The following is a 230686-nucleotide window of genomic DNA, read 5'->3' as shown; positions in this document are numbered from 1 at the left end:
CCCTGACCAGCGACTCCAACCGAGCGGACTGCGCACGGGCATTCGCAAGCTCGGCTTCGGCTTTCTGCAAAGCGGCTTCTGCCGTTTCCACTTCCGCTCGAAACGGCGCTGGGTTGATTTCGAATAATGGCTGCCCCGCACTCACGTCGGTTCCCTGTTCGAAAAGTCGACGTTGGACAATTCCGCTGACCTGCGGACGAATTTCCGCCACTTGAAAAGGAGCGACCCGGGCCGGTAAGTCTTCGGTCAGCTCCAATCTAACGGGTTCCAAGGTAACGACAGACACTCGGGCAGGAGGCGGCGTTACTTCTTGCTCAACTGGCCCGCAGGCGGTTAGCACGGTTAGCAGCAAGGCACAGAGGCCACCATTGCGGTAAATATGTCGGATCGTCATGCATCTTCCCTTCAGGCATCGTTCTTTCAGACCTAGCTCATTGAGAAATAGGTAAACATTTGCCTAGCAATAAAATTGAAGGGGACTATATCGCTATAGCGTGGTATTAACGTCGACGGTATGTGTAGATATGATGGAGAACACAATTAATGTTTCATTAGGCACTTTTATGTCCACGACTCAACAGTCGCCAAATTCTTCTTCTGGCCTGCAAGCACTGGTTCTCATCGCCGAAGACGAGCCTGAGATCGCTGATATTCTTCAGGCTTATCTGAGACGTGAGGGCCTTCGAACCATCCACGCAGAAGATGGACGCAAGGCATTGGAAATGCATTTGTCGATGAAACCCGATCTCCTCTTACTTGATGTAAAGATGCCTAAAATGGATGGTTGGCAGGTGCTGTCGGAGGTTCGCCATCGTGGTGAGACGCCCGTCATCATGTTGACCGCGATGGATCAGGACATCGATAAACTCATGGGCTTGCGTTTTGGTGCCGACGACTACGTCGTCAAGCCGTTTAACCCTGCTGAGGTCGTCGCACGCACTCAGGCAGTGTTAAGGCGCACCATGGCTGATGCTAGCCATCAACCCCGTGTCCTCCGGGTGCCGCCCTTTGAGATCGACCTGGAACAACACGAAGCCTTTGTTCAGGTGGGAGGAGACTCGCATAGCCTTGCGTTGACGCTCACCGAATTCAGGTTGTTGACGCACCTTGCACGCGCGCCCAAAAAAGTTTGCACCCGCGCAGAGTTATTGGCCGCCTGCCTCCCCGAGGGTGAGGCGCTTGAGCGCACTGTCGACAGCCATATCAGCAAGCTGCGTAAAAAACTGGAAGACGTCGATGTGAGAGGCATACCCGTTGGCATACGCGGCGTTGGGTACCGGCTATGGGGAACAGAATGAAACTCATTGGATTGAGCCGGACAATCGCGTTGACAATGGCAGCAATGGCTTTTGGGATCACACTGTTAGTCGTGGTGACCTCTTATGTGTTCTATTTCATTACCTTCCATTTTTGGCAGGGGTCGATTAACGAACCCAACATGTTCCCGTCGGGGCTAGAGTGGGCTTGGCTCGTTGGCACTACGTTGGTTGGGCTGGCGTTCGCCGTGATAGTGGGTATTCACTTGGCACGTCGCATTCTGGTACCGCTAAACTCCGTCACAGAAAGCATGCGTCGCGTCGCGCAAGGCGACCTGGACGCACGCGCCACGACGGGTGATCGCTCGTTAGGCGAGGCCGCCGTTTTGGCAAACGACTTCAATGCCTTGGCAGACCAATTACAGCGTATGTCCAAGGAAATGACGTTCTGGAATGCGGCGATTGCCCATGAGCTGCGTACGCCCGTTACTATTTTACGCGGACGCCTGCAAGGCTTGGCAGAAGGCGTATTCCCCCCCGAAAAACCCCAGTTTCAAAGCCTCCTTACCCAAATCGACGGCATGGCACAACTGATTGAAGACCTTCGCGCCGTGAGCTTGGCCGAAAGCGGCCATCTGAACCTTGAGATCAAGAAATGTGATCTTTCTGCTGAAATTGAATCAGTCGTTGAATTTTGTAGACATGCCCTAGATGCATCAAATCATTATCCAACCCTTGATCTGCAATCTGGCGCCGCGTATTGCGATCCAGTCCGTATTCGTCAGGCATTGCTTGCGTTGCTGGAAAACGCTCGCCAGCATGCATCCCCAGGGACACTCATCATCCAAACGCGCCAGGACGACGGCCGGTGTGTTTTGCGTGTTATAGATACCGGCCCAGGTATTCCTCAGGAATATGCTTCTCAGATTTTCACGGCATTCCGGCATGCGCGGGACGCTGACAGTGGTATGCCAGGAGACAAGCGAGGAAGCGGGCTAGGATTGGCGGTAGTCGCGGCGATTGCACGAGCCCATGGTGGCGAGGCTAAATGCTACCCCTCTGATGAGGGTGGCTCTTGTTTCGAGTTGCGCTGGCCTTCTCAATGACATAGCGCGTTTACCCTCTTGGCGAACTACTAAGAAAAAATCCTTAGTGGTTGCCTGCTCGCGCAATTGGCGCTGCTCCCAGAGATACACGAGCCGAATAGAGTTCATATTCAGCTCATAGGTTAGTCAGAAAGCTAACTGGGATGGAGAAGTATAGGTGGAGGGAAATCAGGGGAGAAGAGTGGATTGTGAAGAATGGATTGAGAGCATGCTGACGTTCTTGCTCGCGGTTACCCGGGAACGCCGAGGGCGCCCCCAGGTTTAGAATCAGCATACGGCTAAGACTCAACTCCAGCTGCCTGTGCCACCGCCAGCGCCGGTAACGGTGGAGACGGCACCCGACTGGAAGTGGCCCAATAGATTACTGTCGCCGTCGAAGAACAGAATGCTCAGATAGACTGGCGTACCCTGAAATTCGAAACTTACCGTATCACGATAGAGCCGTTCGAGATCTTTGGTATAGACATCCCCAAAGAGAGCGCCGCCGCCCGCTGAGGAGATGCCGCCAGCATTGCCATCGAAGGACTTTCCATCGGTGATGTTAACCTGAAACCTAAGATAGAAGATCAGGCTGGCTACGCTGCCGGTAGCAGGATAGGCCTTCTCGGAAGCCATCAAAGCGTCGGCAACGTCATCGATCTGCTCAGGCTCGAGTTTTTCATGCATGGCAACACGAAAGTCGTGGGCGATCAGTTTTTTATCAATGGTTTGAGGAGCATTGTTTTGAGGAACATTGCTTTGAGGAGCATTCATGGTTAGATACCTCATGCGGATGTTGTGAAATCGGCGGCCGGTCATCGACCGCGGCTTACCTGCCCTAAGCATTTCAGCTTAGATACTGCGCAGTCACAGCATCAGCTCGGCATCACCAATATTGCTAACAATAGCCACACGAAGTACAACGGATCACTTCGGTATCAGCTTCTCTTGCGCCCTTGGCAGCAACGAACTCTTGGAAGATCCTGGAGCAAACGACTGCATAAGGAGAATAACGATGGACACTTCAACGCTTCGGGTTGCCATTATCGGCGGCGGCGTCTCTGGCCTGTCACTGGCCTACTACCTTCAGAAGCTCGGTGGCAAAGCAGCCCAGCAGATAGAAATCACCCTATTCGAGCGCAAAGCCACGCTTGGCGGCAACGCCGAAACGGTGTGGGTCGACCTCGGCAATCGGCGGCAACCGGGCAAGCCCGAGTCGCCCTATCGGCGCTGGGCCGACCTGGGGGTCAATGATGTCAACTTGGCCACCTATCATCGCCTGCGCACGGTGCTTAGCGAGATCGGCGAGCTAGAGCGCATGAAGCCGCTAGAGAATACCGAGAGCTACTTCAGCCGTGACGGAGCGATAGCCCTGACCGATGATAGCGACCTGGCCCGCGGTGTCAGCGACCCCGCCCACGAGCTAAATCAGGCCGAAGGGGGCAAGCTAGCGCCGTTGATCACCGTGGTGCATCAAAGCGCCATCGACCTAGTGGAGAGTGGACGCATTACGCCCCACTATACGGTAGATGACTTCTTCGACAGCTGTGTCGCCACGCCCGTCGAGATGCTGGCAGCCGCAGCGGATCATTTGAAAATCACCATCGACTGGCAGGACCCGGCGCTACCAGCTCGGCTGGAACGCATCCGCCACATCATCTACTATCCACGCATATCGGCCATGTACTTCGCCGACGATCGCGGCCCGGGCGGTATGCCACTCCAAGCTCCCTTCGAGTATTACCGCATTCAGGAAGGTGGCTCGCCCCCGGACCGCCGCTACTTCGAGCATGGCTCCCAGCACTGGCTTGAGGCCTTGGCCGCTTATATCGCCAACCCCGAGACTCAGGGCCCAAGAGTCAAAATCTTGCGCGGCATCGACGTAGAGGCAAGGCTCTCGCCCCAGGGCGCAACGCTAGCCGAGCGTACCGCTTCAGGTGAACGCCGCTGGCAGGCAGATATTCTAATCATGGCCACCCATGCTGAAGATGCCCTGCCGATACTGACCTTTGGCGACGGCCTGACTGAGATCCAGCAAGGCCTTCAGCATATTCTTGGCAAGGTGCGCTACACCCGCAGCTTCAGCGTCTGTCACACCGCTGCAGCCCGCCTGCCACCCAATCGCAACCTATGGCGTACCTACAATATCGAAGTACGGAACCCTGAAGACACCTTCTTCCCCTACCGTATCGACTATGTAGCCAACCGCCACCAGAACGATGCAGAGAACAGTGATTACAATCAGGCAGGCCTGCCGCAGTACTTCGTCTCTCTGGTGGATGATCTCAACAAGATTCCCCACCGCGAGATGCTCGAGCGGCGCCCTTCGCCCCTGAACGACTCCATAGCCACCGATCCAAACGAAGCTGGCTACCGAGACCGCTTGCCGCCACTCGGCAGCGCTCTGGAAGCCAAAGCCTGGACCCTGTTCAAGCACAATGTACTGGATGCCAACTGCCTGGAAGCTCAAGCGGAAATCGAGCGCTATAACCGAACCACCGCCCAAGGACGCTTCGAGGGAAACCAGAACGTATGCCCGCTGCTGTTCGCTGGCGGTTGGGCGCGCGGCGCGGGCCTTCAGGAGCAGTGCCTGGAACAGTCAGAGCATCTCATCGCCCTGCTGCTGGGGGATACCGGATCAACGTAAAGATAACGCGCGACGACTAGTAACAGCTGGCAGCCAGACAAGGCATCGTCATCAGCAAACCAGCCGCTTCGCTCTGGCGCCAGCAATCCCGTAAAGCTTCCAGAGCGCTAGACTCGCCGTTCTCTTCGCAGCTCTCCAACCAAACAGCGTGAGCCTCAATCAGCGCTCGGTGATGCTCGCCCCAGGCACAGGGCTCCGCCGCCATCAGCTGGGTCAAGCGCTGGGCATAGTGGCGAGCTGCGGAAGGGCGATGGTCAAGCAAGCTAACCTCCGCCGCCGTGACCAAAAAACGGTAGCCGTTGTGCCCCACGCAGCCAGCATCCAGCAACGCTTCACCCTGTTGCAGCGTCTCCAAGCGAGCCTCGGGATCCTCTTCCAACAGCGCCCGAGTGCCGAGCACCCAAGGGCCAATAAAGGCCGTCAGACGGTGCTGTTCCACCAACTGCCAGGCACGCTCGATACTGGCTCGCGCCTCAGCCTGTCGTCCGGTGATCAGCTCGATACGGGCACGGCTCTCCAACAGAAAGGCCTCGAAGCGCCCTGAACCCAGGCCGCGAGCCACTGCCAGCGCCTGTGTAACCTGCTCGTCGGCCGCATCGGGATTGCCCTGGGAAATCAGAACCCAGGACGCCGTTAGCCGAGCCACCACTTCAGCACGCCGATTGCCAACACGCTTGCCCAGCTCAGCAGCATCGAAACAGTCGGCCAACGCCGCCTCGGTCTCGTTAGCATAAAGACGAGCCGTACCCAGCATGAACAAATTAGAGGCTTCTAGGTCAGCGTGGCCGTGGGTTCGGCAGAGTGCCACACAGTGGTCGAAAAGCTCGTAGGTGCTGCGCATCTGCCCCTCGGCATAATGCGCATCGCCCAGCCCACTCAGGGCCTGGATTTCGGTATGCACATCGCCACCCAATCGGGCCTGCTCCAGTGCCCGAGTGTGGTAGGCCCGGCTGGTGGCAAAATCGCCCCGGGGGAAATAGAGATTACCTTTTAGATAAAACACTTCAGCTAGGGGCAAAGGGTCTTTCAGCATCTCGGCCAGGGGCAACAGCCCATCGAGTATCGCTTCTTCTGCCTCTAGGGCATCGAGCATGTTCAGCACCCGGGCTAGCCAAAGATCCGCGGTAATGCGCTGACACTCCTCTCGGGCGAACGTGCGCGCCGTCTCGAAGTGCTCGCGAGCCGCCTGGATGCGCCCGGTCGCCATCGCCACCTGGCCTTGCAGCAGCACTAACCGGTACTCATCCTTCGGCGCATAATCGATGGCTCGGCATTGTCTCAGCAGCGCCATGGCTTCCTCATGCCGATAACGCAGCATTTCCGCTGCCACCGCCTCCAGGAACGCATTCGGTGCTTCCAGGGAACGTGCACGGTGAAGATGGCGCGCACGTAGCCCCAGTTCCGTTTCACCATAGAGCTCGGCCAGCCGGAGATGCAGGCGGTCGCGTTGTATTTTTGGAATCCCTTCGTAGATGCCCTGTAGAATCAGGTCATGCACAAAGCGATAGCTCCCCTCTTCCAGCGGGCGTACCAAACTGTAGCGCTGGGGGAGTTCAGGTCGATAATCGGCCTGCCCCACCACTTCCTGCAGCAACGCTAGCGAGAAGCGCTGCCCCATAACGGCGGCGACGCACATGGCCCGACGATCCAGGTCGGTGAGCTGATCCAGCTTGGTCTGTACCAGATTAGCTAGGCTGGCTGGCAAGCTGCAGTGGGGATGAAACAGCAACAGTTGAGTCAGAAACAGCGGATTGCCCTGGGCCTGAGTGACAAGGCGGGAGGCATGCTCGGTGGGAACCGCTCCGAAGCTGGCTACCAGGGCCTCGGCCTCTTGGGGGCGCAATGGAGGAAGTTCGATCAGGGTTAGCGGCGACTCAGGCAACTGTGGCCTTAGACGGGTCTCTAGTGGGTCCTGCTCTAAGCGTGAGGTAAACAGCCAGATCACCGGCGCTTCCAGGGTCTCCTGGAGTAGCCCAGTCAGGGTTCCCAGCAGCGCCTCATCGGCCCAGTGAAGGTCTTCCACCACCAGCAATTGGGGGCGATGAATAGACCGCGCCAGGAGAGTGTCGCGCAGTGCCAGAACCAAACGCTGGCTGCGGGTCTCCGGGGTCATGGCCGCATAGAGACGCTGCGCATCCTCTGGCTGAGCCAGCCCCAGCAAGGGGCGCAGCAGCATGGCATGATCCACGGGCAAACGCAGCGCCGAAAGGCGAGCGAGCAGGCTCGCTTCGTCTATCGTTTCACCTTTCGTCTCATCGGACGTTTGAAGCAGCGAACGAGTCAGCTGCATCAACGGGCCTTCATCGGCACGCGTGCCGAAGTCCAAAACCTCGGCCTGATGATGATCGGCATGCGCCGCCGCCATCTCGGCAAACTCGGCGCTGAGACGCGTCTTGCCGATGCCCGCCACGCCGCGAATATAGATCAGATGGCCAGCCTGATAGTCACAGGTACTCTCTAAAATGGCCTGCAGCTGCCCCAACTGCACCCGGCGCCCCACCAGTTCGAAGCGGGCCTCCTGAGATTCGTCTCGGGGATGGCGGTAGCGCAGCCAATCCCCGCCTTCATCATCGAAGATAAAGCGTTCCGCCAACTGCACCGCCACCCCGCGCTCAACCCAGACACCGCTCCGCTCCTCCGCTATCGAAGGGGGCGTAGCGGACGGCCATTGGCCAGCCTGGAGATATACGACCTTCGCCACTCCCTGTTCCACCAGGGTCGCGGCGCACAACAGGCCCCGCTGGGCATCGCTACGGTAAGCCCGGGGCAGTCCAAACAGGGCCGTCCCTTCTTCCGCCAGGCTGCCGCCGAAATGCTGAACCCAGGTCGCCAGGGTTGGCTGGTCAGCCACCACGGCATGCAATTGAATCAAGACACGCGCGCTTTCCATCTCCTCGCTATCAGCGGCAGGCACAGCGGCGGCCTCTTCCGCATCCACTGACAACGCCTCAACCTCGACGCCGTAGATCTCAGCCAAGTGGCGAGCGGTGCGATAAAGCACCGCCCGCCCACTCTCGGCCCGTTTAATCGAAGCAATAGAAACGCATAGGCGCTGGTCGAAGCAGTACTCGGCCAGCGCCTCCTGACTAAAGCCCAGCCGTTTGCGGTGCTGCTTCAAGCGCTGGCGATCCAGCCGCAAACGCCCATCTTGGGGAGCGATCATGATTGCCTTCCTTTCTCGAACACGCGGGAAATGTCGACCATGGCACTGCATCACGCTTTACATGAAAAATCGGCGTGCAAAGACTGGCTAGCTTTTGTGCAAGCCTATGGTTTTTTAGTATTAGATGGAACTAAGCCTAGCAGATTACGAGCTAGTGCAGAGCAAGCGGCACTAGTTTTGAGGAAAGATGAGCAGAAATACATAGACCTACCACCTCGCCCATTCAGCTCACAGGATGAGCCGATTATGGTTTATATTCGGCTCATAATATAGCCAGATACTAACTGGAATTTGGTAGAATAGAATCAGTAGCAGAAAAAGCTTGATGCAGCTATGGCTGACGGTCATGCGTAGCGCTAAAACCAACATTAAAGAGGCAATTAGATAGCCAAAAGACTCACCCCGTTTGTTATTGCCTATGATTTTGATGGTACTGAAGGCCGTTACTACACGATTTATCTTCTCGACTGGCTCCCACTGGTGCTATCCATTCTGGAGGTAATCCTGGTTATTCAGGGGCCTTCCAGGCCAGCCCAGGAAATCGGCGTATCGCATAAGATGATTTACGTTCTTTACGTGCAGATTTTACATATACTGACGTGCGGGCATTCGTGGATTGGGTCATTGAACGCATACAACTTGCCGAGCCACGGTGGCAAATTAGCAATATCATTTAAAGGTTTGCGCTCGCCCCCTGTTGTCCGGCATACGGCCTTTACCTAGGCAAAGCGATGCTTCGCAACGTGGGTACTACAGCTCACGGCTCCACACCTGACCGACAAGATCCTTGCCGAAGCTGTGATGGGGCGTTTCCTCAACCAGTTCGAAACCCGCCCTTTCATAGATTTTTCGCGCACCAATAAGAACGCTGTTGGTCCACAAGATGATTTTTTTATAGCCAGATTGGCGGGCGAATCTTAGGCATTCATCGACAAGACGGCCACCTATTCCAAGACCTCGGGCGCAGGGATCGACATAGAGTAACCGCAGCTTTGCGGTCGCTTCGTCCTCCCTAACGACGAACACAGAGCCAACGACGCCTCCCTGCTTCTCGACGACCCAGCACCGTTCCCATTGCGGGTCATAATCACGCAGATACTTGGCGACGATGTCTGCTGTCAGTGCTTCATATTCACTGTTCCAGCCGTACTCCTGGGCATAAAGAACCGCCTGCCGATGGACGATCCATCCCATATCGCCTGGCTGCGGGTCGCGCAGCAGGTAGTTCGAATCAGTATCGCCAAGCAGGCTCTCGATTTGATGCATAGCCTCGATCAACTGGTGTTGCTCAGGCTCCGAAAGCCGCTTGAGCATGGCAACAACTTCGCGCTGCGATGCATCACTCAACGGCAGGTAAGTTTCCCGCCCATGATCAGTCAATTGCAGTTGCGCCGCCCGGCGATCGGAGGGCAAGGGGATCCTGGTGATAAGCCCCTTCTTCTCGAAGCCTTTCAGCACCCGGCTCACGTAACCGGCATTGAGCCCCAGCTCCCGGCAAATATCCGAGCTGGTAAGCATCGGCCGATGCGCCAGCTCATACAGAATGCGAACCTCCGTTAACGAGAATGGGCTTTCCAGCAGATGCTCGTGCAGCACACCGATCTGACGCGTGTAGAAACGGTTGAAGCTTCGCACCGTTCCAGCTCGCTCATGCAAGCGTTGTTCTACGGCCATGAAGAGGCCTCCAATTAGTTGCCTTAAGCACATAATTAATTGCTTTTGGCAACCATGTCAACAAGATCTCATAAGAAACTACTGACAAAATAAATCAAGCTCTCTCGACTGCGCGACGCCCTGAATATCAAGCGCCACACATCTCCCAAACAGGCATCTCCCAAGCAAGCAACACTCAATGAACAAAAACCATCACCACCAGCACCATGGTCAGCAATAGCAGGTACACCCTGGCATGAAGACGATCAGGGATGCGCCCGATCCAGGTCGATGCCAGGCGGATTCCGAGCCATGAGCCCACTGCGAGTACCAGCAAGGCGCGCAGATCCACATAACCGGCATACCAGTCCCCCAACGCTGGGTGATTTGCCGACAGCAACACATACGTCGCGGTGCCACTCACCGCCATGGGCAACGACAACGGATTGGCCATGGCAGTAGCTGCCGTCATACTTGCGCCTCTACGGCGCATGAGCGGTACGGTCATCACACTGCCGCCAACGCCCAGCAAGGCGGCCACCGCACCAATCAATGTCCCCGTCATCGCCGTTACCCCACGCCCTATAGGACGCACATCACTCTCCGCTTGATGCAGAAAACCGGGCCGCAGAACGGCATCCGCAATCGTGATGCCCAGATAGCCGATGAACGCCCAGCGCACCCACTCGCCACTTAACGACACGGCAGCCGTCGCGCCCAGCACGGCGCCCACGGCGATATAGCCGACCAGCGGACGCACCAAGTGCCACTGCACGGTCTGCCGTTGGTGGTGGCGCCATGTGGACAGGGAAGCAGCAAAGACCATCAACGCCGTCGAGGTGGCCACCGCGATATGCATGGCCGCCTGACCGATACCACTATCCGGCCCATGGACAGAAATCAGCAGGGTATACAGCAAGGGAACCACCACAAAGCCACCACCGAAACCGAACAATACGGTGGTCACTCCCGCCAACCCGCCACAAAGAAGCAATACGCTATACACCGGCACTCTCCTGATGAAACGAAACAGCAGGCACTATATGCTGGCGAGGATTGGCTGACATTCGTCATCCGGACAACCATCAACGCGTTTCAGCCAGGTTAACGCTAATGCTCAATACACCTCTTTCAGATGTGGATCATGTAGCACGGCCCATGGTGGCCATCGGCACTGATTACCGCCCCGGCACCCTTCTGGACTTCCATACCCATCGCCGTGCCCAGTTTCTCTATGGCATGACCGGCGTGATGGAAGTTAATACGGATGATGGCACCTGGATGGTGCCGCCATTCAGCGGCGTCTGGCTACCTGCGGGCAAGCGCCACCAAGTGCGCATGAACGGGGTGAGCACCCGAAGCCTGTATATCGAGCCCCACGTTGCGCCACGCACATCGCGCAACTGCGAGGTGCTAGTCGTGACGCCTCTCCTGCATCACCTGTTGCTGGCTTCCGCCCACATCCCCGCGCTCTATGACGAAAACGGCCGCGACGGTGCCCTGGCGCAACTACTCCTATACGAGCTGGAACAGGCTCAGGCCCTGCCACTGTTTGCCCCCCTGCCCCATGACCTTCCGCTCGCCCGCCTGTGCAGAGAGTTCCTCGGCCAGCCGAGCATTCACACTCTTCCTGAGGAGTGGGCGCGGCAGTTACATTGCAGTCAGCGCACCTTCAATCGCCTGTTCCGTCAGCAGACTGGACTCTCTTTTGGCCGATGGCGCCAACAGGCCTGCCTGATGGCAGCAATTCCCAGGCTGCTGTCTGGCAGTTCCGTTACCCGAACCGCACTGGAACTCGGCTACGACAGCCCAGCCGCTTTCTCCAGTATGTTTCGCAAGGTGCTCGGTCAATCTCCCAGCGCTTTTGTTCGGGCGGCTAGTCGCCCGCCGGAGGAAGGCGGCGGTTCTGGCTTGGTTTGCTGTCGTAAATTTATGCAGCAGATGGGCAAGTAGATGAGGTATTCGGAGCCCTGCAGATAGTCCTTGTCGCTTATTTAATCACCCGGGACTCAACACATAGATAGGAAAGTATTACCTCGACCGCATGGGCACGCCGCTCAATCAACCAATCCGGGTCAGCCAGATCCTGCTCGAAGATGATGGATAGCGTGTCGCGTTGATTGATGTGAATGATTGATAGCGAAAGAATAGAAATGTAGAGCTGGGTAGGGTCTACAGCCGAGCGAAATAACCCTGCTGCTTCCCCTCGCTTTAGGGTATCCCGGATCATGCCTACGAGCGGCGTCGTTTGCTGGACGACTTTGCTCGATTTGCGCAGCATGCGCCCACCCAGCAAGTTCTCATTGCGCACCAGGCTGGTGAACTCGGGATGCTCGGCCATATGATCGAAGGTGAATTCGACCAGCGCGCGCATACCTGCAACGGGCTCGAGATAGCTTAAATTGAGTGCCTGCTCCTTGGCGCGCAACTCCTCATAGACTCGTTCGAGAACAGTCAGGTAAAGACCTTCCTTGTCATCGAAGTAGTGATACACCATGCGCACATTACAATCGGCTGCACGCACGATACGTTCCATGCGAGCACCATCGTAGCCGCGCTCGGAAAACTCTTGAGTCGCCGCTTGAAGCAGGCGCTCGCGTGTTTCATGAGCATTACGGCGGTTTTTTCCCCGGGTACGGGCACTCTGTTTCACATCGAGCGTATCGCTTTTTGTCATGTACACATCCTTGTTTCTATTGGTGCTATAGCCCTAACGCGATGCCATCGCTGCGAGGGTCATGAGCGGCGTAAAAGCCTTTCGCAGGGTCGATAACGACCGCGCCGGGGTGGCCAGCCAGGGCACTTTGTGCGGGTAGCGGGCTCATTTGATGACCACGCCGGGTCAATTCAGCGAAAATAGCAGCTCCCGCATCCTGCTCAAGTTTTAGCGTGTCACGTCCATCGGAAAAGGTTCGCCCCAGTAGGAAGCGCGGCGCTTTAAGCGCACTGAGCGGATCCATGCCATAGTCTATCAAGCGCGTCAGCACGGCAGCGAGGGTTTGCGGCTGTCCATCTGCTCCTTGAGTACCGTAAAGTAAACGAGGCTTTCCATCGACACGATACATACCCGGGTTAAGGGTATGAAAAGGACGCTTTCCCGGGGCAATCACATTCGGATGAGCAGGATCAAGACTGAACGCGGCACCACGGTTATGCCACAAAAACCCCGTATCACCGACACTGACACCACTGCCCCAGTCGTAATAAATCGTCTGCAGCATGGAGACGGCATTACCGAAACGATCAGCTGCCGCTAGATAAACCGTATCGCCATGCTGATAAGCGAAGGGCCAATCCAATGCTTTCCCCGCCTCCACTTTTGCCGCTTCAGCATCAAGATGGGCAGGCGATAGCAACTTTTCACAAGGCACCGACGCGAAGTCGGGATCAGCCAAGTAGCTATTACGATCCAGGAAAGCACGCTTTACCGCCTCCACCAGCAGGTGGTAATAATCGGCGCTGCCCTCTTCGATCCTGGAGAGGTCAAAACGCTCCAAGATACCCATTATCTCTAGTGTCGTCATACCCTGGGTTGGGGGGCGATGGGCCAGCAGCTCGCCACCACGGTAAGGAACAGACAACGGCTTTTCGATTCGTGCTCGGGTAGCTGCCAGATCAGCGCCGGTGAGCGGAGACCCTGCCGCTGCCAGTCCCGCGGCAATTTTCGCCCCCAACTGCCCTTCATAGAAGTCCCGGTAGCCGTGGGTTGCAATGGACTGCAGCGAGGCGGCCAGCTGTGGCTGGCACAGCTGTTCACCGTCACGGGGAATCTTCCCGCCTGACATAAAGAGCTCTCGTACGCTGGGCATCATCGACAGGTCATCGCTGCGAAAATCAAGCCAAAAGCGCTGCGATGGCGTCACGGGAAAGCCTTCTTTCGCTAGCTGTATCGCTGGTTCTAACAGCGCTGCCCAGCCCATTTTTCCGCCACAGCTCTGACGGGAAATCTCATGCGCCTGCCCCCAGGTATCGACCGTGGCAGCCGTCGTTAACATGGAACCTGGCCCTCTCGCAGGGAGCTTGCCAGATAATTTCAGGTTGGCTTTTGGCGCCTGACCAATGCCTGACAGGGTTTGCACGCCACCGTTTGCATCCGCAATGATCATGAAGGCATCGCCGCCAAGCCCGGTAAAATGCGGATACGTCACTGACAGACAAGCCCCCATGGTGATGGCAGCCTCAACCGCATTGCCTCCTTGACGAAGTACCTCACGACCCGCCTCTGTTGCCAACGTATGTGGACTGGTCACCACCCCCTCATGGGAATGCGCCAGCGCTGATGAAGTTAAACTAATAGACATTGCTACCATCCTTATTCTGGCTGTTTAGCCGCCATACACCACACTGGGTAGCCACATACTGATCGCAGGAATATAGGTCAGCAAAATCAAGGCAAACAGAGCAATGCCAATAAAGGGCAAGGCACCACGTACCGCCTGGACGTAATCGACGCCGTTGATAGTGCCCGCCACAAACAGGTTGAGGCCAAATGGCGGCGTAAACATACCAATCGCCCCATTCACGGTCAGTACTGCCCCTAGGTGGACAGGGTCAATACCAACGCGCATACCCACGGTGTAAAACAGGGGGGCGAGAATCACTATGATGGAGGAAGCATCGAGGAACATGCCGGCAATCAGTACCGTCACATTGATCAGCAGGAAGATATGGTACGGATTCTCGGATAACGACAGGATAGCGTTGGCCAACATGGCCGCTAGCCCATTACTGGAAAGAAACCACGCCAGAACCGAGGCAGCAGCGAGAATAATCATTACCTGAGCCGTTGTGGTCGCCGCTTCAATCATGCTTTGGAATAGCTCTGCAAAGCTCTTCTCACGATAAATCAGGGCTGAGACCAACAGGGCATATACCACTGATACAGCGGCGGCTTCAGTGGGCGTAAAGATACCCAGATAAATCCCACCCAAGACGACGAGAGGCACACCCAACCCCCACGAAGCATCTTTGAATCCTGCTAACACCTCGCCCCAACTGGGCGGTTTCATGGGGGTGACACCGTCCTTTTTGGCGCGGTACCAACAGTAAGGCAATAAGCATGCTGCATATAATAAACCGGCTCCCACCCCCGCCATGAACAGCGCACCCACGGACACCCCAGTGACAGCCGCATAGACGATCATTACAACCGAAGGGGGAATGATGATGCCCAATGAACCGGCAGACACCAGCACGCCAATCGAAAATTGACCGGAATATCCTTCCTTGCGCATGGCCGGATAGAGCAATGAGCCCACCGAAACCACCGTGGCCGGGCTAGATCCGGAAATAGCGCCAAAAAACATACTCGCTGATACCGCCGTCATCCCCATACCACCGGTAAAGCGTCCTACCAACAAGTTGGCCAAGCGGATGATACGCTGCGATAACCCACCCGCGCTCATCAAGCTACCGGTGAGAATAAAAAAGGGTATCGCCATCAATGGGAACTTATCCAACCCGGCAAACAATCGCTCAGCCACGATCGCCAATGGAATATGGCTAAAGCTCCCCATCGCCACCGTGACGGAACCCGCCAATGCAATAAAGATGGGCGTTCCCACTAACATCAAAACAGCTAATAGCACCAGGAATGTGATGACCATATTCTTATCCAATTTGATCAAGGTGGGCAGAGGCTTGCTCTCGACCAAGCAACGTCCGGAAGAAATGCTGGGTAAAGCGAATACCCATTAAAAGAGCGCCCACCGGAATGGCCAACTGAACGATCCACATGGGCGCTTGTAGAGCAGAACTCACCTGACCAAACCGATGGGTTTGCTCGGTTAACTGGAAACCGTAAACCACCAGGAAAAGGCAAAAAGCGATAGAAACCGCATGAACTAGCAACTCTATCCATTTCGCCATGAGGGGAGGACTAAACCTGCGTAGAATATCGATCCCAATATGAATCCCTTGCCGTGCAGCAACGCTCGCGCCAAGCAGCACCATCCATACAATTTGGTAACGCACCAGCTCCTCAGCCCATGCAAAACCATCGTTAAACACGTAGCGTGCAATGACGTTGGCGAAAAGAATGAACGAGGCGGACAAAATCAGCAGGCCAATCAAAACCTCCTCGGCACGCGATATTAGGCGATCAAGTTTGCGCATAGCGGACTCCACCAGCGATGAAAACAATGGGGAAGGAAAGGGCTATCGGGATCACCGATCAGCCCTTTAATGGGTGAAGCGCTACTATTCGGCATCAGCAATGGCTTGCTGGAATTCCGCCATTAGATCTGCGCCAATTTCATTGGCAAACTCATCGTGCACCGACGCTGTCGACTCTCTGAAAGCCGTCAGTTGGGCATCATCCAGTGTGCTCACGTTAGTGCCACTGGCTTCGATAGTGGCAATGTAGCCCGTTTCACGGCGGGCGGTTTCTTCACGCTGGAATACGGTGGTTTCACGTGCAGCGTCCGTCAATAGCGCCTGATTCTCAGGGCTTAAGCTATCGAACCAACTCTGGCTAAACAGAAATGCATAGGCTAGATAAGCGTGATTGCTGATAACCACATCCGACTGCACTTCATAAAATTTCATTTGTGTAATCGATACCAGCGGATTTTCCTGGCAGTCGACAATGCGTTGTTGCAGCGCGTTGTAGGTTTCGCCGAAGGCAATCGGTACCGGGTTAGCGCCCATCGCTTTAAACTGTTCCATGATGATAGGGCTTTGCATCACGCGTACCTTTTGGCCTGCGAAGTCTTCCGGGCCATTAACGGGTTGGTCGCAGGTAAATTGCTTGAAACCACTTTCCCAAAAAGTAACCCCCTTCAGACCCACCTGTTCCACAGTCGCCAATAGATCATCACCGGCCTGCCCATCAAGAACGGTGTGGGCGATATCGGGAGAAGGGAACAAGAAAGGCAGATCGACGATCTGCATGGCGGGAACGAAGCCCGATAACTTGGCGGTCGGAATAATCGCTGCTTCCACAGCTCCCATCTGCAACTGTTGGGTGACTTCGACATCATCACCGAGTGTGTTGTTGGGGAAAATTTCTACTGAAATCTCACCGCCACTACGCTCAGCCACCATGTCCCTGAAGCGCTCAGCTGCTAGGTGCTGTGCGCTATCTTCAGGCAAATCATGATGGAACTTGATATGGATATCGGCACTCGCCATGCCGGTGTGTACCAAGGTGCCCAACGCGAAACTACAAGCGAGGGCCTTCAGCTTCATGTTCTTAAATTGCTTTTTCATGGTGTGATCCTTGCCATTGCGCCCATTCAGAAAACACTCTTCATGGAGCGAGTTAAGTAACTATTTACTTACTTAAAGAAAAAGCAATTATCATGCCACCTTGAAACATGAGAGATTCTGCGGGTTGTTGAACGTATCTATGCATAAATTCGCACCAACTTTGTGCTAAAGGGCTCAATATGGTGCGAATTTATTCGGGGCCTGATGCCACCCATCAAGCCATCGTCCTCTTAGTCAATTCTTGGCAGGATCGGGCCGGGAGCTCTTTGCCGCCCGGCAGTTTTTGAACAGCTTTTGCATCGAGGGCTTGGGGGTCGAACAGAGCGCGCTACTTGAAGGCTTTGAGGCAGCGCGCAGTTACTCCGTTAAAAAGACGGCCAGTGGTGCTATTCCCAAATATACATGAGCCGATTGCATCATCTATTCAGATCATCTTATGAGCCGAATAAGGTTTATATTCGGCTCATGGGCTAGTCGGAGGGTATGTTGGGGTAAGAAGAATGGGTTAAGCAATTAAAGTGCCCAGCAGACCGCACCAGTTAGGCTTCAAAAGGGTTAATGACGTCCACATTGGCTGCCTCAAAAGGAGCCATATCTCTGGAGGCGACTTGATAGCCTTGTGATACGGCAATAGCAGCAATGTAGCCATCCGGCACAGGAAAACCACGCCCGGCGGTTCTGGCTGTCACGGCTAGCTCTGCATACTTGCGAGCGGCGTCAACGTCAAAGGACAAAATCCGCCCTCTGAACAACTCCACAAGGCCGCCCAAGGTCTCGCTCAACATGTCCTTGCGCTTCCCGTTGGGCAGCGCCGCAATACCAAATAACAACTCTGCAAGTGTGACACTAGACAGGTATAACGTTTCAGCCGACTGCTCATTAAGCCAAGCTCTGACGGCTGGATCAGGCTCGGGTTTCATCGCCTCGGAAACGACATTGGTATCCAGAACGATCATTCAAACCTCATCGGTTCAGCAGGCGTCTTGTCACGCACCTTTTCAAAGACCGCTACGTCTTCATTGGTCAACCCGATCTTGCGACCCAAATCAGCCAGGGCATCACCCATTTTGAGGCGACTTTCTGGCCGTGTGATCTCTTCCAGGATGGCCCGCACCTCAGCCTCGGCGCTGCGGTGATTCTGCTTGGCTCGCGCTTTTAGTGCATTGTGTACTTCGTCAGGAATGCTTCTAATAGTCATCATGCCCATAGCCCAAACTCCTATTGCATGTGGTAAGCGCAGCTGCGCTCCAACTGCATTCAGTATAGTATACTGGATGCAAAAGGCAAGCACTTGCAACTCTGCTTTTCAGAAGTAACGTGTACTTTAAGGATATTTTGCAACCGCAAAGCGATGCCTGCATAACTAATCCCGTGGAGAACACTCCCGCACCAATTGCTGACATATTTGGTCAAGAGGCTGCTTTTGTGGCCAAAAGACAATCAGATTATGGTCACACCGGCTTCTTTGCTGAGCGGGTACTACTGATCCGCCAAAACGGCTATTCATTACTGACTATGAACCATTGCATCAGGTTATTTCATGGCATGGGGAATGTCTGCCATCCTCAGCAGCCAAATACAGAAAGGGCAGTCACTTGGACTGCCCTTTCGTTTTATGTGTGAAGCGGGAATACGTAAATGAAAGCACGGATCAGCGCTGACCTTCAGTGCGCAGCTTTGCCACTTCATCTAGCGCCAAGCCTATCGCTTCAGCAATCTGCTCATCACTCTACACCTCACGCAGCCAACCCAATAATGCCTCGCTGCCTGGGCGCTGAGGTGCGCCTTGACGTGTGTATAGGACAATAGCATCGTGCTGAGGCGATGGGTGTCCGGAATCAGTGAACCACTTCATAAAGCAGTTTAGTGTCGTAAGGTTGGCGCGGATCCTTGTGTAAACCAACTACTCGCTAACCAATGAAATCGGATGGGCAAAAAGTTATTATCCAGCTAAATAATTTTTCTACCGAATTCATGCACTTTTATATCCTCTCACTGGACACTCTATGCATAACCTATGGATTCCCGTCGTCGCCATTTTCGTCGTTGCTGGCCTGGTATTCGGTAACCAGGCCTATTCTGAGGCCCAGCGTGATGCCCACATCGCCGCGACTATATCTGAACGCCTCGACAGCCAGGCACCGGCCGAAATTTCCCACTTGACGCAAGTCAATAAGGGCTATGGGGTGTGCGGCGACTATGAGCTTTCAAGCGCCGAGTCCGGTCGTTTCTACTACAATCACGCCACCAAGCGCCTAGTGTTGGGTACCGATGCTCCGCTGTATCACGACAACTGCGAGGGCGTCTCTGACTGACCCCTTAGAACCTGTTCACGATCTTTTCAGCAGTAAAGTGATTGCGCACAAACCCCATGCCCCTCCTCACGCAGCGCTTTTCTATGCCGCTGCTTTAGTGGCCCTTTTACCCCTCGAAACTTCCACCATATTCTCTCGGGACAAGATCAGCCTCTTCGTCGCCCGTCCTGATAAGGTTGACGATCATTTGCGCGACCAATGACAGTGGGTGAGCTATCGAAGTTGCCCCAACCTCTTGCTCCTGTGCGGTGCTCAGGCCTGACGAGAGGGACAGCCAACAGAGTTCAATGATCCGGCCATAGCAGCGCTCTGAGCCGTTAGAAAGCTCCACCGGAAACACCCGGCGTAAACCTTACTCGACATGCGCCTTCTTAACAGGAAGTAGGTGCACCACGCCCACCACTACCGAGCCCACCAAAAAGCCAATCACCGCAGAGCACAGTGTATTGAAGCTCCAGCCCAGCGTGCCGCCCAGGGCACCGGTTGCCTCGCTAATGCCAAGCTCAATATGGTGTACCCACTCATAGGGAGCGTTGAACCAACCCGTACCATCGGCACCTAGATTGGCCATCAGTATATGCCCACCCACCCAGAGCATGGCGACAGTACCCACGACCGAGATGGTCGCTAGCACCTTAGGCATGGCTGTCACCAGGCCACGGCCCAGTGTCTGCACGCCCGAACTATCCCGCTGGGCGAGCCTCAGGCCGATATCATCCATCCTGACCAACAGCGCCACTACTCCATACACCAGAAGTGTGATGACAAACGCGACCACCACCAGGCTAACCATCTGCGACCAGAACCCTTGATGGGACACTGTTGAAAGCGCGATCACCATGATTTCGGCGGACAGAATCAGGTCGGTACGAATAGCGCCACCCACGATCTGTTTCTCGGCCTCCGGTCCCTTCTCTACCGCTGGCTTATCGTCGTCATGCTGACCAGAGAGCTTGTGCCAGACCTTCTCAGCGCCCTCAAAGGCCAAGTAGGTGCCGCCCACCATCAGGATGATCGGCAATAGCGCGGGCAAAAAGTGATTCAGCAGCAGCGCCACCGGCAGGATAAAAATCAGCTTGTTGCGAATCGACCCCAGCGCGATCTTCTTCACAATCGCCAGTTCCCGCTCCGCTGTTACCCCCTGCAAATATTGCGGCGTCACCGCCGTATCATCCACCACCACCCCGGCCGCCTTCGCCGTCGCACGCCCTGCGGCGGCACTCACATCATCCAATGATGCTGCGGACAGCTTCGCCAATGCGGCAATGTCATCCAATAATCCTATCAAGCCGCCTATGGCCATGGGTGCTTCCTCCGTGAATAACAGGTGCAGATAGTAGAGCACAAAGCGGCTTGGGCGGATCGCCTCTTTTGCTTCAAGATTCCGACTTGCGCACCTTACCCCAGCAGTACTTTCAGCTCATGACGTTGTTCAGCATGTTTGGCCGCGTTTTCGTTTTTCAGTTTTTCCAGATTGATAAGCTTCCAGCGTACGGCAGGCAGATCCGCCGCCCGAGGGCGATCAATAGCATCAAAATCGGGCATACCGTCATGCAGGCTCATTAGGAATTGCTTGGTGTTCTCATCGAAGCGGGAATGAATATCTGCAATCAATCGTTTACGGGTGTCGAAGAGCTCTTGGAGACTGACAGAAGCTCTGGTCATTCCCTCAAATTTTTGGTGGCCATCGCGTTGTTGATCTCGGAAAGGCTATCGTTTCGATCTTTCACCGGCAGGTAGGTCAGGTCGATATCGACTGACAAACGCGGGAGATCACGATAGAACAGGTTTATCGCCGTGCCGCCCTTCAGCGCGAATACATCTTCCTTAGCGACATGCGGGAGAATACGCACAAGAAGTGCGACCTGTGCTTCATAGGTTTCACGTGCCATCGTTGGTCTCCGTCCTTACAAACGCTTCAGGCGCCATAATCCGATAGCGCGGACGTATCTTGCCCCCTTTACCAGTGCACGGTCGCCGCTGCCGAGATTGAACTCTGCTGGGTCGAAGCGCTTGCGCCAGGGGGGATCGAGGCGATCGACAAAGACAAAGAATAGCCGCTTTACCTTGATCTACTTACAACTCTGCAGCAGAGCTGCCAGTAGTTTAGGGCGCAGCGTTGTCAGGCTCTCAAATAGCATATCGAGATTGTGAAAACTCTCATGGTCGGGCAGCTCGTCCATAGCTTCCATAATTGCCCTTTCGAGTGCCGACCTCTTGAGCGTCCAGTCCCATGGCAGCGTGTCTTCGGCGTTGATTAACTAAAGAATCTTCCATAAGGCTCTTTAATATCGTCAAATTTTGTGTACTTTTAGTTCACAAAGCACCTATCTTTTAAAGACCCACGGGGAGGCGATTTACCAGCTTAATATCCGCGCCTGCTTGTAACCGAGATACAAACTAATTCCGGGCTCTAAGGCAAATCCGCCTCCTGCAACAGCTAGCTTTTATCGGTTTGCGGGCATCAAATACCAACGAGACGGCAGCAAGACAAAACAAAAAGTGCCACCTACTTTGAATGTATGAATCTTCTGGAGATTGGCAATGGAACAACTAACAGGTGGCTGTCTCTGCGGTAAGATCCGAATCTTGGCCAATGGCGAGCCGCTTCGGGTAGGTATTTGCCACTGTATGGATTGTCGCAAGCATCATGGGGCGCTTTTCTATGCGGCTGCTGATTATCCCAAGCAAGCTGTCATTATCGAAGGCGAACCGCACAGTTATCAGGGGCGCTACTTCTGTTCCGCATGCGGTTCGTCGGTTTTTTCGGTAAGCGAGGAAGAAATCGAAATACACCTTGGTACCCTTGATTCACCCAATCAACTTAAACCGACGTATGAGCTTTGGGGCATTCGCCGCGAACATTGGCTACCGCCATTTCAAAACGTGGAGCGATACGAACGAGATCGGGAAGATTGAGCGGGTTCAAGGGCTGCCGCTTAGGTCAGAAGGTAATCGATCAGCGCTTACCTTCAGTGCGCAGCTTAACCACATCCTCTAGCACCAAGCCTGTCGCTTCAGCAATCTGCTCGTCACTCAGCACTCCCAGCTTGAGCAGATTACGGGCCGTTTTCTCAATGCCCAGCTTTTCGCCTTCCTGGCGTTCTTGCTGAGCCCAGTTTTCCAAATTTTCTGCCAACATGTCTTTATCCTCCAACAAACTGTTGAGCTGTTGGCTACGCGGTCAGCAACTCCATTTCCTCGCGGCTACGAACCGGATGGCGGATCGCCTCTTTGGCTATATTCACTTCTAATGCTACTTTCGCAATATCCAGCACGCCAACATCAATTTGGTAACCCCCTCGGGTCATCAACCAGTCAAGCACCTCCACCAGGTGCCAGATTGAGGCACTGCCTTCGTGAACCGGCATAGGAAACGTCGCTCGGTGGGTGAGCATCAACTTTCGCATTGCCTGTCGGGATACGCCCACAACGTCTGCTACATCCGTCAGGCCAACAAGATCCGGCGAAGCCTCGATCAGCCGCGCGGAAGGGATCGCTTTTTTTACGTCAACCAGGGCAGTGCGAACCGCTTCCGCGGCGCTGCCCGCTTCACGAGAGAATTCCAGCGCCAAGCGGCCCGGCTGCCCCACGCCCACCAGAGCATCATCGCAACCGGCAGTGCCCAAATGCCCCACCAGCGCATCTAGGTCGGAATCACTATCAGCCAGTTGGTATTTCAGCGTAAAAACATATTCCATTCTTCAATCCTCCGGCTCCGCTTCGTCTCGACGCTTGTGGGTCGAGCACTTGTCCACCACTCTCCGAATTGCCCGGGCGTGGCTGCCGGGATTTTTCGGTGTACTCCACACGCTCGCGATACAAAACTCACCGCAGCGGCATTCATCATCATTATAGGGACAGTAAATCTTGCCCCAGGCGTGACTACCGCCGACTTCAACTCGCCAGCCCTCCGCTTCCGCATGTTTGAGGGCAGTTTCGATCTCTTTTTTCGGATGTGATGGACGAGTCATTATTTGCCTCTGAGTATGAAGCCCCCTTCAATGGTTGTCAATTGACAACCATTGAAGCAGCAATTCATATGCTTGCCGACGTTCATCTAAATAGATAGACCCAAGTGTCTCTTTTAACTCCCTAATAAAAATTTAAAAAAGAATATCAGTATGTGCAACACTTAACCTGACGCTGGGGGCTTTCATGGCATGGGGAATGTCTGCCATCCTCAGCAACCAAATACAGAAAGGGCAGCCAATTGGACTGCCCTCTCGTTTTATGTGTGAAGCGGGAATACGTAAATGAAAGCAAGGATCAGCGCTGGCCTTCAGTGCGCAGCTTAGCCACATCCTCTAACGCCAAGCCTGTCGCTCCTGCAATCTGCTCATCACTCAGCACCCCCAGCTTGAGCAGATTACGGGCAGTTTTCTCGATGCCTAGCTTTTCACCTTTCTCGATGCCCAGCTTTTCGCCTTCCTGAATGCCTACTTGGCGTTCTTGCTGAGCCCAGTTTTCCAAATTTTCTGCCAACATGTCTTTATCCTCCACCAAACTGTTGAGCTGATTGAGGTCGACCTCAGCCCCGAGCCGCTGCAAGTGGCGCTTAAGCCAGCGGGTAATAATCTTGTCGATACGCTCTTTGTGAGAATCGGCCTGAATAATCGCCACAATCCGATCCACAGCTTGCTGAAGCCCCTGGCGATTTGTGGAAGCCTTCTCGATACTGAACACCCCGCTTAACGGCGACTGCACCAAGCCTAGCTGCTCATCAGTATAGCGCCCTTCATCGACTAAATAATAACGCATGCGTGGCTGGTAGACCTGTAGGAGACCCGGCGGTTCCGGCATGATCATGTCATAGAGATCTAACGATGCCGTCCAGCGCTCTGAGCCGTTATAAAGCACTACCGGAAACACCGGCGGTAAGCCCTGGCCGGGTGTGATGACCTTCTGCTTGAGCAATTCACTGTAGAAGCAAGCGGCGTAGTGCATCAGCCGAACCGGCATGGTGCGATCCACCGAGGACTGAAACTCCAACAAGATGTACAGGTACACCTCTTGGGTCATCCCTTGCCAGTTAACGTTGACTGACCACACCACGTCCTCAATTTTTTCTTCGAACAGTGGCGTAATGTAGTTGCCGCTCTGGCTCTTCAGGGTAGAAAAATCCATTAACCGGGCAATCTCGGCGGGAGCAAAGCCTTCGATGAGTTGCTGAACAAATTCAGGATAACTAAACAACTCTTTGTAGCCGGTATCGTGGTGGTTATTAACCATGGAGACCTCTGCCAATCGTTACGAGACAGATTACCATGCTCATCCATCCGTAATACATTCACACCATGCGATGGAAAGCCCGTTACGCTTTGCACTCTTTCAGTAGTTGTTGGCCGACCTGATTCAGCGGCTGCCATTTAGCCCAAAAGGCAATCAGGTTCCGGTCACGTTGGGGAGATAACGGCAGCGTTACCACATTAGCTGCTGGCTTATTGTTTAACGCCAGTGTGGGCACTAGGCTAACACCGACATCGCCAGCAACCATCTGCAACAGCGTGCGCGTATCACGTACCCAAAAATCCACCTGAAAAGTATCGACTTCCTCCAATGAGTGAGCAAATATCTGCTGAATAAGCGCCTCACAACCCCCTGACGACATAATCAACGGATGATCGGCAAGCTCCGCTACCGTAACGCTAGCTTGTTTGCGGAGTGAATGGTTCTCGGGTAAAACGGCAACGACCTCATCCTTCTTTAGTAGCTGCCAATCGAAGTGCTCACACCAGTAGGTGAGATTAAGCTGCGTCACATCGGTGGTTATGCCCATATCAACCACGCCGCTTTCCACCCACTCCTTTATCTCTTCCTCCATGCCTTCCAGCACAAGGCTAATGGCATCAGGGTAGCGGCTCGTTAAGCTAGAAAGGTGTGGGGATAACCATCCTGTTAATGCACTGGGAATTACACCTATTTTCAGCGTTTCATCTACTTCATTATGAAATTGGGCCACTTGCTGGCTCAATACCTGAAACTCTCCTACAACCTTTCTGGCACTAGTAAGCACTAACTCGCCTAAGGCAGTCGGCTCCCATCTTTCCGCCGCTTTTGTGATAAGTGGGCCACCTACCAGCTTTTCCAATGCCTGCATTGAGTGACTTACGCCAGATTGGCTAACGCCCAGTCGCGCCGCCGCCCGGGTATAGGATTGCTCTTCCACTACCGCAAGCAGCACACGTAGTTGGGCAATAGAGATGTCGGCGCCTCTTATCATCATCCCTCCTCATAACGGCCATGAGCGAACCGAGTTTCCAGCCAAGCACTAGCGCCTTCTATGCTGGCCTTTCATTTATCATCCTGACCTGGAAATCCCATGTCCATCGTTCTGGCACTAAGCGCCATGTTGTTGCTCGGCAGTACACACTTTATCAATGGCTTGCTCGCCCGTTTTTACCCGCCGCTTAATATTGGTTTTTACACCCATCTGGGCGGGGCGCTTGTCAGTCTTGCAGTCGCGCTGCTCTTTTCCACATGGGAGCCAGATACCTGGAAATGGGGTACGCTTGCTGGCCTTGGCTCAGCCCTGGGCGCATTGCTGCTTTATAAAGGCTTATCGCAGGCTCCCTTTGCTATCGTAGTGCCTGTTAGCGCTGTCTCGATGGTAACCATCGCCCTTGGGCTCTCTTTGGTATTTCTTGGCGAGCGGCCCAACGCTTGGGTATGGCTAGGTGTGATGATCGCCTTGCCCGCTATCTGGCTAACGACGGGCGGAGGTAGGATAAACAAAGGGCAGGTGAGCAGCATAATCAGAACAGGCCTGCTCTTTGGGTTAGGTGCAGGGTTGGGGTTTTCTCTGCAGCTGCACTTTCTTGGGCAGGTGCCCGACCATGCGGCGCTGTATGGCATCGCCCTATGCATGCTAAACGGTGCCGTGTGTCTACTGCCGTTTTACCAACGCACGAAGCCAGCTCAAATACGCCTTCCACTTTTCTCAACGATGGCGGGCGGTATCAGCGCTCTAGGGCTTACGCTCTATGCGCTATCACGGCAAGGACAGCTCACCATTATCAGCATTGTGATTGTGTCGATGTACCCGCTGATACCCGTCGTATTCGGCTCACTGGTTCGCAAGGAGGCGGTTAGCGGCACCAGCATGGTGGGGATAGCGTTGTCTATTGTGGCGACGATGTTGATTGTGGCGGGGAATGGTTAGATAGCACTCAGCCGTTTCGGGTGTGTCAGTTTGTGGATTTGTAGTGGCGACGCAAACCGAATATTCGGTTTGGACATATCAACAGTTCGATATTGACCTGCCCAACAATACACATTGCCTAGCCAAGATCTGTGCCACTGGCAAATCGTCTGGACAGTAAGCATTCAGGGAAGGCATCAGAAACTTGTATATATAGAGCTTCAAGCAGCTCCGTTTGATCTCTTCTTCGTGCGCCCTGTTTAGCCATACACGAGCCGATTGCCTCCATTCAGCTCATATTATGAGCCGATTATGACTTCTATTCGGCTCGTGGGCTCATCAGCGGACTTGTTGGTAAAGAAGAGTGGGTTAAACAGTAGAAATGCTCAGTAGACCGCACCAGTTAGGCCTCTTGCCTTTCTTGTCAGCCATATCCATATTTATTACTTTTGAACACGGGAAGCATTCTATGACGTCAACAAGTCTTAGCTTGGAAAAACGCAAAAGCAAACTTGAGGCGCTACGTACACATCTAGCTCAAGGTACCAGACAAGCTAGAGCTGGTGAATTCGTGGACGATTTCTCGATGGATGCATTAATCAGCGACTTAGATAGTGAAGCGTGATGTCCACATTCCATATCACACCGAGGGCGCCGCTCCGATCTACCTACCCTAGCAACACTTCCAGCTTTCTCCGTTGCTCAGCATGCTTGGCGGCATTTTCGTTTTTCAGTTTTCCCAGATTGATAAGCTTCCAGCGTACGGCTGGCAGATCCACCGCCCGAGGGCGATCAATAGCATCAAAATCGGGCGTACCGTCATGCAGGCTTATTAGGAATCGCTTGGTGTTCTCATCGAAGCGGGAATGAATATCTGTAATCAATCGTTTACGGGTGTCCAAGAGCTCTTGGAGACTGACAGAAGCTCTGGTCATTCCCTCAAATTCTTGAGTATAAGGCTGATCAAGATTGATGAGATTCGGATTCAGCAGCTCATGCGCGGGGCGCGACGAACTCGCAATGTAGATCAAAAAGGTGCGAAATAGATCATCCGTTAGGCCCTCGTTCTCGTAAAGCAGCTTCACATCGTAAAGGTCGCGCGGATGCTGACGGTCGACGGCTGCGTTCAACTTACCGCCGAACAGATCTTCGAAGGAGACAATCTGCATCTCTGCGTAGCCGAACTCATCTTCAACAGCTTCGGAGACGGAAAGCGTTTCAGGCTCATGAACGACACCGCGTGTGACTGGAGAGGTTTCGATCTTGATCTCTACACCGCCCATGCGAGCAAGAAGACGAGTGGCACCACCACCGCCGCCCTTTATACGTTGTGTTTTGGCATCAACGATACCGCCTTCAATGGCCCCCGCAATGCGATCCATCGCGTTGTTGATCTCGGAAAGGCTATCGATTCGATCTTTCACCGGCAGGTAGGTCAGGTCGATATCGACCGACAAACGCGGAAGATCACGATAGAACAGGTTTATCGCCGTGCCGCCCTTGAGCGCGAATACATCTTCCTTGGCGACATGCGGGAGAATACGCACAAGAAGTGCGACCTGTGCTTCATAGGTTTCACGTGCCATCGTTGGCCTCCGCCGTTACAAACGCTTCAGGCACCATAATCCGATAGCGCGGATGTATCTTGCCCCCTTTTACCAGCGCGCGGTCGCCACTTCCAAGATTGAACTCTGCTGGGTCGAGGCGCTTGCGCCAGGGGTGATCGTGGCGATCTGCAAAAACAAAGAACAGACGCTTTACCTTGATCTTCTTACAACTATGCAGCAGCGCTGACAGTAGTTTAGGTCTCAGCGTTGTCAGGCTCTCAAATAGCATATCGAGGTTGTGAAAACTCTCAAGGTCGGGCAGCTCGTTCATAGCTTCCATAATTGCCCTTTCGGGTGCCGACATTTTAAGCATCCAGTCCCATGGCAGCGTGCCTTCGGCATTGATGTTGTCCTTGGCCAACCCAAGCGATGAGTCGGCGAACAGCGAGGTGCTACGGGTTTGAAGTGGTGCGTTGAGTGGCAGCTTGCTGAGCCAATTGGGCGTGGCCTCGCCATATACCCAGACAGGCGCATTGCTGCCCAGACGCAGATAGTGATCGTAGCCCTGTTGGGCAAGCGCCGTGGTACCGCCGATATGGATGTCATAGCGCATAATATGCTGCATGGAAAGCAGGCAGGTTTTCCAATCGATGGTGGCCGACTTTATTGCGTTCGGCGCGGGGCGGCGGAAGACGCCGCGGTTAACACGCTCCAGCCAGCCGTTATCAACGTATTTGCGAGCAAGGAAACGGCTGACACCGTGGCGTTCAAGCCATGCGGTGTCAACCATGAATCCTGAAGGTATGGCTTCAAGCACCTTCTTTAGCTTTTCTTCATTAAGTGTACTCATGGTTCACAAATTAGCACTTAACTAAATAATCTGCCATGAGACTCTTTAATATTATCAAATTTTGTGTACCTTTAGTTCACCAATTATCTATCTTTTAAAGAACCAAGGGAGGGCGATTTACCCGCTTAATATCCGCGCCTGCTTGTATAACCGAGATACAAACTAATTCCGGGCTCTTAGGCGAATCCGCCTCCTGCAACAGCTCGATTTATCTCGGTTTGCTGGCATCAAATACCAACGAGACGGCGGCAAGACAAAATCGAAAGTGCCACCTACTTTGAATGTATAAATCTTCTGGAGATTAACAATGGTTCAACTAACGGGTGGCTGTCTCTGCGGTAAGATCCGAATCGTGGCCAATGGCGAGCCGCTCCGGGTAGGTATTTGCCACTGTATGGATTGTCGCAAGCATCATGGGGCGCTTTTCTATGCGGCTGCCGATTACCCAAAGCAAGCTGTCATTATCGAAGGCGAACCGCACAGTTATCAGGGGCGCTACTTCTGTTCAGCATGCGGTTCGTCGGTTTTTTCGGTAAGCGAGGAAGAAATCGAAATACACCTTGGCACCCTTGATTCACCCAATCAGCTGAAACCGACATATGAGCTTTGGAACATTCGCCGAGAACATTGGCTACCGCCATTTCCAAACGTGGAGCGATACGAACGGGATAGGGAAGTTTGAGCAGGTTCAAGGGCTGCCGCTTAGGTCAGAAGGCAATCGATCAGCGCTTACCTTCAGTGCGCAGCTTAACCACATCCTTTAGCACCAAGCCTGTCGCTTCAGCAATCTGCTCAACACTCAGCACTCCCAGCTTAAGCAGATTACGAGCTGTTTTCTCAACACCCAGCTTCTCACCTTTCTCAATGCCCAGCTTTTCGCCTTCCTGGCGCTCTTGCTGAGCCCAGTTTTCCAAATTTTCTGCCAACATGTCTTTATTCTCCAACAAACTATTGAACTGTTGGCTACGCGGTCAGCAACTCCATTTCCTCGCGGCTACTAACCGGATGGCGGATCGCCTCTTTGGCTATATTCACTTCTAATGCTACTTTCGCAATATCCAGCACGCCAACATCAATTTGGTAACCCCCTCGGGTCATCAACCAGTCAAGCACCTCCGCCAGGTGCCAGATTGAGGCACTGCCTTCGTGAACCGGTACAGGAAACGTCGCTCGGTGGGTGAGCATCAGCTTTCGCATTGCCTGTCGCGAAACGCCCACAACGTCTGCTACATCCGTCAGGCCAACAAGATCCGGCGAAGCCTCAATCAGCCGCGCGGAAGGGATCGCTTTTTTTACGTCAACCAGGGCACTGTGAACCGCTTCCGCGGCGCTGCCCGCTTCACGAGAGAATTCCAGCGCCAAGCGGCCCGGCTGCCCCACGCCCACCAGAGCATCATCGCAACCGGCAGCGCCCAAACGCTCCACTAGCGCATCTAGGTCGGAGTCACTATCAGCCAGTTGGTATTTCAGCGTAAAAATATATTCCATTCTTCAATCCTCCGGCTCCGCTTCGTCTCGACGCTTGTGGGTCGAGCACTTGTCCACCACTCTCCGAATTGCCCGGGCGTGGCTGCCGGGATTTTTCGGTGTACTCCACACGCTCGCGATACAAAACTCACCGCAGCGGCATTCATCATCATTATAGGGACAGTAAATCTTGCCCCAGGCGTGACTACCGCCGACTTCAACTCGCCAGCCCTCCGCTTCCGCATGTTTGAGGGCAGTTTCGATCTCTTTTTTCGGATGTGATGGACGAGTCATTATTTGCCTCTGAGTATGAAGCCCCCCTCAATGGTTGTCAATTGACAACCATTGAAGCAGCAATTCATATGCTTGCCGACGTTCATCTAAATAGATAGACCCAAGTGTCTCTTTTAACTCCCTAATAAAAATTTAAGAAAGAATATCAGTAGGTGCAACACTTAACCTGACGCTGGGGTCTTTCATGGCATGGGGAATGTCTGCCATCCTCAGCAACCAAATACAGAAAGGGCAGCCAATTGGACTGCCCTTTCTTTCGATGCGCTATGCACGAAACCAGATACGTAATAAAAGCCAGATCAGCGCTTACCTTCAACACGCAGCTCAGCCACTGCACCTAGCGCCAAGCGCCAAGCCTATCGCTTCAGCAATCTGCTCATCACTCAATACCTCACGCAGCCAACCCAATAATACCTCGCTGCCTGGGCGCTGAGGTGCGCCTTGACGTGTGTATAGGACAATAGCATCGTGCTGGGGCGATGGGTGTCCGAAATCAGTGAACCACTACATAAAGCAGTTTAGTGCCGTAAGGTTGGCGCGGATCCTTGTGTAAACCAACTACTCGCCAACCAATGAAATTGGATGGGCAGAAAGTTATTATCCAGCTAAATAATCTTTCTACCGAATTCATGCACCTTTATATCCTCTAACTGGACACTCTATGCATAATCTATGGATTCCCGTCGTCGCCATTTTCGTCGTTGCTGGCCTGGTATTCGGTAGCCAGGCCTATTCTGAGGCCCAGCGTGATGCCCACATCGCCGCGACTATATCTGAACGCCTCGACAGCCAGGCACCGGCCGAGATCTCCCACTTGACGCAAGTCAACAAGGGCTATGGGGTGTGCGGCAACTATGAGCTTTCACGCGCCGAGTCCGGTCGCTTCTACTACAATCACGCCACCAAGCGCCTAGTGTTGGGCACCGATGCCCCGCTGTATCACGACAACTGCGAGGGCGTCTCTGAATGACCCTTTAGAACCTGTTCACGATCTTTTAAGCAGTAAAGTGATTGCGCCCAAACCCCATGCCCCTCCTCACGCAGCGCTTTTCTATGCCGCTGCTGATTATCCCAAGCAAGCTGTCATTATCGAAGGCGAACCGCACCGTTATCAGGGGCGCTACTTCTGTTCAGCATGCAGTTCGTCGGTTTTTTCGGTAAGCGAGGAAGAAATCGAAATACACCTTGGCACCCTTGATTCACCCAATCAGCTGAAAGCGACGTATGAGCTTTGGAACATTCGACGTGAACATTGGTTGCCACCCTTCCCTGCCGTGGAGCGATATGACCGGGATCGGGAAGGTTGAGCATGCTCAAGGGCGGCCGCTTAGGTCAGAAGGTAATCGATCAGCGCTTACCTTCAATACGCGCTTTGTGAGTTCGTACAAACCTCATCACCCAACACCTCACGCAGCCAACCCAATAACGCTTCGCTGCCTACGCGTTGAGGTGCGCCCTGGCGTGTGTATAAGGCGATGGCATCGTGCTGGGGCAAGCTCTCTGCCACCGGGCGGATCAGTTCGCCATTTTCAATTAAGCGTTGCGTTGTGCGCCGCCAACCCAAGGCGATACCGTGCCCCGCGATAGCCGCTTGCAGTAGCAGTGGATAACTATCGAAAACAGCACTCTCCGCTGATGAGAGTTCAAAGTGCCCCATGGCACGAAACCAGTCATCCCACTCCAGCCAATCCGCCGGGTCAGCGTGGTGGTGCAGTAGCCGCTGGTTCAGCAAAGCGTTGATGCTCAACGGCGTAGTGGTCCCTTTCAAATAAGCTGGGCTGCAGACAGGAAATATCTCGTCCTCGGCGGTAAACACCAATCGATGGCTCCCACTAGGCCTACCGTTGGTTTGCAGCGCGATGTCGAAGTTGCCACTAAATTCGGTAATCGGCCTTGTCGAGGTCGCCAGCTGTATCTCAATTTCAGGATAGCGACGATTAAAGTCAGCCAACTGTGGCATCAGCCAATAGAACGCTTCGCATAACTGGCAGAACAACACGACGCGCTTATCATCCGGGTCGCCGCGCAGCGCCTGGGCCCCCGTAGCAATACTTTCCAACGCCTGTGAGACCGTACGACCAAACTCGCGCCCTTCGCGGGTAAGAAACACACTGCGATTACGGCGCTCGAAAAGCATCACGCCAAGGTCTTCCTCCAGCGCACGAATCTGTCGGCTGATAGCCGCCTGGGTCAGGTGGAGCTCATCGGCCGCGCGCGAAAAGCTTTCAAGCCTGGCGGCAGCCTCAAAGGGTCGCAGCGTCGCCAGTGGTGGAAGAGACTTGATGAAGTTATCCATAATCTGAGCTCATGCATTGTGACGCAGAAGTCGTTTGAAGCACTGCTAGAGGCAGCGGCATTCTAGAGCGGAATTCATATCTGGAATGCTGCAATGAAGGCCACCGCTGAACCACAAGATAATATCCTACAGGGCATAAGCCTTATCGTGGGGGCTGTGTTTCTGCTGGCGTTGACCGACGCCCTAGTTAAGTATCTAAGTGCCAGTATGTCGCTATGGCAACTCTATGTCATCGCCTCAACACTATCGCTTCCGATACTCTTTGGATTGATCATTGGCCATTCAGGCCCCCGGCCCAAGGTAAAATCACACCGCTGGGTGGCGATAAGAAGCCTGCTTCTGTTGCTGATGTGGATAGCCTACTACTCAGCACTGCCGCTGATTCCGCTTTCGGTGGCAGCGGTCGCCATTTACACCACGCCGCTGTTTATTGCCGTGCTGGCTGCTTTTGGGGCGGGAGAGCATCTTTCACGCCAGGCCTGGCTGGGCATCCTCTGCGGTTTCCTGGGCGTGGTGGTGGTGTTGCGCCCTGGTGGCGAAACCTTCACACCTGCCACACTGCTACCCGTGCTTGCCGCCCTCTTTTATGCGCTAGCCATGCTGGTCACTCGCCACCACTGCCAAAGAGAACACCCCCTACTTCTCACCCTGGGATTAAATCTAGCCTTCCTGGCAGCAGGCAGTCTCTTCAGCTTGCTGGTGGCAATCAACAGCACAGCATCGCTCGCTGAACACGCGCCATTCCTGTTCGCCGGCTGGCAACCGCTAGACGCCAAAGCGTTATTGATCGTGGGCGCCTACGCGCTACTGTTGATCATTGTGAATACCGGGGTGGCAAGGGCCTATCAAATAGCCCCTTCGGCGTTGATCGGCACCTTTGATTACGCCTACCTTATCTTTGCCAGCCTTTGGGGCTACCTGCTATTCAGCGAAGTGCCCGATACCATGACTTGGCTGGGTATGGGCATGATCTTAATGGCGGGGGTGATGGTGTTACGGCAACGGCGGGGCTGACGCCTATTTCTTGATGAACTACCGAAAAGCCTTCGGTAGTTGCTTAACCAGCATCACCAAATTCCTTTACCACCTCAGTTATTCAGATCATATCTTGAGCCGATTATGGTTTATATTCGGCTCATAGGTCAGCCAATGGCAGATAAGAATAGCAAGGAACTGTATAGCTCTATCCAACGGTGCCGGTTCCTCACTATGTCTGCGAAGCACCACCATCAGCAAACAATTCCACCCCGTTAACATAGCTGGCGGCATCGCTGGCCAGGAAGGCAGCAACGGAGGCAATCTCCTCCGGTTCACCGATGCGCCCTAGCGGACTTTTGGCTGTCAGGAACGCCATGCCTTCCTCGGCGTGCTCGCCGAATGCCTCGCGCAATGAAGCCGTGTTGGTGGGCCCAGGGCTCAGGATATTGATGCGAATACCCGTTTCCTTCAGTTCCGCCACCCAACTGCGAACCATGTTGCGCACGGCCGCCTTGGTGCCACCATAGATGCTCATGGTCGGCCCTGGGTCTATTGAGGACGAGGAACCAACGATCACGATGCTAGCACCAGAGCCCATCAAGCCCAGCGCCCCCTGAACGGTCAGCACCACGCCTTTAACGTTGGTCGAGAGCTGCTGGTCGATCTGCTCCTCGGTGATCTGCCCAAGCGGTGCGTGGCTGCCGCCGCCGGCATTGGCCACCAGGATATCGATACGCCCGAAGCGGTTTTTCACGGACTCATAGAAAGACGCCAAGCTCGCAGCACTGGCGACATCGGCCACTATCCCTATAGCGCTGCTGCCCAGCCTGTGCACAGCCTCATCCAATACCGCTTGCCGCCTCCCCGTTATCACGACATCGGCTCCGTCATCGATCAAGCGCTTGGCGATGGCAAACCCGATACCACTGCTACCGCCGGTCACGACAGCAACGTTACGGTTCATGTTCTGTTTCACAGCACCACCTTTCATTTTGTAGTGATCACTAAAGCAATGCTATAGTGATCACTACAAAAAAAGAGTCAATCGGTATCGTCAACATGAAAAGCAAACCATCCAAACCAGACGCTGGCGAACGTGTGGCAGAACGCTCACCTCGGCGTCCCTTCGACAGAGAGGCGGGCGTTGTCGTTGCCAAGGATCTATTTCACGAACGCGGCTACGACGCGGCAGGGGTTGCCGAGCTCACCCGTGCACTGGGCATCAATCCGCCTAGCCTCTACGCCGCCTATGGCAACAAGGCGGGCCTGTACGAACGCTGCCTGGCGATCTACGTGGCAGAAGCCAACCTGCCGGCAGACAAGATCCTGACTCCCGACCGGCCCTTGTCAGAAGCAATCGATGATTTACTGCGACAAGCCGTGCGGCTCTACACCAAGTCAAAAGCCAAGCGTGGTTGCATGGTGGCTGAAGGCATGCGCGCCGATGATCCTCAAGCCCGGCAACTGGCCAACGCCTATGGCGACGCAGCGGCAGACTTTATCGAGGGCTACATCAAGAGAAGTCAGCCGCACCAGGCACGAAAACTTGCCGATTACGTCGTGACGACACTGCAAGGTCTTTCAGCAGGCGCGCGCGCTGGCCGCTCAAGGGCTCGCCTGCTTGCCGTGGCCGAACTGGCTGGCCAGGCCTTCGCAACCTTTCTTCATACACCCGATGAGAGCAAAGGCGCATGAGTATTCTTGACCATGTCGAGTTCGCCGTACGCGATGCGGAAATATCGCGATGCTTCTACGAACAGGCGCTAGCCCCGCTGGGCTTCAGCCGAATTATCACCGTAGGGCCAGACCGCACGCGCAGCGGCGGCACACGGCATGGCTTTGGGATGGAGGGCTACCCACGGCTATGGATACACGACAACGAGCAGCCGGGCGAAGGCGTTCATATCGCCTTCGCCGCAGCAAAACGATCCATTGTCGATGAGTTTTATCGCGCCGCGCTAGCAGCGGGTGGGCAGGATAACGGCGCACCGGGCATTCGCACCCACTATCACGACAACTACTACGCCGCCTATGTCCTGGATCCCGATGGCGTCAACGTGGAAGTGGTCTGTCAGCAGGTCAACTGATGGGAATATCAGTGATTCGCGTATCGGCGATGCACTCGGCAAAGCCGTGGCCGAACAGGCCCGCAGGGGTTTGGAAGCCGGGCCTCACCTCACCGGCAAGTACTCGCCGGGCTGCCTCTGCCGCCGCCATGGCCGTGAAGGTGTAACCGTTCACCGTATCCAGCACCGAGCGCGCCACCGAACCGTCCATATCGGTCACTTCGACAACCGCATGGTAGCGGTTCGCCGCCCGCTCATCGGAACTGGGGCCCGCTGGGAGTTCGTTGGCGTCTCCATCGGGGAACGCACCCGCCGCCACATGTACGAAGGTTTCGATATCACGCACGCCTGTCGCCTGGTGGAGTGTCACGAGGTCGGGCAGCGTGACAGGGAATGACGATAGCGGGCCCTCGCCAAAATCGAAATCGCGCACCTCCTCTGGGCTGCGTGCAACGAGTTCGCCGCCGACCAGATGAAGCGTCTGCGCCGTGATGCTCTGACTCGCGCTGGTCACCGACCCTCTCGACATTCCCCCCGCCACCTGCAAGGCGATACTGATCGTGCGGGGATGGGGGACCCGCGCCACGGCATGCCCCGCCAAGCTTCCCAGCATCGCGACGCTACCACCGCTTCCCGGCAGCAGCATGACACCCGCAGCACGCGCCTGCCCATCGAGCGCCAACGCTTGACTGTAGGTATCAAGTTCCGCCGAGAAATCGAGGTAGTGCACGCCAGCACGAATGGCAGCCGACATCAGCGGCTTGGCCGTGTTCATAAAAGGCCCGGCGGCGTTGAGCAGAACAGAGATGCCTTCAAGCCCCCTTGCGATTGCCTCTGGGTCATCGAGCGAAAAGAGCCGAATATCAGCGCCTAAACGCCCTGCCAATATGTCCAGCGACTCACGATCCTTCGCACGCCCTGCGACAACCAGGTGAATACCTGCGGATGCAGCGTGCTCCGCCGCCATGCCACCGGTGTAACCGGCGGCGCCATAGATCATCAATGTTTTCATGGTCAGTGCTGCCAGCTTTTGTAGACAAATTCTAGGCTATAGCCGTCAAGATCCCTCACCTGCGCGGCATAATAGCGGGGGTCATAGTGGAGCTGAGGCCCAGGTGGATGGATCTCGGTGGCGCCCGCCGTCATAGCTTCGGCATAGGCGGCATTGACCTCCTCTTCGGACGCTGCCACGAAGCCCACATGCACCGCACCGGGCACCGCCTCTCCCTGCCTTAGCCAGAAAAAAACACGCCCCTTGGCACCGAACCCCTTCAGATCAGGGTGGCCAGGCGGGCCATCATGGCCGTCACAATCGTGGCGATTGGTAATTCCCAAAAGGGGTAGCACTCGCTCGTAAAAAGCAATGGAACGCTCGGTATCACCCACGGTGAGGAAAACATGATCAAGCATGAGACACTCCTTTAGATGGCGTAGCCACCGGCAAGCGCAGTGCCGTGCTTGCGCCGATACCCCGGCTACCTCCGGTAATGACGATAGTATTCATGTGACGCTCCAATGAGATTTAGTCTCCCCATCATAGGCACCTGCTCACCTAACGCCCCGCCTGTTCCTACCGCAAACCTGCCTATTCCTGCTTTTCGCTTGCCTCTGCTCCCGCTCTGGCATTCAATAGCGTCATGGAAGAACAACTCAACGAACTACGCCGCCTGGCTGCCCATGCGCATAACCGACGTACCGAAACCGGTATTCCCCGGGTGGCGATGGTGCAAGGCGCAATTCCAGAACACGAGCTTGCCGCCGTGTACGACCCCATGGTCAACCTGATCCTGCAGGGCAGCAAATCCATGACCGTGGGCGGGCGCACCCTGCACTACGACCCCGCGACCTATTTTGTGATGTCAGTTGATCTGCCTGCAGCGGGGGTTGTACGTAGTAGCAACTCGGGAGAACCCTACCTTGCGGTAAGCCTGACGCTGGACGCCACCCTATTGGCTGGCCTGCTCTCGGAACTGCCTAATGCTGGCAGCAGCGCCGGGCATGCAACGGGGTTTTCCGTAGCAGCAGTGACGCCGGAACTGCTCGATGCCTGGGTGCGCATGTTGCGCCTGATGGAGCAGCCAGCCGACATTGCGGCGCTTGCACCCGCCTACGAGCGCGAGATTCTTTACCGCGTGCTTCAGGGGCCAATGGGCTGGATGCTGCGCGACATCGCCACACCAGACACCGCCCTGGCACGGGTGCACCAGGTCATTCAGCGACTTCGTAACGACTATGCACGACCCTTACGGATGGAGGCACTGGCCAAGGAAGCAGCCATGAGCATCTCTGCGTTCCACCGCCATTTCAAAGCCGTGACGGCGCTCAGCCCCTTGCAGTATCAGAAGCAGGTTCGGCTACTTAAAGCGCGGACACTACTGATTTCCACCGGTTACAGTGTCACGGAGGCAGCTCACGCAGTGGGATACGAAAGCTCCACGCAGTTTGGAAGGGAATACGCTCGCGCTTTCGGCCAGCCCCCGGCGAAAGATGCTGCACGGATTGTTGCCAACATGAAGCGAGGCTTTCAGGCAAAACCCGACCAATAGCAGTACAAAGTAAAGAAAGGACGAGCTCTTCTCCTTACTCTGCGAAAACTTCCATGATGCTGTTTCCAGAATTGCTTAATCTGGCGATGGGCCTCTTTCCAGGAAGGTTGAAAGCGCAATGTAGCTGCGGACAGACCTGACGCCTTCAAGGCTCTGAATCTCCATCAGGAAGTCTTCGAGAGATTCAGTATTCGCCGCACGTACTTTAATGAGCACACAGCCATCGCCTGCCACGGTGTGCAGCTCTTCTACTTCGGCTCTATCGGCAAAGGCCAGTAGTTTGCGCGTGGCGCTGTAGCTACTGGTATCAATCAGCAGGAAGGTCAGCAGCGTTCTGCCAAGCTTGCAGCCGTCAAGTATGGCGACGGTGCCCTTGATGACCCCATCGCGCTTTAGCCTTTTTACGCGGTCATGAACAGCGGGGGCGGATAGATGCACGATTTTGCTGAGTTCAGCGTAGCTACGCGACGCATCTTCGGCGAGAGCGCCTAATATTTTTCGGTCAATTGAATCAAGTTCAGCCGGATGATGCTTTATCTGCCGAATAGCATCTGTTTCTTTATCTGACGGCACCATTATCGTTTTACCTCCGAATATTATTTTCAATAAAATAAATATAACCGAACTACATTCGATTGAAAATATCATATACGGAGACACTATTATGCCATTAGCACTTTTCGCGTTGGCGATTGGCGCATTCGGTATCGGACTGACTGAATTCGTTGTCGCTGGCATCCTTCCCCAAATCGCCAGGGATTTCGGCGTCGATATACCCACGTCAGGTTTAATGGCCACCACCTACGCGTTAGGCGTGTTCGTGGGCGCGCCCATCCTGACGATTCTAGGCGCCAAGGTGCCACGTAAAACGATGCTAATCTGCCTCGCCCTCATCTTCACGCTAGGCAACGTGATCACGGCAGTGGCACCGACGCTCCCTATCGCCCTGGCGGGCCGTATTTTAACGGCGTTCAACCACGGTACTTTCTTCGGTATTGGCTCCATCATCGCCGCCTCTCTGGTAGCGAAAGACCGTCAAGCAAGTGCCATAGCCTTCATGTTCTCCGGGCTGACGATGGCAAACCTGTTCGGTGTCCCTGCTGGCACCTGGCTCGCGCAAGTCTACAGCTGGCGGCTAGTGTTCTGGTTGATCGCCGGGATCGGTCTTATCACCGTCATCAGCATCGCGCTGCTAGTGCCCCAGATCAAAGCGGGCAAGGCCATCGCCTTGAAGAGTGAACTACGTGCCTTCGTAGACCCACAGGTTCTGCTCGCCATGGGCATCACTGTCTTCGGCCCTGCCGCTTTCTTTACTTCCATCACCTATATCGCCCCGATGATGGTAGAAGAGGCAGGGTTTTCCGATACCGGTGTGGCAAAACTGATGGTTCTGTTCGGGTTGGGTCTGGCGGTTGGTAACTGGGTAGGTGGTCGCTTTGCTGACCGCTCACTTTTCGGAACGCTGTTTGTGACCCTTGCCGCGCAGGCGGCGGTACTTTTCGTCTTCTGGCTGGGCGTTGGGAACAGCGTTGTGGCCTCGGCCTCTGTCTTCCTCATGGCCGCCTTTGGCTTCGCCACCGTCTCCCCGATCCAGAAACTGGTGATGGATCGTGCCAGCCAAGCAGGAGCGCCCACCATGGCAGCGTCGGTGAACATCGGTATGTTCAACCTGGGTAATGCCATCGGGGCATGGGTGGGTGGCGCGACGATTGCCGCCGGGTTCGGTTTGGCCTCTCCAAACTGGGCGGGTGCCATCCTTTCGTTGATCGCTTTAGGCTTGGCCGTTATTGCCTGGGCGAGCGCCGGTCAGCAGTATTCAGCGGCGCTCGCAAAGTAAGGTCACGGGAAATACCCTCCCCTATCTCACAAAAATGCCCGCCTTGATGGCGGGCATTTAGATGCCTGATACTTACTTCGCGGCGCGCACCTACTCGGCATGCGCCTTCTTACCGGGAAGTAGGTGCATCACACCCACCACAACCGAGCCCACCAAAAAGCCAATTACCGCAGAGCACAGCGTATTGAAGCTCCAGCCCAGCAAACCGCCCAAGGCACCGGTTGCCTCGCTAATGCCTTGCTCAATATGGTGTACCCACTCATAGGGCGCGTTGAACCAATCCGTGCCATCGGCACCCAGATTGACCATCAGGATATGCCCACCCACCCAGAGCATGGCGACGGTTCCCACGACCGAAATGGTCGCTAGCACCTTGGGCATGGCCGTCACCAGACCACGGCCCAGTGTCTGCATGCTCGAACTATCCCGCTGGGCGAGCTTCAGGCCGATATCATCCATTTTGACCAACAGTGCCACCACGCCATACACCAGAATAGTGATGACAAACGCGACCACCACCAGGCTCGCCAGCTGTGACCAGAATCCTTGATGGGAGACCGTGGCCAGCGCAATCACCATGATTTCAGCAGACAGAATCAGGTCGGTTCGAATGGCACCACTCACGATCTTTTTCTCGGCTTCCGGCCCCTTTTCTACCGCTGGTTTGTCGTCGTCATGCTTACCGGAAAACTTGTGCCACACCTTCTCAGCGCCCTCAAAGGCCAGATAGGTGCCACCCACCATCAGGATGATCGGCAATAGCGCGGGTAAAAAGTGATTCAGCAGCAGCGCCACCGGCAGGATAAAAATCAGCTTGTTGCGGATCGACCCTAGCGCGATCTGCTTCACAAGCGACAGTTCACGCTCCGCTGCCACTCCCTGTAAATATTGCGGCGTCACCGCCGTATCATCCACCACCACCCCGGCCGCCTTCGCCGTCGCACGCCCAGCGGCGGCACTCACATCGTCCAATGATGCTGCGGTCAACTTCGCCAATGCGGCAATGTCATCCAGTAATCCTATCAAGCCGCCTATGGCCATGGATGTTTCCTCCGTGAATAACAGTTGCAGATAGTAAAGCACATAGCTGCTGAGTTACCTGCAAATGGATTTGAGAAACTGCTTAAACACCTCGCTCAAGGGGCTGAACAAATGTGAACCGAGGATTTCGTAGACGATTTCTCGATGGATACCTTAATCAATGACTTAGATAGAGAATTATGACTACACAGAAAGGATTATTACTTGGACTGCCCTCTTGTCTTTCTTGCCAGCCATACCTATATTCATATTTGTTACTTTTGAATATAGGAAGCACATCATGGCAACGACCAGTCTTAGCCTTGGGGAGCACTGGGAAGTCTTCATCAGAAACGAAGTCGCCAGTGGCCGCTACGGCTCCGCAAGTGAGGTTGTACGTGATGCGCTACGCGCCATGGAGGAGCACAAAAGCAAGCTTGAAGCGCTACGTACGCATCTAGCCCAAGGTGCCAAGCAGGCTAGCGCCGGTGAATTCGTGGACAATTTCTCGATGGATGCATTAATCAACGACTTGGATAACGAAACGTAATGCCCAGGTTCCGTATCACACCGAGAGCGAGAGACGATTTAAAAGATATCGGTCGCTATACGGAGTGGCAGTGGGGCAAGAACCAACGGAATACCTATCTAAAGGATTTTGAAAAACGGTTTCACTGGCTCGCAGAAAATCCCCTGTTAGGAAAACATCGCTCGGATATCAGCGAGGGTTATTACAGCTACCCCCAGGGCCAGCACGTTATCTTTTACCTGATTGGCCAAGGGTGCATTGAGATTATTGGCATTCCTCATAAAGAGATGGATATCGTCTCTTATTTTTTGCCTGATTGATCATCAACACTCCCTCAAGAACTGCTTACCCACGGGATTAAGCGGCTGTCGTTTAGGCCAAAAGGCAATCAGGTTCCGATCGCGCCTTGGTGATAGCGGCCGCGTCACTACGTTAGCCGTTGGCTTATTGCTTAACGCCAAGGTAGGAACCAAGCTAACACCGACATCACCAGCGACCATCTGCAATAGCGTACGGGTGTCGCGTACCCAGAAATCCACCTGGAAGGTATCGACTTCCTCCAACGAGTGGGCAAATATCTGCTGGATAAGCGCTTCACAGCCGCCTGATGACATTATAAGGGGGTGTTCCGCTAGTTCCGCCACAGTCACACTTTCTTGTTTGCTGAGCTGGTGATTTTCGGGCAGCACGGCCACAATCTCATCCTTCTTTAATAGCTGCCAATCGAAGTGCTCACGCCAGTAGGTGAGATTAAGCTGCGTGACATCTGTTGTGACACCCATGTTGATAACACCGCTTTCCACCCACTCCTTTATCTCTTCTTCCATACCTTCCAGTACAAGGCTAATGGCTTCTGGGTAGCGGCTCGTAAAGCTCGCAAGCTGGGGCGCCAACCAGCCAGATAACGCGCTAGGAATAACGCCTATTTTTAGCGCTTCATCCACCTCGTTATGAAACTGCCCCACTTGCTGGCTTAATACCTGAAGTTCACCTATTACCTTCCTGGCGCTAGTAAGCACTAACTCCCCTAGCACGGTGGGTACTAGCCCTTCTGGGCTTTTTATGATCAGCGGGCCACACGCCAGCTTCTCCAGTGCCTGCATGGAATGACTCACCCCCGACTGGCTAACGCCAAGGCGCTCCGCAGCACGGGTATAAGACTGCGCTTCCGCCACGGCAATCAGCGCGCGAAGTTGGGCAATGGAGATATTCGCCCCTCTGATCATCACAACTCCTCATGGCGACCATGACCTAATCGAGTTTCTAGTCGCATGTTAGCGACTTCTATGCTGGCCCTTCCCTTATCATCGTGACCAGGAGCCCGCATGTCTATCGCCCTTGCACTAAGCGCAATGGTGCTGCTCGGCAGTACGCACTTTATCAATGGTTTGCTCGCCCGTTTCTACCCGCCGCTCAACATTGCGTTTTATACCCACCTGGGCGGCGCGCTTGTCGGTTTTGCCGGAGCATTGCTCTTTTCCACCTGGGAGCCAACTGTGTGGATATGGAGCGCGCTGGCGGGCATCGGCTCCGCCTTTGGGGCATGGCTGCTTTACCAGGGATTATCCCGGGCGCCCTTCGCTATCGTAGTGCCTGTTAGCGCTGTCGCGATGGTGACCATCGCCCTCGGGCTCTCACTGGCTTTCCTTGGAGAGCGACCCAATGCGCGGATATTGCTTGGCGCGATGATCGCCCTGCCCGCCATCTGGTTAACAGCGGGCGGGGTAAACCGAACAAAGCGCAGATGAGTGGCACTACTAGAACGGGCCTGCTATTGGGTTTAGGTGCAGGCTTAGGGTTTGCCTTGCAGCTCCACTTTCTTGGCCAAGTGCCCGAGCCAAGCGCTTTTTATGGCATCGCACTCTGCATGCTCAGCGGCACCGTATGCTGTTTGCCCTTTTATCAACACGCACACCCAGCACGAAAGCGTTTTCCACTGCTGGCAACCGTAGCGGGCGGTATCAGTGCACAGGGGCTAACGCTGTATGCGATGTCACGGGAAAGCCAGCTTGCCATTATCAGCATCGTGATTGTGTCGATGTACCCACTGATTCCCGTCGTGTTTGGCTCGCTGGTGCGCAGGGAAAGGGTGAGCGGCGCATCTGCTGTGGGGATAGCGCTATCGCTTCTTGCGGCGGTGTTGATAGTGGCGGGTAATGGTTAGAAACCTGATGACGAGCGTCTTGATTGGCCTTCCATGTTTTCCAGTCGCGTTAAGGCTTATAAGACTCTCTTCGGAAAACGTAGATGGGGCAAGGTCTTTGACTCTGGCTACCCTAGCAGCGCCTCAAATTTGATTCGTAGCGACAGCATAATGTGGAAGATCTCATTGAGCCAACGTGGCTAATCCATGAAAAGGTCGCATTAAGCACCTAAAACGAAAATTTTTTGCGTAAAAGGGATTAATAAAAAATCATTTTTGATAGTGAATCATAGGAAAATAAACCCAAGCAAGCTAATTTATTTAAAATAAACGCAGGTTAAAAATGAACACTACGATTGGGGTCACATTGAATGTGATAGCATCTTTCTTATTTGCAGCTATGTTTGCCTATACTTCCCTTCTTACCAATCTTGATGGGGAAGAAATTTTTGGGTGGCGTATGCTTTTAACATTCCCTTGCTTGACATTATTTATCATAACAAGAGGATACTGGAGTCAAGTTGTTAATATATATCATAGGCTTACTAAGAGCATAATATTTATAGTGACGAGGCTTTTTTCAGCAGCAATGCTAAGCTTCCAACTCTGGCTATTCGTTTGGGCCCCTGGAAATGGTCATGGTCTATCAGTATCCCTTGGTTATTTTATTATGCCGTTAACAATGGTTCTGATAGGTAAAATAGCTTTTCAAGATAGAATGACGGGATATCAGAAGGTAGCATGTTTTTTCGCATTTCTTGGTATACTTTATCAAATAGGGTTTTCTGAAAGTCTTGCCTGGCCGACCTTGGCTGTTGGGTTGGGATACCCTGTGTATTTCTGGCTAAGAAGAAAAACAGACACGAATAATATTGGAAGCTTGTGGGTAGATATGGTTTTGAGCTTGCCAATAAGCGTAATCTTTATTTTTGCTGGCGGAGAAATAACATCAGATATATGGGTTAATATAGATACTCTATGGTTAGTCATAGGACTTGGGGTGTTGAGTGCCTCTGCCCTAACATTTCAAGCTTTATCAGGCCCTCACCTTAACCTGACGCTTTTTGGCCTTTTAGTATATGTAGAGCCAGCTTTACTTTTATTAGTAGCCTTAATACTTGGGGAGGAAATCAAAGCATCTGAATGGCCTACCTACTTAGCAATATGGTTTTCCGTATTTCTTCTTATCGTAGAGGGCATCAATAGCCTCTGTGTCAAACGTAAGTTCAGAAAAGAAAAACTACGCACATCTAGATATCAAAAATAATCTATTCCAATTATTGATAGAAGTAAGCTAAATTTTTAATTAACTAACAGTGATGTAGCCGGGTATTAGTTATTCTCTAACCCGGTTTGATTGATGAATGACTGGAGCACGCCAGTGACACGACTTTGAGCGCACGCCTAGAGGTGGATGCAATTAAACGTAATTTCGAGCAAACGCAGGCCTTGGCGCGAACAAACACCTCACTCTGGTTATGTTGTCTAAATCTATTAAACGGCGCTCAAAATGTATTATGACAGACGTCTGACACTATGTATTCAACCTTCGTTTTTCTATTTGAATGACGAGAAGGTCAGATTCAAGTATTTTAAGTGCACAACTAAAAAACATGCGCTTACAAAAATCAGTGGGCCTTAAGTAAATCGCATTATTCTCTAAACAGTTTTTAACTCTCAGTTCGTTTCTAAAATATACAGTTAAGATGCTTCTATTGGAACGTAAAGCGTTTTGTAAGATTTTCCCATGGAAATAGAGGTTTTAAAGCCACGCACATTACTATCCTCGAACAAAAGCCTGTGTGTCATGGCTTCAAAATCTTCCATATTCTTTGCGATGCTAATAATTACAAAATCACCTTCCCCTGTAACGTAGTAGCACTGTTGAACCAATGGCTCTTTTATAGCTTTACGCCGAAATGACTCTATATGTTCAGATCTGTCCCTTTCGAGTTCGACAATTATCACAAAGGTCATGCTCATATCCACGGCAACCGGATCTACAATGATAACGTTTCCTTTTATTACTCCACTGTTACGCAAACGTTTGATGCGACGCTGAACTGCAGGCACTGAAAGTGATACTGCGTCCGCCAGGCGTTCGAGAGTTAAGCTTGCATCATTCTGTAGCAGGTTTAGTAGTGCCGCATCTTTAGGATCCATAAAGCGAAGCCTCTTATCGAAAAAGAACTTGAATACGCAAAATTCTATATCGTTCGGGTGTATAAAAGCAATTTCTAATCAAATTATTTTGCCATGATGTAACTGCAAAAGCGACACAGGTGAAGGCAAGCTCGGAACTGATGCCCTTTTAGGCTCGACGTGAGCGCAACGTAGGTTTTTATATAAGGCCAAAGCCTCAAAAATCATAGTGCCTTCTCAAGCGTCATGAGAAAACTTGTCTTCCGAAAAAAATCACTAAGAGGCGTTCTAAATGAGAAATATAATGGAAGCAGTTGAAGATTCGGTTAGAGCAAATGATTTTATAATTTTAAGGAATTGCTTTGGGCGGTTTGATGTAACGTTGAAATTAGAAGGCATGAATTTTGCTGAATCTATTAAGCTTCGCACTGCTAAAGCACTTGTGAATCACGCAGAAGAGCATCTTGATCTCAAGAAAAACAAGAGGTTTATAGAGTCAAGCTCAGGAAATCTTGGCGTGGCGCTGAGTATGATAGCGGCTAGCCGCGGTTACGAGTTCATCTGTATAGTTGACCCTAACACCAATGCTACCAACATTGCCATTATGAAAGCAATGGGTGCAAATGTAGTGGTCGTGAATACTAAGGATGAATCTGGTGGTTACCTCGGAACCAGAAAAAAATTCATTAGGGAACGACTTTCACATGACAATACACTCATATGGATAAACCAATATGAGTGTGAGGCAAACCCTGCCATACACTTTTCTGAAACAGCTCATCAAATAAATATTAATTGCTCGGACGTGCGTAAGATTTACATCGGCGCAGGAACCACTGGTACTGCTATGGGCGTATCAAATTACTTTAAAAAATATTTTCCTAAAATAGATTTAATAGCAGTCGATTCTGTTGGATCAGTCACTTTTGGAGGGAACGCCAGTCCAAGATATCTTCCTGGTCTTGGTTCTAGTGTGCCACCAATTTTTTTCAAAAAAGAAAGCTTCAATCGCCTGATCAGTATTAAAGAAAGTCAGACTGTTGCTGTCTCTAGATACATTGCAAGAAAATACGGACTCTTACTCGGTGCCTCTACTTGTACTGTGCTCGCTGGCATGTATGAGGACATTAACGCGACAGAAGAAGTGTTGGTAGCCATATCGCCGGATTTAGGAAGTAAGTATATAGACACAATGTACAACGACGAGTGGTGCGACGAAAAATTCGGTAGTGAATGGCGTAACATTAATCTTAGTAGCAATGAACCCAAAACTTACCAAGTGGAGCTTTAAATAATGTTTAAGGTAATCAGAGGCATTGAAATTTCCAATTATCTTGACCAAGAGACTGAATCTGTACTGAAGATAGTTGAAGAAACATATCTGATGCATAAAAATGGTTTTACAAACAATCCAGATAGTTACTTCTTGAAATTTCCAGATAATGATAAGGATAGAATTATAGCACTCCCAGCTTCTATCAACGATCCAAATATTCAGATTGCAGGCATTAAATGGATTGCCAGCTATCCTGGTAACATCGAAAAAAATCTTCAACGTGCCTCCGCCACCATGATCCTGAATGATTATCGAACAGGCTATCCATTAGCTTTACTTGAAGCTTCTCAAATAAGCGCACATCGGACGGCTGCATCTGGCGCAATCACTGTTGGAGCATTGAGTGAACGGGGAAGAGAGATTAACACAGTGACCCTAGTAGGTTGTGGAGTACTGGGTCAAAAAACAATACATTATCTAGTATCGCTTGGTTTCGATATAAAAGAATTAATGGTTTATGACCTTAACGAAAAATATGCCGAACGCTTTGTAGAGAAAAATGATCAATTTGAAAAATGCAGAATTTCTTCCACTCTTAAAGAAGCCTTTGAATCTGACTTAATTATATTGACGACAACTTCTGTTGAACCATATATTAATGTAGGCGATATAGACATCAAACGACAGATAATTCTCAATATCTCACTAAGAGATCTCCACCCGATAATTATAGAAAACTCGCTCAATGTGGTAGATGATATCGACCATTGCTTGAAAGCGCAGACTTCTTGCCATCTCACTGAGCAAAAGTTAGGTAATAGAGATTTCATAAATGCTGTAATAGCTGATGTATTAGACGGTAGCTTCGAAGACGACACCAGCAAGCCAATTGTTATCTCACCCTTTGGCTTGGGCGTTCTAGACTTGGCTTTAGCTTATCATATATATAAATACAAATATGATGATGCTTCTACTGTAGATATTGAAGGTTTCTTGCCAGACATGAAACGTTTGTGATCTTCATTAACTCGCTTAGTCAGTGTGGATCAAAGAAAACGCTAGCCGAACATTGCCGGAAGAGCGCTTATTGAGATATTTCCTTGCATTTCTGAGGGCCATAATAAGGCCCTTTATAAAAGGGACGCGGCGCTATATCTAAAAATATAATCTTATTTTTATAAGGAAAGACGATAATTATGAATCCAAGATAAAACAATAGGTTAGAAAAAGCTCACAACTGAGGGTTATTAAGATGCACGACGATTCTTTCAAACTAACGCAGACAATTACTGGTGAACAGAATATGTTTCACTTGGGATACTCGGTTGAATACGAACCGCCTAGTGCTCTTTTGCCAACAGAACGTCACGACCCGGCACGAGTAGGAGAACTGATAGAAAAAGTGAAGAAAAAGGGATTTTGGACGACCCCTATTTTGGTTGAGCAAAATTCATTGGCTATCATGGATGGCCACCACCGTACTGCTGTCGCTTTAAAGTTGAACCTGAAAAAAGTACCAGTAGTAAAGCTGAGCTATGGTGACCCAAGAGTTCTTCTTAGTGGGTGGGAGCCTGGAAAATTTTTCAGCCCTGAAGAGATCATTTCTGCAGCTTTATTAGGAGTGCCACTCCCATTAAAAAGCACAAAGCACGATCTTACAGTTCCATTACCGAGTCTAAAAGTGGCTTTAAGAGACTTAATCTATTGAGAAATCCGCACCTCTGATCATCACAAATCCTCGTGGCGACCATGGCCTAATCGAGTTCCTAGCCGCATGTTAGCGGCTTCTATGCTGGCTCTTCCCTTATCATCAAGATCAGGAGCCTGCATGTCTAGCGCCCTTGCGCTAAGCGCCATGGTGCTGCTCGGCAGTACACACTTTATCAATGGCGTACTCGCTCGTTTTTACCCGCCGCTCAATATTGCGTTTTACACTCACCTGGGCAGCGCGCTTGTCAGTTTTGCAGGCGCACTGCTCTTTTCTACCTGGGAGCCGCACGTGTGGATATGGGGCACGCTGGCGGGCATCGGCTACGCCCTTGGGGCGTGGCTGCTTTACCAGGGATTATCCCGGGCGCCCTTCGCCATCGTGGTGCCTGTTAGCGCTGTCGCGATGGTCACCATCGCCCTCGGGCTCTCGTTAATTTTCCTTGGCGAGCGACCCAGTGCGAGGGTATGGCTAGGAGTGGTGATCGCCCTCCCCGCCATCTGGTTAACCGCGAGCGGGGGTAAGCCGAACAAAATGCGGATGAATAGCAGCACCAGAGCGGGCCTGCTATTGGGTGTAGGCGCAGGCTTAGGGTTTGCCTTGCAGCTTCACTTCCTTGGCCAAGCTCCCGAGCCAAGCGCTTTTTATGGCATCGCACTCTGCATGTTCAGCGGCGCCATATGTTGCCTGCCCTTTTATCAACACGCACACCCAATACGAAAGCGCTTTCCACTCTTTGCAATAGCAGCGGGCGGCATCAGTGCATTAGGGCTAACGCTGTATGCGTTATCGCGGGAAGGCCAGCTAGCTATTATCAGCATCGTGATTGTATCGATGTACCCACTGATACCAGTCGTATTTGGCTCGATGGTGCGCAGGGAAAGGGTTAGCGGCACCAGTATAGTGGGATAGCGCTTTCAATTGTGGCGATGATGTTGATTATGGCGGGTAATGGTTACTAGCTGTTTGCTGACGAAATATTGTGGTTTACACCATGAACCTGCCTCCGTGGCTATGCTCCCTAACCATTGCTAAGGGCTTGCACGCGCCCCTCTGCCTGATAAGCTATTAAAGCCATTAGGCCAATTACTGAAGCGCTAACTCATGGGTTCAAAAAAGTCAGACCAATAAGCCGCAGCAACATTACTTTCCCGTTGATGCGGCTGCCTGCTTAAACCACTTCCTCAAATGTAGGCCGCCGCCAAATAATCTTATTTGCGCGGAGATTTTATCGTGCCTACTAAAAACACTCGGCTGTGGACTTACAGCCTGCCGGTAGCGCTAGTTCTGCTGGCCCCCTTCAATATTCTCGCGTCTCTCGGCATGGACATTTATCTGCCTGTTGTGCCCGCTATGCCAGCGATTCTCGGCACAACGCCCGAAGTAGTGCAGCTAACGCTTACCCTCTACATGATTATGCTTGGCGTAGGTCAGATTTTCTTTGGGCCGCTTTCAGACCGTTTTGGTCGGCGCCCGATACTGATTGGCGGGGTATTAGTATTCGCTTCAACTTCCTTGGCACTCGCGATGACCACTTCAGCCTGGCTTTTCGTTTTGCTACGACTGGTGCAAGCAACCGGGGCAGCCGCGATGTTGGTAGCAGTCTTCGCAACAGTGCGCGACGTTTATGCGAATACTCCCGAGAGCGCGGTCATCTATAGCCTAATGAACGCGATGTTGGCTTTCGTTCCAGCCCTTGGGCCGATTGCCGGAGCCTTGATTGCGAGTTATCTCGGCTGGGGAGCCATATTTCTTGCCCTGTGTATCTCAGCTCTCATAGCACTCCCCTTCGTATTACCGAAATGGCATGAGACACGACAAAGTAGAGAACACTCAAGCAGTGCCGATTTTGGTTTAGTGATTAGGAGCCCTTACTTCTGGGTTTATACGCTGGCTTTCGGCACAGCAATGGGATCTTTCTTTGTGTTTTTCTCTACTGCGCCTCGGGTACTCATCGCGGGAGCTGGCTTATCCGAGCTAGGTTTTAGCGTTGCCTTTGCCACGGTAGCTGTTGTGATGATTGCCACAACGCGCTTCGCAAAGTGTTTCGTGGCTCGCTGGGAGATTAACGGCTGCGTGATTCGCGGCATGCTGATACTACTTTTCAGCGCGATCTTGCTTGGGTTGGGCGAAATATTCCTAACACCCAGCTTCTGGTCTTTCGTGTTACCCATGTGGCTGGTTGCGGTCGGTATTGTGTTAACAACCTCCGTTACAGCCAATGGTGCACTTCAGGAATTCAGCGAGCTGGCAGGCACTGCCGTTGCCCTGCACTTCTGCGTTCAAAGCTTGATCGTCGGCGTTATAGGCACGGGCACAGTGATAGTTCTGAATGGTGGCACGGCCTCGCCACTTATCGCCTATACAGGCGGCATGGCAGCGATTACGTTGGCTGCGCTTACAGGCTTAACGCGTTATAAACGACAGAGGTAGTTCGTTCTTTTTCAGTGGCGATCAAGCCTTATAGTGGCAAAGATTGCCACTACAAGTCCAATGTCCGCCCAAGCAATACCGTATAGCGCGTACTGCGCCCACCACCGGGTAGCTTGGAAAGGCAGCCTTTTTCCAGCAGCTCTGACAAATCCCGCGTTGCGGTGGCTTTACTCACTTTGGCCAACGATTGGTACTTACGCGCATTGATGCCCTGCGCAAATTCCTCTCCTGCTGTATCCAATAAGCGGTTCAGCACCTTGATTTGCCGTTCGTTCAGCACGGTGGTGGCATGCCGCTGCCAGAAGGTGGCTTTCATTAACACACGGTCGATTCTTAACAGCGCCTGCTCAAGCGCCTCTTTCAGCGTGTCCAGAAACCACAACAACCACGGCGTAATATCGAGGCTGCCTTTCTGAGCGCTTTCAAGGTGATCGTAGTAAGCGTGGCGGCGCGCCATAATGGCCGCGCTCAAGGAATAGAAGCGGACGGATTGCCGCTCTGCTTGCGCCAGCGCGCGATCTGTCACCGCGCGGGTAACGCGCCCATTGCCATCATCAAAGGGGTGCAAGGTAATCAACCATAGATGGGTGATACCAGCGCGAACCAGCCCATCAAGCCCCTGAGGCGGCTGGTTGAACCAAGTAATAAAGGCATCCAGCTCAGCCTTCAACTGCCCACGGGGCGGTGCTTCAAAATGCACGTTAGGCCGATCAAGCCGCCCCGAAACCACTTGCATGGGGTGATCACCACGCAGCTCGCCTACACGTACATTGCCAAGCACGCCAGGGCCTTGCACAAAAAGCATGGATTGCCAGAGGCACAACTGTTCGCGGGAAAGTGGCTCATCAAATTGATGCGTGGATTGCAGCAATAACTCGACCAGCGCCTCGGATTCTGGTGTTGTTCTGGCGGAGACACCGGCCTACTCTAAACCCAACTGGCAAGCAACGGAAGACCTCACGGAGCCAACGTCCAGGCGCTCACCTTCGATTTCGCTGGTACGAAGTGCATTCTGAATCAGTGCATCCATCTCCACGTCCAGATCAGCCTGACCGTAGGCCGCCTCAGTTTTACCCAACACCCTCCCCTGCAGTAACCGCACGGCATCCAGCGTAGGCCGAAGAACGGATTCGTCCCACTCAAAATGCGGCCAATGTCGCTTCTCCCAGATATACATGAGCCGATTGCTCCGCCTATTCAGATCACATTATGAGCCGATTATGGTTTATATTCAGTTCATAGATTAATTAGGAAGTTGCTTCTGGTGCGCGATAACGGCATAAGGGTAGTATGAGTCCAAGACAGGCAGAGGAAAATTACTGGAATAACTATAAACATGTGGCCAGTTTTACTTGACCACTACAATGACCGTGTGGTGAAAGGAGTCAACGTGAGCGACGAGGAAGCAAGCAAGTACCCTCATAGCGCCATTTCCACTTGGAGCGGATTTGTCTACCAAGGCAAAGTGGCGCTCTATCACTGCCTCAAGCTAATTAATGAAGGCGATAGTGAATTTGAGCTACAACTGGATAGCACAGATGATTTCGCAATTTACAAAGATGGCAACCTGATTAGTGCGCATCAGGTAAAAGCAAAAATTGGTGATTACCGTGGAAACTACAAGGAAGCTTTAGAAAAATCGGCTAGCCTGGAGCTAGATAGGGTCGCAGGGATCAAAAGGTATTTCCATATATCCCAACCCATAAATGACCATAGCGATTACGTGGGCTCCAATCACGAGTGTGTTGAATTCTACCGATATGGTGAATCTCATCATTGCGAACTTGATAAAATTGAAGAGTTGACAAAGCAGGTCATTAAAGAAATTTATGCCCGCCAAACTGTGGCTTTTGATGACAGCCTGATAGACGCAAATTATTGTCTACTATCAGACAGAATCAGCTCAAAAGCGCTAGCTATCCACGCAAGAATACAAAATGAAGGTGATACTCAACGTAAAGCAGCTTACGAAAGTCGAGTGACTGCAGAAAGCATCCTTTCGGACATAACTGACACGAATCCGTACGAGCGAAAAGACTATTACGCGATAGAGCTGAAGGCGCGTCTTCACAGTCATCTGGAAGAAAGACTAGATGAATCACTGCCAGGTATGTCGAACGCGGTCTACGAAAGAGCGAGACGCATATATGAGCTGATAAGACTCTCAGAGGGCGGTGATTTCAAGATACTTTGCCAACTGATGAAACCCTCAGAAAAATTTTCACGCATTCAGGATGCAGATATACGGCGATACTCAGATCTCGTACACACAATTAATGTTGAGCCTATCTTAAAGCGACTGCCGCACTACTTGGATAGCAATAATAAATTCTACGCACCAACAGCGCTGTATCTGCCAGAGCCAACAGATAAAAAATACTGCAAATCTGAGATTATCGCTGAAATAAAAAATAACGATGATCTAGGAAATTTGCTATTTGAATTTAACAATCTAATTGCTGCCAAGGCCACCGAAAGTTTCATAGTAGATACTAAATATACAAATTGCTTTAATGGAAGCTCCATTGATGCTCAAGAACGCATCGACAGTAACATTACGAAAAGTTTATGCATCAGCATTTTAACACGAGACGACGCAGAGGCTCGGCTTAAATGATTATTGACCTCATCCATCAGGCTCTAGTAGCACATAGATTTTCCAAAGTGCAGGGTAATGATACAACAAGCTTCTTTGTGCGAGAGAATGGTACAGCAATCCGATTTGCAGTTTTGCATCGGTTAGACGAACTGATGAAGCCCGGTGATCTTAACGCTGTAATCAACCAATCAGCGCCTGAAGTATTTATAACTGATCCTGCATTTAGAAAAAATTGCGATTTAATTTGTATTCATCACCTCGACAAATTGGCCGAATTTAAAAATCACGAAGAGGAAATTTTCGAAATTGAAGAAGACCCTCACTTCTACAAAAAATACGTGCTCTACTACAGTGACACTGAAGTCGAAGCTATTAAGGGGCTAGATTTCGTCAAGCTAAATGAATTAATTTCAGATAAAGAGCAATTCAATATTTACAAAAATGAACCCACGGCAGCTACTAAGTATAGTGCAGCTGCAAAAATATTTATTAAGCTACCTTTCTTGGAGCTCCACATCAAAAACGCTGAATTAGTACCGCTTCGCCTACAGATTGAAGAGGCGGTGGCCGAAGCTGACCTTGTCAATACCTATAGTACGGTACAAAAACACGCCCAAAACAATGTCGAAAATTTAATCAAGGAACTGATTAGCTATGAACTGGCAAATCTCCAAAATTGAGATTTCAAGCTTTAAAGCTTTCAAACAAATTCATCTAGATTTCAGCGACTCATCGCTATTGACATTAGATGGACCAAATGGCTTCGGAAAAACTAGCGTTTTCGACGCAATTGAACTGCTATTGACCGGCAGTATAAAACGAATTCGTCAGTTGTTTACCACCCTCATGATGGGGAATAAAACCAATTATAAGGATAACCTACTCTGGAACAAGCGCTCAGGAAAGAAAGATCTAGCGATAAAAATTGAATTCTTCAACGGAACTCGTAAAATTGTTTTGGCAAGGCATACTCCCGCAGCAGATTTTGAGGAGAAGGCCAACAATCGTGCAGACCAATTCAACCACCTCAATCTCTTCGAGCTTCCCATTTTTTCGTCAAACGATTACATAGCAGAAAATCTCCGTGACGAAAGTTTCATTGAGGAGCTCTTCGGCAAAAACTTCAAAGAAAACTTCTCATACTTAAATTATTTGGAACAGGGTCAAAATCAGCTCCTGCACACTAGGGTGGACAAACGTAAGGAGGCGTTAAACAACCTCTTTAATATTCGCGATGTGAAGGCAGAAACTGACAAGTGCAGAGCTATCTCTATGCGTCTGACAAAATTCATAAATGATCCGAAGCGTGCTGCCGATTTATTAAGGCTAGAAATTGAGGCTGATTCGCTTAAAGGGATGATTCAAGCTGATCCAGGAGCAATTGAATATAAAAAAATCTCAACCGCTGTACTGCACCCAGGCTGGGACAAAGAGTCACCATTTCCTACCTACGCTGTGGAAATCCACGCTGAGTATGTTGAAAATCTCCAGCGACTTGGAAGATTAGTTACACTAAAGAGAGCGATACAAATCAGGGATAAAAACGAGGAGATTGAAAAATACATTGAGCTTAACAAAGACTCTGTGAAAAGCCTGGCACGCTTTGGCAGCGATATGGACAAGCTAGAGGATCTCGACGTCACCAAAAATAAATTAAACGAACTGATTAAATCTATTGAGATCATCAAACGTGGCGCAACAGTCATTAAGGCCTATGAGGCCGAGAGCCTTCCTGGATGGGGCCAAGGACGCTTGAACTGGTTCCTTGAGCAAATTGTTACCCGTGACGCGCTGCAGAAAAAGAGTAACTCGAATGCCAACGCAGCTACGGAGCTGAATCTTCTAAAAGTGGCACTGCTTGCTGAGCATGCCAAGCTCTATGCTGATGATAAGCACTGCCCACTGTGTGGCGCCGACTGGCAAGCTCATGACAATATGCTGCAAAAGATTGAGCTCAGAACAAAGCAGATCAACGATGCGCTAAGCGCTGATGGACAGAACCTGATCAATCTCACGGGGATTATGAGTGCTGAACTGGCCACGATTGAAGCCCAGATCCAGGCCCGACATACGCAGCTATCCGTCGGGTACAACAACGCGCTACACAACGCCTTACTCCGTGATAAATCTCGGTTGCCAGCAATCACCAAACTTGCAGCCCGACTTCAAGCTTTAGGTGTACAGCTAGACTATTCTTTCTCCGAAAATGAAGAGGAGGTAGCCCCCCGGACTCAGGAGCTGACAGCCTCCATCAGAAGCCAGAAAGCAGCTGAAACAGAGCCGCTGCCGGAAGACTGGAGAAAGGTTATCACCGCAGCTTTCAACGAGCTCCAAGACTTCTACATTGTCGAACCTCAAGCGCTGAAAGACAAAGAGCTATACATTGAGGCTAAAGCTAACGAAGCACAGAGCAGCAGGCTAAAGCAATGCTTTGATGAGATACAGGACATCAAGCGTGAGAAAGAAGCAGCGAGAATTGCTAAAGATAAGGTCAATAAGCTAAAGACAACCCTGGAGAAAACGGAGCGCAACTACTCTGAACAAACCATTGCCGAGATTGAGCTAATTTTCCACATCTACAGCGGGCGGCTTATCCAGAACTATCAGCGCGGCTTGGGTCTGTTCATTGAAAGCAAAGACGGTAAAGAACTCAGATTCCTGACAGCCGAGAAGTCTGAGTATGACGCGATTCTGTCGATGAGCTCCGGGCAGGTTTCAGCACTCAGCCTGGGTTTCTTCCTTTCGCTGAATAAAGTCTACTCGAGCGTACCACTGATCCTTATCGATGACCCATCGCAGTCTCTGGATGAGGTAAACATCGCCTCTCTGACCGACCTCCTGCGCTGTGAGTTCAGCCATCGTCAGCTAATCGTTTCCTCGCACGAAGACGATATATCCGCGTACATGCGATACCGGTTCACTAAGGCTGGACTCAGCACTCAATCCCTCAACATGCAACGTTTGGCGAAGGAAGCCCTGGTAGCTGCAGGCTGAGTTACCACGGCAGGGGCCTATGAAGCGTGCTCCTATTTATTTACTAGGTGTATGGTTCCGTGACGTAATGGCTCAAATCATTACAAAATTTCTCGAGCTCTCTTTGCCATTGCTCAAGTATAAACCCAATCAGCGGTTTGCTCTTGAGCGCCCTCAGTACCAAGGCACTGTTATAGATCCATAGATAATTCTTTAAGTGGGTTTGGAGCTTATCCAGCGAGGTGTCATGCAACGCCCGGATCGTTGCCTCCTTAATGGAGCATTTCATTCGCTCCGCCTGGCCGATGGTCTAATGGGTGAAAAGGCTTCATTAGGTGGTTCTCAATCAGGGGATGACGTCTCATGGCATAGGGTGAATTTAATACCCCGTAACATGTCACACAAACACCGTGCTTGGGATTCAGAACGCTACCAGAATTTGCCAGCCCCAAAATGCCAGAAGCCCGCATATACGCGGGCTTCCAGAGTATTTTTTACCAAACGCTAATGGTCTATGCCGGACGCGATCTCACTCCCACTCAGACATAAATAAGTCGAAATAATTCCTATGCAACAACAGGTTGCAAATTAGCTGCTATCCAATGCCATTAAAAATACCATGCCAAGAAGAAGCACATGAGAGCATGAGCTGCATCGTAACGGACCGTCGACCGCCTTATGGAGCCCAGTCTCACAATTTCACCAACGACGGGAACTCGCATCAGGGCCCGAATGTCCGGACCAGGCTGATTGCGGCCGGTCATTCGTTCAGGAGTCAACGACTGCTGTGATCGAAACCGGACTCAGCGCTCATTCGAGTCCTACCGCCGACATCTGCGCCACCATGATGCCGCAACTAGGTGTGTCACTCGATCTGATTGGTCGATGCCAGAATCTCGTGATGGCCGGCAATCGCGTCCGCCGGGACTAACGGCATCACGACTACGCGGCAGAAAAACGTGGGGCCTGAGTCTGGCTGGCGAACAGATCGAGGGCCTGCTTGATAACAGAGCCTGCAGCGGCGCTGTCGCTGGCCGGAGTAGCCCAGTCCCCATCCCATACAGCGAGCTTGCAAAGGCCCCACACAAGGCTGGTATTCATGCTAGTAGCGGGGGCTTCAGGACCGACTCAGGAGCGACCCTCCCAGTTCTTCGGAGTCTGCCTTCGCCTTGCTGGACGATCCTGGGACAGCTCGATAGCACGCGATCGAAGCTCCTGCACCTTCCTCTTGAAGCAGTCATCGGAGAACTTGCCTAGCCCCATGAACTTAAGGACGATGTCATACGTCTGCCAGTGCTTCGGGGGATTCTTGTCGAGCATTACTTCGATCAGCTTCAGCATTTCGGATTTCAGCTGTGGGCCTGTGGTGAGCAGTTCTTCGTGTTCGACCTCATTCTCCTCACCGGCATCATCTCCGTCTTGAACGACCTTCAGCACCCTCAGAAAGGTCACAGCCAACTTCAGCAGTGCACGGTCGCTTTCGAAATGCGACAGGAACTCGTCACGATGCGACTCAGGAATCCAGCTTTTGTGCTCGTCCAAGGAATCCAGGGCATTGGGCGCGAGGGCCGCCATCCGGGCAAGCCAATCTGACTTCACGTCTTGACTCACGGGTAGTCCGAAGAGCACGGCCCAGACGTTCGCCATGAACTCGCCCGTAGTGCGCTGTTTGCGCTCGAGCAACAGACCGGCCAAGCGCTCTGCATGGGCGACGCCCAGCACACACGCTACTTCCGCCAGTTCCTCTTCCTGGCCCATTGACGACAGCCATTCCCATGCGACCTCGAACATGCTGTGGTCTGGCATGCGCACGATCCTCCGGATCACCGCCTCCCAAGCGATGTTTCTAGATGCGTGGGCACCAACGTAATAGATGGCGGGGTGGTCGCCAGTGTAAACATGCACACACGCTTCGAGAACCGAGCCCGGCAACCCAGAGATGATCTCCCCGGGTGCTGAAGCCAATGTGAGTCCAGCTGGTAGAAGCGTCTTCTGGATTTCAGATGGAACGTCACTACGTGTCAACGCTGCTGCTTGCAGCCACATGACATCAAGGACCGCTGTCGTCAAATACTTGAGCAGACACGCGCGCTCAACGTCCGTCAGGTCGTCCCAAGCACTGACCAGGTCCGAGACGACACGGATCCGACTTGCTGTACCTGGCACTGCAAGCAGACGTTTGATCCATGCTCCCCTCTCGCCGATGTCGCTCGGCACACCTGATATAAGGATGTCCGTGACGCCGAGGATGTAGTCGCTCGGGATGCCAGACAACGCGTACTGATGGACCAACTCTATCCAACGGTCAATGATTTCCAGAAGGCTCTGAGTGGAGATGTTCCCAATGGCGTCCTTCACCACGTGGTATAGCCGCTCGTCCCTGAATGAGGCGCCCAGCGGCAGTTGGCGGAGAACCTTTGGCATCAAAGCTTCAAACAACAGCCAAGGGGTCTCGGGGCCTCCATACTCTTCGCGAGCAATGAGCACTAGACTGTCGATGAGAACCGCGGCCGAGATCGGGGAGTCAGCCATCACCTGCAGTCCACTTATAAGTGCGGCGCGGCGCGCTTCACCGCAGTCCGGCCACGCTTCCAGCACACCGTAGTATGCGGCCTTGGTGACGGATGGGTGCTGCTCATTGAAGATGCGCTGCAACAGCAGGTGGTCACCGTTCCGAGGGGAACCGAGCCAGAGATGCGCAACTGGCGCACGGACCATAGAGATGTCAAAGCTAAGGAGACGAGACGCCATCTGAAGCGTCAGCTGCCCCGGTGACCGCTGAAGGAACATCACAGCTCTTGCCGCATCGTGTGCGGAAAGCGTATGCGGCCGCTCACTGTCGAAGAGGGCTAACGCATCCGCCACCTCTACTTGGGAAACCGATGCTGGGAAGGGGTCGACTTCTAGCCTGTCTCCGACAGTGGCCGACGGGATGCGTGGCTGACCGTCCTCTGTCCATTCGACGGATGAGAGCTTCATAACAGTCACGCTGCGTACCCAGTCAGGCACCTTTCCCTGCTCCTTCACTGAAAGCGATGCAAGCCTGCGCGCGAGAAACTCGAAACACAGATCACGTACCGCTGGGAAGATCGAACGCAGCCCGCGAACCGCTATGTTGACGACGCCTTGCCGACCTTCCTCTGTGTTCAGGTTTCGGTACACCCAGCCGAGATTGGTGGCCGCCGCACGTGAGGCATCAGCATCGAGCGTGAACAACGCCCGCTCCAAAGCGGACAGCGCCGACTCTATTGACCGGGTCGTGGCTGCATCTACAAGCGACTCGGCACTGGCTCGGTAGAACGGGTGGCTGAAGGTGTAGCGCCTGGATGCCCGGCTCACCATCCTCCGAAGCTCAAGGCGATCCAAGTCATTGACCTGCTGAGCAGACAAAGCCGGAAGTGGCACGTAGCTTGGCGGCGGCGCCGACGGCTTAGTCGAAGCTCGGCTAGGCCAGGAGGACGTGATGCTCTTGACATTGGACTCACCGGGACGGTCGCTGCGCTTGTCGTCCAGCACAAATGCCAGCTCCAGCTCGGCGCTTCGCAGGGAGGGTGTCGATGCGATCGCGAGCGCGCTCATCAGAGGTGCGAGTTGCTCCTCGCGCAGCGCGTCGCCCAGAGATTTCGAGTCCTGACGCGCGTAGCTGATAACGTCAGCAAGCTGAGCGTTCGCGCCAACACGGTCGTGGTTGGCCGCAAGGTAGACGAGGCAGCCAGGTTCCAAGTCAAGTTGCCCGGCCTCGATGCCCTCTGCAACCAACGTTTCCAGAGCCGGCGGAACGGAATAGTCGGCGGTCAGTGCACTCCAGAGGCCGCCCAGGAAGTCGTTGGTACCAATGCTCATCTCCACCCAAGGCAAGTTACCCGTACGGACGACGGAGACTGAATGGCATCGAGAGATTTGCAGGAGGCGGTCCTGCGCTTGAGAGACGATGAGCCGCCTGCCGTTGGCAAGTTTGGGGATCAGGGCGCCCAGTAGCGTCAGCTCGCGTGCCGCGTTGTCCGCCGCGTGCGCGCCTCCAAGTGGGTCGTCGACGAGAGCGGCCCGGTTGCCAGTGACAGGCTCGGTCAGATAGCGTTCTGCTTCTGAAATGTCGGTACAGATTCGAACGCTGTAGCCCTGGCTTTGTAGCGAGTACGCCAAGTTGCGAGCGCAGGACGTCTTTCCTACGCGAGGGGCGCCTGTGAGGAGGAGCGCAGAGTCGAGCGACAACCGGTTCAGTAAGGCGCACTCCTCCCCTCTGGAAACATATGACGCCGCCACCAGTGGGTCTACCGCCGAGCTCCAGGAGATGACCCCGTCCACCTGTGGCAGTACGTTCACCCCGGTCTTCTTCTCCGTCACGACGATCTCTGTGATGCGTCTTGTCGCCTCCTCGACCCGATCTGGAACCACGCGGTGAACAGCTTCAAGGGTGGCTCGAATGCGTCTTAGAACCTCGGCCTCGTCGAGCCGTTCAGTGATCAGAACCCTTTGAAGTGCTGCCTTCAGTGAAGCAGCAGGTGTGACAACAAGCAATGTTCCGATGTTCGCTCGACGTCGTTTAGTCAACTCCGAGTCAGTCGATGAAGTGCCGGTTTCGTAGTTATTCAGGCTCTCCCGCATTCCGCACTCAGTGGTGGTTGTCACCCTCCCCTTAGGAACGTGCGTCGTGTGGACCGACAGGGGCACCGCATGGGGGACGACGGCATCGTTGCAGCGGCCGCTGGCAACAAAGAGCACGGATCTGCTGGAGTCGCTCGAAATCCGCTCTAGCAGCGATCCGCTGTCACCGTGGGCTGGATAGTGTACAAGCCAATCCGCCAATACGTCATGCGTGATGGCGGTGGTTGCGCCCTTCACCTGCACTTCCACCGTTCTGGCAACGCCGCCTTCTGTGGTTTGTAGAAGTGCATCTTCGCCATCTTTGGGCTCGATCTGCAGCGAAGCCCCTGGATTCCCAGACGCGAGCACAGCCAGAAGTGCGCATACGTGGTCCTGAAAGCGGTACTTCTGTTGGCCGATGATTTCTATGGACATGCCTCTTCGTCGAAACGAAACCTCCCTCTTTGCTATCTGGTTAGATGGTTTGAGTATCCATCGGAATGCGTCGCCATGGCAACCGGCTCACCCGAGGGCGTCGCGGGTCCAGAGAGCGAATTCGGCGCACTGCGCCACCACCTGCGCCTTAGTCATCGTGATGTACCGCCGAGTGTCCGCCTTCTTCGTAATCAAGATGACTGGGCTGGACGCATACGGAGAACGGCCGCACTCCCAGAATGCCATGCCAGTCGCTGGATGTGCCCTTGGGATAAGCGCCACCCAACTTGTGACACCCAACTTGTGACACCCAACTTGTGACACCCAACTTGTGACACCCAACTCAATACCATAAAAAATTCCATTGATAACGCAATACGCATCATCAATGGAACGTGAAATATCATATTTAAATCAAGTGTTTATAAAAACCCTCACTCCCACTCAATAGTAGCAGGCGGCTTACTACTAACATCATAAGTCACCCGCGAAACCCCTTCCAACTCATTGATAATCCGGTTAGAAACTTTCTCAAGCAGCTCATAGGGCAGGTGCGCCCAGCGGGCGGTCATGAAGTCGATGGTTTCTACGGCGCGTAGCGCGATGACCCATTCGTAGCGGCGGCCGTCACCGACTACGCCTACCGATTTCACCGGTAGGAACACGGCAAACGCTTGGCTGGTTTTTTCGTACCAGCCGGAGGCGCGCAGCTCTTCGATGAAGATGGCGTCGGCATCGCGGAGGATGTCGGCGTACTCTTTCTTCACTTCGCCCAGAATACGCACGCCCAGGCCGGGGCCGGGGAACGGGTGGCGGTAGACCATGTCGTAGGGTAAGCCGAGCTCCAGGCCGAGTTTGCGCACTTCGTCTTTAAACAGTTCGCGCAGCGGCTCGACCAGCTTGAGCTTCATGGTTTCCGGCAGGCCACCTACGTTGTGGTGGGATTTGATCACGTGCGCTTTGCCGGTTTTAGAGGCGGCGGATTCGATCACGTCCGGGTAGATGGTGCCCTGGGCCAGGAAGTCGACGCCGTCGATCTTGCTGGCCTCTTCATCGAATACGTCGATAAAGGTGTTGCCGATGATTTTGCGCTTGGCTTCCGGGTCTTTCTCGCCCTTCAGCTTGCCGAGGAACAGGTCTTCGGCGTCTACGCGGATCACCTTCACGCCCATGTGCTTGGCGAAGGTCTCCATTACCTGATCGCCTTCCGCTTTACGCAGCAGGCCGTTGTCGACGAACACGCAAGTCAGTTGGGTGCCAATCGCTTTGTGCAGCAACGCGGCAACCACAGAGGAATCCACACCACCGGAGAGGCCGAGCAGTACGTGGCGATCGCCCACTTGCTCGCGCACGCGCTGAACCTGGTCTTCGATGATTTGTGCGGGCGTCCAGAGTTTTTCGGCTTTACAGATATCCAGCACGAAGTGCTCAAGAATGCGCTGGCCCTGCAGGGTGTGGGTCACTTCCGGGTGGAACTGTACGCCGTAAAACTGTTTCTCTTCCCAGGCCATGGCGGCAATCGGGCAGCTCGGTGTGGAGGCAGTCACGGTGAACGCGTCGGGCGCTTCGGCCACCTTGTCGCCGTGGCTCATCCATACGTCCAGCAGGGTTTTACCGCTTTTAGCGTCTACGTGGTCTTTGATATCTTTGAACAGCGCGTTGTCTTCGTCGATCTGAATCTGCGCGTAGCCGAATTCACGCTGGTTGGAGCCTTCTACCTTACCGCCCAGCTGCTCGGCCATGGTTTGCATGCCGTAGCAGATCCCAAACACCGGCAGGCCCATCTCAAACACGCACTGAGGCGCACGCGGGGAGTCCAGTTCCGTCACGGATTCCGGGCCACCGGCCATGATAATGCCGTTGGGGTTGTACTCGCGGATCTCCTCTTCGGTGATATCAAACGCGCGGACTTCGGAATAAACACCGATCTCGCGTACCCGGCGGGCGATCAATTGGGTGTACTGCGAGCCGAAGTCGAGAATCAAAATCTTATGGGCGTGAATGTCACTCATGGCGGGGTCTCGGTTAAGCGGTGTGGGTGCCGCTGGTAAGGCCAAAAAGCAAGCGGCGAGCAATGCCCGCCGCCGTTTTAACTAAAAGCGCTGGTTAGCTCACCCGGTAGTTGGGAGCTTCTTTGGTGATCTGCACGTTGTGAACGTGGGATTCGTTAAAGCCAGCGCCGGTAATCTGTACAAACTCCGGCTTGGTGCGCATTTCCTGAATATCGCGGCAGCCGGTGTAGCCCATGGAAGCGCGCAGCCCACCCATCAGCTGGTGGACAATAGCGCCCATCATGCCTTTATAGGGAACGCGGCCTTCAATGCCTTCCGGTACCAGCTTCTCGGCGCCTTCGCTCTTATCCTGGAAGTAGCGGTCGGCGCTGCCCTGGTTTTGCGACATGGCGCCCATGGAGCCCATACCGCGGTAGGCTTTGTAGGTACGGCCCTGGTAAAGCTCTACTTCACCGGGGGCTTCTTCGGTACCGGCCAGCAGGCCGCCAACCATCACGGCGCTGGCGCCAGCGGCAATCGCCTTGGCCAGGTCACCGGAGAAGCGGATACCGCCATCGGCAATCAGCGGAATGTCGTACTCTTTGAGCGCTTCGGCCACGTTGGAAACCGCGGTGATTTGCGGTACGCCTACGCCGGCTACAATGCGCGTGGTGCAGATCGAGCCAGGGCCGATACCGACTTTCACAGCATCTGCGCCTGCTTCGGCCAGAGCTCGGGCAGCACCCGCGGTGGCGATGTTGCCACCAATTACTTGAATCTGCGGGAAGTGTTCTTTGATCCAGCGAACGCGGTCGAGAACGCCTTGGGAGTGGCCGTGGGCGGTATCGACAATGATCACGTCCACGCCTGCTTCGGCCAGGGCGGCCACGCGATCCGGGGTTTCCGGGCCTGTACCTACCGCCGCGCCGACCAACAAACGGCCATCGCTGTCTTTGGCAGCCATTGGGTAGGTGCGGGCTTTTTCGATATCCTGGAAGGTGACCAGGCCACGCAGGTGGAACTCGTCATCAACGATCAGCATTTTCTCGATGCGGTGTTCGCGCATTTTGGCTTTGCTGGTTTCGAGGTCGGTACCTTCTTTGACGGTAACCAGCCGGTCGCGCGGCGTCATGATCGCTTCAACGCTGTCGCCGTGGTTAGGCTGGAAGCGCATGTCGCGTTCGGTCACGATACCCACAAGGGTTTCGCCTTCTACCACGGGGAAACCGGAGAAGCCGTATTCACGGGCCATGGCGAGCAGGTCTTCAAGCTTGGCTTTCGGGCTAACGGTGACCGGGTCTTTCACAATCACGCTTTCGTGCTTTTTGACCTTGCGCACCTCAGCGGCTTGCTGGGTCATGGCCATGCTCTTATGGATGATGCCGATGCCGCCTTCCTGGGCCATCGCAATCGCTAGACGCGCTTCGGTAACGGTGTCCATCGCGGCAGAGAGGAGCGGAATATTGAGCGAAAGATTGCGGGTCAGGCGGGTTTTGAGGCTGACATCCTTGGGGAGGACATCGGAGAAGCCGGGAACGAGGAGAACGTCATCGAACGTTAGTGCTTCTTGGGCCATACGTAGCATAGCGGCAACACCCTGATTGAGAGGAAGTGGGGCGTGAAAGGTTAATCCCCTATTATAGCGTTTTGAGGGCCTTTCCAGCAATGCAGTCAGGCTTTTGTGCTTATACCAAATGCTAATGACGTATGCTGTTAGGCTGATAGCTGGCCATTTTTACTGTTCAAGGGGGCTTTTTGTCTCAACAGATTATTGTTTACACCGATTACGTTTGCCCCTTCTGCCTGCTAGCCGAAGAGGCCATTGTTCAGGCAACCGACGGTATGGATGTGGAAATCCGCTGGCGGCCCTTCGAGCTGCGCCCTGCCCCGGTGCCCACGTTGAAGGTGGAAGACCCTTACTTGCCTAAGATATGGCAGGATTCGGTTTATCCCATGGCCAAAAAGCTCGGCGTGCCCATCAAGCTGCCCAATATTTCGCCGCAGCCGCGCACCGACAAAGCCTTTGAAGTGTTTGCCATGGCCGAAGAGCAAGGCTTGGGCCACGCCTACTCCATGGCAGCGCTGAAAGCGTTCTTCCAGCAGGAGCGCGATATCGGCGACCCGGAAGTGCTGGCGGATATTGGTGAGTCGGTAGGCCTGGAGCGCCAAGCGGTGCTCGATGCGCTGGCCGAAGGCCGCTACCGCGAGCAGCACCAGATGGCCCAGCGCCACTCGGTAGAAGAAGCGCTTATCCAGTCGGTGCCTACCTTGGTCATCGATGGCGAAGTGATTCAGGGCGTGCCTGATCCTGCCGCCCTCAAACGTTTTCTGATTGAGCGCGCTTAAGTCTATGGCCTCCCCTATTCCCCAGGCCCTCACCGTCAACCAACTCACCCATCGTGCCTAGCAAACCCTTGAGTGTGATGGTGAGGTTATGGGGTGTATCATGCTGATTATTATTAATAAAAGGGGACAAGAATGGCAGACCAACCTAGGCAGCTCTACTACAGCAATCCAGATAACATCACGGGGGCACGTGTTTCGCGCGATATGATGGTGACGTTATGCAGTGCTTTCGGGGAAGCGCTTGACGATCCAGATACGCGTCATTTCATTCGCAATACACGTATTCCCAATGAGCGGGAACTCTACGGTACCTTTATCAAGGCGCTGCTAAGTGATGGCTTTAATAGCCAGATTGGCCACATTGCCACTGAAGTACAGGTATCTCGTCAGACAGATGAAGCCAGCGGCAAAGGCCGAGTGGATATCATTTTCGACTATCGCAGCACCAGTTTTCTCGTCGAACTGAAAGTCATTCGTGCTTCTGTGAACGGTCGTCAACCTGGTGAAGAATACGCAACAACGACACAGCGACTCGTTCGCCCATGGCAGAAAGCCGTCAATCAGCTCATCGAGCTTGATGAAACAAGCCTGGGAAAAGCACTAAAGAAGAAGGTTATCAAGCTCCCTATCGCCCTCTACCTGCATGTGGATAACAGACAAAAGGGCAATACGGATCAATGGGAAGCACTCTGCTCTGCAACACACGAAAGGATCGTATCTCAGTTATACGCGAGCTACCACTTCAGCTATTTCCAGCCACTGACAGACCCGGTGACCACATCACGCCGAAGAGGCTGCCTCGTAGAGGGAACGCCAGACGTAAGGCTTTACGGCTTTACCATTATTGCGGCATGCCAGTAACAATATCCGAATAATACAGGCTACTCCTTATGTGCCTCGCTCCAATACTGGATCGAGGCATCTGAAACGATGCCCTGCTCGGTACCAATACGTATCACCGCTTCCTGTAAAGCCAGCGCCAGATCGTACTGATGGCAAAGCGCCAACGAACGAATCATCCGCGAGATACGTAGGTGATTATGCCCGCCTGCTTTGAGCCAAATATGATCGCGGATATTGAGGCTCGGCTGGGCAGTAATGTTGAGCCCATCCCGCACTAAACCCAAAAAACTTAACATCACATCCAGCGAGACTCGCTGCTGCTCACGCAACGCGCTATCGTCGTGAAATACTTCACGCTCGACATCAGTCAGTAGCGGGGCAAAAGCGTTAAAACGGCCAGCCTCGGGAATGGGAAAAAGCCACTGAATATAATCGTGGGTATGCTCTAGCCAGAAGTGAGATAAGGCCCAGACGGCATCGATATAGCGCCCTTTATGATCCGGTGCCTCGCCACGGTAAAAAGCGATCAACGGTGTTGGGTGGTGGCCCATAGCATTTCCTCGTCATCTCCTGGGTAATACAATGATATTTCGTAACAACAACGCCATTTTACGCCACTAGCCGTAAAGATTCCCGGATTCCCTAAAGCAAGGGACAGCAATGAACGCACCAACGCCCACTGCCCTCTACGTCAGCCAACTCAACCAGCGAGCCTATAAAGCTTCTTGCCAACGCTCAGGGTAGGTCATGAGCGCCTGAATTTCTTCGGGTGCAGGCGCATCACAAATCACTTGATCAAACTCATCAAGATGAGCAACACGCTGGATACCGCGCTGGCATAATTTCGCTGACCCCATCAGCAGAACTTTACGGCCAGCGTGGCGCATCATGGTTTGTTTTACTTCTATTTTTTCACTATCGAAGTCGAGCAGGTAACCCTCTGCATCTATGCCTGAAACGGAAATCATCGCCACATCCAGCCGATAGCTGGTCAGCTCTTTGATGGTGCGCGACCCAGTCAGCGCCCCATCCCGCCCCGCTACCTTGCCGCCCACCACATGGATATCCAACAACTGATGCTGGGCAGCGAGCGTCAGCGCAGCCGTTAGATTATGGGTGACCACGTGCAGCCTTTTACGGTAGTTCAGCAGCTCGCGGGCAACGTGATCGCAGGTTGTGCCCGTATCCAGAAACAGCGCCTCGCCTTCCTGCAACTGCGATACCGCCAGGGTCGCCATACGCCCCTTCTCTACCTGCTGCGAATCCTGTTTGGTGGCGTAGCCAAGCCTAACCTGGGGTTTTTCGATCCGGGCCCCGCCCCGAAAACGCTGCAGCACATTAGCGTCACACAGTTTACGAATATCGCGCCGCACGGTTTGAGCGGAGCAGTTGAGTCGCTGGGCAAGAAATTCGATCGAGGCATGCCCATGCAATTCAACCAAGGCAATGAGTTCGCGATGGCGTGGGTTCAAATGCGCTAGGTCAGTCATCGGTAACAAACAATCCCCTGATAAAAAAATCCGGCCTTGCGACCGTCCGTCATCAAATTGACACAGCGGGGCGCGACCATAACGATCAAATTCTTACATTTTGATCAAAACATGACTCAGACATTACAAATTTATCTTGATGAATGCCAGCGTATCATGACGCACGCAGATGAGCCTCTGTCGCCCAAAATGCGTCCGCTGGGCAAGGCCAGTTGGCCAGCTGTACTGCAATCCCCCTGTTTGCCCCGCGAAGCGCTGATTGCATTAAAGCGCAGTAACACGCCGATGCAGCGCCCCCCGGTAGGCGTTATTGGCCCCCGCGAGGCCACTCAGCAACAGCTTGAAATAGCCTATGCCTTAGGCGCAGGTCTGGCCGAGCTGGGCATTCCGCTGTTATGTGGCGGCCGGGGCGGCGTTATGGAAGCGGCCAGCAAAGGGGCCGCGCTCAAGGGAGGTGAGGTCATCGGTCTGCTTCCCGATACTAGCGCAGAAGCCGCCAATCCCTGGGTCACCCTACCTATTGCCAGCGGCTTGGGCGAGGCACGCAACGTGCTTATCGCCCGAGCCAGTGTGCTGCTGATCGCCGTTGGCGGAAGCTTGGGCACGCACACCGAGGTAGCCTTTGGCCGTCACTTTAATAAGCCTGTACTCACCTTCCCTGATGCCCCTAATGCCGAAGGCACTACGCCTATCTGCAGCGTGGAAGAAGCCTTAGCGCTAACGGCCGCACACCTATGGGGAGTCACACAACCATCATGAATATATCAACAAACGATCAAATTCTTACATTATGGTCATTTATCTCTATTAACAGTTAGGGGCCAGATATGCGACTGATCACTTATTGCTACTTGGTTTACCTGTTGGCCCCTATCGTCCTACTGCTCGTAGGCGCTTTCGGCGACCAGTGGAGCAATACGCTGCTACCTGAGGGGTTAACCTGGCGTTGGTTTATCAGCGTATGGGAAGAAACCACCTATCGAAACGCCATGTTGACGACGCTCAAACTGGCCTTAACCACCTGTCTGATCAATATATTATTAGTCGTACCGCTGGTATATGGCGTAACGCTTAAATTCCCTGCTGTGGCTCAGAGCATCACGCGTCTTCTGGTCATGCTGCCGGTAGCCGTTCCCCAGTTGGTCATAGGCTTTGCTTTCATTCTGGCTTTTAGCACGGCCATGCTGCCCTGGCTAGGCAGCCCCTGGCTGCTAGTGGCAGGGCATGTGGTGGTGACGTTTCCCTACCTTTTTTACACCGTGTATGCCGATATCGAAGCCTCTCCCCTCAAAGCCTATGAACGCATGGCTCAATCCCTTGGGGCAGCCGAGTGGCAACGTTTTGTGCATCTCTATTTGCCGCTGGTATACCGCTCGGTATTTACCGGCAGCTTAACGGTTGCGGCGCTGTCCATTGGCGAGTTTGAGCTGAGCAACCTGATTTCAGGTTTTATGACCCAGCCCTACCCGGTGGTGTTGATCCAAGCGTTTTACCGCACCACAGGCTTCGCCTGCGCCGCAACGCTGTTTCTGCTCTCACTCGCTCTGCTGTTCTCGCTGTTTTCCACCCTGGTGCAGTGGCGGCTGGGCCGATCCTCTTCCCGGGAGTTACCGCAATGATTGCGCTAGAAAACATCCAGTTCCACTACCCCCATAGCAGCGTGGGTGTTCACGACATCAACCTGCAGGTAGAAACGGGCGAATTTCTTGTGGTGGTGGGTGCCAGCGGATCGGGAAAAAGTACGCTGTTACAGCTTATCGCGGGCTTCCTCACCCCGCTTCAAGGGCGCGTTCTACTTGATCATCAGGATGTTACCCAACTCTCTTGCGGCGAGCGCGGGCTGGGAATCGTGCCGCAGGATTATGTGCTCTTCAACCATATGACGGTGCTTGGCAACGTCGCCTACCCGCTTAAGGTTAAAGGTGTTCGCCAAGGAGAGCGCCACCGACGCGCCCGCAAGATCCTCCATGATGTAGGCCTTGAGGCGTTGGAACATTGCTATCCATCCCAGCTTTCTGGTGGCCAGCAGCAGCGAGTGGCCATTGCACGCGCGCTGGTATTCGAGCCCCGTGCCCTTCTGCTCGACGAACCGTTTTCGGCGCTCGACGCTTCCCGGCGGGAGTCGATGCGCCAGGAGCTCAAGCATATACAGCGTCAATTCGGCGTCACCACGCTGATGATCACCCATGATCAAGAAGAGGCGCTGATGCTGGGCGATCACGTTGCCGTGCTTGAACAGGGCAAGCTCCTTCAACACAGCGCGCCCCACCAGCTTTACACGCAGCCTGTGAGTGAAGCCGTGGCACGTTTCATTGGTCGCACCAACTTTATCGACGCTCAGGTACTTGATTCGCAGCGGATTGAAACCGCCGACCTGGGCATCCTGGAAGTGGCACCACACGCCTTTACAGTGGGGCAAACCGTGCGCGCCATGATTCGTCCCGAAGCCATTATTGCCAACCCAGCTAGCGATATCGCTAACCAGGCACCTGCCACGGTGATAGAGAGGCAGTTTCTGGGCGCCCAGCAACGTCACTACCTTCTCTGCGGCACTACCACGTTGTCGCTTGAGTCGGCTTCACCGCCGGAAATCATCACTCACGTGGCGCTTCCTCCCACACATATCCACCTGTTCAATCGCTGAGGTACTACCATGAAACGCTCTTTTGCTTACGGCCTACTCTCCGCCCTTAGCCTGCTGCCTTTATCGGCGTATGCGGCTAACACGCTTGACGCTGAGCTCTACGACGGCGAACAAGCACTCTACGATGCCGCCCAGGAAGAAGGGCTGGTTGTATCATTTGATACCGGCCCAACCTGGGCCAATTGGCAAAGCCAGTTTAACCGTTTTACAGAGCGCTACCCCGGCGTTCAGATTGTCTTTAACGACCTGGGCTCGGGTGCCACCGTGGTCGCTTTGGAGCAGGCCCGCAACCGCCCCCAGGCCGATACCGCCTACTACTACGCTTCTTCAGCAATTAATGCGCATGAGAAAGAGCTGTTAAGCCCCTTTACCCCCATCAATTTCGACAGCATTCCCAATGTCTTCAAAGCAGACGCGGGTGAGTGGTTCACGATCCACTCCTTGAACGTGGCCTTTATCGTTAATACGCAGTTAGTCGATGAAGTGCCGCAAAGCTGGGAAGACCTGCTCGATGAGCAGTACCGTAACAGCATTGTGTACCTTGACCCGCGCTCGACCGGGCAAGGCCAAGTTCTTACCCTGGCCGCCAACTATGCAATGGGGGGCGATCTCGATAATTTAACCCCGGGCATCGATTATCTTGCGGAATTGAGCCGCATCGGTAATGTTGCCCGTGTGGTTGGTACCACGCCCTATGCACAGTTCGTGCGCGGTGAAATTCCTATCTGGATCGGCTATGAAAACGACGGTCTAAAAGCCAGCATTACCGATGGCATGGGCGACAACGCAGCGGTGGTGATCCCCGAAGAGGCGTCGGTCGCAGCGCCGTACGCTATTTCACTGGTCAAGAACGGGCCAAACCCGAATGCCGGGCGTCTATGGCTCAACTATGTCATGTCGGACGAGGGGCAACGTACCTTTGCGGAAGGATTTGTTCGCCCTGTCAACGGAGATATCGAGCTGCCCGACACGCTGGTAGAGGCACCGCAGATTCGCCCGCTGGATGTGCAAAAAGCGTCGAGCATTAGCGCTGACCTCAGCCACCAGTGGACTCAGCACGTCCTTAATCAATAAGGCCACGCCATGCCTCGTCTGCGCTTTTTTAGCGTTTTGCCGCTGGTTCTACCCAGCGGCATTATTTACACGCTTTTTTTTATGGTGCCGCTGACACTGCTAATCATTGCAGCACTTGAGTCACCTTTGGTCACGGGTGCTCGTCTTCTTGACGAAGGGCTGGTGTTTAAAAGCCTAATAACCAGCGTTGCTTTATCAATTAGCACTGCGCTCTTGTCGGTCATCGTTGGTGTCGTGATTGCTGAGTTTCTCTATCATCAGCCGGAACGGCGACGCTTTTTTCTTCTTTGGCTGATCTCTCTCCCGCTGATTTTCAGCGGCTTGATTGTGGCATATGGTTTTATCCTCTTGTTGGGGCGGGCAGGCTTTATCACACTGTCCCTGGCATCGCTGGGCGTAGACCCGGCATGGTTTGGCCGCTTTGTGTATACCCCACAGGGATTGGTGTTGGTGTATGCCTACTTCTTGGTACCCCGCGTGGTGTTACTGATGCTGCCGGTGGTTCAAGGGCTTGACCGCCGCCAACTGGTGATGGCCGAAAGCTTCGGTGCCTCTCGGTGGCAGCAAATTCGTGACGTGTACCTACCGCCGTTACTGCCTGCGTTGATCTCCTCTTGGAGCCTTTGTGCTGCAGTGGCTTTTGGCGCCTATGGTACGGCCCTGGCGCTTACCGGTTCACAGATCAACCTGCTGCCGCTCCTGCTTTACAGCAATATTTCCGACGCAGGGTCTGATATGGCTTCTGTTGCTCTTCTTGCGCTGCTAATGATGTGTTGCTGCTTGTTGCTAACCCTTCCCGGCGAATGGATTCGTCGACGTTCTCAGCATCGATAGCGCTTGCGGGGCAACGAATTTGCCCCGCTCTATATTCGATGAGAGCTAGTATTTGATGCTAGGCTACAGTGCCCTGCATTCAGATATCCGCCATGACCCAAACACCCGCCCAAACACTCTCCGTCAGCCAACTCAACCAGCGCGCCAAGCAAACCCTCGAGCGCGATGTGGGCGAGGTGTGGGTAGAGGGCGAGCTCTCTAACGTTTCTCGCCCCGCTTCCGGGCATGTTTATTTCACGTTGAAGGATGACCGGGCGCAGATTCGCTGTGCGCTGTTTCGTCAGCGGGCGCGGTTTGTGTCGGCGCCGATGCGCGATGGCGATCAGGTCAAGCTGCGCGGGCGGGTATCACTGTTCGAACCTCGCGGTGACTACCAGCTAATTGCCGAAGCCGTGCAGGCGGCGGGCCTGGGGGAACTGCTGGCGGCGTTTGAGCGCTTAAAAGCGCAGCTGGAAGGCGAAGGCGTGTTTGCCAACGCCCGACCGCTGCCCTTCCCGCCCCGCAAGCTGCTGATATTGAGCTCCGCCACCGGGGCAGCCATTCGCGATGTGCTGGCGGTACTGGAAGCGCGCTGGCCGCTGGCGGACGTGACGCTGATCCCGGTGCCCGTTCAAGGTGCCGAAGCCGCCCCGGCGATGATTTCAGCACTGGCGCTGCTTAACCGTCAGGCGCGGCTAGACCCTGAGCGGGACGTGATTCTGATCACTCGCGGTGGCGGTAGCCTGGAAGACCTCTGGGCGTTTAATAACGAACACTTGGCACGGGCGATTTTTCACTCCCGGCTGCCGGTGATGTCGGCGGTGGGTCACGAGGTAGATATTACCCTGGCGGATTTTGCCGCAGACATGCGCGCGCCCACCCCATCGGCCGCCGCCGAACGCTTGGTTCCCGACCAACACACCCTTAAGCGCCAGCTTGAACATCAACACAGCCGTTTGCAGAGGGCGATGCAGGCCCGCCTGGAGCGCGACAGCCAGCGGCTGGATACCCTGCGCGCCAAGCTGCGCCACCCCGGCGAACAGCTCAACCGTCAGCGCCAGCACTTAACCGCCCTTGATCAGCGCTTGAATCGCGCCATGCAGTTAACGCTCGGCCAGCAGAAAGCCCAGGTGACACAGCTGAGCAGGCGCTTGGCCAGCCAGGATATGGCGCGGTTGCATCGCGCAGAAAGCGAACGTGTGAGCCAGTTACAGCGCCGTTTGGGGAGTGCGATTCAGCGCCAGTTGGAGAGCCGACAGGCACGCTTGAAAGCCGCGGCGCGGGAGTTAAACGCGGTCAGCCCGCTGGCGGTGCTGGGGCGCGGCTATGCGATTGCCCAGGATGAGCAGGGCCAGGTCATTCGCCGCGCGGAAGATACCCAGCCCGGCCAGAAGCTGAAACTGAAGCTAGGTGAAGGCAGGCTAAGCGTGGAAGTTAAGCGGCGTCTAAAGTCCGGGGGTTAAAGACCGGGGGTTAAAGACCTGGGGTTAAAGACCTAAGCTAAATGGCCGATATCTTCTAACAATGAGGAGAGGATACCGCCATGAAGATTGGATTTTCGTCTTTTACACTAATTAATCAGCGCCAAGATAAGCCGCAGTTTTTAACGCCTACCCGCGTCGCCCCCCAAAAAAGCGAGCCTGCTGAAGACGACCCGTTCACAAAGCGGCTTAAAAAGCAGCAGGAAGCGCTGGAAAGCTTGGCGTCGCTACCTACGCCAAAGGAAGCCTCCCAGCAGCAGGCCACCGATAAAGTGGGCTTCCTGCGTCAGCGGATTGAAATGCTGAAAGCCATGATGGCCTTCGCCTCTCCTGAACAGCTTAAAAACATGGCCAAGGAGCTCAAGAGCATCGCCCGTGAGCTTGCCGGTGCGGCTAAGCTGTTGAACAACCAAGGTGGCGGTGGTGCAGGCATGACCGCTATCCCGTCCGTGGTTGCAACGCCAGCAGTTCCCACGACAGCAGCTCAACCGGCCGTGGCTCAAACCAGCGGGGCCGAATCAGCCGGGGCCCCGGCGGGTGGCGATGAGAGCGCCCAGGCAACGGTTTCCAGTGACGCGCAGCAAGCCGAAGCCAGTGCGCAAACAGCCGAAGATGATGCTGAGAAGGCTGCTGAGCAAGAGGCCGAGAAGGCAGCGGGCGAGCCTGAAAGCGATGAATCCACCGAGCTCGGCGTATTACCAAGCCTACCTAACCTCATTCAGAATGAAGACAACCGCTCGAAATCCAATGGCCCCAGCGCTAGTGAACACGCACTACGCGGCGTACTGACTGACGCCCAAAAAGCGCTGCGCGAAGCAGTTAACGAACTTAAGGTTCGGCTGAATGAAGAAGATAAAGAAGCTCGTCGTGAGCTAAAGAAAGCTGAAGAAGTTATGGACAAGACTGATCGAGTGGTTGCCGCATCAACCTCTGAGGCCCTCTACTCCTCATTGGGGCAGTTGCTGCCTACCTCGCTAGGTGACGTTTCCGTATCAACGCCCTCTATCAACATAGAGGTTTAGCGCTAATAGAAAAGGCGCTACCGGAAGTAGCGCCTTTGTTGTTTTGCGTTGGCCTAAAAAATGTTGCATAGATTATTTCTTGGTATCCCTGCCTGACTTTTTATCGTCATCGGACTCCGGGTTTACATGATGAGTATCCGGCATCGGATTGGCCTCATCATGGTGGTCATCCTTCTCTTTAGGGGCTTTCTGGTCTTTATCGGGAACTTGAGTCATCGCTTCTTCCTTACCGTAGTGGGTGAGCGAAAGAGTGGGAGGCGTTCGTGGTGCCTCCTATCCCTGGCTGACTTAACTGTAGCCCTTCCCCTTCAACTTGCAATTCACCCTCATAAGCACTCACGACATAACTGCAATTAAACAATATTTAAAACAAACACTTAAAACAAGTAAATAGCTTTATAGCAGCTACATTAGCAATATTGATAGCATCAATAACCTGCCACTATCATTTCTCTGCATGACCAACCGTTTTATTGCTCAGCGTTCGCTTCCTGGTTTGCCGTTGTTACTACCTTGGTCTACGTTTACAGCGTGTAAGGTACTCGAGGATACGAGGGCCTGAACAGTGGTTAGTAAGTGATGTTTTACGATGACTAACCGTATGTGCAAACCAAATTGTGCCAACAATGGAGTGACCGCACATGAGTGATCAACACCAACCACCCCAGCATCAGGATAAACAGCCTGGTGATGAATACGTCATGCGCCCGGAGCCCGAATACATCCGTGAAAGCTACCGGGGCGCCGATAAGTTACTGGACAAGGTCGCGATTATTACCGGTGGCGACAGCGGCATAGGGCGTTCAGTCGCCGTTCACTATGCCCGCGAAGGTGCCGACAGCGTGATCGTGCATCTTAAAGAAACCAAAGATGCGGAAGAGACCAAACGGCTGGTGGAAGCCGAAGGTCGCCGCTGCTTGGTTTTGAAAGGCGATGTGGCAGCGCCAGCGTTTTGCCGTGAGATCGTCAAGCGCACCCTCGACCACTTCGGCAAGATCAATATTGTGATCAATAACGCCGCCGAGCAGTACGACTGGGATGACATTACCGAGATCCCCGATGATCAACTGCTACGCACCTTCCAGACCAATATCTTCAGCCATTTCTATCTGAGCAAATCTGCCCTGCCGCATCTCAGCGAAGGCGATACCATTATTGCCACCTCATCAATCAATGCCTTTAAGGGCAACGACACGCTGATCGATTACACCGCCACCAAGGGCGCTATTCAGGGGCTGGTGCGTTCGTTGGCGATGTCGCTGATGGATCGTGGCATTCGCGTGAATGCCGTAGCGCCAGGGCCGGTATGGACCCCGCTGATTCCCGCCAGCTTTGAGGATGAGAAAGTAGCGTCATTCGGCGGCCAAGTGCCCATGAAACGCGCCGGGCAGCCCAGCGAAATGGGCCCTGCCTATGTCTATTTGGCCAGCGAGGAGTCTTCCTACATGAGTGGCCAGACCATGCACCTGAATGGCGGCGTTATCTTAAATACCTAAGCGTTTCTTATATAAGATATAGCGCGCATTACTGGGGTGGCTTTGAGCCACCCTTTTGTTAGAACACTGTTCATGCAATCACGGCAACGCCAAAATATTCCCGCTCGGGAATATTTAATCCTAATAACCCGACGAGACGACTGATAATTACCGCTCGGTAATTATCGAAGGATTTATCTGACAGTAATGTTGGGTCAATAAGCCTCGCTTCTCACTGCCGCCTGGGGATAGCCGTCGCATACGTGTTGAGATGCGAAAGGTGGTCATCCGCTTGCTGCAAAGCGTCTAGCGTCTTAGGCCTATCGAATTCCGCCAATAAACTGCACAGCACTTCGGAGACGGCTAATGCCGGGGTTAGCGTGTGAAAAAAGCTATCGGTTTCCGTGGGGCATAGAATCGTCTGCGCTGACATCCCCACCAGCGGCGACACTTCACTATCGGTGATAGAAACAATGCCTGCCCCCTTATCTTTTGCCAGTTGGGCCAGTTCCAGCGTCCCTGTTGCATAAGGTTTGATGGAGATAACGAGCAATACATCCTCAGATGTGGCACGAATTAGTCCATCTCCGCCGGTTCCCCCAGGCCCATCCAGGTGAACCGAGCGCTCGCCCAGCAGGGTCATCACGTAATGGAAATGCCAGGCAACGGCATGGCAGGAACGTAAACCCAGCACGTATACCTTTCTCGCTGATCTCAGCCTAGTGGCGGTGGCTTCCAGCTGCCGCAGCGAATCAGGCTCGCAGAGCTTAGCAAGCTGGGCACTTAGCCCCTGAAGCATATGCGAAGCGGTATCGCAGGCTCCCCTTTCACTGCCTTCATCTACCCGCTGGCGAACCTTGGCCGCAAAACCATCGCTCCCCTGACGTAACGCCGCTGCATGCTGCGCCCGAAGTTCGTCGTACCCTGGCAACCCCAAGAATTTGGCAAGCCGTGTCATGGTGGCGGGTTGCACACCCGCTAGGCGCGCCACCTCGCGCATGGACACCAGCGCCACTTCCTCTGGATGCTCAAGCACGTAGCGAGCGGCCTGTTGCAGCTGCGCAGACATGGCATCGTACTGGGCAATAATCTGCTCTCTTAGGGAATCGCTCGGCTGCATAGTAGTTGGCTCTGTGAAGAAATAGTCGGTTGGCTCTGTGAAGATATGATCTACATGTTTCACACTATATTTAAATGATTTATTTGTTGCAAATATCTTTGTGAGTGTGCCAATCTCATTGTCATATGAATTACTCACCGTTTGATAATGAGGGAAAGAGGCTATGACGCGTATTCTTCACCGCGGTATCGGGGCGCAGCTACCTCATGCTGCGTCGGCACAGGGCGTCTATATCACGGATACCACGGGGCGTCGCTATCTGGATGGGTCGGGAGGCGCTGCAGTCACCAGCGTCGGGCACGCCCACCCGGAAGTGCTGGCCGCCATGCGCTCACAGATCGATAGCCTCTGTTACGCCCACACCTCATTTTTCACTACCGATGCCGCCGAAGCACTTGCCGAAAAGCTCGTGGATTTAGCCCCCGCAGGGCTGGATTACGTCTACTTGGTGTCGGGTGGGTCAGAAGCCGTCGAAGCGGCGCTGAAAATGGCCCGGCAGTACTTTGTAGAGATTAATCAGCCCCAGCGACGGCATATCATTGCCAGACGCCAGAGCTACCACGGCAATACCATCGGCGCGTTGGCAACCGGTGGCAATGCCATGCGGCGCCAGCAGTTTCAGCCCATCCTGCCAGAAACCCACCATGTATCGCCCTGCTATGCGTATCGCGACAAGGGCACCGATGAGACGCCCGAGGCCTACGCGGCACGGCTTGCCGAGGAGCTTGAGGCAAAGATTCTGGGACTTGGCCCTGAAGAAGTCATGGCCTTCGTTGCCGAACCCATCGTCGGTGCCACCTTAGGGGCGGTCGCTTCTGAGGCGGATTACTTCAAACGCGTACGTAGCATTTGCGATAAATACGGCGTACTGCTGATCCTCGACGAAGTGATGTGCGGCATGGGAAGAACTGGCACCGTCTTCGCCTGCGAACAAGATGGGGTAGTCCCGGATATCGTCACGATTGCCAAGGGTTTGGGCGGCGGTTATCAGCCTATCGGCGCGGTGATGCTATCGGCCAACATCTACGCCAGTTTTGCCAATGGGTCTGGGCTGTTTCAGCATGGCCATACCTATCTTGGGCACCCTGTGGCCGCCGCGGCCGCCAACAAAGTGGTTGAGATCATTGCACGGCCGGAGACGCTGGCGAACGTCAATGCCATGGGCACGAGGTTACAGAGCGGCCTTGAAGCGGCGCTCGGCGCATCCCCCCATGTGGGCGATATTCGCGGCAGGGGCTTGTTTCGCGGTATCGAGATTGTCGCGGACAGGGAGAGCAAAACGCCTTTCGATCCGGCTAGAAAGATTTACGCCAAGATCAAGCGACAGGCCATGGCGCGTGGCCTGATCAGCTACCCGATGGGCGGCACTATTGATGGCATTAACGGTGATCATATCTTGCTGGCTCCGCCCTATATCATTGCGCCTGACGAAGTAGACCTGATCATTGAGCGTATTGCCGAGGCCATAACCGCCGCCATCGCAGAGTAATAACTCACTCAACAGCTATCTAAACTAAGATTTGAATGACGACTGAAAGGAGACCACCCATGCACTCTTCTCCCTGCCCGCCTGTTTCCGACGCCGACTGGCCTGAGGAGATCCCTGATTTACGCGAGGGCTTTGCTGGCGCACTCAACGTTTATCGCACCATGGCCCATCACCCGGCCTTGCTTAGAGCGTGGGCGCCCTTGCGCCAACACGTTGTTAAGGAGAATGCGTTAGGCCCGGAACTGACTGAAGTGGTGATTTTACGCGCGGGTTTGCGTATGGGCTCTGCCTACGAGTGGGCTCATCATGTTAGTCGTGCACTCGCCCTGGGATTCTCCGAACACCGGATCACGGCTATTCGCGGTACTCCCGAAGGCGTTGACGGTCTTATCGTCAATGCCGTGGATGCGTTATTCGATGAGCGCATGCTGACCAAGGAGCAGGAAGCAGAACTTGCCGAGGCGATTGGACGCAAAGCAGTGATCGACCTGATCGCCATGGTGGGTTTTTATTCGGTGCTGGGCTATCTGCTCAAAACCTACGACACACCGATTGACGACACTATTCAACAAGAAGCGCAAAAACAGCCGGAGCTGTTTTCGCTAATGCCACGTTAAACCAGCTAATCCAGATCTGCTAATAAGCGAATTACGCTAATTGCTTAACCAACACCTTCGATTTACGGGCGTGATTGTAGGTTTCGCGTTTCAGCGGGGGTAGGTCTTCCAGGCTGGCGGCGCGGAAGCCGTGTTCCACAAACCAGTGGGCGGTGTGGGTCGTCAGCACGAAAACTTCAGTTAAGCCGCGCTGGCGGGCGCGGCGCTCCATGGCTTCCACCAGGCGCTCGCCCCGCTCGCCACCGCGGTAGCTGTCGTGCACCGCCACGCAGGCGAGTTCGGCAATGCTGGTATCCGTAAATACATGCAGCGCGGCGCAGCCAATCACCATGCCGTCACGCTCAATCACCATGTAGTCATCGATTTCATGCTCCAGGCGCTCTCTTGAGCGCGCTACCAGCATGCCCCGGCGCTCAAGCGGTTCCAGCAGTTCCAGCAAGCCCGCTACATCGTTGAGCGTGGCCGGGCGCAGCTGTTCGTAGCGGTGCTGGGTAATCATGGTGCCCACGCCGTCGCGGGTGAACAACTCACCCAGCAGGGCATCGTGGTTGCGCCAGGAAAGCAGGTGCGTGCGCGCCACGCCTTCCCGTGCGGCTGTGCAGGCGGCCTGTAAGTGGCGGGCTAGCTCGCTACCTGGCACCGCGGCGCTTAAACGCGGCTCGGCCTCCGCTGGCGAAAGCTGGCGCAGCAGCGCGCCCTGCTCATCTTCCAAGCCTTCGGATTCCCCCAGCAAAATCAGCTTATCGGCTTTCAGCGCCACGGCGGCGTGTTGAGCGACTTCAGAGGCATCCAGATCAAACACCTCGCCGGTACTGGAGAACCCGAGCGGTGGCAGTAGCACCAGCGAGCCTTTTTCCAGCAGGCCTTCAATGGCGCTGGCACGCACCCGGCGTACTTCGCCGCTGTGGTCGAAATCCACCCCTTCGCGCACGCCTAATGGCTTGGCGGTCACCAGATTGCCGGAGATCACGCTCAATTCCACACCGTGCAGCGGCGTGCTGGGCAGGCCAAGGGAGAGCCGCGCTTCAAGCCATAGCCGCTGGTGGGCAGCTACCTGCTCAACATGAGCCATCACCGCGCGATCCGCGACCCAGCGGCCATCGATGCGCGTGGGCTCTACGCCAGCGGCGGTTAGCGACTCGTGCACCTGGGGGCGAATGCCGAACACGACGACCAGTCGCACACCCAGGGTATGCAGCAGCGCCAAATCCTGAATCAGTTGCTCCCCTCGGCCAGACGCCATGGCTTCGCCTTCAATTAAGATGACAAAGGTTCGCCCCCGGTGGGCATTGATGTAGGGGGAAGCGTTACGAAACCAATCAACAAAGGGGAAGCGCGTATCCAAGGGCCGCTCTCCGGCAGCAGGTGAAAGAAACAATCTCAAAAACAATTTCAAAAACAATCTCCAGTTACTTTACCAGAGCACGAAAAACAGCGGCACCTTCAAATGCAAATCTGCTCAATCTAATGCAGATAAACATGAAGATGCCGCTGTGATCTTATCGCTCAGATGCTTCTAAAGCCTTTCGAGCCTTGGCGTACTACGTTTACAACGTGCTGCTTATTATTCGTTAGCCGAACATGCCCTTGAACATGAAGAAGAACAGAATCGCCAGGCCAGCGCCTGCTGGTAGCGTGATCAGCCACGACATGGCAATCGTGCCGATGACCCGCAGGTTCAATGCCGCCATGCCGCGTGCCAACCCCACCCCAAGAATCGCGCCGACCAGGGTGTGGGTGGTGGAAATCGGCAGGCCAGTGCCCGAGGCCAGCACCACCGTCGTGGCTGCCGCCAGGGTAGCGGCAAAGCCACGGCTGGGGGTCAGTTCCGTAATCCCGGTACCCACGGTAGCGATGACTTTATGACCGTAGGTGACCAGCCCCACCACGATACCGCTGCCGCCAAGTACCAGCACCCACCAGGGCACCAGTGCAGAGCCGCCAATTTCACCGCCGGTTTGCACCACGCTGATGACTGCCGCCAGTGGGCCAACCGCATTCGCCACATCGTTAGAACCGTGGGCAAAGGCCATGGCACAGGCAGTGAAGATCATCAGCACGCCGAACACACGCTCAACGTTGGCATAGCCGAAGTGGTCGTTGGTATTGTGCTCAAACTTGATACGCCGCTGCATGATCAGGCCAATGCCCATAATCACCAGGCCCAGCAGGATCGACAGCAACAGGCTCTGATTGAAGGTTAGATCCAACCCCACATGAGATAACCCTTTGGTCAGCGTGACCATCGAAACGATGAAGCCCACCAGAAACACATAACCGGGTACGTAGCGTTTGGCGGCCGTGAACGGGTTGTCGTCCTCGAAAATCAGGTGGTGTACCGATTTAAACAGCACGAAACCGATGGTACCTGCCAACAAGGGGGAGACCACCCAACTGGCGGCAATCTTGCCTACCGCACCCCAGTCCACCGTGGCAGGACCTAGCCCTGCAACCGCAAAGCCTACGATCGCGCCGACAATCGAGTGCGTCGTGGAAACCGGCCAGCCTTTCATGGAGGCCACCAGCAGCCATGTCCCCGCCGCCAGCAGGGCTGCCAGCATGCCGTAGACCAGCAATTGTGGGTCGTCCTGTAGCAGTTCGGGGTCGATAATACCTTTACGGATCGTATTGGTAACTTCGCCACCGGCTAGCCAGGCACCCAGGAATTCAAAAATGACCGCAATCAGGATAGCCTGTTTGATGGTGATCGCTTTCGACCCCACCGAGGTTCCCATGGCATTGGCCACGTCGTTGGCGCCAACGCCCCAGGCCATGAAAAAGCCAAACAAACAGGCCAGGATGATAAAGATTTCACCGTGCTGGGCAATAATCAGCATGAAAGTCCCCTTAGCGGGCAGTCAGGATCTGCAGACGGCTACCCACGCGCTCGGCGCGGTCGGATAGTTCGCCAACCCATTCAATGATCTTGTAGAGAAAGATCACGTCCACTGGCGGTAGCTGGCTCTCAAGCTTGAACAGCTGGCGGCGAATGGTGATCTGTTGGTCGTCGGCTTGGTGTTCGAGGGTGTGCAGCTCACGGATCATCTTCTGCATCACATCCGAGACGTTTTTGCCAAAGCCGGACTCGAGTAGATCCTTGAGCTCTTCTAGCGCTTGACGCGCTTGCGCCACGCAGGCAACGCTGGTTCGAATGTAGTCGCGCATCGGCGCGGCCAGCTCATCCGGCACGCGCATTTTACGCCCCAGCATAATGCCGGTAATGTCACGCACCTTGTTGGCGATCTTGTCCTGCACGCTGATCAGATCAAGCAGATCGGAGCGCGACACCGGAAGAAACATGGTGTTGGGCAGGTTCAACCGCAGCTCTGTTTTCAGCGTATCGGCGTCATGCTCTAGGCGGGTGACGTTTTCGCGCAGCTCAGCCGCTTTGTCCCAGTCATCAACCAGGGTTGCTTCAAAAAACGGCAACAGCTGATCGGCACACTCATTCGTCTTGACGATATGGGCCAATAACGGCTGGAATGGCGAGCGGCCAAACATCGAAGAAAAAGGATTGGAGGTAACCATAATGCCTTTTAGCCTGTTTTCGGGGAGCCTGGAAATGGCGGCGCCAGTATAAAGAGTGCGCCTGCCGCCGTCATGAAAAGTTCACAAATGTAATCAAATATTCATTTAAATGTCACGATAACGAGGTGGCTAGCGTCATGAAAAGCCCAAACCCCATGGAAGTGGAACTTAAACTGGCCCTTGCCCCGACAGGGCCTGCGGCGCTGACTCAACACCCGTATCTCGCTTCACACGCCGTGCGTAAACAATCGCTGACCAATACCTACTTTGATACCCCTCAGGGTGATCTGGCGAAAGCACATATTGCGCTGCGACTTCGCCAGGTAGACGGCCAGGTGCTGCAAACGGTGAAAACCGCTGGCCAAGGTGGCGGCGGGCTTTCCCAGCGCGAAGAGTGGGAGTGGCAGGTTGTTGGCCCACAGTTGGATCTCGCTTCAATTGCCAAGCTCCCCCCTTTTCAAGGCGAACTTAGCGGTGTGCTAGATGCCCTCGCCCCCCAACTCAGCACCGATTTCACACGGCGTAGCTGGCAGCTAAAAGAGGGCGGACAAGGTCAGGAGAGTCATGTCGAGCTGGTATTGGATGAAGGCGAAATTATTAGCGGTGACTACCGCACGCCGATTCGCGAAGCAGAACTCGAATTAAAAGGCGGCGAGCCCGAAGCTCTGTGGGCGCTGGCATTGACCCTTGCTGAACAGGTACCCCTGCGACCCTCGGACAGTAGCAAGGCGGCCCGTGGCAATGCGCTTAGTACCCAACACTGGCCGCTCCCCGAAGCACACTCCCCGGCAGAGTGGCTGCACCGTGCCACGCTGGCGCTGGACGCCTACCACGACAGCCAACAAGCCAGCTTTTTAAACGATGCCCAGCAGGCGCTGGCCACTCTCGCCGAACATCCCGAACTGGATGCCACCGCACGCGCTTATGCCCAGGCGCTGCCTGGCGCGCTCGATGCGGACGGCCAGCCCAATGCAGCCTACGGTAAAGCGGCGTTAGCGCTCGCCCATCGCTTGGCGTACCAAACCGCGCTACGCTAGGTCCTAGCGCACTTTTCAGGACGGCATTGAGGTCCACTTCAGGATGATGCAATGAATTTAAACTTAACCCCCGGCGCGGAAGGCCTACGCACCCGCCTGTTTCATATCATATTTGAGTCTGACACGCCGGGGGCCAAAGCGTTTGATATCGCCTTGATTGTGGCGATTCTACTCAGCGTTGCGGTCATTATGCTGGGCAGTATCGAGACTTATGCCGAGCGGTACGGAGAACTCTTCTTTTATCTGGAGTGGGCATTCACTCTGTTATTTAGCATTGAGCTCATCCTACGCATTTACTGCCTGGAAAAACCGACCCTTTATTTAAAAAGCTTTTATGGCATCGTCGACTTAATCGCGATTTTGCCCATTTGGCTAGTACTACTGGTGCCCGGAGCCCATGGGCTGGTGATTGTTCGCCTGCTGCGGGTACTGCGCATTTTTCGTATTCTGCGCCTGATGGAGTTTGTCGGCGAGGCGCGTCTTTTAATGGATGCCCTTAAACGCAGCATGCGCCAGATATTGCTGTTTTTTAGCGCCATATTAATGGTGATTACCCTGTTCGCGGCGCTGATGTACACCATCGAATCCTCTGAGGCGGGCTTCACCAGTATTCCGATGTCGATGTACTGGGCCATTGTCAGCATGACCACCGTCGGCTATGGCGACATCGTCCCCGCTACTGCGCTGGGTAAATCGATTACGGTGGTACTCATGCTGCTCGGCTACTCGATCATTGCCGTGCCCACCGGGGTGTTTTCCGCCCAGGTGATTCGCTCGATCCGTGAAGAGCGTTACTCCGAAGAAGCCTGCCCCGGCTGCGGTCACGAACGCCATGAAAAACGCGCCCGCTACTGCCTGCGCTGCGGCACCTGGCTGGATGAAGACAGCGAAGACCCGCGCAAGAAGGATGACGACAAAACAGATGACGCTCAAGAAAATAGCCACGAGAGTGACGAAGACAAGAACTAAGACAAAAACACGCCCCAAGACAGCTAAACTAAATCGTCAAACAAAATAGCCAAACCTGGGGCGCGCAGCGTTTATTTAATGCGGTATGGAGTGGTTATCTAACCGATCACTCCACTTCGTGCGGGGCTTCCCAGGCGTCTAACTCAGCCTCGCTCCAGGCACCGTAAGTAGCGTTGGGGAACACGATCCAATCGTTGCCAAAACGCTCGGCATTCTCTTCAACAAGCGCATGCTGCTGGTCAAGGTCGGCGCCCGCGAAGTCACCCGCGAAATCGTGAAGGGAATCACCCAGCTGCATCACCAGCGTGTGGTTATCCACCACTTCCGCGCGGCGTTCTGCCTTGGCAGGCCCCAGCAACATCACGCTCTGTTCAGAGACTTGGGGTAGCTCTAGCGCTTCCAAGGTGGCGATAGTGTCGGCCTCGTTCTCCTGGTAGCGATCAGAGACGTAAAAAATGGCCACGCCCTGCTCATCCGCGTAATCCAGGAACGCTTTGGCACCCGGCATCAAACGCGGTTCGCCTTCACGCTCCCAATGCTTCCATGTGTCCCAGGTGGTGTAGTCGTGGCACGCCTGCATGTCGCGAACCAACAGAGCGCTATTATCCAGCACCGTTTCATCCAGGTCGGTAATGATCGCCAAGTCGTCGCTGCCACCATGCGCCTCAATCTGATCCTCAAGCCGGTAGGTGGCGAGGGCAAAACCCTGACGCTGCAGAGCAGCGGCTTCAGCAGACTGCTGTTGATAGCGCAGGCCCATTGCATAGGCTTCCTGGGCACATATTTCTGCGCCATCACTATTTGCATGGCTGGTCAGCGGTAAAGCGGTGAGGCTGGCTAGAGCAGCAAGGGTGCAGAGGCGAGAAGGGAATGGCTTCGTCATTGAATGATCTCCTGGGCTAGGCGATCTCAAAAAGACGAGGCGATTCCTCGCCTTAAAGGATCACAATTTATTATCGAAAAGAACCGTTAGGATCATATTTTATTTTCATTGAACATTCAAATAATGAAAAATAGACAAATTCCCTGCTCATTAAAGCTAAAAGCAGGGATTTGCTCTGAAAAGTGTTTTTAGACGACGAAAGGAGAAATATCGCCGCGCCCTTCACGGATGATTTTCGGCGGCAGTTCGCGCAGGTCGATGACGCTGGTGGGGTCTAAATGGCAGGCGCCGCCGTCGATAATGGCATCCAGGTGTGCGCCAAAACGCTCGCGGATCTCTTCCGGGTCGTTCATGGGCAGGTCATCGCCCACCGGAATCAACGTTACGCTCATCAACGGCTCGCCTAATGCGGCCAGTAACGCGTGGGTAATGCGGTGATCCGGTACGCGCACGCCAATGGAGCGACGCTTGGGACGCAGTAGCAGGCGCGGCACCTCTGAAGTGGCATCCAGAATATAAGTGTAAGGCCCTGGGGTATGGGCTTTCAGCAACCGAAATACATCGTTATCCACCTTGGCGTAGGTGCCAATTTCCGAGAGATCGGAGCACACCAGGGTGAAGTTGTGTTTATCGTCCAGTGAACGTAACCATTTTATCTTCTCAATGGCTTTCTTCTCACCCAGATGGCAGCCAAGGGCATAGCCCGAATCAGTGGGGTAAGCAACCACACCGCCTTTACGAATGATCGCAATCGACTGATCGATGAGGCGTTTCTGAGGGTTTTCCGGGTGAATCTGAAAATATTGGCTCATTGGTAACTCCTGTCCGTAGGCACTGCCTATACAGCATAGCCGACTTGGCTTTTAACTGACCGGGCTTTGCAATGACCCGGCTGTGATTTAACCGACCGCCAGCAGGCCGGGTGACGCATCGCGCAGGTGCAGCAGCCGGGGATGCTGCCATATGGGGGGCGCCGCCGTGCGCGGCACTAGGCTCATGCTGCCGGGGGCCGCATGACTGCCAGGGAAGTGAAAATCGCTGCCCATAGAGGCGTAAAGGTCGCGCTCCACTAGCTGACGCGCCAGATCGCGGGTGCTATCCGGGTTCTGCTGGCCGCTGACCAGTTCAACCGCCTGGCCGCCCGCCGCTTGGAAGGTATCCATCAACAGGCCTCGCTTGCGCCGGGTTAAGCCGTGGCGCAGTGGATGGGCAATCACGGCCACACCACCGGAATCGACAATCCAGCTCACGGCTTCGCTGATTTCCGGCCAGTGGGCTTTAACATCGCCCTTTTTGCCGCTGCCCAGATAGCGCTTGAAGGCGCTGGCCCAGTCGGGCACCACGCCTTCCGCTACCAGCGCGCGGGCAAAGTCCGGGCGGCCTAGCGGGCGGTCACTGCCAGCGTGCAGGCGCGCTTTTTCCAGCGCGTTGGATAAACCGACTTTTTCCAGCCTTTCGGCGATCACTGCTGCACGCTGTATCCGAGCTTCACGCTGCTGAATCAGGCCTTCCACCATTGCCCCCTGCAAGCCACCGGGCATCAGCGCCACCACATGGATATTGACGCCCTGCCAGCGTGTGGATAACTCACAGCCGGGGATAAGACACAGCCCTGCTTGCTCCGCCGCGCGGCCCGCTTCTTCAATGCCGTCCATGGTATCGTGATCGGTGAGCGACATGTGCGTCAGCCCGCGTTCGGCACACAGGGTTACCAGCTCGGTGGGCGTTAACGCGCCATCGGAAGCGGTTGAGTGCATGTGCAAATCAACTGGGTAGCGCTGATCGGCATCAAAGGTAGTGGGAAGTCGAGGCATAAGCATGACGCCGTGTGGCCAGTTTGTCAGAATGCGCTTTTCAGCTGTGAATGAACCCTTCGCAATGGGTAAGATATGGTGCGCGCTTATGCCAGTGCGGTCAATTAACGGTCACTTTGCATCCTCGTCTTATCAAGGAGTTATACCCAAATGCTGTATGCCATTATGAGTGAAGATGTACCCAATAGCTTAGAGCGCCGCTTAGCGGCCCGGCCAGACCACTTGGCACGCCTGGAAGCGCTGCGCGATGAAGGCCGCCTGGTACTGGCTGGCCCTCACCCTGCCATCGACGCTGAAAATCCTGGTGATGCAGGCTTTTCCGGCAGCTTGGTGGTAGCGGAATTCGACAGCCTGGAAGACGCCAAGGCGTGGGCCGACGCTGACCCATACATTATTGCAGGGGTGTATGCCAAGGTAATTGTTAAGCCGTTCAAGAAAGTTATGCCTTGACGCCAATAGGCAAGTATGGAGGGTTCGTCGGCTTTTTCACAGAGCCTGTGGAAAACTCTGTGCAAACCCGGCGGACGCTTTGCGCTAAGCCAGAGATAACGCCAGCGCTAACAAATTGATCATTTTTTAACCACCTGTTCATCAATACGGATACCTGCGTGACCCAACGTTCAAACGCTTTGCCACCGCTTGCGGCATTAACGACGCCAACCCTTACCTGGAACGAGGGAGCCCCCCACGCAACAGCGTTTGATGACATCTATTTCACCCGTGGCGATGGGCGCGCAGAGACCGAACATGTATTTCTGGGTGCCAACCACCTGCCCGAACGCTTTACCGCCTGGGAAGCCGCGCGGCCCTTTGTGATTGGCGAAACCGGCTTTGGCACCGGGCTCAATATGCTCTGCGCCTGGGCCTGTTTTGAACAACATGCCCCTTCTTCTGCACGACTGCACCTGTTATCCACAGAGAAGTTTCCCCTTGAGCTAGCTGCCCTTGAACAAGCATTAGCGAGCTGGCCCTCGCTGGCGACTTATGCACAGGCGCTCTGCGGACAGTGGCCCACCGCCGTTAGCGGTATTCACCGCCTGCACTTAACCGATCGTGTCACTCTTGATCTGCATTTCGGCGATACCACTGAGCGCCTGGAGCAGTTGGACGGTCAGGTCGACGCCTGGTTTTTAGACGGCTTTGCGCCCTCTAAAAACCCCGATATGTGGCAGCCTGAATTGTTTAACGCCATGGCCGCCCGTTCACACCCCGGCGCGACTTTCGCCACTTTTACCTGCGCAGGCATCGTTAAGCGGGGCCTGAAAGCGGCGGGCTTTAACTGGAAGAAAGTGCCGGGCTATGGCCGCAAGCGGGAAATGCTAGCGGGCAGTATCGAAGCTCCACCAGCGGATCACCGCCGCCAGGCCACTCCCTGGTTTATCCCACCGCCTACGGCACCGGCCAAGCACGTTGTGATAGTCGGCGCCGGGTTGGCGGGAAGCAGCGTAGCGGCAGCGCTGGCACGGCGGGGCATTAAGGTGACAGTGGTGGAGCGCGAAGCACCCGGTGCGGGCGGTTCGGGTAATCGCCAGGGCGCGCTATATGTAAAGCTTGCCGCCGAGACCAATCACCAAAGCCGGGTTTATCTTGCCGGGCTGTTGTACAGCCAGCGCTGGTTAACGCAGCAAAATTCCCCCCAAAGCTTATGGCAGCCCTGCGGCGTGGTGCAGTTGGCAAGCAGCGATAAGGAGGCGCGCCGCCAGCAGCGTTTTATCGAGCAACACCCGCTGCCACCTGATGTCGTCACGGGCATGGAGAACCCGGCGTTAACCGAAACGGCAGCAATCCCCCTCACTGCCCCCCACGGGCTTTATTATCCACAGGCGGGGTGGGTAAGGCCTAAGGCGCTGTGTGAGTACTTGCTTAGCCAACCAGGCATTAGCTTGCAGCAAGGCGACGTTAGCTCCCTTACCCAACTAGAAAACGGCTGGCAGCTCAACTTGGCCGATGGCAGTACGCTGGGGGCGGATCAGGTGGTGATTGCCAGCGCGCATTTGGCTAACCGCTTTACGCAAACGGCGGAATTACCGCTACAGTCGGTGCGCGGCCAGATTAGCGAGATAACGCTACCCGATGAGGTGGCGGGCCCTAAACGCGTCGTCTGTGCTGGCGGCTATGTGGCGCCCGCTTTAGAGGGTGTGCTGACCTTCGGGGCTAGCTTTGTACCCAACAATGCGACAACTGATGTGACGGATGACGACCATCAGCGCAATATCGATGAGCTGCGCCAGACGCTGCCCGCGCTGGTAGAGGCGTTGGAAAAGGCAGGCATTGAGCTGAGCCCTGAGAACCTTAAGGGCCGTGCCGCCGTGCGTGCAGCAAGCCCCGACAAAACCCCTTACGCTGGGCCGGTGCCGGTGGCAGAAGCATGGCGAACGGATTATTCGCTGCTGAGCAAAGATGCCACCCGCGTGGCGGAGATACCTGGCAGGCATCATCCAGGCCTGTGGATATCCACCGCCCACGGCTCAAGGGGGCTCGCCAGCGCGCCGCTTTGTGCCGAGGTAATCGCCTCACGAATCTGCGATGAACCAATGCCACTAGAAGCGCCGCTGGTCGATCATCTGCATCCGGGGCGGCGGATTATTAGTGCGATTATTCGTGGCGAGAATGCTTAATAGAAAACCGGGTAACAGCTCTTTTTTGTCACTGCGAAGTACTCCGCCTCATTATATGGGGTGCCATTGCAAACGCAGTGAAGCAAACTGGGGTGGGGCCCCCGACAGGTTGAGATTGCTTCGTCGTTTCACTCTCGCCATGACACATTGGCTGGGCGCCTGGCTACAACATTCTTTTGTCATCGCGAGCGAAGCGCGGCGATCTCGGGTTTGCCTGCCAATGCCAGCAAAGATTGCTTCGTCGTTTCACTCCTCGCAATGACACATTGGCTGGGCGCCTGGCTACAACATTCTTTTGTCATCGCGAGCGAAGCGCGGCGATCTCGGGTTTGCCTGCCAATGCCAGCAAAGATTGCTTCGTCGTTTCACTCCTCGCAATGACACATAGGCGTCATTGCGAACGAAGTGAAGCAATCTGGGGTGGGTGCCCCGACAGGCTGAGATTGCCGCGTCGCTGCGCTCCTCGCAACGACATATTGGGAGGCTTTTCGCAAGATGAGGCTAAATATCGCCCTCTTCTTCGTCGTCGGCGACATCGCGCCCAAACGAGCGCCACTGAGCCAGGGTCATCACTTCGGTCATTTCTAATTCAAGGTCGTGGGCGATAATCAGCTCATTGCGCTCAAGCTGCTTTTTCAGTTCGGCTACCCAGCCGTGCATGCCCTCGCCCGTGGTATCAGTGGTGTCGTAGCCCTGGCGGGTCACAAACGCCTCCAGCAGGGCATTGAGGGTGTCCGGCGGCAGCATTCGGGCGGGTACTTCAATAAAACGGCTCATTAACGCTGCTCCCACTCTGCCAAACGTTCGATAAAGGTGGCTTCGTCCACGACTTCCACGCCCATCTGTTCAGCTTTGGTAAGTTTACTGCCCGCCGCTTCGCCTGCGACCAGGCAGGTAGTCTTCTTCGATACACTACCCGCCACCTTAGCACCCAACGCCTGCAAGCGTGCTTTGCCCTCATCGCGGGTCATACTCTCCAATGAGCCGGTGAGCACCCAGGTCTGGCCTTCCAGCGGCGTAGGGCCTTGGGTGACTTCCGCCTCCTGCCAGGTAATGCCCGCATCAATCAGCGCGGCAATGGTTTCCTGGTTGTGCGGTTGGCGGAAGAAAGTATGCACATGGGCGGCCACAATCGGGCCAACATCGTTGACCGCTTCCAGCGCTTCCAACTCAGCGGCTTGAATGGCCTCAAGGGTACCAAAGTGGTTGGCGAGATTGGCCGCCGTCGCCTCGCCTACTTCACGAATGCCTAAGGCGTAAATAAACCGCGCCAGCGTAGTCGATTTAGCGGTTTCAAGCGCGTTGACCAAGTTGGTGGCTGATTTCTCGCCCATACGCGGCAGGCTTTGAAGCTGTTCGACAGACAAGTGAAACAGCGCCGCCGGCGTTTCTACCCAGCCCAAATCAACTAACTGCACGATCAACTTTTCGCCCAAGCCGTCAATATCCAGCGCTTTGCGACTGGCGAAATGCTTGAGCGCTTCTTTACGCTGCGCCGCACAGTAAAGGCCCCCCGAACAGCGAGCTACCGCTTCACCTTCAATACGCTCGATATCCGAACCGCACACCGGGCAATGTTCGGGAAAAATGATCTCCCTTGCATCCGCTGGTCGCAGCTCGGTATGCACGCTCACGACTTGAGGAATCACATCGCCGGCCCGGCGAATCGACACCGTATCGCCGATCATGACATCCAAGCGTTTGATCTCATCAGCGTTGTGCAGCGTCGCGTTAGACACCGTCACACCCGCCACGGTGACTGGTTCAAGACGCGCCACGGGGGTAATGGCGCCGGTACGGCCAACCTGGAACTCCACATCGTTAAGCGTGGTGACCTCTTCCTGAGCCGGATACTTAAACGCCACCGCCCAGCGCGGCGCGCGGGCAACAAAACCCAGTTCACGCTGGTGGCGCAGATCGTTTACCTTGATGACCACGCCGTCGATATCAAAACCTAAACCGTCTCGCTTTTCGCCCAACTGTTCACAGTAATCGGCAACGGCCTGGGGGCCTTTAACCACCTTCAACTCTGAGCTTGCGCGAAACCCCCAGTCTTTTAGCCTTTCCATTTGGCGGCTATGAGTGGGAATCACACTGTCATCCAAATTAGCCATGTCAATTCTGGCAACTTGATAAGCGTGAAACTCTAGCGGGCGTTTTGCCGTGATGCGTGGATCCAGCTGGCGCAGGCTGCCTGCCGCCGCGTTGCGGGGGTTGGCAAAGACCTTGCTGCCCTCTTCCCGGGCGCGCTCGTTCAGGGCTTCAAAACCCGCATGGCGCATAATGACCTCACCCCGTACTTCTAACAGCGCAGGCACGTTTTTACCCATCAGCTTGAGCGGTACCGAGCGCAGCGTGCGCAGATTAGAGGTAATGCCTTCGCCGGTGCGACCATCACCTCGAGTCGCACCGCTCACCAGCATGCCCTGCTCATAAACTAACGAGACGGCCGCGCCGTCCAACTTTGGCTCGCAGGTAAACTCAAGACCGTCTGCCGTGCATTCGAGGCGTTCGGCCACCCGTTCAGCAAAGGCGAGGATATCGTCACGGCTAAAGGCGTTATCTAGCGACAGCATGGGGATAGCGTGGGCCACCGATGGAAAGCCATCCGCAGGGGCAGCGCCCACACGCTGAGTGGGTGAATCGGGAGTGACCAACTCCGGATGCTCAGCCTCCAACTGCTGTAAACGCTGAAATTTACGATCATAGTCGGCATCCGTCAGCGTCGGTTCATCCAGCACGTAGTAACGGTAGTTGGCCTCGTCCAGGGCGGCCCGCAGTTGGTTAATCTCTTCCAGAGATTGAGAATCAGACTGACTCATTGGGGTGGGTTCCAGTACTAGCTAAAATCGGCAGCGAAAACGCAAAAGCTAAATTTCAAAAACATAAAAAATGACAAAACAACAGCGTATTGAACAGAAACACCCGCCTCCTGGCAAGAAGGCGGGTGTTTCACAGCAAGTGCTGCTTCGTCGGTTAGTAGGCGACGATTAGCGGGCTTGCAGTTGACGATGCAGGCGATGGCGGCGCTCAAACTCACGCACCCGCTGGCGGGCAAATTCGATCGTTTGTGCGGTCATCACGCTGCGGTTTTCGTCTTTTAGCTCGCCGCCCATATGGCGAACCACCACCATGGCGGTTTCTACCATCGCCTCAAAGGCAGCGGCACTATCGATGGCGCCAGGTAGCGGCATCAACAGCGTGATACCGGGCGTCATAAACTCACCCATCTCTTCAATGGGGAAAGTACCCGGTTTAACCACATTCACCATCGAGAACTGAAGCTCACTAGCATCGCTCTCGGTTTCAAAGCGGTGGAAAACACCCATTTCACTGCTGTAGCGCAAACCGCACACCATCATCAGCTCAAGTAGTTTGGTGCCATCGAAGCCTTCTGGATCACGGGACAGAACGCTAATCACCACGACTTCTTCGGCATTGGACAGCGTCTCTTTAGCGTGTTCACCGTTCACATCATGGCGCAGAGCTTTTTCTAACGTTGGGTGTACGCGGACTCGCTCGTTCATCCCACGCTCGCCGGCCGTTTGGCCGTCGTAAGCGTCTGCCTCGAAGCTTTCTTCAAAACCTTCTTCGTGGGCTGCATACTCATGGCTTGCGTAGCGACGCGCCTCTTCATCGGCAGCATGCTGCTGGGCGGCTAGCCTTTCGGCGGCAGCCGCTTCTTCACGAGCTTGGGCCTGCTCTTGAGCAAGGCGGGCACGCTCTGCGTCAGCGGCCTCTTTGGCTTCACGCTTCTGCTCTGCTTCCAGCGCCTTGCGCTCGGCCTTCTGTTGGGCCAAGGCTTGATCACGCACCGCTTTCTCAGCTTTTTTGCGCTGCTTCTCTTTACGCCGCGCAATCAAACGACGCTTCAGCGAGCGCCCCATGCCTTCAAAGTCGACCAGGCGATACTCATCAACTTCGTCATCATCCAACTCGTCGTATTCGCCCGCGGTATCAGAACGCAACTGACGCCGTTTCGGCGAATGCTCATTGGCGTGTTTAGCAAATACTGCATCTTCTGGCTCAGCCCGCAGCACAGGCTCCTGGGTGTGCTCTGGTTCCTGCTGAGTGCGAGGCTGTGCCGCCATTTCGCTGTCTGTTTCAGTGGCAGCTGCGTCACTGGCGGTGAACGAGATAGCATCTGAAGCAGCAGGATGAGACGCTTCAACGTTCTCTTCTGCCACCGGAGAGCTAGGCGTTGCAGCAGAATACGCAGGCTGCTCGCTTTGTGGTTCCGGCTGCGAAGGTACTGTCGCCTTGACCTGCGGCCTCTCAGTTTGAGGAGAGCCAGTTTGTGCAGAGTCAGTCATTGAGATACTGGGCTCGCGGCGCTCATGTTCAGTGGGCGCATTGTGGGCAGCATAACTAGCAGAAGACGTCGCCGCAGAAGTGACTGGCGGCTCTGTCTTAACGGCTACGCTTGGTGCTGGCTTAGCAACTGATGCTGCTTTATCGAGTTTATCTGCCTTATCAGCTTTGCGCTTGGCGGCTTTAGCAGAGGCGGAACGTCTAAACTCTGAAAGCACTCTAGAAGGCCCAGGATGCTCTTGACGTTCTAACTTTGGTTTATTACCTAAGCCACTATAGTCTGCGGGTTTAACAACTCGAGCACCGCCATTAGGAAGTTCCCAATTGATCTCCGCAGCTTTAGCAGCCTCCTCGGGATCATCTAGCGAACTCCCGGATAGGTCTTTCTCCGCCTGATCCAGACGGGGTACACGACGCTGCCGTTGAAGTCTTCGCGCACCGTCAATAACGATGAGCGATACCAACGCCAGCCCTAAAATGATTAGCCACTCTCTTAGTTCCATGTCGAACGTTCCATGGTCGTCTTGCCGGTTGCTAAGGCACGGTGTCTAAAATGTCATGCCTGAATATAGGTAACGGCTATTGAATAATTACCTGCTATCAATAAAGCCAAGCATAGCGCGATTACTACCAAAAGGGCCAATTTTTGCTGCATTTAACGCGATTTTCACGCCATGGCAGAATTCTGCCTCTCTTTAGGCCAGAGAAATCTGACCTTAACTTCAAACAAAAGTGCCGCAATCATTAGATCTAACATCTATAAATAGCTTTATAAAGGAATCCGAGAAGCAAGAAAAGCCGTTTTGACAACCGACACACCCGCCATTGCGTATTGCCTCTATAAGCCGTTTAACCATCTCAAGCGCGCTATTAGTAGGGTTAATATAGTTAAGAAGAACGCTTTAGGACATTTTTTTACGCATTTTTCCAACAAAAAGTTTATCTACTTGGCGTTTGCCGCTTCAGCTTTGCTCACTCTACTATCGCCAATAGTGCTTTCGCTAACTCTGCTTTCGACAATAGCCTCCTTGGAAAAACGCTCTCAACAGAAGTGCTCTTCCAAGAACTCTGCTGCTTAGTCTTCGTTCTCCCAGGTCTCAATCAGAATGCTTTCACTGCTGCTTGGTAGGATAGGGAGTTAGTTTAATCGACCAGCGCCGCCGCTTCTTCAATACCCACCGAGACTAACCGCGATACGCCGGGCTCTTGCATGGTGACACCCATCAAGCGCTCGGCGGCTTCCATGGCAATCTTGTTGTGGGTGATGTAGATAAACTGAACGTTTTCAGACATCTCTTTCACCAGCCTGGCGTAACGGCCCACGTTGGCGTCATCCAAGGGGGCATCGACTTCATCCAGCATACAGAACGGCGCGGGGTTAAGCTGAAAGATCGCAAATACCAGCGACAGCGCAGTCAGCGCCTTCTCGCCGCCCGAGAGCAGATGAATGGTGCTGTTCTTCTTACCCGGCGGGCGGGCCATAATCGCCACGCCGGTTTCCAACAGATCATCGCCGGTTAGCGTTAGCCATGCAGCACCGCCGCCGAATACGCGAGGGAAAAGGGTTTGTAGCCCAGTGTTCACCTGATCAAAGGTTTCGCGGAAACGCACACGGGTTTCTTGATCGATACGCTTAATCGCCCTTTCGAGGGTTTCCAGCGCTTCGGTCAGCTCAGCATGCTGCGCTTCCAGATAATTTCGCCGCTCGGCCTGCTGGTCGTACTCCTCAATGGCAGCGAGGTTGATCGCCCCCAAGCGGCGAATTTTATCCGTGGTGCTTTCCAGGCGTTCCTGCCAACGGGTTTCCGTCGCTTCCTGGGGTAACTGTTCGGCAAGAGTCTCGACGTTATGACCAAGCTCAGCTAGCTGCTCATCCTGGGTGGTGGCTTTAAGCGCCAGCGCCTGCACGTCCATGCGCCGCTGCTGGAGCTGCTCGCGGCTCTGTTCCAGGTTGCGCTCGTGCTGCTGGCGGGCAAGTTCATCGTTACGCAGCTGTTCTGCCAGTGCCTGAGCCTGCTGACGAGTGGCGTTTAAGCGCCCTTCCTGCTGCTCGCGCTGATGAAGCAGCTCCTCAAGCTCTTCACCGGCCAGCTCGTCGGGTTCGATCAGCATTTCCCGTGACTCTTCCAGCTCGGCAATCCGCAGCGAGAGCCGCTCTTCAGAGTCACTTGAACGCGCCTGCTGTGAGCGCAGACTATCGCGCTCGGCACTCAAGCGTTCACGCTCCAGCGCCAGCGCCTGCTGCTGCGCTTTGAGCGGGGCGTGCTGCTGGGTCAACTGGTCACGCGCTTCACGCTGCCGGTTGCGCTGTTCGGCGCTGGTTTCCCGCGCTTGCGCCGCGCTTTCCAACTGTTCCATCGCCACATGCCAGCGGGCACGCTGCTCGTCGATGGTAAGCGCTAACTCTGCCTCATCTTCTTGCAGCTGGGCAAGCTCTTCATCGAGTTCAGTGGCGCGACTCTCCAGATGTTCCAAGCGCTGGGCCAGGCTGCGCTCTTTTACCGCCAGCTGTTGCAGGGTGGCGGCGTGGGCGCGCTCCTGTTCGGCCTGCTGTTCACGGGCCTGTTCCAGGGTTTCAATGGTTTCACTGGCCGCTTCACACTGCGCTTCTGCCAGCGCCAGCGCTTCTTCTTCGCTTTCGCGCTGGGCGGTCAGTTCGGCGTAGCGGCGGCGCGTTAATAGCAGCCCGTCGATACCTTCGCCGTTGGCCTGCTGGTTCAGCCAGCCGCGGCCCAGCCAAACGCCATCCTGGCTTACCACGCTTTCGCCAGGTGCGAGGTGCGCTACCTGCGCCTCCGCTTGTTCTGCCGTTTGCGTATAGTGAATGCTCGCTAACCATTCACCCAACGCACCGGCGCCTTTGACCAAGCTGTCTAATCGCTGGCCAGAGGTTGAGGCGGCGGGTGGTGTTTGATCAATCAGCCGCCACTCCGTGGCTAAGGCTTCAGGTAAAGCGGCCAGTTGGTGGCGGTTCACCAGGCGGGCATTGAGCCAGGGCGCGAGCAGCCAGGACACCAGCGTTTCCCAGCCGGGCTCAACCTGCAGTGCTTCACCCAGTTGGGGGGCATCCGCTAAACCATACGCTTCCAAGGTCGTGCCAATAGCAGGATCGTGATCCACCAGGGCGGCATCAATCAACGCTTGAAGTGAGGCTAACTCCCCCTGGCGCTGACTGAGTTCAGCGCGCTGATTGTCCCGCGTCTGAGTGGCCTGCTGGTAGGCTGCTTTAGCATCGCCGTAGCGCTGCTGCCATTGATCCCGCTGGGTTTGAAAACCTTCCGACTGCTCCTCGGCCTCGGTCAACTGCGCCTGGCACACAGCGTGCTCTTCACGCAGCGCGGTGAGATCGGCTACCTCGCTGCGCTGCTGACGGCGGCGCTGATTTTCCGCCTGTAAGCGCTGAATACGCTGTTCAAGGTCGCGCAACTGATCCTGGCTGCGATCCGCATCGCGGCTGGCATCCCGCCAGCGGGTTTCGGCATCGGCCCACTGCTGCTCGGCGGCTTCCAGCGCGGGAGACGCGTCGGACAACGCCTGCTCCAGGCTTTCGAGCTGCTCCTCCAGCGCTTCGTGTTCGGGGAGTAAATCTTCAAAGCGCTCGTCAATGGCGGCTAAACGCTCCTGATCGCCTTCACTAACGCGGCGCTGCTCGTCCAATTCGCGCCGAGCCGTGGCGATGTCGCTGGCCAGTTGGGTTTCACGGCTACGCCGGTGGGCCTGATCCTGTTCTAAACGGGCGATGCGCGTAGTGGTTTCAAAGAACTGCTGCTGATGGCGATCGAGCACCTCAGAAAGTTCGTCGTGCTGCTCCCGGGCCTGCTCCAGGCGGGTTTCGCACTGGCGGACACCGAAGACATCTTTTTCTACCGCTATTTCCAATTCGCGGACGCGGCTCTCTTGATGCGATTGCTCGGCACGCAGGGCACGCCCGCGCAGCAGCGCCAGCTCGCCCTTGAGCCGATACTCCTGTTCCTTGAGATCCTGGTAGCGCTTGGCGGCTTCGGCCTGACGTTTGAGGCGCTCTAGCTGTTTATCCAACTCTTCGCGAATATCGTCCAGACGCTCCAGGTTCTCCTGGGTTCGCCGCATGCGGTTTTCGGTTTCCCGGCGGCGCTCTTTGTACTTGGAGATACCCGCGGCCTCTTCAAGCGTCGAGCGCAGGTCGTCGGGGCGGGCTTCGATCAACCGCGAGATCATCCCCTGGCCGATAATCGCGTAGGAACGCGGCCCCAGGCCGGTACCCATAAACAGGTCGGCGATATCGCGCCGACGGCATTTCTGGCCATTAAAGAAGTAGTTGGATTGTCCGTCGCGGGTGACCAAGCGCTTAACGGCAATTTCCGCATACTGGGCGTAAACGCCGCCCATGCCGCCATCGCGGTTGTCGAACTTGAGTTCTATGGACGCCTGGCTGATCGGTTTACGGCCGGTGGAGCCGTTAAAGATAACGTCGGCCATGGATTCGCCGCGCAGGGTTTTGGCGGATGACTCCCCCATTACCCAGCGCACGGCGTCAATAATATTGGATTTACCGCAGCCGTTGGGGCCTACGATGGCGGTCATATTGCCATCAAAGGGCACCGTGACGGGATCCACAAAGGACTTAAACCCGACTAAGCGAATCGACGTTAAGCGCATACCGAAGCGGCGTTCCTGTTGCGATTATTCAAAGACACGGTTAATCACCACTTCGGCCGCTTCGTCGTCTTCAATTGGCCCGATGCTGACGCTCTCAAGGTCACCAAACAGATCCCCGGGCTGGGGCGCTGCTTGGCCAGAAGGAGAAACACGCACCACTAAACGGGCTTCCTGTACCTGGGATATTTGCGCCTGGGGAGACATCGCGACACTGTTATCTAGCGTCACGGTCATAGGCAGCTCGGATACCTGTGCCCGCACCACGGCCAGGGGCGGTAACTCGCCCTCAATATCGCGGGCGGTAATAAAGACGCTGGCATCGCCATCCACACGCCCGACGAGCTCTTCATCCAGCGAGACACGCACACGAATGCCGGTGCCCTCGGTGACGGCTTCTTCGGGTTCAATACCCAATCGCTCCTGAGCCACGCGAATGCCGTCGCGTAGCGAGGACACAGTGTTGGGATCCTCGATATTGGCAATCGCCCGGCGCCAGTGGTCAATAGCCTGCTCGTAATCGCCGTTGTCGAAGGCATTAATGCCCAGCAAGCCCAGCACGGTGGGCTGGCGGGGATCCTGCTCCAACGTCTCGTCGACCAACGCTTGTACTTCGTCGGTAAGCTCGCGCTCAGCCATAAAGAAACGAATTTGCGCCAACTGCGCAAGCAGCGGTGGAATGCGCCCTTCAATCTCGATCAGGCGCTCCAGGGCGTCCACAGCCTTGGGCATTTGTCCGGTTTCACGGTAGAGCGGAAACAGCTCGCTCCACACATTGGGATTATCCGGCTGGCGTTCGGCCTGCTCCTCCATGCGCTCGATATACATGGCAAGCGATCCATCAGGGTCGTTCTGCACTTCTTGCTGCACGGCCAGTAGCACCAGGTCGCCCTCAGCGCCCTTTTGCTGATACCAAATAACGCTAACAGCGACCACAGCGAGCATCACCACAGGCACGACAATACGGCCGGCGCTGGCAGCCTTTAGCGGCCGACGCTCGCGAAAAGCAGTGTCTTCCAGCAGGCTGCGCTCGAGTTCCAGCCGGTCTTCCTCAAAGCGTGCGGCATCTATGTCGCCGCGTTCAAGAGCCGCTTCCAGTGACGCCAAGCGGCGCTTGAAAATCGCCACGTTCTGCTCGGCGGAAGTGTCGTTGGCTTCAAAATCGCGCTGCTGGTCATGCAGGGCACGCGCGTTTCTTAGCGGCGAAACCAGCAGCCACAGCGCGGGGAGCAGTAGAATGGCAATGGCTATCCAGAGCAGCGTCATGAAGACCCCTTACGGTTAGTCAGCGCGTCTATGCGCTGGCGTTCTTCGGCGCTCAACGCTTTAGCAGAGGCGTTACGGCGGGCGCGAATCATCAGCACAACCACCATTGCACCTAGCAACACCAGGGCGATGGGCAAGCCCCAAAGCAGGTAGGTACGGCTCTCTAAACGCGGGTTGTAGAGAATATATTCACCAAACCGCTGCACCATATGGTTGATAATTTCGATATCCGACTGCCCGTCTTGCAACAGTTGATAAACCCGCTCACGCATATCTGCCGAAATGGGTGCATCGGAATCGTTTATGGCTTGGTTTTCACACAGTGGGCAGCGCATGGAGGCGGTTAAATCGTGATAGCGCTTCTCCATGACCGGGTCGTCAAATTCGCGCAGTTCGATACCACCTGCCGCTGCACCAAACGCTATGACCAGCAGTAGTAGCGCTGCCATGGTTCGCATTAGCGCCATTTTTCCACCTCCGGAAGAATTCGCTCGCGCACGTCTTGCGGTGATACGTAGCCTTTATGGTGATAGCGAATGACCCCGTCGGCATCGACCAGGAATGTCTCCGGGGCGCCGTAGACGCCAAGATCAAACCCTAGCTCGCCTTCCGGATCAAAAATATTAACTTCAAACGGATCGCCAAATTCGCTGAGAAACTGCATGCCTTTCTCGCGGGTATCGCGGTAGTTGACCCCGACCATGCGAATGTCGTTATCAGCCAGTTCCAGCAGTTGCGGCATCTCCTGCTTACAGGCCGGACACCACTCGCCCCACACATTCACCAGCGTCACTTCACCCTCTAACAGCGTTTGGTCAACGCGGCGATTCTCATCACGCAGCGTGCTTGCTTCAAAGGTCGGGAAATCCCGCGCCATCAGCGCTGAATCCCGCTGGGAGGGGTCCAGCGAGAGGCCTTGGTAAAAGAACAGCGCCAGGGCTAAAAAACACACCGGCAACAGTAATAGCAGTAGCCGTCGCTTCATGCCGTGGCCTCCCGTGCGCCATTTTGAGTACTGTTCTGAGTACTATCATCCTGGCTAGCCACTTTGGGCGCTTCACGGGTGGATGCGGTACGGCGGTAGCGCTTGTCGAGCACCGCCAATACACCGCCAAACGCCATTAGCAGTGCGCCCAGCCAGAGCCAACGGACGAACGGCTTATACTGCACCCGCATTGCCCAACTGCCATCGCCCAGGTTCTCACCCATGGCGACATAGAGGTCGCGGAACAGCCCTGGGCGCAGGGCCACTTGCGTCATCGGCATACCGGTGGCCAGGTAGAGACGCTTTTCGGGCCGCATGGTAAAGCTGCTGCCTGAGTCGCCGCGCTGCACTTGTAGAATCGAGGTATCCGCCAGGAAGTTAGCGCCACGACGCTCGGTTAACTCGGTCATGGTGAACTGATAGCCCGCGACTTCGACCGTGGTGCCCGGCGACATGCGCACGTTGCGCTCAATGTTGTAGTTGGACACTACCGTCACGCCGACGATAGTGACCGCAACACCTACGTGCCCCAGCACCATGCCCCAATAAGCCAGGGAGAGCTTACGAACACCGGCCAAAAACGAACTGGCGTGGCGGGTTTTATCGAATACATCGCGCACCATCGGCAGCACAATCCAGAGTGCAGAGACAATGCCCAGGGAGACAAACAGGTTCCACTCGCCACGGTACAGCAGCGGCATTAATATGCCGATCACCAATGCGGCCACACCTGCTAACCACAGTTTACGAATCAGATCCCGTGCCGCCATGCTCTTCCAGCGCGTTACCGAGCCAAGCCCCATAAAGATACACATCAACACGGTAAGCGGCACAAACAGGGTATTAAAGTAAGGCGGGCCCACGCTGATTTTCCCCAGCCCCAGAGAATCCAGAATCAGCGGATAGACGGTACCCAGTAGCACGGTGACGGTCATAATCACCAGAAAGATATTATTAACCAGCAGCAGCGCATCCCGGGAGAGCCAGTTAAACCCCACCTTATGACTTACCCGCGGAGCGCGCAGGGCAAACACCAGCAGCGACAGCGTTACCGTAATGGCCAGCAGCATCAGGATAAAGAAACCGCGGGCCGGGTCGTTAGCGAACGCATGCACCGAGGTCAGCACCCCAGAGCGAACCAGGAAAGTGCCCATTAGCGACAGCGAGAAGGTCGAGATCGCCAGCAGCACGGTCCAGCTTTTAAACGAGCCGCGCTTCTCGGTGACCGCGAGTGAGTGAACCAGTGCGGTTCCCGTCAGCCAGGGCAGCAGTGAAGCGTTTTCGACCGGATCCCAGAACCACCAGCCACCCCAGCCAAGCTCGTAATAGGCCCACCAACTGCCTAACGCGATACCCACGGTCAGGAATGCCCAGGCCAGATTCGTCCAGGGCCTTGCCCAGCGCGTCCAGGCCGCGTCTAAACGACCGCCCATCAGCGCTGCAATGGCAAATGCAAAGACCACGGAAAAGCCCACATAGCCCATGTAGAGCATCGGCGGATGCACTACTAGCCCGAAGTCTTGCAACAGCGGGTTAAGGTCGGCGCCATCCTGGGGCATACCGGGCAGTAGCCGCTCGAAGGGGTTCGATGTCATCAGAATAAACAGTAAGAAGCCGACGCAAACCATACCCATCACGCCCATTACTCGCGCGACCATATCCCGCGGCAGGTTGCCGGTAAACAGGCTGGCCGCACACCCCCAGCCCGCGAGCATAAAGCTCCACAGCAGCACCGACCCTTCATGGTTGCCCCACACCGCGCTGAACTTGTAGTACCAGGGCAGCAGCGAGTTGGAGTTGTTGGCCACGTTCGCCACGCTAAAATCGTCCAGCATATAGCTGGCGGTCAAACAGGCGTAGGCAATGGCAATAAACACAAACTGCCCCACCGCCATGGGCTGACCATAGGCCATCCACAGCGGGCGCCGGGTGGCGGCACCGGCCAGCGGCATCACGGCCTGCACCGCCGCCATCAGCAGCGCGATAATGAGGGCAAAGTGGCCAATTTCAGGAATCATTTTGATAAACATGTGCGCTCCGAACCAGCACTGGCGGTAAGGCAAGGCGGTTAAACGGTGGGTCTTAGTATTCGCTTGCTTGGGGTACGCCTTCTTCGTCCAGGCGTTTACCCACTTCCGCGGCTTTGGCCTGGTAGTCGGCTGGCGAATAGCCCGCCTCTTCAAGTGCCTGGGCGACTTCAGGGGGCATATAGTTCTCATCGTGGCGCGCAAGCACTTTATCGGCGTACAAACGACCATCGGCCTGAAGCTCTCCGATCACCACCACGCCTTGGCCTTCGCGGAACAAGTCGGGCAGAATGCCGCTGTAGTAGACCTCCAGGTCATCAACGTAATCGGTGACGACAAACTCGACGTCCAGGCTCTCGGGGTCACGGGATACTGAACCCTCTTTCACCATGCCACCGGCGCGAATCTGCCGCTCCATGGGCGCGTCGCCCTGGGCGATCTGTACCGGGCTGAAAAACAGATTGATGTTAGCGCGCAGTGCGTACAGGGTCAGCCCCACGGCAATCGCGGCCAGCGACACAAGGCCCAGGATAATAAAGAGTTTCTGTTTACGTTTAGGCGTCATTGGGCGTTTCCCCTTGCGCTGTTTGCGCGTCTTGCACGGCGTTTCAAGCCTTTGATCAATTGGCGCTGTTCAGCACGCGCATGCCATACGGTGGCGAGCAGCAGTAGCGCTGTCACGCCCCAGGCAGACCACACATAAGGCGCGTGACCACCCATGGCGAGAAATTCGGAAAATGAGTCAAACGCCATTAGCGAGCCTCCTCTGCCGGTACTTTCACCACTTGGCCGGTCACCAATTCCTGTACCCAGCGCTTGTTAGCTTCGCGGCGCAAAATTTCACTGCGTGTGCGCATCAGCGTTAAGGCAATGAAAAAGCAGTAGAAACCCAGCACCATAATGACCAGAGGCAGCCACATTTCAGTAGGCATGGCCGGGCGCGAGGTCAGCGTAAATGAAGCGGGCTGGTGCAGGGTGTACCACCAGTCCACCGAGTATTTGATGATGGGAATATTGATCACCCCCACCATGGCCAGCACCGAGGCTGCCCGTGAGGCGCTATCGCGGCTGGTAAAAGCCCCACGCAGAGCAATTACGCCCAAGTACAAAAACAGCAAGATCAGCATTGACGTTAGCCGTGCATCCCACATCCACCAGGTTCCCCAAGTGGGCACACCCCATACGGCACCGGAAAACAGCGCGACAAAGGTCATAGCTGCGCCAAGAGGCGCCATCACCGCCGCTGCCATATCGGCGACTTTAATTTTCCAGACCATAAACACCAGGCCGGAAACCGCCATGGCAATGAAGATAGACTGAGCCAAAAAGGCCGCCGGCACATGGACGTAAATAATTCGGAAGCTATTACCCTGCTGGTAATCCGCTGGCGCAAACGCCAACCCCCACAGCGAGCCAGTGACGATCAACAGCGCCGCCGCGGCCCAAAACCAGGGCTGTAATTTGGCACTAATGCCGTAGAACCACTTGGGTGATCCCAGCTTATGTATAAAGGCCCACATAGCGTGTCCTGTCCTTAACCGTTAATACTGATACGCAGCGATGCGGCAATCGCCCACGGCGCCAACATGAGTGAGGCGGCGAGCAGCGCGCCCAGGATAGCCAGGTGTGCGGAGACACCCTCTCCAAAAATGGCCGCCTGCACCGCGCCTGCGCCAAAAATGAGCACCGGGATATACAACGGCAGCACCAGTAGCGAGAGCAGCACTCCACCCCGTGCCAAGCCAACGGTTAACGCCGCACCGATGGCGCCAATCAAACTCAAGCTTGCCGTACCCAGGGCAAGCGACAGCGCCAGCACGGCGTAGCTGCCCGCCGGCAGCGCCAGCATAATACCCAATATCGGCGCCATCAGCGCCAACGGTAGGCCTGTCAGCAGCCAATGCACGGCCACTTTGGCCAAACTTAGCGCGACTAACGGCTGCGGCGCCAATAGCAGTTGCTCCAGACTACCGTCGTCATAATCGCTACGAAACAGGCTGTCTAATGAAAGCAGCGCGGCTAACAAAGCTGCGACCCACAGCAAACCTGGAGCAATCACCGCTAACAGCTCAGGGTCGGGCGAAATAGCGATCGGGAACAGCGTGATCACCAGGGCAAAAAACACCAGTGGATTGAGCACTTCGCCACGACGTCTCAGCAATAGCGTTAAGTCACGCACGAGCGTGGCCTTCACTGCGGTCATTAACCCACCATTATGCTCACGCAGTGGCACTGCTGAAACCTGTTGGGTGGTCTCCGAGCTTTGTGAAGAGCTATTTGAAGAGCCATGTAAAGAGCTGTGCAACCCTTTCTCCTCTACCATACAAGCATCGGTGCCCAGTGGAGGTTTCCGCGAGGGCGCTGTAAACCCCTCCCTGGGCGCTACTTTTGTCATCCATGACAAAAGACCCTCGCTTCAACCTCCCCTGGCACCACGCTGTCGAGCGTTATTTAAGCCGCTATTTCCAATTGAGACAGTCCTGCTTTCTACCCTAGGGATATCCGTCTGAGCAACGGTGAAGCGGTTAACTCGTGGTGTGTCGTTACTAACACGCAGCCCCCCGCCTGAGCGTGGGCAACCAGCTGTCTTTCTAGATCAGCGACGCCGTGGCGATCAATCGCGGTAAAAGGCTCATCCAGTACCCATAGGGCGCGCGGCGTTAACGTTAAGCGCGCCAGGGCAACACGGCGCTGTTGGCCTGCCGAGAGTTGCCCTGCGGGCACATCTTCAAAGCCTGCCAACCCAACCCGTTCAAGAGCTTCCAGGCGCTGCTCTTCATTACCGCTTTCCCCGCTTAAGGCCTGGTACCAGGCTAAATTCTCTAACGGTGAAAGCCCTGATTTAATGCCTGGTGCGTGTCCTAAATAGAGCAGATTCGCGAGAAAATGTTCACGTGCTTCGTTCATCGCAGCGCCATTCCAGAACAGTTCGCCCTGGTAGTCACTGAGCTGGCCGGAGAGAATTTTCAGAAGGCTGGTTTTACCACTACCATTGGGCCCTTCAATTCGCACTATCTCGCCGCTGCGAACCTCCAGATCCAACCCTTGAAACAGCCAGCGGTCATCGCGTTCACAGGCAAGCTGGCGGGCTTGTAGACACAGGCTCAAGCGTCTCTCCTGGCATATTGATTTCGCGTCGAACTCTACACGTAAAGCCCCTTTCTCGCCACTCACACAATGCGGCGCTGGGTCGCAGCGTGATCTTCATCAATATGTCGTGAGAGCAATTATCTCTGGCACTGTATGCAAAAACAGGTCTACAATGAAAACCACTGTATGAAAGAACATGCAATGGAGATTCTTTGATGACCCTATCGATGGCAGCACCTACCGTTACGTTTGGCCGTAGACAACCGGCACCGCGCCCTTACGCAATGGCGCCTAGCATTACCCGACGCAATACCTATGCACTCAAAGTGCGTGGCAATGCACTGTGTGATTGCAACTTGTTCGATGGCGATGTCATTATTATCCGGCGCTATCAACACGATACCCAGACAGAAACTGCCGTTGCCGAAATAAACCAGCAAACGATCGCCTTGAGGCAGCTCTCTATCAGCCGCTTTGGCGTAGAGCTATGGCCAGAAGATACTTTGCAGCCAGCGCTATTTTTGCACAACCGGGATATTCAGGTACTCGGCATGGTAATGGGTGTGAAAAGTGAGACTACCTTTACGGAGCATTAATGCGCTATCGGGTTCCCGAGTTACCCACAGGGTCATGGCACACGGCTGACATTGAAGTAGAAAAGAGCCAATTTATCACCTGGATCTGCCACTCTCCCGATATCAACGCATTCACTACTCTGCTGAATGCGGCGAAAACCGCGCATCCTAATGCCAGCCACCACTGCACTGCCTACATTGCCGGGCCACCCGGCGAGCAAAATCTGATTGGCTTTTCCGATGATGGCGAGCCTGGCGGCACCGCTGGCCGCCCCATGTATCAGGTTCTCCAGGGGAGCCAACTGGGCCAGATTGGCTGTGTGGTCATTCGTTATTTTGGCGGTACAAAGCTCGGCACCGGTGGCTTAGCCCGCGCCTACGCTCAGGCGGTTAGCCATGCCCTTGAGACACTCGCTACCCGGGAAGTGGTTGAGCGCGACACCTACACCCTGCGCCTTACTTTTGCCAATGAAGCGATTGCCCGCGCCTGGTGCGAAGAGCACGACATCCCTATTGAGCAAGCCGACTACGATGGTGATGGCGTTCGCCTGACCATTGGCTGGCCACGGGACTGCCCGCTTGACCTTGCCCCGCTAGAAAACCGCTTGAAGAGTGCTATTGAGGTTCTCTCTGCACCAAAGGCATAACGCAGCAGATGAAAGGGCCCCATATGTCATTGCGAGGAGCTTGCGACGCGGCAATCTCGTTCTGCGGTGGCAAACAAACCGAGATCGCCGCGCTTCGCTCGCGATGACACTCACCGGCCATTGCGAGGAGCCTGCGACGAAGCAATCTCAAGCCTACCCTGAGAACCAACCCCAGATTGCTTCACTGCGTTCGCAATGACACCCCTATGTCGTTGATGGCAGAGGACTAGTTAACCCAGGTATTTAATCATTACCCCGGCCGCGACTGCCGACCCAATAACACCCGCCACGTTGGGGCCCATGGCATGCATCAGCAGGAAGTTATGTGGGTTGGACTCCAGCCCCACCTTATTCGCCACCCGCGCTGCCATAGGCACGGCGGAAACGCCCGCGGCACCGATCAATGGGTTGATGGGCATTTTGCTCACCAGGTTCATCAGCTTGGCCATCAATACCCCAGCGGCCGTGCCGATACCAAAGGCGACAATACCCAGACCTAATATCCCCAGCGTCTCAAATGCCAGGAAACTCTCGGCCATCAGTTTGGAGCCTACCGACAGTCCCAGGATAATCGTGACGATATTGATCAAGGCGTTTTGCGCGGTATCCGACAAGCGCTCGACTACGCCACACTCACGCATCAGATTACCAAAGCAGAACATACCGAGTAGCGGTGCCGCATCGGGCAGAAACAGCGCGACCAGAATCAGCAGCATCAGCGGGAAGATGATTTTTTCCAGCTTGGAGACCGGCCGCAACTGGGTCATCTTGATTTGACGCTCTTTATCGGTGGTCAGCAGACGCATGATGGGCGGCTGTATCAGCGGTACCAACGCCATATAGGCGTAGGCAGCCACCGCGATAGCACCCAGCAGCTCCGGCGCCAGCACGCTGGAGACGTAGATGGAGGTCGGGCCATCCGCCCCGCCAATAATACCAATGGCGGCGGCCTGATTGAGCGAGAAATCCATGATGCCCATCGAGGTGAGCGCCACGGCACCAAACAAAGTGGCAAAAATACCAAACTGAGCGGCTGCACCTAAAAACAGCGTGCGCGGATTGGCCAGCAGCGGACCGAAGTCGGTCATGGCGCCCACACCCATAAAGATAATCAGCGGGGCGATACCTGAACCAATTGCTACTTTATAGAAGTTGTAAAGCATGCCATCGCTATAGCCGACGCCCACGGCGATATCACGTGCGGCGCGCACCTGATCCGGTGCGACGCCATCGTGGGCTATTACTTTTAACGATTCACGCCAGGCTTCCGCATTCGCTAACGGATCCAGCGTCGCGCCCAGCGCTGCCGCCATCTGCTGTAGCACTGCGGGTTTCGCCACCTCGATCGCTTGGTCTAGCGCTGAAATCGCCAACCCTGCTTCGGGAATATTGGCCAGAATGCCGCCAAAGCCAATCGGCACCAGCAGCAGCGGCTCAAACTTCTTATAAATGGCCAGGTAAAGCAGCAGTAGCCCCACCATGATCATGACGGCTTGGCCAAGCTCAAGGTTATATAGCCCAGAGCCTTCCCATAACGTTACTAATTTATCCATTACTGGGCCCTTAGAGCTCGATCAGCGCATCGCCTACGGCTACGCTGTCGCCCTCGCTGACGTTAACCTTAGACACAGTGCCTGCGATACTGACACGCACTTCGGTTTCCATTTTCATCGCTTCAAGAATGATCACCACATCCCCTTCAGCGACTTTATCGCCAGGGCGAACATTAACCTTGAAGATATTGCCGGCCAGCGGCGCATCAATGCTCTCACCAGTGGGTGCAGACACTTCCTCTCTGGGGGCGCCAGTGCTGGCCGCCGTTTGCTCCTGCACTTCGCCCAGTTCACCACCTTCAGACACTTCCACCACGAAGGCTTTACCGTTGAGCTTAACGGTATAGGTCTCCGGGCCACTGCTAGCCACCGGCTCTTTGCTTTCCACCTTGGCGGGTGTCTTTTCAGCACTTGCGTCAGTTGCCTGGGGGGCAGGTTCAAAGGCGTCGGGATTGTCGCGGTTTTTAAGGAACTTCAAGCCGATCTGCGGGAACAGCGCGTAGGTCAGAACATCATCTACTTCGCGCTTGCCTTCGGCCAAGCGAATGCCTTCAGCGCTAGCCTTTTCTTTCAGTTCGGCAGCCAGCCTATCCATTTCCGGTGAGAGGTTATCCGCCGGGCGACAGGTAATCGGCTCGCCGCCTTCCAAGACGCGCTTTTGCAATTCGGCGTTGAAGGGTGCTGGGGCAGCACCATATTCACCTTTGAGCAGCGCCTGAACTTCCTTGGAGATCGACTTGTAGCGCTCGCCCATCATCACGTTCATGACCGCCTGGGTGCCGACGATTTGCGAAGTGGGCGTCACCAGCGGAATAAAGCCAAGATCTTCGCGCACGCGGGGAATCTCGCTTAGCACATCGTCCAGCTTATCGCCCGCGCCCTGCTCTTTGAGCTGGCCTTCCATGTTGGTCAGCATACCGCCGGGCACCTGAGCAATCAGGATGCGCGAATCAATGCCGCGCAGCGAGCCTTCAAAGGCGGCGTACTTCTTGCGTACTTCGCGGAAGTAACCGGCAATATCTTCCAGCAGTTCAAGATCCAGACCGGTATCGCGGCCGGTGTCTTTCAGCATTGCCACCACTGACTCGGTGGGGCTGTGACCGTAGGTCATCGACATGGACGAGATCGAGGTATCGACGTTATCAATGCCTGCTTCCACTGCCTTCAAAATGGTTGAGGTAGAGAGGCCGGTGGTGGCGTGGCAGTGCAGGTGCACCGGAATCGATAGCTCTTTCTTGAGCCGGGTGACCAGATCGAAGGCCGTATAGGGCGTCAGTAGCCCCGCCATATCCTTGATAGCCAATGAATCTGCGCCTAAGCCAGCAATGGTTTTGGCGAGATCAACCCAGCTATCCAGGGTATGTACCGGGCTCACGGTGTAAGAGATGGTGCCCTGGGCGTGACCTTCGACGTTACGCACCGCCTGAATGGCGCGCTCTAAATTGCGCAGGTCATTCATGGCATCGAAAACACGGAAGACATCAACGCCGTTGGTTTTCGCCCGCTCGACAAACTTATCGACAACGTCATCGGCGTAGTGGCGGTAGCCCAGCAGGTTCTGACCACGTAGCAACATGGCCTGAGGCGTATTGGGCATAGCCTCTTTTAATGCACGAATGCGCTCCCACGGATCTTCGCCCAAATAGCGGATACAGGCGTCATAAGTGGCCCCACCCCAGGTTTCCAGCGACCAATAGCCAACGCGATCCAGTTTTTCGGCGATCGGCAGCATATCGTCCAGCCGCATACGTGTAGCGAATAGCGATTGATGGGCATCGCGCAGCACGACATCAGTAATGCCTAGAGGGCGTTTTATTTCGTTCATTGTCATGGCTCACAGTAGAGAGTTGTAAGTTTGTAGTAAAAATAACAAAAAAATAGCCACAAGAGGGCCAAAATGAAAAAAATCGAGAAAGTTAACGACGCCGGCTTGAGCGATAACGATGCACTGCAGCACTGATCACCGCCATGACCTCGTCATTTTGCGCAGAGGAACCCGAAGATGGCGACGATTTATTGCCCGTATTAACAGCCACAGGAGCGGGCTGAAAACGCCCAACAAGCTTCGACATCAGCGTAACGCTAATGACCAAAACAGTAAGAAAAACAAACACTACGCCCATACCGAGCGCCATCAACGCCAGCCCTTCTTGCAATAGTTCTAGATCCTGCATAAAGCGATCTCCTTGAAGCCCGGTGTCTTGAAGCACAGCTCAAGTACCATTTTTACGCACATCATGACGCCAATACGGTGAAAGGCGCTTGGCGCAGTAAGGGGAATGCACTAACCTGCCACACTCAGAATAGAATGCAATGGCGCGATAGTGGAAGTCATGGTTGTTAATTTACTACAAAACGGCAGAATCGGCCTAGCCCCGATGGAAGGGGTAATCGACGCCCTGACTCGTGATCTGCTGACCCGGCATGCCGGGTTCGACTGGACGGTCACCGAGTTTGTACGTGTGGTCGATGCGCGCCTGCCGCCAAGAGTGTTTTATAAACACTGCCCCGAGCTTGCGCAACCGCCTGTGGCCACACCAAGCGGCATTCCCGTGCATTTACAGTTACTGGGCTCTGACCCAGTCGCCCTGGCGGCTAACGCGCGCCAGGCGCTTAGCCTGGGCGCGGTGAGCGTCGATCTTAATTTCGGCTGCCCTGCCAAACTGGTTAACCGGCACGATGGCGGCGCCTCGCTGTTACGCCAGCCTGATCGCGTCTATAAGGCGGTTAAAGCCGTTCACGACGCTTTAGAGGGGGAAATCCCGGTGACCGCCAAGATTCGCCTGGGCTTCGCTAATCGCCGTTTAGCGGTGGCCTGCGCCCAAGCCACCGAAGCGGGCGGAGCAGCACAGCTGGTCGTTCATGCACGCACCCGAGACGAGGGCTACCGCCCACCGGCACACTGGGAGTGGATCGGCAAAATTCGCCGCCAAGTGAGCATCCCCGTGGTCGCCAACGGCGATATCTGGACACTGGAAGATTACTGGAAAGCCCGCACCCTGTCAGGGTGTCGCGACGTGATGCTGGGACGGAGCGCCCTGGCCGATCCTTGGCTGGCGCCACGCATTCGCCACTGGCTGCAAACCGGCGAGCGGCTACCTGAGAGTAACTGGGCGATGCGCGCCAACGTGCTCAAAGAATACGCCGCTCTACAGCGTCAAAAGCTACCCGACCGCGTCGTGGTCTCTCTGGTAAAGCAGTGGCTTGCCCAAATGCGCCAAGGCAGCAGTGAAGCTGAACAGAATTTTCAGCGCGTAAAGCGCATCACCGAGTTAGACCAACTGCTCGACAGCCTTGTTGTCGACGAACAGCAAGCTGCAATGGCTTAGCCCTTCTTTCGCACCACCCCTTTAACAGGCAAAAAAAAGCGCCCTACCGCAAAGTGGGGGCGCTACAAACGATCGCAAGACCGGGGCGCGAGCGACTTCCGGTCAGGCTAGAAACTGGCGGTCAGACTGGAAACAGAAAACCCGCTCTCAATAAGAGAGCGGGTTTTGGAATCTGGCGCGCCCGGGAGGATTCGAACCTCCGACCCCCTGATTCGTAGTCAGGTACTCTATCCAGCTGAGCTACGGGCGCGTAACGTTTTACTAACGTTTACTTTTACTGCGACCAAGACTATTACAAATACTGATTAATGCAATTAGCCTCTGGTACAACTAACTTTAAATACAGCTAATCTCAAATACGATTAACCATAAATGCAGTCAGCATAAAAAGGTGGCGCGCCCGGGAGGATTCGAACCTCCGACCCCCTGATTCGTAGTCAGGTACTCTATCCAGCTGAGCTACGGGCGCATACCTTGTGACCATGCACTTTTTAACAAAGTAAAAGCACTTACTGGCCATGCGATTGGCGGAGAGAGAGGGATTCGAACCCTCGATAGGGCTATAAACCCTATACTCCCTTAGCAGGGGAGCGCCTTCAGCCACTCGGCCACCTCTCCTCAACGGCACGGCGCGAATATTACCGATTTAGTCTTCTTGTGTCTAGTCTTCTACGGATTTTTTTCGCACCGGCCATATCTTACATATAAGCTTACGCTTTAAGCATCGTTTCATCATGCGAGCTCGCAAGGCTTATTCCACTTCATTTTCACTGTTTCGTTCACGCTGAATACGCTGGTAAATCTCTTCACGGTGAACTGCCACATCTTTAGGCGCATTTACGCCGATACGTACTTGATTGCCTTTCACACCTAGCACGGTGACGGTGATTTCATCACCGATCATCAGCGTTTCGCCAACACGGCGAGTTAGGATGAGCATGGCTGATCTCCTTTTCAGACGTTTTATGCAACGGGATATGTCAGCCGGAGGCAACACCATGCCATTATGCGACATAGTGTTCCCTGTCACCAATGACTCCGGCTCCATGACACCTTATACCTCCCGTTGAAAGAAAGCTCACCACCACACGGCAGTAAGTACCCCTTCAGCGTAGAAGGTTTAAGGTATTAATGTTATTCAGATTCGATATCTGCCTTATCTAAACCAAAAGCTTTGTGTAATGCATTAACAGCAAGCTCCATATGCTTCTCATCAATCACGACCGAGATTTTAATCTCAGAGGTGGAGACCATACGGATATTGACGTTTTCGTCGGCTAGCACACGGAACATTTTCGACGCCACACCGGCGTGAGAACGCATACCTACACCCACTAAAGAGACCTTAGCAATATTGTCGTCGCCACGCAGCTCACCGCCGCCCAAATCAGGAATCACCGTCTCTTCAAGCAGCTTCTTAGTGGCTTTGTAATCGCCCTTAGCAACCGTAAAGGTAAAGTCGGTATAGTCTCCGGCCGGCGCCACGTTCTGCACGATCATGTCCACTTCGATATTGGCATCGGCAATGGGGCCTAGAATGCGTGACGCCACACCCGGCACGTCCGGTGTATTCAGCAGGGTTAATTTTGCTTCATTTTTGGTGAAAGCGATACCGGAGATCAGTGGTTCTTCCATAGCGTCCTCGTCTTGGTCGGCTTCTGCAACAATTAGGGTACCGGGGCCGTCTTCAAAGCTCGACAGCACCCGCAGGGGTACGTTGTACTTTCCGGCAAACTCTACCGCGCGGATCTGCAGCACTTTAGAGCCGAGACTGGCCAGTTCCAGCATCTCTTCCACGGTAATGCTCGTTAAGCGCTGGGCTTTGGAGCAGACGCGGGGGTCGGTGGTGTATACCCCGTCAACATCGGTGTAAATCTGGCACTCATCGGCGCCTAGCGCGGCGGCTAGCGCCACCCCTGTGGTGTCAGAACCACCACGGCCCAGGGTGGTGATATTGCCGTCTTCATCGACCCCTTGGAACCCGGCCACAACCACTACCTGACCAGCGTCCAGATCGGCCTTGAGGTCTTCGGTTTCAATGCGCTGGATACGCGCCTTGGTATAGGCACTATCGGTATGAATACCTACCTGGGCGCCTGTGTGCGAAGTGGCTGGCACACCGATTTGCTGCAGCGCCATAGCGAGCAGTGAAATAGTTACCTGCTCGCCGGTCGACAGCAGCATATCCATCTCGCGCGGTGCGGGATCGTCGTTAAGCGCCTGTGCCATGTCCGTCAGGCGGTTGGTTTCGCCACTCATGGCGGAGACCACGACCACTACCTGATGGCCTTGATCGCGGAAGCCCTTAACCTTTTCCGCTACGGCCTTGATACGCTCGACAGAGCCCACCGAAGTGCCGCCGAACTTCTGTACGTATAGTGCCATATGCCGTTTTTCCTATGCGTTCGGGAATGGAGGGTGAAAGTGTCACAAGTTTTAAATAAATAATAAGGCCGGTGACAATAATGCCACCGGCCCAGAGGTTTAGCTAAGAACGTTTTCCAACCATGCTGGTACGCTCTTCAACGCATCCGGCAGGGCGTCGGGTTGACTACCTCCCGCTTGGGCCATGTCGGGGCGGCCACCGCCCTTCCCTCCTACCTGGGAGGCAACATGGTTCACCAGCTCGCCGGCTTTCACTCGGCCGGTCAGATCCTGGGTGACCCCAGCGATCAAACTCACTTTGCCCGCCGCCTGGTCGGCAACGCCGAGGATAATCACTCCAGAGCTTAGCTTGTTCTTAAGCTGGTCAAGGATGCCGCGTAAATCTTTGCCTGACACGCCATCCAGCTGCGTCGCCAGCAGCTTCACGCCATTGACCTCCTGCACCTGGCTGAGCATATCGCTACCCGCTACACTGGCTAGTTTGGCCTTGAGCTGCTCAAGCTCTTTTTCCAGGCTACGGTTGCGCTCAACCAGTGATTCTACCCGCGCTTCGACCTGTTCAGGCTTGGTCTTCAAGCGCTCACCCAAGCGCTCGAGGCGGGCTTCCTGCTCGCGAAAGTGGGCCAGCGCATTTTCGCCGGTGATCGCTTCGATGCGGCGCACGCCAGAAGCAATGCCCACTTCGCTCATCACATGGCAGCAGCCAATATCACCGCTGCGTGCCACGTGGGTACCACCGCATAACTCGATCGAGAAATCGTCGGCCCCAATGGTCAGCACGCGCACGTTCTCGGCGTATTTGGCCTCAAACAGCGCTGCTGCGCCCTTGGCCTTGGCTTGATCCAGGCTCATCTGCTCGATCTTGGTCGGCGCATTAGCCAGAATCTGTTCGTTGACCAGCCGTTCGACTTCCGCCAGCTGCTCAGCGGTCATCGGCTCGAAGTGGCTAAAGTCGAAGCGCAGGCGCTCGGCGTTCACCAGCGAGCCTTTCTGCTGTACGTGATCACCCAGCACCATGCGCAGCGCTTTATGCAGCAGGTGGGTGGCTGAGTGATTGCGAATGGTGGCTGTGCGCAGGCTGGCATCCACTTCACCACGCACGCTTGCGCCAACGCTTAGCGAGCCTTCTACCATCATGCCCTGGTGAAGATGATGACCGCTCTGCTTTTGGGTATCAGTGACCTGGAAACGGCCACCGTCGACATACAGGTAGCCGGTATCGCCCACCTGGCCGCCTGACTCGCCGTAAAACGGCGTGCGGTCTAGTACCACGACACCCTTCTGCCCCGCTTCCAGCGCTGCCAGTGGATTGCCCTCGCTGTCGACCAGCGCGGTTACCTTGGCCTGATCTTCCAAGCGGTCGTAGCCGGTAAAGGCAGTTTCGCCCTCCAACTCGATGGAGGCGCTGTAGTCGGCGCCAAATTGGCTGGCCGCCCGTGCGCGTTCACGCTGGGCCTCTAACGCCTGCTGAAAGCCATCTTCGTCCAGGCTAACGCCACGCTCACGACAGACGTCGGCGGTAAGGTCGAAGGGAAAGCCGTAGGTGTCATAAAGCTTAAACACCGTCTCACCCGGCAGCACCTTGCCATCCAACTCGGCCAGTGCCGCATTCAAGAGCCCCATACCGTGATCCAGGGTGCGTGCGAACTGCTCTTCTTCTTTCAGCAGTACACGGGCAATTTGATCGCTCGCTTCACGCAGTTCCGGATAGGCATCGCCCATCTCCGCATCCAGCGCCTCCACCAGCTTGTGGAAGAACGGCTCAACCGCGCCCAGCTTGTGGCCGTGACGAATTGCACGGCGAATGATCCGACGCAGGACATAGCCGCGCCCTTCGTTGGAAGGCAGCACGCCATCAGCAATCAGGAAGGCACAGGAACGGATATGGTCGGCAATTACGCGCAACGAAGGCGTAGCGGTATCAGGGTGCCCGGTCGCTTTCGCAGCGGCTTGCAGCAGGTTCTGGAACAGGTCGATCTCATAGTTGGAGTGGACGCCCTGCATGACAGCGGCGACACGCTCCAGCCCCATACCGGTATCGATGGAGGGCTTGGGCAGCGGGTTGAGCGTGCCCTGGGCATCGCGATCAAACTGCATGAACACCAGGTTCCAGATTTCGATATAGCGATCGCCATCCTCTTCCGGGCTGCCCGGCGGCCCCCCCCAAACCTCAGGGCCGTGATCAAAGAAGATTTCCGAACTGGGGCCGCAGGGGCCGGTGTCGCCCATCTGCCAGAAGTTATCTTCATCCAGCTTGGAGAAGCGCTCAGGGTCGATGCCAATCTCATCTTTCCAGATGCGCTCAGCTTCGTCATCGCTGATGTGTACCGTTACCCACAGCTTGTCTTTGGGGAGTCCCAGCGTTTCGGTTAAAAACACCCAGGCAAAGCGAATGGCGTCGCGCTTGAAGTAGTCGCCAAAGCTGAAGTTACCCAGCATCTCAAAGAAGGTGTGGTGGCGTGCGGTATAGCCGACGTTGTCTAAATCATTATGCTTACCGCCCGCGCGAACGCAGCGCTGCGCAGAGGTGGCGCGCACGTAAGGGCGCGGATCGCGGCCTAGAAACACATCTTTAAACGGCACCATGCCGGCATTGGTAAACAGCAGCGTCGGGTCGTTGCCCGGCACTAATGAGCTGGTGGGTACAATCGTATGCCCCTGCTCTTCGAAGAAGGTGAGAAAGGCCTGTCTAATCTCTGCGCTTTTCATAGGGTATCCGTAACAAGAAAGCGTGATGTCCCAGGGCGCTGTTGCCGCTACCCTCAGGGGTCGCAAAGCAGCCATTATAGCGCAGTTGTCAAACGACTAAAGCCGCACTTAGTGGCAGAAAGGCAAACAGCCACGTAAACAACTGGATGAACAAGCGTATTAGAGCGCTACTAGAAATGTAAGAGGGGGTATTGTATAGGCTGGGGAAAACGTATTACAGACAGGAGAGCGCATAGCGAATTTGTTCAAAATCGAAGCCGCGACTGGCGAGAAAACGTTCACGCCTAGCGCGCTCTTTGGGGGTCTCACCGGGGCTATCAAAACGCCGCGCCAGGGTTTCCCGGGCTAGCTCAAACCAGTCGACCTGCTCGCCCCCCTCCACTTCTTCAAAAGCGGTGGCAAGGGTTTCCTGGTCTATGCCGCGCTGGCGCAACTCGCCTTTAATACGAATCACGCCTTGGCCACGCAGTATGCGCGAGCGCACGAAACTGGCCGCAAAGCGCGCGTCAGACTGCAGCCCTTGTTCAACCAAGGCGTCCAGGCACTCATCAATAGCGGCATCGTCGAAAGACTTTTTCTTCAGACGCTGAGCAAGCTCGGCGCGGGAGTATTCGCGCCGAGCCAGTAAGCCAATGGCGATATCACGGGGCGTAGCATCACGCTGGGAGGTGAATGCCATCAGCTTATCTTAGCGAGAGTCGTCTTAAAGCAGATCGTCATCACCCGCATCCAATTCTGCCGCTGCTTCGGCAGGCGCATCTTCCTTCTCCTTTTTAGGATCGGGCTTGGCCAAGAGCTGCTCACGAATCTGCGTTTCGATTTCGAGCATAATTTCCGGGTGCTCTTCCAGATACAGCGCTGAATTGGCTTTACCTTGACCGATTTTCTTACCTTTATAGCTGTACCAGGCACCGGCTTTGTCGACTAGGTTGCACTGCACGCCCAGGTCGATGACCTCACCGGCGTGGTAGATACCCTTGCCGTAAAGAATCTGGAATTCAGCCTGACGAAATGGCGGTGCCACCTTGTTTTTGACTACTTTCACGCGGGTTTCGTTACCGGTGACTTCATCACCCACTTTCACCGAGCCGGTACGACGAATATCCAGACGCACGCTGGCATAGAACTTCAGCGCGTTACCACCAGTGGTGGTTTCGGGGCTACCAAACATGACGCCGATCTTCATGCGGATCTGGTTGATGAAGATCACCAAGCAATTGGCGTTTTTGATATTACCGGTGATTTTACGCAGTGCCTGAGACATCAAACGCGCCTGTAGGCCAACGTGGGAATCACCCATTTCGCCTTCGATTTCAGCGCGCGGGGTCAACGCAGCGACCGAGTCGATAACAATCACGTCAACACCGCCAGAGCGTACCAGCATGTCGGTAATTTCCAGCGCCTGCTCACCGGTGTCCGGCTGGGAAATCAGTAGATCATCCAGGTTGACACCTAGCTTTTCTGCGTAGCTGGGGTCAAGCGCATGCTCGGCATCGACGAAGGCACACACTTTGCCCTGTTTTTGCGCCTGAGCAATCACCGAAAGGGTCAGGGTCGTTTTACCCGACGATTCCGGGCCAAAGATTTCGCACACACGGCCAAACGGCAGCCCGCCGATGCCGAGGGCGATATCCAGACCCAATGAACCGGTGGAAACCGACGGCATGACGACACGCGGTGCGTCGCCTAGACGCATGACGGTGCCCTTGCCGAACTGACGGTCGATTTGGGTGAGTGCAGCGTTTAGCGCTTTAGTGCGGTTGTCATCCTGAGCCATTCAGAGATTCCTCATAACAAGCTGTATAATTAGCCAGTAGTATGCCAAAGATTGCGCCGTAAACAAATCCTTGATCGCGCTTTCTCTCATCTATTTTATCAACAGCCTTTTTGCATATGCGCCTTTTTCTTACGGCTGGTTCGTCTTGCTCGCCTTCTCGCGCTCATTCAGGCGCGCCACCAGCCCAACCAAGGCCTGACGCACGGCCTGCTCTCGCACCGACTGACGGTCACCTGGAAAGTGAAAGCATTCAGCTTCCTGGGCAGCAGCATCTCCCCAGGCCAACCAAACCGTACCCACCGGCTTTTCAGCGCTCCCCCCCTCTGGGCCTGCAACACCGCTAACGGCAACAGCTAAGCCCGCGCCACTTTCATTACAGGCGCCCAGCACCATGGCTTTGACGACCTCCTTGCTGACAGCACCGTGCTCGGCCAGCGTGGTCTCAGGCACCCCCAATAAGCGCGTTTTAGCAGCATTCGCATAGGTCACATAGCCCGTCGTAAAGTAAGCAGAGCTACCCGCCACCTCGGTAATGGCGCTGGCAATGCCTCCCCCCGTACATGACTCAGCGGCGGTCACTTCCACATTCAACTGCTTACACAGCCGCCCCAGCCGCTGAGCTAACAGGGTTAAATCAAGATTTTTCAGACTAGTTTCGCTGGGCACTATGGTCGCTCCTTCAAGTGAGTCGTCTATTCAGCGTAGAATACTGCGTTTAGCTTTCTCAAAGAAATTGCTCAATCAGGACGCCCATGTCACAGGCCACTCCCCCTAACACGCCCATGATCACGCAATATTTAAAGATCAAGCGCGAGCACCCCGAGGTACTGCTGTTCTACCGCATGGGGGATTTTTATGAACTGTTTTTCGACGACGCCAAGCGCGCCGCCGCACTGCTGGATATTACCCTTACCCAGCGTGGGCAGTCAGGCGGCAAGCCTATCCCGATGGCGGGCGTCCCCTATCACAGCGCTGAGGGCTATCTGGCCCGCCTCGTCGCCGGTGGGGAGTCGGTGGCTATTTGTGAGCAAATTGGCGACCCCGCGACCAGCAAAGGGCCCGTTGACCGCCAGGTGGTGCGTATCGTCACCCCCGGCACGCTCCACGATGAAGCGCTGCTCGATGCCCGCCGCGACAACGTGCTGGTATCCGTTTCACCCGGAAAAGAGAGCTGGGGCCTTGCCTGGCTGGAGCTCTCCAGTGGTCGCTTCAACGTACTGGAAGTAGACAGCGAAGCCGAAATGCTCGCCGAGCTGACGCGTCTCTCCCCGGCCGAGCTGCTGGTACCCGAAAGCTTAACGCTACCCGAGGCCTGGTCGCAGAAACGCAGCCTGCGCCGCCAGGGCGAGTGGCTGTTTGATTTGGAAAGCGCTACCCGTAGCCTCTGCGACCAGTTCGAAGTGCAGGATTTACGTGGCTTTGGCTGTGCGCACTTAACCTCTGCGCTAATTGCTGCCGGGGTATTGATCGATTATGCCCGGGACACTCAGCGCTCGCGCCTGCCCCACGTGACCGCCATCAGCGTTGAGAACCGCGACGACGCGGTGGTGATCGACGCTGCCAGCCGCCGTAATCTGGAAATTGATATCAACCTGGGCGGCAGCAGCGACAACACCCTGGCCAGCGTGCTGGATACCTGTACCACCGCCATGGGTTCACGGCTACTCAAACGCTGGCTTAATCGGCCACTGCGTCAACGCGAGATTGTCCAGGCCCGTCATGCGGGTGTGGCGCTGCTAAGCCTGGATGCCGCCTATATGCCGCTGCGCGAGACGTTGAGCGCGGTGGGCGACGTGGAGCGCATTCTGGCCCGGGTGGCGCTGTATAGCGCCCGCCCGCGCGATTTGGCACGGCTGCGGGATGCACTGGTAACGCTTCCGGAACTGGAGCAACAGCTTAGCGAGGTTGAGAGCGGCAGTGCGCTGGATAACCTGCGCCCGCATATTCGCCCCTACCCAGAAATGGCCGATATGCTCAGCCGGGCGCTGGTAGAAAATCCGCCGGTGGTGATCCGCGATGGCGGGGTGATTGCCGATGGCTTTGATTCAGAGCTGGATGAGCACCGTGGCATGGCCGAAAACGCGGGCGACTATCTTATTCAGCTCGAGCTTCGCGAGCGCGAGCGCACGGGGCTAGCCAATCTCAAAGTGGGCTACAACCGGGTGCACGGCTACTTTATCGAACTACCGCGTTCACAAGCCCAGCAGGCGCCCGCCGACTATATTCGCCGCCAGACACTTAAAAATGCCGAGCGGTTCATTATCCCCGAGCTCAAAGAGTTTGAAGATAAGGCACTCTCCGCTAAATCTCGCGCGTTGACGCGTGAAAAATGGCTCTACGATCGCCTGCTTGGCGATCTCAACGCAAGCCTTCACGCGCTGCAGAGCACCTCGCAAGCCTTGGCGGAACTGGACGTACTGTGCGCCTTTGCCGAGCGCGCCGAGGCGCTGAACTGGGTGCGTCCAACACTCAGCGAAACCACCGGGATTCAAATTGACGCGGGACGACATCCGGTGGTCGAGCAGGTGAGCGAGACACCCTTTGTGCCCAACGACGTGACGCTCAATCCTGACCAGCACATGCTGATTATTACCGGCCCCAACATGGGCGGTAAATCGACCTATATGCGTCAGACGGCGCTCATCGCCCTTCTCGCTCACTGCGGCAGTTTTGTGCCCGCCGATGCCGCCGAGATCGGCCCGCTGGATCGAATATTCACCCGCATTGGCTCATCGGATGACTTGGCCGGCGGGCGCTCTACCTTTATGGTCGAGATGACTGAAACCGCCAACATTCTCCACAATGCCACCCAGCAAAGCTTGATCCTGATGGATGAAATTGGCCGCGGCACCAGTACCTTTGACGGTCTGTCGCTCGCCTGGGCAAGCGCTGAACATCTGGCAAAAGGACGCGCGCTAACGCTGTTTGCGACCCACTACTTTGAAATGACGGCGCTGCCTGAGCATATGGAAGGGGTGGCCAATATCCACCTAACGGCGACCGAGCATGGCGACAGCATTGTGTTTATGCACCGCATCGAAGCGGGCCCGGCCAGCCAGAGCTATGGTTTGCAGGTGGCGCAATTAGCGGGCGTGCCCAACCATGTGATTAAACGTGCCCGCGAGAAGCTGATAAGTTTGGAGCAGCGCGATGTGGATAACACAGCGCAGGCGCCGCGAACCGCACCGCAGCAAAACGATCTGTTCGCCGCTGCACCGCATCCGGTGGTCGAGGCGTTGGAAAACGTCGATATGGATGGTTTAACACCGCGGGAAGCGCTATCACTATTGTATCAGTGGCGAGACCTGATCTAATGGTGCTTATAGCATGAAAGGCGATAAGTTAGATTCAGGTGCCAGGGCAGGTTGAAGCGAGGGTCTTTCGACAGGGCCGGAAAATGTTCCCGACTATTCCGGCATTTCCGCCATCCATGGCGGTCAGATGTCGAAAGTAGCGTCTTCGCGGAAACCTGTACTGGCATTGCTACCAACTGGGATCATATGGCGCTTGCCGCCAGGTATGCGCACCTCTAGAATGTCGTTCAAACTTTTAGCTTATAAAAAACGGCTGATTTATAACCATTCACGATTGACCATGGCTGGGAGTTACCCGGCCCTGCAAGAGGGATAGCAAGATGACGTTTGTCGTTACCGAGAACTGCATCCAGTGCAAATACACCGACTGTGTGGAAGTCTGCCCGGTCGACTGTTTTTACGAGGGCCCGAACTTCCTGGTCATTCATCCTGACGAGTGTATCGACTGCGCGCTGTGTGAGCCCGAGTGCCCCGCCGAGGCGATATTCTCCGAGGATGAGCTGCCGGATGGACAGGAGGCCTTTATCGAGATTAACGCTGAGATGGCCGAAGTATGGCCCAACATCGCCGAAAGAAAAGACCCGCTGCCGGACGCCGAAGAGTGGGATGGCAAGCCCGGCAAGCTTGAGAAACTAGAGCGCTAAACGCTGTGACGGTTTAAAAATCAGCACATAGCTCTTTTTAAAAGCTCTCTTTAAAAATTCTCTTTAAACCAGCGCTGGTTGTTAAAAACAGCGCTGGTTTTTTTGTGTTTTCAAAAGTGTATCGTCAAAAATGTGCTGCCAAATTGCGGGCAAAAAAAGGCGACCCGTAGGCCGCCCGCTCCAAGCACTTCCTCTGACCACTCCCTGGATCAACCTCCTCAGATGACGTCCTTGCCAGGGCTCACCTCACTGTATCACCCGGCGCATCTGACCTACATCCCGCTGCATCCTGACTGAAGCGTCCTTGCCTCCCCTTGTCCTGTGTATATTGTGTCAGATCATGGCCGCTTCTCAACAAAGCCAAAATACAAAAGGGCGAGCCGCTGCGACTCGCCCTTTTTAAAAAACCACTTACTAAACAATTACTTAAATTTTAATTAGTGGCAAAGTAAGCTATTTCTTACCCTAAACTGAGCGATTCTCGTCGGTATTTGTAAGATATCTCTTACAAAATTTTGAGACATCTCTTACAAGCACCTCTAAAAATTCGCTCGATATTGGCATTTTACTGCCCTTTAATGGCTTTCAAACCTGGGTAGGTCACATCACCCAGCTCTGCTTCAATCACCAGCAAACGGTTGTACTTGGCAACCCGATCAGAGCGGCAAAGTGAGCCCGTTTTAATCTGACCGGCACAGGTACCCACCGCCAAATCGGCAATGGTGGTATCTTCGGTTTCACCGGAGCGGTGAGAAATAACCGCCGTAAAGCCAGCATCCTGCGCCATCTTAATCGCGTCCAGCGTCTCAGAGAGCGAACCGATCTGGTTGAACTTGATCAGGATAGAGTTACCGATCTGCTCATCGATACCGCGCTTGAGAATCTTGGTATTGGTCACGAATAGATCATCGCCCACCAGCTGCACTTTATCGCCCAGCTTGTCGGTCAGCGCTTTCCAACCCGCCCAATCTGATTCATCCATGCCGTCTTCGATAGACACAATTGGGTAGTCGGCACACAGGCCTGCCAGGTAATCGGTAAAGCCTTGGGCGTCGTAGCTTTTGCCTTCACCGGAAAGGTTGTACTGACCGTCTTTGTAAAACTCAGACGAAGCACAATCCAGCGCCAGCGTGACGTCTTTACCCAGCTCATAGCCAGCATCGGCAACGGCTTGTTTAATCACCGCTAGCGCATCAGCGTTAGACGCCAGGTTAGGCGCAAAGCCGCCCTCGTCACCGACGGATGTAGAGAGCCCCTTCGCGGAGAGCACTTTCTTCAGCGCGTGGAAAATTTCCGCGCCCATGCGCAGCCCTTCGCGGAAGTTAGGCGCGCCCACTGGCTGCACCATAAATTCCTGGATATCGACGTTGTTATCCGCGTGCTCGCCGCCGTTGATGATGTTCATCATCGGCACCGGCATGCTGTACTGGCCAGGTTGACCGTAGAGCTCGGCAATGTGGGCGTAGAGCGGTACGCCTTTGGCGTTAGCAGCTGCTTTAGCCGCCGCCAGCGAAACGGCTAGGATGGCATTCGCCCCCAGATTCGCTTTGTTTTCAGTGCCGTCCAGCGCCAACATGGCATCGTCCAAGCCGCGCTGATCGCGCGCATCCATGCCCATCAGCGCATCACGAATTTTGCCATTGACCGCATCGACTGCTTTCAGCACGCCTTTGCCCAGGTAGCGCGACTTATCGCCGTCGCGCAGCTCTAACGCTTCCCGGGAGCCGGTTGAAGCACCACTGGGGGCACAGGCTTCACCGACAGCACCACTGGCAAGGCGTACATGCGCCTGCACGGTCGGGTTACCACGAGAATCCAGCACTTCCAACGCACTGATAGCAACAATTTTGGTCATGGCAGTATCCTTTCCTGTTAGTCAGATAAAATTATTAATATAACGACCTGATTAGCTAAATACAGCTTAGCGAATCGTTAGCGGCTCAAAACCTTTAACCAGCGCATCCAACTGGGCAAGCTGAGTCAAGAACGGCTCTAATTGATCCAGCGGCAATGCACAGGGACCATCGCATTTGGCGTTGTCTGGGTCAGGGTGGGCTTCCAAAAACAGCCCGGCAAGGCCGACAGCCACGCCTGCACGCGCTAACTCAGCCACCTGGGCACGGCGCCCATCAGCACTATCGGCACGCCCACCGGGGCGCTGCAGCGCGTGGGTCACATCGAAAAATACCGGGTAGCCGGTTTGCTTCATATCACCAAAGCCCAGCATATCAACAATCAGATTGTTGTAACCAAAGCTTGAGCCGCGCTCGCAGAGCATCAACTGGTCGTTACCCGCTTCCTGGAACTTGCTGAGGATATGACGCATTTCATGGGGCGCCAAAAACTGCGGCTTTTTGATATTGATGACCGCGCCGGTTTTGGCCATGGCGACCACCAAATCAGTTTGGCGAGCCAAAAAGGCCGGCAGTTGGATAATGTCAGCGACTTCAGCGGCTGCTTGCGCCTGCCAAGGCTCGTGAACGTCAGTGATGATCGGCACGTTGTGGCGAGCTTTGATATCGGCCAGTATCTGCAGCCCTTTCTCGATACCTGGGCCGCGGTAGGAGTGAATCGAACTGCGATTGGCTTTGTCAAAGCTGGCCTTAAAAACGTAGGGCATACCCAGCTTCTGGGTCACCGTGACGTAGGCTTGAGCGACTTCGTCGGCAAGATCGGCCGACTCCAGTACGTTCATGCCACCCAGCAGCATAAACGGCAAGGAGTTACCGGCGGTTAAGCCGGCAACGTTAATATGACGCTCTTGAGATCGGTCTTGAGAAGCCATGCTTCTGCCCTCTTATTCCTGCGAGTTCGCGTGGGCGCGACTGCGCGCTGTTTTGTAATCCAAGGCGGCGTTCACAAAGCCAGAGAACAGCGGGTGACCATCACGGGGAGTAGAAGTGAACTCCGGGTGGAACTGGCAGGCTACGTACCAAGGGTGGTCAGCCAGCTCGATGACTTCAACCAGCGATTGGTCGACGCTCTTGCCTGAGATAACCAAGCCCGCCTTTTCAAGCTCATCGATAAACTGGTTATTGACCTCGAAGCGGTGACGGTGGCGCTCGACAATCTCATCCGAGCCGTAGGCTTCGCGTGCTTTGGTTCCCGATGCCAAACGGCATACCTGGCCACCTAAGCGCATGGTGCCACCTAAATCAGACGCTGCATCACGCAGCTCGACTTTGCCTTCTGGGCTTAGCCATTCGGTGATCAAACCTACTACCGGGTGCTGGGTGTCGTGGGTGAACTCGGTAGAGTTGGCGTCGTTCCAGCCTGCCACATTACGGGCAAACTCAATCACCGCCACCTGCATACCCAGGCAAATACCCAGATACGGCACGTTGTTTTCGCGGGCGAATTGAGCGGTCATAATCTTGCCTTCTACGCCGCGCTCGCCGAAGCCGCCGGGCACCAGAATGGCGTCTTTACCCGCCAAGCGCTCGGTGCCGTGACGCTCGATGTCTTCGGAGTCAATATAGTCGACGTTGACCTTAATGCGACCCTGGATGCCAGCGTGAATCAGCGCTTCGTTGAGCGACTTGTAGGCATCCAGCAGCTCCATGTACTTACCGACCATGGCAATACTGACGGATTTGAGCGGATTGAGCTTGGCATCCAGCACCTTCACCCACTCGGATAAATCTGCTTCCGGGGCTTCCAGGCGCAGCTTATCGCAAACGATCTCGTCCAGACCGTGTTCATGGAGCATCAGCGGGATGCGATAGATCGTATCGGCATCCTGCAGCGGTACCACGGCACGCTCTTCGACGTTGGTGAACAGGGCGATTTTGCGGCGCTCGCTCTCTTCCAGTTCAACTTCGCTGCGGCAAATCAGAATATCCGGCTGGATACCGATGGAACGCAGTTCTTTAACGCTGTGCTGGGTCGGTTTGGTTTTGGTCTCACCCGCCGTTTTGATGTAGGGCACCAGGGTCAGGTGCATAAACAGCGCACGGTTGGCGCCCTGCTCACTACGAATTTGGCGGATCGACTCCAGGAAGGGCAGCGATTCGATATCACCGACCGTTCCACCGATCTCTACCAGCGCCACATCAAAACCTTCACCACCCGCGTAAACGCGCTCTTTAATCTCGTCGGTGATATGCGGAATGACCTGAACAGTGCCACCAAGATAGTCGCCCCGACGCTCTTTACGCAGTACGTGCTCGTAGACACGACCGGTCGTAAAGTTGTTGCGCTGGGTCATTTTGGTGCGAATAAAGCGCTCGTAATGCCCGAGATCAAGATCGGTTTCGGCGCCATCTTCTGTGACGAACACCTCACCGTGCTGGAAGGGGCTCATGGTGCCCGGATCCACGTTGATGTACGGGTCGAGCTTGAGCATGGTGACCTTAAGGCCGCGGGCCTCTAAAATCGCCGCAAGCGAGGCGGAGGCGATGCCCTTGCCAAGAGAGGACACAACGCCGCCGGTCACGAAGATATATCGTGTCATGGATAACCTGTCGAAACGTGATCAGAAGGCACGGCAGAAAGCCACGCCAGGATGGGTCGACAGACTAGCAGATTACGACCTAAGGCTCAATTTGAACTGCACTGCTTAAAGTACGCGCTGTCATTCTGAAGCATCGCATCTTGTCATTGCGAGGAGCGCAGCGACGCGGCAATCTAACCCAGATCGCCACGCTTCGCTCGCGATGACATTAAGCCTATAAAGGCACTTCTTTTACACGCCCAGGTAATCCAGAATACCTTCCGCCGCCTGGCGGCCTTCGTAAATCGCCGTGACCACCAAGTCAGAGCCGCGCACCATATCGCCACCGGCAAAGATTTTTTCGTTGCTGGTTTGGAAGGCGTACTGGCCGTGCTCCGGCGCGGTGACGCGATCGCGCTCGTCGACCTGAATATTGGCGCTATCGAACCACGGCGCAGGGCTTGCCTGGAAGCCGAAGGCGATAACCACGGCATCCGCCGCAATGATCTCTTCAGAACCGGGCACTACTTCAGGACGCTGACGGCCGTTTTCATCCGGCTCACCCAAGCGTGTGCGCACAACTTTCACGCCTTCGACCTTCTCTTCACCGACGACCGCCACCGGCTGACGGTTGAACAGAAACTCAACGCCCTCTTCACGAGCATTGGAGACTTCACGGCGCGACCCCGGCATATTGCCTTCGTCACGACGGTACGCACAGGTCACGCTGGTAGCGTTTTGACGAATCGAGGTACGGTTACAATCCATCGCCGTATCACCGCCGCCCAGCACTACCACACGCTTGCCTTCCATGGAGATATAGTCGTTGGGATCTTTTTCAAAGCCCAGGCAGCGGTTAACGTTGGCAATCAGGAAATCGAGGGCCTTGTACACGCCCGGCAGATCTTCGCCAGGGAAGCCGCCTTCCATGTATTTATAAGTCCCCATACCCAGGAAGACCGCGTCGTACTCCTGCATCAAGGTCTCAAACTCAATATCGGTGCCAATCTCGGTATTCAGGCGGAACTCGACGCCCATCTCTTCAAAGACTGCCCGGCGGCGCTCCATCACGCTCTTTTCCAGCTTGAACTCGGGAATACCAAAGGTCAGCAGGCCACCGATTTCCGGGTATTTGTCGAACACCACCGGCTTAACGCCGTTACGGGCCAAAATATCCGCACAGCCCAGGCCCGCAGGGCCTGCGCCAATGATGGCGACTTTTTTATCCGTCCAGGTAACGTGGGACATATCCGGACGCCAGCCCATGGCAAACGCCGTATCGGTGATGTACTTCTCCACCGAGCCAATGGTGACCGCACCAAAGCCGTCATTCAGCGTGCAGTCGCCTTCGCACAGACGATCCTGGGGGCACACGCGACCACATACTTCGGGCAGCGAGTTGGTTTTGTGCGACAACTCAGCGGCTTCAATAATGTTGCCTTCCACCACCAGCTGTAGCCAGTTGGGAATGTAGTTGTGCACCGGGCACTTCCACTCGCAGTACGGGTTACCGCAGTGCAGGCAGCGATGCGCTTGGCTCGCCGCATCGGTGGGTTTGTACGGTTCGTAAATTTCCGCAAACTCTTTGGCACGGGCGCGGGCGTCTTTTTTCTGTGGATCCTGACGACCCACATCAACAAACTGAAAATCGTTATTTAAACGGTTAGCCATGATCTCTCTCCTGTCAGCGTGAGGGGCATAAGCGGGTTATTGCGGCTGACGCCGAGACTGATCCAGCAAACTACCCAAGCTGGCTGCTTTTGGCTTAACCAGCCAGAAGTGGCGCGCATAGTCGCTGAAGTCTTCCAGAATAGCCGCCCCACGCGCGGAACCCGTCGCGGCCACATAGGCTTCGATCATTTCACGCAGGTGACGACGATACGCCTCCATGGCCTCTGTGTTAACGCGGTGAATCTCGACCAGTTCGTGGTTGTACTTGTCCACGAAGGTGCGCTCTTCATCCAACACATAGGCAAACCCACCGGTCATGCCCGCACCGAAGTTGACCCCGGTCTCACCGAGCACGCAGACCAAACCGCCGGTCATATATTCGCAACAGTGGTCGCCTGCGCCCTCGATCACCGCTGAGGCACCAGAGTTACGTACTGCAAAGCGCTCGCCCGCGGTACCGGCGGCGAATAGCGTTCCGCCGGTGGCACCGTAAAGGCAGGTGTTGCCGATAATGGCCGTTTTATGACTCTCAAACTGGCTGACTTTGGGCGGCACAATCACGATACTGCCGCCATTCATACCCTTGCCGACGTAGTCGTTGGCGTCGCCTTCCAGGAAGAGATTCAGCCCCCGAGCATTCCACACCCCGAAGCTCTGCCCCGCCACGCCAACGAAATTGGCCGTGACCGGCGCCGCTTCTAGCCCCTCTTCACCGTATCGCTTGGCAATGGCACCAGAGGTGAGTGCACCCACGCTGCGGTCACAGTTGGTGATGGTGAAGTGGAATTCACCGCCCGACTGGCTTTCGATAGCATCTTTCAGCGCCGCCAGCACTTCCTGGTTTTTAGCGCCCGGATCGTGGGGCACGTTACGGCTAACCCTGCAGAACTGCGGCGCATCTTTGGGTACAAAATCATTGGCCAGCAGCGGCGTTAGATCGAGCTTACGCTGGGAAGCCGTATCGCCTTCAAGTACTTCCAGAAGGTCGGTACGCCCGATCAAATCAGTGAGCTTGCACACACCGAGCATAGCCATCAGCTCACGCACTTCTTCGGCGATAAAGCGGAAGTAGTTCTTGACCATATCCACGGTGCCGCGGAAGTGCTCGCCGCGCAGGAAGTCATCCTGAGTCGCGACCCCAGTGGCACAGTTGTTGAGGTGACAGATACGCAGGTATTTACAGCCTAACGCCACCATGGGCGCGGTACCGAAACCGAAACTCTCGGCGCCGAGAATCGCCGCTTTGACCACATCCAGGCCGGTTTTCAGGCCGCCATCGGTCTGCAGGCGAATCTTGTCACGCAGGCCATTGATACGCAGCGCCTGGTGCACTTCCGGCAGCCCCAATTCCCAGGGTGAACCGGCGTGCTTGATCGAGGTCAGCGGGCTTGCCGCTGTACCGCCGTCGTAGCCTGATACGGTAATCAAATCCGCGTAGGCCTTGGCCACACCGGTGGCGATCGTGCCGATCCCCGGCTCGGAAACCAGTTTCACCGACACCTGGGCATCCGGATTGACCTGCTTAAGGTCAAAAATCAGCTGGGCCAAATCCTCGATAGAGTAAATATCGTGGTGCGGCGGCGGTGAAATCAGCGTGACGCCGGGGACTGCGTAGCGCAGCCGAGCAATCAGCTGGTTTACCTTACCGCCGGGTAGCTGACCGCCCTCACCGGGCTTGGCGCCTTGGGCGACCTTGATCTGCAGTACTTCTGCATTGACCAGATACGCCGGGGTTACACCAAAGCGGCCAGAGGCAATCTGCTTGATCTTGGAGCTGCGAATGGTGCCGTAGCGGGCTGGATCTTCACCGCCCTCACCGGAGTTGGAACGCCCGCCGGCTTCGTTCATGGCCTGGGCCAGCGCTTCGTGGGCTTCCGGCGATAGCGCCCCCAGTGACATACCGGCGCTATCAAAGCGCGGCAGTAAATCTTCAACCGGCTCTACGTCTTCCAGCGCAATCGGTGTTTCCGCAGGCTTGAGCTTGAGCAAGTCACGAATAGTGGCCACAGGCCGCTCGTTCACCAATTGAGCAAACTTTTTCCACTTGGTATAGCTGCCTTCCTGAACCGCCGCCTGTAGCGACATCACCACATCGGGGTTGTAGGCGTGGTACTCGTGGCCGTGGACATACTTGAACATGCCGCCTTGGGAGATGCCTTTACGGGGAATCCAGGCATCTTTCGCCAGCAGCGCTTGCTGCATCTGCAGCTCGGCAAAACCGGCGCCCTGAATGCGCGACGCCATACCGACAAAGCAGAGATCCATTACTTCATCTGCCAAGCCCACGGCTTCAAACAGCATCGAGCCGCGGTAGGAAGCCAGCGTCGAGATACCCATTTTAGACAGGATCTTGAACAGGCCTTTCTGCAGCCCTTTACGGTAGTTCTCACGACCGTCAGCCGGGTTGCCGGTCAGCTCGCCCGTGCGGTGCATATCCGCCATGACCTGATAAGCGAGCCACGGATAAACCGCCGTAGCGCCCACGCCAAACAGCACCGCCATTTGGTGGGCGTCGCGAGCGTAGCCGGTTTCTACCACGATGTTGGCGTTGGGGCGCAGCGCCAACCGGCCTAAGTGAGAGTGCACGGCACCCACGGCCAGGGCGGCCTGAATGGGAATCAGCCCTTTCGTCAGCTCCGCATCGGTGAGTACCAGAATGACTTTCCCGGCGCGGACTTGAGCTTCTGCCTCCTCACATAAAGCTTTAAGCGCTTGATGCAAGCTCTGCTGTTCGGGGTCGTAACCCAACGACAGTGTATAGCTGGCAAACGCTGGATCGTCCTGGCTAACCAGGGCGGTAAACTTGCGTGGGGACAGTACCGGTGTGGTCAAGATCAAGCGATGCGCGTGCTCAGGCGTCGCTTTAAAGACGTTAAGCTCAGCGCCACAGCAGGTTTCCAGCGACATCACGATCGCTTCACGCAGCGGGTCGATGGGCGGGTTGGTGACCTGAGCAAACTTCTGACGGAAGAAGTCAGTCAGCAGGCGCGGACGGCTCGACAGCACCGCCATGGGCGTATCGTCGCCCATGGAGCCAACGGCTTCCTGGCCACTCTCTGCCAGCGGGCGCAGCACCTGGTCACGCTCTTCGAAGCTAACCTGGAACAACTTCTGCTGAACGTTGAGCGAATCGGCATCCATGGTTTGGAAACGCGCAAGCTCGGTCAGTGCCGACTCTAAATAGTTCGCCTCCTGCTTAAGCCAACGCTTATAGGGGTAGGCAGATTTCAGCCGCTCATCTATATCAGTGGTGTGCAGCACTTCGCCGGTTTCGGTATCCACGGCGAGCATTTGACCAGGGCCAACGCGGCCTTTAGCGACCACGTCTTCCGGCTTATAACCGTAGGTGCCGATTTCAGAGGCCAGGGTAATGTAGCCATTCTTGGTAATGACCCAGCGCGCCGGGCGCAGGCCGTTACGGTCGAGCATACACACCGCCTGACGGCCGTCGGTCATCACTACGCCCGCCGGGCCGTCCCACGGCTCCATGTGCATGGAGTTATATTCGTAGAAGGCGCGCAGCTTGGCGTCCATGGTCTCTACGTTCTGCCAGGCGGGCGGCACCATCATGCGTACCGCGCGATGCAGCTCCATACCGCCGGTCAGCAACACTTCCAGCATGTTGTCCATACTGGAGGAGTCGGAGCCGGTGGTGTTAACGATCTCGTCCAGCTCGGTGATATCCGGCAGACGCTCGTTAACGAAGTTGGCTTTACGCGAGTTCGCCCAGCCGCGGTTGGCCTCAATGGTGTTGATCTCGCCGTTATGGGCCAATAGACGGAACGGTTGTGCCAACGGCCAGCGCGGCGCGGTATTGGTCGAGAAGCGCTGGTGGAAAACGCAAATGGCGGTTTCCAGGCGCGGGTCATTCAAGTCCTGATAAAACGCCGGTAGGTCTTCCGGCATCACCAGGCCTTTATAGGAGACCACTTCTGACGAGAGCGAGGCGACGTAGAAGTCTTCTTCACCGCGTAGCGCCTGCTCGGCACGGCGGCGGGCCATAAACAGGTCAACATCGAAGTGTTCACCCTGGCCTGGCTGCACAAACAGCTGACGAATACGTGGCAGGCAGTCCAGCGCCATGGGGCCGCAAACGCTGGAATCAGTGGGCACATCGCGCCAGCCAACCACGTTCAGCCCACGTGCTTCCAGCTCGCCAGTCAGGGTATCGCGGGCATGCGCTTCACGGGCATCATCGTTGGGTAGAAACACCACACCCACGGCAAAGCGTTCGCCCAGCTCAGCATCAAACGCCTCTTTGGCCAGCGCCTGCATAAACGGGGTGGGCATTTTCAACAGCAGACCGCAGCCATCGCCGGTTTTGCCGTCGGCAGCGATACCACCCCGGTGGGTCATGCAGGTCAGGGATTCAATGGCAGTTTTCAGCAAATCGTGGCTAGCCTGGCCTTCCATATGGGCAATCAGGCCAAAACCACAGTTATCGCGAAACTCGCCAGGCTGGTGAAGACCTCTATTCATGGGCGTGCCTCTACTAGTCAGCGTATTTTTTTTAGCAGCGTGCTTATGGTATAAAGGACGGTTTCGCTTTTTTTATAGTGCTTATAACCTGCCCAGAATGGGGTACTTCCCAAGTTCGCTGCCGCAACAAAATGGCCGGTCAGCATAGCGATTGCTAGCCACTTTGCGCAATCTCTTGGCGCCCACATCGTTAGAGAAACTCTTTTCAAATCCTGTATTTGCATCCTCATTCAAGGAAAAAATACATATACTTCAACCACTTGTAACAAGGTAAAACGCTATTTTAACGCTTTTTATTTTCCATTAAACTTTAGTCTAAACAGCGCCCAAAAACCCATGCCGATAGCGCATAAGGCATACGGATTATATAAAACAGCGTTCGACAAATGGGCTCACGATGTAGCCGAGCGAATAAAAAACCGCCCAATGAAAACCACTCTACGTAAGGAGCGATCCATTGGGCGGATAGGATATAGCTGGCCAGGTTTTGAAATGACCAGTTTTTGGAATGAATAAGTTTTGAAATGACTAGCTGGTGAAAGAATTACTTTTCCACTGGGCAGCGCGGGTAATCATCGAGCAGCGTGCGAAGGACATCAACGGGCGTGGCATCGCTAACACAAGCATCGCCCAGGGCGTTAAGCAGCACCAATCGCAGCCGCGTATCGATATTTTTCTTATCCAGCCGCATGCGGGTTAAAAAGTCATCGCTGGTCATATTCGCCGGTGCCGCTAACGGTAGCTCGGCGCTCTCGATCACCGCCAGGCTGCGTGCTAGCGCCGCATCGGTGAGCCAGCCCAAGCGTCGGGAAAGCGTTGCCGCCATGGCCATGCCAGCGCCCACGGCTTCGCCGTGTAGCCAGTTGCCGTAGCCCTGATGCGCCTCAATGGCATGACCAAAGGTGTGGCCCAGGTTGAGCAGCGCGCGGACGCCCTGTTCCGTCTCATCTTCGGCAACAATGTCTGCTTTGATTTGGCAACTTCGTGCAATGGCGTCTGCGACGACCTCAGGCTCCACATCAAGTAGTGCGGGCATGTTGGCTTCCAGCCAGCTTAAAAACGCTTCGTCGCGGATCAGGCCGTACTTGATAACCTCGGCCAGCCCGGCGGAGAGTTCGCGACGGGGCAGACTCTTGAGCGTATCAATATCCACCAGCACCGCTTTGGGCTGCCAGAAGGCGCCAATCATGTTTTTCCCCAGCGGATGGTTAACGCCGGTCTTGCCCCCCACCGACGAATCCACCTGGGAAAGCAGCGTGGTGGGCACTTGGATAAACGCCACACCTCGCTGATAGGAAGCGGCGGCGTAGCCGACCATATCGCCGATCACTCCACCGCCTAAAGCAATTAGCGTGCAACGGCGGTTAAAACCAGCCTCTAGCAGCGCGTCCCAAATACGGCTGACCTGTTCGATGGTTTTGTATTGCTCGCCATCGGGGAGTATGACCGTGCGCACTTCCAGATGATCCGGCAGGCTAGCGCAAAGCTTGTCCAGGTAGAGCGGCGCGATAGTCTCGTTAGTGACGACCATCACCTGCTGGCCGGCCAGATAGGGCGTTAGCATATCGGCACGCCCTATCAGCTCGGTGCCAATATGAATCGGATAGCTGCGCTCGTCTAAAGCAACATGAAGGGTGCGTTGCGCGCTGGCTGTCGAGTTCATGGCGATACCTTATGGTTAAGCGTTTTAGCCGACGATGATGAGGGCTCGAGTGGATCTACCAGCCGATGCACCCGGCGCAGGATTTCATTGACCACCGCTCGCGGGCTGCGCCGGTCGGTGCGCACGGCAATATCCGAGGTGGCGCGATAGAGCGGGTCGCGCTGGGCAAACATATCGTTGAGCACCTGCTCGCGGTTGGCGCACTGCAGCAGTGGCCGGTTGCGATCTTTCGCTGTCCGTTTGAGCTGCTGGTCGACGGTGGTCAGCAGATAAACCACCGTGCCACGCTCGCGAAGTGCGCGGCGATTCTCTTCGCGCAGCACCGCACCGCCGCCAGTGGCGACGACGACTGGAGAGAGCCGGGTTAGCTCATCAATCATATGAATTTCCCGCAGGCGAAAGCCCTGCTCGCCCTCGACATCAAAAATCCACGGGATATCTGCCCCGCAGCGGTCTTGGATGGCGTGGTCACTGTCGTAAAACGGGCGCGCAAGCTCGGCCGCCAATAGGCGACCAATGGTGCTTTTGCCAGCCCCCATGGGGCCTATGAGAAATAAATTGGGTAAATCCTGCATCAGCGAACCGTTAAGCCATCGTCTAGGAGTCGTGGAGTAATAAAGACTAACAACTCTACCTTTTCATTGCTCTCTTCGGTATAGCGAAACAGTCTACCGAGCAAAGGAATGTCACCCAAAAGCGGTGTTTTGGCGATTTGGCGCAGCTCTTCGGTGGTCAAAATTCCGCCTAACACCACCGTTTGGCCGTTATCTACCAGCACTTGGGTCTCAATCTGGTTGGTATCAATCGGCGGTTCACCGCCAAACTCCGATTCACGAAAACTGTCATTTTTAATCACCAGATCCATAATAATGCGGTTATCCGGGGTAATCTGCGGGGTGACTTCCAATGAAAGCTCGGCTTCTTTGAATTCGGTATCCAGGTTGTCGTTGCCATCCACACTCTGAAAGGCACGCTCTTCACCCTGGCTAATTTTGGCGGTACGTTGATTGGCGGTAATAATTCTGGGCTGAGAAATAGTCTGGCTTTTCCCTTCGCTTTCCAGTGCGCGCAGCTCCAAATCCAACAGGATATCACCAGATAAGTAGCCAAAGCTAAAACCGGTGCCCGGCCCAGTGGCAGCACCTAAATCCACAGCCAGGCCGCCCTGTGACCGGTTGATGCCATCGGGGTTGATATCGCGTCGGCTGAAGGTGCCGTCTTCCCCCTCCTGAAAGCCGCGGGTACTCGACATACCCCAGTTAACTCCCAATTCACGGGAAGCAGTGTCCCTTGCAATGACAATGCGTGCCTCAATCTGTACCTGCCGAACAGCCACATCCAGGCGGTCAATGGTGCGGGCAATATCACGCACTTGATCAGCGGTATCTTGCACCAGCAGCGTATTGGTGCGGTTATCAATGCTGACGCGCCCCCGATCGGTGAGCAAACCAAAGCCGTCATCGCCACCTCCGCGTAGCAACTGAGCTAAATCTTTGGCCCGCGCATACTTGATCTCGATAAACTCGGTGACCAACGGCGAGAGCGTTTCGCGCTGATTGCGTGCCTCTAGTTCCTGGCGTTCCAAATCGGCCAGTTCACTCGCGGGCGCGACCAAGATCACATTGCCCTGTTCACGACTCGATAGCCCCTTACTTTGCAAAATCAGTTCGAGCGCCTGATCCCAGGGCACATCATTTAAATTGAGCGTTACACGCCCCGATACGCTATCGCTGGCGACTAAATTTAGCCCGGTGAATTCGGCCAGCTTCACTAGCACCGAGCGTACTTCTATATCCTGAAAATTAAGACTCAACCGTTCGCCAGTGAAGCGTTCAACTGCCGCCTGGGCGGGTTGCACCTCCTGACTGGCGGGCTGGACTTCCACAGTAAGCGTGCGGCCACTTTGCGTGGAGATCATCGCATAAGCACCCTGCGTGGCGATCGCTAACTGGGTGGCGTCCTGGCTGGTGCGGGGCGTAATCCGTGTTATGGGAGTGGCGAAATCGGTGACATCGTAGATTTGGTTAAGCGAGTCTGGAATCGCCACATCGCGCAGATCCACCATCACTTGATCGGGACCACCTTCCCGCACGTTCGCCTCGACGCCTTCGCGATCAAAGGTGACTATCAACCGTCCGGCACCATCTGCACCGCGACGAAAGTCAATATTCTCAACCTGCGGCCCTTCATCGGTTTCAAGCCCCGCTGAAGCGATGCTGGGCGAAGGGCTAGGCAAGCGGCTGGCACCTGAAGCAAAGGTAATGCGTAGGCGATCATCCATTACCCGTGATGTGAACGCCTGCGACTCGCTCAGATTGACCACCAAACGCATGCGGCCATTGCCCTCCAGCGCGGTAATCTGTTCGATACCATTACGATTAACGTTGATGCGCCGATCAGTGAGACCACTTTGGGTTGCTGCCAAATCCAGCGTCACTCGGGGAGGAGAATCTAAACGGTAGCTGCGTAGTTCAGGCATATCACCGGTAAAACGCAGGTCAAGATGGGTTCCACCGTTCTTAGCGGGTTGAACCTCAATACCGGTCAGCACCGAGGCAACTGCCAATGAGGGCAACAGTAAGCATAGTGCGGCCATGGCCATGTAGAGAGTGATTCGCCAAGCTGTAACTGCCATGAGATGTATCCGCTTACTCGCTGTTTTCGTTGATGACTAGTGACACTTGCCGCTCCTGCCACCCTTCAGGCTGAGTGAACACCCGTTCGTTAACGCGTATTTCTTGGGCGTTGATCTGGGCGATACGCCCATAGTCGGTGCCCATATAGTTACCCTCTTTGACGCTGGTCACGTTGCCATCCGGCGATGCAATCAACGCCACTTGTCGCTCTCCCATACGCATGGTACCGACCAATCGCAGCTCTTGCAGTGAGAAGCGCTCCAGCGGCTCTGGCGCGCGCTGCCGGTCGGGAGCGAGCGCAACTTCGCCTCGATCAGCGCTATCCTGAGCAATCTCGTCGGGAGGCAAAAAAGGGCTACGCCCGTCGCTATACAAGTAGGATAAATCTTGGTTTTCGGGCAGCGCGACAGCCATAACCGGCGGTTGCCCGCCAGGGGACTGACGAATATCGGCCAGCGTGCCTTCAAGCTGAGCCAAGTCGGCGTCTGCACAGCCGGTGAGCACCACCGCGGAGACCGTCAAGGTGACGGCCGAGGTTGCCCTTCTTGTTGCTACAAAAAGCAGTTGTTCAGCTCTCATGGCGCCTGCGCCCCCTCTGTGGAGGTTTGGTCGCTCTCCTCCACATAGCGGTAGGTGCGGGCCAAGAGCGAAAGACGCAGCGCTTCGCCGCGGCCATCGGCGGGTTCCAGGTTAAAATCGTGCTGGGTCACCATGCGGGGTAGCGAGGCGATATCGGCACTAAAGCGCGCTAACTGGTGATAGCCGCCACGCACCTGTATATCCAGCGGCTGCTCGACATAATGGGCCTGGGCTTGCGCTGGGCGCAGCCGAATCGTTTCAATGGTCAGGCGGTTATCGGCGGCGGCATCGCTAATGCTATCCAGCAGCGAGGGGATTTCTGCATCGGTAGGGAGCATGGTACGCAAGCGCCCCACCTGCCCTTCCAGGGTCGCCAACTGATCGCGCATTTCCGGCAGGAAGGCCGCTTGCGAGGCTTTGCTGCGGTATTCGCTCAGCAGCCTGGCTTCTTGGCGCTGGGCGACCATCAAGGCCTCGCGCTGTTCACTCACCACTAGCCACAGCATGACGCTCAATGCTGCCAGCAGCGCCAAGCAGCAGCACAGCACTTTTAATAGCCACGGCCAGCCGCCGGCCTCTTTAACGTCTAGATCCCGCCAGTCGACATCCCGCCAGTCGACATCCCGCAGGCGCTGCCACTCAATAGCCCATTGCTCGCGGTTAAGCGTCATGGAAGCGCCTCCTCAACGCCTTGCGGCAGCGCTGCGGTGGTCTGTTCCACATCAAAACGAAATACCCGGCCTGAGCCGTTTTGCTCACTCTCTACCGCCAATAGCGAAGGCACAGCCAACCCCGGTAGAGCGGCAATGCGGCGCAGTTGCTCGGAAACCTGGCGCTCACTGTCTGCCACCGCAGTGACACTGACGTTATTACCGCTCTTCGATAAGCGTTGATAAATGACGCCATTGGCCACGCTCTCTGCCACATCATTAAACAGCTGCACAGCATCCATTCGTTCGGTCTGCAGCGCCTGAAACACCGCGATCTGCTCGCCTAAACGCTCGGCTTCGCTGGAGTAGCGTGAGACGCTCTCGATATCGGCATTAAGACGCTCAATGTGGTTACTAATGTAAGCATTACGTTGCTGCTGGGCCGCTAGCTTGAGCTGGTAAAAATGCGCGACCAGCAGGCCCAGTACAACACCCACCACCAGCATGCCCGCCACCACGACGTAGAATTTGCGGGTTCGCCGTTCACGCTGCGCTTCCCGCCAGGGCAGGAGATTAATTGTCATGCTCATTGGTTAACTCTTATTGACCATGTCTCATTGACCATGTCTCATTGACTTACCCTCATGGCCAAGCCACCCGCGGTAAGCATCGCTGGGGCATCGCTAGTCAACGCCTGAAGGTTCAAGCGCTTGTTCATCCGCATGCTCTGGAAGGGGTTGGCAATGGTCACCGACATACCGCTATCTTCAGCAATGCGCTCGGCAAGCCCTGGAATCACACTCGAACCGCCCGCTAATACGATGTGTTGCACTTCTTGCTGACGCCCGGCGGTGTAATAGAGCTGCAGGGAACGCCCCACCTGCTGCACCACGGTTTCCAAAAAGGGGTTGAGAACACGCTCATGGTAATCATCGGGTAGCCCGCCGCGCTCTTTGGCGAAACCCGCTTCCTCCATGCTTAAATCGTAGCGGTCGCGAATCGCATCGGTGAGCTGACGGCCGCCAAACAGCGTATCGCGGGTATAAACGATATGCCCGCCGCGGACGACGTGGAAAGCATTCATATTGGCACCAATGTCCACCAGACCAACGCAGGCGGTAGGGTCATTCTCCACCTTAAGCTGGCGCCGCAGCTCGGCAAGTGAACGCTCCATGGCGAAGGTTTCCACGTCCACTGCCGCGGGCTCTAAACCTGCCTGTTCTAGCGTGTCGGTGAGCTGCGTCACATCCTGCTGCCGACAGGCGACCAACACTACCTGCTGGTGCTCATCGTCAAAGGGCGCAGGGCCAAGGCACTCAAAATCAAATGCCACTTCATTGAACGGAAATGGAATATGGCGGTCGGATTCGGCCACGATGCGCTCTTCGATCTCCTCATCGCTTAGCCCGATAGGGAAGCTCAGCGTTTTGGTAATCGCGGCGCTAGCGGGAACAGCCACTGCAGCTTTACGGGTAGAGGGTTTAGCGTGTTCCACTGCACGACTAAGCACACTGGCAACGCCATCGATATCGCGAATTCGACGCTCCACAACCGCCCCTTCGCGAAGTGGCCGCACGGCATAGCTTTCTACCTGGTAATTATCATGGCATTGTTTTAGCTCAAGCAGTTTGACGGTCGCCGAGGTAATATCGACGCCAATCAACCCTTTACCAGGTTTTAGAAAGCGCATATTGGGTCTGGCTCCACCTGCTTGTCGCCCGTTTTCACATGTGATTTGAGGTTACATGATTTTTAGTTCCGTCACACGCGAACCCACTTAGCGCATATCAACACTGGTGGCCGCCGCTTCAGGTTCCTATAATGGCTGCCAATTGCATGATACGGCCGTTTAGATGCCGATCTTTTCATTCTTCCCAGGGTGCTCTTCGTACATGACGTTTCTTCGAACCCTTATTGTGTCGCTGTTTTTTCTCATTGTCTCGTTGGTGGGCGCCACCGCCTTAGCCGTGGTGGGGGCCGCCATTTACTTTGCCCCAGGGCTGCCCGACGTCCGCCAACTGCAGGACTTCGAACTGCACACACCGCTACGTATTTTCACCCAAGACGGTAAATTGATTGGCGAGTTCGGCGAAGAGCGCCGCATGGCGATCAATTTTGATGAAATTCCGCAGGATATGATCAATGCCTTGATCGCCGCCGAAGATGCCAGCTATTTTGACCACGCCGGTGTCGACCCGCGGGGCCTGGCGCGGGCGGTGGTTCAACTTGCGATGAGTGGCGATATCCAATCGGGCGGCTCGACGATCACCATGCAGGTCGCGCGTAACTATATGCTGACACTCGATCAGACGTTTACGCGTAAAATTCGTGAAATCCTGCTGGCACTACAAATGGAGCAGATACTCGATAAAGAGGAAATCTTCGAACTTTACGTGAACAAGATTTTCCTGGGCAATCGCGCCTACGGTATCGCTGCCGCCGCCGAAACCTATTACGACAAGCCCCTCGCCGAGCTTAGCCTAGCGCAAACGGCCATGATTGCGGGGTTGCCCAAGGCACCTTCTGCCTTTAACCCGCTGGCTAACTCCGAGCGTTCGCTGATTCGTCGCAACTGGATTCTGTTCCGTATGCGCGAACTCGGCTACATCGATGATGCCACCTATCAGACAGCGGTTCAGGATCCTGTAACGGCCCGCCGCCACTATACCCAAGCTGAAGTCGATGCCGCCTATGTCTCCGAAATGGCACGTCAGTATGCCGTGGAACGCTTTGGCGATGACGCTTACACCGGTGGCTATCGTATTTACACTACGATTGATAGCGAGCTGCAGCCCTTTGCCCGCCAAGCGCTGGCCAACGGCCTGACGGCCTATGACCTTCGCCATGGCTGGCGCGGGCCGGAGCAGCGTGAGATCGCGGCAAGCCTTGTCGAGGCCCAGGAGCAAACCGCGACCCAAGGCCTGGAGGAGGAGCTTTCTGAGTCTCCCGAAATTCGCCAAACCGCACGCCAAGCCGCCCAGCGCAGCCAAACGGAAGTCGAAGGGATCGAGGGCGACGTCAGCAACTGGGTTCAGGTACTTGAGCGCACGCCCAATTATGGCCTGCTTCAGCCCGCCATCGTGGTAGAAAGTAGCGGCCGCGAAATGCAGGTGCTAACTCGCAACGATGGTCTACAGACGATCGGCTGGGAAGGTTTGAACTGGGCACGCCCTTACCTGAGCCCGCGGAGCCGCGGAGCTGCACCCAGCTCGGCTGAGGAGATTGCCGTACGGGGTGATATGGTGCGCGTCATTGAGAATGAAGACGGTTCGCTACGCCTCTCTCAACAGCCGGATACCGAAGGCTCGCTGGTCGCTCAAGACCCTCAAACGGGTGCTATCCTGGCACTCCAGGGCGGTTTCGACTTTAACGCCAGCAAGTTCAATCGTGCTGTACAGGCACGACGCCAATCAGGCTCTATCTTCAAGCCGTTTATTTACTTAGCGGCCCTTGAGGATGGAGAGATGAACGCCGCCAGCGTCGTTAATGATTCGCCCGTGGTGCTCGACGATGGCAGTAACTCATTGTGGCGGCCGGTCAACTCCAGCCGTGACTTCCAAGGCCCTATGCGCTTACGTCCAGCCCTTGCCCGTTCGCGCAACCTGGTCACTATTCGCGTTCTACAAACCATGGGGCTGGATTACACGATTAACTTTTTGGAGGGCTTCGGCTTCTCTCCCGCCCAGCTCCCTCGTGGCTTATCATTAGCGCTAGGCAGCGCGAGCTTAACGCCGATGGAAATGACCAACGCTTACGCGGTGCTCGCCAACGGTGGTTTCCAGGTGTCGCCCTGGTTTATTGAGCGGGTTACCCGTGACGACGACAATGAGCTGATTGATGAAGCCACGCCGCAGGTTGCCTGCCCCAGCTGTGCCGAAGACCAGGAGACGGTGGAAATTGATGGCCGCGAATACCCGATCGCCAAACGGGTAGCCGACCCAGCCGCTGTCTACATTCTACGCGATATGCTACGTGACGTTATCACCTCGGGCACTGGCCGCGGCGCACTGAGCCTTAACCGTGAGGATATCGTCGGTAAAACTGGTACCACCAACAGCCAGCGTGACGCCTGGTTTGCGGGCTTCAACAGCAACTTGGTGACTACGGTTTGGGTCGGTAAGGACAGCAACGAGACCATTTCTGAATATGGGGCTCAGGCCGCGCTTCCTATCTGGGTAGAATTTATGGGGGATGCCCTGGAAGGTACGCCGAACGCCGTGCCTGAACGTCCAGCAACGGTGGTCACCGCTCGCGTTGACCCTGACTCCGGCCAACGCTTAGCAGATGGCCAGTCTGGCGGGATTACCGAGCTGTTCCACCAGGATCACTTGCCGGATTACCAGCAGCGCCGCATTAGCCGCGAGCTGGAAGAAGCCAGTGGTTCTGAGGGTTCAGGCACCGCTGAGTCGATCTTCTAACTCGATCTTCTAAACCAGTCAATCCTGTAGCACACCAAGCAAAAGGCCCGGAGATTATCTCTCCGGGCCTTTTCTGTTACTGGCTACCTTTGGGTCTGTATGTAGGGTCGCCTAACGTTTAACCACTAACGGGTGTCGCAGGCGCTTCGCGCTTACTGGCCAACCAGTTAGCGCCTATGGCGACGATCATGACCGCGACACCAGCAATTTCGGTCATCAGATTGGGATAGAACACCCCAAAGATCGCGGCGGTAATCGCGATGCGCGGTAGCCACGACATTTTGGTAAACAGATAGCCTTCTAGCGCCGCGGCAAATGCACCTAATGCCAGAATGGCAATCACCCCGTTCCAGATGACCACCGGCACCGGGCCACCAATGATAATCTCAGGGTTGAAGACCATAAACAGTGGGATCAGGTAGAGCCCTTTGGCAAACTTCCACGCCTGGAAGCTGGTTTCCATCGGCTTACTGCCCGCAATCGCCGCCCCGGCAAAGCCTGCCAAGGCGATGGGAGGCGTCACGTTGGAATCCTGGGAGTACCAGAACACGACCAGGTGGGCGACCAGCAGCGGCACACCAAACTCGGCTGTCAGTGCAGGGCCGACGAGGACGATGAGCACGATATAGCTGGCGGTAACGGGCAGCCCCATCCCCAGTACTAAGCTTGCCAACAGTACCATCACCAGCGCCAATACCAGGTTGCCGCCGGAGAAAGCCAGCATCATGGAGGAGAATTTCAGTCCCAAGCCGGTTAAACCCACTACCCCAACGATAATCCCGGCGACTGCACAGGCCATGGAAACCGCTACCGCATTGCGAGCACCTAGTTCCAAGCCCTCGATCAGCTTGGCAAAGCCTGTACGTACCACGTCTTTAACGGCCGTTGCGGTCACTGGCTGGCCCTGCCTGGGCGCCACAAAGAAGAACCACAGCACATAGCGCAATACCGCTACCGCCAAAATGGTGATCACTGCGTAGTAGCCTACCCGCATGGGCGACATACTCATCGCCAGCAGCCAGACCAGCACCGCCAACGGCAGCAGGAAGTGCCAGCCATCCTTCATGACCTGGCGCATCTGCGGCAGTTCATCCTTGGGTAGCCCCTGCATGCCCTGCTTGAGAGCGATGATATGCACAAACAGGTACACCGTCGCGAAATACATGATCGCTGGCAGAATACTGACCTTGACGATGTCCAGGTACGGCGTATTGGTGTACTCAGCAATCAGGAACGCCCCGGCCCCCATTAACGGCGGCATGATTTGCCCGCCGGTCGAGGCTGCCGCTTCGATACCACCTGCCTGCTTGGCTTTGTAGCCCAGCCGCTTCATCAATGGAATGGTAAAAGCACCGGTGGTGACCACGTTGGCAATCGCGCTGCCAGAAATCGAGCCCATGCCCGCCGACGCCAATACCGCCGCCTTGGCTGGCCCGCCACGCTGGCGGCCGGTCGCCGCATAGGCCATATCGATAAAGAATTTACCCGCCCCGGTGCACTCCAAAAAAGCACCAAAGAGGACAAAAATAAAGATATAGGTCGCCGCAACGCCTAGCGGCAGGCCGAAAATACCCTCTTGCCCCAAGTAGAGTTGACCGGCAACTCGATCAATGGTGTATCCGCGGTGCTCAAGAATGCCCGGCATCCACTCGCCAAGCCACGGCAGCTCGCCCCGCGGCCCCGCAAAGGCATACACAATCGCCAAGAGGCCAATCACGGTCATACCAAAACCTACCGCGCGACGGCTGGCTTCCAGTACCGTCACCGTAGCAATACAGGCAACCAGAATATCGGTACTGTTCCAAAAACCCGCACGGCTAAAAATCTCATCCAGGTTGAGTACCAAGTAACCACCGGTGAGAATCGCCCCGGCAAAAAACACTAGATCAAGCCCCCAGCCCAATACACCACGTTTGCGAGTGGGCCCAAAGGCTGGAAACATTAAAAATGCCAGCACCATAATCAGTGCCAGGTGAATACTGCGCTGATAAAAAAGCCCTAAGGGCTGAATACCGGCAGAGTAGAGCTGAAACAGGGAAAGACCCACCGCCACAATGGTGATCGACCACAGCACCATGCGGGGTTGAATCACATTACCGCCAGGCACCACGCTCGACGGCTGATTGGATTCGCTCATGAAGTCCTCGGAAGCGTTAACTAATGTCGTTTTTATTCACGCGGGGATGCGTGAGGGTCTATCAACTGAATGGTCACGCGTTGTCCAGCGGCGTGCTCACTGAGGCTCACTGGCGCATGCTCACCGCCAGGCCACACCACACGATGATTAACAGCCGGTGAACCTACCCTCAACACATAACGGTTATTGGCTACAGGCTCGTTAATGGCATTAATCCAGTAACCGCCCTCACCGTCTGATACCTGCTCGCCGCGGCCAAAAATATGCCCAAGCCCTGCGGCGAAATCGGGTTGATGGCTACGCTCTAATTGCATGACGCCCGCTACATTACGATAGCAGTCCAGCACCGTGAAATGTTCAACGGAGTGCTGCCACTTAATACACCAGCGACCGTCAGCCGGCACCGCTTCATCCACTAGCGTGTCGCCTTGTTCGGTCACCACGGCTAGGCGCATAAACGCCGACGCCGAAGCGGGGGAAGCCCCCACTTCGGCGAACGGACAACATGCAATCAGTAGCGCCATCAGTCGTCGCTGCCACTGCATGGCAATGTCCTTATGGCAATCTGATTATGAAAATATCATTACACGATTAAGGACGCAGACGATCCGGGATTTCAGCACCGACTTCTTCGAAATAGCGCAGTGCGCCCGGGTGCAGCGGCACGGGGGTCGACTCCATAGTGAACTCAACGGTGGTGTCGTTAGCCGCCGGGTGAACCGCAATCAGCTCATCGGTGTTTTCAAACAGCAGTTGGGTGAGTTGATAAGCCAGCTCTTCGTCCATATCGGCATTAACGACCAGCACGTTGGGGATACCGATGGTCTGAACGGCTTCGTCCATACCGTCGTACATACCCGCAGCAAGCTGGTAGGGAGCAAATACCGCTTCTTCTTCCTGGGCATTGGCTACCTCTTCATCAGACAAGCCAATCAGGCGAATATCGCGGGTGGCTGCCAGGTTGAGAATCGAGCTGGTGGGTGGCCCAACGCTCCAGAAGCCGGCGTCGATATCACCGTCGCGAATGGCATCAGCGGTTTCGTTGAAGTTAAGGCGCTGGGGAGTGAAGTCTTCATAGCTAATGCCATTGGCTTCAAGCAATGCACGGGCGTTCAGCTCGGTGCCGCTACCCGGTGCACCGACGGAAACGCGCTTACCCGCTAGATCAGCAATCGATTCGATATCCGACTCGGCCAGGGTCACCAGCTGTACCGCGTTGGGATAAACCGACGCCAGTGCGCGAGTATTTTCAATCTGGCGGCCTTCAAAATCATCCGTGCCGGTATAGGCTTGATAGACCGTATCGGCCAGAGCCAGGGCGAGATCCGCGTCACCGCGCATGATCAGGCCCATATTTTCAACCGAGGCACCGGTCACTTCAGCAGTCGCCTGAGCGCCTTCGATATGGTTGTTGATCATTTCGGCAAAACCACCGCCGATAGGGTAGTAAACGCCACCGGTACCGCCAGTCGCGATTGAGAGTTGTTGAGCGCTTGCTGGAAGTGCAACCGCGAGCATAGAAGCGGCAGCGGCTGTGGCGTATAGAGAGCGTAGAGTTTTCATGAGCATTTCCTCCGTCCTGCTTGGACTTATAGGTATGGTTGACGATAAAAAGGAGGTGTTGAAGCCCCAGCTTCTGGCTGCCGTCACGACGAACCGGAAGCGGTGGAGGTGAAGTTAGCACGGCTTATGCGTTGGATGCTAATAGGGCGTTATCAGCGCAGCAGTGCCTTTACCTCATACAGCCATGAGTGCCTCAGAAGGTGTAACCGCCCAGCAGCTGGATCGAATAGCCAGCTATTAAAATCCTGAAATCCCGCATAAATGTCTTATTTTATGCCGAATTGTTATTATTTATTGTTAATGGCCGTCAATTTCGCCCACCCCACCGTTATTATTGATTCAGGATAGGAGCCACACTGCTATGGAGCCCGGTTTTAAAGAGGACAATAGTCGGGATAAAGGCGCGCCGCGGCAGAACCTCGCCATTAGTGCTTACCGCCAACTCAAGCACGACATTATTCGTGGCCGCTATGCGCCTGAGCAGAAGCTGCTGATGAGCAGGCTCAAAGAGCAGTACGGCGCCAGCACCGGGCCGCTACGGGAAGCGCTATCGCAGTTAGTCTCTGACCGCCTTGTGGTCGCGATAAGCCAGCGCGGCTACCGGGTAGCACCCATGTCGCTGGCCGAACTCAACGATATTTACGACGCCCGGGCTCAGCTTGAAGGGCTGATCCTGCGCTTGGCTATAGAGCGCGGCGACGACGATTGGGAAGCCACGGTGCTGGCTACCGCACATCGGCTGGCCAAGGTCACCGACATCAACACCCCCAACGACCTGCTCGACATCTGGGATCAGCGCCACAAAGCCTTCCATACCGCCATTGCCAGCGGCTGCAACTCCCCTCACCTACTGCAAATGCGCAACACCCTGTTTGACCAGGTAGAGCGCTACCGCCACCTGTGGTTGCAGGAAACCGTGATGTCGTCCCAGGCGCTGGAGCTTAAGCGCCAGGAGCACGCTGCGCTGGTCGATGTCATTCTGGCGCGCGATACCGCCGAAGCCGACACCCTGATGCGCGATCACCTGATGACCCCCGTACCGATCATTACCCGCGTCCTTCAAGAGCGCGGCATCGGCTGAGCTTTTCGTTTCGGCTCTTCGTCCCAGACCAAAGTTCTACGTTTTAAAAAAATGTAGATATTTTAAAAAAACGGCGATACATTGGCTGCAAGCTATTTTGCATCTATTCCTTCCCACTATCCGAGGAATCTACGCCATGACGCATTTCAACTGGGACGACCCGCTACTTCTGGAACAACAGCTCACCGATGAAGAGCGCCAGATCCGCGATGCGGCCTACGACTACTGCCAGGAAAACCTTCAGCCCCGCGTGCTAACCGCCTTCCGTGAAGAGCGCTTTGACCGCGAGATCATGACCGAAATGGGTGAGCTTGGCCTGCTGGGCGCCACCGTTTCCCCCGAGTACGGCGGCGCAGGCGTTAACCACGTAGCCTACGGTTTGATTGCCCGCGAAGTAGAGCGCGTAGACTCCGGCTACCGTTCGGCCATGAGTGTGCAGTCTTCGCTGGTAATGTACCCCATCGAGACCTACGGCTCCGAAGAGCAGAAGCAGAAGTTCCTGCCCAAGCTTGCCAGCGGCGAAATGGTCGGCTGTTTTGGTTTGACCGAACCCGATCACGGCTCTGATCCGGGTGGCATGATTACCCGCGCGGAAAAAGTCGACGGCGGCTACCGCCTGACTGGCGCAAAAATGTGGATCACCAATAGCCCAATTGCCGATATCGCGGTGGTATGGGCGAAATCAGCGGCTCACGACAATCAGATTAAAGGCTTTATTGTCGAGCGCGGCACCGAAGGTTTCACCACGCCCAAAATCGAAGGCAAAGTCTCTTTGCGCGCATCGATTACCGGTGAGATCGTGCTGGATAACGCCTTTGTTCCCGAAGAGAACCTGCTGCCCAACGTCAGTGGCCTGAAAGGCCCCTTCGGCTGCCTCAACAAAGCCCGCTACGGCATCGCCTGGGGTGTGATGGGCACGGCCGAGTTCTGCTGGCACGCAGCGCGCCAATACACCCTCGACCGCAAGCAGTTTGGCCGCCCGCTGGCCGCCAACCAACTGATCCAGAAAAAGCTCGCCGATATGCAGACCGAGATCACCCTTGGCTTGCAGGCAGCCCTGCAGGTGGGCCGGCTAATGGATAGCGGCAACTGGGCACCGGAAATGGTCTCGCTGATCAAGCGCAACAACTGCGGCAAAGCGCTGGATATCGCCCGCCAGTCTCGCGATATGCACGGCGGTAACGGCGTCTCCGACGAATACGGTGTTATTCGCCATATGGTCAATCTGGAGTCGGTAAACACCTACGAAGGCACCCACGATGTACACGCTCTGATTCTGGGTCGCGCCCAGACAGGCATTCAGTCGTTCTTTTAATCACCGCACCTTGATCACTTGTCACTTATTAACGGAGCCTCTATGAACGAGCTAACCAAACCACTGGCCGGTATAAAAGTACTCGATATTTCCCGCGTACTGGCCGGGCCGTGGTGCGGACAAATGCTCGCGGATATGGGGGCAGATGTGATTAAGGTAGAGCGCCCCGGTAGCGGCGATGACACCCGCCACTGGGGCCCTCCTTGGCTGGCGGGCAGCGAAGAGTCGGCGTACTACCTGTGCGCTAACCGAGGTAAACGCTCGCTGACCGTCGATATGGCCAAGCCCGAAGGCCAGGCAGTGATCAAGCAGCTAGTCGCTAACTCTGACGTGCTGATAGAGAACTTTAAAGTTGGCGGCCTGAAACGCTACGGGCTGGATTACGCCAGCTTAAAGGCGCTCAACCCTAGGTTGATCTACTGTTCGATTACCGGTTTCGGCCAGGAGAGCCCTTACGCTCACCGCGCCGGTTATGACTTTATGATCCAAGCCATGGGCGGGATCATGAGCCTAACTGGCAAGCCCGACAGTGAACCCGGCGGTGGCCCGGTAAAAAGTGGCGTCGCCTTTACCGATATATTCACCGGGTTATATGCCGCTAATGCAATTTTAGCGGCGCTTTATCAGCGCCGTGATAGCAGCGAGGGTTGCCATATCGATATGGCATTAATGGATGTGCAGGTAGGCGTACTCGCCAATCAGGCACTCAATTACCTCACCTCCGGCAATGTGCCCCAGCGATTGGGTAACGCTCACCCCAACATCGTGCCTTATCAGGCGTTTGCCACCCAGGATGGCCATATGATTATGGCTGTCGGCAACGACGAGCAGTTCAAGCGTTTTTGCGCGGTGCTTTCGCTACCGGCTTTGGCGGAAGATCCACGCTTTGCCACCAATGGCGCCAGGGTAAACAATCGTGCTCTGCTCGTTCCGCAGCTGGAAGCGGCGTTGGCCCAGCGCAGCACTGATGAATGGCTAGCCGCTTTTGAAGCCGTAGGCGTTCCCTGCGGGCCGATCAATACGCTGGATCGGGTGTTCGACGACCCCCATGTGAAAGCCCGCGGGCTTAAGCAAACCCTGCCCCACGACCAAGCAGGCCAGGTGGATCTGGTCGCTAACCCTATCCGTTTTAACGGTGCCCAAATGAGCGCCACTACGGCGCCGCCTCACTTAGGCCAACATACGGAAAGCGTGCTGGAAGAACTTGGTATTAGCTTGGAGCAGCGCACTGCGCTTCGCGCAGCAGGCATCATTTAATAGCACTAATGGTTTATGCACTCGATTTATGCACTTCCCTCTTATAGGCGCCTACTTGGCGCCTTTTTTTAAGCCAAAAGAAGCGACCAATATTGCAAGCTAAGAAGCAGGCACCTGGCTAATGCTTCGCAATCCATTATTGTACAAAAGCTATACAAAAAGTATATTAAGACCTAAAGTTAAGAGCGTTGAATGCTTCAACATAGGCTATAGGCATTAATCTATCTAATGTTATGGCATTAACAGCGCCATCCAACACCCATCCCTCAGGAGCAGCTATGAGCCAGTGCGCACGCGTCAATGGCAGTTGCAAACGCTGTGAAGGCGACTTGCCCTTTGAGTTCACCATGGCCTTTCAGCCAATCGTGGATCTATCGCTGGCCCAAATCGTCACCTATGAAGCACTGGTTCGTGGGCCGTGCGGTGAATCCGCTTGGAGCGTCATTTCGCAAGTGACTGATGAGCTCCTCTACCGTTTTGATCAGGCCTGCCGGGTAAAAGCAATCGAAATGGCCAGCGCACTGGATATGCAAACCGACCTTTCGATCAACTTTCTGCCCAACGCCGTTTATGAGCCCGAAGCCTGCATCCAGGCAACGTTAGCGGTATCAAAACGGGTGGGTTGGCCTACCCATCGGCTTATTTTTGAAATCACCGAAACCGAGCGCGTCCGCGACCGGCAACACCTGTGCAATATTATTAATGCCTACCGCTCCATGGGCTTTAAGACGGCGCTTGACGACTTTGGCAATGGTTACGCCAACCTTGACCTGCTCACTGACTTAACCCCCGATAAACTTAAAATCGATCGTGAGCTGGTGATGAACTGCGATAAGGATCTTCGCCGCCAAGCACTGTTAAACGCGATCATCCTGCTCGCCCAAGAGCTCGATATGACTCTTATCGCCGAAGGTGTCGAGACTCGTGCCGAAGCCTTATGGCTAGCACGGGCTGGCATTGTCCAGCAGCAGGGTTTCTACTTTGCGAAGCCTTCCATCAACTCGCTGGGCCAGGACATTACTCCCCTGCTCGCTGGGTTAAAAAGTGAAGCGCATGACAAGTTAGGAGCGATGGATGCAAGATATTAGTCCTGATCAGCTTTACCAGCTTTTTAACCGCTCCAAGCGCAACACCGAAAACGTCATCAAAGCGGCACCGATTGGAATCTGTATTACAACCCCTTCGGGTCACTTTGAAATGGTCAATCCAGCTTACTGTGAATTTTATGGCTACCGGCAGGAAGAGCTTTTAGGCCAGCACCTTACCCACGTAGTGCCCGAAGAGAACCATGCGATTTTATCAGCGCTGCATGCTGAGTTTATGCAGGGCAACGAGGATCAAGAGCTGCGCCAAGAGTGGGATGTGGTTCTCAAAAACGGCGGAAGACGCACCATCATCGCCGAAGCTGCGCGTATTGAGGCTGACGACGGCGAACCGCGTAAAGTCACTTTTATAATCGACATTACCCAGCGCAAACAGCTAGAAGAGCGGCTCAAGCAGGCTAATGAGCGCTTGGATCATTTGGCTCACCACGATGAGCTAACGGAGCTGCTCAACCGTCGTGCCGGTTTGCAGCGCCTGGATGAAGAGATCAAGCGCTGCGAGCGGTATGGAACACCTTTCAGCATCGCGATCTATGACCTGGATGACTTCAAAGCGATCAACGATACCTATGGGCACAGCGCGGGCGATAGCGTTTTACAACAGATCACCTCCTTAGTGAGTGCTGTACTGCGCGATACCGATTTGCACATACGATTGGGCGGTGAAGAGTTTTTAATCATTATGCCAGGCGTAAATTCTGAAGAAGCCTACCAAGGCATGGAACGCATTCGTGAAAGCGTCGCGCAACAAACGTTTACTAAGCACCAATTAACGATGACGCTCTCATCGGGGATTGCCAGCTACGTTGAAGCCTCGGGCAAACGGCTACTTGATCGTGCTGATAAAGCTATGTACCAAGCTAAACAGACGGGGCGCAACCGTGTTGTCATTGCCTCGTCATCCATGTAGGCAACGCTTTTAAACTTCACAATCAGGCCCCTATCAGGCACCCCTATTAAGCACTATGCTAAAAGATCAATCCTCATCAATTAGGAAGTAAGCCATGAGCAGCAATGCCGAACTAAACGAGCTAAAACATAAATACGTCGCTGCTGGCGCTGCAAGCCCCGCAACGGCGTTCGCCGACCACGCTGAAAACGCTGAAATCTGGGACGCGGACGGCAACCGCTTTATCGACTTCGCAGGCGGCATTGGCGTACTCAACGTAGGTCACCGTCACCCCAAAGTGGTCGCAGCGGTAAAAGCCCAGCTCGATAAGCTGATGCATACCTGCCAAACGGTCATGCCTTATGAAGGCTACGTGAAAGTCGCGGAAAAACTCAGTCACATCGTGCCCGTTCGTGGCCATGCCAAAGTCATGCTGGCCAACTCGGGTGCGGAAGCGCTGGAAAATGCGGTCAAGATCGCCCGCGCCGCCACTGGTCGTTCTAACGTTATCTGCTTCGATGGCGGCTACCACGGCCGTACCTTCTTCACCATGGCCATGAACGGCAAGGTGGCGCCTTACCAGAGCGACTTCGGCCCCATGCCGGGCACCGTTTTCCGTGCGCCCTACCCGGTGCCTTACCACGGCGTTAGCGAAGACGAAGCCATTCGCGGCCTGAAAATGACGCTGAAAACCGATGCCAACCCCAAAGATACCGCGGCCATCGTGCTCGAACCGGTGCTTGGCGAAGGCGGTTTCTACCCGGCCTCTACCAGCTTCCTGACCAAGGTTCGCGAAATCTGCGATGAGCACGGCATGCTGATGATAGTCGATGAAGTGCAGTCAGGCTTTGGCCGTACCGGCAAAATGTTTGCCATTGAGCATAGCGGCGTTGAGCCGGACATTATGACCATGGCCAAGAGTATGGCCGACGGTATGCCGATTTCCGCCATCGTAGGCACCGACAAAGTGATGGACGCTTCAGGCCCTAACTCGCTGGGCGGCACCTACACCGGCAGCCCCACTGCCTGTGCGGCGGCGCTAGCGGTCATGGAAGTGTTTGAAGAAGAGAACATTCTGGAGAAGAGCCAGGCCCTGGGCGACAAGCTGGCCAAGCGCTTCAACGTGTGGGCAGATAAGTTTGATTGCATCGACCACGTGCGCAACATGGGCGCGATGGCTGCCTTTGAACTGGTGTCGAACAAAGCCGACCATACGCCTAACCCAGAACTAGCGGCCGCGCTATGCAAGAAAGCCCGCGAAGAGGGTTTGATCCTTCTTTCCTGCGGCATGTACGGCAACACCATCCGCTTCCTGATGCCCGTCACCATTCAAGATGACGTGCTCAATGAAGGCCTGGATATTATTGAGTCCTGCCTGGATTCGCTGGTGTAATTAAGCGTTAGTCAGCAAGAACCAAACCGCCGCCCAAATTTGGGGCGGCGGTTTTACTTGTGTGGATACCTAACCTGCTTATTCCGCCATAAAGCGAGGCAGCCACAAGGCAATATCCGGCCATAAGCTGATGATCAAGGCCGCCACGCACATCAGCAGGAAGAAAGGTAGCGCTGCCAGGGCCACCCGGCTGATGCTTTCCCCTGTCAGGCTTTGCAGCACAAACAGGTTGAATCCGACCGGCGGCGTTATCTGGCCAAGCTCGATCATGATGATCAGGAAGATGCCAAACCAGATGGGATCGAACCCCGCCAGCAGTACGATCGGCAGCGTAATCGGCAGGCTCATCACGGTGATCGAAATACCGTCCAGGAAAAGCCCCAGCACCACATAGAAAACCGCCAGCGCCAGCAACAACGACATCGGGGTAAAGTTTTGCGCGGCGATCCACTCCGCAAGCTCCCGGGGCAGGTGCAGGTAGCCCATCGCCGTGGAGAGCAACGTGGCGGTAATCAACAGGCTGCACACCATGATACTGGTGATTAACGTGCCTCTGAACGCCTCAATAAACAGCCGCGCCGAAAGCTGGCGCTCGACGCCAAGCAGCACCAGCGTTGCGGCCACGCCCACCGCCGCCGCCTCCGAGGGCGTGGCAATACCGCTATAGATAGAGCCAATCACGATGCTGATCAACACCAGCACGGGCAGCAGAAGCAGAATGGATTGCCCTACGCTCTGGTCAGTCGCCGCCTGTTTGGGTGCCAACGACGGCGACAAATAGGTCCTCGCGCCGATATACACGCTATACAGCAGCGCAATTAACAGGCCCGGCACTACCCCCGCCATGAACAGCTGGCTAATAGAGACTTCCGCCTGAACGCCATAGACGATCATCACGATCGAAGGCGGAATCAACAGCCCCAGGCTACCGGCGCCCGCCAGCGAACCGATCGATAGGTTACGATCGTACCCCCTCGTTTTCAGCTCCTGGGTGGTGATTTTGCCAATCGTCGCGGTCGTCGCCGCGCTGGAGCCGCTCACCGCCGCAAACAGCGTACAGCCAAGCACATTGGTGTGGAGAATACCGCCCGGCAAATGGCGGGTGATCGGCACCAGCCCTTTGAAAAGCCGCTCGGAAATATTGGAGCGAAAAATCAGCTCGCCCATCAATATAAACAGCGGGATAGCCGATAACTCCCAGCTATTACTGGCACGATAGAGAATTCGCGAAAAAATCAGACCGATACGATCAGCACCGAAGTCGCCAAACAGCCAAAGCGAGCCAATGGACACGGCCAGCATGGATGCAAAAATCCAGGTGCCCATCGACAAAAAGAACAACAGCAGTACGCCGACCCCGACGGCCGACCAAAAAATATCCATAACGCCTTTCCTATTAGTCGCTGCTTCAATTGACGCTAGACGAGTAGCCTGAACGCAGAGCCATTATTTTTAGGGCTCTGACTAACAGCGTGATGGAAATTAACCACATGCCCACGAGGATGGCGCTCTCCGGCAGCCAAATAGGCGTCTCTGCCATGGTTTCACTGACGGTGTCGCGGCTGTAGCTACGCAGAACATTCTGAAACCAGAAGGTCGAGAGCCACACAAAGCAACCTGCCGTTACCAAGCTGCTGAATAGCTCCAGCGGCCAGCGCATGGTTTCAGGAAAGCGTTCCAGAAGCAGAGAGACACGGATCAGCCCGCCCTTCTCCAGCACATAAGGCAGGCCTAAAAAGGACATCGTAGCCACTGCATAGCCGATATACTCATCGAGGATAAACGTCGAGTGGCCAAACAGCCTCAGCGCTATCTCTAACAGGATATGGCCGAGCATATAAATAATGAGCAGCACGGCAATGACAGCACCGACCCGATTGAGCAGCTTAGAGATACGCTCAATGACATTGAGCGCCCTCATTCGGCGCCTCGGAACTCGCTCAAGATCGACTCGCCGTCATCACCAGTATTCTCCAGCCAGCTCTCGACCACGCCACTGGCGGCTTCCTTGAGAGGCGTTAGCAACTCGTCCGAGACGGGATCACTGATCACGACGTCGTGCTCACTAAGCGTCTGGTAGTTTTCTTCGGTACGCGTTTCAACCGCTTCCCAGTTGTGTTGGTCAGTCAGGCTGGCCGCTTCCATGACCGCATCCTGTTGAGCGTCGGTAAGCGATTCGAACGCATCGCGATTCATGTGCACCATGTTAAGGGGAATGGCGTACTGAACCCCGGCAAAGTAATTCTGGTGCTCCCAAAAGCTGGCATTGGCCCCCGCTTCGGCGGACGTTAACACCGCCTCGATACCGCCGGTGGCCAGTTGGGGTACCACATCGGCCCAGGACAGGCTGACCGGCGAGGCACCTACATTTCTAAATGTCTCGGTACCGTTACGGTCAAAGGTGCGAATCTTCAGGCTCTCAAGATCGTCCTGGCTCGCGACCTCGTCTTCCGACCAGATACCGCTCGGCGGCCAGGGCGAGGCATACAGCAGCACCTGGTTATTATCGGCGAACACCTCTTCGTAATAGGGTTTCGCTATGTCATAAAGTCGCCGCGCATCGGCAACGTCGTCGACAATAAAGGGGAGCGAAGAGAGTAGAAATAGCGAATTGATGCCGCTCATGGTGCCCGAGAGGGTATCAGCTATCTCGACGGCGCCATCGGCCACGCCATAAAAATGATCGCCGGAATTAAAGCCGAGCGAGCCACCCGTATGCAGCGTGATATCAATTTCGCCATCGGTTAATTCGGCAAGCTTATCAATAAAATAGGCATCGCCCTGAGCATGAATGGAGGACGCATTATACTCATTGGAGAAGTCCATACTGACCGACTGGGAATGCGCATAGCCACTGACGAGTAGTGCCCCTAGCGCTATCGAAAGTTTTTTACCTGAATGAGGGAATTTGTTATTTAAATCAGCAGGATGGAACATTCTTTTAACCCCTATTTTTGATTGGTATAGGGATTAAACTACAGTCATTTGGGAACCATTTATGTCCCATAGCGACGCGAACGGACCAGACAACGACACGCCGCCCAGTGGACGGCGTTGCCTATGCTGCGTGATTAGCGTGGCCGACGATCGCCTTCGAGGAAATTAGCCGTAAAGACCGCTTTGCCATGGGTCTCAAACGACCACTTCATCACCTCAGTTAGCGCTGCCATCACAGCATCGAACTCGCCAAATACCTGGGTGCTCATGCGATTCGGGTGTACTTCCAATCCTGTCGCCTCAAGGCGTTTCACCACCTCTTTGACCACCGGCTTGAAGTCATCGGCCAACGGGTAATAGCTAAGCTGTACGGAAAGATACATAACGCCTCCTTACGCTGTGTTTTGGGGCTGACGGACGCTGGATAAACGCTGCCAGGCAGCCAAAATAGCGGCACGGGTCTCGTCCGGATGCTCCATCGGGAACATATGCGTACCGGGGACTTCACTCACCGATAGCCCTCTACGCTTCAAGCGTTTTATACGTGAAGCGGTCAATAGGTGGGACTCTTTGCCCGCCACCAGTTCTAACGGTACGCCCAAACGCTGCGGCAGGCGCGATAGGTGATCCGGCAGGTGGCGGAAAATTTCCACCTCAATACCAGGATCAAAGGTCAGTTCTGCACTGCCATCGTTTAGCAAGCGCGTCCCTGCTTCAATGTAGTCGTTGAGCGCCTCTGGGGTAAAGCGACGAAACAGCCCCCGGCGACCCAGCGAGCTTGCCATCGCTTCGCGACTCGGCCACACGGTGCGCCGACCCAAGGTTTTTCCAGCAGGGGTAACTCGATCCACAAAGCCAAACCGCTTGGCGGCTTTCATTGCCCAGGCGTCCTTCCCCAGCATCAAAGGGGGATCAAGCATAATCACCCCGCAGAAGCGCTCGGGCTGCTTATCCGCGGCCATGGCCATTAGCGTGCCACCCAAAGAGTGCCCCACGCCCAGAAGCGGCGTATCCGTCTCGGGTAGGTAGCTCAGCAGCTCATCCACCAAGTTGCCCCAGTTATGATTAACGGGGTAGTCAGGGTGGTGACCCAGGCGATCCAGAGGGTGCAGATCAAAGGTCTCTGCCAGTGGGTTCAGCAGGCTGCGATAGCTTAAGCCCGGAAAACCATTGGCATGGGCAAACACTAAACGGGGACGTTGGGCAGCATTAGCAGGCATGGCAAGGCTCGCGCGTTAAAAAGGCAGGAAGACGGCTAATGTGAAACATGATTATTTACGCCGCCTATCATACATCTGTTTTAACGCGCTCCTGCATGAGCGTCAATCGACAAAAGGATTAACAGGCTAATTAAAACAGCGACAGCTGATGCTCCTGGCTGTTGTCCGCCAGCCGATACCCCACGCCAAGCAGACGCACGGGACGCTCGCCGCGTGCCCAGCCAACGTTAAGCAGGGTTTCAAACTGTTCAAGGTTAGGCGCGGGGTCGGCGTGTTCGACGGTGGTTTGGGTAAAGTCGTTGAACTTCACTTTTACGATTAGCCCGCGCACTGCCAGGGGTGGGTCTAGCCGGGCATAGCGGCGCTCTAAATCTTCGATCAGCGCGGGGAGCTCTTGGCGGCAGGCATTAAGAGAGGGTAAATCCTGAGAGTAGGTCTGCTCGGTACTAATCGATTTGCGCTCCCGGTGGGTTTTCACCGGGCGCTCGTCCCGCCCCCAGCTTAGCTCATGCAGCCGCCGCCCAAAACGGCCAAAGTGCTCGACCAGGTCGGTTAGCGTGCGGGTACGCAGGTCGGCGCAGGTGTGGATATCCAGCCCCGCCAGTTTCTCGGCCGTGCGGGGGCCAACGCCGTGGATTTTCTTTACCGGTAGCTGCTGCACAAAGCTGTCGACTTTATCCGGCGTAATCACGCACAGGCCGTCGGGTTTATTCCAGTCGCTGGCAATTTTGGCCAGAAACTTGTTGGGCGCTACGCCCGCTGAAACGGTGACCCCCACTTCGCGGCTGACCCGTTCACGGATCGCTTCAGCCATTAGCGTCGCGCTGCCGTGATGCTGGGTGACCTCCGAGACATCCAGAAAGGCCTCATCCAGGGAGAGCGGTTCAATCAGTTCAGTCACATCGCGATAAATGGCGAAAACCTGGCGGGCGACCTCTTTGTATTTGGCCATCTCACCGCGAATCACAGTGAGATGCGGGCAGCGCTTGAGTGCCTGGGCCATCGGCATGGCCGAATGAATGCCAAATTCGCGGGCGGGATAGTTGCAGGTGGCGACCACCCCGCGCTGCTCGACGCTGCCGCCAATGGCAATCGGTATATCCCGCAGCGCGGGATTATCGCGCATTTCCACTGCTGCATAAAAGCAGTCACAGTCGCAGTGAATGATTTTGCGCACCGGCTAGCCTTCCAACTGTAAAAAAACACAGTCTAGCATAGGCGTTATGTGCCACAGAAGGTTCTTAGCACCTGCTCATTTTCCGTGGCGGGCGCCGCTAAACGGCGCGCTTCAACAGATTCATCGAACGGCTTAGTCACCACTGCCAATAAGGTGTGGAAAGGCGCAAAATCACCGTCGTAAGCGGCATCAATGACCTCTTGAACCCGGTGGTTGCGGGGAATAATGACCGGGTTGGCGCTTCGCATGGCCGCAAAACGCTCACTATCTTGGCTGGCTATCTGCGCTTGCTGCCAGGTATCCAGCCATGCGGTCAACTCGTCAGGCTGAGTCGTCAGTGCCAGCAGTGCCTGGCGGTACTCATCGCTCGGCGAGGAAGCGTATTGCGTGAGCGCGTCAAAGGTGGCGGTCATGTCCATCCGCCCCTGATGCATCTGGCTTTCGAGGCCTTCCATTAGCGCTTCGGCCTGGGGGCTTTCCGCCGCTAAACCGAGCTTATCGGCATGCAGGCGGACTTGCTCGGCGCTGAACAGTGATTCAAAGCGCCGGATGGCGTCAGTGGCCTGCTCCACGACCGCGTCGCCCTCTTCCCGCATCAACGGCAGCAGCGTTTCGGCAAAGCGGGCCAGATTCCACTGGGCAATCGCTGGCTGGTTGGCAAAGGCGTAGCGTCGGCCTTGATCGATGGAGCTGTACACCTTTTGCGGATCGAACTGCTCCATAAAGGCACAGGGGCCGTAATCGATGGTTTCACCGGCGATGCTGCAGTTATCGGTATTCATCACGCCGTGGATAAAGCCCACACTCATCCAGCGGGCAATCAGCACTGCCTGGCGGACCACCACTGACTCCAGTAGCGCCAGGTAGGGGTCTTCCGCGTTGGCGGCATCGGGGTAGTGGCGTGCAATCACATGATCCGCCAGGGCTTTGAGCAATGCTTCATCCCGCTGTGCAGCGGCAAACTGAAAGGTACCCACGCGAATATGGCTGCTCGCCACGCGGGTAAAGACAGCGCCGGGCTCGGCCATTTGCCGTACCACTCGCTCGCCGCTCGCCACGGCCGCAAGGGCGCGGGTGGTGGGAATCCCCATGGCGGCCATGAACTCGCTGACCAGGTACTCACGCAGCACCGGCCCTAGCGGCGAACGACCATCGCCACCACGGGAAAACGGCGTGCGGCCGCTGCCTTTTAGCTGCACATCGCGGCGAACGCCATTCTGATCGATCACTTCGCCCAGCAGCAGCGCACGGCCATCGCCCAGTTGCGGCACAAAGTTGCCGAACTGATGCCCGGCGTAACCTAAGGCGCCCGGCTTGGCATCCGGCATGGGCTGGTTGCCGCTAAACCAATCGGCAAGCGTTGTTGAGTCAGGTATCTCTTTGGCCCCTAGCTCATGGGCAAGCGGCGCATTGAACGCAATCAGCTCCGGACTGGCCACAGGCGTTGCTTGGGTGGCGATCCAGAGGGGTTCAGGCAAGGAGGAATAGAGATGTTCGAATGGCAGCACGATAGGCTCCGCTTTTAGTGGCAATAACTACCTAATACCCTAGCATTCTACTCAACTAAACGCCGAGGCGATGTTGCCAAACATACCAAATGTTAAAAACAGCGAGCTGACGCCACTGCCAAGGGATTTTTATAATCGGGACACGCTTGAAGTGGCGAGAGATATGCTTGGCTGCTGGCTGGTACGTGAGCATAAAGTCCGGTCACTTTTCTCTTAATAAAGATTTCTGTGAATTTTTTCCGCTGGTTATTGTTTGGCACAAGGTTTACTTTTCACAAAATACTTTTATAAAAGTAAACCGAGTGACATCTATGCTAGGTCAACGAATCCATCAGGCACGCCTTGCTGCTGACTTGACGCTTGAAGCGTTGGGCCAGCAGCTTGAGGTTTCCAAGGCGGCAATACAGAAGTATGAAAAAGGTAAAGCAACACCCGACTCCTCTAAATTGCTCAAGATCGCTAAAGCGTGTGGCGTTCGCACAGAATATTTTTTCCGAAAGTCGACGGTAACGTTGTCGAACATCGAATTTCGTAAACACAGCACGTTTGGGAAGAAGCGTTCTGACGCTATACAAATCCGCATTACGGAAATGATTGAGAAACGTGTCGAATTGCTTAACGCGTTCCCCGAGTTGCCCATTCCACACTTCGCAGTCCCTGGTTGTGTACCTCGCCAAATAGAAGATTTGGACGAGATTGAGGGCATCGCAGAGAATGTACGACACGCATGGGAGCTTGGGTTAAATCCAATTGCCGACTTGACCGCAGAGCTTGAACCCTTGGGGTTGTTGGTAATGGCAGTCGACGTGGAACACAAAGCATTTTCGGGCATGACTGCTACAGCAATGACAGTAGATGGGCAGTACTACCCTGTCATAGTGGTGTCTTCTCGCTGGCCTGGGGATCGCCAGCGTTTTACTCTCGCCCACGAACTGGCTCACGTGCTTTTTGCAGGTCGATTGACGGACGGAGTAAATGAAGAAAAGGCATGCGACCGTTTTGCTGGCGCGTTTTTAGCCCCAAGAGAGTCCGTTGTTAAGGAGCTTGGCTCTCAGCGAAAGCGCTTAGAGCCACAAGAACTTTACCATCTAAAGCATGAGTACGGCCTTTCAATGGCCGGGTGGGTAATGCGTGCGTTTCAATGTGGCGTTATCCATGACGGGTTGCGAGAGGCAACGATGCGAATGTTCTCGGCTCGCGGCTGGAGGACTAACGAGCCCGGCGAGGTGCTACCTAACGAAGCCCCTTCTCTATTTGAGCAGCTAGTATATCGGGCATTAGCAGAAGACCTTATTTCCGAGGCAAAGGCGGCTGAACTGCTCGGCATCCCAAGAATGCGCTTCTATCGAGAACGCCTAATGGAGTCTGCTGATGCTGTTACTCATCAGTGACGCCAACGTAATAATTGATTTAGAGGCTGGGGGCATACTGGAAACACTCTTTCAGCTTCCTTATGTTTTCGCTATGCCTGACGTGCTTTATGAAGAAGAAATTGAAGACGGCAGCCCGTACCTAATTGATATGGGGTTAAAAACACTCGTTGTTGAATCCTTGTACATCGATTATGCGATCACCTTGGGAGAAGAGCATGGCGAAGAGCCCGGCTTGTACGACAGGCTAGCGCTGGCTTTAGCTAAGCAGGAAGCCTGCCCGTTGCTTACGGGAGACAATAATCTGCGCGCCCTTGCTGGGCGCGAAGGTGTTGATATAAGAGGCACGCTATGGGTGTTCACTGAGATGATTGAGTTCGGGCTATTGTCCAATGAGGAGAGCTTAGCCTCCCTTGATTTGATGAAAGCACGCAAACGCAGATTGCCTTGGGACGATGCCAAAAAACATATCGAACGGGCAAACTTTAGCTCCAGGCAATGAAGAGCATGGTAAAAAGTTTCCCAGGAAATGCTATCAGTGTTTCAGGCGCTCTAGTTTCCGTGCAAACAGCGCACAGCCTGCTCAAGCACCGGCGTCAACGGCGCCCGCCACTGGTGGGTCAATAGCGCATCTGCCCGGGTGACGCCGAGCGATAGCGATGCCAGAGGGATGCCCCGCTCATGGGCGGCGCGGCAAAAACGGTAGCCGGAAAACACCATCAACGAGGTGCCCACTGCCAGTACCGCCTCCGACTCTGCCAGCGCTACCTGCGCTGCAAGCCGCCGTTCGGCGGGCACCACATCGCCGTAGAACACCACGTCAGGCTTCAGGATGCCGCTGCAGCGCGGGCAGTCGAAAATGCGAAAGGTGCTGAAGTCGGTTTCCAGGTCGGCATCGCCATCCGGAGCGTGCCCCGCCTGCAAACCAGTAAAGCTCGGATTCATGCGCGCCATTTCGGCATGCATGGCGTGGCGCATCATTTGATAGTCGCACACCATGCACTTCACCATGTCCGCTCGACCATGCAGGTCGATCACCCGGCGGGAACCAGCGCGCTGATGTAAACGGTCAACGTTTTGGGTCACCAACTGCTGGATATAACCCTGTGACTCCAGCGCGGCCAACGCACGGTGTGCGCCGCTGGCTTGGGCTTCGCGCATGGCGCTAAAACCGATCAGCGCGCGGGCCCAGTAGCGCTGGCGAACGTGATGAGAACTCATGAAGTCGCCATGCTGCACCGGGGGTGGCCGCTTCCACTGACCATCCGCATCGCGATAGTCCGGAATGCCACTGTCGGTACTCACACCGGCACCGGTAATCACCCACAGTCTTGGGTGCCGCTGAATAAAATCAGCCAGTTCCTCGCCCGCCTGGGCAACGCTTTCTGCAATTTCCACGGCCTGCGTCAATCGTTCACCTCTAGGCAATGTGGCTCAAACTCAACGATACTGTATAGCAACAGCGGGCCATGCAACGCGCCCTTTAACGGTTATTGTGCACCCAGGAGATACTCTTATGCAGCACGATCATGACATTATTATTGTCGGTGGCGGCATGGTGGGCGCCGCCCTGGCGGCCCGCGTGGGTCATGCGGGCTTCTCCGTAGGGCTGGTGGAGCACGGCGATTCCCCTACTCCCCCTCCCCCTAGCGGTGACTATGACCTGCGTATTTCCTCGCTGAATGCGCGCTCGTTAGCGTTCGTTAAGGCCAGCGGCACGACGTTACCTGAGGAGCGTTGCTGCCCTTTTCGGCATATCGATGTCTCCAACCAGGACGGCACCGGCCATTCGCTGTTTTCCGCTCACGATAGTGGCATGGATGACTTCGGCATCTTTATCGAAAACCGCACGTTGCAGTACGCGTTATGGCAACGGTTAGAACAGCTGCCCAGCGTCACCTGCTACACCCAATGCGCGCCGTTAAGTACGATCACCTCAAGCACTGGCCGCCTGCTGGAGCTGGATAATGGCAAAACCCTAAGCGCCCGTTTGATCGTCGGCGCCGACGGCGCGCAATCGACCCTACGTGAGCTAGCGGGGATTAACGTTAGTAGCCACGACTACCATCAGCGGGCGATGATCATTAACGTGGAAACTGAGCTGCCCCAGCAGGATGTCAGTTGGCAGGTCTTCACCCCTACAGGCCCCATCGCCATGCTGCCGCTACCAGGCCATCGCGCTTCCTTGGTGTGGTACGACACAGATAGCACCACCCAAGCCCGCGAACAGCTTGACGATGAGGCACTTAAAGCAGCCATCGAAATGGCCTTCCCTAAACGCCTGGGCAACCTCATCCGCATCGTCGCCCGGGCCAGCTTCCCCATCAAGCGCCAGCATGCCCACCGCTATATCGGCAAGCGCCTGGCACTTATTGGCGACGCGGCCCATGTGGTGCACCCGCTGGCAGGCCAGGGGTTAAATATCGGCCTGCACGACGCCGACACCCTTGCTGAGATCATTATCCAGGGCCGCGACCCCGGCGACTACCTCAACCTACTGCGCTTTGAGTGCCAGCGCCGCGCGGCCAATCAGACGATGATCGCCGCCACCGACAGCTTTCACCACCTGTTTACCGGCGCCAAGCCGCTGCGCCAACTAGGCGACCTAAGCCTGCAAATTGCCGAGCGCTTCCCGTTCGCCAAACGCATGATGATGCAGCAAGCTAATGGGTTGAATCCGTTTAAGATGTGGTAACACCAGCGGTGGTGGAAACACTCACAATGATGAGAGGCTGGCTTCTTTCAAAGAGCCAGCACTATTTTCATGAAGAGCAAGTAGCAGGTACTTTTATCGTAAAAAAATCTACGACCTAATGGAACTTCAGGCTTTTACTGAGAGGTTTCGGAGGGCTGGCAAACCAACCCCAGTTGACTGAAACCCACCATCCACGGCAATGACTTGCCCGGTAACATAACCACTTTTCTCAGAGCAAAGAAATACAATCATCTCAGCAATTTCTCGCTCACTGCCGTAGCGATTTAAGGGAATAGCGTCATGATAAGCAGCGCGAATTTCAGGAGTGTGGACAGCCAGCGCAAGCTTGGTATCTACTGGACCTGGCGCCACACAATTAGCCCTGATGCCATGTTCGCCTAGCTCGGCTGCCTGTTGTTGAGTCAAATGAATGACGGCCGCTTTGGAAGTACCATAAGCCACACGCAATGTACTGGCCCTTAGACCCGAGATAGAGGCAATATTAACAATCGCACCTTTGGCCGCCTTGAGCAGAGGTAATAGTGACTGCGTAGTAAGAAAAATACCATCCAGATTAGTCGCCATAACCCGTCGCCATATTTCGTAAGTGGTTTCTTCTAACGGGCGAAAATCGGCAACACCGGCATTATTGACCAATGCATCAACTCGTCCGTATTGATTCTCCACCTCTTGCGCTAAATGAGCGATATCATCTGGCTCCGATATGTCATATACCCACGCATAGGCGTTTTCCAGCTTAGCGGCAACCTTCTCAAGTTCTGGTGCATCACGGTCAACCATAAGCACTTCATAACCCTGTTCCAAAAAGAGCTGAGTCGTCGCCAGTCCAATACCACGTGCAGCACCTGTTACTACTGCAATACGCTTTGTTGTTATCATCACTATAGCCTTAGTAAAAGTTAGTTAACGAAATATTTCTATGAGCATTAAAGAAAGGGTTGGGAAAGCGGCAACGATTACGAGCCCTAGCAAGCAGGTAAATACAAAAGGTAGTGCTCCTTTTGCTACGCTCTCAATTGATAATTTGGTCACATTGGCAGCCACATAAAGATTAATTCCTACCGGCGGTGTAATCAGGCCTATCGAAAGGTTGATCATTAACAGCACGCCAAACCATATAGGATCCCACCCCATTTCATGGACAACCGGCATAAAAATTGGCAAAGAAATGAACATGACGGTGACCGCATCCATGAACATCCCCACAATAAGCAAGATCAACATTATTACTAGTAGAATGACCCACTCGTTACTGCTAAGACCAAGTAGCAGTCCAGAGTAGGTTCCGACAAGGTCATCAACGGTCACCACCCAACCGAACAAACTGGCATACGCAACTACCAACATAACAACAGATGATGATGCAGCTGCATCGCTTAGCGCCTCATATAACTTTTTAAAGGTTAATGTGCGGTAAGCAAGTCCACCCACAAACAACGCATAGACGGTAGCCACCAGCGCTGCTTCTGTTGGTGTAAAGGCCCCAGAGTATATTCCGCCCAAAATAACGACAGGCGTTAGTAGCCCCCAAAAAGAGTCACGAAATGTGCTCCAAAGTCTTTTTTTATAAGAGAGGTTCGTATCAACAAGGTCACCCATGGTTGCCAGGCACAGCTCATCAACCTTGCCAGTCTTAGCGCCTTTATCACGTCCTAGCGGCAGGGTTAATATCATGATTCCCCCCATCAATAGGCCAGGAATAATGGCCGCAAGAAAAAGCTTGGAAATGGAGGTCTCTGCAATCACTCCATAAATGACCAGTCCTATTGAGGGTGGAATCACTATCGAGAGAGCCGCTCCCGTGCACACTAAACCTGCAGCATAAGCCTTACGATAGCCATCTTCTTCCATCCCTTTAATAATCATGGGGCCAATTGCAGCCACAGATGCAGGCCCCGAACCACTGACGGCACCCCAGAAAAGACAAACCACTGTTCCCACGACCCCCATTCCGCCAGGCAAACCGCCAACGAGAACTCTAAAAAAAAGCACCATGCGTTCGGCAATTCCCAGCACTCCCATCAAGGTACCGGCCAGGATGAAAAATGGGATTGCAAGTAGAGAGAACTTGGTTATCCCGGTAGCAATCAGGTCACCTACCATATCTAGCCCAAAACCCATATGCCACATAGCATAAATAGCAGAGAGACCCAGCGAGAAAGCCACCGGCACACGCAATAGTAAGAGTAGAAAAAACACCAGAATCATCTGAGAACCTGAAGAGAGTGTGGCGAATACCTCAAACATTCGCACCTCCCACGCACTCACTATCACGATTTCGCTGCTCATCCCATAGCCGCTGCAGATAGCGAACTATGATCAGTGCAAAACCGAAAGGAATAGCCACATGATAATACCAAGCAGGCAACCCCAACCCGTAAGAACGCATGCCTGAACTTAGCTGATTCATCAGCACTTCCCATGAAAAGTAAGCAGATAGTGCCAACAATGCGACTGAAAAAAGACCAGACAGCAGAAAAACGATTTTACGTAGGCTGGCCGGTAATAAATCGTAGAAAAGCGAAACGGCTAAGTGTTCTCCCCTTCGCGCCGCGATAGCCGCACCAAAAATAGTCAGAATCAAAAAACCATTTGTCAGTAGCTCTTCTGTAGCAGCCAGAGAATAGTTAGTCCCATAGCGAACAACGACATTGGCAAACCCCAACAGGGTCATGCCCATAAAAAGCACTGCACAGAATATTTTTTCTGCCTCTCGCAGCATAAATTTCATGTTACGGCACCTCTATCAATTGCGGATAAAGCTCCAATAAATTACTTAGAGCGTTATCCAGACCAAGCATGAAACAGCTGGGATCAGTTACCGTTCTCTTCCACCGCATTAACAAAGGCCGACACAATCTCAGGGCCTATTTTCTCAGCCCACAGGTCAAAAGCCGGTACCGTTTCAGCACGAAACGCCGCAATTTCATCCTCTGACAGCTCAGTAATTTGCATGCCTTGTTCGCTCAGAAACTCCAAACCATCAGCGGTACTTTCTCGAGTTACCTCTATCTGGTAGGCCATTGCCTGCTCTGCAGCAAGCTGGATTATCTCTTGAGTCTTTTCGTCGAATCCTTCCCAACGTTGCTTAGATATGCCCAAAAACAGGGGATCATAAGAGTAGTGCCAAGTAGTCAAATAATCCTGCACTTCATAAATTTGCTGAGGGATAATAACAGCCCCAATGGGGTTCTCTTGTGCATCCACCACGCCTTGCTGCAAGGCGGTCATCGTTTCCGTCCACTGCATTTGTTGGGGATTAGCCCCAAGTTCATTCAAGACATCGACATACATGGGGCCTGCAACACGTATATTGAGCCCACGGATATCCTCTGGGGTACGAATAGGTCGTACACTATTGGTTAACTCCCTAAAACCATTCTCCCCCCAAGCCAGCACCACAATTCCCTTCTCTTCCATTATGGCTTCAAGCAACTCAACAGGTTCACCCTGGGTTGTGGCATCAACCTGGTCGTAATTTGCATAGAGATACGGTAGCGAGAAAACCGCCATTTCCGGCACGAGAGGAGTGACATTGATAGCAGACGTGATGAGCAGATCAAGCGCACCACGGCCCACCATCTCAGCTTGGCGCATTTGATCACCGCCCGAAAGCTGTGCATTGGGGAAAACCCGCACATTTAGCTCACCTTCGGAAGCTTCGTCTAATAACTGAGCAAACCGCTCTGCCCCCAAGTGCCACGAAGTGGCATCTCCCGTGTTATGAGAAAGCCGCAATGTCTCAGCAGATGCAGTACTGGCGAGCACCAGTCCAGCAGCGGAAGCAGCCCATACAAGCTTACGAAAACTAAGGTATTTCATTGTGTTGTATTCCTTCTGACGTGCTTGTGCTGTCGCACTTGATTATTATTGATCCACAATATGGAACGTATTTTGTATTAACGACAATAAAAATTTGCCAAAGGCATTTCAAAAAGTCAAATTATCTGCAAAATAAGCTTTACAGGCGAAACAGAAAACAAAAGATGGTTCATAATATGGAACTAAAAGCTTTATCAAATGGAAGCACGACGGCTGGTGCGCAAAGTGTTGATCGTGCGCTCAGTTTATTAAGCCTAATTGCTCGACAAGCAGATAAGGGTAGCTCGCTTACTGATTTAACCAAGTCCTGTGGCTTGAATAAGCCCACGGTGAGGCGCTTACTGCTTGCGTTGATCAATGCAGGGATGGTTGAGCAGTCGCCCGCCAATCAGCATTACCACTTAGGCCCGGAGGCTTACTTACTGGGACAAAGAGCCTCAGAGCTACATAACTTGACGCGCCTCGCTACTCGCAATGTCGCGCGCTTGGCGCTATCAACCGAAGATGCCGCTTGCCTTTCCATTCGCAGAGGCCACCATTCGCTGTGCTTATACCGTGAGGATGGTGCTTACCCCATTCGCACCCATGCCCTGACACAAGGTGCGTACCATCCTTTAGGGGTCGGGGCAGGCTCACTTGCCATGCTGGCGGCTCTTCCTGACCGTGAAATCACCCAAATTTTAGACGCGCAACGCCCCCTCCTCGAACAGCAATACCCTCGGCTAATCCCGAGCCGTATGTTAAGCCTGGTTGACGAAACCCGGTCTCAGGGTTACGCAATTAACCCTGGTTTGGTATTTCCTGACTCCTGGGGCATTGGCATTGCCTTACGCTGGCCCGATGGCGTACTGGCGGGCTCACTCTCTCTGGCCGCGATACAGAGCCGCATGCAGGAACCGAGAAGATCGCAGAACCTTGTGCCGCGATTACAAGAAGAAGCTCTCGCGATTGAAGATCTGTTAGCCGCTGAATTTTTAAGATATCAAACACCCGCAACCCCTTAGCTAGGAGCACATAATGACAAAAGCGCATATCGTCGGCTGGGGCCATTCCCCTTTCGGAAAACTGCCCGAACCCAACACCGAAACCCTTATGCAGGGCGTAATTCAGGAGGCTCTGCTTCACGCTGGAGTTACCCACGAAGCCATTGATGGCATTTTCGTCGGAGTCTACAACAATGGCTTTTCTGCCCAGGACTTCCAGGCAGCTCTTGTGGCCATGGGCGATGAACGCTTTGCGCACACCCCTGCAACGCGTTACGAAAATGCCTGCGCAACGGGAAGCGCAGCGCTGCATGGCGCACTCGATTTTATTGAATCAGGACGCGGGCGTATTGCATTAGTCGTTGGCGCCGAAAAAATGACGGCGACTCCCACCGCCGACGTGGGCAATATTCTGTTGAGTGCCAGCTACCATCAGGAAGAAGCTCACATCGCAGGAGGCTTTGCGGGCGTGTTCGGCGAAATAGCCACAAGCTACTTTCAGAAGTATGGCGACCGCTCGTACGAACTCGCCATGATTGCCGCCAAAAATCATGCCAATGGTGTTGCTAATCCCTGGGCGCAAATGCGCAAGGATATCGGCACCGACTTCTGCGCCACCATTTCAGAGCGCAACCCTACGGTAGCTGGCCCTTTACGGCGTACCGACTGCTCTCTCATATCAGACGGCGCCGCAGCCCTGGTTATTGCGGATGCCGAAACCGCCGCTCAGTTAGAGCGTGCTATTGCTTTTCGAGCGCGCACACAAGCGAATGATCTCATGGCACTTTCCCGACGAGACGTTCTGGCTTTCCGAGGCGCCTCTATCGCCTGGAAACAAGCGTTAGAAGCCTCGGGCCTCAGCCTTTCAGACCTATCTCTCGTAGAAACCCACGACTGCTTCACCATCGCCGAGCTACTGGAGTATGAGGCTATGGGACTAGCCGCCCCCGGCGAAGGCTATCGTGTCATTAGGGAAGGTATTACCCATAAAGATGGCGCCTTACCCGTCAACCCTTCGGGAGGCCTCAAATCCAAAGGCCACCCCATCGGCGCCACCGGCGTTTCCATGCATGTCATGGCTGCCATGCAACTAATGGAAGAGGCAGGCGACATGCAAATACCCAATGCCCACATAGCAGGTGTCTTCAACATGGGTGGGGCTGCGGTGACCAATTATGTCTCTATTTTGGAGCGTATGAAATGAGCCAATCACTAGAGCACGGCGTGACACCGGTCTCAACAAAAGTCATGAATCTGTCTCATTTCCTGACCAATAGCGCACGCCGCCTAGCCAATGAGATCGGCTTTGTATGGGGAACGCGCACCTGGCGCTGGCAGGAAATGGAAGCGCGCTCCATGGCGTTTGCCTACGCACTCGACAAACAGATGGGACTACGCAAAGGCGATCGGTTACTTGTTCAATCCTCCAACTGTCACCAAATGTTTGAAGCGATGTTCGCCTGCTGGAGAATTGGCGCCATTTGGGTGCCCGCCAATTATCGCCAGTCACCGGAAGAAATCGCTTGGTTAGCGGAGTCATCAGGGGCAAAAGGGTTGCTCTGCGGCGCCCAATTTTCTGACCATGCAACCGCCTGCGCCCCAGTCGTCGACTTTACTGTCTCCATTGGACAAAGCAACTTTGCTGATGATTACGACACTCTTGTTGAGCGCTTCATAGGTGAAGAGATTGCAACCTGCGAGGTCAACCGAGATGACCCCGCCTGGTTATTTTTCACCTCTGGGACGACCGGAAAACCCAAGGCCGCTATTTTGACCCACGGGCAAATGGCCTTTGTGGTGACTAACCATTTATGCGACCTGATGCCAGGAACAAACGCTGATGACGCCTCGATTGTGGTAGCACCGCTCTCGCATGGCGCTGGTGTTCATCAACTTGCACAAGTTGCAAGCGGAGTGAAAACGATTCTCCCAGCGGAGGATAAATTCAATCCCGAATCCATATGGGCATTGGTGGAGAAATGGAATGTCACCAACCTGTTTACGGTTCCCACTATTGTCAAAATGCTGATCGAGCACCCTAGTGTCGATCAATATAACCATGCATCACTGCGTTATGTGGTCTATGCCGGTGCACCCATGTATCGGGCCGACCAAGTGAAAGCACTGGAAAAGCTCGGGCCTGTGTTAGTGCAATATTTCGGGCTTGGTGAGGTGACAGGCAACATTACTGTGCTACCACCTACTTTTCACCATGTTGAGGATCAACACATGAAAACAGGCAGTTGTGGCTTCACACGCACAGGCATGCAGGTTCAGATCCAAAACAGTGAAGGCCGTGAAGTTCCTGCCAATGAAACCGGGGAAATCGCCGTGATAGGCCCTGCCGTTTTTGCCGGCTACTTCGACAACCCGGAAGCCAACCGGAAAAGCTTTCGCAACGGCTGGTTCTTAACGGGCGATTTAGGGCATATGGACGAAGAGGGATTTGTTTATTTAACCGGGCGTGTTTCTGATATGTACATATCCGGTGGCTCTAACATCTATCCAAGAGAAATCGAAGAGAAACTACTCACTCACCCCCTCGTTTCAGAAGCGGCCGTATTAGGAGTACCTGACCCCACTTGGGGTGAAGTCGGTATGGCTGTTTGTGTACCTTATCCTGGGAAACAGCTTGATACAGAGTCTTTGAATCAATGGCTTAGCGAGAAAATTTCTCGCTATAAAGTGCCCAAAAACTATGTCGTTTGGGATGAGATGCCTAAAACAGCCTATGGGAAAATAACTAAAAAACTTATTCGAGAGACTCTAGTGGCGCGCGGTGAAATAAAGGAGTCGTCATGAGCTTATCACAACTAAAAGATTCACAGATGGGGGCTATCCAGCACCCAGGCAACCCTATAACTCAGAGGCATCAGGCCCAGCTTTGCCACACAATACCCATCCCCCTCCTTTTAAAAGGAGGGCAAAGCTTACACGATGCTATTATCAAAGAGTTAAGCGTACATAATATTACATCGGCTTATATCACCCTTAACAACGCGCAAATGGATACCCTGCGCTACGTGATACCGGGAGACGACCCCAAAGGTGAGCACGCGGCCTGGTATAGCGATACTTTTCACTTAGGTGCACCGGCTCAAATTTTAACGGCAGGCATTCATGTAGGCCGCCGCGAGGGCAAACCTTTCATGCACTGTCACGGAACCTGGAGTGGGGTAAGTGGTAAGGATAAAGGCAAAGAGGAACGTGATCAGGTGGTCGCTGGGCACTTACTCGCGCCTGAATCATACTTAGCCGAGGATATACAGGTCGACTGTATTGCTATAGAGGGCGCATGTCTGGATGTTCATTACGATGAAGAAACTCGGTTTCCGCTATTTTCACCCAGCACGACTTTAAGCAACATCAATAAAAAGAATGCGCTATTACTGACCTTGCGACCAAATCAGGACCTTCAAACCGCACTTGCTTCTATAGCAAACGATTATCGGGTCGAAACCGCTCAGATACTGGGTATTGGTAGTTTAATCAAGACATGCTTTAACGATGGCAAGCAACTGCTTACCCACGCTAATGAAATATTGATCTTGAATGGGGAATTAAAGGATCACCAAGCGACTATCCAAGCAGTCTCCGTCGGCATTGGTGGTGAGCAACACCAAGGGCAATTGGCCCCAGGGAAAAATGCCATCTGCGTCACTTGCGAGCTACTGCTTGTATTTTAGGTTGAAATAAAACCAACTATGCTAAAAGGCAAGCCAATGCCCGTGGCCTAAAACAATCACAACTATCCCTCTCTTAAGGTAAGGCAACCCTATGGCATCTACACGATACGCGCTGTTCACGGCAACGCTCTGTTCCGGCCTTGGCCTCCTTCTTGCTTCTCCCCTGTGGGCCTGGGATGGGGTCGTCGAGAAACAGACCTTCGAAATGGACAGCTTCACTACCCATGGCGGCGAGACGATCCCCAACGTCACGGTGGGTTGGGAAGCCTACGGCGAGCTCAATGACGCCCGCGATAACGTCATTCTGATCACCCACTTCTTCTCTGGCACCAGTCATGCGGCAGGCCGCTATGAGGTAGATGGGCAGCCGACCGGCTACTGGGATGCCATCATTGGCCCCGGCAAGCCACTCGATACCGATGAGTACTACATCATCTCCTCGGATACGCTGGTTAACCTGAATGCCAAAGACCCCAACGTCACCACCACCGGGCCCGCCTCCATCAACCCTGACACCGGCGAGCCCTGGGGCATGGACTTCCCGGTCGTCACCATCCGCGACTTTGTCGAGGTACAGCGCGAGCTACTCGAAAGCCAAGGCATTGAATCGCTGCATGCGGTGATGGGTGCCTCGATGGGCGCGCTACAAGCTATCGAGTGGGCCAGCGCCTATCCTGACCGAGTTGAACGCTTAATCTCAGTGATTGGCGGCGGCGTTGCCGACCCTTGGCTACTGGCCACGCTAAGCGCCTGGGCAGCGCCGATTCGTTTAGACGCCAACTGGAACGAGGGTAACTACTACAACGGCGAACCACCTACCGACGGGCTAAAAGAAGCGCTAAAACTGGTGACACTCAACGCCAACCACTGGCAGTGGGCTAACGAAACCTTTAACCGCGATTGGGCCGATGAAGCGCGTGACCCCGCTCAGGATATCAACGCCCGCTACGCGATCGAACAAACGCTGGATGATATCGCCGCCGCCCGTGCGGCCACCTCCGATGCCAACCATCTGCTCTATCTGGTGCGCGCCAACCAAACCTTTATGGCAGGCCACGGCGACTCGCTAGAGGAAGGACTTGCCGCCATCGAAGCACCGACACTGATGCTGTATAGCGAAAACGACCTCGTCTTCGCGCCTGAAGGTGTGCGTCGAACCGCCGAGCTAATTGAGGCAGATGGCACTGAGGTGACGCTTGAAACCCTGGAAGGCGATCGAGGCCATTTGGATGGCGTTGTTTCCATCAATCAAGCAAGTGATACGTTGCGGGCGTTTTTGCAGTAAGGGGGGTAGCGCTGGCTTTGAGTCTTAAAGCCAGCGCTTAAGAAGTTGCAATATGAGCCAGCCTTACCAGCCGCATCTCAGGCCAGAACCTCTAAAACATTAGCGGCTGGCGTTCTCTTCGGCCACTTGACGAAGCGCATCAACCAGCACTTCAGCAGGCTGGGCGCCAGAAATCAGGTATCGACCGTCGAGGATGAATCCCGGCACGGCGGTAACCCCTGCTTCCATGAATCGCTGTTCTGCCGCTCGAACTTCGTCTGCGTACTGATCAGACCGGGCGATGGACTCGGCAATATCACCGTCAAGCCCGACCTCAATGGCCTTCTCTCGTAGAACTTCTGGGTCTGAAGGGTTTTTCGCCTCACCAAAGTAGGCATCAAACAGTGCCAATTGTAGGGGCGTCTCTAGGTTCTGCGTTGCAGCCCAAGCAAGCACGCGGTGGGCAGCGAAAGTGTTGTTCGCCCGACGCTCCTGGGCACCACGAAAATTTAATCCAAGCTCTTCGGCCACCGCCATAATCTCACGCTGGGACTGCGCCATGCTGGCAGCATCTTTGCCGTACTTGCGGCACAAGTGCTCCAGGATCGGCTCGCCCTCAGGCGGCATGTCAGGGTTGAGTTCAAAGGGCTGCCAGAAGAGCTCGACGTCGACCTCGCCATCAAGGGTTTCTAGCGCTTGTTCCAAGCGCCGATAGCCGATCGCGCACCATGGGCAGGCGACATCGGACACTAAATCAATTCTTACCTTCTGCATGATGGATCTCCTCGTTGGGTTCGGTCATCAGCGCACAAACTGCGCTAAGCCTTGGCTTTTATCAAGCAACACCTAAGCGCAACCCGCCTAGTCGGTTGTGCACTTTTTCCAACCCATTGACGGCGTTGGTAAGCCAGAGCCTCTTACTCACGGCTTAGCATCTTACTGGCTCCGACGCTGGGGGTTGAACTGGTAACGAGGACTAAAGTTCGTCAGCACCAAGTGGGCAGCTCTGTCGATTCGGCAAACGCGGCGATCACGACTTTCCCTGGTTTGTGTTTGAAGATTAAGGAGTCATGACTCTCAAGAATGTAGCTTGCACCTTATCAAGAGAAAGGCAACCACACCCGATGCAGTCTGTCATCATATCTCTCAGTTCAATTAACTGCGTTATCTTCCTGTTTAGCTCGCCTCGCCACCTAGAGCCCAATTTGTCCCAATCAACAAGAGTGACACGGGTCTGATTCGGAAGCTCTTCAAGCTCAAATAAAATGCCTATAAGTTTATTTTTCGCACCCCTCTTGACCTCAACCTTAGCTGAGGTTTCAGAATAGCCCTACGTCAAAGCCAACTCAATCTTATCGCTTCAGATAACATTTTTATTAAAAACGTGTAACTAAAACCAAACCAACACCCTTGAAAAAATCAACTCAAAGGATTTTAAAATGAAAGTACTTGCCTTCGGCGCTAGCAACAGCAAAAGCTCCATTAACAAAAAACTGGCTTTTTATGCAGCACAACAAGTCAGCGATGCAGATATTTCGTTAATCGATCTTAACGACTTTGAAATGCCAATATTTAGCGGAGAAAGAGAAAAAGAGTCTGGCATCCCTGAATTGGCGCATGCTTTTTACAACGCTATCGGTGAAGCAGATGTCATTGTAATGTCATTCGCGGAACACAATGGGACTTATACGTCAGCCTATAAAAATCTATTTGACTGGACATCACGAATAGATATGAAAGTATTTCAAAATAAACCCGTTCTTATGCTATCTACCTCGCCTGGTCAAGGTGGGGCACAAAGTGTCTTAGCTTCCGCACAAGCGTCAGCTCCCTATTTTTCAGCAACCGTTATAGGCGCGCTTTCCTTACCCAGCTTTTTCGAAAATTTTGACTTAGAGCAGGGCATCGTCACTAACCAGCAGTTTAACCGAGACTTACTTGGAACATTAAGTAAGATTTAATTTTTTTCTATTTTTAGGAAATCATCTGCAGTCTGTCATTACAGGCGCTATAGAAACTGATTGCGCCTGCCATCACCAGTGGCAAAACCGCTGCGACTCGAAGGAAATGTCACTTGGAGAACGATCTGGCTATGTGCTATTCCAGACCATAACAAGCTTCTTCACGTTGAGCTCTTCACGATATGGGTCAGCACCACAACCAAGCTCAAGGACTGGCCCGCAGTCAGCTCGATCAGTGATAAGAGGTAACCAACGTTGAAGCCAGGGGTCTGAAGACATGGGAAATCCTGAAGATATCTAGTTAACAGTGATTTCATAAATTAATTTAACTCTACCCCATTGATTCCCTCACGAGCAAAAATAAATTCAGCAGTGTTTGAAGCAACCACCGGGCGTACTCCTGTTCATAATCAGCAAGCCGGTGTGTAACTTTTTAAAATACCTCAGCAGTACATAGCCCATCGACATATACCAAAATACGTTCAAACTGATGAAAGTACATTTCGTCCTATACTGAGCAACACCCAGTAATGATAAGGAGCCAGCTATGAAAAAAGCATTATTAGCGCTAATCGCTACAATGCTGATAAGCGGGTGTAGCAACAGCAACACCACCGCATCAAACGCGCCCGTTTCAGATACTGCAACCGAGCAAAACCAACCCCACCATCAGGTTACCGATCAATGGGTCGGCCGATGGATTGGCGTTGAAGGGTTATTCCTGGAAATCAGCAAGGACGAGTCTGCAGGCCCGGGCCATTATCTCCTTCACATGCGCTACGGCCTGGATGCCGATCAAATCGGCACTTTCGAAGGGCAGGCCACCGCCGAGGGCATTAGCTTCAACCGCGGGGACGGCCCACAGCTGCTTCGTGCGGGCGACGGCGAAGCCACCGGCATGAAGTGGCTATTGGAAAAGGAAGACTGCTTGGTAGTCGCAACAGGTGAAGGCTATTGCCGCGACTGACCTGAGCGGTGGTCACTCAAGGGGCGGCGGGGTGAAAGCAGTTATTCAGCCGCTAGTTCAGCAAAGTGGCCCGCTTTATCCAGGGTGTACTTAAACCACCGCTGCTTTAAGCGGCAACCAGCCTCTTTACTTTAAGCTCTTTGCGATGCTGTTCGGCATGCCAAAGCTCGTATTGGGACTGCTGGTTCAACCAGCTTTCCGCAGAGGTATCAAACGCGATAGAAAGCCGCACCGCCATTTCAGGGCTAATACCGGCCTTGCCGTTCAGCACAGCACTGAGCGTTTTGCGACTTACGCCGAGCGCTTCCGCAGCGGCTGTCACAGAAAGGCCTAGAGGCTCCAAGCAAAGCTCGCGTAATACTTCACCAGGATGGGGAGGGTTGTGCATCAGCATTGGCGCTACCTCAGTGGTAATCTTCGTAATTCACTATCTCGGCATCAGTATGGTACACATCGAAAAGTGTCGAGAAACTTGCTATGCCAGTTCAGAAAAGTGGCCCGCTTTATCCAGTGTGTATTCACCAAAATCCCGCGCCAAATAAAGCGACCCCGAATAGACGCTCCGGGCTTCTTGTCGGATGTCCTCAATAGACGGCGACGCATGGGGGTTGAGCTGGTAACGGGGGCTGAAGTGCGTCAGTACCAGATTGGGCAACTGTACCGATTCGGCAAACGCGGCGACAAGTTTGGCGTAGCTATGCCCCACATCACCGGCCTTCTGGGCCATCTCTTCGGTGTAGGTGGCTTCATGCACCAGCACCTGCGCGCCCGCGCAGGCATTCATCAACAAGTCAGGCTGATCATTGTTCCCTGCGATCACCACTTTTCTCGGCTTGTGCTTGAAGATCAAGAACTCATGGCTTTTTAACCGCTCACCCTCAAACTCAACATCAAACCCTTGCTTCAACTGCCCCCACAACGGCCCTCTTGGAATCCCCTTTTGCGCTAGTTTATCCACATCCAAGGCAGCGTCGACCCTTGTCTCCGTAAACCCATAAGCGTAGGACGGCGCCCGGTGTGCAAGCCTGAACGTGGTAACGGCAACGCTCTCAAACTCAACGCTGGGCAGCTCGTCCGAGTCGATAAACTCCAAAGCGAAGGGTAAACATAGCTGCGTGACCTCACAGGTGGCCTCCAACCATGCCTTGATGCCTGCGGGCGCCACAATGGTCAGTGGCGCTTTTCGGCCACCCATTCCCGCACTCGCTAGTATGCCCGGCAGCCCATAGCAGTGGTCGCCGTGCACGTGGGTAATCAAGATGGCTTTCAGCGAATGAAAAGACAGCTTCGAGTGCAAGACCTGATGCTGGGTGCCCTCACCACAATCAATCAGGTACCAGCCCTTCCCTTTGCTCTCGCGCAAAGCGATGCCGGAGACGTTTCTTGTTTTGGTGGGTACACCGGCGGAGGTGCCGAGGAACAGTAAGTTCATAGCTTGCTCGTCATTTCTTACGCCTTCGCTGTAGAAGCAAGGGGCTGGGCTGCCAAAGGGCAAAGATCATCCAGATTAACCCTAATGCGGGCCACCTGTAGATCATATTTATGAGAGAAAAACGCTCAGGCGGAGGTGACGTGGGGGATACGAAAAGTTATGCATCATGATTAGCCGCTGCACTCATGAACAATACATCATCTGTAGACTCTGACTCGATAATAAAGAAGCCAAGGCTTGAATACAAAGAACGAGCCGCATGGTTATCTCGATAGACACGCAGCGTCACCGTCGACGCGCCAGTTGATTGCCTAGCCTTTGTTATCAGCTTTTCGCAAAGCAAGCGGCCTGCGCCATTCCCTCTTGCTTCAGGCGCAATAATAATCCTGCCGATATGTACAGCGCTCTGCTTTCCGGGCCAGAACTGGCCAAAACCAACGCAGTTGTTATCGATATCGGATAAACAATAGTTTGTGCATCCCTCTACGGCGAGTAGCTCAGGCAAGTTTTCTGCAATAAAGGGAAACGGCAGGGATAAACCAGCCCAGCGAGAACAGGCCTTCTCATCACTGATCCAAGTCGCAATAGCGTCATAATCGGTTTTTACGGGTGTTCGCAGAGTTGTTTTCATATGTCTAACGCCGTTCAAAATGCGCGGTTACAAAATGGTGGCGAAGCCGCAATGGAGTAGGCGTCGGCGTAACTGGTCTTGTTATGGTTTGAATCCAGGTGGAATGTCCCAAAGTTGCACCTCAATATAGAGTTCAAAATCAGTTTCCCAATATCGCTCATAAGGAACCACCTGATCATTGTCAGGAACCCCAAACCGCTCAACGATTTCGCTCACCTCGCTAAGCAAAAACACTTTATTGAAGTAAGGCTTATCGCCTCGGGATAACGCAACAAAGCTATCCGGATAGGTCAAGGACGTTGTTTCAGGATCAAGCTCCAATAGAGGTATTTTCAGCTCACTTTGGTCAGCGTTCAAATCACGAAACCAAGGAGATTCTCCAAGCACGAGATAATAGGGATGACGACAGCGTGGCTTACCTCCTCGCGCAACGAAAAGTTCACGCAGCCGAGCTTCAACCTTGCTGCGAACTTCAATGTAGTTCCTGCCGTAGCGCCGTCGATAGCCGGGATCACGCTGATGACGCGTCAGAAGACCTAAGAAGATTGGATCTTCTGAGCCCACTGGAAGTTCGGAGAGACTCCGAAATGGGCCAATCTCAGGTAGATAGTAGTGGGTAGCAAATTCTGGGAGTCTCATCTCTGCATCACGACTGAAGCGTTGGTTGGGATGAAATAATGACGGTTTTCTCAAAGGCACTTTCCGACTGACATAGCCTGAGAAAATCATTCGCAAACTGCTCCCACCCAACCGCAGTAAGTGCAATCGGCCGCACGCGGCGAACATGCGCAATGGCCTCTTGCGAAGCTAGGCCGTAATATCGAACAAGTATATAGGCCAATAAAAGGCCCGTACGATCTTTACCGTGAGTGCAGTGTACAAGCACGGGGTTTCCACTCTGAATCTGATCCCATACCCAGCGGCTTGTCTCCTCCAGAGCAGGCCAAGCAACTTCAAACGCATCGGGCTGCGGAGGTTCCTGGACGAGAATTGGAATTCTTTTATGAGTGATGCCAACAGCCTCCAAACTGGTAACATCAACCCCATATCCACGGTTTAGGGTGAGGACTGCACGAATACCACCGTTATACAACTCTTGAGGATCCCACGCCGCATTATTAGGCCCTGGTCGTCCAGCAAGAGCCCCTTCAATGAGCCAGAATAAGTGCTTCATATTCAGTTTCCCCAACACTTCAAATAACCGGTGCAAATGTAGCGCAGCGAAATTTGGATCCGAGTTAATTTTTCTTTTTAGGCTTTTGCCATAAAAATTGCGACTCGTTCCAACCCAGCGTCGCGATGAACTTCACCTTTGTGAAATTCTTCACTCTCAATGGTGGCCAGAAGGTTACGCCGCTGAGGATAGCGTACAAATATAAAATGATCCCAGCGATCAGCTAGCATACACTCCTTGTCACTGCTGAATAACCCAAGGGGCTTTCCACCATAAACTGGATATGCTCCCCTTCGCAGTAATTCAAATCCCGCAATTTTGGAGTAGCGGTCATAGGCCTCCTTTCCGCTAATACCTTTAGCGACTTCGTAAGAATTATTATATTCAGCATTCGGTTTGTATTTATTCAAATTGTAAACAAAAAGAGGCTCGTCAAGATCTTGGGCTCTTGCTACTTCCATTTGTTTCTCATCAGGCCAGACTGCGCTATTCTCGGCTTTCCATGTTGCTGTGGGGGTTCCTTTGTCGATGACACCTTTGAACAACCGAACAACCCTAGAGATGATTTTAACCATATAAAAAAGCACTGATGGTTCTGGTTCAATTGCAAGGATGGTATGCTCAGAACAAACCTGATCTAGAGTTTCATCGAAGGTCGAAAGAAACTTGAAAGCAGCTTGGGTGGATGGAAATTCATCAATGATAATTTCATCTATCCACATTCCTTCTCGTGCAACAGGATCAGCCTTAACTCGAAACAGCCTTTTGCTATTAAAGCTATTTTGACTTTCTTTCAAAAACTTACTATAGCCATTAATATCTTTAACTTTCAGGTGGAAAACAAAAGCCACTCTTCTTATACCAGCCTCTTCTAAGGATTTACTGAATAACTCTTTATCAATTGAGAAGGGCATATTCATTTCGATTCCACACTCAAGCTTAGCAGTAATTATACGGAAGGCTCCAGGGCCTCAATAAATGTCTCGGCGCAGTCATTGAGGTTATGTAACCTCCTCATTTAACTCTACCTCATTAATTCCCCTGAGTGCAAAGCCAATTTTGGTGATAAAATATCCAAAATTCGCGGGCCTGCTCTAACAACACTCATCTCATGGCAATGGGCATTTAGACGATGGCATATTACGGGGCAGGCCTTGTTATAACAGTGAAAGAGTCGCTTCGATTTTATGGGTAAGCGTAACCAAGCTGAGCAAAGTTAAAGCTAACTGAGAGGCTGCTGGCGGTGTTCGAAATGTTTGGCGATCGTGAAGCTGATAAGCAATATTAACGACACGGAGCACTCATTAAGGCTTGTAACGTGTCAACGTAACACCGCAAGCGATGAGGCCTGAAGAAACAAACCGCCACACGCCGAAGCCTTCTTTCAGAATGATGGTGGAAATAAGCGCTGCGAACAATACGCTAGTTTCTCGTAAGGCTGAGACCATGCCGAGTGGGGCGTAGGCCATGGCCCAGATAACGATCCAATACGCACCGACCTGCATTCCCCCGCCGACAATAGCGGGAGCCAAATTGCTGGATATAACTCTTTTTATTTCCTTGGATTTCCACGTCAAAGCAATCGCAAACGTCAGCAATCCGTTGCCGAGGGTCAATAAAACCGCGAAGCCGAACACCGAGCCAGCTTGTCGGGCGCCCAGGCCACCCACTAGCGTGTAGGAGGCAATAAGGGCTCCCGTACCAAGAGCGAGGAGAATAGCGCGGGGGTTTCTGGTGATACCGGTACTGGTATCGAATGAAAGCGACATCACGCCCACCCCAAGAAACAGCACGCCGAGTAACGGGAGAAACCCTAACATTTCGCCAGCGAACGCGGCAGCGCCTAGTGTAACGAGTAAAGGCGCCGACCCACGAGCGATGGGATAGATCTGGCCGAAATCGCCATAGTGGTAAGCCATGGGCAGGCAAAAGTGATATGCGGTATGAATCAAGATGGCTAGGCCAAGAAGCGGCCAACTGGCTGGATCGGGGATCACCACGAAAGGTAAGGCGAATACAGAAACTAGACTGCCCAATAGGGTGATTACCGCCATGACGGCAATCCTGTCGCCACTCACTTTAACTATCGCATTCCAGCTGGCGTTAAAGATGGCAGCGAGCAGTACAATCATTGTTATTTCTATGCTCATATCACTGTATCCTTGAGCTGTAGGATGCTACGTTAAGAAAAACTAGTTTTCCCAGCATAGTCCAAATTCCTATACACGCATGTGGCCGCCCTCGCCAGTATACCCGGCAGCCCATAGCAGTGGTCGCCGTGCACGTGAGTAATCAAGATGGCCTTCAACGAATGAAACGACAGCTTCGTGTGCAAGACCTGATGCTGGGTGCCCTCACCACAATCGATCAGGTACCAGCCCTTCCCCTTGCTCTCTCGCAAAGCGATGCCGGAGACGTTTCTGCATTTAGTGGGCACACCGGAGGAGGTGCCTAGGAAGAGTAGGTTCATGGTTTTCGGTGGATGGCTGCTTACAAGGGAATGACACTGCATGATTTGTCGTGCGCTTAATTGGTGTAAAACGACCTACAGGTTACCAATTCAGCGTCTCATCGCATTCAACCATTGGCGTCACAACCTTCTCGCGAATCGATGTTCGCATATCCGGCAAGGAGAGCAGAAAAAGCGCTTCCTGAATGGCCGACCAACCTTCCTTGGATACCAAGACCGCCCTATTTGCTCCCCAATGATAATACATTGATGGGACTCAGTAGTATCATCAATCAACCGCTCCAGATCGCCGTTCGCCTCGATAACATTGATTCCGGACATGACGCACTTCGTAGAAACTAGAGTGAAGACAAAGTATAGGCCCCTGAATGCGTACGTGAATGCTTATGCCTTGCATAACGCATCAAACACCGGCGCAGCTTTGCTGCGTCCGCGTGCTTTGGCTTGTTATGTGTATTCAAAACCCCATATTCCCCATAACCATTGTTTTACAACTGGCTTACATTAGGTTGGCGATGTCTGTAGTAGCTAGGCGCTGCCCTATGCTTTTTCAATAATTTCAATTTCTCCTTCAGTTAATTCATAAAGATTGTAAACCAAGTCGTCAATTTTCTTCTCCAAGCCATTTGTGTCCGCAGAAGCATCTTTCTGTTTTTCTGTTAAAATTTGAGCAACCAATTCTTTGATTTTCGTCTCTGTAATTTGATCAATCACAAAAGGATAGTTTTGCAAATCTTTAACAACAACCTTTGGGAATAATTTCCTATTACCTTTTACGGTTTGTCTTTTGTGATAAAAACTGACAAGCTTCGAGTTCAAATAACCCAAAAGTGCAAATAAAGAATAACTCCCGTCTTTTTGGAAAACATTCAAAATGCTTTTATTGTTTAAATAAACACCCTCAGCGTACATTGCCTGTATTGTTGCTGGATATTTTCCAGTAATTTCACGAACCAGTATTCGAGGAAGAGAAAACTGCTCAATTTTCTTTGGTTGCGAAAGCCACTCACCATACCTAAGCCACTGACCAGACCAATTAAAAAAATACCTTCCTATATCTGAACCCTTTAAATATGGATATGTATTTTCATCAAACTTGTATTCAAAATCGAAAACATGATTTTTCACATCAACTGCTGTTTGCCTTGGTTTACCTTTTCCTTTTTCGTAGGCTTGCAGCCCAACTTTAACATCATAAAATTTACTCAAAAGTTCTGATTTTCTTTTTATTTTACTAATAATTATTGCTTCTTCACTAGATGAGGTTATATCAAAGATGAAATTTCTGTTTTGTCTCCATACATTTGGATTTATCGACTCAAATCCTTCTTCGTTTATCACTTCAGAACTTAAGGTTGCATATTTTATATCTTTTTCTGAATTCATTTTCGATGCTGTAAGAATACAAGACTCGACACCCACACCTTCAAAAGTCTCTCCAAGCAAGTTAATCAAAGAAATAATTTTATTTTTATTTAGCAAAAAATCACGTACCTTGTAAGCAGACTCAACGCCAGTTATTGAATTTGGAATTATGAAAGAAAAGTTGCCATTTTCCTTTAAAATAGTGAATGACCTCTCAATAAAAAGAAGATATAAATTTGACTTTTCGTGGATTAAATTATATTCATTGTTAAAGTACTTTTTGATCTTATCATCAAAACTCTCTCTTGAAAGTATATAAGGAGGATTTCCAATTACAACATCAAAGCCAACAAAATCACCTTCATCATTGAGTACTTCAGGGAACTCAAAGCGCCATTCAAAAGCATTTTCGAAAATTTTATTAGCTCTTATCTCTTCAATTTCAGCTTCTAATTTTTTAATGTCTAAGGTCAGCTTTTTGACGTTTTTTTCCTGAGCAATCTTTTCCTTTCTGCTCATTTCAAAAAGCTGACCTTGATTTTTAATATAGAATAACTCGCCGGAGAGTCTATAAAGCTTTTTAACTTTGGGATCGCTGGAGGAGATCTCACTTCTAAAGTCAGATTTGATGTCTGCAATCAACTTTTCCATTTCTCTTTTTTGCTCTTTATTTTGAGCATTGCGGTATGAATCTACCGCATTTTTATAACCACTAATTGACCTATTGCTTTGCTTCAAGGCTTTTTTAAAGTCAGCCCGGATGTCAAAACGGCTAACCAATGAGTTCCCACACTTTATGTTAATGTCAATATTAGGAAGGGTTTCGAGCTCGGTGGCATTCTTATAATAGGCATTTTTCAAAAGTTCAATCCACAATCGCAACCGACAGATCTTCACAGAGTTGGGGTTGATGTCTACACCAAAAAGACATTTTTCAATTAGTGTCTGCTTTTCATGAAAGAGTGTTTCCTGAATCCGCTGACTTTCTTTGTTGTTGGGGATGTATTTAAATAGCTCTCCTTCTTCGTCTGTTATAATAAGCTCATCATTAATCACTTCAACTTGGTATTCTTTAAGTCGTTTACCGTGTCGGTCTTGCAAAATCTTCAAGTCATTTTTTACAGCAATTATTTCATTGAGCGCCGAAACCAAAAAGTGGCCAGAACCAACCGCTGGGTCACAGATTTTCAGGTTATTTACAATCTCGTTGGCTTCCTGCCTGTCTTCTATCTTGTCGTAAACTTCTTCTAAGTCTTTGCATTCCCACTGTTTGGTTTCATTAAATTTCTGAACAACTGCCTTGCGAATGGTTTCACGGCACATATACATGGTAATGGAACCAGGGGTGAAGAATGAGCCATCTTTATATCCGTTGATTTTCTCGAAAATCAAGCCAAGCACAGAAGCGTTGATGAGTGATTTATTTTCTTCCTGAATTTCTTCTGATCCCTCACTACTGAAATCATAAGAATTCAGAAATTCAAAGAGATATTGAAGGGTATTTAGCTTTCCTGTTCGTTTTTTTCCATTCTGATCTTTTAGAATAGTTGATGAAATGATTGGAATATCTTTATCATCTCTCAAGTTGCTAATGAAAAGTGTATCTTGTTCGATATTCGTCGGTTCAAATAAAGATGAATTAAGATAAGGCACTTTTTCAAAATCTGTAATTACATCTTCGTTTCTCTCTTCATACTTCCGCGCTAAAACCTGAAAAAACAAGCTATTCAGATCGTCATAGTTTTTAATTTTATCAAGATTGAGAAAAGAATAAGACTTATCCCCTTTATGATAAGTAATAAGTTGAGCTTCCAACAACTTCAAAAACAAAACTCTGTTGACCCAAGTAATAGTCAGTTCTAGAGCAACGTTAAATAGCTTTTCTTGCTGAGTGCTTCCAAATTGGCTTGATCGCTCTAATCGGCTAAGCTTGTCCAAACTGTCAATCTGAATAATGGCGCCTTCAAGTATAGTTCCCGTGTAGCGTTCGCCGTCTTTTTTTCGACCAATCAGTTTTTTGTTTTTTTCCTTTGTTTCAGACAATCCAATAATGTGAAGCAGCTCGCTATAAAACCGCTTATCAAGGCTATTACTATCGTTAGTGAAGGGAAGTTTTAACAAATGCTCAGGTGACAAAACCTTGAATAGCGCAATCAACTTATTATCATCTGCTTTATCGTTATTGCGTAAAGGTTTTTGATAATCCTGTAAATTAAAGTAGGTAAATTCAATTTTAGTGGTGATCTCAGAGATAAATGGTTCAGCAATTTCTTTGTAGAAAAATTCGGTTCTAATTTCTGTTAATCGCCCAGCTTCAAAATCATTAAATTGCTTTACAATTTTTTTATTTTGAGCAAAAAGCCTGTCGAACGTCATAGCGTCAAAAACAAACCATTCATTGATGTTTGTAATTATTAAGTTTTTTATTTCAAGGTTGTTATGTGAAATTCTCTCTCTAAGGTAGTAAAGCACTAATTCATGAAAGGACTTAACATTCAGTTTGTTAGTCGTTACCATCTCGTTTCTGTTGGTTGGCTTCTTTGCTTCAATGATTACTCCAACCGCATTTCTTGCTTTATCTCCGTTATGAATTACAAGGTCGTTTCGTCCTTTGGTGTTGATGAAGTAGTTTGGATCGTAATAAGTTTTTTTGAGAAAATCAGTAACAAGATTCTTATGAAATTCTTCAGATTCGATGTCATTTATTCTGTCGAGCAGCTGGATAAGATTAGCCTTAAAACCTTCTATTTCAGCCCTGTGAGGTTTTATTTTCAAAAAGGCTTTATTCAGTGCTTTTCTAGGTTTAAGTGTGTTCATCTCCATTTATTCTATCTCTTTCCTATAGTTACTCTATTGACTTTAAAAACATTGGCAAAAACATGCTTTTTGGAGTGCATAGGGGCGATTGTGTTTATCTCTTAATCATAACATTGTCCAAATAGCAGCAATTATAAACCTTGATGTGAAACCTCAATGAACTTGACGTTACAATGATTGAGAATTCACCGCCACCAGATTGAATCTACCTCATCGACTCCAGAGTGTGCAAAGAAAAATTTGGCGATGTAGCCAAAACTCGCGTGCTGGTAAGTTTTGCTCTGCCTAATCCCACCGCCGCGCTGATGAGCCAACCCAAGGTCAAACAGGTAATAACGAGGTTTGTGAGTAACCGTTCACATAAGATTGATTCTAACCGAGCGCCACGCTCACCACCTCACCCTCAAACCACTGCTGCTTTAACCCCCGCTGCTTTTCCAGCAACAGCGTCAGGTACTCACGCAATGGATGAGCGGAAGGCAACGCGGCAAGGTGCTTACGCAGCCTTCGCTGGTAAGGAAACTGTTCAGCAGGCACATGCAGCGGCGTGGCGTTTTGGGTGAGCCATTCGATATCGGGCAGGAGCAAGTGAGTGGCGTTGCTGTCCAGCGCTAGCGTGACGCCTTTTACGTCGAAGTCACCGGCGTAGATGTGTGTTCGGCGGGTTTTATGCCAAGCCTCGGCGAGTAAGGCAAAGCCGCCGCCGTAATGACTGTCGCCGCGGTAGACGACCAGCGGGTTTGCGTAGCCGCTTAGCGCTGGTTGTTCCGGCGAGAACTCATAGAAGCTGTCCAGGTTTTCGACCTGGATTAGAGCGCTGAACGCGCTCAGTTTTAGCCCCAGTACATTTACATCGCGAATAGCCCGTGCCTCGTTGGCAAGCCCGGTTGTTGGCTGCGGCGGAAAGCTGACGAGTACTCGCCGCGCACGGGGACTTTCGCGGGTGGCTTTATCTTCCTCTACTCCCTCTTTCGCTTGTGCGCTGCTGGTCAGGCCGCTGAGTGAGCGGCCTAGTGGCGCTATGCGGGCGCTCTCTAGAACGTCATTAATCTGCGCCAGAAAGGCGGCGTCAAAACGCAGCGCTTTACTGTTAATTCGCGTGGCTAGGTCAATGTCGTGCTGGTGGCACCAGGCCACCACGTCGTCTACCCACTGGCGGCGCGGCTTCTCCACCGTGGGCTGGCGGAGAAGTTCGCGGGCGACGCCGTTAAGGCCATTGCGTGCGCGGCTGGGTAGGTTCATACGGCCAGCTGCAGTTCTACATCGTGGATCAGGCGCAGGTGATTGAATTGGCTGGCCTGGCTCTCCTGCTGTTTCAGCCTGAACGCCTTCTGATCACTGCGTGGCAGGCCCTGGTATTCGGAAATCACCTGGAAGAGCCAGATCTCATCCGGCCATTCCAGCGGGCTGTCACGCAGGTACTCAAGGGCGCTGACCGGCTCCGCCTGGGGCTGGTCGATCACGCTTAAATAGAAGTGTTCCACATCCTGCTTGAGCGCCTGCTGGCGGGCGGCGGCGAGGCTGCTCTCTTGCGCTTGGGCAGGCGCCGCGGCTTCAACCGTTTGCGTGGTGTGGCGCGGCTGGGGTAGCTGGTGCAGCAGCTCGGCGAGCAATCGGCTATCCAGGTTGCGATCCAGCGCCGGGGCGGCGGCGGCGCTTAGCGATGCGGCTTGATTGACCAGCCCTGGCACCTCGCTGCGCCGTGCATAGTTGCCCGGCACAAAGCCAGGATGTTCGCGCATAAAGGCGGCCATGCCGCTGATCAGGCGGCTGCGCGCCTGCTGCTTGCGAAAGCGCGCCATCAGCTCGATCAAGCGCCGCTGTACTTCGCGCAGGCCGGTGTAGTGGTTACTTAACTGCTGCTGGAGCTGGCTGATCAATAGCTTGCGCAGGCTGCCGTCGCTGCCCACTAGCTCGATCAGCTCGTCGAAGTCGATCAGCGCCAGGCCATCCAGCAGCCTTGCGATCTGCTTCTGGGCGCGGTCGTTTTCGCGGATCTTGTCGTTGAGCTGGCTGACGAAACCAAAATCGCTATTCAGCCGCTGCCATAGGCTGTCGATGGCATCGGCGAAGCGCCCGTTCAGGTCGTCGACTTCCTGGCGCAGGCGCATCAACTGCTGCTCCAGCCGCCAATGCTCGCCGCGGCTTCTCGCCTCCCGGTAGCTATGTACCAGGGCGCGAATCAGCTCCAGGGTTTCCGCTACATCGGCATTCACATGGCGACGGGTCTCGTCGGCGAGCATCTCGGCGATCAGTTCGCGCACCTTGGGCGCCAGCTTCACGCCGCTCTGCTCATCCGGTCGCCATAGAATGCGCGCCGCCAGCAGCTTGCGCAGCGCGCTGTCGCTGAGCGATTCCAGTGGCACCTCATCGCGGGTGTAGGCCTGCATCAGTACATCGGCGTGCTTGCCGAGCAGTGCTAGCCGCTCACTGCCGGTTTTGAGCAGGCGGCTTTCCAGGGCGTGTTCTCCGTTCGAACTCACAGCAGGGCCTCCTGGGAACCGGAGCCCTCCTCGCTGCCCTCTTCGATGGGCAGGTTCTCTTCATCGCGAATAAAGCGCACCAGATCCACCAGGTAGTCGATCTTGCCGGTGACCACGAATACCTGCCGCTCGGCGTGGGGCTGAAGCAGGTAGCCGTGCTCTTTCAGGCGCTTGAAGACCTGCTTTACCTGGGCGTCGAGCTGTTCACTTTGCGAGCCAAAAAAGCTGTCGGTGGCCAGGCGCTCCAGGCGTTCACGCAGGCTTTGATTGTCTTCGCACTTGGCGCTGAACTCCGCCGGTTTGAGCACATCGCCAGGGGCGGCCAGGGTGTCGCGGCCCAGCGCCTCTTGAACCAGCTGCAGCCACTCCAGCAGCGGCAGCAGACTGTTGAGCGTATCGCCGAGCTGGCGGGAGAGCTGATCCCGTGCGTTGTCATTGAGCTGACGCCAGGCCAGAAAATAGACGCTGCCATCTTCGTTGCTGGCCAGGCGGCGGTTAAGCGGCCGCAGGTAGGTATCGATCTCCTCCCGGGTCTCTTCATTGGTGAGATGGCGATAGCCGCTCTCATCGCTGATCGGGCAGACAAACTCCCCGGCCAGCAGGCGCTCTAGCAGTGGGCCATGTTCGATCATACCGTCACCTCCTGCTGGCGTTCCTGGAGCCGTTCGGCCAAGCGGCTTAGCCGTGGCTCGATGCGTTTTAACACCCGCTTGTTGGGGTTGGCCTCATCGCGATCGATCAGGTAGCGGTTGGCGAACAGCAGCAGCACATCGGACTCGGGGTTGGGAAACGCGCCGACGATATGAATGCGGTTGCTGTCGCAGGCGTCGAACAGTTTTTCGACGTTGTGGTACGCCAGGGTGCCGATCTCATCGATGGGCCAGTGGATGGCGATCTCCGCATCGCCGCGCAGCAGGCGGGTAAAGGCGAGCAGGAACTTGCACAGAATCAAATACGCCATGCCATGGCTGGAGGACTCCAGCAGTTGGCGGTCGTTTTTGATCACCAGATCGGTGCCGCCTTCGTTCAGGTGCAGCTCCAGGCGCAGCAGGCTTTCGAAGCTGTACTGCTGGTCGCTGCGCAGCAAATCGACCACGTCCGCCAGGGCATTGAGGTAGTCGTCGCTGGGTAGCGTCTGGCCGGATTCCCGCCACTCTTTATAGCGCTGGGCAAACAGCTTCAGCGGCTCCCAGAAGCCCAGCTCATCAATGGTGGACTGGATGCGCACTTCGGCCTTGGTGATGCCTTCCAGGCGCAGATCATCGGCAACCTCTTCAGAAAGCCGGCGGCTTTGGGCGCTGATGCGTCGGTTCAGGTCGCGGAACACTGTGAAGAATTTATCCAGGTCGTCGCTCAGGTTGCGGCCTTCCTGAATCAGCTGCTGCTGTTGATCTTCCAGCAGCTTGAGCATGTCGCGCAGTAGCGGCAGCTGTAGGCGCGGGTTGTCGCTCTGCAGCTTGCTACGCTCGCTCTCCAGCGCTTCGGCAAAGCCGCTGCTGGCGTCTTTAATCAGTTGGCTTTCGACCTCCAGGCAGCCACGGCGCAGTTGCTCGATGAGCTGGTGGCGATTGCCCAGCGCCTGGCGGGCGCGCTCAATACGCTCGTCCACATCGCCCAGGGGCGTGCCGGGCGCTTGGCCGTCGGGCTCGATGGCCAAAGCTTCCAGCTGGGTGAGTAGCGGCTTCAAGGCTTCCAGGCAGGCGTATTCGCTCTCCCGCTGGGTTTTCAGCGTGCTGACTGTGCTTTGGTGAGTTTTGCGCGCGGCCTGGAAGTCGTTTTTCAGGTGCTCTTTATCCCGCTGCAGCTTTTGCTCTGCTTGCTCCAGCTCTGCCTCTTGAGCGACGAGCTGCGGTTTATGCTGCCCCCACTCGACGCGCATAAAGCGGGTGTACTCGGTGAGCTCATCCTGGCGGGCGGCGGTGACGCGAATGCGTTCATCCTGGCTTGCCAGCCGCTCCTTGGTATCTTTTAGCTTGGCGGGGTCAACGCCCTGCTCGGCCAGTTCCTGGCTAAAGGCCTCTTCCAGTTCCGTGCGTTGGCGCTTGTGTTCGGCATTGGCGTCGCTCAACTGCTGCTTATACTGGCGCAGTTGGGCATCCAGGCTATCCACCTGGCTCTGGCCGTCGGCCTTGAGCTCCAGCAGTTGGCTTTGGTGGGTCTCGCTAAGGGCGGCGAGCGCCTGCTGCTTCTCTTCGCGCAGCTCCTTCTGCGCCTGCTCCTGGCTGGCTAACGCGGTCTGATGCGCTGCGCGACGCTCCTGCTGGCGCTTGGTGTGGCGCTCCTGCTGCTGGCGGCGGGCCTCTATCGCAAACTCGACTTCCTGCTCGGCGCGCTTGTGGGCCATGCGGCCCTGATCCTGGGCTTCATCGGCCTGCTGCACCCGCTCGTTATGCTGTTTGAGCGATTTCTCGGCGGCTTGGCTCTCGGTCTGCACCCGGCGTTTGGCGCCATCCGCTTCTTCGATGGCGGCCAGCAGGCTGGCTTCATCCTGGGCGTAATCGGGCAGGGCAATGGCGGAGAGATCCACCGCCAGCCCAAACAGATCATCGCTAGCGCCTTCTGCCAGTTGCGGGGCGAGGTCACGCCGCTCTAGCAGCTCTGGCGCAATCACCTTGCCTAACTGCTGCTCCCAACCGGGGCGGTGATAGCGCAGGAAATGGCGCAGGCTGCCCTGCTCCGGGTCGCGCTGCTGATAGAGCGCGAAGCAGCGCTGCTCGGCGCGCTCCAACTGCTGACGAAGTTGCACCAGTTGCTGTTCGGCACTGTCGCGCTCGCGTTTTCGGCTTTCAAACTCCCGGCGCAGGCCATCCAGGGTAGCAGCCGATGCGTTGCGCTCCTGCTGGGCCTGATCCAGACGCGCCTGGGCAAGCTCCGCCTCGGAAGCCTCTTCAGCGGTCTGAGTCGAGAGCGAGAGCTGGGCTTTTAGTTCGGCTAGCTGTTCGACGCCGAGTTCCAACTGCGCCTGGTACTCGCCCTCCAGGCGTTGGCGCTCCTGCTGGTAGCGCTCGTTGAGCTGCTGTTCGGATTCCCACTGCTGCTCCCGGCGCAGGGCTTTCTCTTCGACCAGGGCGTCGATCAGTTCCTGGGATTCACGGGTCTGGCGGGCCAGCGCCTCAGACAATTCGCGCAGCCGACCGTCCAGGCGCGCCTGGCTCTCTTTTACCGCGTCCTGCATCACGTTCAGGTGGGCGCGCAGCTGGTCGCGCTGCTCCCGCCACTGGGGCAGCGCGTTGATGTCGCGCTCCAGGGCGGGCATGTCCGCATCGGCGTATTGCTCGTACTGGGTTTGCAGGTCATTAAGGCGGCGCTGGGTCTGCTGCAGATCGCTGACCACTTCGCTGTGGCGGTCGTTCAGCTTATCCCGTGCTTCGGCGTAGTCGCTCTCCCGCTGCTGGAATTCGCGCTGGTGGCGGGCAAGCTCAGCATCCACATCGGTCATACGGCGCTCTGCTTGCTGGCGGTCGTCTTCCAGCTGGGGTTTCAGTTGCCACAGCGTGGCATCCAGGTCGGCGAGTTCACGGTCGATACCGGCAAGTCGGGCCAGCGATGCCTGCAGCGGTTCCAGGCGCATGGATTGGCGCATTTGGGCAATCCACTCCCGCGCCTTGGTGTTGCGAATCCGGGTTACCGGGAGTTCAACGCCATCCTCTTCGAAAATCGCCGCCAGCATGGTTTTGAGGGTGTCCATCTTGCCCTCTTTGGCATGCACCGCAGAAACCAGCTTTTCGATATGGCGGATGCGCCGCTCGGGTTTGACCAGGCTGAACTGCGACGCGATCTGGCGCAGCTTGAGGCCATCGCGGCTGTTGCCGTGCAGTTGGGTAAAGTCGTTCTGGATCACCGAGCGAAATTCAGAGGTAGCGCCCAGCTTGGGCGACACCGGTGTGCCGTTGCGGCGCAGGCCGCTGGCCCACTGGGTGTAGTCCAGCGCCGCCACGCCTGCGTCGCTTTCCACCAGATAGTCTTCCGGCTGGTAGGGCGCGCCGACAAAGCGGTATTCCACCCCGCCCTCGGCCTTGCGGGTCAGCACCGCTTGGCAGATGTTGCCCGCTTCGCGGCGGTATTCGTACACCAGGTAGCTGTTGCGGTGGGGCAAATAAAACGCGTCGAACTTCATGCGCGTCTTGGGCACGACCTTGTTGGGTAATTCGCCATAGAACACCGGCACCAGGCGTTGTAGCGTGGTTTTACCGGAGGCGTTGGTGCCGCAAATATTGGTGTGGCCGTCCACACTCAGTTCGACCACGCCTTCCAGGTGGCCGTGAATCATCACGATGCGTAGCAGGTGGGCCATGCCGTGTCCTTTCGATGACTATTTCAATGGCTATCCGGATCGTTTTGCTGATCGCTGAAAGTGGCTAGTTTGCCAGACACAGACCAAAGCGGCTACGCGGCTAAAAAAAGCTGGCTCACTATAACACTTAGTGCTATATATTGAGGATAACAGTACAGGTATCAGATGCGAGTATTTAAAAACAAAGTGTTCAGTAAGTGGGCAGCAAAGGAAGGACTGGATGATGCTGCTTTGCTAGCCGCAGTTGAGGAAATGGAGCGCGGCCTGATTGATGCTGACCTAGGTGGTCATGTGGTGAAAAAACGCGTGGCAATCGGTGGTCGAGGCAAGAGCGGCGGGGCCAGAACCCTGTTGGCTTATAAGATCGGTAATAAGGCGTTCTTTGTTTATGGTTTTGCCAAAAATGCCCGCGCTAACATCAGTGCCGAAGAGCTTAAAGCGTTAAAACATTTAGCAAAAGAATTACTGGGCTACGGTGAGAAAGCATTAGCCGAAGCCATTAAGCATGGCGCATTGATTGAGGTAAAAAACGATGGATAAATCAATCTTAGATATGGTGCATGAAACGGCTCAAGATCTTCACGCGGCTGGTGTGATGAAAGAAACCACGCTGCGCGAGTTCGATGCGCTCTGCCTGCCGCCAGTAAAAGAGTACACAGCCATACAGATCAAGCGGATTCGCACCAAGAATCACGCCAGCCAAGGCGTGTTTGCGGCCTACCTGAATACCAGTGTATCCACGGTTCAAAAGTGGGAGCAAGGCCAGAAGAAACCCAATGGCCCTTCGCTTAAGCTGCTGAACCTGGTGGCCGAAAAGGGCTTGGAAATACTGGCTTAATCGTCAGGGCGTTTTGTTGCCAAGCAACCCCTCGAAGAAACTCACCGCGTTGGCTTCCAGTCCTTCCAGATAGTAACCGCCTTCCTGCACCACCAGCGTGGGTACGTTCAGGCCCGCTACCCTGCGGCCAAGCTCAGCAAAACCCGCGGTAGAAACGGCGACCTTGGCTTGAGGGTCAAGTTCGTAGATATCGAACCCCAGCGCCAGCACGATGGCGTCCGGTTCGAACAGGCGGATGGCTTGGCAGGCTTGCTCCACGCGGTCAAAGAACACCGACTCCTCTGATCCATGGGGCATCGGCAGGTTGAGGTTATAGCCCAGCCCGCCCCCCTGCCCGCGCTCGTCTTCAAAACCAGTCACCGCTGGGTAGAAGTTGGTGGTATCGCCGTGGATCGAGATATACAGCACATCGTCGCGCTGGTAGAAAATCTCCTGAATCCCCTGCCCATGGTGCATATCCGGGTCTAACACGACGATGCGCGGGTAGCGCGAGGTGAGGTGCTGCGCGGCAATGGCGGCATTATTGAGAAAGCAGAAGCCACCGGCGGAATCGATGCCCGCGTGGTGGCCCGGCGGGCGCGATAACGCATAGGCAAATCGCTCCCCGGCTAATAAAGCCTCAGCCCCGGCGACCGCACTCTGCGCCGACCAATAAGCAGACTGCCAAGTGTGCTGGCCCACGGGAGCGCTACCGTCAGCCAAGTAACGCCCGGCTTCCGCCAAGATGCCGCGCAGAGCATTGGGCGAACGCACAAAAATATTGGAAATAACTTCTTCACCCCAATCCTCGCCGAGGGCATGCCAGCGCCGATGGGCACTTTCGAGAAAGCGCAAATAGGCCAGCGAATGCACCGCCCTTAACGGCGCCACGCCATGATCCGCGGGCGCTTGAATATCAAACCCTAGCTGTTTGGCGGCTGCCAGTAGGTGCGTGGCACGCTCGGGCACTTCCTGGGGTGTGCGCATCTTGCCCCGGGAGAAGTAGGTTTGCGGCTGATGAAGCAGTTGGTCAGCGTGGAAGAACGTCTTCATCGGCACTATCTTCATCAGAGCTATCTCCGGTTTCGCCCACACCCTTGACCACAAAATCACGAGCAACGCCTATGTGGTAGTCAATCGCCTCACGACAGGCGTCAGGGCTGCCGCTATCCAGCGCGTCAAGCAACTTAAAGTGGCTGGTGGCGATGGTGTCGGGGGCTTCATGGGTTTTGGTAATTAGGGTGATGCAGAGGCGCAGCTCATGGGACAGGTCGTCAAAGGCGCGCAGCAGACGCTCGTTACCTGCGTAATGCAGCATCAGTCGATGAAACTGCAAATCCTCCTCGATGCGGCGGGTGCCATCGTTCCCGGCTGCCGCTTCACATAGCACCTCTACTTGCTGCTTGAGCGCGCGCTGGGCATCGGCGGTATAGCGTTCTGCCAGGCGTTCGATCGCGTGGCGCTCAAGGCAGAGCCGCAAATCAAACACATCTTCGAGTTCAACGGCATTCAACGCGCGAACAAAGAAGCCTCGACGCGGTTTCGAGATCAATAAACCACGGCTTTCCAGCAAACGAGCGGCCTCGCGAACCGGTGCGCGGCTAACACCCAGGTCGCGGGAGAGCTGCACTTCCGAGAGCCGTTCGCCGGGTAAAAAGTGTTGCTGAATAATCGCTTGGGTTAAATAGTCAGCTACTTGCTCGACCAGGTTCTGCTGCTGGATAAAGGCCCTGGGAGCCGCCGTTGGTGAGGCCATCGCATTCACTCATGGGATATGACGTGTTCTTCCCAGTATGACGAAAAAAAGCCACTTGTCGACGAACGATTGCCGACTGTCGACAGTTTTACCAAGTGCTGCTATGGTCAAAACAGATCCCTAACAAACATCACAACCGGGTCTGACACGCCTCGCTCGCCTAACGACTACGTAACCTCATTACGTGCTAATAACCGAGGAGCAGGAAACATGAAAAAACCTTTAGCTTTGGCTATTTCCGCTGCAGCACTCGCTTTCACCTCCGCCGCCCTGGCTGATGACCCCAAAGAGGGCGGTGTGGTTAACACCATTATCCAGCCGGAGCCGCCGGGCTTGGTGCTGGGCATGGTTCAGAACGCACCCACCCGTACCGTCTCGGGCAATATCTACGAAGGCCTGTTGCGCTACTCCACCGACCTGGAACCCATGCCGCAGTTGGCGGAGTCGTGGGAGGTCAGCGACGATGGCCGCACCTACACCTTCCATCTGCGTGAAGGCGTTACCTGGCATGACGGCGAAGCCTTTACCGCCGAAGACGTGGTGTTCTCCGCCGATGTCTTCCACCGCGAGTTGAACCCCAGTGCCCGCGCCGTGCTCCAGCACGTGGAAAGCATCGAAGCCACCGACGACCACACCGTTGTATTTACCCTTACCCAGCCTTTCGGCCCTTTCCTGCTCTCCTTTGAAGCAGGCACCTTTACCATGGTGCCCGAACACCTTTATGCGGGTACCGATTTCCGCAACAACGAACACAACGATCATCCCATTGGCACCGGCCCGTTCAAGTTCGACAATTGGGAACGCGGCACCGTCATCGAGCTGGTCAAGAACGAAGAGTATTACGAAGAGGGCTTGCCTTACCTGGATGGCGTGAACTGGCACGTTATTCCTGATGGCGCTTCCCGTGCAGTGGCGTTCGAAAACGAGACCATTGACGTGCTGCCCAGTGGTACCGTCGAGAACTTCGATATTCCCCGCCTGGCCGAGATGGATAACGTCTGCATGACCGAAGAGGGCCACGAGTACTTCAGCCCCTTTGCCATGCTGTGGATGAACAACCGCGAAGGCCCCACGGCGGATAAACGTTTCCGTCAGGCGGTGATGTACGCCATGGATCGCGAGTTCGCCAAAGATGTATTGTGGAACGGCCTGGGCAATGTGCCGCTCTCCGCCTTCGGCTCCAATGCACGCTTCCAGAACGATGACCTGGAACCCTACGATCACAACCCCGAACGCGCCCGTGAGCTACTGGATGAAATGGGCTACGACGGTGAAGAGATCACTATTCTGCCGCTGCCCTACGGCGAAACCTGGACCCGCTGGGCCGAAGCCGTGCAGCAGAACCTGCGCGAAGTGGGTATTAACGTTGAAACCCAAGCCACCGATGTGGGCGGCTGGAACCAGCGCCTGGGCGATTGGGATTACGACCTCGCCTTTACCTATCTCTACCAGTACGGCGACCCGGCACTGGGTATTTCACGCACCTACCTTTCCGACAACATTGCCAAGGGCTCGCCCTGGAATAACGTGGAAGGCTACGAAAACGAGCGCGTCGACGAGCTGTTTAACGAGGCCGCCACGGCTTTCCCCGACGAAGAGCGCGAAAAACTTTACCGCGAAGTACAGGAAATCCTCCATGAAGACGTGCCCGTTGGCTGGCTGATGGAACTGGGCTTCCCGACCCTGTACCGCTGTGATGTGCAGAACCTCGTCACCTCCGGCGTGGGTATCAACGACGGCTTTAAAGATGCTTGGCTAGATCGCTAAACCCAAGCCACCCAGGTAGCGCGAGCTACCTGGGTTTTTAAGCTATGTCTTGAAGGTATTCGTCAGGAAACGACTTATGGTTTACGCGCGCCTCATTCTGATGCGGCTGTTTAAAGCCGTGATTGTGCTGTTTTTAATCGTTATTTTTAACTTTCTGCTGATTCAGCTGGCCCCCGGTGACCCGGCCGCCATTCTGGCCGGTGAAGCGGGTGCCGCGGATCAGGAGTTTCTCAACCAACTGCGCGAGCGCTTTGGGCTCGACCAGCCGATGTATGTGCAGCTGTGGCGCTATATATCAGGTATCGCCATGCTCGACTTCGGTTACTCCTACCGGCTGGGCGTCCCTGTATTTGATCTGATTATGGATCGCTTACCTGCCACCCTATTGCTGACTGGCACTGCCTTCGTGCTCTCGTTGGTGCTGGGCATCGTGGCGGGCTCCATGGCCGCGGCACGAGTCAAGAAACCCTCTGGATCACTGATCATGGCGCTGGCGCTGGTGTTCTACGCCACGCCGCTGTTCTGGGTCGCACTGATGTCGGTGATGGTGTTTTCCGTCTACCTGGGCTGGCTGCCCGCCTACGGCCTCTATACCGTGGGGGCAGGCCATACGGGATTTGCGCTGGTGCTCGATGTTGTCAAGCACTTGGTACTACCAGCGACCACCTTAGCGCTATTTTTTATGGCGATTTACACCCGCATGACGCGCACTTCGATGTTGGATGCCGCTCAGCAGGATTACGTCAAAACCGCCCGCGCCAAAGGCTTGAAGCCCAGCATTATCCAGCGCCGCCATGTGTTGCGTAACGCCCTGCTGCCGATCATCACGTTAGCGGGCCTGCAGGCGGGGCAGATGGTCGGCGGGGCGATCCTGACCGAAACCGTGTTTGCCTGGCCCGGCATCGGGCGGCTGATGTTCGAAGCGCTACAGCAGCGCGACTACAACCTGCTGCTGGGGATTTTCTTCTTCTCGGCGGCCTTGGTCATCGTCTTCAATATCATTACCGATTTGGTCTACAGCCTGGCTGATCCACGCATCAAGAAGGGGGCCGCATGAGCTTTTTCGCACGCTTCGCGCAAAACCGTGGCGCCCTCGTCGGCCTGATCATCCTGCTGCTGATTATCGCCATGGCGATACTGGCACCGTTGCTGTTTCCTGAATCGCCCTGGCGCATGGTGCAGCGGCCCTTTTTGCCGCCGCTCTCGCAAGATGGCTTTCCGCTTGGCACCGACACCATGGGCCGCAACGTGGCCTCAGGCTTAATGCATGGCGCCTGGGTATCGCTGTTGATTGGGCTGGTATCCACCAGCGTGGCGCTGCTGATTGGCGTTCCCTTGGGGGCCATTGCGGGCTACTACGGTGGAATCATTGATGACGTACTGATGCGCTTTACCGAGTTCTTCCAGACCATTCCCAACTTCGCGCTGGCGATTGTACTGGTGGCGATTATGCAGCCCAGCATCACCTCGATTGTGTTGGCGATTGCGATTGTCAGTTGGCCGCCGGTGGCCCGTTTAGTGCGCGCTGAATTTATGTCGCTGCGCAACCGCGAGTATGTCGAAGCCGCGCGCCTGGTCGGCCAGTCCAACACCACGATTATTCTGCGTCAGATTCTGCCCAATACGCTGTCGCCGATTATCGTGCTGGCCTCGCTAATGGTGGCCACCGCGATTTTGCTGGAGTCGGCGCTGTCTTTTCTCGGCCTGGGCGACCCGAACGTTATGTCCTGGGGCTATATGATCGGCGCTGCGCGCACGGTGATTCGCCAGGCATGGTGGCTGAGCTTCTTCCCTGGCGTGGCGATTCTGCTCACCGTACTGGCGCTAAATCTGGTGGGTGAAGGGTTAGACGACGCTTTGAACCCCAAACTATCACGTGAGCGCTAAGGACTTTATATGCCTATTACAGAGAATCAATCGGCTGACACCGTCCTCAGCATTCGCGACCTCAACATTTCGCTCCCCAAAGGAGCGGATCGCGCCCTGGCGGTGGAGGACGTTAGCTACGAGGTGAAGCGCGGCGAAATCATGTGCGTAGTGGGTGAGTCCGGCTCCGGTAAATCGATGGCCGCCAACGCTGTGATGGGGCTGCTGCCCAAGGGCGTGAACGCCACCCATGGTGAGATACTCTTTGAAGGGCAGGATTTACTTGCCCTGTCGGAAAAGCAGCACCGCGCCCTGCGCGGGCTAAAAATCGGCATGATCTTCCAGGAGCCAATGACCGCCCTAAACCCACTGATGCGGGTAGGCGCGCAAATTGCTGAAGTGTTCGAGGCCCATGGCCAGTTCACCCCCAAAGAACGCCAAGCCCGCGCCCTGGAGCTGTTGATCGAAGTGGGCATTCCACAGCCGGAGAAGGCCATTCGCGCCTACCCGTTTGAGCTTTCCGGCGGCCAGCGCCAGCGGGTCATGATCGCCATGGCGCTGGCGTTGGAGCCCATTCTACTCATTGCCGATGAGCCCACCACGGCGCTGGATGTGACGACCCAAGCGCAGATCCTTGAGCTTATTCGCGACCTTCAGCAGCGGCGCGGCATGTCGGTGATGTTTATCACCCACGACTTTGGCGTGGTGGCCGAAATCGCCAACCGCGTCTGCGTCATGCGCCACGGCAAGATTGTCGAACTGGGGGACGTCAAGCCGGTGCTTGAGAACCCTCAAGACGCTTATACCCAAGCGCTGATTGCCGCGATTCCCAGCAATGCGGTGCCGCCCCACCGTGAAACCAGCCAAGTCGCCCCGCTGCTGGAGATCAAGCAGCTCAATAAGATCTTTCGCTCCCGGGGCGGATTCCTTAAACCTTCCCGCGAAGTGCGTGCCCTAGAAGATGTATCGCTCACCTTGGCGCGGGGTGAAACGGTGGGCATCGTAGGCGAATCCGGTTCCGGCAAGTCCACCCTCGGGCGCTGCGTGGTGCGCTTGGAGCACCCGGACAGCGGCGAGCTGCTTCTGGATGGCGTGAACCTTTCCCAGCTCAAAGGCGATGCGCTGCGCCGGGAACGCCACCGGGTGCAGATGATCTTCCAAGATCCCTACGCCTCGCTCAACCCACGCACCAAAGTGGGCATGGCGATAGCCCAGGGGCCGATTGCCAACGGCACACCCAAAGCCGCGGCGCTTAAACAGGCCGGCGAACTGCTCGACATGGTGGGCTTGGGCGCCAGCGCCGTGGAGCGCTTCCCCCACGAATTTTCTGGCGGCCAACGCCAGCGCATCGGCATTGCCCGTGCGCTGGCGCTCAACCCCGAGCTGATTGTGGCGGACGAGGCCGTCTCGGCGCTGGATGTCTCGATTCAGGCCCAAGTGCTGGAACTGTTGGAAGAGCTGAAACAGCGCCTCTCGCTTTCGCTGCTGTTCATTACCCACGACCTACGCGTCGCCGCGCATATCTGCGACCGCATCGTGGTGATGCAGCATGGCCGAATTGTCGAGCAAGGCAGCGCCGAGCAGATTTTCCTCGCCCCAAAAGAGGCGTATACCCAAGACCTGCTCAAGGCAATTCCCGGCCGCGAAGCGCCCGTGGCGGCAACCGCATAAGTTTGCAAAGCAGGTTTTTCAAAAGCTAGTTTACCGAATGGACAAGACACGTTAAGGAACACACATGCACATAACCCTGGAGGCTCTGCGCGCCATTGTCGGCCCGACCCACGTATTAACGGGCGACGATGTTATTAGCCGCAGTGTCGATTGGATGACCGGCGCGCCCTGCCAGGCAGGCGCTATTGTACGCCCGGCGGATACCGAACAAGTCGCCGCGGTGATGCGCGCTTGCCATCAGGTGCAGCAGCCGGTGGTGACCCACGGTGGCCTAACAGGCTTGGTACACGGCGCTGAGGCGAGCCCAGATGAGCTGGTGATATCGCTAGAGCGGATGACCGCGATTGAAGAGATAGACCAGGTAGGCGGTACGCTTAGTGTTCAGGCCGGGGCACCACTGCAACGGGTTCAGGAAGCCGCTAAAGAGGTCGGGCTGCAATTTCCGCTGGATCTGGGCGCCCGGGGCAGTTGCACCATTGGCGGCAATATCGCCACCAACGCCGGGGGTGTTCGGGTCATTCGCTACGGCATGATGCGCCAGCAAGTGCTCGGCCTGGAGGCGGTGATGGCCGATGGTCGGGTGGTCAGCTCCATGAACCACATGCTGAAAAACAACGCCGGTTTCGATTTAAAGCAGCTGTTTATCGGTAGCGAAGGCACCCTGGGGATTGTGACCCGCGCAGTGCTGCGCCTGCAGCCACCTACCCCAAGCGAGCAAACGGCGATGGTGGCCTGCCCCTCGTTTGAGGCACTTACCGGGCTGCTCAGCCATATGGGCAAAGCGCTTGGCGGAGGCCTCGGCGCTTTTGAGGTGATGTGGCAAAACCACTACCGGCTGCTCACTGAAACCCTGGGCCGCCACACTCCGCCGATTGCCACTGAACATCCGTTTTATGTGATCATTGATTCCCTGGGCAGCGACACCGAGCGCAATGCCACTCAGTTCAGCGAAGCATTAGAAAGTGCGTTAGAGAGCGAGCTGATTGTCGATGCGGTGATCGCGCAGTCGACTACCCAACGCGATGGACTATGGGCGATTCGTGAAGATATCGAGGGGCTGGTCAAAGGCTTGGCGCCGGTACTCACCTTCGACGTCAGCCTGCCGATTGCCGATATGCAGCGCTACACCAATGCCTTGGAAGCACAGCTAACCCAGCGCTGGGCAGAGGCGAAACTGGTGGTATTTGGTCATCTCGGCGATGGCAACCTTCATATTTCCGTTAGCGTGGGGAGCGCTGAGATCGAAGTGCGGCGAGAGGTTGAAGCCATGGTTTACCAGCCGCTGGCAACGCTGGGCGGCTCAGTTTCCGCCGAGCATGGCATTGGCCTGGAGAAGCGCCCCTGGCTCGCCACTTGCCGCTCCAGCGCCGAGATTGAATTGATGCATACGCTCAAGCAGGCGCTAGACCCACATCGCCTTCTCAATCGCGGTAAAATATTGAGTTAATAATTGTTTTTAGGATATCAACATGCCCCGCTACCCCAACCACTTACTGAGTGAAGGCCCTGCTAATCCATTTCCGGGCATTAAGGTGCTAGAACGCCGACTTGGCAAGGTAATCCCCCATCGGCTGGGCTCTAACGAAGGCCTGGATATGCCTCACCGCGCCCTGCGCGATCACTTTGGCGATGCGCTGGTCGAACACGTTTACTGCTACGGCGACGCCGAGGCGCTGGGTGTTCGCAAACGTATTAGCGAACAACAGGGTATGGCGCTTGAAACCCTGCTGGTAGATGCCGGTGCCGATAGTTTGATTGCCCTGGCCCTGCGCACCACCTGCGAACCGGGTGAAACCGTGGTGAGCACCGCAGGCACTTACCCCACCTTGGGTTATTTTGCCAAAGGCCAGGGCTGTAACCTGGTAGAGCCCAGCTATTATGAAGCGCCCGGCGTGCTGGCCCCCGACCTGGAAGCTCTGGCCGCCGCTGCCCATCAGGAAAACGCACGACTGGTGTATCTGGCCAACCCGGATAACCCCAGCGGCCACTTACATAGCGACAGCGCCATTCTCAAACTGCGCGAGGAGCTGCCCGACACCTGCTGGCTGCTGCTGGATGAAGCCTATGGGGATTTTCGTGATGACGCGGGCAGCGAGTTCGCTGCCAAAGCAATACCGGGAGTGATTCGCCTACGCACGCTTTCCAAGGCTCATGGCCTGGCGGGTCTACGCATTGGCTACGCCATCGCCGACCCTGACGTGCTGGCGATGATGATGAAGGTGCGCATTCACTACGCGGTATCGTCATTGACCCTGGCCGCTGCGGAAGTGGTACTCGACCACCCTGACGAGGTTCACCAACACGTCGCCGATGTAAAAGCCCGCCGTGAGCAGTTGGCAGAGCACTTTCGCTCACTCGGTGCCGACGTACTCCCCAGCGCCACCAACTTTATCGGCATTCGCTTACCTAGCGCGGAACTCGCCGCCGAGGTACATCAGCAACTGCTCGCTGAAGGCGTTTTGGTCGCTCGTTTGGCGCACCCAGAGCTGGCCAATGTAATACGTATTACGGCGGTACAAGCAGCGCTGGAGCCGGGGAGATTAGCCGCTCTCGAACAGGCTATTAAAGAACACGCCTGATTCAATGGGTAAATTATAAGCGAGCAGATTGCTAACCAGAATTTCTTAAAGCAAAGTATAGCTGCATGACAAACCACCGAAGAAAAGGAGATCGACTACAACAAGCAGCGGCTGCATAGTGTAATCGGAATGATCAGTCCAGAGGGTTTTGAAGCTCGAATAATCGTTTAGACCAGTGTCCCTCGTTGCTGGGCAAAGGACTAAGTACCCAACACCGCAGGTGCTTCACTTATTGATTGAGTTCCGGGTTATAGGAACCATAATGGGAAGCCTTTGGCTTCCCATTATCTTTTTTCCTTCATACCTGATTAACCATGCACTCGGTCGTCTTCTGCATAAATCGCAGTGTGAAGCTGACCGTAATCATCCCTCCACGCCCGATACATGCCAGGTGTATTGAAGCTCAACTGGGTTTTTCCATTCGGTGACACGGCGATAACGCCACCCTGTCCTCCTAACGTTTTTAGCTCCTGATGGACGACTTCGTCACAGGCCCTCTGAAGATCGCGGCCAGCAAAGCGCATGCGGGCGGCTATGTCATGCCCTACTACAGCACGCATGAAGTATTCACCGTGCCCTGTCGCCGATATCGCTGCACTACGGTCGTCTGCCCAAGTGCCCGCGCCAATAATCGGCGTGTCACCTATACGTGAGTAACGTTTATTAGTGATGCCGCCGGTCGATGTGGCGGCTGCGACATGACCATGGCTATCAAGAGCAACAGCCCCTACGGTGCCAAATTTATGTCCCGAGTTATCATTTACCGCAGTTTCTTCAATATGGTGATCAGCGTGGCTTGGTTCGAGACTGGGGGCTGTTGAGCTAGAGCGGTTGCCCTGCCATTGACGACGGCGTAGCTCGGTATCAAACCAATCATTGGCTACTTGAGGCTGATTCTGTTCACGCAAGAAACGATCGGCGCCTTCTCCAGCCAACATGACATGATCACTGTGCTCCATAACAGCACGAGCTCCACGGATCGGATTACGGACATAATGAGCACCCGCAATGGCACCTGCACTCCGATCAGCTCCGTTCATTATAGCAGCATCCATTTCATGAATGCCGTCCGCAGTGAACACAGCACCTTTGCCTGCGTTGAACCAGGAACACTCTTCTAGCGACACGACACAGGCCTCAACTGCATCCAGACTGGTGCCACCTGCTGCTAGTATCCGGTGGCCAACATCAATAGCTTGGCGCAAGGCCTCATGAATCGCGTCCTCATCCTGAGGCGACAACAACCCGGGGGTTAGCACACCGGCGCCACCGTGAATCGCAATAGCGATAGGGGGCTTATTCATGCAGTTACTCCATGGTCGAGAATCTGTGTAAGGAATCGCTTGGTACGGGCGGACTGAGGGGTATCAAAGAACTGCTGCGGTGGAGCTTCTTCAACGATTTCGCCCTGATCCATAAAGACAACACGGTCAGCAACGCGCCGCGCGAACCCCATTTCATGAGTGACGCACAGCATGGTCATGCCATCATTGGCAAGATCCACCATTACCTCCAGTACTTCAGCAATCATTTCGGGATCTAGTGCCGAAGTAGGTTCGTCAAAGAGCATTATTTTTGGCCGCATACACAATGCTCGAGCTATAGCGATACGCTGCTGCTGGCCACCTGAGAGTTGGCCAGGATATTTATTGGCGTGCTCTCGCATCTGAACGCGATCCAGAAGAGACAGCGCATACTCAATCGCCTCCGCCTGGGAAACCCTCAAATTCGCAGTTTGAGGCAGCGTACAATTCTTGAGTACGCTCAAGTGGGGAAAAAGATTGAAATGCTGAAAACACATCCCGACGTTGCGCCGGATCCGTTGCAGGCGCTTACGGTTTTCATCCAGCGTTTCTCCTAGCACGGTCAGTGACCCTTGTTGATGCCGTTCCAACTGATTGATGCAGCGAATCAACGTTGATTTTCCAGACCCCGACGGCCCACAAACCACAATACGCTCGCCACTAGTTACCTTGAGAGAGATGTTTTTTAGCGCGTGGAAGTCGCCATACCACTTGTTGAGATTGTCGATGCTAATCGCAGTAGTGTCGTGGTTAGCTGATACTGTGCTGCTGAATTGAGATGCAGTACTCATGAGCGACTCTTTTCCATTTGTTTTTCCAAATGTCGCGCGTAGCGAGACAACGTGAAGCAGATCGTAAAAAAGAATAAGGCTAGGAAGAGGTAGACCTCATGCTCGAGTCCGAGCCATTCAGGAGCTGCTGTGGTACTCATCGCGATACCGACGACATCAAGCACGCCGACCACCACGACGAGGGTGGTTTCTTTGAAGAGACCAATGAACTGGGTAAGCAATGGAGGTATGGTGTTACGTAAGACCTGCGGCAGAATGATCAGCCCCATCGTTTTCCAATAGGAAAAACCCAGGGCTTTTGCGGCTTCATATTGCCCACTTGGCATGCCCTGCAGGCCGCCACGAATGGTTTCTGCCATATAGGCCGCAGTGAACATAATTAACACGATCAGCACGCGCAGGAAAATGTCGATGGTCATCCCTTCGGGAAATAGCAGTTGGATCATGAGCGACGCCATAAACAGCAGCGTGATCACCGGTACCGAGCGCACGAGCTCGATATAAAGTACTGAAAGTAGTTTGATCACCGGCTTATTAGAGCGTCGACCGAGGGCAAGCAGAACCCCCATCGGCAGAGCGAATAGCATGCCGATTACGCCAAGAAATACGGTAACCAGAATCCCTGCAAACTTCGTTGAGGAGACCTCGGGCAGGCCAACACCACCCTTTAGAAGCCACCACATCAAAAACGGAAGAACGATTAGGTATCCCAACACCCAGCGGCGATCAATTTGCTTGATATACAGCAAAGGCAAAATTGCCGCTGCTAGACCGAACGCGATATTGACGCGCCAAATTTCAGTATCAGGATAAAACCCATAGACAAACAGCTCGATACGTTGTGTCACTGGTAGCCAGCAGGCTCCGCCACCGATACAATCGGCCTTGCTGTCGCCAACAAAGGTAGCGGAGAACAGCAACCAATCCAGTGCGAGCGGAGTGAACCATACCAATAGCACCAATGTGATCAGGCTCAAACAAGACTGAAATGGAGTAGGGAAGAGTTGCGTCTTGATCCATCGAGTCACTTGATGCCCCAAAGGATGGTGAGGTGGTACTTGTACACCGCTATGACTTTGTGTAGCTGATACGGTCATCATCGCTCCTTAACTGTGGGTGCGCAGGCTGATGCGGTAGTTGTAAATATTCATCAGCAGCGATGTAATGAGGCTAATAGCGCAGTAGGTAGCCATCACTAAGGCAATGCATTCGATCGCCTGGCCAGTCTGGTTAAGTGTTGTGCCTCCCGTGGCAGACACTAACTCCATGTAGCCTACGACCACGCCCAAAGAAGAATTCTTAATGATATTGAGGTAGGTGCTGGTGACTTGGGGAACCATCGGGTAAATTGCTTGGGGCACGATCAGACGCAGCATGGTAGGCATTTCAGAGAAGCCTAAGGCGCGGGCTGCTTCGTACTGGCCGCGTGAAACAGACTGAATCGAGCCCCGCACGATCTCGGCAATATAGCTCGCGCTATAAAAGGATAGCGCTAACCAAAGAGCCAGTAGCTCGGGTGGTAAGTTGACCCCACCTGCAAAGCCAAAACCTCGCGAAACCGGCACATCCCATTGCCAGGAACTACCAGTAAAGAGGTATACGAGTATCGGAACTACGACGGCACCGGCCAATATCGCGGGCCACACTGGAGGGCCAAATCCCTTCCATTGTAAACCTGCTCGATAACGTGCAATCAGTGCGTAACCGAGGACAGCGCCTCCAATGATAGACACGACTCCCCAGCCGACTAAAGAACCATCGGATGCCCATGCAACGGTCAACCCACGGTTGCTAAGAAAGGCACCATCCTGAAAAGAGATCGCTTGGCGAACATTAGGGAGGGCCAGCATAAGCCCGTACCACCAAATCAAATGCACAATGAGTGGCACGTTTCTGAGGAACTCAACTGCTAGGTGGCTAAGACGCCCAAGCAGCCAATTTTCAGAAACGCGGCATACACCAAGGAAGACACCAATAATCGTCGCGAAAACAATACTCAATACTGAAACAAGTAATGTGTTGAGAAGCCCTACTGCATAAGCACGCAAATAGGTATCATTCGGGCTATAGTCAATCAGTTGGAAGCTAATCGCATAGCCAGCCCGCTCTTGAAGAAAACCGAATCCCGAGGCGATGCCTAAAGCATCAATATTCGCACTGGCATTAGTGATCAGCACATAGAAAGCAACAGCAACAACGGCTAACACAATACACTGCTGTAATGCGCTGAGTACGCGGGCGTTATGAACAATCTTGGTCCACATAAGTGTTACCTGTTGTTAGGCCGTGTGATGACGAAATAGCAGTTGAGACATGAGAGGCAAGACAAGGGCGGCCTGATAGCCTTATTGTTCGAACGCCCCAGTCAGTCAACGCCTACTAAGTAGACACAGAGTTATCGAACGGGAGCAGCGTATAGGATGCCATCATCGCTCCACAGACGATTAAGCCCGCGCTCGAAATTCAGTGGAGTATCGGGACCGACATTGCGATTGAAGATCTCTTCATAGTTCCCGACCTGTTTGATGGCTTGGTATGCCCATGCATCATCCAGCCCGAACTTCTCTCCAATATGACCATCGCTGCCAAGCAGCCGCGCAACGTTGGGGTTGTCAGAATTATTGCGCATTTCTTCGACATTCTCTGACGTCACGTCGAGCTCTTCAGCATTCATCAATGCGAAGGCTGTCCAGGTAACAATATCGCGCCATTGAGCATCACCCTGAGGGACATAAGCACCCAAAGGCTCCTTTGAGATGGTTTCGGGTAGAAGGGTAAAGGCATCTGGATCAGCAAACTGTGTTCGCCTTGACGCAAGGCCACTCATATCGTTGGTGATGGCATCACAGCGGCCATGCTGAAAGGCGTTATACAATTCAGTGCTCTTCTCGATCACCACAGAGCTATAACTCATGTCGCGACGACCAAAGTAATCCTCAAGATTTTGCTCGGAGGTAGTGCCGGGAGAAAGGCAGAAGACAGCCCCATCGAGCTCTTCGATAGTGCTAACACCGAAGTCGGCATGCGTCATTACACCTTGGCCGTCATAAAACCAAGGTGTTGTGAAATCAACCCCGAGGTTGGCGTCACGCGAAGCTGTCCAGGTAGTAGCGCGAGCCAGCACATCCACCTCGCCTGAGGCGAGTGCAGTAAATCGGTTTTTCGCCGTAGTGATCACGAAATCGACCTTACTGGCATCACCGAGTACCGCTGCGGCCACGCTGCGACAGAGATCGACATCCATCCCACCCCATTCACCGTCATCTGTTAGATGAGAGAAACCTGCCTTATCGCTGCTGACACCACAGCGCAGTGTGTCGCGGGATTTCACATCTTCGAGCAGACTTGCTTGAACGCTGCCCATCATGGAGATACCAACACTTAGAACACTGTAGACTGCGCATTTTTTCAATAAGAGTGGTTTTTTCATATCTTTATCCTTGTTTCGTCAAGATTTTAATCTGACTTATTATTGATATTGCTTTGTTTCTTCTCAATAACTCTACTCCCCCTAAGAATCGGTCGCGAGTGCTGACTGATCGCCATTCTTGCACCCAGTATCTAATATATGGATAGTCTAATATTAAAGATGCCCGCTAATCTGGCACACTAGCTACCAGTTCCAGTGCAGTTCTCAAGTAATATTGGTTAGCAATTTTATTGAACTTCCGCATATGGCTTACAAACAGAGACTGTTATCCCTGAGGTCTATCTGGAGACGACATGGACATTACTTGGTACCAAGATTTTCTAGCACTTGCTGAAACGGGCAAGTTCACAGCTGCTGCAAGCTTAAGGCAATGTTCACAATCGACTTTAAGTCGCAGAATTCAGTTGCTGGAAAATCACCTAGCCACACAGCTTTTTGATCGACGTGTCACACCTATTCGCCTGACCCCATCTGGTAAAGCGCTCACGCCTACTGCGTCTGAGTTAGTACGGCTTTCTCAAGAATGCGAACAGAGTGTAAGAGTACTTGACCACCCTTTGACCTTTGCATCGTTGCATACGCTTGCCTGCAACTTCTTTCCACAATGGATATCTCAGTACTCCACTCTAGACGAACCATTATTTACACGGATCGATACAGGGCATAAAAGTACCGAGAATTATTACATGTCACTTGTGTCTGGGCGCAGCGACTTTATTCTGTTCTACCGTGACACTGAATCGGAGCGGTATTTTCAGCGCGATGACTTTGAAGTGCTCTCGCTAGGAACAGAAGAGCTTTATTGGGTAGGAACACCAGAGATGGCCAAATTGTGCCAAGAGTCTTGTGGCACAATTCCTTGGCTCACTTATGCCAGGTCGGCGCAGTTACATGAATTATCGCGACCTCAAGTAGCACGCCATCCTGAACCAAATCGCCTAAAAAGAACCTTCGAAGCTACTGTATCGGAAGCGCTCAAGCCTATGGTCTCGTTAGGAATGGGGATCGCTTGTATGCCACATAACATGATAGCCCCTCTAATCGAGGAAGGCCGGCTGGTTAGACTATACCCCAAGATGCCCACGAATCATTTGGAGATAATTTTGGTGAGATGGCTAGGCAATCATAATGCAGCCGCTGATACTTTCTGGAAGCGTCTTGGCAGCAATTAGCCTCGATGACGAGTAATTTGGACACTATCCGCAACACGCGCTGCTGAGTGAGAGTTATCTCTTCAAGACTGAGTTATCCGGTCTCGTCAAACGGTTGTAACAGTATCGAGCTGAATGCTCAGGCGCCCCAACCCGACGCAATGGAGTAAAGGGTAGGGACATCTGGTCGACGGAAATGGACTAAAAAATGAACAACCTGATTCATGATAATAGGACATTAGCGACAGTGCGGTTCTAGGGCCTGTTGACGTTTCACTCACGGCCGCGCTGTCGCCCGTTTTTATTCGCGGCTAGGCAGGAGGAGAAATTTTTGGTTATTCCAAATGAACGACGACTAGCGCCGCCGCAGGTAAGAACGGACCCAGCCCTTCGGATTACGCCTTGTTTGGCACTCTTTGAGGCAGCAATGCGGTTCACGATGAAACGCCCTAGCTGAGGCGCTATAAAAAATCCGGGCTAGGAATACGTCAAAAAGTATAAATAATTATTTACGATACCTTAAGCAGGAGTGAGCCAGTGGCCGAAGTCATCCAGCTCGCCGCGTACCGCCTGGCGATATAAGCCCTGCAGCTGAGCCGTGACGCTATCTAGGCTGATGGGTTCATTGACGGGTGGTGCGCCAGCGCGCCCGCCAATACGGCGGCCGTCCAGCTCGCGAAGCGGGAGTATTTCGGCGGCGGTGCCAGTTAAAAATGCCTCATCGGCAGTGTAGAGCTCATCACGAGTAATTCGCCGCTCGCGCACTTCAATACCCAGCACCTTCTGCGCCAGCTGAATCACGCTATCCCGGGTGATGCCTTGCAAACACGACGTTACTTCCGGTGTATGCAGCACGCCATCGCGGAGCAAGAAGACGTTAGCCGCTGAGGCTTCAGCCACATAGCCCTCCGGGTCGAGCATGATGGTTTCATCGAACCCGGCCTTGATCGCGGTATTCAGCGCCAGTATCGAGTTGACGTAGTGGCCGTTGGTTTTTGCCCGACACAGGCTGATATTGACATGATGGCGCGCCCAGGAAGAGGTCAGCGCGCGCAAACCGTGGGTGGCGGCCTGGGGTGAAATGTAGGGGCCTAGATCCCAGGCGGCGACCATTACGTGAGTGGTTAGCCCCTGGGCGCGTAGCCCTAAACCTTCCGCGCCAAAAAACACGGTAGGTTTCAGGTAGGCATTGCTCAGGCCGTTTTTGGTCAGGCACTGGCGCTGGGCATTGATCAGCTCCGCTTCGCTAAACGGCAGCGGCATATCCAGCGAATGGGCGCTTTCTGCCAAGCGGCGGGTATGTTCAGCAGCACGAAATAGATGCGTGCCGCTGGGGCCAGCGTAGGCGCGCACGCCCTCAAAACAGCCCATGCCGTAATGCAGCGTATGGGTAAACAGGTGCACTTTGGCGTCCCGCCAGGCGCGCCATTCGCCGTCCTGCCAAATCCAGCCATCGCGATCATAAAGCGGTGTCATCGAGTTGTTTGCTCCCACTGTTGGCACCAGTCATCGATCAACGTCTGCTGGTGCGGTTGCAGGGCCTGATAGCCCCAGGCGGCAATTTCATCGTTTTGCGGATCGGGCACAGCAATGGCACTGCCCGCCAGGGTTTGGATCACCGCGTGGCCGCAGAGCGGCACATAGCCTTCCGAATAGCCGCCTTCGTGAATAAATACCAGCTTGCCTTCACAGCAACGCTCGGCCAGCGCTTTAAGCTGGGCGGTCATGGTGGCGAACGCCTGGCTATTGAGCAGCATTTTGCCCAAGGGATCCTTAGCGCAGGCGTCGTAACCGCAGGCCACCACGATGAGTTCGGGCTTAAAGGCTTCCAACGCGGGCAGCACCAGTTTTTCCATGGCGTAGGCGTAGGCGCCCAGGCCACAGCCCGGTGGCAGCGGCAGGTTGAGATTGGCGCCCAGGCCTGCGCCTTCGCCCTGCTCGTCAAAACTGCCGGTTTCCAGCGGGTAGTTCGCCGCCTGATGAAGTGAAACGGTCAACACATCGGGCTCGCCATAAAATGCCGCCTGCTGACCGTTGCCGTGATGAACATCCCAATCGAGTATCGCCACACGGTTAACCTGCCCCAAGGCGCGGGCGCGCATCACCGCCACGGGGATATTGCCCAGCAGGCAGAACCCACGGCCTAGATCGGCTTCGGCATGGTGCCCCGGCGGGCGGCATAGGGCGTAGGCGTTGCTCACCTCGCCCAGCGCTACGTCTTCAACGGCGGCAATGGCCAGCCCTGCGGACTGCGTGGCCGCCGCCCAACTACCGGGCATGTAAGGCGCGCAGTCGCCACCATTGCCGCCCCGGGCTTTATCCCCTGTCTGCAGTTCATCCAAATAGCGTGGGGTATGAAAACGCAGCAGATCTTCCATCGCAGCGGCAGGAGGTTTAACCACGCTCAGCTCGTCAATCAGCCCACTGACTTCAAGAATATTTTTCAGCCGCCGTTTACTTTCCGGGCTTTCCGAGGCGGTCTGGGGCTGTAAAAACTCACCGGGCGCGGAAAATACCCCAATCGCGCCCAGATCGTGCCAAAAGCAGCGTTCGTGCCAGTAGAAACCGGTTCTGCTCATGCCGTAAAACCCTGCATAAACGCGGCTAGATTGGCGCTTAGGTGCTCGGTGGGGTAGCCACCTTCCTGAACAATCACCATGGGTAACGAGAGCGCGGCTAGGCGTTTGCCCACCTCGACAAATGCTTCGGTCTCTACCGTAAGCCCCGCTAGCGGGTCATCTTTGTGGGCATCCAAGCCTAGCGCTACCATCACGGCATCGGGCTCGTAGCGCTGTAGATGATCAATCAGAATCGCCAGGGCATCGAGATAAACCTCCCCGTCGCTGCCTACCGGTAAGGGCAGATTAACGTTAGCACCTACGCCCTCATCAAAGCCCTCTTCATCAGCACCGCCCCAAAAAAACGGGTAGAAATCACTGGGGTCGGCGTGCAGCGAGCCCGTCCAGACATCACTGCAGTGATAGAAAATATCTTGGGTGCCGTTGCCGTGGTGGAGATCCACATCGATGATGGCTACTTTGGCGAAGCGTTCGCGCAGCACCGTGGCGGCCAACGCTGAATTGTTCAGCAGGCAAAAGCCCCCAGCGCGCTCCGGCCCGGCATGGTGACCCGGCGGGCGGCACAGTGCGTAAGCCGATGGCGCGCCATTAAGCACCTCTTCTGCCGCGGCTTCGGCGCTAGCCGCTGAGGCCAGCGCGCCTTGAAAGCTGGTCGCACTTAGGGGGCAGGCCATATCGTGAAGGTGCCAGCCCGCCTGGCCAATCGGGTGGCGCGGGTAGTGGTGGCCACCGCCGCAAGGGTGAATATTTGGCGCAACCACTTCCGCCGCATTGGGCAGCGCCTGCCAGCGAGCGTAAATGGTGTCCAAAAACGTCAGGTAGCGCGGCGTATGAATCTGTTCCAGGCGCTTGCGCAGCTTAGGCGAATCGGCCTCGGCAGGTGCAGACAGGGTCAGCCCTGCCGTTGCCAGCCCTTGGGTAAGCAGTTCAGCGCGCACCGGGCCTTCCGGCGAAGGCGCAGGTTGGCCGCGCAGCAGAAAGGTCGGCGGCGCATGCAACGCCTGATCAGGGTGATAAAAACACTTCATGGGTCGCAGTCCTTAGCTAAATTACAGCAGTGACGGAATCCAGGTAGAGAGCGCCGGAAACGCCGCCAGCAACACAATCACCACCAGGAACGACACGTAAAACGGCAGCGATGCCACGATTGCCCGTTCATAAGGCACCTCGGCTATTCGCGCGGCGGTCATCAGCGTCATCCCCACTGGCGGTGTCACGTTGGAGATATTGAGCACCACGATCATCAGGATCGCGAAGTGGAGCGGGTCAAAGCCCAGCTGGATCATCGCTGGCACCAACACCGGGGCAATCACCACCAGTGCGGGCAGCACATCCATCACCGTGCCAATCACCAAGAGTAGCAGACACACCAGCATCAGTTGCACAAAGGCCGCATCGCTGAAAGTGGTGATCATGCTGGCCGCATCCCTGGCGATGCCCGAGCGGGTGACGAACCAGCCCAATACCGCCGAGGTTGCTAACAGGAAAAAAACCACGCCGGAGAAGCGCACCGTGGTCACCAGCGCATCCCAAATTTTGCGCCAGGTAAGATTACGGTAGAAGACCACCCCAATCACGATGGCGTAAACCGCCGCAAAACCCGAGGCTTCGGTAATCGTGGTGAGCCCCGAGAGAATCCCGCCAAGAATAATCAGCGGCACCACCATCGCAGGCAGCGCGACTAACAGTGCGATGATGGCCGCCTTAAAGGGTGTGGGTGCCTGTTTCGGGTAGTTGCGCTTCCAGGCCAGGAAGAAGCTGACGCCCAGTAGCGCCAGCGCCATCAACAGGCCGGGAATAATGCCACCGGCAAACAGGTCAATCACCGAAATATCCCGCAGCAGTGTTGCGTATACCACCATCACCACGCTTGGGGGAATAATCGGCCCGATGATGGAAGAACAGGCGGTAACCGCAGCGGCGTATTCGGCATCGTAGCCCTGCTTTTTCATCTCAGGAATCATGATTTTGCCGATGGCGACGGTATCGGTGACCGCCGCGCCGGTGAGCCCGGCAAAAAACACCGAGACCGAGATATTCACGTGGGAAAGCGACCCGCGCACCCTTCCAAATAGCGCATTGTTAAACGCAATCAACTTGTGGGTCAGCCCGCCCTGGTTCATCAGTTCCGCAGTGAAAATAAAGTAAGGCACGGCAATCAGTAGAAAGCCCGAGACGCCAGAGAACATGCGGTCGGCAATAATACCGAGCATGCGCTCGCCACCCATCGCAAAGCCGCCCGCCAGCCCCGACATGGCCATCACCACGGCCACCGGCGCGCCGATAAACAGCAGCACGATAAACGCAATAATCGCAGGGGTCATGAGCGGTGCTCCCGATCAGGGGTGTCGATGAGATCGCCAATCATGTCCTGCTCATCGATGAAGTGTTCTAACAGGGCAAAGCCGTGCACCAAGTGCAACAGGATGATGACGCCGCTGAGAGGCACCACAATGGCGGTGACTTTACTAGGAATGCGGATCTGATCGGAGACCATGTAGACCTGGGTGGCGCTGATGAAATAGTCCCAGCCGTACCAGGTCAGCATCAGTGCAAATAGGCCAATCACCGCCAAACAGAGCCCGGCCGCTACCTGCACCATCACGCGGGGCAAGCTGCGAACCAGCAGGGTCATGGCGACGTGTTCGCCGTAGCGCAACGAAATCGTCATGGAAAGAAAGCCGATCCAGGGCAGAAACAGCCGCGCCAGCGAGTAGGTCCAGCTCAGCGCACTACCGGTCATCAGCTTGTAGATAAACGCCGTGAACGAGATGCCCAGCATCGCCAGGATACAGCCCACACACACCACGATAGCCACCTGATTGACGAGGTCGCTCACGCGGCGCAAAGGAGTTAGAACGCCCATGGTTTTTCCTCACGCCGGGGCCTCACATCGCCCCAGCGTTTATCGTTCGCTAACCGTTATTGGCCCTGCACTTATTGGCCATAAATGCGGTAGTCGTCTTCTGCCAATTGCTGGCCGACACGCTCGACTTCATCCAGCAGCCCCTGCACGCGAGCTTCGTCCATGCCGAAGTCATCGACGATCCACTCCTGCCAGGCGGGGCGCGCAATCTCTGCCATCCGCTCACGCTCGGCATCGGGCATCAGGTAGCACTCTTCAAAGCGCTCGCAGGATTCGACCCAGCTTGCGGTGGCCAGGGCACCGGACATGCCGTGGCTCAGCTGAATCGCTTCCCGGGCGGAGCTGATCACCGCTTGCTGATGCTCTTCGGGCAGCGATTGGTACCAGGACTCACTAACCACCCAGGGGGCGCTGTTATACACATGCCCGGTGAGCGTGGTGTAGTCAGTCACCGCATCGAAGTTGAAGGTGGTGTTGAGCACCGGCGCATTGAACTGGCCATCGGCAAGACCTGTTTCCAGCGCGGTGATTAGCTCGCCCCAGGGCAACGGGGTGGCCGAAGCGCCTAGCGAGCGCATGATCGCCACGTGGGCGGGGTTCTCTTCAGTACGAATATTGAGGCCTTCTAAATCTTCGACGGTCTCAATCAAGCGCACGTTGTTAGTGAAGGCGACGAAGCCACCGCCATCGTCGAAGGTGCCCAAATAACGCATATCAGCGGCTTCGACGGTGCCGGACATAAAGTCGGCGAACCATTCACTATCAAAGAAACTCCACGCCTGACGCCAGTTGGTAAACAGGAAAGGCGCCGTGACTACTTGGTAGTCTTCGTAGAAGGATGACATCGCCCCGGCAGACATAATCGTCGACTGTAGCGTTCGTCCCCCCTGCACTTCCGAGCCGTTTTCCACCTCGGAGCCTAGCTGGCCGCCGCCGAAGATCGTGACCTCAAGATCCCCGTCGGTTCGCGCCTCCACCAGGTTCTTGAAATGCACCAGCGCCGGATAGATTTCGTTATTGCTCATATCCTCTGGCAACTGCGTGGCGATCACCATTTCATAGGATTGCGCTTGGGCATTGGCGCTGGCAATAGCCAACGGGAGCGCCGCCAGGGCGGCGAAAAATACTGATTTTTTTGCGTTCATAACACACCTCATTTTGTTTATTAGTCGGTCTTCGTTATGACTGGCGTTGCCACCTGATCGGTGACGATGTGGTGATTACTATTTTTGTTGTAAAAACCATATCTGTTGAAAAAACTATGTCTCCTGAAAAAGCTATGGTTATTCGAGAAGCGACTCCCACACTTCAATGGCAGCGGCCAGGTCTTCCAGCGAAGCCCCTACCGATTTGAATAGCGTGATGGCATCCGGTGCGGAGCGCCCCGATCTAGCCCCTGCTAGCACCTCAGCAAGCTCCGCCTGAATCTGGTCGAACTGGAATTCGCCCTCTTCAATGGCTTGCAGGATGTCGCCCGCCTCGCCTTTGGCACCGGCGTAGGTATCCACAAATACCTCTGAGCGACGCAGACACAGTGCATCGGTTTCGCGCATCTGTGGTCGAAACGCGCCGATCAGATCCAGGTGAGTGCCGGGCGTTAGCCACTCACCTTTAATCAGCGGCTGATTGGAGAGCGTTACGCAGCTAATGATGTCCGCCTCAGCGACAGCATCCGCTAATTCCTCCACCACATGGGTTTCGAAGCGTTCGGCGTACTCGTCGGCAATCGCCGCCGCTTTACTGGGATTGCGGCCCCAGATCAGCACACGTTTGATGGGGCGTACGCTGGCGTGGGCCTCGATCACCATAGGCGCCAACTTCCCCGTACCCACCACCAGCAGCGTTTCTGCGTTTTCATTGGCCAAGGCTTGAGCGGCCAGCGCGGAGGCCGCCGCCGTGCGACGCCGGGTTAGCTCGCTGCCATCGATACAGGCCAGCGGCTGGCCGTGCTTGCCCTCGCTGAGCAAGTAGAGCCCAGAGATCGCCGGGATACCGTGGTCGGCGTTTTGCGGAAACACGTTGACCATTTTCACGCCGATGTAACCCGCCGCTTCCCAGGCGGGCATTAGCAGCATGGTGGCTTCGCCATCTGGCCGGTGCATCGCATGGTGATGGCGGGGAGGAGACTCCACGCCATTCACGAACGTCGTGTGTAGCCGCTTGATCAAGCCATCCCACGTTAGGTGGCGAGTGACCTCTTCGGCAGAAACAACCCGCATATCAGGCCTCCGGCAGCGCGGCTACCACCATGATCTCCACTTTCCACTCGGGCTTGGCGAGCTGGGCTTCAAGCGCTGCACGCACAGGTGGGCGACCGGGCACGACCCAGGCGTCCCAGGCAGCGTTCATCTGGTCAAACTCCGCCATGCTGGTAACCCAGATTTGCGCTGAGATCAGATGCTCTTTCGAGGTGCCCGCTTGGGCTAGCAGTTGATCGATACGCGCCAGCACCTGTTCGGTTTGGCCGCGCATATCCGCCGTGGCATCAGGAGGAACCTGGCCTGCGAGGTAAACGGTGCCGTTGTGAATCGCCACTTGGCTCATACGTGCATTGCTGTCTTGATAGGTAACGCCCATGGTGTTGCTCCTTGAAAGCGGTGCTGCTGATATAAAGGGTCTTGATATAAGGGATTAGTCAAAGACTAAAGCGCTAGCAGGCAAATTACTTGCCCGAAGCTGAGATAGATTTGCCCGCAAGTCATGCAGGCAAGAAAATTTTATCACTAACGGTTCGGCGAGGGGCTAGCGGTCAGATGAGGGCCTAACGATCTGAAGAAGGGGAAAGCTCGAAATAACGCCGATAGGCGCGGGAAAAACTGCCTTGATCGCGAAAGCCAACCAGCATGGCGATATGCCCCAGGCTGAGTGTGCTATGGCGAACCAAGGTGCGGGCATGCTCTAAGCGTCTGCGCTGTACATAGGCCAGCGGCGTTACGCCAGTCAGCTCGCGAAAGCAGGAGTGAAAGTGGCCTGGGCTCAAGGCACACAAAGCAGCTAACTGCTCCACGCGGATCTCATCGGCCAGGTGCTGATCCAACCAGGCATCCAAACGCGCAAGATCCAGGCGTTCGCTGATGCAGTGTTGACCCAACTGCCCAACCGCTGTGGAAGAGGTGTCATGCAGATACATGGTCAGCGCGCGTAACAGCAGAATCGCAATTTCGTTCTGTAGCGCGGGGCACTGTTCAAGCTGATTCGCCAGGGCGTGGGTAAGCTGGTTTAACGCGGGGGGGACGCTGAAAAAACGCGGTTTATCGAACAGGCGCTCAATCTCGCTGCCTTTCTCAAGCGAAGCTAACTGGGCAACGGGTATATCCAACACTAAGGTACGGTTGCTGCCATCGCCCTGGTACTCGTGGTGGCGCGACGAGGGAATCAGACACCCACGGCGGGCGGTAACCCGCTCCCCCAGACCTTCCATCGAAAGCTCTGTAACACCACAGGTAGCTAGAATAAGTTGATGAAAGTCGTGGGTATGGGCCACCTGCTCTTGGGCTAAATTGCGGCTATGCAGCTCAAAATGGGCCATGGTGGGGTACCGTCTGTACATCGAATGCTATTCCAGCACTATAAAACGGCTAAGTAACAAAAAGCGAGAGTGAAGCCAACTGTGGGCTAACGCTCTTCCCGGTAAGTGCACGGTATTTATCTAAGCGCGCTGGCTGTCATCCGCCAGTCATGGACTCAAGATAGCTTATTCGTAAGCTGCCACAAGAGTCAAAACAACATGCCACAGCGCCGACGCCCCTCTCTCAACTCTCCTCTCAGTGACCAGGAAGTCGCGGCCCTCACTCAATTAGCCAACGGCAATGCCCTACACCTACAGCGTAAAGCTGAACGCGAAGCACGACTAGCGTCAACTTTAACGCTGCACTCAGCGGCGTCAACGACCGAGACACCGTTGAGCGGTATGAAGATATTGATGATTTCGGATGTCTACTTCCCCCGCGTTAATGGTGTTTCCACCTCCATCGCCAGTTTTCGCAGCGCCCTTGAGCGTTTGGGCCACACGGTCATGCTGATCTGCCCCGATTATCCTGTGGGCCAAGTGGACGAACCGGGCGTATTGCGCATCCGCTCGCGCCAGGTACCCGGCGACCCGGAGGATCGCATGATGCGCTACCGGGACTTGATCGCCCTGGCACCGCAGCTTGCCGCTGAAGCCTTTGACCTTATTCATGTCCACACCCCCTTTACCGCCCACTATGCCGGTGTAGCGCTGGGGCGTCGGCTTGGGCTTCCAGTGGTAGCGACCTACCACACCCTGTTTGAGGAGTATGTTCACCACTATATCCGTTGGCTTCCACGACGCTGGCTACGACTTGCCGCGCGTCGGCTTTCAGTGCGCCAGTGCCAGCAGCTCGACGCCTTGGTCGCTCCTTCACGGGCAATGCAGGAAGCCCTTACCCGCTACGGAGTGACCACGCCCTCCACGGTCATTCCCACCGGTTTGTCGCTGGAGTCGTTCTGCCACCCTCAAGGAACCCAGGATGATAGCGACTTTCGTGCTCATTACGACCTGCCTACAGATGCGCGCCTGCTGCTCTATGTAGGCCGCGCCGCCTTTGAGAAGAACATCGATTTTCTGATCGATATGCTGCCCAAGGTATTAGCCGAACACCCCAACACCCGGCTGATCATTACCGGCGAAGGTCCAGCCCATGACTGGCTTGTCCGGCGCGCCCAGGAAGTTGGCGTGGCAGAATCGGTGCTGTTCCTCGGCTATCTCAACCGCAGTGGCCCACTGCAAGCCGCCTACCGCGCCGCCGACGTTTTTGTGTTTGCGTCACGCACGGAAACCCAGGGGCTGGTACTGCTGGAAGCAATGGCGCTAGGCACGCCAGTGGTTTCCACCGCCATGATGGGCACGCTTGATGTACTAAAAGAAGGAGAAGGCTGCCTAATCGCCGAGGATAACCATGATGACTTTACCACCAAGGTTAACTGCCTGCTAAGCGATGAAGATCTGCGCCAACAGCTCGCCGAAAGTGCTCAAGTTTATGCCGCTAGCTGGCATGAAGATGCCAAGAGCGCGGAACTCATGAGTCTTTATCGAAGGCTTGCGGCTGAGCGTTTGGCTAATACGAGAAAGTAAGCGCTGGGTGCTTATCTCGGTTGGATGGCAATCTTCATCATATAGAAGACCCTAGCTATTTAATCTCACGAAGCCTGCCGGGTTAAGTCATGAAAATGCAAACCTGTGGCTTTGATGACCGCGGTCATTGTTCTCAAGGTAGGGTTACCCTTAGGCGATAACGCACGATACAAGCTTTCTCTTGATAGCTTGGCACGCTCAGCCACGACTGCCATTCCGCCCTGGGCCTCCACCACATGGCGAAGCGCCATAAGAAAAGCTGTTTCCCCGCCTTCCTCATCCAACTCATCAAAAGCGGTGCGTAGATAATCGACAGCCATATCAGGATCTTCACGAAGCATGGTAATCACAGCATCATCATGGCTTTTCATTTCTTCAACCTCTTACGGTAGTCCACTAAAAATGCCTTCGCCTGTTCAATATCAGCCTGCTGGCGTTTTTTAGTACCTCCGGTTAATAGAAGAACTAACCGTCTTCCCACTTTAGCGTAATAGACGCGATAGCCTGGGCCATAGTCGATACGAAGCTCCATCACACCGTCGCCGACGCTTTTAGTATCGCCCGCATTACCGGCTACAAGCCGGTTAAGGCGCATTAATACGCGCATAGCAGCTTGCCGGTCTTTCGCCTTGGTAGCATCTAACCAAGCTTGGAAGGGATCATGACCATCCGCGGTCAAGTAATGCGAGAGTGGCGCCATACAAACAATGTAGCCTAAAAGCTACAACTTTGCAGACGCCAACTACTATATTTGTGCTGGTGCGACCAAAACGCGACCAAAGAATATAAATGGAGGAATGACAGGCACAAAAAAAGGCACATAAGTGCCTGATTTTAAAGATGGTGCCGGTAGCCAGACTCGAACTGGCACACCCGTAAAGGCGGCGGATTTTGAATCCGCTGCGTCTACCAATTCCGCCATACCGGCAATGGATGCGCATTATACGTAATTAACGAGGTAGGTCAATCACATTGACTGACTTTATGCAGCCAAAGCGCTATCCTATGCCGCCTGTTTGATCAATGTTAAGAGTTATACGCCATGCAGCGCGCGGATTTTCATTACGAACTACCCGACGAATTAATTGCTCGCTACCCTTCTGAACAGCGTAGCGACTGCCGTTTGCTGTGCGTGGATGGCCAGAGCGGCGCGCTGGAACACCGCCGCTTTCCCGATTTGCTTGAGCTTCTGGAGCCCGGCGACCTGTTGGTGTTTAACGACACCCGGGTGATTCCGGCGCGCCTGCACGGCCATAAGGCCAGCGGCGGCAAAGTGGAGATGTTACTGGAGCGCCCGCTGGATGCTCACCGTGGCTTGGCGCATATTCGTTCGAGTAAGTCGCCGAAGCCCGGCACCGAGCTGATTTTCGAGGGCGATATTCACGCCATCGTAGAAGGCCGCCGTGATGCCCTGTTCGAGCTGCGCTTTTTAGGCGATACGCCGATGATCGCGCTGCTTGAAAAGCACGGCCATATGCCACTACCACCGTATATTACCCGGGAAGACGAACTCAGCGACCGTGAGCGTTACCAAACCGTCTATGCCCGGCGTGATGGTGCAGTAGCGGCGCCGACCGCCGGGCTGCATTTTGATCAGCCACTGCTGGACGCCCTTGCAGATAAAGGCATTAACCGTGCCTTTGTGACGCTGCATGTGGGCGCGGGCACTTTTCAGCCGGTGCGCGTCGACAACATCCTTGAACACCATATGCACAGCGAGTGGATTGAGGTCACGGAAGCTACCTGCCAGCAAGTGCGCGAGACCCTGGCAGCAGGCAAGCGGGTGGTGGCAGTGGGCACCACCAGCGTGCGCTGCCTGGAAAGCGCCTGCATGAAAAGTAGCGACGGACAGATCGCGCCTTATAGTGGCGATACCGACATTTTCATCTACCCCGGTTACCAGTGGCGCTGCGTGGATGCTTTAATTACCAATTTCCACCTACCGGAATCGACGCTGCTAATGCTGGTGTCCTCCTTCGTGGGCTATGACACCATCATGCACGCCTATCAACGGGCAGTGGCCGAGCGCTATGCGTTTTTTAGCTATGGCGACGCCATGCTGTTGACCCGCTAGGTATTGCTGCTGATTGTTGACCCGCTTGCCCTGTACCCGTCGCGCCAAACGAACGAGATTAACGAGTTACTTTATATGCGAAACGAATGCTTTATGCGCTTTGAGCGCCTGGCCGACGATGGCCGTGCGCGCCGTGGCCGCCTCCACTTCCCCCGTGGCACAGTGGAGACCCCGGCGTTTATGCCAGTAGGCACCTACGGCACGGTGAAAGGCATGACGCCGGATTCCGTCAAAGAGATCGGCGCCGAAATCATCCTCGGCAACACCTTTCACCTGTGGCTGCGCCCTGGCACCGAGGTGATTGAAGCTCACGGCGACCTGCATGACTTCGCCCAGTGGGACAAACCGATTCTGACCGACTCCGGCGGTTTTCAGGTCTTCTCCCTGGGCGAGACGCGCAAAATCACCGAGCAGGGCGTGCATTTCCGCTCGCCGGTGGATGGCAGCAAAGTCTTTATGGGCCCGGAAGAGTCCATGGCGGTTCAGCGCTCGCTAGGCTCCGATGTAGTGATGATCTTTGACGAGTGCACGCCCTACCCGGCCACCTTTGATGAAGCCGAGAAGTCGATGGAGCTGTCGCTGCGCTGGGCCAAACGCTCCCGCGAAGCTCACGGCGATTCGCCTTCCGCGCTGTTCGGCATTATTCAGGGCGGCATGCACCCTGAGCTGCGCGAACGCTCGCTCAAAGGGCTGCTTGAGATCGGCTTTGATGGTTTGGCGATTGGCGGCCTTTCCGTCGGCGAGCCTAAAGAAGAGATGATCAAAGTGCTTGACTACCTGCCCACCTGGATGCCCGATGAGAAGCCACGCTATTTAATGGGGGTCGGCAAGCCCGAAGACCTGGTGGAAGGCGTGCGCCGGGGTGTGGATATGTTCGATTGCGTGATGCCTACCCGCAATGCCCGTAACGGCCACCTGTTTACCTCGGAAGGCACGGTCAAAATCCGTAACGCCAAGCATCGTTTCGATACTCGCCCGCTTGATGAAGAGTGCGACTGCCATACCTGCCAGCATTTCTCCCGGGGCTATTTACACCATCTGGATCGCTGTAATGAAATGCTCGGCTCGATGCTTAACACCATCCACAACTTACGCTACTACCAGCGTGTAATGGCTGATTTGCGCGCGGCAATTGAAGCGGGTACATTGACGGCCTTTGTGGAAGGCTTTTATGCACGGCGCGGCCTGTCGGTGCCTCCCCTAAGCCAACCCTAGCGAATTAATCGCCACGCGCCCTGGCGCGTGGTTTAAACTGTTTGGCCATGTTTTATAAACTATGTTTTTAAAACCAAGTTTTATAAACCAAGCTTAAGCTTTTCTAACTCAGGAGTTCTCTGCAATGCTGGATTTCTTTATCTCACCAGCCCATGCCCAAGAAGCCGCCGCTGGCGGTGGTATTGCGCAAATCGTGATGCTGGTTGGCTTCGTGCTGATTTTCTACTTCCTGTTGTGGCGCCCGCAAGCCAAGCGCGCTAAGCAGCACAAGCAGCTGGTCACCAATCTGGATAAAGGCGATGAGATCGTCATTGGCGGCGGTTTGGTGGGTCGTATTACTAAAGTGAGCGACGAATTCCTGACCATCGAGATCTCTGAAGGCACCGAAGTTAACGTGCAGAAGAACGCCGTTGCCGCCGTACTGCCTAAAGGCACCATCAAGTCCATCTAAGCCTTGTAATTCCCCCTGCCGACCAGTGCCAGCCACCCCGGCAGGGGTGACATGGTATAAATGATGGTGAACTTTGCTGTGCACGGCGTGTCCGTGCACAGCATTCCGTTTGTAATTGAAGGCAGGGCTTGCATGCTCAACCGTTACCCCCTGTGGAAGTATCTGCTGATACTGGTCGTCCTGGTGGTTGGCCTTATCTACTCGCTTCCCAATCTATTCCCCGAAGATCCCGCCATCCAAATTAGCAGCGCCCAAGGCGACTCGCTGGATGCGCGTCAGATAGAGCGTGTTGAAACCGCGCTCAGCGAAAACGATATTGCGATCAAAGCGCTCGAAGAAGAGAACGGGCAGTGGCTCATTCGCTTGCGCCACGACGATGATCAACTTCCTGCACGCGACATTGCCACTGACCTGTTAGGCGATGAGGCAACGGTAGCCCTGAACCTCGCTGAAGCAACGCCCGAGTGGCTGCAGGCGTTTTCCGCCTCACCCATGACGCTGGGCCTTGATTTACGCGGGGGCGTGCACTTCCTGCTGGAAGTGGATATGGACGCGGCGCTTACCCAGCGTCTTGAGGTTAACGCCAGCGCCATGCGTGAACTGCTGCGTGATGAGCGGATTCGTTACCGCAATACCGATATTGAAGAGCGCTCGCTGTCGATCGATTTTGCCAGCGCCGAAGACCGCGATACCGCGCGCAGCCTGATCAGTCGTGACTTCCCTGACTTTGAATACAGCAGCGAGGGCGATGGTCGCGCCTCAACGCTGGTGATGACGCTGAGCGATCAATCCGTCAGCGAAATCCAGGACTACGCGATCAACCAGAACTTGACCACCCTGCGCAACCGGGTCAATGAGCTGGGTGTGGCGGAGCCGATGGTGCAGCGCCAAGGCCCCAACCAAATTGTTGTAGAGCTGCCGGGCATCCAGGATACCGTGGCAGCCAAGCGGATTGTGGGCGCTACCGCCAACTTGGAATTCCGCCTGGAAGCGCGCAACGACACGCCGGATAACGAAACGGAAACGCTCGGCTTTCGTAATGACACATCGCGCACTGCTGAGCTAATGCGCGATGTGATTATTACCGGCGACAGTGTTTCCAGCGCCAGCAACAGCTTCGATGAAAACGGCCGCCCGCAGGTCAATATTGATCTGGATGGCACCGGCGGTACGCTGATGAATCGCGCTACGCGGACCAATATTGGTCGCAATATGGCGGTGCTGTTTATCGAGCACAAAAGCGAGGACACGGTAGTCACCGACCCGGAAACGGGCGAAGAGACTATTGAGCGCGAGCCCTACGTTGAGCGCGGCTTGATCAGCTTGGCGACGATTCAAAGCGCGCTGGGCAACAGCTTCCGGATTACCGGTCTGGACTCGCCTACGGAAGCCGCTGAGCTTGCGCTGCTGCTGCGTTCAGGCTCCCTTGCGGCACCCATCTACTTTGTCCAAGAACGCACCATTGGGCCAAGCCTGGGCGCTGAAAACATTGAGCGTGGTTTGCTATCAGTCCAAATCGGCCTACTGCTGGTCGTGCTGTTTATGCTGGTGCGTTACAAGGTGTTTGGGGTATTTGCCAACATCGCCCTGGCGCTGAACTTAACGCTGCTGGTCGCGGTAATGTCGATGCTGGGCGCTACGCTGACGCTGCCGGGCATTGCCGGTATCGTGCTGACGCTAGGCATGGCGGTGGATGCCAACGTGCTAATTTTCGAGCGAATACGCGAAGAGCTGCGCAATGGCATGTCGGTTCAGCAGGCGATTCAGGCTGGCTATGAGCGCGCTTTCACCTCCATCGTCGATGCCAACATCACTACGCTGCTGGTGGCCGTTATCCTGTTCTCGATTGGCACTGGCCCGGTTAAAGGGTTTGCCGTCACGCTCTCGATCGGCATTTTGACGTCGCTGTTCACGGCGTTAATGGTGACTCGCGCCATGGTCAACCTGACCTATGGCAGCAAACCCGTCAAAAAGCTGTGGATTTAAAGAGCATGAATTTAAACAGCATGGCTCTAAACCACGTGCTTAGCCCAGAACTTAAGAGGTGGTAATGAAACCCCTATCACACCTGCAAATCGACTTTATGGGGCGGCGTAAGTTTGCGTATATCGTCTCAGCTGCAATGTTAATCGCGTCGATTGCTGCCATCATTTTCCAACAGCTTAACTTCGGGCTGGATTTTACTGGCGGCACGCTGATTGAGGTGCGCTACGGCGCAGCGCCCTCACTCGACGCTATTCGCGTTTTGCTCGAAGAGAGCGGCTTCCAAGATGTCTCGGTGCAAACCTTTGGGGCCTCGACAGAAGTACTGATCCGCCTCCAGCAGGCGTTTGATGCCGATGTGGGTGGCGAGGTGGTTAACCTGCTGCGCTCCAGTGGCGATAGCGTCGACCTTGTGCGCTCTGAGTTTGTTGGTTCCCAGGTAGGCGACCAACTGCGCGACCAGAGCGGACTGGGCATGCTGGTCGCACTCGGCGTGGTCATGCTCTATGTCGCCTTCCGCTTTCAGTACAAGTTTGCAATTGGTGCGCTGCTGGCCCTAATGCACGACGTGATCATCGTCGTCGGCGTTTTTGCGCTGTTCCAGCTCGACTTTGACCTTACCGTGCTGGCGGCTATCCTGGCAGTCATCGGCTACTCGCTGAACGACACCATCGTGGTTTATGACCGCGTCCGCGAAGCCATCCGCACCTCGCGTATCGACGATATGCCGCAGATCTTCAACGAAGCTATTAACGCCACGCTCTCGCGCACCCTGGCAACCTCGGGCACCACCTTACTGGTACTGCTCGCGCTGCTACTGTTGGGCGGCGATATGATTGAGAACTTCGCCATTGCGCTGCTGATTGGCATTGTGGTGGGCACGTTCTCCTCTATCTATATTGCTGCAGCGCTGCTGCTGCCGCTGAAGCTATCGCGGGAAGATTTGATCCCCACCAAGAAAGAGTTCGACGAAGAAGAGGAAGAGTTGCCTTAACGGCGCATCTCTATACTCCTCTTATTTAGCCTACAAAAAAGCCCCTGCTGGGAATCCAGCA

212 protein-coding genes, 4 tRNA genes and 1 pseudogene (1 of these 217 cut by a window edge) are annotated in these 230686 nt (G+C 54.6%); 82 read left to right on the top strand and 135 right to left on the bottom strand.

Annotation, left to right across the window (positions count from 1 at the left end; all coding sequences use genetic code 11):
- Window positions 1-394: the beginning of an efflux RND transporter periplasmic adaptor subunit gene (locus HALTITAN_RS08445; protein WP_009286840.1), read on the bottom strand. The gene continues 764 nt to the left of window position 1, outside the view; the window shows 394 of its 1158 coding nt (coding positions 1-394); its start codon is at window positions 392-394; the stop codon falls past the left edge of the window.
- A gap of 130 nt (window positions 395-524) precedes the next feature.
- Between HALTITAN_RS08445 and HALTITAN_RS08440 the strand changes: the two genes are divergently transcribed.
- Both HALTITAN_RS08440 and HALTITAN_RS08435 read left to right on the top strand, forming a co-directional pair.
- Complete coding sequence (locus tag HALTITAN_RS08440) at window positions 525-1298, top strand: response regulator (protein WP_236614943.1); 774 nt, start codon at window positions 525-527, stop codon at window positions 1296-1298.
- 35 nt (window positions 1299-1333) lie between these two features.
- Window positions 1334-2362 carry an ATP-binding protein gene (locus HALTITAN_RS08435; RefSeq protein ID WP_236614942.1) on the top strand — a complete coding sequence of 343 codons (1029 nt, stop codon included), beginning with the start codon at window positions 1334-1336 and terminating at the stop codon, window positions 2360-2362.
- Between the two features lie 285 nt (window positions 2363-2647).
- Here the strand turns inward: HALTITAN_RS08435 and HALTITAN_RS08430 are convergent, their stop codons facing one another.
- Entirely contained in the window at window positions 2648-3115 is a 468-nt protein-coding gene (locus HALTITAN_RS08430; protein ID WP_101148383.1) for a VapA/VapB family virulence-associated protein, read from the bottom strand.
- Window positions 3116-3356: 241 nt separating this feature from the next.
- Between HALTITAN_RS08430 and HALTITAN_RS08425 the strand changes: the two genes are divergently transcribed.
- Complete coding sequence (locus HALTITAN_RS08425) at window positions 3357-4988, top strand: FAD-dependent oxidoreductase (protein WP_152419250.1); 1632 nt, start codon at window positions 3357-3359, stop codon at window positions 4986-4988.
- A 16-nt stretch (window positions 4989-5004) separates the two neighbouring features.
- Here HALTITAN_RS08425 and HALTITAN_RS08420 read toward each other — a convergent pair whose 3' ends face one another.
- The 3 genes from HALTITAN_RS08420 to HALTITAN_RS08410 form a co-directional block, all read right to left on the bottom strand.
- Window positions 5005-8151 (bottom strand): ATP-binding protein, encoded by a 3147-nt coding sequence (locus tag HALTITAN_RS08420; protein ID WP_051051951.1) that lies wholly within the window; start codon window positions 8149-8151, stop codon window positions 5005-5007.
- Window positions 8152-8901: 750 nt separating this feature from the next.
- Window positions 8902-9825: a bifunctional helix-turn-helix transcriptional regulator/GNAT family N-acetyltransferase gene (locus HALTITAN_RS08415; protein ID WP_039858829.1), complete on the bottom strand. Its 924-nt coding sequence runs from the start codon at window positions 9823-9825 to the stop codon at window positions 8902-8904.
- A gap of 175 nt (window positions 9826-10000) precedes the next feature.
- Complete coding sequence (locus HALTITAN_RS08410; protein ID WP_039858826.1) at window positions 10001-10810, bottom strand: sulfite exporter TauE/SafE family protein; 810 nt, start codon at window positions 10808-10810, stop codon at window positions 10001-10003.
- Window positions 10811-10917: 107 nt separating this feature from the next.
- Between HALTITAN_RS08410 and HALTITAN_RS08405 the strand changes: the two genes are divergently transcribed.
- The gene (locus HALTITAN_RS08405; protein ID WP_051051948.1) at window positions 10918-11757 is read left to right on the top strand and encodes an AraC family transcriptional regulator; all 840 of its coding nucleotides are present in this window, start codon (window positions 10918-10920) and stop codon (window positions 11755-11757) included.
- A gap of 37 nt (window positions 11758-11794) precedes the next feature.
- Here the strand turns inward: HALTITAN_RS08405 and HALTITAN_RS08400 are convergent, their stop codons facing one another.
- The 7 genes from HALTITAN_RS08400 to HALTITAN_RS08370 form a co-directional block, all read right to left on the bottom strand.
- On the bottom strand, window positions 11795-12481 hold the full coding sequence (locus tag HALTITAN_RS08400; RefSeq protein WP_022519734.1) for a TetR/AcrR family transcriptional regulator: 687 nt from the start codon (window positions 12479-12481) through the stop codon (window positions 11795-11797).
- Window positions 12482-12506: 25 nt separating this feature from the next.
- Entirely contained in the window at window positions 12507-14105 is a 1599-nt protein-coding gene (gene ggt, locus HALTITAN_RS08395) for a gamma-glutamyltransferase (protein WP_201764682.1), read from the bottom strand.
- Window positions 14106-14129: 24 nt separating this feature from the next.
- Complete coding sequence (locus tag HALTITAN_RS08390; RefSeq protein ID WP_039858822.1) at window positions 14130-15410, bottom strand: TRAP transporter large permease; 1281 nt, start codon at window positions 15408-15410, stop codon at window positions 14130-14132.
- Window positions 15411-15414: 4 nt separating this feature from the next.
- Entirely contained in the window at window positions 15415-15918 is a 504-nt protein-coding gene (locus tag HALTITAN_RS08385; RefSeq protein WP_051051946.1) for a TRAP transporter small permease, read from the bottom strand.
- A gap of 84 nt (window positions 15919-16002) precedes the next feature.
- Window positions 16003-17013 (bottom strand): TRAP transporter substrate-binding protein, encoded by a 1011-nt coding sequence (locus tag HALTITAN_RS08380; protein WP_009286830.1) that lies wholly within the window; start codon window positions 17011-17013, stop codon window positions 16003-16005.
- 539 nt (window positions 17014-17552) lie between these two features.
- Complete coding sequence (locus HALTITAN_RS08375) at window positions 17553-17969, bottom strand: type II toxin-antitoxin system VapC family toxin (protein ID WP_022519783.1); 417 nt, start codon at window positions 17967-17969, stop codon at window positions 17553-17555.
- Entirely contained in the window at window positions 17966-18220 is a 255-nt protein-coding gene (locus tag HALTITAN_RS08370; protein WP_022519784.1) for a FitA-like ribbon-helix-helix domain-containing protein, read from the bottom strand. The genes HALTITAN_RS08375 and HALTITAN_RS08370 overlap by 4 nt, the downstream gene beginning before the upstream one ends.
- A gap of 110 nt (window positions 18221-18330) precedes the next feature.
- Here HALTITAN_RS08370 and HALTITAN_RS25540 point away from each other — a divergent pair, with 110 nt between their 5' ends.
- Window positions 18331-18636: a hypothetical protein gene (locus tag HALTITAN_RS25540; RefSeq protein WP_022519785.1), complete on the top strand. Its 306-nt coding sequence runs from the start codon at window positions 18331-18333 to the stop codon at window positions 18634-18636.
- A 383-nt stretch (window positions 18637-19019) separates the two neighbouring features.
- Window positions 19020-19328 (top strand): hypothetical protein, encoded by a 309-nt coding sequence (locus HALTITAN_RS08365; RefSeq protein ID WP_039858818.1) that lies wholly within the window; start codon window positions 19020-19022, stop codon window positions 19326-19328.
- A gap of 352 nt (window positions 19329-19680) precedes the next feature.
- Here HALTITAN_RS08365 and HALTITAN_RS08355 read toward each other — a convergent pair whose 3' ends face one another.
- The 4 genes and pseudogenes from HALTITAN_RS08355 to HALTITAN_RS08345 all read right to left on the bottom strand — a co-directional run bounded on the left by HALTITAN_RS08355 (window position 19681) and on the right by HALTITAN_RS08345 (window position 21511).
- Entirely contained in the window at window positions 19681-20631 is a 951-nt protein-coding gene (locus HALTITAN_RS08355) for a DUF808 domain-containing protein (RefSeq protein ID WP_022519887.1), read from the bottom strand.
- A gap of 95 nt (window positions 20632-20726) precedes the next feature.
- Complete coding sequence (locus tag HALTITAN_RS26320) at window positions 20727-20993, bottom strand: hypothetical protein (RefSeq protein WP_022519888.1); 267 nt, start codon at window positions 20991-20993, stop codon at window positions 20727-20729.
- Window positions 20990-21220, bottom strand: a complete 231-nt coding sequence (locus HALTITAN_RS26315; protein ID WP_022519889.1) for a nucleotidyl transferase AbiEii/AbiGii toxin family protein — start codon at window positions 21218-21220, stop codon at window positions 20990-20992. The genes HALTITAN_RS26320 and HALTITAN_RS26315 overlap by 4 nt, the downstream gene beginning before the upstream one ends.
- 15 nt (window positions 21221-21235) lie before the next feature.
- Window positions 21236-21511: pseudogene (locus HALTITAN_RS08345) on the bottom strand (type IV toxin-antitoxin system AbiEi family antitoxin domain-containing protein).
- A gap of 361 nt (window positions 21512-21872) precedes the next feature.
- Between HALTITAN_RS08345 and HALTITAN_RS08340 the strand changes: the two are divergent.
- Window positions 21873-22247, top strand: a complete 375-nt coding sequence (locus tag HALTITAN_RS08340; protein ID WP_039858811.1) for a GFA family protein — start codon at window positions 21873-21875, stop codon at window positions 22245-22247.
- Between the two features lie 40 nt (window positions 22248-22287).
- Here the strand turns inward: HALTITAN_RS08340 and HALTITAN_RS08335 are convergent, their stop codons facing one another.
- The 5 genes from HALTITAN_RS08335 to HALTITAN_RS08320 all read right to left on the bottom strand — a co-directional run bounded on the left by HALTITAN_RS08335 (window position 22288) and on the right by HALTITAN_RS08320 (window position 25554).
- Window positions 22288-22470 carry a hypothetical protein gene (locus tag HALTITAN_RS08335; RefSeq protein WP_039858808.1) on the bottom strand — a complete coding sequence of 61 codons (183 nt, stop codon included), beginning with the start codon at window positions 22468-22470 and terminating at the stop codon, window positions 22288-22290.
- Window positions 22471-22504: 34 nt separating this feature from the next.
- Complete coding sequence (locus tag HALTITAN_RS08330) at window positions 22505-23029, bottom strand: beta-ketoacyl-[acyl-carrier-protein] synthase family protein (protein ID WP_009286828.1); 525 nt, start codon at window positions 23027-23029, stop codon at window positions 22505-22507.
- 3 nt (window positions 23030-23032) lie between these two features.
- Window positions 23033-23302 (bottom strand): hypothetical protein, encoded by a 270-nt coding sequence (locus HALTITAN_RS24770; protein ID WP_081742660.1) that lies wholly within the window; start codon window positions 23300-23302, stop codon window positions 23033-23035.
- 295 nt (window positions 23303-23597) lie between these two features.
- Complete coding sequence (locus HALTITAN_RS08325) at window positions 23598-24560, bottom strand: Rpn family recombination-promoting nuclease/putative transposase (RefSeq protein ID WP_039858806.1); 963 nt, start codon at window positions 24558-24560, stop codon at window positions 23598-23600.
- An 82-nt stretch (window positions 24561-24642) separates the two neighbouring features.
- Window positions 24643-25554: a LysR family transcriptional regulator gene (locus HALTITAN_RS08320; protein WP_009286827.1), complete on the bottom strand. Its 912-nt coding sequence runs from the start codon at window positions 25552-25554 to the stop codon at window positions 24643-24645.
- 96 nt (window positions 25555-25650) lie between these two features.
- Between HALTITAN_RS08320 and HALTITAN_RS08315 the strand changes: the two genes are divergently transcribed.
- On the top strand, window positions 25651-26490 hold the full coding sequence (locus HALTITAN_RS08315) for an EamA family transporter (protein ID WP_009286826.1): 840 nt from the start codon (window positions 25651-25653) through the stop codon (window positions 26488-26490).
- A 647-nt stretch (window positions 26491-27137) separates the two neighbouring features.
- Here the strand turns inward: HALTITAN_RS08315 and HALTITAN_RS08310 are convergent.
- Together HALTITAN_RS08310 and HALTITAN_RS08305 are read right to left on the bottom strand one after the other, a co-directional pair.
- Entirely contained in the window at window positions 27138-28055 is a 918-nt protein-coding gene (locus HALTITAN_RS08310) for a nucleotidyl transferase AbiEii/AbiGii toxin family protein (RefSeq protein WP_009286825.1), read from the bottom strand.
- On the bottom strand, window positions 28045-28866 hold the full coding sequence (locus tag HALTITAN_RS08305) for a type IV toxin-antitoxin system AbiEi family antitoxin (RefSeq protein WP_009286824.1): 822 nt from the start codon (window positions 28864-28866) through the stop codon (window positions 28045-28047). Before HALTITAN_RS08305 ends, HALTITAN_RS08310 begins: the two co-directional genes overlap by 11 nt.
- Before the next feature lie 307 nt (window positions 28867-29173).
- Between HALTITAN_RS08305 and HALTITAN_RS08300 the strand changes: the two genes are divergently transcribed.
- Window positions 29174-29548: a GFA family protein gene (locus HALTITAN_RS08300; RefSeq protein WP_039858803.1), complete on the top strand. Its 375-nt coding sequence runs from the start codon at window positions 29174-29176 to the stop codon at window positions 29546-29548.
- 40 nt (window positions 29549-29588) lie between these two features.
- Here HALTITAN_RS08300 and HALTITAN_RS08295 read toward each other — a convergent pair whose 3' ends face one another.
- Genes HALTITAN_RS08295 through HALTITAN_RS24760 form a run of 3 tightly spaced genes read right to left on the bottom strand, consistent with a single transcriptional unit; the run spans window position 29589 to window position 30627 of the window.
- A complete protein-coding gene (locus HALTITAN_RS08295; RefSeq protein WP_039858802.1) occupies window positions 29589-29795 on the bottom strand; it encodes a hypothetical protein in 207 nt (68 codons plus the stop codon).
- Between the two features lie 34 nt (window positions 29796-29829).
- Window positions 29830-30354 carry a helix-turn-helix transcriptional regulator gene (locus tag HALTITAN_RS08290; protein ID WP_009286823.1) on the bottom strand — a complete coding sequence of 175 codons (525 nt, stop codon included), beginning with the start codon at window positions 30352-30354 and terminating at the stop codon, window positions 29830-29832.
- Window positions 30355-30357: 3 nt separating this feature from the next.
- Window positions 30358-30627 (bottom strand): hypothetical protein, encoded by a 270-nt coding sequence (locus tag HALTITAN_RS24760; protein WP_081742660.1) that lies wholly within the window; start codon window positions 30625-30627, stop codon window positions 30358-30360.
- A gap of 661 nt (window positions 30628-31288) precedes the next feature.
- On the opposite strand from HALTITAN_RS24760, the gene HALTITAN_RS08280 reads away from it, so the two are divergent.
- Window positions 31289-31597 (top strand): hypothetical protein, encoded by a 309-nt coding sequence (locus HALTITAN_RS08280; RefSeq protein WP_039858796.1) that lies wholly within the window; start codon window positions 31289-31291, stop codon window positions 31595-31597.
- A gap of 37 nt (window positions 31598-31634) precedes the next feature.
- On the top strand, window positions 31635-31934 hold the full coding sequence (locus HALTITAN_RS08275) for a GFA family protein (protein WP_233973919.1): 300 nt from the start codon (window positions 31635-31637) through the stop codon (window positions 31932-31934).
- Window positions 31935-31987: 53 nt separating this feature from the next.
- On the opposite strand, the gene HALTITAN_RS08270 is transcribed toward HALTITAN_RS08275, so the two are convergent.
- Window positions 31988-32923, bottom strand: coding sequence for a LysR substrate-binding domain-containing protein (locus HALTITAN_RS08270; protein ID WP_009286822.1), 936 nt, complete (start codon window positions 32921-32923; stop codon window positions 31988-31990).
- Between the two features lie 93 nt (window positions 32924-33016).
- Here HALTITAN_RS08270 and HALTITAN_RS08265 point away from each other — a divergent pair, with 93 nt between their 5' ends.
- On the top strand, window positions 33017-33937 hold the full coding sequence (locus tag HALTITAN_RS08265) for a DMT family transporter (protein ID WP_039858794.1): 921 nt from the start codon (window positions 33017-33019) through the stop codon (window positions 33935-33937).
- A gap of 193 nt (window positions 33938-34130) precedes the next feature.
- Here the strand turns inward: HALTITAN_RS08265 and HALTITAN_RS08260 are convergent, their stop codons facing one another.
- Window positions 34131-34877, bottom strand: a complete 747-nt coding sequence (locus HALTITAN_RS08260; RefSeq protein WP_201764681.1) for an SDR family NAD(P)-dependent oxidoreductase — start codon at window positions 34875-34877, stop codon at window positions 34131-34133.
- Between the two features lie 83 nt (window positions 34878-34960).
- Here HALTITAN_RS08260 and HALTITAN_RS08255 point away from each other — a divergent pair, with 83 nt between their 5' ends.
- Both HALTITAN_RS08255 and HALTITAN_RS08250 read left to right on the top strand, forming a co-directional pair.
- Entirely contained in the window at window positions 34961-35596 is a 636-nt protein-coding gene (locus HALTITAN_RS08255; RefSeq protein WP_051051942.1) for a TetR/AcrR family transcriptional regulator, read from the top strand.
- Window positions 35593-35988, top strand: a complete 396-nt coding sequence (locus HALTITAN_RS08250; protein WP_039858793.1) for a VOC family protein — start codon at window positions 35593-35595, stop codon at window positions 35986-35988. The genes HALTITAN_RS08255 and HALTITAN_RS08250 overlap by 4 nt, the downstream gene beginning before the upstream one ends.
- Here the strand turns inward: HALTITAN_RS08250 and HALTITAN_RS08245 are convergent.
- Both HALTITAN_RS08245 and HALTITAN_RS08240 read right to left on the bottom strand, forming a co-directional pair.
- On the bottom strand, window positions 35981-36979 hold the full coding sequence (locus tag HALTITAN_RS08245) for a saccharopine dehydrogenase NADP-binding domain-containing protein (protein WP_039858792.1): 999 nt from the start codon (window positions 36977-36979) through the stop codon (window positions 35981-35983). The two genes, HALTITAN_RS08250 and HALTITAN_RS08245, sit on opposite strands and share 8 nt — an antisense overlap.
- Window positions 36980-36981: 2 nt before the next feature.
- Window positions 36982-37377 (bottom strand): VOC family protein, encoded by a 396-nt coding sequence (locus HALTITAN_RS08240; RefSeq protein WP_039858790.1) that lies wholly within the window; start codon window positions 37375-37377, stop codon window positions 36982-36984.
- A 227-nt stretch (window positions 37378-37604) separates the two neighbouring features.
- Between HALTITAN_RS08240 and HALTITAN_RS08235 the strand changes: the two genes are divergently transcribed.
- A complete protein-coding gene (locus tag HALTITAN_RS08235) occupies window positions 37605-38513 on the top strand; it encodes an AraC family transcriptional regulator (RefSeq protein WP_039858789.1) in 909 nt (302 codons plus the stop codon).
- A gap of 75 nt (window positions 38514-38588) precedes the next feature.
- On the opposite strand, the gene HALTITAN_RS08230 is transcribed toward HALTITAN_RS08235, so the two are convergent.
- A complete protein-coding gene (locus HALTITAN_RS08230) occupies window positions 38589-39089 on the bottom strand; it encodes an Lrp/AsnC family transcriptional regulator (protein ID WP_039858787.1) in 501 nt (166 codons plus the stop codon).
- An 88-nt stretch (window positions 39090-39177) separates the two neighbouring features.
- Between HALTITAN_RS08230 and HALTITAN_RS08225 the strand changes: the two genes are divergently transcribed.
- Window positions 39178-40350 (top strand): MFS transporter, encoded by a 1173-nt coding sequence (locus HALTITAN_RS08225; RefSeq protein ID WP_039858784.1) that lies wholly within the window; start codon window positions 39178-39180, stop codon window positions 40348-40350.
- 90 nt (window positions 40351-40440) lie between these two features.
- Here the strand turns inward: HALTITAN_RS08225 and HALTITAN_RS08220 are convergent, their stop codons facing one another.
- Window positions 40441-41391, bottom strand: a complete 951-nt coding sequence (locus HALTITAN_RS08220) for a DUF808 domain-containing protein (RefSeq protein ID WP_039858782.1) — start codon at window positions 41389-41391, stop codon at window positions 40441-40443.
- Between the two features lie 280 nt (window positions 41392-41671).
- Here HALTITAN_RS08220 and HALTITAN_RS08215 point away from each other — a divergent pair, with 280 nt between their 5' ends.
- Window positions 41672-41920 carry a type II toxin-antitoxin system ParD family antitoxin gene (locus HALTITAN_RS08215; RefSeq protein ID WP_039858779.1) on the top strand — a complete coding sequence of 83 codons (249 nt, stop codon included), beginning with the start codon at window positions 41672-41674 and terminating at the stop codon, window positions 41918-41920.
- On the top strand, window positions 41920-42219 hold the full coding sequence (locus HALTITAN_RS08210; RefSeq protein ID WP_039858778.1) for a type II toxin-antitoxin system RelE/ParE family toxin: 300 nt from the start codon (window positions 41920-41922) through the stop codon (window positions 42217-42219). The genes HALTITAN_RS08215 and HALTITAN_RS08210 overlap by 1 nt, the downstream gene beginning before the upstream one ends.
- A 3-nt stretch (window positions 42220-42222) precedes the next feature.
- Here HALTITAN_RS08210 and HALTITAN_RS08205 read toward each other — a convergent pair whose 3' ends face one another.
- Window positions 42223-43125: a LysR family transcriptional regulator gene (locus HALTITAN_RS08205; RefSeq protein WP_152419248.1), complete on the bottom strand. Its 903-nt coding sequence runs from the start codon at window positions 43123-43125 to the stop codon at window positions 42223-42225.
- Between the two features lie 99 nt (window positions 43126-43224).
- On the opposite strand from HALTITAN_RS08205, the gene HALTITAN_RS25990 reads away from it, so the two are divergent.
- The 3 genes from HALTITAN_RS25990 to rarD all read left to right on the top strand — a co-directional run bounded on the left by HALTITAN_RS25990 (window position 43225) and on the right by rarD (window position 45309).
- Window positions 43225-43647, top strand: a complete 423-nt coding sequence (locus HALTITAN_RS25990) for an EamA family transporter (protein ID WP_236614941.1) — start codon at window positions 43225-43227, stop codon at window positions 43645-43647.
- Window positions 43644-44063, top strand: a complete 420-nt coding sequence (locus HALTITAN_RS25985) for an EamA family transporter (protein ID WP_236614940.1) — start codon at window positions 43644-43646, stop codon at window positions 44061-44063. Before HALTITAN_RS25990 ends, HALTITAN_RS25985 begins: the two co-directional genes overlap by 4 nt.
- A 322-nt stretch (window positions 44064-44385) precedes the next feature.
- Window positions 44386-45309, top strand: coding sequence for an EamA family transporter RarD (gene rarD / locus HALTITAN_RS08195; protein WP_009286819.1), 924 nt, complete (start codon window positions 44386-44388; stop codon window positions 45307-45309).
- 434 nt (window positions 45310-45743) lie between these two features.
- Here the strand turns inward: rarD and HALTITAN_RS08190 are convergent, their stop codons facing one another.
- Entirely contained in the window at window positions 45744-46205 is a 462-nt protein-coding gene (locus HALTITAN_RS08190) for an Lrp/AsnC family transcriptional regulator (protein ID WP_039858775.1), read from the bottom strand.
- A 283-nt stretch (window positions 46206-46488) separates the two neighbouring features.
- On the opposite strand from HALTITAN_RS08190, the gene HALTITAN_RS08185 reads away from it, so the two are divergent.
- The 5 genes from HALTITAN_RS08185 to cml all read left to right on the top strand — a co-directional run bounded on the left by HALTITAN_RS08185 (window position 46489) and on the right by cml (window position 51601).
- Window positions 46489-47475, top strand: coding sequence for a pyridoxal-phosphate dependent enzyme (locus HALTITAN_RS08185; protein ID WP_083868741.1), 987 nt, complete (start codon window positions 46489-46491; stop codon window positions 47473-47475).
- Window positions 47476-47478: 3 nt separating this feature from the next.
- Window positions 47479-48477, top strand: coding sequence for a 2,3-diaminopropionate biosynthesis protein SbnB (sbnB, locus tag HALTITAN_RS08180; RefSeq protein ID WP_009286817.1), 999 nt, complete (start codon window positions 47479-47481; stop codon window positions 48475-48477).
- A 235-nt stretch (window positions 48478-48712) separates the two neighbouring features.
- The gene (locus tag HALTITAN_RS08175; protein WP_083868739.1) at window positions 48713-49168 is read left to right on the top strand and encodes a ParB N-terminal domain-containing protein; all 456 of its coding nucleotides are present in this window, start codon (window positions 48713-48715) and stop codon (window positions 49166-49168) included.
- A 120-nt stretch (window positions 49169-49288) separates the two neighbouring features.
- A complete protein-coding gene (locus HALTITAN_RS08170) occupies window positions 49289-50080 on the top strand; it encodes a DMT family transporter (protein WP_236614939.1) in 792 nt (263 codons plus the stop codon).
- A 342-nt stretch (window positions 50081-50422) separates the two neighbouring features.
- Entirely contained in the window at window positions 50423-51601 is a 1179-nt protein-coding gene (gene cml, locus HALTITAN_RS08165; RefSeq protein WP_169331551.1) for a CmlA/FloR family chloramphenicol efflux MFS transporter, read from the top strand.
- Window positions 51602-51650: 49 nt separating this feature from the next.
- Here cml and HALTITAN_RS08160 read toward each other — a convergent pair whose 3' ends face one another.
- Entirely contained in the window at window positions 51651-52472 is an 822-nt protein-coding gene (locus HALTITAN_RS08160; protein ID WP_009286814.1) for a Fic family protein, read from the bottom strand.
- Between the two features lie 51 nt (window positions 52473-52523).
- Entirely contained in the window at window positions 52524-52778 is a 255-nt protein-coding gene (locus tag HALTITAN_RS26265) for a DUF4172 domain-containing protein (RefSeq protein WP_338074265.1), read from the bottom strand.
- 213 nt (window positions 52779-52991) lie between these two features.
- Here HALTITAN_RS26265 and HALTITAN_RS08155 point away from each other — a divergent pair, with 213 nt between their 5' ends.
- Genes HALTITAN_RS08155 through HALTITAN_RS08145 form a run of 3 tightly spaced genes read left to right on the top strand, consistent with a single transcriptional unit; the run spans window position 52992 to window position 57194 of the window.
- Window positions 52992-54218 (top strand): ABC-three component system protein, encoded by a 1227-nt coding sequence (locus tag HALTITAN_RS08155; protein ID WP_039858769.1) that lies wholly within the window; start codon window positions 52992-52994, stop codon window positions 54216-54218.
- Entirely contained in the window at window positions 54215-54880 is a 666-nt protein-coding gene (locus HALTITAN_RS08150; RefSeq protein WP_009286812.1) for an ABC-three component system middle component 1, read from the top strand. Before HALTITAN_RS08155 ends, HALTITAN_RS08150 begins: the two co-directional genes overlap by 4 nt.
- Window positions 54855-57194: an AAA family ATPase gene (locus HALTITAN_RS08145; protein WP_009286811.1), complete on the top strand. Its 2340-nt coding sequence runs from the start codon at window positions 54855-54857 to the stop codon at window positions 57192-57194. Before HALTITAN_RS08150 ends, HALTITAN_RS08145 begins: the two co-directional genes overlap by 26 nt.
- Before the next feature lie 844 nt (window positions 57195-58038).
- Here HALTITAN_RS08145 and HALTITAN_RS25535 read toward each other — a convergent pair.
- The 4 genes from HALTITAN_RS25535 to guaB all read right to left on the bottom strand — a co-directional run bounded on the left by HALTITAN_RS25535 (window position 58039) and on the right by guaB (window position 65768).
- Window positions 58039-58233 (bottom strand): hypothetical protein, encoded by a 195-nt coding sequence (locus HALTITAN_RS25535; RefSeq protein ID WP_161609172.1) that lies wholly within the window; start codon window positions 58231-58233, stop codon window positions 58039-58041.
- 68 nt (window positions 58234-58301) lie between these two features.
- On the bottom strand, window positions 58302-62192 hold the full coding sequence (locus HALTITAN_RS08135; protein WP_009286810.1) for an nSTAND3 domain-containing NTPase: 3891 nt from the start codon (window positions 62190-62192) through the stop codon (window positions 58302-58304).
- Window positions 62193-62626: 434 nt separating this feature from the next.
- Entirely contained in the window at window positions 62627-64204 is a 1578-nt protein-coding gene (gene guaA / locus HALTITAN_RS08130; protein WP_039858767.1) for a glutamine-hydrolyzing GMP synthase, read from the bottom strand.
- A 94-nt stretch (window positions 64205-64298) separates the two neighbouring features.
- Complete coding sequence (gene guaB / locus HALTITAN_RS08125; protein WP_039858765.1) at window positions 64299-65768, bottom strand: IMP dehydrogenase; 1470 nt, start codon at window positions 65766-65768, stop codon at window positions 64299-64301.
- A 170-nt stretch (window positions 65769-65938) separates the two neighbouring features.
- Here guaB and HALTITAN_RS08120 point away from each other — a divergent pair, with 170 nt between their 5' ends.
- Both HALTITAN_RS08120 and HALTITAN_RS08115 read left to right on the top strand, forming a co-directional pair.
- The gene (locus HALTITAN_RS08120) at window positions 65939-66529 is read left to right on the top strand and encodes a DsbA family oxidoreductase (RefSeq protein ID WP_039858764.1); all 591 of its coding nucleotides are present in this window, start codon (window positions 65939-65941) and stop codon (window positions 66527-66529) included.
- A 132-nt stretch (window positions 66530-66661) separates the two neighbouring features.
- A complete protein-coding gene (locus tag HALTITAN_RS08115; protein WP_009286809.1) occupies window positions 66662-67390 on the top strand; it encodes a hypothetical protein in 729 nt (242 codons plus the stop codon).
- A 20-nt stretch (window positions 67391-67410) separates the two neighbouring features.
- On the opposite strand, the gene HALTITAN_RS08110 is transcribed toward HALTITAN_RS08115, so the two are convergent.
- Entirely contained in the window at window positions 67411-67923 is a 513-nt protein-coding gene (locus HALTITAN_RS08110; RefSeq protein WP_009286808.1) for an opioid growth factor receptor-related protein, read from the bottom strand.
- 162 nt (window positions 67924-68085) lie between these two features.
- Entirely contained in the window at window positions 68086-68862 is a 777-nt protein-coding gene (locus tag HALTITAN_RS08105; RefSeq protein ID WP_039858762.1) for a DeoR/GlpR family DNA-binding transcription regulator, read from the bottom strand.
- A gap of 111 nt (window positions 68863-68973) precedes the next feature.
- On the opposite strand from HALTITAN_RS08105, the gene HALTITAN_RS08100 reads away from it, so the two are divergent.
- The 7 genes from HALTITAN_RS08100 to HALTITAN_RS08070 all read left to right on the top strand — a co-directional run bounded on the left by HALTITAN_RS08100 (window position 68974) and on the right by HALTITAN_RS08070 (window position 75896).
- Window positions 68974-69621: a TIGR00725 family protein gene (locus HALTITAN_RS08100; RefSeq protein ID WP_051051937.1), complete on the top strand. Its 648-nt coding sequence runs from the start codon at window positions 68974-68976 to the stop codon at window positions 69619-69621.
- Between the two features lie 68 nt (window positions 69622-69689).
- Window positions 69690-70481 carry an ABC transporter permease gene (locus HALTITAN_RS08095; protein ID WP_009286805.1) on the top strand — a complete coding sequence of 264 codons (792 nt, stop codon included), beginning with the start codon at window positions 69690-69692 and terminating at the stop codon, window positions 70479-70481.
- Window positions 70478-71506, top strand: a complete 1029-nt coding sequence (locus HALTITAN_RS08090) for an ABC transporter ATP-binding protein (protein ID WP_039858759.1) — start codon at window positions 70478-70480, stop codon at window positions 71504-71506. Before HALTITAN_RS08095 ends, HALTITAN_RS08090 begins: the two co-directional genes overlap by 4 nt.
- A gap of 9 nt (window positions 71507-71515) precedes the next feature.
- Window positions 71516-72580, top strand: coding sequence for an extracellular solute-binding protein (locus HALTITAN_RS08085; RefSeq protein ID WP_009286804.1), 1065 nt, complete (start codon window positions 71516-71518; stop codon window positions 72578-72580).
- Window positions 72581-72589: 9 nt separating this feature from the next.
- Window positions 72590-73414, top strand: coding sequence for an ABC transporter permease (locus HALTITAN_RS08080; RefSeq protein WP_009286803.1), 825 nt, complete (start codon window positions 72590-72592; stop codon window positions 73412-73414).
- 92 nt (window positions 73415-73506) lie between these two features.
- The gene (gene xseA, locus HALTITAN_RS08075; protein WP_039858757.1) at window positions 73507-74856 is read left to right on the top strand and encodes an exodeoxyribonuclease VII large subunit; all 1350 of its coding nucleotides are present in this window, start codon (window positions 73507-73509) and stop codon (window positions 74854-74856) included.
- Window positions 74857-74936: 80 nt separating this feature from the next.
- Window positions 74937-75896, top strand: a complete 960-nt coding sequence (locus HALTITAN_RS08070) for a hypothetical protein (RefSeq protein ID WP_009286801.1) — start codon at window positions 74937-74939, stop codon at window positions 75894-75896.
- 72 nt (window positions 75897-75968) lie between these two features.
- Here the strand turns inward: HALTITAN_RS08070 and HALTITAN_RS25725 are convergent, their stop codons facing one another.
- Complete coding sequence (locus tag HALTITAN_RS25725) at window positions 75969-76112, bottom strand: hypothetical protein (protein ID WP_022519932.1); 144 nt, start codon at window positions 76110-76112, stop codon at window positions 75969-75971.
- Window positions 76113-76537: 425 nt separating this feature from the next.
- On the opposite strand from HALTITAN_RS25725, the gene HALTITAN_RS08065 reads away from it, so the two are divergent.
- On the top strand, window positions 76538-77392 hold the full coding sequence (locus HALTITAN_RS08065) for an SDR family oxidoreductase (protein WP_039858755.1): 855 nt from the start codon (window positions 76538-76540) through the stop codon (window positions 77390-77392).
- A 211-nt stretch (window positions 77393-77603) separates the two neighbouring features.
- On the opposite strand, the gene HALTITAN_RS08060 is transcribed toward HALTITAN_RS08065, so the two are convergent.
- On the bottom strand, window positions 77604-78491 hold the full coding sequence (locus HALTITAN_RS08060; protein WP_039858754.1) for a MurR/RpiR family transcriptional regulator: 888 nt from the start codon (window positions 78489-78491) through the stop codon (window positions 77604-77606).
- A 163-nt stretch (window positions 78492-78654) separates the two neighbouring features.
- On the opposite strand from HALTITAN_RS08060, the gene HALTITAN_RS08055 reads away from it, so the two are divergent.
- The gene (locus HALTITAN_RS08055) at window positions 78655-79980 is read left to right on the top strand and encodes an aspartate aminotransferase family protein (protein ID WP_009286799.1); all 1326 of its coding nucleotides are present in this window, start codon (window positions 78655-78657) and stop codon (window positions 79978-79980) included.
- Window positions 79981-80039: 59 nt separating this feature from the next.
- Window positions 80040-80597: a carboxymuconolactone decarboxylase family protein gene (locus tag HALTITAN_RS08050; RefSeq protein ID WP_039858752.1), complete on the top strand. Its 558-nt coding sequence runs from the start codon at window positions 80040-80042 to the stop codon at window positions 80595-80597.
- A gap of 31 nt (window positions 80598-80628) precedes the next feature.
- On the opposite strand, the gene argA is transcribed toward HALTITAN_RS08050, so the two are convergent.
- The 3 genes from argA to HALTITAN_RS08035 all read right to left on the bottom strand — a co-directional run bounded on the left by argA (window position 80629) and on the right by HALTITAN_RS08035 (window position 84125).
- A complete protein-coding gene (argA, locus tag HALTITAN_RS08045) occupies window positions 80629-81942 on the bottom strand; it encodes an amino-acid N-acetyltransferase (protein WP_039858750.1) in 1314 nt (437 codons plus the stop codon).
- A gap of 226 nt (window positions 81943-82168) precedes the next feature.
- Complete coding sequence (locus HALTITAN_RS08040; protein ID WP_009286797.1) at window positions 82169-83434, bottom strand: inorganic phosphate transporter; 1266 nt, start codon at window positions 83432-83434, stop codon at window positions 82169-82171.
- Between the two features lie 10 nt (window positions 83435-83444).
- The gene (locus HALTITAN_RS08035; RefSeq protein WP_009286796.1) at window positions 83445-84125 is read right to left on the bottom strand and encodes a TIGR00153 family protein; all 681 of its coding nucleotides are present in this window, start codon (window positions 84123-84125) and stop codon (window positions 83445-83447) included.
- Between the two features lie 137 nt (window positions 84126-84262).
- Here HALTITAN_RS08035 and HALTITAN_RS08030 point away from each other — a divergent pair, with 137 nt between their 5' ends.
- Together HALTITAN_RS08030 and HALTITAN_RS08025 are read left to right on the top strand one after the other, a co-directional pair.
- Entirely contained in the window at window positions 84263-85162 is a 900-nt protein-coding gene (locus tag HALTITAN_RS08030; RefSeq protein ID WP_039858749.1) for a CYTH domain-containing protein, read from the top strand.
- Between the two features lie 51 nt (window positions 85163-85213).
- Window positions 85214-86131, top strand: coding sequence for an ion transporter (locus HALTITAN_RS08025; RefSeq protein WP_009286794.1), 918 nt, complete (start codon window positions 85214-85216; stop codon window positions 86129-86131).
- Window positions 86132-86237: 106 nt separating this feature from the next.
- On the opposite strand, the gene HALTITAN_RS08020 is transcribed toward HALTITAN_RS08025, so the two are convergent.
- From HALTITAN_RS08020 to HALTITAN_RS08010, 3 genes are all read right to left on the bottom strand, one after another.
- Window positions 86238-87014: a 5'-nucleotidase, lipoprotein e(P4) family gene (locus HALTITAN_RS08020; protein WP_039858747.1), complete on the bottom strand. Its 777-nt coding sequence runs from the start codon at window positions 87012-87014 to the stop codon at window positions 86238-86240.
- Window positions 87015-87202: 188 nt separating this feature from the next.
- A complete protein-coding gene (locus HALTITAN_RS08015; RefSeq protein WP_009286792.1) occupies window positions 87203-87826 on the bottom strand; it encodes an L-threonylcarbamoyladenylate synthase in 624 nt (207 codons plus the stop codon).
- An 87-nt stretch (window positions 87827-87913) separates the two neighbouring features.
- A complete protein-coding gene (locus HALTITAN_RS08010; RefSeq protein ID WP_039858745.1) occupies window positions 87914-88834 on the bottom strand; it encodes a PHP domain-containing protein in 921 nt (306 codons plus the stop codon).
- 144 nt (window positions 88835-88978) lie between these two features.
- On the opposite strand from HALTITAN_RS08010, the gene HALTITAN_RS08005 reads away from it, so the two are divergent.
- Both HALTITAN_RS08005 and mnmC read left to right on the top strand, forming a co-directional pair.
- A complete protein-coding gene (locus tag HALTITAN_RS08005) occupies window positions 88979-89278 on the top strand; it encodes a YciI family protein (RefSeq protein WP_022519945.1) in 300 nt (99 codons plus the stop codon).
- Window positions 89279-89436: 158 nt separating this feature from the next.
- The gene (mnmC, locus tag HALTITAN_RS08000) at window positions 89437-91446 is read left to right on the top strand and encodes a bifunctional tRNA (5-methylaminomethyl-2-thiouridine)(34)-methyltransferase MnmC2/FAD-dependent 5-carboxymethylaminomethyl-2-thiouridine(34) oxidoreductase MnmC1 (RefSeq protein ID WP_009286791.1); all 2010 of its coding nucleotides are present in this window, start codon (window positions 89437-89439) and stop codon (window positions 91444-91446) included.
- A 501-nt stretch (window positions 91447-91947) separates the two neighbouring features.
- Here the strand turns inward: mnmC and HALTITAN_RS07995 are convergent.
- The 13 genes from HALTITAN_RS07995 to ccmA all read right to left on the bottom strand — a co-directional run bounded on the left by HALTITAN_RS07995 (window position 91948) and on the right by ccmA (window position 107778).
- Entirely contained in the window at window positions 91948-92223 is a 276-nt protein-coding gene (locus HALTITAN_RS07995) for a YheU family protein (RefSeq protein WP_022519947.1), read from the bottom strand.
- On the bottom strand, window positions 92223-94268 hold the full coding sequence (gene ligA, locus HALTITAN_RS07990) for an NAD-dependent DNA ligase LigA (protein ID WP_009286790.1): 2046 nt from the start codon (window positions 94266-94268) through the stop codon (window positions 92223-92225). Before ligA ends, HALTITAN_RS07995 begins: the two co-directional genes overlap by 1 nt.
- A 168-nt stretch (window positions 94269-94436) precedes the next feature.
- Window positions 94437-96260, bottom strand: a complete 1824-nt coding sequence (zipA, locus tag HALTITAN_RS07985) for a cell division protein ZipA (RefSeq protein ID WP_039858740.1) — start codon at window positions 96258-96260, stop codon at window positions 94437-94439.
- A 640-nt stretch (window positions 96261-96900) separates the two neighbouring features.
- A complete protein-coding gene (smc, locus tag HALTITAN_RS07980; protein WP_039858738.1) occupies window positions 96901-100395 on the bottom strand; it encodes a chromosome segregation protein SMC in 3495 nt (1164 codons plus the stop codon).
- Window positions 100396-100419: 24 nt separating this feature from the next.
- Window positions 100420-101658 (bottom strand): c-type cytochrome biogenesis protein CcmI, encoded by a 1239-nt coding sequence (ccmI, locus tag HALTITAN_RS07975; RefSeq protein WP_039858736.1) that lies wholly within the window; start codon window positions 101656-101658, stop codon window positions 100420-100422.
- A complete protein-coding gene (locus HALTITAN_RS07970) occupies window positions 101655-102125 on the bottom strand; it encodes a cytochrome c-type biogenesis protein (protein ID WP_039858734.1) in 471 nt (156 codons plus the stop codon). Before HALTITAN_RS07970 ends, ccmI begins: the two co-directional genes overlap by 4 nt.
- A complete protein-coding gene (locus HALTITAN_RS07965; protein ID WP_009286789.1) occupies window positions 102116-102643 on the bottom strand; it encodes a DsbE family thiol:disulfide interchange protein in 528 nt (175 codons plus the stop codon). Before HALTITAN_RS07965 ends, HALTITAN_RS07970 begins: the two co-directional genes overlap by 10 nt.
- Window positions 102640-104673 (bottom strand): heme lyase CcmF/NrfE family subunit, encoded by a 2034-nt coding sequence (locus HALTITAN_RS07960; RefSeq protein WP_022519954.1) that lies wholly within the window; start codon window positions 104671-104673, stop codon window positions 102640-102642. Before HALTITAN_RS07960 ends, HALTITAN_RS07965 begins: the two co-directional genes overlap by 4 nt.
- 52 nt (window positions 104674-104725) lie before the next feature.
- Window positions 104726-105235, bottom strand: coding sequence for a cytochrome c maturation protein CcmE (gene ccmE / locus HALTITAN_RS07955; protein ID WP_022519955.1), 510 nt, complete (start codon window positions 105233-105235; stop codon window positions 104726-104728).
- The gene (ccmD, locus tag HALTITAN_RS07950; protein ID WP_022519956.1) at window positions 105232-105423 is read right to left on the bottom strand and encodes a heme exporter protein CcmD; all 192 of its coding nucleotides are present in this window, start codon (window positions 105421-105423) and stop codon (window positions 105232-105234) included. Before ccmD ends, ccmE begins: the two co-directional genes overlap by 4 nt.
- Complete coding sequence (locus HALTITAN_RS07945) at window positions 105423-106190, bottom strand: heme ABC transporter permease (protein ID WP_009286787.1); 768 nt, start codon at window positions 106188-106190, stop codon at window positions 105423-105425. The genes ccmD and HALTITAN_RS07945 overlap by 1 nt, the downstream gene beginning before the upstream one ends.
- 14 nt (window positions 106191-106204) lie before the next feature.
- Window positions 106205-106873: a heme exporter protein CcmB gene (ccmB, locus tag HALTITAN_RS07940; protein WP_223828158.1), complete on the bottom strand. Its 669-nt coding sequence runs from the start codon at window positions 106871-106873 to the stop codon at window positions 106205-106207.
- A gap of 284 nt (window positions 106874-107157) precedes the next feature.
- Window positions 107158-107778 carry a cytochrome c biogenesis heme-transporting ATPase CcmA gene (ccmA, locus tag HALTITAN_RS07935; protein WP_039858729.1) on the bottom strand — a complete coding sequence of 207 codons (621 nt, stop codon included), beginning with the start codon at window positions 107776-107778 and terminating at the stop codon, window positions 107158-107160.
- 197 nt (window positions 107779-107975) lie between these two features.
- Between ccmA and HALTITAN_RS07930 the strand changes: the two genes are divergently transcribed.
- Both HALTITAN_RS07930 and HALTITAN_RS07925 read left to right on the top strand, forming a co-directional pair.
- Window positions 107976-108356 carry a LexA family protein gene (locus HALTITAN_RS07930; protein WP_027957354.1) on the top strand — a complete coding sequence of 127 codons (381 nt, stop codon included), beginning with the start codon at window positions 107976-107978 and terminating at the stop codon, window positions 108354-108356.
- Window positions 108356-108982 carry an IMPACT family protein gene (locus HALTITAN_RS07925; protein ID WP_039858726.1) on the top strand — a complete coding sequence of 209 codons (627 nt, stop codon included), beginning with the start codon at window positions 108356-108358 and terminating at the stop codon, window positions 108980-108982. The genes HALTITAN_RS07930 and HALTITAN_RS07925 overlap by 1 nt, the downstream gene beginning before the upstream one ends.
- A gap of 230 nt (window positions 108983-109212) precedes the next feature.
- Here HALTITAN_RS07925 and HALTITAN_RS07920 read toward each other — a convergent pair whose 3' ends face one another.
- From HALTITAN_RS07920 to HALTITAN_RS07910, 3 genes are all read right to left on the bottom strand, one after another.
- Complete coding sequence (locus HALTITAN_RS07920; RefSeq protein ID WP_009286784.1) at window positions 109213-110535, bottom strand: sodium ion-translocating decarboxylase subunit beta; 1323 nt, start codon at window positions 110533-110535, stop codon at window positions 109213-109215.
- A gap of 10 nt (window positions 110536-110545) precedes the next feature.
- A complete protein-coding gene (gene oadA / locus HALTITAN_RS07915; RefSeq protein ID WP_039858724.1) occupies window positions 110546-112360 on the bottom strand; it encodes a sodium-extruding oxaloacetate decarboxylase subunit alpha in 1815 nt (604 codons plus the stop codon).
- 91 nt (window positions 112361-112451) lie between these two features.
- The gene (locus tag HALTITAN_RS07910) at window positions 112452-112709 is read right to left on the bottom strand and encodes an OadG family protein (protein ID WP_022519963.1); all 258 of its coding nucleotides are present in this window, start codon (window positions 112707-112709) and stop codon (window positions 112452-112454) included.
- 159 nt (window positions 112710-112868) lie between these two features.
- Here HALTITAN_RS07910 and HALTITAN_RS07905 point away from each other — a divergent pair, with 159 nt between their 5' ends.
- Complete coding sequence (locus HALTITAN_RS07905; RefSeq protein WP_233974418.1) at window positions 112869-113864, top strand: tRNA dihydrouridine synthase; 996 nt, start codon at window positions 112869-112871, stop codon at window positions 113862-113864.
- Window positions 113865-114037: 173 nt separating this feature from the next.
- Here HALTITAN_RS07905 and HALTITAN_RS07900 read toward each other — a convergent pair.
- The 9 genes from HALTITAN_RS07900 to HALTITAN_RS07860 all read right to left on the bottom strand — a co-directional run bounded on the left by HALTITAN_RS07900 (window position 114038) and on the right by HALTITAN_RS07860 (window position 121404).
- A tRNA-Arg gene (locus tag HALTITAN_RS07900) sits at window positions 114038-114114 on the bottom strand.
- A 142-nt stretch (window positions 114115-114256) separates the two neighbouring features.
- Window positions 114257-114333 (bottom strand) — tRNA-Arg (locus tag HALTITAN_RS07895).
- 56 nt (window positions 114334-114389) lie between these two features.
- Window positions 114390-114482: transfer RNA gene (locus HALTITAN_RS07890), tRNA-Ser, on the bottom strand.
- A 133-nt stretch (window positions 114483-114615) separates the two neighbouring features.
- Window positions 114616-114804, bottom strand: coding sequence for a carbon storage regulator CsrA (gene csrA / locus HALTITAN_RS07885; protein WP_007111501.1), 189 nt, complete (start codon window positions 114802-114804; stop codon window positions 114616-114618).
- Between the two features lie 194 nt (window positions 114805-114998).
- Complete coding sequence (locus HALTITAN_RS07880; protein ID WP_009286781.1) at window positions 114999-116249, bottom strand: aspartate kinase; 1251 nt, start codon at window positions 116247-116249, stop codon at window positions 114999-115001.
- Between the two features lie 99 nt (window positions 116250-116348).
- A complete protein-coding gene (alaS, locus tag HALTITAN_RS07875; protein WP_039858720.1) occupies window positions 116349-118958 on the bottom strand; it encodes an alanine--tRNA ligase in 2610 nt (869 codons plus the stop codon).
- Window positions 118959-119172: 214 nt separating this feature from the next.
- Window positions 119173-119637, bottom strand: a complete 465-nt coding sequence (locus HALTITAN_RS07870) for a regulatory protein RecX (RefSeq protein ID WP_022519966.1) — start codon at window positions 119635-119637, stop codon at window positions 119173-119175.
- Between the two features lie 24 nt (window positions 119638-119661).
- Entirely contained in the window at window positions 119662-120735 is a 1074-nt protein-coding gene (gene recA / locus HALTITAN_RS07865) for a recombinase RecA (RefSeq protein ID WP_009286780.1), read from the bottom strand.
- Between the two features lie 129 nt (window positions 120736-120864).
- Window positions 120865-121404: a CinA family protein gene (locus HALTITAN_RS07860; protein ID WP_035538996.1), complete on the bottom strand. Its 540-nt coding sequence runs from the start codon at window positions 121402-121404 to the stop codon at window positions 120865-120867.
- A gap of 83 nt (window positions 121405-121487) precedes the next feature.
- On the opposite strand from HALTITAN_RS07860, the gene mutS reads away from it, so the two are divergent.
- A complete protein-coding gene (mutS, locus tag HALTITAN_RS07855; RefSeq protein ID WP_009286779.1) occupies window positions 121488-124049 on the top strand; it encodes a DNA mismatch repair protein MutS in 2562 nt (853 codons plus the stop codon).
- A gap of 320 nt (window positions 124050-124369) precedes the next feature.
- On the top strand, window positions 124370-124693 hold the full coding sequence (gene fdxA, locus HALTITAN_RS07850) for a ferredoxin FdxA (protein ID WP_007111508.1): 324 nt from the start codon (window positions 124370-124372) through the stop codon (window positions 124691-124693).
- Between the two features lie 565 nt (window positions 124694-125258).
- Here the strand turns inward: fdxA and eno are convergent.
- The 12 genes from eno to pilM all read right to left on the bottom strand — a co-directional run bounded on the left by eno (window position 125259) and on the right by pilM (window position 142493).
- A complete protein-coding gene (gene eno / locus HALTITAN_RS07845) occupies window positions 125259-126548 on the bottom strand; it encodes a phosphopyruvate hydratase (RefSeq protein ID WP_009286778.1) in 1290 nt (429 codons plus the stop codon).
- Window positions 126549-126614: 66 nt separating this feature from the next.
- A complete protein-coding gene (kdsA, locus tag HALTITAN_RS07840) occupies window positions 126615-127478 on the bottom strand; it encodes a 3-deoxy-8-phosphooctulonate synthase (protein WP_009286777.1) in 864 nt (287 codons plus the stop codon).
- A 12-nt stretch (window positions 127479-127490) separates the two neighbouring features.
- Entirely contained in the window at window positions 127491-129146 is a 1656-nt protein-coding gene (gene pyrG, locus HALTITAN_RS07835; protein ID WP_009286776.1) for a CTP synthase, read from the bottom strand.
- A gap of 231 nt (window positions 129147-129377) precedes the next feature.
- Window positions 129378-130796 (bottom strand): FAD-dependent oxidoreductase, encoded by a 1419-nt coding sequence (locus HALTITAN_RS07830; protein WP_009286775.1) that lies wholly within the window; start codon window positions 130794-130796, stop codon window positions 129378-129380.
- A 36-nt stretch (window positions 130797-130832) separates the two neighbouring features.
- Window positions 130833-135275, bottom strand: a complete 4443-nt coding sequence (gene gltB, locus HALTITAN_RS07825) for a glutamate synthase large subunit (protein ID WP_009286774.1) — start codon at window positions 135273-135275, stop codon at window positions 130833-130835.
- A 544-nt stretch (window positions 135276-135819) separates the two neighbouring features.
- Window positions 135820-136938: a 3-dehydroquinate synthase gene (gene aroB / locus HALTITAN_RS07820; RefSeq protein WP_009286773.1), complete on the bottom strand. Its 1119-nt coding sequence runs from the start codon at window positions 136936-136938 to the stop codon at window positions 135820-135822.
- A complete protein-coding gene (gene aroK / locus HALTITAN_RS07815; protein ID WP_009286772.1) occupies window positions 136935-137513 on the bottom strand; it encodes a shikimate kinase AroK in 579 nt (192 codons plus the stop codon). Before aroK ends, aroB begins: the two co-directional genes overlap by 4 nt.
- The gene (locus HALTITAN_RS07810; RefSeq protein WP_009286771.1) at window positions 137513-139573 is read right to left on the bottom strand and encodes a type IV pilus secretin PilQ; all 2061 of its coding nucleotides are present in this window, start codon (window positions 139571-139573) and stop codon (window positions 137513-137515) included. The genes aroK and HALTITAN_RS07810 overlap by 1 nt, the downstream gene beginning before the upstream one ends.
- A gap of 13 nt (window positions 139574-139586) precedes the next feature.
- On the bottom strand, window positions 139587-140153 hold the full coding sequence (locus HALTITAN_RS07805) for a pilus assembly protein PilP (RefSeq protein WP_009286770.1): 567 nt from the start codon (window positions 140151-140153) through the stop codon (window positions 139587-139589).
- Entirely contained in the window at window positions 140150-140824 is a 675-nt protein-coding gene (locus HALTITAN_RS07800; RefSeq protein WP_009286769.1) for a type IV pilus inner membrane component PilO, read from the bottom strand. Before HALTITAN_RS07800 ends, HALTITAN_RS07805 begins: the two co-directional genes overlap by 4 nt.
- Complete coding sequence (locus HALTITAN_RS07795; protein ID WP_009286768.1) at window positions 140821-141393, bottom strand: PilN domain-containing protein; 573 nt, start codon at window positions 141391-141393, stop codon at window positions 140821-140823. Before HALTITAN_RS07795 ends, HALTITAN_RS07800 begins: the two co-directional genes overlap by 4 nt.
- Window positions 141394-141431: 38 nt before the next feature.
- Entirely contained in the window at window positions 141432-142493 is a 1062-nt protein-coding gene (pilM, locus tag HALTITAN_RS07790) for a type IV pilus assembly protein PilM (RefSeq protein ID WP_009286767.1), read from the bottom strand.
- A 202-nt stretch (window positions 142494-142695) separates the two neighbouring features.
- Here pilM and HALTITAN_RS07785 point away from each other — a divergent pair, with 202 nt between their 5' ends.
- Window positions 142696-145221 (top strand): penicillin-binding protein 1A, encoded by a 2526-nt coding sequence (locus HALTITAN_RS07785; protein ID WP_039858713.1) that lies wholly within the window; start codon window positions 142696-142698, stop codon window positions 145219-145221.
- Between the two features lie 118 nt (window positions 145222-145339).
- Here the strand turns inward: HALTITAN_RS07785 and HALTITAN_RS07780 are convergent, their stop codons facing one another.
- From HALTITAN_RS07780 to HALTITAN_RS07770, 3 genes are read right to left on the bottom strand one after another with little or no spacing between them, the layout of a single operon-like run.
- Window positions 145340-147358: a TRAP transporter permease gene (locus HALTITAN_RS07780; RefSeq protein ID WP_009286765.1), complete on the bottom strand. Its 2019-nt coding sequence runs from the start codon at window positions 147356-147358 to the stop codon at window positions 145340-145342.
- Window positions 147359-147390: 32 nt separating this feature from the next.
- Entirely contained in the window at window positions 147391-147903 is a 513-nt protein-coding gene (locus HALTITAN_RS07775) for a DUF1850 domain-containing protein (RefSeq protein ID WP_009286764.1), read from the bottom strand.
- Between the two features lie 46 nt (window positions 147904-147949).
- A complete protein-coding gene (locus HALTITAN_RS07770; protein ID WP_027957372.1) occupies window positions 147950-148921 on the bottom strand; it encodes a TAXI family TRAP transporter solute-binding subunit in 972 nt (323 codons plus the stop codon).
- Between the two features lie 361 nt (window positions 148922-149282).
- Here HALTITAN_RS07770 and csiR point away from each other — a divergent pair, with 361 nt between their 5' ends.
- The 6 genes from csiR to gabT all read left to right on the top strand — a co-directional run bounded on the left by csiR (window position 149283) and on the right by gabT (window position 155959).
- Window positions 149283-150002, top strand: a complete 720-nt coding sequence (csiR, locus tag HALTITAN_RS07765) for a DNA-binding transcriptional regulator CsiR (RefSeq protein WP_022520012.1) — start codon at window positions 149283-149285, stop codon at window positions 150000-150002.
- A 136-nt stretch (window positions 150003-150138) separates the two neighbouring features.
- On the top strand, window positions 150139-151317 hold the full coding sequence (locus HALTITAN_RS07760; protein ID WP_039858710.1) for an acyl-CoA dehydrogenase: 1179 nt from the start codon (window positions 150139-150141) through the stop codon (window positions 151315-151317).
- A 42-nt stretch (window positions 151318-151359) separates the two neighbouring features.
- On the top strand, window positions 151360-152574 hold the full coding sequence (locus tag HALTITAN_RS07755; protein ID WP_039858709.1) for a CaiB/BaiF CoA transferase family protein: 1215 nt from the start codon (window positions 151360-151362) through the stop codon (window positions 152572-152574).
- Window positions 152575-152852: 278 nt separating this feature from the next.
- Window positions 152853-153662 carry an EAL domain-containing protein gene (locus HALTITAN_RS07750; protein WP_051051935.1) on the top strand — a complete coding sequence of 270 codons (810 nt, stop codon included), beginning with the start codon at window positions 152853-152855 and terminating at the stop codon, window positions 153660-153662.
- Window positions 153649-154587: a GGDEF domain-containing protein gene (locus HALTITAN_RS07745; RefSeq protein WP_009286759.1), complete on the top strand. Its 939-nt coding sequence runs from the start codon at window positions 153649-153651 to the stop codon at window positions 154585-154587. The genes HALTITAN_RS07750 and HALTITAN_RS07745 overlap by 14 nt, the downstream gene beginning before the upstream one ends.
- Window positions 154588-154681: 94 nt before the next feature.
- Entirely contained in the window at window positions 154682-155959 is a 1278-nt protein-coding gene (gene gabT, locus HALTITAN_RS07740) for a 4-aminobutyrate--2-oxoglutarate transaminase (protein WP_009286758.1), read from the top strand.
- Between the two features lie 78 nt (window positions 155960-156037).
- Here gabT and HALTITAN_RS07735 read toward each other — a convergent pair whose 3' ends face one another.
- From HALTITAN_RS07735 to HALTITAN_RS07705, 7 genes are all read right to left on the bottom strand, one after another.
- Window positions 156038-157342: a TRAP transporter large permease gene (locus tag HALTITAN_RS07735; protein ID WP_022520018.1), complete on the bottom strand. Its 1305-nt coding sequence runs from the start codon at window positions 157340-157342 to the stop codon at window positions 156038-156040.
- 25 nt (window positions 157343-157367) lie between these two features.
- Window positions 157368-157880, bottom strand: coding sequence for a TRAP transporter small permease (locus tag HALTITAN_RS07730; RefSeq protein WP_009286757.1), 513 nt, complete (start codon window positions 157878-157880; stop codon window positions 157368-157370).
- The gene (locus HALTITAN_RS07725) at window positions 157877-158896 is read right to left on the bottom strand and encodes a TRAP transporter substrate-binding protein (protein ID WP_009286756.1); all 1020 of its coding nucleotides are present in this window, start codon (window positions 158894-158896) and stop codon (window positions 157877-157879) included. The genes HALTITAN_RS07730 and HALTITAN_RS07725 overlap by 4 nt, the downstream gene beginning before the upstream one ends.
- 134 nt (window positions 158897-159030) lie before the next feature.
- Window positions 159031-159279 carry a YkoF family thiamine/hydroxymethylpyrimidine-binding protein gene (locus HALTITAN_RS07720; RefSeq protein WP_039858708.1) on the bottom strand — a complete coding sequence of 83 codons (249 nt, stop codon included), beginning with the start codon at window positions 159277-159279 and terminating at the stop codon, window positions 159031-159033.
- A 9-nt stretch (window positions 159280-159288) separates the two neighbouring features.
- Window positions 159289-160116, bottom strand: coding sequence for an alpha/beta fold hydrolase (locus tag HALTITAN_RS07715; RefSeq protein WP_009286755.1), 828 nt, complete (start codon window positions 160114-160116; stop codon window positions 159289-159291).
- 130 nt (window positions 160117-160246) lie between these two features.
- A complete protein-coding gene (gene dinB / locus HALTITAN_RS07710) occupies window positions 160247-161293 on the bottom strand; it encodes a DNA polymerase IV (protein WP_039858706.1) in 1047 nt (348 codons plus the stop codon).
- A 44-nt stretch (window positions 161294-161337) separates the two neighbouring features.
- Entirely contained in the window at window positions 161338-162801 is a 1464-nt protein-coding gene (locus tag HALTITAN_RS07705; protein ID WP_176316241.1) for a protein adenylyltransferase SelO, read from the bottom strand.
- 167 nt (window positions 162802-162968) lie between these two features.
- Here HALTITAN_RS07705 and HALTITAN_RS07700 point away from each other — a divergent pair, with 167 nt between their 5' ends.
- Both HALTITAN_RS07700 and HALTITAN_RS07695 read left to right on the top strand, forming a co-directional pair.
- Window positions 162969-164192, top strand: a complete 1224-nt coding sequence (locus HALTITAN_RS07700) for a helix-turn-helix domain-containing protein (RefSeq protein WP_201304174.1) — start codon at window positions 162969-162971, stop codon at window positions 164190-164192.
- Window positions 164173-164673 carry a PIN domain-containing protein gene (locus tag HALTITAN_RS07695; protein ID WP_039858701.1) on the top strand — a complete coding sequence of 167 codons (501 nt, stop codon included), beginning with the start codon at window positions 164173-164175 and terminating at the stop codon, window positions 164671-164673. The genes HALTITAN_RS07700 and HALTITAN_RS07695 overlap by 20 nt, the downstream gene beginning before the upstream one ends.
- A 50-nt stretch (window positions 164674-164723) precedes the next feature.
- Here the strand turns inward: HALTITAN_RS07695 and HALTITAN_RS07690 are convergent, their stop codons facing one another.
- The gene (locus tag HALTITAN_RS07690) at window positions 164724-165581 is read right to left on the bottom strand and encodes an NAD-dependent protein deacetylase (protein WP_039858699.1); all 858 of its coding nucleotides are present in this window, start codon (window positions 165579-165581) and stop codon (window positions 164724-164726) included.
- Between the two features lie 106 nt (window positions 165582-165687).
- Between HALTITAN_RS07690 and HALTITAN_RS07685 the strand changes: the two genes are divergently transcribed.
- Window positions 165688-166866 carry a UbiH/UbiF/VisC/COQ6 family ubiquinone biosynthesis hydroxylase gene (locus tag HALTITAN_RS07685; RefSeq protein WP_039858698.1) on the top strand — a complete coding sequence of 393 codons (1179 nt, stop codon included), beginning with the start codon at window positions 165688-165690 and terminating at the stop codon, window positions 166864-166866.
- Window positions 166867-166992: 126 nt separating this feature from the next.
- Here the strand turns inward: HALTITAN_RS07685 and HALTITAN_RS07680 are convergent, their stop codons facing one another.
- The 4 genes from HALTITAN_RS07680 to HALTITAN_RS07665 form a co-directional block, all read right to left on the bottom strand.
- Window positions 166993-167766 carry an SDR family NAD(P)-dependent oxidoreductase gene (locus HALTITAN_RS07680; RefSeq protein ID WP_039858695.1) on the bottom strand — a complete coding sequence of 258 codons (774 nt, stop codon included), beginning with the start codon at window positions 167764-167766 and terminating at the stop codon, window positions 166993-166995.
- A gap of 24 nt (window positions 167767-167790) precedes the next feature.
- Window positions 167791-169134: a TRAP transporter large permease gene (locus tag HALTITAN_RS07675; protein ID WP_039858692.1), complete on the bottom strand. Its 1344-nt coding sequence runs from the start codon at window positions 169132-169134 to the stop codon at window positions 167791-167793.
- Window positions 169127-169618, bottom strand: a complete 492-nt coding sequence (locus HALTITAN_RS07670) for a TRAP transporter small permease (RefSeq protein ID WP_039858690.1) — start codon at window positions 169616-169618, stop codon at window positions 169127-169129. Before HALTITAN_RS07670 ends, HALTITAN_RS07675 begins: the two co-directional genes overlap by 8 nt.
- Window positions 169619-169701: 83 nt before the next feature.
- The gene (locus HALTITAN_RS07665) at window positions 169702-170709 is read right to left on the bottom strand and encodes a DctP family TRAP transporter solute-binding subunit (RefSeq protein ID WP_009286750.1); all 1008 of its coding nucleotides are present in this window, start codon (window positions 170707-170709) and stop codon (window positions 169702-169704) included.
- Window positions 170710-170747: 38 nt separating this feature from the next.
- Between HALTITAN_RS07665 and HALTITAN_RS07660 the strand changes: the two genes are divergently transcribed.
- The 5 genes from HALTITAN_RS07660 (at window position 170748) to HALTITAN_RS07640 (ending at window position 176663) form a co-directional block, all read left to right on the top strand.
- Window positions 170748-171713, top strand: a complete 966-nt coding sequence (locus HALTITAN_RS07660; protein ID WP_201764680.1) for an IclR family transcriptional regulator — start codon at window positions 170748-170750, stop codon at window positions 171711-171713.
- A 13-nt stretch (window positions 171714-171726) separates the two neighbouring features.
- Entirely contained in the window at window positions 171727-172896 is a 1170-nt protein-coding gene (locus HALTITAN_RS07655; protein ID WP_009286749.1) for an acetyl-CoA acetyltransferase, read from the top strand.
- A complete protein-coding gene (locus tag HALTITAN_RS07650) occupies window positions 172893-174494 on the top strand; it encodes an acyl-CoA synthetase (protein WP_009286748.1) in 1602 nt (533 codons plus the stop codon). The genes HALTITAN_RS07655 and HALTITAN_RS07650 overlap by 4 nt, the downstream gene beginning before the upstream one ends.
- A complete protein-coding gene (locus tag HALTITAN_RS24495) occupies window positions 174491-175378 on the top strand; it encodes a PPC domain-containing DNA-binding protein (RefSeq protein ID WP_009286747.1) in 888 nt (295 codons plus the stop codon). Before HALTITAN_RS07650 ends, HALTITAN_RS24495 begins: the two co-directional genes overlap by 4 nt.
- A gap of 91 nt (window positions 175379-175469) precedes the next feature.
- Window positions 175470-176663: an E22 family MetX-like putative esterase gene (locus HALTITAN_RS07640; protein ID WP_009286746.1), complete on the top strand. Its 1194-nt coding sequence runs from the start codon at window positions 175470-175472 to the stop codon at window positions 176661-176663.
- Between the two features lie 99 nt (window positions 176664-176762).
- Here the strand turns inward: HALTITAN_RS07640 and HALTITAN_RS07635 are convergent, their stop codons facing one another.
- Entirely contained in the window at window positions 176763-177416 is a 654-nt protein-coding gene (locus HALTITAN_RS07635; protein WP_039858684.1) for a DsbA family oxidoreductase, read from the bottom strand.
- A 665-nt stretch (window positions 177417-178081) separates the two neighbouring features.
- On the opposite strand from HALTITAN_RS07635, the gene HALTITAN_RS07630 reads away from it, so the two are divergent.
- Both HALTITAN_RS07630 and HALTITAN_RS07625 read left to right on the top strand, forming a co-directional pair.
- On the top strand, window positions 178082-178603 hold the full coding sequence (locus tag HALTITAN_RS07630) for an NADPH-dependent FMN reductase (protein WP_009286745.1): 522 nt from the start codon (window positions 178082-178084) through the stop codon (window positions 178601-178603).
- 547 nt (window positions 178604-179150) lie between these two features.
- Window positions 179151-179570, top strand: coding sequence for a putative periplasmic lipoprotein (locus tag HALTITAN_RS07625; RefSeq protein ID WP_039858681.1), 420 nt, complete (start codon window positions 179151-179153; stop codon window positions 179568-179570).
- Between the two features lie 106 nt (window positions 179571-179676).
- Here HALTITAN_RS07625 and HALTITAN_RS07620 read toward each other — a convergent pair whose 3' ends face one another.
- The 13 genes from HALTITAN_RS07620 to HALTITAN_RS07560 all read right to left on the bottom strand — a co-directional run bounded on the left by HALTITAN_RS07620 (window position 179677) and on the right by HALTITAN_RS07560 (window position 196236).
- Window positions 179677-179964 carry a HigA family addiction module antitoxin gene (locus HALTITAN_RS07620; RefSeq protein ID WP_039858679.1) on the bottom strand — a complete coding sequence of 96 codons (288 nt, stop codon included), beginning with the start codon at window positions 179962-179964 and terminating at the stop codon, window positions 179677-179679.
- Between the two features lie 81 nt (window positions 179965-180045).
- Complete coding sequence (locus HALTITAN_RS07615) at window positions 180046-181002, bottom strand: ribonuclease Z (RefSeq protein WP_039858678.1); 957 nt, start codon at window positions 181000-181002, stop codon at window positions 180046-180048.
- 157 nt (window positions 181003-181159) lie between these two features.
- Window positions 181160-181633, bottom strand: a complete 474-nt coding sequence (locus HALTITAN_RS07610) for a GNAT family N-acetyltransferase (RefSeq protein WP_039858675.1) — start codon at window positions 181631-181633, stop codon at window positions 181160-181162.
- An 81-nt stretch (window positions 181634-181714) separates the two neighbouring features.
- Complete coding sequence (locus HALTITAN_RS07605; RefSeq protein WP_236614938.1) at window positions 181715-182362, bottom strand: hypothetical protein; 648 nt, start codon at window positions 182360-182362, stop codon at window positions 181715-181717.
- Window positions 182280-182807, bottom strand: coding sequence for a phosphatase domain-containing putative toxin (locus HALTITAN_RS26310; protein WP_051051933.1), 528 nt, complete (start codon window positions 182805-182807; stop codon window positions 182280-182282). Before HALTITAN_RS26310 ends, HALTITAN_RS07605 begins: the two co-directional genes overlap by 83 nt.
- Before the next feature lie 77 nt (window positions 182808-182884).
- Window positions 182885-183727, bottom strand: a complete 843-nt coding sequence (locus HALTITAN_RS07595) for a hypothetical protein (RefSeq protein ID WP_009286744.1) — start codon at window positions 183725-183727, stop codon at window positions 182885-182887.
- Between the two features lie 384 nt (window positions 183728-184111).
- Window positions 184112-184957, bottom strand: a complete 846-nt coding sequence (locus HALTITAN_RS07590) for an EamA family transporter (RefSeq protein WP_039858672.1) — start codon at window positions 184955-184957, stop codon at window positions 184112-184114.
- 32 nt (window positions 184958-184989) lie between these two features.
- Window positions 184990-185277 carry an MBL fold metallo-hydrolase gene (locus tag HALTITAN_RS07585; RefSeq protein ID WP_039858670.1) on the bottom strand — a complete coding sequence of 96 codons (288 nt, stop codon included), beginning with the start codon at window positions 185275-185277 and terminating at the stop codon, window positions 184990-184992.
- Between the two features lie 540 nt (window positions 185278-185817).
- Window positions 185818-189465 (bottom strand): DUF7149 domain-containing protein, encoded by a 3648-nt coding sequence (locus HALTITAN_RS07580; RefSeq protein WP_009286743.1) that lies wholly within the window; start codon window positions 189463-189465, stop codon window positions 185818-185820.
- Between the two features lie 366 nt (window positions 189466-189831).
- A complete protein-coding gene (locus tag HALTITAN_RS07575; protein ID WP_009286742.1) occupies window positions 189832-190701 on the bottom strand; it encodes a DUF7281 domain-containing protein in 870 nt (289 codons plus the stop codon).
- Window positions 190698-191942 carry a hypothetical protein gene (locus tag HALTITAN_RS07570; RefSeq protein WP_009286741.1) on the bottom strand — a complete coding sequence of 415 codons (1245 nt, stop codon included), beginning with the start codon at window positions 191940-191942 and terminating at the stop codon, window positions 190698-190700. The genes HALTITAN_RS07575 and HALTITAN_RS07570 overlap by 4 nt, the downstream gene beginning before the upstream one ends.
- Window positions 191939-192574 carry a condensin complex protein MksE gene (locus tag HALTITAN_RS07565; RefSeq protein ID WP_009286740.1) on the bottom strand — a complete coding sequence of 212 codons (636 nt, stop codon included), beginning with the start codon at window positions 192572-192574 and terminating at the stop codon, window positions 191939-191941. The genes HALTITAN_RS07570 and HALTITAN_RS07565 overlap by 4 nt, the downstream gene beginning before the upstream one ends.
- Window positions 192571-196236, bottom strand: coding sequence for an ATP-binding protein (locus tag HALTITAN_RS07560; protein ID WP_009286739.1), 3666 nt, complete (start codon window positions 196234-196236; stop codon window positions 192571-192573). The genes HALTITAN_RS07565 and HALTITAN_RS07560 overlap by 4 nt, the downstream gene beginning before the upstream one ends.
- Before the next feature lie 165 nt (window positions 196237-196401).
- Here HALTITAN_RS07560 and HALTITAN_RS07555 point away from each other — a divergent pair, with 165 nt between their 5' ends.
- Together HALTITAN_RS07555 and HALTITAN_RS07550 are read left to right on the top strand one after the other, a co-directional pair.
- A complete protein-coding gene (locus tag HALTITAN_RS07555; protein ID WP_022520048.1) occupies window positions 196402-196776 on the top strand; it encodes a type II toxin-antitoxin system RelE/ParE family toxin in 375 nt (124 codons plus the stop codon).
- Entirely contained in the window at window positions 196769-197074 is a 306-nt protein-coding gene (locus tag HALTITAN_RS07550) for a helix-turn-helix domain-containing protein (RefSeq protein ID WP_022520049.1), read from the top strand. Before HALTITAN_RS07555 ends, HALTITAN_RS07550 begins: the two co-directional genes overlap by 8 nt.
- A 3-nt stretch (window positions 197075-197077) precedes the next feature.
- Here the strand turns inward: HALTITAN_RS07550 and HALTITAN_RS07545 are convergent, their stop codons facing one another.
- Window positions 197078-198106, bottom strand: coding sequence for a histone deacetylase family protein (locus HALTITAN_RS07545; protein WP_027957404.1), 1029 nt, complete (start codon window positions 198104-198106; stop codon window positions 197078-197080).
- A complete protein-coding gene (locus HALTITAN_RS07540; protein WP_039858664.1) occupies window positions 198084-198809 on the bottom strand; it encodes a GntR family transcriptional regulator in 726 nt (241 codons plus the stop codon). Before HALTITAN_RS07540 ends, HALTITAN_RS07545 begins: the two co-directional genes overlap by 23 nt.
- 210 nt (window positions 198810-199019) lie before the next feature.
- Here HALTITAN_RS07540 and HALTITAN_RS07535 point away from each other — a divergent pair, with 210 nt between their 5' ends.
- The 6 genes from HALTITAN_RS07535 (at window position 199020) to HALTITAN_RS07510 (ending at window position 206692) form a co-directional block, all read left to right on the top strand.
- Window positions 199020-200576, top strand: a complete 1557-nt coding sequence (locus HALTITAN_RS07535; protein WP_039858662.1) for an ABC transporter substrate-binding protein — start codon at window positions 199020-199022, stop codon at window positions 200574-200576.
- Window positions 200577-200652: 76 nt separating this feature from the next.
- On the top strand, window positions 200653-201633 hold the full coding sequence (locus HALTITAN_RS07530; protein ID WP_039858659.1) for an ABC transporter permease: 981 nt from the start codon (window positions 200653-200655) through the stop codon (window positions 201631-201633).
- Window positions 201630-202463 (top strand): ABC transporter permease, encoded by an 834-nt coding sequence (locus HALTITAN_RS07525; RefSeq protein ID WP_008959734.1) that lies wholly within the window; start codon window positions 201630-201632, stop codon window positions 202461-202463. Before HALTITAN_RS07530 ends, HALTITAN_RS07525 begins: the two co-directional genes overlap by 4 nt.
- A 9-nt stretch (window positions 202464-202472) precedes the next feature.
- Window positions 202473-204113 (top strand): ABC transporter ATP-binding protein, encoded by a 1641-nt coding sequence (locus HALTITAN_RS07520; protein WP_039858657.1) that lies wholly within the window; start codon window positions 202473-202475, stop codon window positions 204111-204113.
- A gap of 64 nt (window positions 204114-204177) precedes the next feature.
- Window positions 204178-205560: an FAD-binding oxidoreductase gene (locus tag HALTITAN_RS07515; RefSeq protein ID WP_009286737.1), complete on the top strand. Its 1383-nt coding sequence runs from the start codon at window positions 204178-204180 to the stop codon at window positions 205558-205560.
- 22 nt (window positions 205561-205582) lie between these two features.
- Entirely contained in the window at window positions 205583-206692 is a 1110-nt protein-coding gene (locus tag HALTITAN_RS07510; RefSeq protein WP_009286736.1) for a pyridoxal phosphate-dependent aminotransferase, read from the top strand.
- 308 nt (window positions 206693-207000) lie between these two features.
- On the opposite strand, the gene HALTITAN_RS07505 is transcribed toward HALTITAN_RS07510, so the two are convergent.
- The 5 genes from HALTITAN_RS07505 to HALTITAN_RS07485 all read right to left on the bottom strand — a co-directional run bounded on the left by HALTITAN_RS07505 (window position 207001) and on the right by HALTITAN_RS07485 (window position 212217).
- Window positions 207001-207996, bottom strand: a complete 996-nt coding sequence (locus HALTITAN_RS07505) for an isoaspartyl peptidase/L-asparaginase family protein (RefSeq protein ID WP_009286735.1) — start codon at window positions 207994-207996, stop codon at window positions 207001-207003.
- Window positions 207993-208787: an amino acid ABC transporter ATP-binding protein gene (locus HALTITAN_RS07500; protein ID WP_051051930.1), complete on the bottom strand. Its 795-nt coding sequence runs from the start codon at window positions 208785-208787 to the stop codon at window positions 207993-207995. The genes HALTITAN_RS07505 and HALTITAN_RS07500 overlap by 4 nt, the downstream gene beginning before the upstream one ends.
- Window positions 208784-209884 (bottom strand): amino acid ABC transporter permease, encoded by a 1101-nt coding sequence (locus tag HALTITAN_RS07495; protein WP_152419247.1) that lies wholly within the window; start codon window positions 209882-209884, stop codon window positions 208784-208786. Before HALTITAN_RS07495 ends, HALTITAN_RS07500 begins: the two co-directional genes overlap by 4 nt.
- A gap of 9 nt (window positions 209885-209893) precedes the next feature.
- A complete protein-coding gene (locus HALTITAN_RS07490) occupies window positions 209894-211051 on the bottom strand; it encodes an amino acid ABC transporter permease (protein WP_009286733.1) in 1158 nt (385 codons plus the stop codon).
- A gap of 131 nt (window positions 211052-211182) precedes the next feature.
- On the bottom strand, window positions 211183-212217 hold the full coding sequence (locus tag HALTITAN_RS07485; RefSeq protein WP_009286732.1) for an amino acid ABC transporter substrate-binding protein: 1035 nt from the start codon (window positions 212215-212217) through the stop codon (window positions 211183-211185).
- A 293-nt stretch (window positions 212218-212510) separates the two neighbouring features.
- Between HALTITAN_RS07485 and HALTITAN_RS07480 the strand changes: the two genes are divergently transcribed.
- Complete coding sequence (locus HALTITAN_RS07480) at window positions 212511-213389, top strand: LysR family transcriptional regulator (RefSeq protein WP_009286731.1); 879 nt, start codon at window positions 212511-212513, stop codon at window positions 213387-213389.
- Between the two features lie 498 nt (window positions 213390-213887).
- On the opposite strand, the gene HALTITAN_RS07475 is transcribed toward HALTITAN_RS07480, so the two are convergent.
- From HALTITAN_RS07475 to HALTITAN_RS07435, 9 genes are all read right to left on the bottom strand, one after another.
- Window positions 213888-214844, bottom strand: a complete 957-nt coding sequence (locus tag HALTITAN_RS07475; RefSeq protein WP_039858653.1) for a branched-chain amino acid transaminase — start codon at window positions 214842-214844, stop codon at window positions 213888-213890.
- Window positions 214841-215947, bottom strand: a complete 1107-nt coding sequence (locus HALTITAN_RS07470; protein ID WP_009286729.1) for a class II histone deacetylase — start codon at window positions 215945-215947, stop codon at window positions 214841-214843. Before HALTITAN_RS07470 ends, HALTITAN_RS07475 begins: the two co-directional genes overlap by 4 nt.
- On the bottom strand, window positions 215944-216975 hold the full coding sequence (locus HALTITAN_RS07465) for a histone deacetylase family protein (RefSeq protein WP_009286728.1): 1032 nt from the start codon (window positions 216973-216975) through the stop codon (window positions 215944-215946). Before HALTITAN_RS07465 ends, HALTITAN_RS07470 begins: the two co-directional genes overlap by 4 nt.
- Before the next feature lie 21 nt (window positions 216976-216996).
- Window positions 216997-218271: a TRAP transporter large permease gene (locus tag HALTITAN_RS07460; RefSeq protein WP_009286727.1), complete on the bottom strand. Its 1275-nt coding sequence runs from the start codon at window positions 218269-218271 to the stop codon at window positions 216997-216999.
- A complete protein-coding gene (locus tag HALTITAN_RS07455) occupies window positions 218268-218813 on the bottom strand; it encodes a TRAP transporter small permease (RefSeq protein WP_009286726.1) in 546 nt (181 codons plus the stop codon). The genes HALTITAN_RS07460 and HALTITAN_RS07455 overlap by 4 nt, the downstream gene beginning before the upstream one ends.
- 71 nt (window positions 218814-218884) lie before the next feature.
- Window positions 218885-219958 (bottom strand): TRAP transporter substrate-binding protein DctP, encoded by a 1074-nt coding sequence (gene dctP / locus HALTITAN_RS07450; RefSeq protein WP_027957416.1) that lies wholly within the window; start codon window positions 219956-219958, stop codon window positions 218885-218887.
- A 138-nt stretch (window positions 219959-220096) separates the two neighbouring features.
- Window positions 220097-221032 carry a bifunctional Delta(1)-pyrroline-2-carboxylate/Delta(1)-piperideine-2-carboxylate reductase gene (gene lhpI / locus HALTITAN_RS07445; RefSeq protein WP_009286724.1) on the bottom strand — a complete coding sequence of 312 codons (936 nt, stop codon included), beginning with the start codon at window positions 221030-221032 and terminating at the stop codon, window positions 220097-220099.
- A 1-nt stretch (window position 221033) separates the two neighbouring features.
- Window positions 221034-221390, bottom strand: a complete 357-nt coding sequence (locus HALTITAN_RS07440; protein WP_008959745.1) for a RidA family protein — start codon at window positions 221388-221390, stop codon at window positions 221034-221036.
- Window positions 221391-221574: 184 nt separating this feature from the next.
- Window positions 221575-222342, bottom strand: coding sequence for a helix-turn-helix transcriptional regulator (locus tag HALTITAN_RS07435; RefSeq protein ID WP_039858645.1), 768 nt, complete (start codon window positions 222340-222342; stop codon window positions 221575-221577).
- Between the two features lie 198 nt (window positions 222343-222540).
- On the opposite strand from HALTITAN_RS07435, the gene HALTITAN_RS07430 reads away from it, so the two are divergent.
- Window positions 222541-223908 carry a glycosyltransferase gene (locus tag HALTITAN_RS07430; RefSeq protein WP_083868734.1) on the top strand — a complete coding sequence of 456 codons (1368 nt, stop codon included), beginning with the start codon at window positions 222541-222543 and terminating at the stop codon, window positions 223906-223908.
- Window positions 223909-223973: 65 nt separating this feature from the next.
- On the opposite strand, the gene HALTITAN_RS07425 is transcribed toward HALTITAN_RS07430, so the two are convergent.
- From HALTITAN_RS07425 to HALTITAN_RS07415, 3 genes are all read right to left on the bottom strand, one after another.
- Window positions 223974-224279, bottom strand: a complete 306-nt coding sequence (locus HALTITAN_RS07425; RefSeq protein ID WP_039858642.1) for an addiction module antidote protein — start codon at window positions 224277-224279, stop codon at window positions 223974-223976.
- On the bottom strand, window positions 224276-224608 hold the full coding sequence (locus HALTITAN_RS07420) for a type II toxin-antitoxin system RelE/ParE family toxin (protein ID WP_039858641.1): 333 nt from the start codon (window positions 224606-224608) through the stop codon (window positions 224276-224278). Before HALTITAN_RS07420 ends, HALTITAN_RS07425 begins: the two co-directional genes overlap by 4 nt.
- A gap of 141 nt (window positions 224609-224749) precedes the next feature.
- A tRNA-Leu gene (locus HALTITAN_RS07415) sits at window positions 224750-224836 on the bottom strand.
- Between the two features lie 114 nt (window positions 224837-224950).
- Here HALTITAN_RS07415 and queA point away from each other — a divergent pair.
- The 5 genes from queA to secF all read left to right on the top strand — a co-directional run bounded on the left by queA (window position 224951) and on the right by secF (window position 230625).
- Complete coding sequence (queA, locus tag HALTITAN_RS07410; protein WP_009286722.1) at window positions 224951-225982, top strand: tRNA preQ1(34) S-adenosylmethionine ribosyltransferase-isomerase QueA; 1032 nt, start codon at window positions 224951-224953, stop codon at window positions 225980-225982.
- Between the two features lie 93 nt (window positions 225983-226075).
- Window positions 226076-227197, top strand: coding sequence for a tRNA guanosine(34) transglycosylase Tgt (gene tgt / locus HALTITAN_RS07405; protein ID WP_081899132.1), 1122 nt, complete (start codon window positions 226076-226078; stop codon window positions 227195-227197).
- A 124-nt stretch (window positions 227198-227321) separates the two neighbouring features.
- A complete protein-coding gene (gene yajC / locus HALTITAN_RS07400) occupies window positions 227322-227648 on the top strand; it encodes a preprotein translocase subunit YajC (protein WP_007111584.1) in 327 nt (108 codons plus the stop codon).
- Between the two features lie 132 nt (window positions 227649-227780).
- Window positions 227781-229634 carry a protein translocase subunit SecD gene (gene secD, locus HALTITAN_RS07395; protein ID WP_039858930.1) on the top strand — a complete coding sequence of 618 codons (1854 nt, stop codon included), beginning with the start codon at window positions 227781-227783 and terminating at the stop codon, window positions 229632-229634.
- 64 nt (window positions 229635-229698) lie between these two features.
- The gene (secF, locus tag HALTITAN_RS07390) at window positions 229699-230625 is read left to right on the top strand and encodes a protein translocase subunit SecF (protein WP_039858636.1); all 927 of its coding nucleotides are present in this window, start codon (window positions 229699-229701) and stop codon (window positions 230623-230625) included.
- Window positions 230626-230686: the final 61 nt, after the last annotated feature.

It is taken from the genome of Vreelandella titanicae BH1, assembly GCF_000336575.1.
GTDB classification, from domain to species: Bacteria; Pseudomonadota; Gammaproteobacteria; order Pseudomonadales; family Halomonadaceae; genus Vreelandella; species Vreelandella titanicae.
This window is presented reverse-complemented; position numbering and strand designations above follow the sequence as displayed.

Coding starts and splice junctions, on each gene's coding strand:
- HALTITAN_RS08440 (WP_236614943.1), top strand. CDS start 525: ATGATGGAGAACACAATTAATGTTTCATTAGGCACTTTTATGTCCACG.
- HALTITAN_RS08435 (WP_236614942.1), top strand. CDS start 1,334: ATGGCAGCAATGGCTTTTGGGATCACACTGTTAGTCGTGGTGACCTCT.
- HALTITAN_RS08430 (WP_101148383.1), bottom strand. CDS start 3,115: ATGAATGCTCCTCAAAGCAATGTTCCTCAAAACAATGCTCCTCAAACC.
- HALTITAN_RS08425 (WP_152419250.1), top strand. CDS start 3,357: ATGGACACTTCAACGCTTCGGGTTGCCATTATCGGCGGCGGCGTCTCT.
- HALTITAN_RS08420 (WP_051051951.1), bottom strand. CDS start 8,151: ATGATCGCTCCCCAAGATGGGCGTTTGCGGCTGGATCGCCAGCGCTTG.
- HALTITAN_RS08415 (WP_039858829.1), bottom strand. CDS start 9,825: ATGGCCGTAGAACAACGCTTGCATGAGCGAGCTGGAACGGTGCGAAGC.
- HALTITAN_RS08405 (WP_051051948.1), top strand. CDS start 10,918: ATGCTCAATACACCTCTTTCAGATGTGGATCATGTAGCACGGCCCATG.
- HALTITAN_RS08400 (WP_022519734.1), bottom strand. CDS start 12,481: ATGACAAAAAGCGATACGCTCGATGTGAAACAGAGTGCCCGTACCCGG.
- ggt (WP_201764682.1), bottom strand. CDS start 14,105: ATGTCTATTAGTTTAACTTCATCAGCGCTGGCGCATTCCCATGAGGGG.
- HALTITAN_RS08390 (WP_039858822.1), bottom strand. CDS start 15,410: ATGGTCATCACATTCCTGGTGCTATTAGCTGTTTTGATGTTAGTGGGA.
- HALTITAN_RS08385 (WP_051051946.1), bottom strand. CDS start 15,918: ATGCGCAAACTTGATCGCCTAATATCGCGTGCCGAGGAGGTTTTGATT.
- HALTITAN_RS08380 (WP_009286830.1), bottom strand. CDS start 17,013: ATGAAAAAGCAATTTAAGAACATGAAGCTGAAGGCCCTCGCTTGTAGT.
- HALTITAN_RS08375 (WP_022519783.1), bottom strand. CDS start 17,969: ATGATCGTTCTGGATACCAATGTCGTTTCCGAGGCGATGAAACCCGAG.
- HALTITAN_RS08370 (WP_022519784.1), bottom strand. CDS start 18,220: ATGGGCATGATGACTATTAGAAGCATTCCTGACGAAGTACACAATGCA.
- HALTITAN_RS08365 (WP_039858818.1), top strand. CDS start 19,020: ATGCATAACCTATGGATTCCCGTCGTCGCCATTTTCGTCGTTGCTGGC.
- HALTITAN_RS08355 (WP_022519887.1), bottom strand. CDS start 20,631: ATGGCCATAGGCGGCTTGATAGGATTATTGGATGACATTGCCGCATTG.
- HALTITAN_RS26320 (WP_022519888.1), bottom strand. CDS start 20,993: ATGACCAGAGCTTCTGTCAGTCTCCAAGAGCTCTTCGACACCCGTAAA.
- HALTITAN_RS26315 (WP_022519889.1), bottom strand. CDS start 21,220: ATGGCACGTGAAACCTATGAAGCACAGGTCGCACTTCTTGTGCGTATT.
- HALTITAN_RS08340 (WP_039858811.1), top strand. CDS start 21,873: ATGGAACAACTAACAGGTGGCTGTCTCTGCGGTAAGATCCGAATCTTG.
- HALTITAN_RS08335 (WP_039858808.1), bottom strand. CDS start 22,470: ATGTTGGCAGAAAATTTGGAAAACTGGGCTCAGCAAGAACGCCAGGAA.
- HALTITAN_RS08330 (WP_009286828.1), bottom strand. CDS start 23,029: ATGGAATATGTTTTTACGCTGAAATACCAACTGGCTGATAGTGATTCC.
- HALTITAN_RS24770 (WP_081742660.1), bottom strand. CDS start 23,302: ATGACTCGTCCATCACATCCGAAAAAAGAGATCGAAACTGCCCTCAAA.
- HALTITAN_RS08325 (WP_039858806.1), bottom strand. CDS start 24,560: ATGGTTAATAACCACCACGATACCGGCTACAAAGAGTTGTTTAGTTAT.
- HALTITAN_RS08320 (WP_009286827.1), bottom strand. CDS start 25,554: ATGATGATAAGAGGCGCCGACATCTCTATTGCCCAACTACGTGTGCTG.
- HALTITAN_RS08315 (WP_009286826.1), top strand. CDS start 25,651: ATGTCCATCGTTCTGGCACTAAGCGCCATGTTGTTGCTCGGCAGTACA.
- HALTITAN_RS08310 (WP_009286825.1), bottom strand. CDS start 28,055: ATGGCACGTGAAACCTATGAAGCACAGGTCGCACTTCTTGTGCGTATT.
- HALTITAN_RS08305 (WP_009286824.1), bottom strand. CDS start 28,866: ATGAGTACACTTAATGAAGAAAAGCTAAAGAAGGTGCTTGAAGCCATA.
- HALTITAN_RS08300 (WP_039858803.1), top strand. CDS start 29,174: ATGGTTCAACTAACGGGTGGCTGTCTCTGCGGTAAGATCCGAATCGTG.
- HALTITAN_RS08295 (WP_039858802.1), bottom strand. CDS start 29,795: ATGTTGGCAGAAAATTTGGAAAACTGGGCTCAGCAAGAGCGCCAGGAA.
- HALTITAN_RS08290 (WP_009286823.1), bottom strand. CDS start 30,354: ATGGAATATATTTTTACGCTGAAATACCAACTGGCTGATAGTGACTCC.
- HALTITAN_RS24760 (WP_081742660.1), bottom strand. CDS start 30,627: ATGACTCGTCCATCACATCCGAAAAAAGAGATCGAAACTGCCCTCAAA.
- HALTITAN_RS08280 (WP_039858796.1), top strand. CDS start 31,289: ATGCATAATCTATGGATTCCCGTCGTCGCCATTTTCGTCGTTGCTGGC.
- HALTITAN_RS08270 (WP_009286822.1), bottom strand. CDS start 32,923: ATGGATAACTTCATCAAGTCTCTTCCACCACTGGCGACGCTGCGACCC.
- HALTITAN_RS08265 (WP_039858794.1), top strand. CDS start 33,017: ATGAAGGCCACCGCTGAACCACAAGATAATATCCTACAGGGCATAAGC.
- HALTITAN_RS08255 (WP_051051942.1), top strand. CDS start 34,961: ATGAAAAGCAAACCATCCAAACCAGACGCTGGCGAACGTGTGGCAGAA.
- HALTITAN_RS08250 (WP_039858793.1), top strand. CDS start 35,593: ATGAGTATTCTTGACCATGTCGAGTTCGCCGTACGCGATGCGGAAATA.
- HALTITAN_RS08245 (WP_039858792.1), bottom strand. CDS start 36,979: ATGAAAACATTGATGATCTATGGCGCCGCCGGTTACACCGGTGGCATG.
- HALTITAN_RS08240 (WP_039858790.1), bottom strand. CDS start 37,377: ATGCTTGATCATGTTTTCCTCACCGTGGGTGATACCGAGCGTTCCATT.
- HALTITAN_RS08235 (WP_039858789.1), top strand. CDS start 37,605: ATGGAAGAACAACTCAACGAACTACGCCGCCTGGCTGCCCATGCGCAT.
- HALTITAN_RS08230 (WP_039858787.1), bottom strand. CDS start 39,089: ATGGTGCCGTCAGATAAAGAAACAGATGCTATTCGGCAGATAAAGCAT.
- HALTITAN_RS08225 (WP_039858784.1), top strand. CDS start 39,178: ATGCCATTAGCACTTTTCGCGTTGGCGATTGGCGCATTCGGTATCGGA.
- HALTITAN_RS08220 (WP_039858782.1), bottom strand. CDS start 41,391: ATGGCCATAGGCGGCTTGATAGGATTACTGGATGACATTGCCGCATTG.
- HALTITAN_RS08215 (WP_039858779.1), top strand. CDS start 41,672: ATGGCAACGACCAGTCTTAGCCTTGGGGAGCACTGGGAAGTCTTCATC.
- HALTITAN_RS08210 (WP_039858778.1), top strand. CDS start 41,920: ATGCCCAGGTTCCGTATCACACCGAGAGCGAGAGACGATTTAAAAGAT.
- HALTITAN_RS08205 (WP_152419248.1), bottom strand. CDS start 43,125: ATGATCAGAGGGGCGAATATCTCCATTGCCCAACTTCGCGCGCTGATT.
- HALTITAN_RS25990 (WP_236614941.1), top strand. CDS start 43,225: ATGTCTATCGCCCTTGCACTAAGCGCAATGGTGCTGCTCGGCAGTACG.
- HALTITAN_RS25985 (WP_236614940.1), top strand. CDS start 43,644: ATGAGTGGCACTACTAGAACGGGCCTGCTATTGGGTTTAGGTGCAGGC.
- rarD (WP_009286819.1), top strand. CDS start 44,386: ATGAACACTACGATTGGGGTCACATTGAATGTGATAGCATCTTTCTTA.
- HALTITAN_RS08190 (WP_039858775.1), bottom strand. CDS start 46,205: ATGGATCCTAAAGATGCGGCACTACTAAACCTGCTACAGAATGATGCA.
- HALTITAN_RS08185 (WP_083868741.1), top strand. CDS start 46,489: ATGGAAGCAGTTGAAGATTCGGTTAGAGCAAATGATTTTATAATTTTA.
- sbnB (WP_009286817.1), top strand. CDS start 47,479: ATGTTTAAGGTAATCAGAGGCATTGAAATTTCCAATTATCTTGACCAA.
- HALTITAN_RS08175 (WP_083868739.1), top strand. CDS start 48,713: ATGCACGACGATTCTTTCAAACTAACGCAGACAATTACTGGTGAACAG.
- HALTITAN_RS08170 (WP_236614939.1), top strand. CDS start 49,289: ATGTCTAGCGCCCTTGCGCTAAGCGCCATGGTGCTGCTCGGCAGTACA.
- HALTITAN_RS26265 (WP_338074265.1), bottom strand. CDS start 52,778: ATGTATATCTGGGAGAAGCGACATTGGCCGCATTTTGAGTGGGACGAA.
- HALTITAN_RS08150 (WP_009286812.1), top strand. CDS start 54,215: ATGATTATTGACCTCATCCATCAGGCTCTAGTAGCACATAGATTTTCC.
- HALTITAN_RS08145 (WP_009286811.1), top strand. CDS start 54,855: ATGAACTGGCAAATCTCCAAAATTGAGATTTCAAGCTTTAAAGCTTTC.
- HALTITAN_RS25535 (WP_161609172.1), bottom strand. CDS start 58,233: ATGGGATGGGGACTGGGCTACTCCGGCCAGCGACAGCGCCGCTGCAGG.
- HALTITAN_RS08135 (WP_009286810.1), bottom strand. CDS start 62,192: ATGTCCATAGAAATCATCGGCCAACAGAAGTACCGCTTTCAGGACCAC.
- guaA (WP_039858767.1), bottom strand. CDS start 64,204: ATGAGTGACATTCACGCCCATAAGATTTTGATTCTCGACTTCGGCTCG.
- guaB (WP_039858765.1), bottom strand. CDS start 65,768: ATGCTACGTATGGCCCAAGAAGCACTAACGTTCGATGACGTTCTCCTC.
- HALTITAN_RS08115 (WP_009286809.1), top strand. CDS start 66,662: ATGGCAGACCAACCTAGGCAGCTCTACTACAGCAATCCAGATAACATC.
- HALTITAN_RS08110 (WP_009286808.1), bottom strand. CDS start 67,923: ATGGGCCACCACCCAACACCGTTGATCGCTTTTTACCGTGGCGAGGCA.
- HALTITAN_RS08105 (WP_039858762.1), bottom strand. CDS start 68,862: ATGACTGACCTAGCGCATTTGAACCCACGCCATCGCGAACTCATTGCC.
- HALTITAN_RS08100 (WP_051051937.1), top strand. CDS start 68,974: ATGACTCAGACATTACAAATTTATCTTGATGAATGCCAGCGTATCATG.
- HALTITAN_RS08095 (WP_009286805.1), top strand. CDS start 69,690: ATGCGACTGATCACTTATTGCTACTTGGTTTACCTGTTGGCCCCTATC.
- HALTITAN_RS08090 (WP_039858759.1), top strand. CDS start 70,478: ATGATTGCGCTAGAAAACATCCAGTTCCACTACCCCCATAGCAGCGTG.
- HALTITAN_RS08085 (WP_009286804.1), top strand. CDS start 71,516: ATGAAACGCTCTTTTGCTTACGGCCTACTCTCCGCCCTTAGCCTGCTG.
- HALTITAN_RS08080 (WP_009286803.1), top strand. CDS start 72,590: ATGCCTCGTCTGCGCTTTTTTAGCGTTTTGCCGCTGGTTCTACCCAGC.
- xseA (WP_039858757.1), top strand. CDS start 73,507: ATGACCCAAACACCCGCCCAAACACTCTCCGTCAGCCAACTCAACCAG.
- HALTITAN_RS08070 (WP_009286801.1), top strand. CDS start 74,937: ATGAAGATTGGATTTTCGTCTTTTACACTAATTAATCAGCGCCAAGAT.
- HALTITAN_RS25725 (WP_022519932.1), bottom strand. CDS start 76,112: ATGACTCAAGTTCCCGATAAAGACCAGAAAGCCCCTAAAGAGAAGGAT.
- HALTITAN_RS08065 (WP_039858755.1), top strand. CDS start 76,538: ATGAGTGATCAACACCAACCACCCCAGCATCAGGATAAACAGCCTGGT.
- HALTITAN_RS08060 (WP_039858754.1), bottom strand. CDS start 78,491: ATGCAGCCGAGCGATTCCCTAAGAGAGCAGATTATTGCCCAGTACGAT.
- HALTITAN_RS08055 (WP_009286799.1), top strand. CDS start 78,655: ATGACGCGTATTCTTCACCGCGGTATCGGGGCGCAGCTACCTCATGCT.
- HALTITAN_RS08050 (WP_039858752.1), top strand. CDS start 80,040: ATGCACTCTTCTCCCTGCCCGCCTGTTTCCGACGCCGACTGGCCTGAG.
- HALTITAN_RS08040 (WP_009286797.1), bottom strand. CDS start 83,434: ATGCTGATTATTGCCCAGCACGGTGAAATCTTTATCATCCTGGCCTGT.
- HALTITAN_RS08035 (WP_009286796.1), bottom strand. CDS start 84,125: ATGGTTACCTCCAATCCTTTTTCTTCGATGTTTGGCCGCTCGCCATTC.
- HALTITAN_RS08030 (WP_039858749.1), top strand. CDS start 84,263: ATGAAAAGCCCAAACCCCATGGAAGTGGAACTTAAACTGGCCCTTGCC.
- HALTITAN_RS08025 (WP_009286794.1), top strand. CDS start 85,214: ATGAATTTAAACTTAACCCCCGGCGCGGAAGGCCTACGCACCCGCCTG.
- HALTITAN_RS08020 (WP_039858747.1), bottom strand. CDS start 87,014: ATGACGAAGCCATTCCCTTCTCGCCTCTGCACCCTTGCTGCTCTAGCC.
- HALTITAN_RS08015 (WP_009286792.1), bottom strand. CDS start 87,826: ATGAGCCAATATTTTCAGATTCACCCGGAAAACCCTCAGAAACGCCTC.
- HALTITAN_RS08010 (WP_039858745.1), bottom strand. CDS start 88,834: ATGCTTATGCCTCGACTTCCCACTACCTTTGATGCCGATCAGCGCTAC.
- HALTITAN_RS08005 (WP_022519945.1), top strand. CDS start 88,979: ATGCTGTATGCCATTATGAGTGAAGATGTACCCAATAGCTTAGAGCGC.
- HALTITAN_RS07995 (WP_022519947.1), bottom strand. CDS start 92,223: ATGAGCCGTTTTATTGAAGTACCCGCCCGAATGCTGCCGCCGGACACC.
- ligA (WP_009286790.1), bottom strand. CDS start 94,268: ATGAGTCAGTCTGATTCTCAATCTCTGGAAGAGATTAACCAACTGCGG.
- zipA (WP_039858740.1), bottom strand. CDS start 96,260: ATGGAACTAAGAGAGTGGCTAATCATTTTAGGGCTGGCGTTGGTATCG.
- smc (WP_039858738.1), bottom strand. CDS start 100,395: ATGCGCTTAACGTCGATTCGCTTAGTCGGGTTTAAGTCCTTTGTGGAT.
- ccmI (WP_039858736.1), bottom strand. CDS start 101,658: ATGACGCTGCTCTGGATAGCCATTGCCATTCTACTGCTCCCCGCGCTG.
- HALTITAN_RS07970 (WP_039858734.1), bottom strand. CDS start 102,125: ATGGCGCTAATGCGAACCATGGCAGCGCTACTACTGCTGGTCATAGCG.
- HALTITAN_RS07965 (WP_009286789.1), bottom strand. CDS start 102,643: ATGAAGCGACGGCTACTGCTATTACTGTTGCCGGTGTGTTTTTTAGCC.
- HALTITAN_RS07960 (WP_022519954.1), bottom strand. CDS start 104,673: ATGTTTATCAAAATGATTCCTGAAATTGGCCACTTTGCCCTCATTATC.
- ccmE (WP_022519955.1), bottom strand. CDS start 105,235: ATGACGCCTAAACGTAAACAGAAACTCTTTATTATCCTGGGCCTTGTG.
- ccmD (WP_022519956.1), bottom strand. CDS start 105,423: ATGGCGTTTGACTCATTTTCCGAATTTCTCGCCATGGGTGGTCACGCG.
- HALTITAN_RS07945 (WP_009286787.1), bottom strand. CDS start 106,190: ATGTGGGCCTTTATACATAAGCTGGGATCACCCAAGTGGTTCTACGGC.
- ccmB (WP_223828158.1), bottom strand. CDS start 106,873: ATGACCGCAGTGAAGGCCACGCTCGTGCGTGACTTAACGCTATTGCTG.
- HALTITAN_RS07930 (WP_027957354.1), top strand. CDS start 107,976: ATGACCCTATCGATGGCAGCACCTACCGTTACGTTTGGCCGTAGACAA.
- HALTITAN_RS07925 (WP_039858726.1), top strand. CDS start 108,356: ATGCGCTATCGGGTTCCCGAGTTACCCACAGGGTCATGGCACACGGCT.
- HALTITAN_RS07920 (WP_009286784.1), bottom strand. CDS start 110,535: ATGGATAAATTAGTAACGTTATGGGAAGGCTCTGGGCTATATAACCTT.
- oadA (WP_039858724.1), bottom strand. CDS start 112,360: ATGAACGAAATAAAACGCCCTCTAGGCATTACTGATGTCGTGCTGCGC.
- HALTITAN_RS07910 (WP_022519963.1), bottom strand. CDS start 112,709: ATGCAGGATCTAGAACTATTGCAAGAAGGGCTGGCGTTGATGGCGCTC.
- HALTITAN_RS07905 (WP_233974418.1), top strand. CDS start 112,869: ATGGTTGTTAATTTACTACAAAACGGCAGAATCGGCCTAGCCCCGATG.
- csrA (WP_007111501.1), bottom strand. CDS start 114,804: ATGCTCATCCTAACTCGCCGTGTTGGCGAAACGCTGATGATCGGTGAT.
- HALTITAN_RS07880 (WP_009286781.1), bottom strand. CDS start 116,249: ATGGCACTATACGTACAGAAGTTCGGCGGCACTTCGGTGGGCTCTGTC.
- alaS (WP_039858720.1), bottom strand. CDS start 118,958: ATGAAAAGCGCAGAGATTAGACAGGCCTTTCTCACCTTCTTCGAAGAG.
- HALTITAN_RS07870 (WP_022519966.1), bottom strand. CDS start 119,637: ATGGCATTCACCTCCCAGCGTGATGCTACGCCCCGTGATATCGCCATT.
- recA (WP_009286780.1), bottom strand. CDS start 120,735: ATGGCTCAGGATGACAACCGCACTAAAGCGCTAAACGCTGCACTCACC.
- mutS (WP_009286779.1), top strand. CDS start 121,488: ATGTCACAGGCCACTCCCCCTAACACGCCCATGATCACGCAATATTTA.
- fdxA (WP_007111508.1), top strand. CDS start 124,370: ATGACGTTTGTCGTTACCGAGAACTGCATCCAGTGCAAATACACCGAC.
- eno (WP_009286778.1), bottom strand. CDS start 126,548: ATGACCAAAATTGTTGCTATCAGTGCGTTGGAAGTGCTGGATTCTCGT.
- kdsA (WP_009286777.1), bottom strand. CDS start 127,478: ATGGCTTCTCAAGACCGATCTCAAGAGCGTCATATTAACGTTGCCGGC.
- pyrG (WP_009286776.1), bottom strand. CDS start 129,146: ATGACACGATATATCTTCGTGACCGGCGGCGTTGTGTCCTCTCTTGGC.
- HALTITAN_RS07830 (WP_009286775.1), bottom strand. CDS start 130,796: ATGGCTAACCGTTTAAATAACGATTTTCAGTTTGTTGATGTGGGTCGT.
- gltB (WP_009286774.1), bottom strand. CDS start 135,275: ATGAATAGAGGTCTTCACCAGCCTGGCGAGTTTCGCGATAACTGTGGT.
- aroB (WP_009286773.1), bottom strand. CDS start 136,938: ATGAACTCGACAGCCAGCGCGCAACGCACCCTTCATGTTGCTTTAGAC.
- aroK (WP_009286772.1), bottom strand. CDS start 137,513: ATGCAGGATTTACCCAATTTATTTCTCATAGGCCCCATGGGGGCTGGC.
- HALTITAN_RS07810 (WP_009286771.1), bottom strand. CDS start 139,573: ATGGCAGTTACAGCTTGGCGAATCACTCTCTACATGGCCATGGCCGCA.
- HALTITAN_RS07805 (WP_009286770.1), bottom strand. CDS start 140,153: ATGAGAGCTGAACAACTGCTTTTTGTAGCAACAAGAAGGGCAACCTCG.
- HALTITAN_RS07800 (WP_009286769.1), bottom strand. CDS start 140,824: ATGACGCTTAACCGCGAGCAATGGGCTATTGAGTGGCAGCGCCTGCGG.
- HALTITAN_RS07795 (WP_009286768.1), bottom strand. CDS start 141,393: ATGAGCATGACAATTAATCTCCTGCCCTGGCGGGAAGCGCAGCGTGAA.
- pilM (WP_009286767.1), bottom strand. CDS start 142,493: ATGCGCTTTCTAAAACCTGGTAAAGGGTTGATTGGCGTCGATATTACC.
- HALTITAN_RS07785 (WP_039858713.1), top strand. CDS start 142,696: ATGACGTTTCTTCGAACCCTTATTGTGTCGCTGTTTTTTCTCATTGTC.
- HALTITAN_RS07780 (WP_009286765.1), bottom strand. CDS start 147,358: ATGAGCGAATCCAATCAGCCGTCGAGCGTGGTGCCTGGCGGTAATGTG.
- HALTITAN_RS07775 (WP_009286764.1), bottom strand. CDS start 147,903: ATGCAGTGGCAGCGACGACTGATGGCGCTACTGATTGCATGTTGTCCG.
- HALTITAN_RS07770 (WP_027957372.1), bottom strand. CDS start 148,921: ATGAAAACTCTACGCTCTCTATACGCCACAGCCGCTGCCGCTTCTATG.
- csiR (WP_022520012.1), top strand. CDS start 149,283: ATGGAGCCCGGTTTTAAAGAGGACAATAGTCGGGATAAAGGCGCGCCG.
- HALTITAN_RS07760 (WP_039858710.1), top strand. CDS start 150,139: ATGACGCATTTCAACTGGGACGACCCGCTACTTCTGGAACAACAGCTC.
- HALTITAN_RS07755 (WP_039858709.1), top strand. CDS start 151,360: ATGAACGAGCTAACCAAACCACTGGCCGGTATAAAAGTACTCGATATT.
- HALTITAN_RS07750 (WP_051051935.1), top strand. CDS start 152,853: ATGAGCCAGTGCGCACGCGTCAATGGCAGTTGCAAACGCTGTGAAGGC.
- HALTITAN_RS07745 (WP_009286759.1), top strand. CDS start 153,649: ATGCAAGATATTAGTCCTGATCAGCTTTACCAGCTTTTTAACCGCTCC.
- gabT (WP_009286758.1), top strand. CDS start 154,682: ATGAGCAGCAATGCCGAACTAAACGAGCTAAAACATAAATACGTCGCT.
- HALTITAN_RS07735 (WP_022520018.1), bottom strand. CDS start 157,342: ATGGATATTTTTTGGTCGGCCGTCGGGGTCGGCGTACTGCTGTTGTTC.
- HALTITAN_RS07730 (WP_009286757.1), bottom strand. CDS start 157,880: ATGAGGGCGCTCAATGTCATTGAGCGTATCTCTAAGCTGCTCAATCGG.
- HALTITAN_RS07725 (WP_009286756.1), bottom strand. CDS start 158,896: ATGTTCCATCCTGCTGATTTAAATAACAAATTCCCTCATTCAGGTAAA.
- HALTITAN_RS07720 (WP_039858708.1), bottom strand. CDS start 159,279: ATGTATCTTTCCGTACAGCTTAGCTATTACCCGTTGGCCGATGACTTC.
- HALTITAN_RS07715 (WP_009286755.1), bottom strand. CDS start 160,116: ATGCCTGCTAATGCTGCCCAACGTCCCCGTTTAGTGTTTGCCCATGCC.
- HALTITAN_RS07695 (WP_039858701.1), top strand. CDS start 164,173: ATGCTGTTACTCATCAGTGACGCCAACGTAATAATTGATTTAGAGGCT.
- HALTITAN_RS07685 (WP_039858698.1), top strand. CDS start 165,688: ATGCAGCACGATCATGACATTATTATTGTCGGTGGCGGCATGGTGGGC.
- HALTITAN_RS07680 (WP_039858695.1), bottom strand. CDS start 167,766: ATGATAACAACAAAGCGTATTGCAGTAGTAACAGGTGCTGCACGTGGT.
- HALTITAN_RS07675 (WP_039858692.1), bottom strand. CDS start 169,134: ATGTTTGAGGTATTCGCCACACTCTCTTCAGGTTCTCAGATGATTCTG.
- HALTITAN_RS07670 (WP_039858690.1), bottom strand. CDS start 169,618: ATGAAATTTATGCTGCGAGAGGCAGAAAAAATATTCTGTGCAGTGCTT.
- HALTITAN_RS07665 (WP_009286750.1), bottom strand. CDS start 170,709: ATGAAATACCTTAGTTTTCGTAAGCTTGTATGGGCTGCTTCCGCTGCT.
- HALTITAN_RS07655 (WP_009286749.1), top strand. CDS start 171,727: ATGACAAAAGCGCATATCGTCGGCTGGGGCCATTCCCCTTTCGGAAAA.
- HALTITAN_RS07650 (WP_009286748.1), top strand. CDS start 172,893: ATGAGCCAATCACTAGAGCACGGCGTGACACCGGTCTCAACAAAAGTC.
- HALTITAN_RS24495 (WP_009286747.1), top strand. CDS start 174,491: ATGAGCTTATCACAACTAAAAGATTCACAGATGGGGGCTATCCAGCAC.
- HALTITAN_RS07640 (WP_009286746.1), top strand. CDS start 175,470: ATGGCATCTACACGATACGCGCTGTTCACGGCAACGCTCTGTTCCGGC.
- HALTITAN_RS07635 (WP_039858684.1), bottom strand. CDS start 177,416: ATGCAGAAGGTAAGAATTGATTTAGTGTCCGATGTCGCCTGCCCATGG.
- HALTITAN_RS07630 (WP_009286745.1), top strand. CDS start 178,082: ATGAAAGTACTTGCCTTCGGCGCTAGCAACAGCAAAAGCTCCATTAAC.
- HALTITAN_RS07625 (WP_039858681.1), top strand. CDS start 179,151: ATGAAAAAAGCATTATTAGCGCTAATCGCTACAATGCTGATAAGCGGG.
- HALTITAN_RS07620 (WP_039858679.1), bottom strand. CDS start 179,964: ATGCTGATGCACAACCCTCCCCATCCTGGTGAAGTATTACGCGAGCTT.
- HALTITAN_RS07615 (WP_039858678.1), bottom strand. CDS start 181,002: ATGAACTTACTGTTCCTCGGCACCTCCGCCGGTGTACCCACCAAAACA.
- HALTITAN_RS07610 (WP_039858675.1), bottom strand. CDS start 181,633: ATGAAAACAACTCTGCGAACACCCGTAAAAACCGATTATGACGCTATT.
- HALTITAN_RS07605 (WP_236614938.1), bottom strand. CDS start 182,362: ATGATTTTCTCAGGCTATGTCAGTCGGAAAGTGCCTTTGAGAAAACCG.
- HALTITAN_RS26310 (WP_051051933.1), bottom strand. CDS start 182,807: ATGAAGCACTTATTCTGGCTCATTGAAGGGGCTCTTGCTGGACGACCA.
- HALTITAN_RS07595 (WP_009286744.1), bottom strand. CDS start 183,727: ATGAATATGCCCTTCTCAATTGATAAAGAGTTATTCAGTAAATCCTTA.
- HALTITAN_RS07590 (WP_039858672.1), bottom strand. CDS start 184,957: ATGAGCATAGAAATAACAATGATTGTACTGCTCGCTGCCATCTTTAAC.
- HALTITAN_RS07585 (WP_039858670.1), bottom strand. CDS start 185,277: ATGAACCTACTCTTCCTAGGCACCTCCTCCGGTGTGCCCACTAAATGC.
- HALTITAN_RS07580 (WP_009286743.1), bottom strand. CDS start 189,465: ATGGAGATGAACACACTTAAACCTAGAAAAGCACTGAATAAAGCCTTT.
- HALTITAN_RS07575 (WP_009286742.1), bottom strand. CDS start 190,701: ATGAACCTACCCAGCCGCGCACGCAATGGCCTTAACGGCGTCGCCCGC.
- HALTITAN_RS07565 (WP_009286740.1), bottom strand. CDS start 192,574: ATGATCGAACATGGCCCACTGCTAGAGCGCCTGCTGGCCGGGGAGTTT.
- HALTITAN_RS07560 (WP_009286739.1), bottom strand. CDS start 196,236: ATGGCCCACCTGCTACGCATCGTGATGATTCACGGCCACCTGGAAGGC.
- HALTITAN_RS07555 (WP_022520048.1), top strand. CDS start 196,402: ATGCGAGTATTTAAAAACAAAGTGTTCAGTAAGTGGGCAGCAAAGGAA.
- HALTITAN_RS07550 (WP_022520049.1), top strand. CDS start 196,769: ATGGATAAATCAATCTTAGATATGGTGCATGAAACGGCTCAAGATCTT.
- HALTITAN_RS07545 (WP_027957404.1), bottom strand. CDS start 198,106: ATGAAGACGTTCTTCCACGCTGACCAACTGCTTCATCAGCCGCAAACC.
- HALTITAN_RS07540 (WP_039858664.1), bottom strand. CDS start 198,809: ATGGCCTCACCAACGGCGGCTCCCAGGGCCTTTATCCAGCAGCAGAAC.
- HALTITAN_RS07535 (WP_039858662.1), top strand. CDS start 199,020: ATGAAAAAACCTTTAGCTTTGGCTATTTCCGCTGCAGCACTCGCTTTC.
- HALTITAN_RS07530 (WP_039858659.1), top strand. CDS start 200,653: ATGGTTTACGCGCGCCTCATTCTGATGCGGCTGTTTAAAGCCGTGATT.
- HALTITAN_RS07525 (WP_008959734.1), top strand. CDS start 201,630: ATGAGCTTTTTCGCACGCTTCGCGCAAAACCGTGGCGCCCTCGTCGGC.
- HALTITAN_RS07520 (WP_039858657.1), top strand. CDS start 202,473: ATGCCTATTACAGAGAATCAATCGGCTGACACCGTCCTCAGCATTCGC.
- HALTITAN_RS07515 (WP_009286737.1), top strand. CDS start 204,178: ATGCACATAACCCTGGAGGCTCTGCGCGCCATTGTCGGCCCGACCCAC.
- HALTITAN_RS07510 (WP_009286736.1), top strand. CDS start 205,583: ATGCCCCGCTACCCCAACCACTTACTGAGTGAAGGCCCTGCTAATCCA.
- HALTITAN_RS07505 (WP_009286735.1), bottom strand. CDS start 207,996: ATGAATAAGCCCCCTATCGCTATTGCGATTCACGGTGGCGCCGGTGTG.
- HALTITAN_RS07500 (WP_051051930.1), bottom strand. CDS start 208,787: ATGAGTACTGCATCTCAATTCAGCAGCACAGTATCAGCTAACCACGAC.
- HALTITAN_RS07495 (WP_152419247.1), bottom strand. CDS start 209,884: ATGACCGTATCAGCTACACAAAGTCATAGCGGTGTACAAGTACCACCT.
- HALTITAN_RS07490 (WP_009286733.1), bottom strand. CDS start 211,051: ATGTGGACCAAGATTGTTCATAACGCCCGCGTACTCAGCGCATTACAG.
- HALTITAN_RS07485 (WP_009286732.1), bottom strand. CDS start 212,217: ATGAAAAAACCACTCTTATTGAAAAAATGCGCAGTCTACAGTGTTCTA.
- HALTITAN_RS07480 (WP_009286731.1), top strand. CDS start 212,511: ATGGACATTACTTGGTACCAAGATTTTCTAGCACTTGCTGAAACGGGC.
- HALTITAN_RS07475 (WP_039858653.1), bottom strand. CDS start 214,844: ATGACACCGCTTTATGATCGCGATGGCTGGATTTGGCAGGACGGCGAA.
- HALTITAN_RS07470 (WP_009286729.1), bottom strand. CDS start 215,947: ATGAGCAGAACCGGTTTCTACTGGCACGAACGCTGCTTTTGGCACGAT.
- HALTITAN_RS07465 (WP_009286728.1), bottom strand. CDS start 216,975: ATGAAGTGTTTTTATCACCCTGATCAGGCGTTGCATGCGCCGCCGACC.
- HALTITAN_RS07460 (WP_009286727.1), bottom strand. CDS start 218,271: ATGACCCCTGCGATTATTGCGTTTATCGTGCTGCTGTTTATCGGCGCG.
- HALTITAN_RS07455 (WP_009286726.1), bottom strand. CDS start 218,813: ATGGGCGTTCTAACTCCTTTGCGCCGCGTGAGCGACCTCGTCAATCAG.
- dctP (WP_027957416.1), bottom strand. CDS start 219,958: ATGAACGCAAAAAAATCAGTATTTTTCGCCGCCCTGGCGGCGCTCCCG.
- lhpI (WP_009286724.1), bottom strand. CDS start 221,032: ATGCGGGTTGTTTCTGCCGAAGAGGTCACTCGCCACCTAACGTGGGAT.
- HALTITAN_RS07440 (WP_008959745.1), bottom strand. CDS start 221,390: ATGGGCGTTACCTATCAAGACAGCAATGCACGTATGAGCCAAGTGGCG.
- HALTITAN_RS07435 (WP_039858645.1), bottom strand. CDS start 222,342: ATGGCCCATTTTGAGCTGCATAGCCGCAATTTAGCCCAAGAGCAGGTG.
- HALTITAN_RS07430 (WP_083868734.1), top strand. CDS start 222,541: ATGCCACAGCGCCGACGCCCCTCTCTCAACTCTCCTCTCAGTGACCAG.
- HALTITAN_RS07425 (WP_039858642.1), bottom strand. CDS start 224,279: ATGAAAAGCCATGATGATGCTGTGATTACCATGCTTCGTGAAGATCCT.
- HALTITAN_RS07420 (WP_039858641.1), bottom strand. CDS start 224,608: ATGGCGCCACTCTCGCATTACTTGACCGCGGATGGTCATGATCCCTTC.
- queA (WP_009286722.1), top strand. CDS start 224,951: ATGCAGCGCGCGGATTTTCATTACGAACTACCCGACGAATTAATTGCT.
- tgt (WP_081899132.1), top strand. CDS start 226,076: ATGCGCTTTGAGCGCCTGGCCGACGATGGCCGTGCGCGCCGTGGCCGC.
- yajC (WP_007111584.1), top strand. CDS start 227,322: ATGCTGGATTTCTTTATCTCACCAGCCCATGCCCAAGAAGCCGCCGCT.
- secD (WP_039858930.1), top strand. CDS start 227,781: ATGCTCAACCGTTACCCCCTGTGGAAGTATCTGCTGATACTGGTCGTC.
- secF (WP_039858636.1), top strand. CDS start 229,699: ATGAAACCCCTATCACACCTGCAAATCGACTTTATGGGGCGGCGTAAG.